Source organism: Herbiconiux sp. 11R-BC (assembly GCF_049472555.1).
GTDB lineage: Bacteria > Actinomycetota > Actinomycetes > Actinomycetales > Microbacteriaceae > Herbiconiux.
Map to the genome: position 1 here is coordinate 1 of NZ_JBCEBO010000002.1, position 224,367 is coordinate 224,367.

Consider the following 224,367-nt stretch of genomic DNA (forward strand, 5'->3'; position numbering starts at 1 on the left):
CTCGGCTACGACGTCATCGGCGGCAACATCACCGTCTTCCAGCTCTTCGACCAGCAGTCCAACCTCCCCGCCGGCGTCGTGCCCCTGTTCATGCTCGACGTCTGGGAGCACGCCTACTACCTCGACTACCTCAACGTGCGCGCCGACTACATCAAAGCCATCTGGAACATCGCCAACTGGTCCAACGTCGCCACCCGCCTCCAGGCCGCCCGCTCGAACACCACCGGCCTCCTCACCTTCTAACCCCCCTGCCTCCCCCCCTCAAAAAACAAGGAGATTCGGGAAAAACAAGGAGATTCTGGACGACTCGCCGGGAGACCAAGGTCCACTAGCGGCGAGTCGTCCAGAATCTCCTTGTTTTTGGTGGGGGTGGGGCTGGGTCCGGGCCGGCGGCAGTCACCAGGCCAGACGCTCGGTGCTCCGCGAAGCCGCCCGCCGCGCCACCTCCCGCACCCGCGAGTGCAGTTCCGCCGACGCCTGCCCCGCCAGGGGATGCGTCGACACCCCGTTCTCCGAGACGAGCCGGCCCCCCACGAACACCTTCTTCAGGTTCCGCAGCCCCATCGCGAAGGCGTAGTGCGCATACACGTCCCACACCGGCCCGGTGTCGGGCACCGTCGGGTCGACCACGAGGAAGTCCGCGGCCTTGCCCACCTCCAGCGACCCCACCCGCGCCGCCACCTGCGGGCCGAGCGCCTCGGCCGAGCCGAGGGTGTGCATCCGGAGCATCTCCCTCGGCATGATGATCGACGCATCCTGATTCACGGCCCTCTGCGTGTACATGCCGATACGCAGGTTCTGGAACGGGTCGGAGATGTCGGTGCACGACTGGTCGTCGAGTCCGATGCCGACGGGCATGCCGAGCTCGCGGTAGCGCGGGATGTCGGGCACGCCCGAACCGAGCCGCCCGTTCGACGCGGGCTGCCACACCATGCCGGCGCCCGACGAGGCCGCGACGCGCGACATGTAGGCATCCGGGTGCACGAAGTGCCCGAAGAGGAAGCCCGGCCGCAGCGCCCCGGCCTCCTCGTACCACTGGAACTTCTCGCGCTGCTGGTCGAGCGCCTCGCTGGTCTCGAGGAAGTGGGCCTGGTTGCCGATGCCGTGCGCATCCATCGCCGCCACCTCGTCGCGCGCCGCCTGCGCCGACGCCGACCACTGCACCGCTCCGAACACCGAGGCGCCGAGGTTCAAGGCGGCCGGCACGGTGTCGGTGACGTAGGCCACGGCGCGCGCGAACACCTCGAACGCCTCCTCGGCCGGCTGGAACTCGCTGTCGAGCCGGATGGCGTTCATCATGCGGATGCCGGCATCCCGCGCCGCGTCGACCTGCTTGAAGAGGTACTCCTCCGGCCGGATCGCGTAGATCTCGCGCTGGTCGGTCGCAGCGTCGTACTTGCCCACCACGCGGGAGTCGGTGAAGTTGTAGGCGCTCGTCACCCCGTTGCCGAGGAAGTCGAGGCAGCCGTGCAGGGTGAACCAGTAGACGTCGTCCTCGTCGGCGCCCGAGATGAACGTGCTCTGCTCGCCGACCCAGCCGTAGAGGCTGTCGCCGGGGGTCATGCCGCGCAGGCCGCTCGTGAAGATGTGGCTGTGCGCCGAGACGAAGCCGGGTGCCACGAAGGCGCCGCCCGCGTCGAGCACCTCGCCCGTGCCGATGGCCCACTCACCCTCGGCGGCCCGCGGCGGCTCGCCCTCGCCCATCGCGGTGATGAGCCCGTCGTGCCCCACCGTGAACCAGCCCCGGAACCAGTCGACGCCGTCGGCCATAGGAATGACGACGGCGTTCGTGACGGTGAGAGCGGGGCCGGATGCGCGGGTCGAGTCGGTCATACGCCCATCTTCCCCGAGCCACATTGCGCGCAGGTTTCGCCGCGGCCGAACTCAAACCCAGCAGGGGGCGCGGAAGGCCGCGATAGCCTGGGAGCACAACATTCCCCGCGCGCTAGGACCCCATGACCCTCTCCGACGAACCCCGCTCCGCCACGCCCATCGACGTGCCGGGGGCGATCGTGGCACCGACCCAGGCGGCGCGCGAGCGCGCTCCGCGCATCGTGCTGGTGCGGCACGGCGAGACCGAGTGGAGCATCAGCGGGCAGCACACCGGCCGCACCGACATCCCGCTCACCGCGCGCGGCGAGGAGCAGGCCCGTTCGGTGGCCCGCGTGCTCGAGGGGCAGCAATTCGGGCTGGTGCTGACGAGCCCGCGCATCCGCGCCGCCGAGACGGCCCGCATCGCCGGCTACGGCGACGTGGCCGAGGTCGACGACAACCTGCGCGAGTGGGACTACGGCGCCTACGAGGGCCTCACCAGCCCGCAGATCGCCGAAGCCTACGGCGAGGCGTGGAACCTGTGGGAAGACGGCGTGCAGACGGATGCGCTGGGCCGCGGCGAACAGGCCGCCGACCTCCACGCCCGCAACACCGCCATCATCGAGCGCGCCCGCCGCACCCTCAACCACGGCGACGACGTGCTGGTGTTCTCGCACGGCCACTTCCTGCGCACGCTCACCGCCACCTGGATGGGCCTGCCCATCCGCGCCGGCGAGCTCCTGGTGCTCGACACCGCCTCGATCAGCGTGCTCGGCTTCGAGCACGGCAACCAGGTGCTGCGGTCCTGGAACCGCACGCCCTGGGCGGAGTAGGCGGCGCCACACCGCACCACCCCGCCGCGACCACCGCGCATCCGCCCGACCACCGCATCCGCCCGACCAGAAAGCCGAAGCCGTGACCGCATCCCTGCCCCCGGTCATCACCACGCCCGCCGCCGCGACCGGCGCGCTCGCCACCCTCGCCGAGGGCTTCGCCGCCGTCGCCGTCGCGCGCGACAAGGAGGGCACCGCCCCTGTCGCCGAGGTCGAGCAGCTCCGCGCCACGGGCATCCTGCCGGCCCTCGTCCCGCGCGAGCTCGGCGGCGGCGGTCTCGACTGGCACACCGTGTTCGAGGCCTTGCGCCCCGTGATCCGGGCGGATGCCGGCCTCGGCCACGTGTTCGCCTACCACTTCGTGAACTCCTGGCGCCTGCAGCTCAACGAGAACCAGCCGCGCATCGACGAGCTGCAGCGCGGCCTCGCGGCCAACCACTGGTTCTGGGGCGGAGCAGGCAACCCGCGCGACGCGGGGCTCGAGCTGACCCCCGTCGAGGGCGGCTTCACCGTGAGCGGCCGCAAGTTCTTCGCCACCGGCGCCCAGGTCGCCGACCGCATCACGGCGAGCGGCACCCGCCTCGACACGGGCGAGAAGCTCGCCATCATCATCGACGCGCACCAGCCGGGCGTCGTGCACCACGACGACTGGGAGAACATCGGCCAGCGGCTCTCCGCCTCGGGCTCGGTGTCGTTCCAGGGGGCGTCGGTCCCGGATGCGCACGTGCTCGGCTTCGGCGAGCAGTCCGGCCCGCGCTACCGGCCGTTCGCGTCGCTCTCGATCCTGCTGTTCCAGCTCGCGCTCGACCACCTCCACGTCGGCCTCGCCGAAGGCGCGCTGGAGGCCGCCGCCGCCTACGTGCGCACCACCACGAAGCCGTGGTCGACCAGCGGACTCTCGCGGGCGGTCGACGACCCCTACATCCGCGAGCTCATCGGCGAACTCACCTCGTCGACCCGGGCGGCGGATGCGCTCACCTGGCGCGCGACCGACGCCCTCGCCGGCGCGGCCGAACGCGGCTGGGACCTCACCGACGCCGAGCGCGGCGAGGTGGCGGTGGAGATCGCCGCCGCGAAGGTCGTGACCACGAAGACCGTGCTCGACGTGACCTCCCACCTGTTCGAGCTCACCGGCGCCCGCGCCACCGGCGAGGCCTACGGCTTCGACCGCTTCTGGCGCAACGCCCGCACCATCACGCTGCACGACCCGGTCGCGTACAAGGCGCAGGAGGTGGGCGACCACGCCCTGCAGGGGAACTTCCCGGAGCCGTCGGGGTACAGCTAGCTGTGCTGCTGTGCTAGCTGCCGTGGGCGCCGTGCTTCGCGCGGCGTCCACGGGCCGCGCCGGTCCCCGCCCGGCGCGGCGCGACATGTGGCGGGGAGGTCGCTTCGCGGCCTCGCCGCCACCTTGGGTCGTCGAGTACGGCCTGTTGCGTCGGTATCATGCGCCGGAGTCAGGGAGCGTCCGCGCTCGGGCGAGGCGGGTTTCGGGGGGTCGAAATGCTGGTAATCGGGGGGGTCGGGGCATGCGGCGGGTGCCCGGCTGGCACAATGGGCCGGTGAACGACGCGACGAGAACGGCCCTGCAGAGCCGCCCATCCGGGGCAGCGCCCACCAAGGCCGAGCTCCGGCGCTGGCGCCAGTACCTCGCCGACGAGCGGGCCGAGGCGCGGGTCTACCGCGAGCTCGCTCAGCGGCGGCCGGAAGGTCCCGAACGGGAGATCCTCGAGGCGCTGGCCGAGGCCGAGGGCCGGCACGAGTCGCACTGGCTCGAGCTGCTGGGCGACGACGTGGGCAAGCCGCGCCGCGCCGACATCCGCACCCGCATGCTCGCGGTGCTCGCCCGCCGCTTCGGCTCGGTGTTCGTGCTGGCCCTGATGCAGCGCGCGGAAGCCCGCTCCCCCTACGAGCAGGACGCCGACGCGACCCCGGCGATGGCCGCCGACGAGCGCATCCACGGCGAGGTGGTGCGCGCGCTCGCCGCCCGCGGCCGCTCGCGGCTCTCGGGCACCTTCCGTGCCGCCGTGTTCGGCGCGAACGACGGACTCGTCTCGAACCTCGCCCTCGTGCTCGGCATCGGGGCGACCGGTGTCGCGCCGGGCGTCGTGCTCGCCACCGGCATCGCGGGCCTGCTCGCCGGCGCGCTCTCGATGGGCGCCGGGGAGTTCGTCTCTGTGCGGTCCCAGCGCGAGCTGCTCGCCGCCTCCACCCCCGATCCCGAGGCGCACACGGCGGTTCCGCGCCTCGACGTCGACGCCAACGAGCTGGCCCTCATCTACCGCGCCCGCGGCATGTCGGAGGAGGAGGCCGAGGTGAAGGCCGCCGACGTGTTCGGGGGGCTCACCACCGCCACCTCGGCCATCCGCATCCAGCGGGCCGGGGATGCCGGCCTCACCGCCCCCGAGATCACCACGACCGGCGACCCCGAGGAGCACGAGGAGATCGGCACGGCCTGGCAGGCCGCCCTGTCCTCGTTCTGCTTCTTCGCCTCGGGCGCCATCATCCCGGTGCTGCCGTATCTCTTCGGCCTCACCGGGCTGACCGCGGTGATCGTGGCCTCGGCCCTCGTGGGACTCGCGCTGCTCGGCACCGGCGCCGTGGTGGGGCTGCTCTCAGGCGGCCCGCCGCTGCGCCGGGCGCTGCGGCAGCTCGCCATCGGCTTCGGCGCCGCCGCCGTCACCTACGTGCTGGGCCTGATCTTCGGCGCCGCCGGAATCTAGCCCCGGGCGGGCAGCGGATGCTCCGCTAGGCCGAGACCGAGGCCAGCTCGTCGTAGGTGGCGAACTTCGTGGCCACGTCGCTGCCGGTGAAGTTGCCCACCCAGCCGTCGTCGTCGTGGAAGAAGCGCACCGAGACGTAGTCGGGCGAGGTGCCCATGTCGAACCAGTGCGTGGTGTCCTTCGGCACGGAGAGCAGGTCGCCGGCCTCGCAGAACACGGCGTGCACCTTGCCGTCGACGTGCAGGTAGAAGACGCCGGAGCCGCGGGCGAAGAAGCGGTCCTCGTCGTCGTCGTGCTGGTGCTCGCTGAGGAACTTCTGGCGCGCAGTGGCCGAGGTCTCGCGGTACTCCTCGGTGTCTTCGGGGGTGATCGACACCACGTCGACGAGCGTGTAGCCGTAGGCCTCGTTCACGCCGTCGATCTCGGCGCGGTAGGCCTCGAGCACCTCGTCCTGCGACGGGTCGGCCGACAGCTCCTTGAGCTCCCAGCGGCTGAAGCGGGCGCCGAGGCCGGCGAGCACCTCGCGGATGGTGTCGGCATCCCGGGTCTGCAGCTCGGGAGTCGAAGGGTCGTTGTCGTTCCACACGGTCAGGAGGGTCATGCTTCAATGCTATTCCTCCGGTTGTGCACAATCGGCGCCGCGGGCGCAGAAAGTAACAGAAGGCAACACGATTCGTCGCGCGACGCGCCAGGAGTGTTGAATCGACAGGCAATCACAGCGCTTGTCGGGCATTCCCGACGCACCCGAACCTTCCCGAAGGAGCCTTCAATGGCCATCACCCGTCGAGTCGCCGTCGTGGCGGCTCTCGCCACGGCGAGCATCCTCGCCCTCTCCGCCTGCGCGCAGTCCAGCGGCACCTCGACCGGCGCCGCCGAGTCGAGCACCGCGACCGCCGCGTCCGCTCCGCTCCCCGCCCCCTTCGACGGCAGCCCCGTCAAGGTCGCCCTCGTGCGCCAGAGCGGCGCCGGCGACTTCTTCACCTCCTGGGGCGCCGGTGCCGCAGCCCAGGCGAAGGCCGCGAACATCGACCTCCAGGTCACGGATGCGCGCAACGACAACGCGAAGCAGGCCAGCGACCTCGAGCAGGCCATCGCCGCCAAGCCCGCCGCGATCATCATCGACCACGGCCAGACCGACACGATCCAGCCCCTCGTCACGAAGGCCGTCGCCGCCGGCATCCCCGTCGTGATCTACGACCTCGCGCTCACCGACACCACCGGTGTCATCACCACGAGCCAGTCCGACGCCTCGATGGCCCAGGGCGTGCTCGACCAGCTGGTCAAGGACGTCGGAGACGGCGCCAAGGTCGGCTACGTCTCGGCCACCGGCTTCGCGCCGCTGGACCGCCGCGCTGCGGTCTGGAACCAGTACGTGAAGGACCACAACCTGAACGTGGTGTTCTCCACCGGCAAGGTCACCGAGTCCACCGCGACCGACAACATCCCGCTCGTCGACGCCGCCCTCAAGCAGAACCCCGACGTGCAGGCGATCTTCGCCCCGTACGATGAGATCACCAAGGGCACGGTGCAGGCCGTCATCCAGAACAATCTGCAGAGCAAGGTGAAGGTGTACGGAATCGACATCTCGAACGCCGACCTCGAGGTCATCACGGCGCCGGACAGCCCCTGGGTCGCCACCTCGGCCACCGACCCGGCCGCCGTGGGCGCCGCCGTCGTGCGCACCCTCGCGCTCAGCCTCGCCGGCCAGCTCGGCAAGACCGACGTGCAGTTCCCCGCGAAGACCATCACCCAGCAGTTCCTGGCCGACAACAACGTCACCAACGTGGCCGAGCTCCGCGTGGCGGAGCCGTCGCTGAAGCTCGACGACGTCGTGGTCGCAGATTGGCTGCCCGCGGTCTCCGAATGACATCAGCTTCACCCGCTCCGGTCGAGGGGCACGACGTCAGCGTCGTGTCCCTCGTCGGCGTCTCCGTGGCCTACGGTTCGAACGTGGTGCTCACCGACGTGGCGCTCGAGTTCCGCGCCGGTGAGATCACCGCGCTGCTCGGCGCCAACGGAGCCGGCAAGTCCACGCTCATCAAGGCGCTCTCCGGCGCCAATTCGCGCTACACCGGCGAGATCAGCATCGACGGCCAGCCCGTGCATCTCGCCTCGCCCGTGCAGGCCCGCCAGCTCGGCATCTCGGCCGTGCACCAGAAGGTGGCCGACGGCATCGTCCCCGGCCTGTCGGTGGCCGAGAACCTGACGCTCGACGACCTCGCGCAGGCGTCGCGGCATCCGTTCCGCAACCGCAAGCAGGCCACGGCCGACGCCCGGGCGGCCCTCGCCACGCTCGGCCTCGACTGGTCGGACGCGGCCCTCGAGCAGGATGCCGCGAACCTCGCCATCTCCGACGCCCAGCTGCTCGTGCTCGCGCGCGCCCTGCGCGGCCGGCCGCGCCTGCTCATCCTCGACGAGCCCACCTCGGCGCTCACCGCCGCCGAGGCCGAACGCCTGTTCTCGGTGCTGCGGGGCCTGCGGGCCTCGGGGCTCTCGATCGTCTACGTCTCCCACCGCTTCGGCGAGATCGAAGCCCTCGCCGACCGCGTGGTGGTGCTGCGCGACGGCATCGTGCAGAGCAACTCGGTGCGCCCCTTCGAGTGGACCGAGATCCTCCACGACATGCTCGGCCGGGTCACCACGCTCGACCACGACCGCGGCACCACCCACCACGGCGCGGATGCCGTTGCCCGCCTCGAGGGCGTGCAGCTCTTCCCCGAATCGGCCCCGATCGACCTCGAGATCAAGCGCGGCGAAGTGCTCGGCATCCTCGGCCTCATCGGCGCCGGCAAGTCCGAGATCGCGGAGCTGCTCGGCGGCCTCGCCGCTCCCCTCGCCGGATCGCTCTCGCTCGGCGGCGCCCCCTACGCACCCAAGCGGCCGACCGACGCCATCCGGGCCGGCGTGGTGCTCGTGCCCGAAGACCGCCAGCGGCAGGGCATCCTCCCCGGCTGGTCGGTGGCCCACAACGTGACCCTGCCGTTCCTCGCCGAGTCGAGCGTGTTCGGGCTGCTGCGCAAGCGCTTCGAGCGTTCGCGCGCCGACAGCGTGATCGACACACTCTCCGTGGTCACGAGCGGGCCGGATGCGCTCATCGACGACCTCTCCGGCGGCAACCAGCAGAAGGTCGTGGTGGGCCGCTGGCTCTCCGCCGAGCCGAAGCTCGCCCTTCTCGACGAACCCTTCCGCGGCGTCGACATCGCCGCCCGCCGCGAGATCGGGGCGCGCCTGTCGGCCCTCGCCGAAGACGCCGCGGCCGCGGTCGTGCTCTCCAGCGACGTCGACGAGATCTTCGAGGTGGCCGACCGCATCGTGGTGCTCGTGGCCGGCGAGATCGAGCTCGACCGCTACGCCGACGAGGTCGACCGCAGCACCGTCATCGGCGCGTTCCTCGGCCGGGCGAGCGGGCCCGGCGCATCCGCTTCAGAACTCCCCGAGTCCGCCCCCGAAAGGACCTCGAATGACCAGCCCTAGCGCTGCCCCCGCACGACGCTCCACCGGCGAGCGTGCAGCCGCCTTCGTGGTGAAGTGGGGATTCGTGGCGGTCACCGTCGCCCTCATCCTGTTCTTCCTCATCACCGAGCCGAGCTTCCGCACGGTCGACAACATCTTCGGCATGCTCAAGTTCATCGCGCCCACGGCCATCGCCGGGCTCGGCGTGATGCTCGCGATGACGGTGGGCGGCATCGACCTCTCGGTGGGGGCCTCCGCCGGCTTCGCCGTGTCGATCGCGGCCTGGACCATGGTGATCGCCAACCAGGTGGGCGGGGTCGCCGTGACGGTGGTGCTCGTCTGCGGGCTGCTCATCGGCGCGCTCAACGCCTTCCTCATCGTGGTGGCGCGCATCCCCGACCTGCTGGCCACCTTGACCACGATGTTCGTGATCGTGGGCCTCAAGCTCATCATCGTCGACGGCAAGTCGATCTCGTCGCAGATGACCCTGAACGACGGCAGCACCGCGCCGGGCAAGTTCACGGCCGACTTCCTCTGGCTCGACCGCGGCTCGATCGGCCCGGTGCCGGTGCCGGTCATCATCTTCCTCGTCATCACGGTGCTGCTCTGGTTCCTGCTCGAGCGCACCCGCTGGGGCCGCGCCCTGTTCGCGGTGGGCACGAACTCCGAGGCCGCGCGGCTCTCGGGCATCCGCGTGCAGTGGTACCGCACGGCCGCCTACATGGGCTGCGGGCTGCTCGCCTCCGTGGCCGGTCTGCTGCTCGCCGCCCGCATCGGCCAGGGCGACGTGAGCGCCGGCAACTCGCTGCTGCTGGATGCGGTGGCCGTGGCCCTCGTGGGCGTCTCGGTGCTCGGCATCGGCCGCCCCAACGCCTGGGGCACCGCGCTCGGCGCCGTGCTCATCGCCGTGATGGTGACGGGCTTCACCATGCTCGGCCTGCCCTACTACGCGCAGGACTTCGGCAAGGGCGTCGTGCTGCTCATCGCCCTGCTGTTCAGCTTCACCTTCTCGCGTCGCCGCACCGTCGTCACGGCGGGCTCGACCACCTCGGCGTCGTAAGGGGCGGACCATGACCGGCAGCGCATCCGATTTCTCGCAGCTCAGCCTCGAGACCGTCACCGCCTACCTGGCCTCGCGGCCGGCGCTCGGCGGCATCGTCGACGTCACGCGCATCGCCTCGGTGCGCGAGGTGGGCGACGGCAACCTCAACCTCGTGTTCATCATCGACGACGCGGCGGGAGCCTCCGTGGTGCTCAAGCAGTCGCTCCCGCACGTGCGCACCGACCCCTCGTGGCCGATGACCCGCGAGCGCTCGGCGCGCGAGGCCACCGTGCTCGGCGCGCACGTGCTCGCCGACCCCGAGCACGTTCCGGCGTTCTACGACTTCGACGCCGAGAACTACGTGCTGGCCATCGAGAACCTCTCCGACCACCGGGTGTGGCGCAACGAGCTCAACGAGGGGCGCGTGCACGAGTACGCGGCCGGGGAGCTGGGGCGGTACATCGCGCGCGCGGCCTTCGCGACCTCGCCGCTCGGGCTCGACCCGCTCGAGCACAAGCGGCTCGTGGCGCGGGCCGTGAACCCCGAGCTGCAGCAGATCACCGAGGACCTCGTGTTCACCGAGCCCTACATCGAGCACGCCCACAACGTGGTGCTGCCGGGCAACGAGGCCGACGTGGCGGCACTGCGCTCCGACGCGGCCCTCGTGCGCGAGATGGGGCTCGCGAAGTGGCGGTTCATGACCACGGCGCAGTCGCTCATCCACGGCGACCTGCACACCGGGTCGGTGTTCGTGCGCGCGGGCGCGACGTCGGGCGAGGCTGCGACAGACGCAACGGATGCGCGGGGCGCGACCACCGCATCCGTGCGGGCCTTCGACAGCGAGTTCGGGTTCGTGGGGCCGACCGGGTTCGACCTGGGCGCGCTCTGGGCGAACTTCATCATCGCCGGCGCGCGGGCCGAGGCACTCGGCGAGCCGGCGCGGGCCGAGCTCATCCTGAGCCTTCCGGGACGGTTGTGGTCGGCGTTCGAGGCGGAGTACCGCACGCTCTGGCCCGCGCGCATCGACCCGCGGGTCTGGACCGACGAGGTGCTCGAGCGGCTGCTCGACGGCATCCGCGACGACGCGGCGATCTTCGCTGCGGCCAAGGCCATCCGGCGCATCGTGGGCTTCGCGAAGGCGAGCGACATCGAGAGCCTCGAGCCGGCGCTGCGCGAGCGCGCGGCCCGGGGCGTGCTGCACGCCGGCCGCGCGCTCGCGCTCACCCGCCACGGCATCGCCGACGTCGACGCCCTGGCCGCCGAGTCGCTCGCCACCCTGCGCGCCGCCCGCTGACCCAGCCCCTCTTCGCTCCCTCCCTTCCCGCCCGCCCCTACCCCTGCAAAAAACAAGGACTTTTCCGTCGACACGCCGGGTCTCGAGGTCGTACGACCGGCGTGGCGGGCGGTGAGTCCTTGTTTTTGGCAGGGAGACGAGTCCTTGTTCTTGGCAGGGGGCGGGTGGGACGACCGGAGAGGAACGCCAGTGGGGGAGACTGGAGAGATCGAGCTGCTCCAGGAGGACACCATGACGACGATCGAGGCCGGAACCGCCCTTCGGGGTGATGTGGTGGTGTTCGCCGGGACCGGAGCCGGGGCATCCGCGCCACGCGCACTGCCGCTCGCGGCGGCGACCGTGAGCGTGGCCGACCTCTCGGTGACGCGCGGCGACGGCGTGTTCGAGTCGATCGCCGTGCTCGGCGGGCGCTTCGTGGCCCTGGACGCCCACCTGGCGCGACTCGCACACTCGGCCGCGATGCTCGACCTGCCGGCGCCCGACCTCGCCGCCTTCGAGGCCGCGGCCCGCCTCGGCGTCGAAGCGCACACCGCCGAGCCCGAACTGCTGGTGAAGCTCGTCTACACACGCGGCCTCGAGGCGAGCGGAGCGGCGGATGCGCAGCCCGCACCGAGCGGCTGGGCCCAGGTGATGTCGGGGCCCGACCACGGCGCGGCGCGCACCGCCGGCATCCGGGTTGTCACCCTCGACCGCGGCTACCGGCACGACGTGGCCCAGACCTCGCCGTGGCTGCTGCAGGGCGCGAAGACGCTCTCCTACGCGCTCAACAAGGCCGCGCTGCGCGAGGCCGCCCGGCGCGGCGCCGACGACGTGATCTTCGTGAGCAGCGACGGCGTGGTGCTCGAAGGGCCCACCTCGACCGTGCTGGTGCGGCACGGCGACGTCTTCCGCACCCCGCGCACCGACCTCGGCATCCTCGCCGGAACCACTCAGGCGCTCGTCTTCGACACTCTCGCGAAGCTCGGCTTCGACACCGCCGAGGCGGTCATCCCGCCCGAGGAGCTCGCCGCCGCCGACGCGGTCTGGCTGCTCTCGAGCGGCCGGCTCGTGGCTCCGGTGCGCGAGCTCGACGGGCGGAGCATCCCGGTCGACGCCGCCTTCACGGCCACGCTGCTCGCGGAGACCTTCGGGCTGCGCTGAGAGCTCCGCCCCGGGTCGTGGCCCGCGGGTGCACAATGAAGGCATGGCCTCCCCCGATCTCGACGAGCTGCGGCGACTGCGGCGGGCGCGCGATCTGATGGACCGCGAATACGCCCGCCCGCTCGACGTGCCCGCGCTCGCGCGCTCGGCCCTCATGTCGACCGCGCACTTCAGCCGCCGCTTCCGCGAGGCCTACGGCGAGACGCCCTACGCGCACCTGATGACCCGGCGCATCGAGCGCGCCAAGGCCCTGCTGCGGCGCGGCGACATCAGCGTCACGGACGCCTGCTTCGCGGTGGGCTGCACGAGCCTCGGCTCCTTCAGCTCGCGGTTCACCGAGATCGTCGGCGAGACGCCGAGCGCGTACCGGGCCCGCGACCACGACGAGAGCCGGTCCGTGCCGAGCTGCGCCTCCATGGTGCTGGGCCGGCCGCGACGCGGGCAGACGAGCAGGAACGAAGAAGCGGCGGTCGGCGGCGCCCACTAGCGTCGGTGGCATGACCGTTTCACTCAGCCACGTCCACGTGCTCGTCGACGACCCCGACGCCGCACTCGCCTTCTATCGCGACACCCTCGGCCTCGAGCTCCGCAACGAGGTCGCCAACGACGGGTTCCGCTGGCTCACGCTCACCACGCCGTCGCAGCCCGAGATCGAGATCGTGCTCTCCCAGCCGCAGGCCGGCCGCTCGCCCGAAGACGGCGAGGCCCTCGCCGCGATGCTCGCGAAGGGCGAGCTGCCGGGCGTGCTCTTCCGCACCGACGACCTCGACGCCACCTTCGAGCGGGTGCGTGCCGCGGGCAACGCCGAGATCCTGCAGGAGCCCACCGACCAGTTCTGGGGCGTGCGCGACGCCGCCTTCCGTGACCCCTCGGGCAACATGGTGCGCATCAGCCAGTCCTGAGAGGCCGCTGGCGAGCCCGACAGTCCCTCAGCGCTCGAGCTGCGGCAGCACGCGGGTGCCGAGCAGTTCGAGACCCTCGAGCTCGTCGATGCCGAGCGGCGTGCCGAACTCCACGCGCGCCACCCCGGCGTCGATGAGTGACTGCGCCTGCGCGGCCACGTCGTCGGGCGTGCCGCTGAAGGCGAAGAGGTCGAGCACGTCCGAGGGCACCAGCCGGCCCGCGGCCTCCTCGTCGCCGTCGCGGAGCAGTTCGCGGATGCGCGGCAGCAGATCCTCGGGCAGCGTCACCGTCGGGTCGAGCGCCGCGATCGCGTCGAGGTACATGGCCACCTGCCGCCGGGCGTGCGTGCGTGCGGCCGTTCTGTCGAGCGACACCACCGTCACAGCGCCGAGCACGACCCCCACGCTGCCGAGCGGGCGTCCCGCAGCCGCCTCGCCGACCGCGAGGCGCTCCCGCGTCACGCCCACCATCGCGGGGTTCGCACTTCCGCCGATCTTGATCTCGTCGGCGATGCGGCCCGCGAGCTCGGCACCACGCGGCCCCCAGCTGCCGATGAGCAGCGGCGGGTCGGCCCGCTCGAGCGTGTACCGCAGCCGCACGCCCGGCTCGAGCCGGAACATCCGGCCCTCGTAGCCCTCGCCGTCGCCCGACAGCAGCGCCCGGATGAACCCGGCCGCGTCCTCGAGGGCCCGCAGCGGGGTGGGCTGGCCGAGACCGATCGCATCCAGCCAGGTGCCCTTCGCGAGCCCGAGGTAGGCCCGGCCGCCGGATGCGCGGTCGAGCGCCGCGAGCTGACCCGCGATCTCGTAGGGGTGCAGCGTGTAGGGATTCCAGCAGGCGACCCCCAGGCGCACCCGCTCGGTCGCCTTAGCCACCTCGAGCAGCGGCGCGACCGGAGGCTGGTAGAGCAGGTCGCTGAACACGGTGACCACGTCGATGCCGAGAGCCTCTGCCCGGCTCGCGATCTGCGCGTAGCGGCCCGGCTCCTTGTCGCTCTGCAGGCCGATGCCGATCTCGACGCGGCGGGCGGATGCGGCGCTCACGTGAGCTCGTCCGAGACGAGGTCGACGGTGCCGATGCGGTCGATGCGCATGATGAGACGCTCCTCGGGGTCGGGGCAGGCCACGCGGGTGTCCTTCTCGAGCCAGTCGGCGGCCGGGAGCTGCCGCTGCTTGGCCGGGATCATCGGCATGGCCGCCTGCAGCGCGTAGATGCAGAAGTGCTTGCCCTCGGGGATGCGCAGCTCGTTGCTCGAGACGACCTCGCAGAAGTCGCCCACGCGCATCCCGCACACCGAGCGGCCCTCGATCGACTCCACGACCACCCTCAGGTCGAACAGCGTCATGTCGGGCTCGCCCCCGCCACCCTCACCCTCGGGCTCAGCCACGGGAGACCCCCGCCTTGTCGTCGCGCACGACGACGCCGTCGGCCATCACCCAGCGGAGCGAGCGCAGCGCCGACACGTCGGCCGTCGGGTCGCCGTCGACCGCGATGAGGTCGGCGCGCTTGCCCACGGCGATCGAGCCCACGAGCGCATCGACCCCGAGCCAGCGCGCCGGCTCGATCGTCGCCGCGGCGAGCGCCTTCACCGGCCCGAGCCCGAACTCCGCCATGTACTCGAGCTCGCGCACGGTGGCCGAGGTGCCCTCGAAGTGCCAGAACGGCGGCATGTCGCTGCCGAGCAGCACGGTCACTCCGGCCTCGAGCGCCATCTCGTACGACTCCCGGTGCCGGGGCCCCGCGTCGAGCGAGCGCTTCTGCATCCAGGCCGGCACGCCGAGCTCGTCGAAGAACGCGCCGCACCGGGTCACCACGAGGGTGGGCACGAGCGCCGTGCCCTGCGCGGCCATCGCCGCGGCGACCTCGGGGGTGAGCTGGTAGCCGTGCTCCACGCAGTCGAGTCCGAGGGCGACCGCCTCGGCGATGACGGATGCGGGCCCCGCGTGCGCGGTGACCTTGCGTCCCCAGGCATGGGCCGTGGAGATCGCCGCCTCCATCTCGTCGCGGTGCAGCTGCGGGGTGGAGATCTGCTCGTGCTCGCCCGCGATGCCGCCCGAGATCATCACCTTGATGAGGTCGGCCCCGGCCTTGATCTGGCTGCGCACCCCGCGGCGGAAGCCGACGGCCCCGTCGCACTCGAGCGTGTCGGAGCCCTCGTGGCCGTGGCCTCCGGTGCAGACCAGAGCCCGTCCGGCCGTCAGGATGCGCGGGCCGACTGCCCGCCCCGCGGCGATGGCATCGCGCAGCGCGAAGTCGGCGTGGTCCTTCTCGGCCACGCAGCGCACCGTGGTGACGCCCTCCATCAGGGTGCGGCGCGCGCCGTCGGCCATGTAGAGCGCGAGGGCGTGCGCGTCGAAGCCCGCGATCTCGGCGCCGCGGGTGCCGGGCAGCGCGAGCGAGAAGTGGGTGTGCATGTTGAGCAGACCGGGCAGCAGGTGGGCGCCGCCGAGGTCCACCTCGACGGGGGCCTCGGCCAGGGGCATCCGCTCGCGCACCTCCGCCTCGGGACCGAGGTCGACGATCTCGCCGTCGAGGATGCGCACGGCGGCCCCCGCCGTCACCGCACCGGTCTCGACGTCGACCACGGAGCATCCGACGAGCAGCTGGTGCCGCGGCGGCACGGGCGCGCTCACGAGAGCACCTCCGCAGCGGCCGCAGCGGCCGCGTCGAGCACGTCGACCTCGCTGCGGTCGCCCAGGAGCTCCCACCGCTGCAGCGAGAACGGCAGGTTGCCGTTCTTCCACACCCAGTCGTGGAACGCCCGGAAGTCGAACGGCTCCCCCGTGCCGGCCGAGGACTCGATGGCGTCGGCGAGCATCCGCATCAGCTGCAGCTTGCCCACGAGGTACGACATGCCGAGCCCCGGCGTGGCCAGGTAGAACGCGGTCTCCTCGCGGGCCGTTGCGTCGTCCATCGGCACCCGCGAGACGAAGGTCTGCACGCCCTCCTCGAGGGTGAACGCCCCGGTGGCGAGGCTCACGTCGACCACCACGCGCAGCGAGCGCAGCCGGTTGAAGTTGTGCACGACGTTCCGCGAGGCGGGGGCGTCGTCGAAGAGCCCGGCCTGCAGCATCATCTCCTCGTTGTAGAAGGCGATGCCCTCGTTGGCGGTGGAGTCGTAGTAGTGCCGGCGCAGCGCATCCTCGTGGGCCCAGGCGCGCACCAGCTGCTGGTAGTGGGCGCCCTCGTGGATGATGCCCAGCCGCGGGTCGATCGCGTTCGCCGCGTAGAAGTAGGGCAGCCCGGGCCCCGGGTCGGGGGTGTAGGCGAGGCCGTCCTCGCCCGCACGGTCGTAGCCGGTGAGGTCGTCGTTCACGCCGAACCAGTGCAGCGGCTCGACGTAGGCGGGCACCGGATGCACGTGGTAGTGCCCGAATCCGGCCTGGCTGAGCAGGTTCGCGGCCTCGGCGAAGTCGCGCATCGCCTGCTCGTCGGCGCGCTGGCGGGCGAGCTGCTCGTCGATGCCGGCGAAGGGCGCCGGGCGCTCCGGATGCGCGTTCTTCGCGAGCGCCTCCCAGACGACGGCGCGCCGGTACTCCTGCTCGGCGGCGGCCACGAGCGCCTCGGGCTCGTCGGCGATAAGGGCGACCGTGCGCAGGTAGTGCACGAAGGCGTCGCGGCCGATGGCGACGGAGGGGCCGAAGCCGGGCAGGGCATCCTGCAGCCAGTCGCGGAAGCCGGCGAGCGCCTGCCCCGCGATCGCGGCGGCCACCGAGGCGGCGGCGTGCCGTTCGGCGCCGAAGCCCGTGCCGTGCTGGGAGGCGAGGGCGGCGACGGAGGCGGTGAGCCGCCCCTCGATGCCGTCGAGCTCGCCGATGGCGATGCGGGCCAGGTCGGCCACGCCGTGGCCGTCGAGGTTCTCGCGGGCCTGGATGATCTGGGCGGGGATCGCCTGCAGGGCGTTCAGGATGCTCGCCTGCCGATCGTCGGCGAACGGCGGCCGGGCGAGCAGCAGGTCGAAGTAGGGGCCGACGACCTGGCCCACCAGGAAGTGCGCGTCGAAGCGCCAGGAGGGCAGGCCGTCGCACTCCCAGTCGGCGCGGGCGAGCACCGAGCCGAGCAGGCGGTGGTCGACCTGCACGGGAACGGGCTCGGCCGAGACGTCGATCGCTGCCCAGCGCTCACGGAACGCAGCCGCGGCGGTGCGGCGGGCGTCGATGTCGGCGGGCGCGAAGGCGGGCAGCCAGAGCGGTTCGTGCGGCACGCGCGGGATGTCGTCGGCGGTGCGGAACGCGGTGCGCACCCGCCACTCCCAGATCTCCGCGCCGAGCGCGGCGACTTCGTGGGCGCTCATCTACTTCTCCTTCTGTGGTGCAGCTGCCTGTGGTGCGGGGGAATCCTCCTCGCGAGTCGCCAAAATACGCCCTAAACCCCAGGTTTTGGGGCGTATTTTGGCGACTCGCGAGGAGGGAGGGCGCGGAGGGGCGGGAGCACCGAAGCGCCGAGGAGCTCGACGGCGGCCACGGGGTCGTCGCCGAGGGGCGGACCGAAGGAGAGGTGGCGGGCACCGAGCGCGAGCAGGCCCTCACAGCGGGCGACGACCGCGGCCGGATCGCCCGCGATGCCGAGGGCGAGCATGGGGCGAGTCACCGCATCCGCCGCCGCTTCGGGGTCGCCTCGGCGCAGGGCGGCGTCGACCTCGGCGAAGTCGGCGCGGGAGAGGCCCGCGCGCTCGAGCAGATAGGGCGAGAAGGCCGAGCCGTAGTAGGCGAGCTTGTGGGCGAGCGCGCGCTCGGCGCGCTCCTGGTCGTGGTCGACCGAGAGCCACACGCAGGCCGGCAGATCGAACCCGGATGCGAGCAGCGCGCCGAGTCCCGCACTCCCGGCCGGGCCGAGGCGGCCGGCCGCGAGCGCGCCGGCGGCGGCGTGCTCCGCGACGGTCGAGAAGTGCTCGGGCGGGAACAGCAGCGCCAGGATGCCGTCGGCCTCCGTGCCCGCGAACTCGATCATGCGCGGGCTCATCGCCCCCACGTAGATCGGCGTCGGCTGGGGCGGGACGCGCAGGTAGGCCTGCTCCGTCCAGCCGCTGCCCGAGCCCGGCACCGAGACGGGCCGGCCCCCCTCGAGCAGTGAGCGCAGGGCCCTCAGCGCTTCCCGCGTCGCCGTCAGCGGCTTCGGCTGCTCGATGCCGACCCAGCCGAGGAAGTCGGCCGCGCCCGCGGCGAGCCCGAGATGGAAGCGCCCGCCCGAGAGCTCCTGCATGGTCGAGGCGAACATCGCGATCTCGGCCGGATGCATCGTGTACGGGTTCACGATGCCGACGCCGAGCCCGATTCGGCTCGTCGAGGCGGCGAGCGCGCCGAGCAGAACGGGCGCCGAGCGCAGCATGAGGTCGTGCGACACCCAGAGCTGGTCGAAACCGGCCCGCTCGGCCGCCTGGGCCAGCTCGATCAGCTGACCGGGCTCGAGATCGTTGTTGAGCCGCAGGCTGAAGCGCAGGGGCGCGCCGGCGCCGTCGACCGCCACGATCAGGCCTCCAGCAGGGCCAGCTCGCGAGCCGGTCCGCCGGCGGGCTGCAGCCAGCAGGCCGCCGAGCGCGCACCCTCCACGGCCACGAGCGCCGGGTCGTCGGTGCGGCAGCGGTCGAAGGCGAGCGGGCAGCGCGGGTGGAACCGGCAGCCGGCCGGGGGCGACGCCGGGTCGGGCACCTCGCCGCGCGGGGCGACCGGTGCCGCGGCGTCGAGGCCGAGCTTCGGGATTGCCTTGACCAGCGCATCCGAGTAAGGGTGCAGCGGCTCCGACCAGAGCGGTTCGGTCGGCGAGGTCTCCACGATGCGGCCGAGGTACATCACGGCCACACGGTCGGCCATGTGCCGGACGCCCGAGAGGTCGTGCGAGATGAACAGCACGCCCATGCCGCGTTCGCGCGCGATCTGCACGATGAGGTTCGACACCTGCGCGCGGGTCGACGCGTCGAGGGCCGACACCGGCTCGTCGGCCACGATCACCGAGGGCCGCGCGGCGAGCGCCCGGGCGATCGCGATGCGCTGCCGCTGGCCGCCCGAGAACTCGTGCGGGTAGCGGTCGCCGGCCGCCGCGGGGAGGCCGACGGCGTCGAGCAGCTCGTTCACGGCGGCACGCCGTGCAGTGCGCCCGGCCGTCGCCACCGGCGACCCGTCGCCCTCCGACGGCAGCCCGTCGGCGATCTGCCGCCAGATCCGGCGGCGCGGGTTCAGCGAGGAGTACGGGTCCTGGAAGATCATCTGCAGACCGCGGTCGCGCACCGGGCGGGCACCGCGGCCGAGCGAGGCCACCGGATGCCCGTCGAGCGTCACGCTGCCGCTCGCGAGCTTCTCGAGGCCCACGATCGCCTTGCCGAGCGACGACTTGCCGCAGCCCGACTCCCCCACGAGGCCCACGATCTCGCCGGCGCCCACCTGCAGGCTCACGCCGGCGACGGCGTGCACGGTGGGCCGTCCGCTGACCTTGTAGTCGACGACCACGTCCTTCACGTCGAGCACGGTCACGATCCGATCCTTCCGTCGAGCAGAACACCGGTCGCCGAGCCGTCCGCCGGGGCGAACGGGTCGACGTGGCACGCCAGCACCCGCCCCGCACCGATCGGCAGGAGCTCCGGCACCTCGGTGCGGCAGCGGTCTTCGGCGAAGGCGCAGCGCGGGTGGAACGCGCATCCGGCCGGCCTCCGCTCGGGAGTGGCGGCCTCGCCCGGGATGGCCACGAGCGGATGCCCGAGATTCTGCGCATCCGGCAGCGCGTCGACGAGCGCCCGCGTGTAGGGGTGCCTCGGAGCGGCGAGCACCTGCCGCGTTCCGCCGCGTTCGGCGACCCGGCCGGAGTACATCACGTAGAGCTCGTCGGTGGTGACGTTCATCACGCCGAGGTCGTGGGTGATGAACACCACGGCCATACCGAGCTCCCGGCGGAGCTGTTCGAGCAGGCCCAGGATGCCGGCCTGCACGGTCACGTCGAGCGCCGTGGTGACCTCGTCGGCGATGAGCAGCTTGGGCTCGCAGGCCAGCGCCCCGGCGATGGCGATGCGCTGCCGCATGCCGCCCGAGAAGTGGTGCGGGTAGGCCGAGAGCGCCTTCGACGGGTTCGGGATGCGCACGAGCTCGAGCATCTCTACGGCCCGGGCCTTCGCGGCCCGCCTCGACAGCGAGCGGTGCACGCGCAACTGCTCGGTGAGCTGCGTCTCGACCGAGAGCATGGGGTGCAGCGAGGTCATCGGGTCTTGGAACACCATCGCCACCGTCGTGCCGCGCACCTCGCGCAGGCGCTTCTTGCTCATCGTCAGCACGTCTTCGCCGTCGAGCCGCACGGCGCCGGTGGCGGTCGCGCCGTCGGGCACGAAGCCGAGGGCGGTCAGGGCGGTGACGGTCTTGCCGCTGCCGCTCTCGCCCGCGAGGCCCACCATCTGGCCGCTGTCGACCGTGAGGGAGACACCGTCGACGAGAACCCGCGGGGCTCCGGTCGTGGCGAGGCTGATGGTGAGGTCGTCGATTTCGAGAAGGCTCATGGTGCTCCTAGATCTCGGCATCCGACAGCGACTTCGACGAGCGCGGGTCGAGACCGTCGCGCAGGGCGTCGCCGAGGAAGTTGAAGGCCAGCACGATCGAGAAGATCGCGAGGCCGGGGAACACGGCCACCCACCAGTTGGAGAAGGTGCGGGCGCCGTCGGAGACCATGGCGCCCCACTCGGGCGTCGGCGGCACGGCTCCGAGGCCGAGGTACGACAGGCCCGAGAGCAGCAGCACGGCGGCGCCGAGTTCGAGGGTGGCGAGCACGAGCACCGGGCCGGCGATGTTCGGCACCACCTCGCGCACGAGGGCACGCGCCGAGGAGGTGCCGAGCAGGCGCGAGGCCGCGATGTAGTTGCTCGACCGCAGGCTCAGCACGAGCGATCGCGTGACCCGGGCGTAGGAGGGCCAGGAGACCACCACGATCGCGACCACCGCGTTGGTGAGCGAGGGGCCGAGGGCGGCGGCGATCGCCATCGCGAGGATGATGCTCGGGAAGGCGAAGAACAGGTCGACCACGCGCATCAGGATGCTGTCGACCACGCCGCCGGCATAGCCCGCGATCGCGCCGATGACGCCACCGACGATCACCGAGAGCACCACGAGCACCACGGCGATCGGCAGGCTGATCTGCGCGCCGTACATCACGCGCGACAGCACGTCGCGGCCCACGCCGTCGGTGCCCATCCAGTGCTCGGGCGAGGGCGGGAGGAAGCGCGGCGAGTCCTGCGCGAGCGGGCCGTAGGGGGCGATGAGCGGCGCGAGCAGGGCGATGAGCACCCAGAACGCGATGATGGACACGCCCGCGATGCCGAGCGGCCGTCGCCAGGCGCGGGGCACCCGCACGCGGATGCTCCAGCGGTTCGGCGCCGTCGGCAGGCCGTCGGGCTCGATCTTGGGGTCGATGATCGGGGCACTGGTCATGAGGTCCTGATCCTCGGGTCGATGAGGCCGTACAGAATGTCGACGAGGAAGTTCACCAGGATGAACACGATGGCCACGAACAGCGTCACTCCCACGATGGCCGGCAGGTCGAGGTTCGAGGCGCTGCGGTAGGCGTAGGAGCCGATGCCCGGCCAGGCGAAGATCTGCTCCACGAGAACGGTTCCGGCCAGCAGCGAGGCGAAGGCCGAGCCGAGCACCGTGATCACGGGCACGAGCGCGCCGCGCAGGATGTGCCGGCGCACCACCAGCCCGGCGGGAAGGCCTTTCGCGTTGGCCGAGCGCACGTAGTCGTTGCCGATCACCTCGAGCATCGACGAGCGGGTGAAGCGCAGCAGCAGTCCGACCATCGGCGCCGCGAGCACGAGCGCGGGCAGGATGAGGTGCGCGACCGAGGAGCCGAGCGTGGCCCAGTTCGCGGTGATGATCGAGTCGAGCACGTAGAGCCCGGTGATGTGGTTCGGCGGCGTCTCGCCGGGGTTCAACCGCCCCGAGGAGGGGAACAGGCGCAGCTGCGTCGAGAACAGGAACACCGCGATGAGCGAGAGCCAGAAGATCGGGATGGAGACGCCGCCGAGGCTCACCACGCGCAGCGTGTGGTCGAGCGGTCCATTCGCGCGCAGCGCGGCGAGGATGCCGAGGCCGACGCCCACGATCACCGCGATCGCGGTGGCCGTGACGGCGAGCTCGAACGAGGCGGGGCCGAACTGGGCGAGGTCGCTCAGCACCGGGTTGCGGCTCTGCAGCGAGGTGCCGAGGTCGCCCTGCACGAGGTGCACGAGGTAGAGCACGAACTGGGTCCAGAGCGGCTGGTCGAGACCGTGCGCCTTGCGGTAGGCCTCGACGATCGCCGGGTCTCCGGATGCGCGGTCTCCGAGCTGGGCGGCTGCCGGGTCTCCGGGCAGCAGGGCGGTGAGTGCGAACGTCACCACCACGATGCCGAAGACGAGCAGCACGGCGGCGCCGACTCTCTTCAGCACGAATCGGGCGAACACGGTGCTCCTCGTCAAGACTGGGGGATGACCGGGGCGCCCCTCGGAGGGAGGGGCGCCCCGGTGGTGGGGACTTCGGGTGGTGCGGGCGGGCCGGCTTCGGGTACCGGCCCGCCGGGGGTACTACTGACCGATGGCCGCGATGTCGAGGCCGAAGGCGGGGCTGAACAGCACCTTACCGACGCTCGACGACGAGACCACGGAGGCGGCCGGCTGGAACAGCGGGTTGAACACGCCCGCCTCGTTCAGCTTGGTCTGGAACTCCTGGTACAGCGTGGCACGGGTGGCGTCGTCCACCGTCACCGCGGCCTTGGAGGCGATGCTCTCGATGTCGGGAGCGGAGCCGGCGGCCCAGCCGGCACGGAGGCCGACGGTCGCGCCCGGGCCGAACACGAGGTAGTCCGACGGGTCCGGGAAATCCGGGTTCCAGAGCCAGAGGCCCATCTGCTCGGTGCCCGCGCGGTAGTTCGCGAGCGCCGTGGCCACGGGGGACGGCGTCAGGTTGACCGTGATGCCCACCTCGGCGAGGTTCGCCTGGATGCGCTCGGCGATCGGGCCGAAGTCCAGACCGTTGCTCGAGATGTCGCTCGGGTACTCCAGGCTCACCGTGGGGGTTCCGCCAAGGGTCGCGACCGCGGCCTTCGCGCGGGTCACGTCGCGGGCGATCGCCTGGTCGGCCTTGAGCGCTCCGAGGAACGAGTCGGGCACCACGCCGGCGGCGCGCACGGCGCCGTTTCCGGCGAGCTCGAGCAGACCGGAGTAGTCGAGACCGTAGGTGACCGCTTCACGGAACTTCGGGTTCGAGGTGGTGGCCGAGACCGCCGGGTTCGCGTTCGAGAACAGGAAGAACAGCGTGGGCGAGGAGGTGGTGCTGACGATCACGCTGGAGTTGCCCGAGAGCGAGGCGATCTGGTCGCTGCCGAGGTCGAGCGCGACCTGAGCGGTTCCGGAGGTGATGTCGGAGTTCTGCGTCTCCGCCGTCGAGTTGCGCAGCACGACCTTGTCGTACTTGGGCTTGTTGCCCCAGTAGTCGGGGTTCGCCGTGATGACGGTCTCGGTGGTGGTGTCGAAGGTGCTCAGCTCGTACGGACCGGAGCCCGCCGAGGTCTTGTTGAGGTAGGTCTCGGCGGTGTCGGCCGTGTCGGCGCCCACCGCATCCGAGCCGCCGTTCGCGATGACGGTCTTGGAGTCGAGGATGCCGAGGGTCGGGCTCGTCATGATGGCCGGGATGGCCGTGTTCGGCGCCTCCGACTTGATGAGCACGGTGGTCGGGTCGACCGCGGAGGCCGTGAGACCGGCCATCAGGAACGAGCCGTTGCCCTTGATGTTCGCCACGCGCTCGAGCGAGAACACGACGTCGTCGGCGGTGAGCTTGTTGCCGCTCGGGAAGGTGATGTCGTCGCGGAGCGTGAAGGTGTACTCCGTCGCGTCCGAGTTGCCCGCCCACTTGGTGGCCACCATCGGAATGGGGGTCGAGCTGTCGCCGTTGGCGAAGGTCACCAGGGTGTCGTAGAGCGCGCGGCCCAGGATGTTGCCGGTGGTCTCGAAGTTGCGAGCCGGGTCGGCGGTCTTCAGGTCGAACGACTTGTCGATGACCAGGGTTCCGCCGGCCGATGACGTGCTCGCCGGCGTGCCGGCGCTGCTGCACGCGCTGAGCAGCAGCGCGGCTCCGAGGAGTCCGCCGAGGAGCGCGGAGCCACGTGAGAATCGTTTCACTGGTGGGTCCTTTCGTGTGGTGTTCGGAATGCGATGAGGGATTGCGGTGTGTTCGTCTTGCGTGGTGATGCTGTGCGGTGTGGTTCTGTCGGATCGTGCTGCAGCCTGCCGGCTCAGCCGGGCAGGACGTCTTCGTGGTTGTGCACGTTGAGCCAGGCTCCGTCGATGCGGCGCCAGACCCCGGTGTTGCGGATGCGCTCGGGCGCCTGCACGCCGCCCTCGAACACCACGGTGAGCAGATGCCGGCTCACGGCGGTGTCGCCCCACACGGTGATGACGGGGTCGTGGGCGTCGAGATCGGCGACCTTCACCGCATCCGGGCCGGTGGGGCGCAGGTCGCGCACCACCTGGAGCCCGTCGAGGCCGCGGATGAGCGGTTCGTACTCCGAGTCCCACATGGTGCCGTCGGGGTGGATGTGGCTGTCCGTGCGGGCCCGGTCGCCCGTGAGGAACCCCTGGTAGAGGTCGAGCTGCACGGCCCAGATGTCAGCCGCGTCTCCGGTGAGGTCTGCAGCGCTGGTGGCGGGTTTCTCCATGACACCATGTAACAGCATCCGTGTCACATGAAAGGTCAATTTGTGTTACGACAATGTAACTGACCAGAAATTTGTGACAATTTGGCATCATTTGAAAGCCGATTGTCGATTACTCGTCCTCGTCGGCGACGCTGTCGACGGCACCGCGGAGCATCCGCTCGCTGTAGTCGTCGGTGATGAGGTTGCCGAGACCGAGCATCGTCTCGATGCGCGCCACGTTGGGGATCTGCCACACGCGGTCGAGCAACAGCTCGCGCAGGTGCCGCTGATCGCTCAGCCGGAAGCGCGCCAGAAGATCGTACCGCCCGGCGACCACCGTGAGCTCCTCGAGCTCGGGGATCTCGCGGAACGCCGCGAGCGTGGGCTCGATGTCGCCGCCGGATTCGAGCGTGATGGGCATGAACACCACCACGTCGTAGCCGAGCCTGTCCCAGTCGATGTCGATGGAGTACTTGCGCAGCACCCCGTTGCGCTCGAAGCGCGCGATGCGCTCGGCCACGGCCGGCGCCGACATGTTGATCTGGCGGCCCAGGGCGCGCTGCGACTGCCGCGAGTCGCGGCTGAGCTCGCGCAGCAGGGCGAGATCGACGTCGTCGAGCTGCACGTGCTCCTGCGGGCGCTCGATCGCGCCGGCGAGGATGGCGGTGTGGCTCTTCTTGGCCATGGGAACCTCCGGCTCGCGTTCCGGGAACGGATGGGATCGTTGCTACGAGAGTAGTGGCATGGCTTCAGTCGTTCGCCACCAGCGTGGTCGGATGCTCGTTCAGGCTCACCGTCTCGCTGTCGGTCACCACGAACACGTCCTCCACCCGCACGCCCACGCGCCCCGGCCAGAACACCGAGGGCTCGATCGTGAAGGTCATGCCGGGCTCGAGCACGGTCTCGTCCTCCTCCGATATGTAGGGCAGCTCGTGCACGTCCATGCCGATGCAGTGCCCGGTGCGGTGGCGGAACCAGTCGCCGTAGCCGCCCTCCACGATCACGGCACGGGTGGCACGGTGCACGTCGCCGGCGGTCGCACCGGGGCGCGCGGCCTGCCGCCCCGCCTCCTGCGCCGCCATCACGAGGCCGTGCACGGTCACGTACTCCTCGCTCGGCTCGCCGATGTGCACCGTGCGGCCGAAGTCGGAGCAGTAGCCCTCCACGATCGAGCCGAAGTCGAAGCTCACGCCGACGCCCGGGTCGAGCACCTCGTTCGAGAGCCGCACCGAGGCATCCCGCTGCGTGCCGGTGCCCATCGACCAGACCCCGGTGTCGAACGAGGCCCCGCGCGAGCCGAGGCGGCGCATCCGCAGGTCGATCTCGGAGGCCAGGTCGAGTTCGGCGACGCCGGCCACCACGAGCGGCTCGATGCCGGCGAGGACGCCGTCGACGAGGTGCGCGGCGCGGCGCATGAGGGCGAGCTCGCTGTCGTCCTTGATGCGCCGGATGCCGTTGGTGACGGCGCCGGCGTCGGCCAGCTGCACGCCGGGCCGGGCCTCGAGGATGTGCAGGGCGGTGCGGGCCCAGGCGCGCGGACCGATGCCGATGCGCGAAGCCTTCGGAGCCGCCTCGTCGAGGGCCCGGCGGAACAGCGCGGCGCCGTCGTCGAGCTCGGAGACCTCCACGACCTCTCCGTCGACGCCGGCGGGCAGGTCGAACTCGCGGATCATGCGCGGCAGCACGAACACCGGGGCGTTGCCCGGAACGATGAGCGCGCCGGCCACCCAGTGGTGGGCGTAGCCGATCTCGCCGAAGGAGGGAAGGCGGCGTTCGAGGCCGGTGAAGTACTCCAGGTCGGCCTGCGGCGGGAGGAAGAGGGCGTCGAGGCCGGCGGCGTCGAGGGCCTGCCAGAGGCGCTCCTGGCGCGCCCGGCGGGCCGCGCCGTCGATGCGGGCGGGTGGGGCGTCGGCGTCGGGCGCGGTGGTGTGCGCGGCGGCGGGGGCGGATGTCGTGTCGGTCATGCTCTGGCTCCTTCGCTCAGCAGACGGTGGCGCTCGATGCGGTGGGTGCGGGCGGGGTGTGCGTCACGAGCCGGGTGCGTCGCTCAGCGTGCGGCCGCCGTCGGTGCGGGCGTACCAGTCGAGCAGGCGGTCGATGCCCCGTTCGAGTTCGGCGGGGCTCGCGGCGAGCGAGAGCCGGATCTGATCGGCCGCCACCACGCCGAACGCGGTGCCCGGCGCCACGGCGAGGCCGGCCGAGGTCACGAGGTCGAGGGCCGCGGCCCGGGCGTCGACTCCGGGGGCGAGGGGCACCATCACGTAGAAGGCGCCGGCCGGCGTGTCGAGTTCGATGCCGGCGGCGCGGAGTCGGCCCACCACGTAGTCGCGGGCCGCGCGGTATTCCTCGCGCATCCGGTCGACGTCGTCCTGCGGGCCGCGGAGGGCCGCGAGGGCCGCGCGCTGCGACACCGTCGAGACGCACGAGATGAGGCTCTCCTGCACGTGCCCCACGATCTCGGCGAGGCCGGCCGGGAGCACGAGGTAGCCCACCCGCCAGCCGGTCATCGCGTAGGTCTTCGAGAAACTGAACACCGACACCACGTGCTCGGGGGCGAGCCCGGCGGCGAAGGTGGGCTCGCCGTCGAAGATGAGCTCGTCGTAGACCTCGTCGGAGATGACGACCAGGTCGTGGCGGGCGGCGAGGTCGACGATCTGCTGCACGAGCGCGCGGGGCATCACGGCGCCCGTGGGGTTTCCGGGCGAGTTGATGACCAGGATCTTGGTGGCCGGCGTGATGAGCCGCTCGATCTCCGCCGGGTCGGGGAGGTAGCCGCGCTCTCGGGGCAGGCCGTAGGCGACCGGGGTCGCCCCGTGCATCCGGGTCAGGGCGAGGTAGTTGGGCCACGCGGGGTCGGGGAGGATCACCTCGTCGCCAGGCCGCACGAGCGCGTCGAACACCGCGGCGATGCCCTGTGCCCCACCCTGGCTGACGATGATGCGCGCGGGGTCGATGTGCTCGCCGTAGCGCCGTTCGAGGGCGGCGGATGCCTCGGTGCGGAGCTCGAGCAGGCCGGCGCTCTGGGTGTACCGCACCTCGCCGGTCGCCGCCTGCGCTCCCGCGGCCGCGATGTGGGCGGGCGTCGGCTGGCCGGGCTCGCCGAGCTCGAGGCGCACGATGTCGCCACCCTGCGCGAAGGCCACGTCGAGGATCTCGCGGATGCCCGACGGGGTGTGCGTGCCCGTCCACCGGGGGGTCGCGAGCACCTCGCGTTCGGTCTTCATGCGGACTTCCCCTTCTTCACGGGCGCGCGTCGGCCCGTTCTGCCATGATCGCTGTGCTTCAATTCCGGAAAGTAAATTCAGGTAAATGCCGTGTAACAACATGTGATCTGACGTATTTACTTTGCAATTGCCAACTCTAGGCTGAAGTGTTCTGTCACATGTGTGAGAATTTCGCGAGCGCCGAAGGAGAACGGGATGCCTGCTGAGACCGCCGCCGAGGGGGCGCCCGCCGGGGTCGGCGCCGAGGGGACCGCGCGGCCGGCTGCCGGACCGCCTGCCGGGCGGGCTGCCGCATCCGCTGCCGGGTCACTCTCCGGGTCGGATGCCACGCCGCTCTCCCGGCCGGATGCCGGGTCGCTCGCCGGGCCGGATGCCGGACCCGCTGCCAGGCCACTCTCCGGGTCGGATGCCGGGCCGGATGCCGCACCCGCTGCCAGGTCGCTCGCCGGGCCGGCTGCCGGACCGCCTGCCGCCCTTTCGGCCGGGCTCTGGTCGATGCTCGGCGAGACCCGCACGGTGGCCGCGCTCGCGGGCAGCGGCTTCGACTGGCTCTGCCTCGACGCGCAGCACGGCCACTACGACGACGCCGCGATGCGCAGCGGGCTGGATGCGGTCGCGGCGGCCTCCCCCGCCCTCGAGCGCTGGGTGCGGGTGCGCTCGGCCGACCCTGGGCTGATCGGGCGCGCGCTCGATGCGGGCGCGGACGGCGTGATCGTCCCCCTCGTCGACTCGGCGGAGCAGGCGGCCGCCGCCGTGCGCGCGAGCTACTACCCGCCGCTCGGCGCGCGCAGCACGGGGCCCACCCTGAGCGCGCCTCGCGCCGCGGCCGCGCCGGCGCAGCCCGCCGCACCGGTGGAGCGCGTCGGCGGACCTGGCGCGGGCGCCGCAGCCGCAGCCGCAGCCGCCAACGGAACCGCAGCCCGAGACGACGACCGAGCCGCCCCGGTGTACACGGGGCCGCGCACGCCCGGCCAGGTGAACGCATCCGTTCGCCTGGCGATCATGATCGAAACACCCCAGGCCCTCGAGGAACTCGAGGCGATCGCCTCGACGCCCGGCGTGAGCTGCCTCTTCGTGGGACCGTTCGACCTCGCGCTCTCGCTCGGCACCACCGTGCCGGCGCTGCTCGCCGACGAGTCGTCGGCCTCACCGCTGACGCGCGTCGTCGCAGCGGCCCGCACCGCCGGCGTCACCCCGGGAGCCTTCGGCGGCGACCCCGCCACCGCCCGCGCCCTCGCGGCGCGCGGCTTCACCTTCGTGGCCGCCACCACCGACACCGCGGCCCTCGCCGCCGGCGCCGCCACCCTCCGCGCCGCCCTCGACTGACCCCCCTGCCAGCCTCGCAAACGACGGACGTCGGGTGCACCACGCCGATCGGAAGTCCGTCGTATCGGGGGAACGGGCCGGGACTCCGTCGTGTCGCGGAGCGTGGGACGGATGCGCGGTGCAGCAACCGCAGCACGACCGGGCCGGTCAGGGCTGCGGCTTGAGCTCCACCTCGACGAAGACGATGCCGTCGGCGTCCGCCGTCACGGTGTGGGCGAGGCCGGCCACGCCCGTGTAGGGCGAACCCGCCACCTGGGTGAGCGTGCGGGTGCTGCCGTCGGCCGTGGACACCGCCGTCAGGGTGCCGCCCGTGACCGGAACGAGCACGTAGTCGAACTCGTGCACATGCGGTCCGGTCGTGTCACCGGCCTTCTCGAACGACCAGGTAGTGACGCGCACACGCTCGTCGTCGATGGTGGTCTCGCCGCGGGCTTCGGCCATGGGTGCTCCTTCGTCGGGGGGGGGTCAGCGGGTGGCGAGGGCGATCTGCAGGAGGGCCTCGGTGAGCTCGAGGTGCCAGCGGGCCTGCCGCAGGTCGGCGCCCCAGGCGTAGATGCCGTGCGAGGCCACGATGAGCGCCGGAACCTCGGCCACCTCCGCCGTGCGCGGCAGGTAGACGCGCTCGAAGTCGTCGCCCAGCACCCGCATGTCCTGGTGGTTCTGCACCACCGGGATCACCACACGCTCCCCGTGCGCCGAGTGCCCGATGCCCTTCAGCATCTCGAGGTCGTGCAGCACCACCCCGCCGGGCCACTCGTGCCCCGCGCGCACGGCGGCGAGGGCGTGCACGTGGATGACGGCCCCGGCGCCGGTCACGGCGGCGATGCGCGCGTGCAGCCCCGCTTCGGCGGAGGGGCGGGTGGCCAGCCCCAGCAGGGCGGTGAGGCCCGCGGCCGGGCCGTCGCCGGCATCCGGAACGACCGCATCCGCAGCACCCGCATCCGCACTCACATCCGCACCCGCAGCACCCTCATCCGGCACCCACTCGCCCCGCTCGTCGACCAGCACCACGTCGTTCGCCGCGAGCTCGCCCTTGTCGAGACCGGACGCCGTGACGGCGAGCCGCAGCGGTTCGCGCGCCAGCGTGATCGAGAGGTTGCCGGCGGTGCCGGGCATCCAGCCGAATCCGGCGAAGCGCGCCGACTCGGCGGCGAGCGCCTCGCCGGCCGCGAGCACCGACTCGGCGGAGACCACGCCGTCGCCGAGAACGTTCGCATGGTCCGCGCCGAACCCTCCAGCCCCGCTCACGGCAGCACCACCTCGACGTCGTCGAACGACGACACCACGGATGCGCCCCCGAAGTCGGCCTCGAAGAACGGCTCGCCCGCGCGCGAGAACGCCACGACCTGCCAGCCGGCCTCGAGGGCCGCGCTCACCTCGCCGGGGTTGTCGGTGAAGAACACGAGCTCGCCGGCCGCCACCCCGAGCGAGGCGGCGATGGCGTCGTACGACGCGGCCTCCTTCTTCGGGCCCGCACTGATGGTGTCGAAGTAGTCGGTGATGAGGGGCGTGAGATCGCCGTCGGGCGAGTGCCGGAACCACGGCACCTGCGAGGCCACCGAACCCGAGGAGAACACGGCGAGGCCCACCCCGGCGGCGTGCCAGGCGCGCAGCTTCGGGATGACGTCGTCGAAGAAGTGCGAGGAGATCTCGTCGCGCGCGAAGCCCTCGGCCCAGATCTGGCCCTGGATGGTCTTGAGCGGCGTGGCCTTGACGTCGCGCTCCATCCACTCGTGCAGCACGGCCACCACGGCGTCGGTCGAGGCATCCGTGGGCAGCGACGCGTCGGCGATGACCTGCTGCCGGGCCTCGGCGATGGCCGGGTCGGCGGCGTGCCCGTCGATCCACGCGGCGAGACGGGGGCGCGCGTAGTCGTAGAGGTCGCCGAGGATGAACCCCGCCGCGCTCGTGGTGCCTTCGAGGTCGACCACGAGGGTGCGCGCCGAGACGAGCAGCGGGTCGGGTGTGGGGGCGGGGGTCTCGGTCACGGGGCGCTCCTTCGGGGTGCGGCGGACGGGGTGGATGCGTCGGTGGCCTGCGGTGAGGGCCGCCCGGATGCGGCGCCGGGCGCCGTCTGGGCGACCGGGCCCGACCGCGCGGTGGCGCCGGGCACCGCGGTGCCGGTGAGGATGTGGTGGCGGGCCGCGTCGAAGAGCCGCATCGAGGCATCCGGGATCGCGGCGCCCGGCAGCGACTCGATGTCGGCGGCGTGCGAGAACCCGACGGCCCGGCGCATGCCCTCGACCCCGGCGAAGCGCCAGGCGTCGCTCTCGATGCCGGCCAGCGACGACGCGTCGCCCCAGGCCTCGGCGAACGCGGCCCAGCTCGCGGGAACGGCGGAACGGCGCGCCTCGGCGAGCGCGGCGTCGCCCACGGCGTCGGCGGCGATCGCGGCGAGCTCGAGGTTCGCCCAGAACAGCCCGAGGTCGAGCCCGATCGGCCCCACGAAGCTGAACTCGGGGTCGAAGACCTTCACCACCTGCTCGCCGTCGCGCCGGCCCACCATCACCGAGCCGCTGTGCAGGTCGCCGTGCAGGAGCGCCTCGGCCCGGTGCTCGAAGTCGTGACGGATGCGCGCCACCGCCTCGCGCACGGCCGCGTCGGCGTAGAGCGAGCGCACCCGCCCCTCGAGCGCCGGATGCCAGTGGTTGTGCTCGTGCTCGCGGTAGGGCTCGTCGAGCACCACCTCGAGGGTCATGCGGCACAGCTCCGGGTTCGCCGAGGTCTCGACGAGCTCGGCGTGGGCGGAGGCGCCCAGCGCCGCGACCGAGGTCGATGCGGCCAGTTCGCCCACGAAGCGCCCGACGGCGGCGCCCAGCGCCACGAAGTCGAGCTCGGCCCCGTCGTCCGCCGCCACCTGCCGCACGAGGGCGTCGCGCAGCACGTCGAGGTCGGAGAGGTCTTCCATCACCAGCACGTAGCGGCTCTCGTCGAACGCCACGATGGTGGGGATCGACTCGGGCACCCGCGCGGCCAGCCGCTCGTAGGTGCGCGCCTCCGACGCGATGCGCGCCGGGTCGACCGGCCACTCCGGCCCCACCACCTGCACCCATGGCGGCGCCTGCTTCACGGCGAGGCTGCCGAGCGGTCCGCGCGCGAGGAAGACGCGGTTCATGTTGCCGGCGGTGACCTCGTCGACCCGCACGTCGGCGCCGTCGGAGGCGGCCGAAAGACGGCCCAGCAGGCCGGTGCCGGCCAGATAGCCCACCACGTCGGCGGCGGTGACCAGCAGCTCGTAGTCGCTGCGGGCGGCGGTCATGCGGGCTCCCCCACGCCGGCCACCGCGACGGATGCACGGGGCGCGCCGGGCGCATCCGTCATCCCGGCCGCGGCGTAGAGCTCGCCCACCCGCGCCGGCTCGAACGAACCGCGGTCGGTCACCACCCGCGTCACGAAGCGGGCGGGCGTCACGTCGAAGGCCGGGTACCAGGCATCCGTCACCAACGGGGATGCGGTGCGCCGGCCGAGCGTCGACAGCACCTCGTCGGGGTTGCGCTGCTCCACCACGATGTCGGCGGCCGTGGGGGCCTCGACGTCGGGGGCCTGCACGAGCGCGTAGTAGGGCACGCCGAACGCGGTGGCGACCACGGCCAGGCCGAGCGTGCCGACCTTGTTCACCACGCTGCCGTCGAGCGACACCCGGTCGGCGGCCGTGACGAGGGCGTCGATGCGCCCGAGTGACGATCCCGGCGCGAGGGCGGCGGCGCCCATGCCGTCGGTGATGAGGGTGACGTGCTCGCCGAACTCGGCGAGGGTGTGCGCGGTGAGGCGGGCGCCCTGCAGGTAGGGCCGCGTCTCGGTGGCCACCCAGTCGAACCGCTTGCCGGCCTCGCGGGCGGCGCGCACGAGCTCGATGAGGTAGGTGTCCATCCAGCAGTGGGTGAGGATGCGCGCCCCGTCGGGCAGCAAGGCCACGGTCTCGGCCCCGAGCCGGTGGCTGCGGTCGCGGTAGAGCCGGGCGCCGGAGCGGGCGGCCTCGACCGCCGCGTCCACGAGCTGCGCGGTGGTGGGGGCGTCGGCGATCGCGGCGAGCACGTGCTGCACGGCCTCGCGGGGGTGGTTGTTCGTGGGGCGGGCCGTCTCGAGGGCGTGGCCGGCCACGCGCATCCGTTCGCGGGCGGCCTCCGGGGCCAGGCCCGCCACCTGCAGCGCGGTGATCTCGAGGCCGGCGTAGGCGGCGAAGAGCGGGCCGGAGCTCTGGGTGACCATGGCGGTGATGGCGGAGGCCACCTCCTCGGCGTCGCGGGCGGTCACCCACTCGACGGTCTCGGGGAAGACGCGGCGGTCGAGGATGCGCACCACGGCGCCGTCGACCCGCACGGAGTCGTCGAGAACCGGGCCCTGCCCGCTGCCTGTGCTCATGAACGTCCCGTCGATTTCCCCCATCGAGAATACCCTCCCGCGGTGCCCTAGGCTGTCCGCAGAACGGCAGCGCGCAAAGGAGACACGGTGAGCCTCTCGAACGGAAATCAGAGCACTCCCCCCGGGTGGTACGCCGACCCGGCGGGCTCGCCCCAGCTGCGCTGGTGGGACGGCACGCAGTGGACCGAGCACCTCCAGGCGCCCGCGGCGCCGGCGGCTCCCGTCGCGCAGCCCGGCTACCCGGCAGCCCCCGCCTACCCCGCGGCCCCCGCCTACGTGGGCGCGGCCACTGCCATCCCCGGCGTCCCGGCCGGAACGCCGGTGTACGGACCGCTGATCTGGGTCATCACGCTGCTGCCGCTGCTGTCCCTGCTGCTCCTGCCGCTCTCGCTCTCCGACCTCGAGCCGATGATGCGCAACGCGATGTCCGACCCCTACAGCAGCTACTCGCCCTACAGCGGCATGAGCGGCGCCGCGCTGCTCGGCCAGGGGCTCGCGACGGTTCTGGGCTGGGCCCTCTATGCCGCTGCCGTGGTGCTCGGCTACTTCGACTACAAGTGGCTGCAGCGCCAGGGATACGTGCGGCCCTTCCACTGGGCGTGGTCGTTCCTCGGCTCGGTGTACCCGATCGGGCGCGCGGTGGTCGTGCGCCGCCGCGCCGGCCGCGGCATCGCGCCGATGTGGGTGACCATCGCGATCATCGCGCTGTCGTTCGCGATCAGCATCGGACTGGTGCTGTGGATCTTCTCCGTCGCCTTCAGCACGATCGGGAGCACGAACGGCAGCTTCACCTAGGCCGCACGCAGCCCGGCGGGCGGGCTGCCGGCACCGCCTCAGCCGCAGCCCCACCGCCTCCGCGTCGGCGACAGCGTCAGCGTCAGCGCCAGCGCCAGCGTCAGCGTCAGCGTCAGCGTCAGGCGATGATCGCGAGCAGCTCGTCGAGGCCGCCGATGACGTGCGCCGCGCCGGCCGAACGCAGCGTCTCGGGCCGGCTGTAGGCATCCGTCACGCCCACCGGGATGTACCCGGCGGCCGACGCGCAGCGCATGTCGTCGGGGGTGTCGCCCACGAAGTAGGCGATCGCGCGCGTCGGGCGGTGGCGCAGGAGCGTCTCGAACTTGTCGGCGACCGAGGCGTCGACGGAGTTCCACACGGCGGGCACCGCAAGCGAGCGCTGGTCGAAGCGCACGGCGGCGGGCGAGGCGGCGGAGACGACGCCGAGCCAGGCGCCCGCCTCGGAGAGCGCGGCCAGGCACTCGGCGGCGCCGTCGCTCAGGTGGGCGCGGGTCTCGGCCATCTCGTGGTTCCACTCCTCCTCGGCGGCCGGTGCGTCGGCATCCGGAACTCCGAGGCGGCCGAAGAGCTGCGCGAGCGGCAGGCGGAACCGCACCGAGAACTCGGCCTCGCCGAGCACCGGGATGCCGCGCCGTGCGAGCACCACGTTGAGCGCGGCGCGCGCCCGGTCGGCGTCGACCACAACGGTGCCGTTCCAGTCGAAGAGCACCATCGTCTCGGCGAGCGCCGCCGCGGGGGCGCCGGCAGCCGGGCGCTGCGTCGCGGGCGGGCGTTGCATCACCGCCGGCCTTCGTCCACCGTTCGTCACCGCGCGACCGTCCTGTCCCCATCCGCCCGCCCCGGGCGCACTTCACCGGAGGGTTCCCACGATCCTCCGCTGCCGAGGCGGCCACGACCGTGAGGCGCGAGCCACTGCCGCGTGAACGGACGGTGAAGACTCGGCGACGCCGGCCGGCGCGCGCGGCCCGGTGAGGCCGGTGCGTCACCGGGATCCGTGCTGCGGGGCGCGCACCACGGCGTGAACGTCAGGAGGCGAAGCGGTCGGTGGCGGTGATGAGGGCGTCGAGGATGCCGGGCTCGTCGAAGGCGTGGCCCGCATCCGGGATGAGGTGCAGCTCGGCCTCGGGCCAGGCGCGGTGCAGGTCCCAGGCGATGGTGGCCGGGGTGCAGAGGTCGTAGCGCCCGTGCACGATGACGGCGGGGATGTCGCGCAGCCGGTGCGCATCCCGGATCAACTGCCCCGGCTCGAACCAGCCGTCGTTCACGAAGTAGTGGTTCTCGATGCGCGCGAAGGCCAGGGCGTAGCTCGGCTCGGCGAAGGTGGCGATCACCTCGGGGCGAGGGATGAGCGTGATGGCCGAGGCCTCCCAGGTCGACCACGCCACGGCCGCGGGGCCGTGGACGGCCGGGTCGGGGTGCTCGAGCAGGCGGTGGTAGGCGTGGATGTAGGTGTCGGGCAGATCGGGGGCTCCGGATGCGCTCGCGCGGGCCCGCGCATCCGTCACCGGAGCGGTGAACTTCTCCCAGTTGTCGGGCACGATGGCGCTCGCGCCGCCCTCGTAGAACCAGTCGAGCTCGCTCTGCCTCAGGGTGAAGATGCCGCGCAGCACGAGCTCGGTGACCCGCTCGGGATGCGTCTCGGCGTAGGCGAGCGCGAGGGCGCTGCCCCACGACCCGCCGAGCACCTGCCAGCGATCGATACCCCGGGCCTCGCGCAGCCGCTCGATGTCGGCCACGAGGTGCCAGGTGGTGTTCGCGGCGAGCTCGGCCCCGGGCTCGCTCGCGTGCGGCAGGCTCTTGCCGCAGCCGCGCTGGTCGAAGAGCACGATGCGGTAGCGTTCCGGGTCGAACAGCCGCCGGTGCGCGGGGCTCGTGCCGCCGCCCGGCCCGCCGTGCAGGAACACGACCGGCTTGCCGTCGGGGTTGCCCGACTCCTCCCAGTAGAGCGACTGACCGTCGCCGACGTCGAGCATGCCGCTCGTGTGCGGCTCGATCTCGGGGTAGAAGGTGCGCATGCCTCGAGCCTAGGCGGGCGTGSGKGTCCAGTTTTTGCAGGAATAGCGGCGAGCGGCGCAAATAGGCCGTCGCTCCGCGCTATTCCTGCAAAAACTGGACACGCACGGGCCGGCGACTACCGCACGAGGCCGGAGGCGTAGGCGAAGATGACGGCCTGCACGCGGTCGCGGAGCTCGAGCTTCATGAGCACGCGGCCGACGTGGGTCTTCACGGTGGACTCGGAGAGGAAGAAGCGGGCCGCGATCTCGGTGTTCGTGAGGCCCTCGGCCATCGCCACGAGCACCTCGCGCTCGCGCTCGGTGAGGGCGGCGAGCCGCGCCCCGCTGGGCGATCCGGCGGTAGCGGCAGCACCGACGGAGCCCGCGGATGCGCTGGATGCGCCGCCCGCGCCCGCGTCGGCGCCCGCGCCCGCCGGCAGCTGCGGCCCGAACAGCTCGAGCAGCTTGCGCGTCACCCGCGGCGACACGGCGGCGTCGCCCGAGGCCACCGCCCGGATCGCCCCCGCGAGCTCGGCCGGCTGCGCGTCCTTCAGTAGGAACCCGCTCGCCCCCGCGTTCAGCCCCGCGAAGGCGTACTCGTCGAGGTCGAAGGTCGTCAGGATGATGATGCGGCTCTCCGGGTTCGCCGCCACGATCGCCCGGGTGGCCTCGATGCCGTCCATCCCCGGCATCCGCACGTCCATCAGCACCACATCGGGTCTCAGCCGCGCGACCGCCGCGATCGCCTCGCGCCCGTCGCCGGCCTCGCCCACCACCTCGAAGCCGTCCTGCGCATCGAGCACCATGCGCATGCCGAGCCGGATCAGCTGCTGATCGTCGACGAGCAGCAACCGGATGCCCGTGCCGGCCTCCCCGGCATCGCTCGCCTGCGGCTGGCTCATGAGCTGGTCCTTTCGTCGCGTTCCGTTCGAGTGCCGGGCGCGGGCCACGGCGGTGTCACTGCGCCCGGCGCAGGCACCGGCCCGGTCGCGGGCCCCGGGCCCGACGCGGTCACCGGTCCGGGCGCGGGCAACGGCGCGGTCGCAGGCCCCGGGCCGGACGCGGTCTCCGGCCCGGTCGCGGGCCCCGGCCCGGTCGCAGGCCCCGGCGCCCCCAGCACCGCCCGCACCCGCCACCCCCGCGACCCAGGAGCCCCCGCCGGCCCGGCCGTCACTCCCCCGCCGTGCACCGCCGCGCGCTCCCGGATGCCGATCAGCCCGCGCCCGGAGCCCGCCGACGCGGCGCCGCGCCCCGGGTCGAGGCCGTCGTCGAGCACGTCGACCGTCGCTCCCGCCGGCCCGTGGTCGATGCGCACCTCGACCGCCGTCGGCTGCAGCGCGTAGCGCAGCGCGTTCGTGAGGGCCTCCTGCACCACCCGGTAGACGGTGAGCTGCAGCACCGGGTCGGCCGCGGGCACCCCGGTCGTCGTGTAGCGCACGGGCAGGCCCGCCGCCCGGAACGACTCGATCAGCGCCGCGAGGTCGCCGACCCCCGGTTGCGGCGCGAACGGCGTCGATCCCTCCGACGACTGCTCGGTCAGCACCCCGAGCGACCGCCGCATGTCGGTGAGCGCCCGCCGCGCGGTGGCGGCCGTCTGCCGCACGGCCTCCCGGGCGGCATCCGGAGACCGCTCGATGCTCGCCTCGGCGCCGTCGGAGAGCGCCACGATCACGGTGAGGCTGTGCGCCACGATGTCGTGCAGCTCGCGGGCGATGCGGGCCCGCTCTTCCGCAGCGGCGAGCTGCGCCCGCTGGTCGCGCTCCCGGGCCAGCTGCGCCGCCCGGTCGAGCAGCGCCTGGATGTACCGCCGCCGATTGCCGAAGGTGATGCCCACGAGCGTGGCGATCACGAGCACCAGGGCGAACAGGACGCCAGAGCCCACGATGTTCGCGAGGTCGCCGGGCGAGTGCAGCACGGTCGCGGCCACCCCGGTGGCCACGCCGATGGCGGTCCAGATCCAGGCCGAGCGGGCGCTGCGGTAGACGGCGAGCGCGTAGAGCGCGAAGATCATCGGCACCACGTCGAGCTGCCGCGAGTCGGCGGAGAGCACGATCATCGATCCGGCGCAGATCGCCGCCGTGATCACGGGCACGTGGCGCCGGAAGAGCAGCCCGACACCCACGGCGGCGGTGCCGTAGAGGTTCGCGAAGCCGAGCAGCGGAGTGCCGTCGATGAGCGAGCGCACGAGCAGCACGAGCGCGAACACGCCCATGGGCACCACGTAGGCGCCCGCGATCAGCGAGTCGAGCAACCACGGATGCCGGTTGAAGTACGAGCGGATGAACCCCGGCGGTTTGGGCAGCCGCAAGTCCTCGGCGCCGGACGGGTGGACCGCCGGCGCCGAGGACCTGCCGCTGGGGCCCCCTGCGGGGCCGCTGTGGGTCATCGTCAGGCGTCCCTCCGCTTGAGCAGCACGGCCGCCACCGCCGCGAAGAGCGCGATCCAGCCGAGCATGATGAGCAGCGCCTGCCAGGGCTCGAAGGTCGAGCTGCCGAAGAACAGCGTCTGGCCCACGCTCCCGGGCAGCCACTGGGCGAGCACGGATGCCCACTCCGCGCCGATCAGCGACAGCACCGTCGGCACCACGAGCAGCAGCCCGAGCGCGGCCGCGAGCCCCGCGGCGGTGTGCCGCAGGATCGCCCCGAGGAAGAACGCGACGAGCCCCACGAGGGCGAGGTAGCCGGCCCCGCCCACCAGGCGGCCCCACAGCTCGCCGTCCGAGAGGTCGAGGGCGGCGCCGCGCGCCGCGAGCATCGACCACGAGACGGCCGCCGCCGCCACCACCGCGACGAGACCCACCACGAAGGTGGTCACGACGAACACGAGCGCCTTGGCCCAGAGCACCGGAGTGCGCCGCGGCACGGCGGTCAGGCTCGAACGGATCTGCCCGGTGCCGTATTCGCCGGTGATCACGAGCACGCCGAGCACCGAGACCACGAGCTGGTTCAGGATGATGCCGAGCGTCGCCGGCAGAACCAGCGTCTCCGCGCCGGCCACGCCCGACGCCCCGGCCGGCGAGTCGATGGTCAGCACGAGCACCGCGCCCATGCCGATCTGCAGCAGCACCACGATCGCGTAGGCCCACACGGTGGAGCGGAGGGTGGTGAGCTTGATCCATTCGCTCTGCAGCACGCCCGCGAAGCTGAGATGCACATCCGTCGCCGCGCGGAAGGTGGAGCGGCCTGCGGTGGGAGTGACGGAAGCGGGGATCGCGGCGCTCATCGGGCCACCTCCCCGGCGGTCGCGGAGGCGGGCACGGCGGCACCGGCCGGCACCGTCGTGCGGTACTCCACCTCGTCGCGCGTGAGGTCCATGTAGGCGTCCTCGAGCGAGCCCTGCACGGTGGTGAGCTCGTGCAGTGCCACCCCGAGTGCGAGCGCGGTGTCGCCGATGACCTCGGCGGTGAGTCCGCGCACCTCGATGACATCGGCCGCGGTGCCGGTGATGGTGACGTCGGGCTGACCGAGCCGTTGGGCGACCTCGGCGATGCGCGGGCTCCGCACCCGCACGAAGGTCTGCGTGGAGCCCAGGATGTCGGACACCGAGGCGTTCGCGATCACCCGGCCCTTGCCGAGCACGATGATGTGGTCGGCGGTGAGCGCCATCTCGCTCATCAGGTGGCTCGAGAGCAGCACCGTGCGTCCCTCGGCGGCGAGCTGCCGCACGAAGCCGCGCACCCAGAGCACGCCCTCGGGGTCGAGGCCGTTCACGGGCTCGTCGAGGATGAGCGTGGCCGGGTCGCCGAGCAGCGCGGCCGCGATGCCGAGGCGCTGGCCCATGCCGAGCGAGAAGCCGCCCACGCGCTTGCGGGCCACGCTCTGCAGCCCGGTGAGGCCGATCACCTCGTCGACGCGGGCGGTCGGGATGCCGTGGGTCGCCGCAATCGCGCGCAGGTGGTTGCGAGCGCTGCGGCCGGTGTGCACGGCCTTGGCGTCGAGCAGCACGCCGACTTCGCGCAGCGGCGAGCGGTGCTCGGCGTAGCGTTTGCCGTTCACGGTGACGGTGCCGGAGGTGGGACGGTCGAGCCCCACGATCATCCGCATCGTCGTCGATTTTCCGGCGCCGTTCGGGCCGAGGAAGCCGGTGACCTGGCCGGGCCGCACGGTGAAGTCGACCGAGTCGACCGCCGTTCTGGCCCCGTAGCGCTTGGTCAGGGATGTCGCCTCGATCATCTCTTCTCCTTCGTCGTGGTTCCGCGCTCACTGCGCTTTCCTCACGCTACGGGTGTCGACGCCGGGGCCCCATCCCTCCCCGGTGCCGTCTGATCGTACCGGGGTACCACGCGCTCAGCGGCGCTTCGAGGAGGGCTTCTTCTCGACTGCGGGGAGCGTGCCGGCCTCGCGGGCGGCACGGTAGTAGTCGCGCGCCTCGGTCTGGCGCTCGCGCTCGGCGCCGGTGGCGATGGCCGCGCGCACGTGCTCCGGGCCGTAGCCGAAAGCCCGCACGAGGTCTTGAGCGTGCGGGCGGATGCGCGCGGACAGCCGCTCCGTGTAGAGCCCGACCGCCTGCGCCCGCTTGGGCGAGAGGCGGCCGTTCATGAGGTACCAGGCCAGGTGCTTCTCGACCAGGCCGAGCCCGAACAGGTCACGCAGCCAGGTGAGCACGACGCGGGTGCCGTCGTCCATGCCCGAGGCGAGCCCGGTCGGGCCGTCCACGGCCTCGGTGAAGGCCTCCCACTGCAGCAGTTCGGCGTGCGCGCGGGCGGCCTCGATGATCTGCGACTGGTGCAGGTTGAACAGATCGGCGGCGGCCTTCTTCGAGAGCTTCGACGCCGGGCGCAGTGCCGCGGCCACCTCGGCCACCATCGTCTCGACGCGGTCGGTGAGCAGCTGGCGCTGAGCGGATGCGTCGCGCAGCTGGCCCACCGAGCGCGCGGTCGAGCCGAAGTCGGCCACGCGCTGGCTGAGCGAGCGCAGCCCCGAGCCGTGCACCGCGCGGTCGGCCGCCTGCTCCACCACGTAGCGCGCGAGCACGCCGAAGTCGGCCTTCGCGAAGCGCCGGCTGTAGTCACTGAGCAGGCGCTTGGCCACGAGCTGCAGCAGCACGTGGTTGTCGCCCTCGAAGGTGGCGTAGACGTCGAGGTCGGCACGCAGGCCCACCAGGCGGTTCTCGGCCAGGAAGCCGGCGCCGCCGGTGGCCTCGCGCGCCTCCTGCAGGGTCTCGAGCGCGTGCCAGGTGCTCAGCGGCTTGAGCGCGGCGGCGAGGGTCTCGAGGTCTTGGCGGTCGTCATCCGTGTCGGCCGCACCGGAGAACACCTGGTCGAACTTCGTGAGCAACTGCTCGTGCGCGAAGCTCGCGGCGTAGGTGGTGGCGAGCTTCGGGATGAGCCGCTTCTGGTGCAGCTGGTAGTCGAGCAGCACCTCCTCGTCGGTGTCGCTGCCGGCGGTGAACTGGCGGCGCTCGTTGCCGTAGGTGATGGCGATGGTGAGCGCGATCTTCGCCGCGGCGACGGAGGCGCCGTCGAGCGACACGCGGCCCTGCACGAGGGTGCCGAGCATGGTGAAGAAGCGGCGGCCGGGGCTCTCGATGGGGCTCGAGTACGTGCCGTCCTCGGCCACGTCGCCGTAGCGGTTGAGCAGGTTGGCGCGGGGGATGCGCACCTGGTCGAAGTGCAGGCGTCCGTTGTCGATGCCGTTGAGGCCGCCCTTGAGGCCGTCGTCCTCTCCGCCGATCCCGGGCAGGAACGCCTTCGTGGCCGGGTCGCGCAGCGGCACGTAGAACGCGTGCACGCCGTGGTTGACGTTCTGGGTGATGAGCTGCGCGAAGAGCACGGCGGCGGTGCCGTGCACGGCCGCGTTGCCGAGGTAGTCCTTCCAGGCCCCGCGGAACGGGGTGTGGATGACGAACTCCTGCGTCTGCTCGTCGTACGTGGCCGTGGTGCCGATGGCGGCGACATCCGAGCCGTGACCCGTCTCGGTCATGGCGAAGGCGCCGGGCACCTCGAGGCTCATGATGCCGGGCAGGAAGGTCTCGTGGTGGTACTGGGTGCCGAGGTGCAGCACCGCGGCACCGAACAGTCCCCACTGCACGCCCGACTTGATCTGCAGCGACGGGTCCGCCGTCACGAGCTCCTCGAAGCCCGCGATGTTGCCGCCGTGGTCGTCTTCGCCACCGACCGACTTCGGGAACGCGCGGTGCACCTGGCCGTTCTGCACCAGCAGCTCGAGCTGGCCGAAGACGCGCTCGCGGTGCTCGTCGAGGCTGAGTCCCTCGATGCGCTGCATCTCGGGCTTTGCGGTCAGGTCCCGGGCGCCGAGCCGTACGTCCGCCCAGGTGCCGAGCAGGTAGCGGCCGAGCCACTCCACGTCGGTGCGGGCCACCACGACGTGGTTGTTCGACGGGCGGCGCGCATCCGTCGAACCGGCGCGACGGGCCGTGGAGTCGAGCTCGCTGTCGATCGCGTCGGCCTCGACCGCATCCGGCTCGATGACGCCGGCCTCTGCCGCCGGGCGCTCGGGCGCGTCTTCGGCGTTGTTCGTGGTGTCGACCGTGTCCGTCATCTGTGGTCCTCTTCGTCGTGGCGCACACCTCGTCCGCGAGCGCGGACAAGGCCGTCCTTCACGCTACGAGGCCCACCGCCGACACGAAAATCTCCCGTCAGCCGCCTACAAAGACCGGCGGATGCGCTCGAACCAGCACTGTGCACATCCCACAGTCAGGCGCCGGTTTCGACCGCGGAGGCAGACAACGCCGCACGGTCGCGCCGCCGCCCGGCCGCGAGGTCGAGCGAGGCGAAGAGGAGGGCGGCGACCGCGAGCACGCCCACCAGCGGAGCCATCAGGTCGACCGCCGGGCCGAGCCCGATCGCCGTGGCGAGAGCGCCGGCGCCGACGGCGGTGACGGCCTGGAGCAGGTACGAGAACAGGTAGAGCATCGAGAGCGTGGCTCCGCGGTGCTGAGCCGGAGCCGACTTGTTGACGAGACCGAGGCCACCCGTGAAGGCGAAGGAGTAGCCGACCCCGCCCACCACGCACCAGGCGAGGAAGAGGGCGATCGAGCCGAGCGCCGCGGCCGAGGCCATGAGGCCGAGGCTGGCGAGCGAGATCGCACCTCCGATGATCACCGAGAGGTGCGCGGGCACCCGCTGCAGCAGCAGAGCCGTGACGCCGATGGCGATCGAAGAGACGCCGAGCAGGGCGCCCACCACGAGCAGGTCGGTGGTGCCGGTGAGGTCGCGCGCCATCTGGGCGCCGAGCGAGAGGAAGATGGCGCCCACGCTGTAGGCGAGCGCCACCGAGAGGGTGGCGGCCACGAAGGGCAGCAGCATGCCCTTCGGCAGCCGGAGCGCGCGAGGCCGCCAGTTCGGGCGGCCGAGACCGGCCGTGTCGGCGGGGGTGAGCCAGACGGCGGCGAAGGCCAGCGCGGCGAGCACGAACAGCACGGCGAAGCTCAGCACGAGCGGCAGCGGGGCGTACTGCGCCAGCACGCCGGAGACCAGCAGTGCGAGGGTGAGCCCGACGGCCGTGGACACGGTGGTGAGCGAGCTGGCCACCCGGGGATTCGTGGAGGTGTTGTTCTCCACCAGGGCGGCGCTCGCCGCCCCGAGCGCGAAGCCCGTGCCGATCCCCTGCATCACCCGGCCGGCGTAGAGCCAGCCCACGTCGGGCGCCGCGGCGAACACGGCGGCGGCGACCGCGATCAGCGCGACCCCGAGGAGCATCGCGCGACGGCGGCCGATGCTGTCGGAGAGGCCGCCGAAGAACAGCAGCACGATCAGCAACGCCAGCGGGTAGGCGGCGAACACGCTCGTGGTGACCACGGAGGGCAGGTGCCACTCGGCGGCGTAGACCGGGTAGAGAACGCTCGGTGCCCCGCTGGACCAGAGGCAGAGAGCGAGCACGGCCGCGGCCGACCAGAAGGTGCCGCGGCGGCCGAGACGCCGGATCAGTGTCATGGGGCCACCGTAGCCGCCTCGCTTGGAATTTCCAATTCAGAACGCGAAGTCGTACTCTGGGGGCATGACATCCGGGGAAAGCGGTCAGGGCGACGCCGCTGCGCTCGACGGGCCGAACTGCCAGATCGTGCGCACGCTCGACGTGATCGGCGAGAAGTGGTCGATCCTGATCGTGCGGGATGCGATGCGCGGCATCAGCCGGTTCTCCGAGTTCCGCGCGTCGCTGGGCGCGCCGAGCGACATCCTCACCGCCCGGCTGGCGAAGCTCGTGGCGGCCGGCGTGCTCGAGAAGCGCTCCTACCGCGAGGCCGGGTCACGCGAGCGGTTCAGCTACCACCTCACCGAGAGCGGGCTCGCCCTGAAGCCGGTGCTCGGAGCACTGCTGCAGTGGGGCGACAGCTTCGTGCCCTACGCCGGAGGAGCCGCCTCGGTCGCGGTGCAGCGCGAGTCGCGCGAGCCCGTCTCGGTCGCCTTCGTCACCCCCGACGGCCACCCCCTGGCCGCCGCCGACGTCGACCTCGCCCCCGGCCCGGCCGCCCGCCGCCCCTGGTAGCCCCACTCCCCCGCGGCCCCTGGGCCCCCGTCCCCTGCGCCTCACGCCAAAAACAAGGAGATCCTCCAAAAACAAGGAGTTCTGGCCGGACTCGCCGAGCCTGAGCTGACGTCAGACCGCGTGTCGGCCCGAAAGTCCTTGTTTTTGTGTGGAGCGGTCTGGGTGCATGGGTGGAGCCGGTCGGGGCGAACGCCGGGAGTTGCCTCAGAGGGGGTCGTTGCGGTGGAGGGCGCGGCGCACGCGCTCGACCACGTTGGCCGGCGGGGGTTCGTTGTAGGCGCCGGCGAGCTCCTGCCCCGACATCCGGCCGATCTCGGCCATCACGTCGTCGGTGAGCTTGCGGCGGGCACGCGCCGACGAGGCCTCACCGTAGGCGGCGGCGTCGATGGGCTCGCCGAACTGGATGGTGACGGGCCGGATGCGCGGCACCCGCGCATCCACGGGCAGCAGTTCCTGCGTGCCGGTCAGCGCCACGGGCACGATCGGGCAGCCCACGGTGAGGCCGAGCCAGGCCACACCCGTGCGGCCCTTGTACAGCCGGCCGTCCCGGGAACGGGTGCCTTCGGGGTAGATGGCGAAGGCGCCGCCCTCCTCGAGCACCTCGCGGCCGCGTTCGAGGGAGTCCTGCGCCGCGGTGTTGCTCTCCCGGTCGACCGGGATGGCGCCGATCGCGTCGAAGAAGGTCTTCGAGACGCGGCCGCGCATCCCATCGCCCGTGAAGTACTCGGCCTTGGCGAGAAAGCGCACGTCGCGCGGGGCCATCAGGGTGATCGCGACGCTGTCGATGAAGCTCAGATGGTTGCTCGCGAAGAGCACTGGGCCGGTTCGGGGCACGTTCTCCCGGCCCGTGACCGTCGGGCGGTAGAGCACGCGCGCGACCGGGCGCACGACTCCCTTGGCGACCGACTTGAACATCCCCTGATCCTCACACGGGATGCATTCCCGCGCGGCTATGGACGCGCTGTCGTTGCACACTCATGGATCTTCCAGGCATCCTGGGAATAGTTGTAGCTTCAACTCCTTGTGCCCGCCGTCTCGTGAAATGAGAGCCGTGTCTCCGCGTTCCGACTCCTCCAGCCCGTCGCCCGTCCCGCCGAAGGCGAAGGATCAAGCGAAGAAACTCACCGTGAAGGAGGAACGGGATGCCCGGCGCGCCGCGAAGGTCGCCGCCATGGTGGCGCAGCAGAAGCGGCAGCGCCGCAACCGCCTGATCGGCTGGATCTCCGGAGGCGTCGCCGGCGCCGCCGTGATCGCGCTGCTGGCCGTCTTCATCGTGTCGAACACGACACCGAAGGTCGACCCGGCCTCGATCGCCATCAGCGACCTCAAGACCTACCCGGGCCTTACCGCGAACCACGTGTCGGGCACCGTGGACTACACGATGACCCCGCCGGCTGGCGGCGACCACAACCCCGTGTGGCTCAACTGCGGCGTGTACTCGGAGCCCGTGCCGAACGAGAACGCCGTGCACGACCTCGAGCACGGGGCCGTCTGGGTGACCTATGATCCCACCCTCGTGGATGCCGCGGGCGTCGCGAGCCTGCAGTCGCAGCTCCCGAACACCTACGTCGTGCTCTCCCCCTTCTCGAACCTCGGCGCACCCGTCGTGGCCTCGGCCTGGGGCAATCAGGTCTTCCTCACCGGTGTCGACGACCCCCGGCTCGGCGAGTTCGTGACGAAGTTCTGGAAGTCGGCCAGCTCTCCCGAGCCCGGCGCACCCTGCACCGGCGGGGTGGACGGGCCCGGCAAGGTCGCGTGACCGAGAAGCCAGACGACGTGGCGGCGCCCGGCGCGGAAGGCCGCGTCGAGCCGGCCGACGACCGCGGATGCCGTCCTGCGGGGAAGGCACGCGAAGCCGGCGTGAGTCGATCTGACGCAGCCCGCAACGGCAGCGGCAACGGTGACGGTGACGGTGACGGTGACGGCGCGAATTCGGATGGCGCGAGCGACGCTGGTTCTCCAGCGGGCGAGCGGGCTGCATCCCGGCGCCCCCGAGGGCGCATCGCCGTCGCCGCCGTGCTCGGTGCGGTGCTGATTGCGATCGTCGCCTTCGCCGGCGGCTGGCTCGCCGCGCCGCGCACCGCTACGCCATCCGACACCAGCGCCGAGGCCGGATTCGCTCGAGACATGCAGCAGCACCACGATCAAGCCGTTCAGATGGCGATGATCATCCGCACGCAGACCGACGACCCCGACATCCGGCGGCTCGCCTACGACATCGCGACCTCCCAGTCGCAGCAGTCGGGGCAGATGTACGCCTGGCTCAACCTCTGGGGCCTGCCCCAGGCCTCGACGCAGCCCGCCATGACCTGGATGCTGCAGCCCACGCTCGACGGCACGGGTTCGGGGCACGAGCACGGGGGCACCGCGGCGACCACGGCCGCGCCCACGTCCGCCACGGGAACGGATGCGCCCACTGCCACGAGCACACCGCCGGCCTCTGCTGCCGCCGACGGCTCCGCGGCGACAGATGCGGCGGTGACGGGTGCGGCGGCGACAGGTACGGCGACTACGGCGGCAGCGACCGCGGCGCCGATGGTCCCGGGCGGCCCGATGCCCGGCATGGCCTCGGCCGCCGACATCGCGCGGCTCTCGACACTCACCGGGGTCGAGGCGGAGCGCCTCTTCCTGCAGCTGATGATCGCCCATCACCTCGGCGGCGTGGAGATGGCCGAGGCCGTCATCGCCCGCAGTACCAACCCCGACGTGGTGGCGCTGGCGAAGTCGATGGCCTTCGCGCAGACCGGCGAGATCGAGTACATGCGCACGCTGCTGGCGGCTCGCGGGGCCTAGAACCGTCTGCCTGCCAACGTGTCGCCGCCTCGCCACCCGGCGACATGTCAGCGGTAGTCGTCGGGTGGTGCGTCGCCGTCGTCGAGAGGGGCGTAGGACTCGTCGAAAGGCGGGATGTCATCGACCGGGTAGTCGGGCTCGACGAAGCGGGGCTCTGCCTCGCGCCCCCCGCCGGCTCCGCTGCCCCCGGCTCCGGCTCCGGCGCCTCCGTCGGTGCGGAACCGACGTTCCACCAGCCCGCTCGACCGGCCGCCTCGCGACGAACCCCGGGCGGCCGTCGCTGAACCCGAACCCGAACTCGACCGCGATCCTGCCCCCGAGCCTGCACCAAACGCCGGCGCAGAACTCGCCGCAGCCGCGCCCGTGCCCGCGCCATCGCCCGGTTCGAACGCGCCCGCGGCCACCACGGCCACGAGCCCCTCGCCGTACGCCTCGCGTTTACGCTCACCGATGCCGGGAACACCCTCGAGGTCGCGCACCGAGGCCGGCTTGAGCGCGGCGACCGCCGCGAGCGTCGCATCGTGGAAGACCACGTAGGCCGGAACTCCCTGCTCTCTAGCGGTGGCGGCACGCCAGGCCCGCAGCACCTCGAACAGCTCGCCGTCGGCTGGAGACAACTCGAGCTTCGCCGCCGAGGAGCGGCCGCTCCGGCCTCCGGACCCTCCCGAGGAAGAGCCGCTCCCCCGCGCCCCGGCGGGACGCGCTGGCTCGCGTCGCAGGTGCACCACGCGGTCGCCCGAGAGCACCGCCGCGCTCTCCGGCGTGATGACGAGGGTTCCGTAGCCGTCGTCGTGCACCGCGAGCAGCCCCTGCGCCAGCAACTGCCTCACGACGCCGCGCCACTGCTGCTCGCTCAGATCGGGGCCGATGCCCCACACGGTGAGCTCGTCGTGCTTCCACTGCGCAACCCGCTCAGTGCGCTTGCCGCGCAGGATGTCGACGAGGTGCCCCGCGCCGAAGCGCTGATTGCGCTCCCGGTCGAGCCGCACCACGGTGGAGAGCAGCTTCTGCGCGGGAACCGTGCCGTCCCACGACTCCGGCGGCGTGAGGCAGGTGTCGCAGTTGCCGCACGGCTCGCTCTTCTGCCCGAAGTAGCCGAGGAGGTTCACCCGGCGGCAGCTGACGGTCTCGCAGAGCGCGAGCATTGCATCCAGGTGCGCCGACAACCGGCGCCGGTGCGCCAGGTCGCCCGGCGACTCGTCGATCATGCGGCGCTGCTGCACCACGTCGTTGAGCCCGTAGGCCATCCACGCCGTCGACGGCAGCCCGTCGCGGCCCGCACGCCCGGTCTCCTGGTAGTAGCCCTCGACCGACTTCGGAAGGTCGATGTGGGCGACGAACCGCACATCCGGTTTGTCGATCCCCATGCCGAACGCGATGGTGGCCACGATGACGACGCCCTCGTCGCGCAGGAAGCGGGCCTGCGTGCGGGCGCGCACCCGCGCGTCGAGCCCCGCGTGATAGGGCATGGCGTCGATGCCGTTCTCGGCCAGGAACTGCGCCGTCTTCTCGACCGTGTTGCGCGAGAGGCCGTAGACGATGCCCGCGTCGCCCTGGTGCTCGGTGCGGATGAACGAGAGCAACTGCCGCCGCACCTCGCCCTTCGGGTCGATGCGGTACTGGATGTTCGGCCGGTCGAAGCTCGCCACGAAATGCCGGGCGTCGCCGAGCGACAGGCGCTGGGTGATCTCCTTGTGGGTGGCCTCGGTCGCCGTGGCGGTGAGCGCGATGCGCGGCACGGTGGGCCAGCGCTCGGCCAGCTCGGCGAGGGCGAGGTAGTCGGGCCGGAAGTCGTGGCCCCACTGCGACACGCAGTGCGCCTCGTCGATCGCGAAGAGCGCGATCTCGCCGTTCTCGAGGAAGCGCTTGGTGCTCTCGGCCGACAGCCGCTCGGGCGCCACGTAGAGCAGATCGAGCTCGCCCGCGAGATAGGCCTGCTCCACCGAGGCGCGCTCGGCGGCGTCTTGCGTGGAATTGAGGAAGGCCGCCCGCACGCCGACGGCCTTCATGGACTCGACCTGGTCGTGCATGAGCGCGATGAGCGGCGAGATGACGACGCCGGTGCCCTTTCGCACGAGCGACGGCACCTGGTAGCAGAGCGACTTGCCGGCGCCCGTCGGCATGAGCACCACCGCGTCGCCGCCGGCGATCACGTGGTCGATGACCTCGGCCTGGTCGCCCCGGAACGAGTCGTAGCCGAACACCCGGCTGAGGGTGTCGAGGGCAGCGGATGCGGATGCTTGGGTCACGGGAACGAGCCTAGTTCGCGTGGCCGACATCCCGGCCCTCTCCACAGACTCTGCGCATCCGGTCCCGTCTGAACGACCCTGTGGAGAACTAGACGACACGTGTCTGTAACGTTCGCCGGAGTCCCGGACAATACAGTGCATGGACAGCATCGAGCCCGGCGAAGCCGAACTCTGGTCGCGGGGGTTGACGGGCGACAGTGAGGCCTTCGGCCTGCTCTTCGACCGGCACAAGAACCGCGTGTTCCGGCACGCCTACCGCCAGCTGCTCGACCGGCACGACGCCGAAGACGTGACGGGCACCGCCTTCCTCGAGCTCTGGCGGCGGCGCGAATCCGTTCGCCTGGTCGACGGCTCGGCGCTCCCCTGGCTGCTGGTCGCCACCACGAACGCGGCGCTCAACACCCGCCGCACCACCCGCCGCTACCGCAGCCTCCTCGGCCGCCTGCCGCGGTCGGTCGACCACCCTTCCGCCGAGCAGGAGGCGCTGGAGAGAACGGATGCGCTCCCTCCCGAACTGCAGACGGCCTTGCGCCAGCTCGACGACACCGACCGCGGGCTCGTCGTGCTGGTGATGCTCGAGGGGTATTCGCCGACAGAGGCGGCGGAGGTGCTGCGCCTCGCGCCCGGGACCGCCCGCACGCGGCTGTCGCGGCTGCGGGCACGGCTGCGGGTGGTACTCGATCGCCCGGGCGAGGCATCCGGGCCGCCGGAATCCACGTCGCCCGACGAACCCGCGAGCGCCCCGGCCGCTCTCCACGACGACACCCTCGCATCCGAAGGAGGACGCGTATGAACGACATCACGATCGACCCCGTCTTCGCCGAGGCCTTCCGCGCGGCCCTCGTCGACGAGGTGGCCACCCATCGTCTGGCGCGCCGCCGCCGGCGCTGGCGCCTCGGCGCCGGATTCCTCGGCGCCGTCGTGCTTCTGGGCGGTGCCGGCGCGGCCACGGCGCAGATCGCACACGGACCGCGGCCCCCGGGCACGCCGATCGTCGTCGAGCTCCCGACGAGCTTCTCGGGCACGTTCACTGGCACCGGCACCCTCGAACTCGGCGAGCCACCGGTCGGAGCGAATGCCATCGAGTACCGGTTCACCTGCGTGACTCCGGGGGATTTCCGGTTCGAGAACGGATCCAGCACCAGCTGCTCGTCGCCGTCGACGAGCGGAGAATACCCCGCCGGCTTCCATCACCCCACGATGTCCATCCCCGCCGATCGCGGCTTCACCGTCGAGACCAGTCCGGATGCGCGCTGGACGCTCACCGTCGCCTACATCACCTATCTCGAGACTCAGTGGGGCGTCAATGCCAACGGCCAGACCTTCGGCGCCGAGAAGATCGACGTCGACGGGAAATTCATCGCCGAACCCGACCTGGTCCCGGTGTATGCCTCGAACGGCAAGCGCGGTTACGCCTACAAGACCGACATGCAGTCGCCGCTCGAGTCGCCCGACATGCCGAAGTTCGACAATCCGAGCGACGCCGTCGCGTGGGTGGAGGAGCAGAACCGCCTGCACGACCGCTTCCCGGTCTACAAGTCCGACGGCGTGACCGTCATCGGCGAGTCCGTGATCGGCCAGGCCCCCGCCGTGCTCCCGGAGCCGGCGGGATAGGGGGCCTGCCCGTCCTCGCCTCCGCTCAGCTCGACCTACTGATAGGCCGCGATGGTGCGTGGAGGACCGTCTCGGGGCGGGGATGCGCGGCGCGGGCTCAGCGGTCGAGCGCGACCTCGAGGATGCTCGGGCCGGCGGGCGGCGAGGCCAGCGCCGAATCGAGGTCGCCGCGGCCCGTGACGAGGCGGTACTCCCAGCCATAGGCGGCGGCGAGCGGCGCGAGCGACACCGAGTGCGGCGTGAACATCACCCGGTCGAAGGCCTCGGGGTCGGCCGTGCCGGCCACTTCGAGCCCGTCGAAGATGGTTCCGCCGCCGTCGTTGCCCACCACCAGTTGCAGCCGGGGCCGCGTCTCGCCGAGGCCGAAGAGCAGGGCGCCGACGTCGTGCAGCAGCGTGACGTCGCCGAGCAGCACCCGGGTGGTGCCCGCGCGGGCACGGCCGGCGGCATCCGGTCGCCCGATGTCGCCCCGTCCGGTGCCCGTGGAGTCGCCGGTGCTCGCGCCGGCGCCGCCGCGCACCGCAGGCCCCGCACCCTGGCTCGCGAGCGCGATGCCGGTCGCGGTGGCCACGGTGCCGTCGATTCCCGCGACACCGCGGTTCGCGTGCACGGGGATCTTCTTGCCCGGCGCCACCGCGTCCAGCTCGCGGATGAGCCGAGACGCCCCGAGCACGAGCCGGTCGTGCGGCCAGGTCGCCCGCCACACGGCGAGCGTGAGCGCCCGGCGCGTGACCGGCGCGCGCAGGGCGGCGAGCTCGTTGCGCGCGAAGTCACGGGCGCCCGCCAGGTCGTCGGTGCCACCGCGGGTCTGCAGCGGCGGCGCCACCTCGTCCGCAGCGACGGAATCGTCGAGCAGCTCGCGGCTCGCGAACACCCACTGGCCCGTCCACGCGCGGGCGGCGCGGTCGGAACGGTCTTCGGGATCGGCGGTGACCGCGTCGACGACCACGGCATCCGGATGCGGCACCACCGGCTCGCCCGCGCCCCGCACCACCACGAGTTCGACGTCGTCGCGCCCCACGAGCGCCGGCACCTGCCGGCTGAGCGTCGGATGCCCGAACAGCACCACCCGCTCCACCCGGCCGCCGAAATCGGGGTGGTCGAGCAGGGTGCGGTAGGCGACCACGAGGTTCGGCCCGAAGTGCGCACCGCTCGACACCTCGGCGAACAACGGCCACCCGGCCGCCAGGGCGAACGCATTGGCCGCCTCACCGGCGTCGGCGCCCGCGATCACGACCGTGCGCGGCCCCTGCGCGAGGTGCAGCGTGCGAGGCCGCGCCTCCGCGCGCTCGCCGGTACCCGCGGCCAGGTCGCGCGAAGTGTCGACCGCGAGGGCGAACTCCGCACCTAGTGCGACCTCGCCGGGCTGGCGCGGGTCACCGGGCTGGCCCTGCTCGCCGAGGTGGCGGGGCTCGGCGGGGTGGCGCGGCTCGGATGCCGAGCCGGCGTCACGCGCGTCCGGCCCCTCCTCCTCCACCGCCCCGGACAAGGGCTCCACGAACTGCAGGTTCAACTGCACCGGCCCCGGACCCGGCCCGGGCCCGGGCCCCGCGCCCGCCCGAGCCGCGACCCCGCCCGCGGCAGCACCGAGGTCGCGCCAAGTATCGCCGAGAGCGCCGAAGTCAGCATCAAGCGCGACCTCGGCTGGGTGGTGCAACCGGGAGAAGTCAGGCAGAGAGTCCAGAGCCCCACCCGACGCCGCCGCGAACGCGTACGCCGCGAGCGCCCGCGCATCCGGAACCGCGCCCGGCTCCGGCGCCGCGACGTCGAGCGCGGCCCGCGCGAAGCGCCCGAACATGCCGGGCTGCCACGTGGTCTGGTTGGAACCCGTTCCCCGCAGGCGCGCCGGACGATCGGCGCTCAGCACGACCATCGGCACCCCCGAGTGCGAGGCCTCCACCACCGCAGGAAGCAGGTTCGCGACCGCCGTGCCCGAGGTGGTCACCACGAGGGCGGGCACCCCGCTCTCCCGGGCGATGCCGAGCGCGGTGAACGCCGCCACCCGCTCGTCGATGCGCACGTGCACGGCGAGCAGCCCCTCGCGCTCGAGTTCGGCCAGGGCCAGCGCGAGGGCCTGCGAACGCGATCCGGGCGACACGACGGCATGCCGCACACCGAGCGCGGCGAACGCACGCACCAGCCGGGAGGCGAACGTCGCGGCAGGGCTCGACGGCGCCGGGCGCTCAGTGCTCACCGCTCGGTTCTGCCCGGATCCGCGTCGTCGTCGGTCTCGGCCAGGCGCTTCTCGAGCTCGCGGATGCGCTCGTCCTCGTCGGGGTCGTGCACGGGCCGCACACTGCCGAGGAAGTCGGGGTCGTCGTCGGGGCCGATCACCCGCCGCCGGGGCCCGGATGCGACGGGACGGCCACGCCCGATGAAGAACCAGAGCAGACCGCCGATGACCGGGAACAGCAGCACGATGAAGAACCAGGCCGCGCGCGGAAGGGCACGCACCCGGGCCTTCTGCAGCATGAGACAGTCCACGAGCGCGTACACGGTGAACGCCACGACAACGATGACGAGGGCCAGGAGTACGCGAGCCATGGAGTAACTGTACCCCCGGCATCCGGGGAGCCGACTGCGGGTTCACCGACCGTGACCTGACCGCGATGACGGGCCACGAGACGACTCGCGAGACGGGCACCGGATGCGCGACGAGACCGCCGTCGGATGCGCCACTTCCGGCAGGCGGTCAGCCAACGAGTCATAGACTCGATACCGTGAAACCCGGACGCACCTGGCTCGTTTACACCCTCATCCGATTGGGGTTGTTCGCCGTCGTGCTCGCGGTCCTGCTCCTGCTGCAGATCACGCCCTGGCTCGCCGCCGTGATCGCAGCGCTGGTCTCGCTGAGCCTGTCGATCATCTTCTTGCGCAAGCCCCGCGAAGAAGCGTCGAAGACGCTCTACCAGGCGCGCGAGAACCGCCACGAGGCCCGGCGGCCGAAAGCCGCGACGCCCTCGGAAGACGAGGATGTCGAGGACTCGGCCGTCGACGCCGCCGCAGCCGACGTCTCCGGTGGCACGCCCGCCCCCACCGAGAAGTAATCCATCTCCACCCAACCGATTGTTAGGGAGACCACCATGTCCGCACACTTCGACGTCGTCGTGCTCGGAGCCGGCCCGGGCGGCTATGTCGCCGCCATCCGCGCCGCCCAGCTGGGCAAGAGCGTGGCGATCATCGAGAAGCAGTACTGGGGCGGGGTGTGCCTTAACGTGGGCTGCATCCCCTCGAAGGCCCTGCTTCGCAACGCCGAGCTCGCCCACATCTTCACCCATCAGGCCGGCCTGTTCGGCATGTCGGGCGAGGTCAGCTTCGACTTCGGGGTGGCCTTCGACCGCAGCCGTTCGGTGGCCGACGGCCGCGTCAAGGGCGTGCACTTCCTGATGAAGAAGAACAAGATCACCGAGTTCGACGGCCTCGGCAGCTTCACGGATGCGCACACCATCGAGGTCGCGCTCACCGCGGGCGGATCCGAGACGATCACCTTCGACGACGTCATCATCGCCACCGGCTCCACCGTGCGCCTGCTCCCCGGCGTGCAGCTCAGCGACAACGTCGTGACCTACGAGACCCAGATCATGACCCGCGAGCTGCCCTCCTCGATGGTGATCGTGGGCGCGGGCGCCATCGGCATGGAGTTCGCCTACGTGCTGAAGAACTACGGCGTCGACGTCACCATCATCGAGTTCCTCGACCGCGCGCTCCCCAACGAGGATGCCGACGTCTCGAAGGAGATCGCGAAGCAGTACAAGAAGCTCGGCATCGACATCCTCACCTCCACCAAGGTCGAGACCGTCGTCGACAACGGCTCGTCGGTGACCGTCACCTACACCGCCAAAGACGGCACCCCCGGCTCGATCGAGGCCGGCAAGGTGCTCATGTCGATCGGCTTCGCGCCGCGGGTGGAGGGCTACGGCCTCGACAAGACCGGCGTCGCCCTCACCGAGCGCGGCGCGATCGCCATCGACGACTTCATGCGCACGAACGTCCCCCACGTGTACGCCATCGGCGACGTCACCGCGAAGCTGCAGCTCGCCCACGTGGCCGAGGCCCAGGGCGTCGTGGCCGCCGAGACCATCGCAGGAGCCGAGACGCAGGCGCTCGGCGACTACCGCATGATGCCGCGCGCCACCTTCTGCCAGCCGCAGGTCGCCTCGTTCGGGCTCACCGAGCAGCAGGCGCGCGACGAAGGCCACGACATCAAGGTGGTCTCGTTCCCGTTCCAGGCCAACGGCAAGGCCCACGGGCTCGGCGACCCGACCGGCTTCGTCAAGATCATCGCCGACACGCAGTACGGCGAGCTGCTCGGCGCCCACCTGATCGGCCCCGACGTCTCGGAGCTGCTGCCCGAGCTCACGCTGGCGCAGAAGTGGGACCTCACGGCCACCGAGCTCGCACGCAACGTGCACACGCACCCCACCCTGAGCGAGGCGCTGCAGGAGGGCTTCCACGGGCTCACGGGCCACATGATCAACTTCTGATCAAACGTCCGACCCGCGCATCCGCAGCTCGGCTCGGCCGGGCACGGATGCGCGGGGCCGGGCAAGGCGGTGCTGGACCGCTCGGTGCCGGCCTGCCCAGTGCCGGCCCGCTCGGTGCTGGCCTGCCTACGCGGGGCGGGGCGGGTCAGTAGGCGAGCGCCAGGGCGAGCCCGATGCTGTAGAGCAGCGCGAACAGACTGGTGAGCTGCAGCACGATGATGTACTCGCGCGGCTTCTTGGCCGTGAGCATGATCAGGATGGCCGGCAGGGTGACCAGCAGCGTGAAGAACACCAGCAGCGCCTTGGCGTAGAGCAGGGTGAAGAACGCCAGGATGAGATAGGCCACGACGATCCAGAGCACGTACACGATGCGCGAGGCCGTGGGGCCGATCAGCACCGCGAGCGTGCGCTTCTTGGCCAGCTTGTCCTGTGGGATGTCGCGGATGTTGTTCGACATGAGCACGGCGCAGGCGATGGCGCCGGCGGCCACACCGGCCAGCCAGCCCTCGGTGGTCACCTCTCCGGCGAGCACGAACTGGGTTCCCGCCGTGCCCACGAGCCCGAAGAACACGAAGACGAACACTTCGCCGAGCGCGTAGTAGCCGTAGGGATGCTTGCCGCCGGTGTAGAACCAGCCGGCGGCGATGGCCGCCACGCCGACCGCGATGAGCCAGTACTGGCCGGTGATGATCGTGATGGCGAGACCGGCGGCCGCGGCGATGGCGAAGAACACGAGGGCGGCGACGAGCACGCGCCGCGCCGGCACGAGACCCGAGCCGGTGAGGCGCGGGGGGCCGACCCGGAAGTCGTCGGTGCCGCGGATGCCGTCGGAGTAGTCGTTGGCGTAGTTGACGCCGATCTGCAGCGCCACCGCGACGACGAGGCACAGCAGCACGAGCCACTTCGAGACATTCAGCACGTCGGCCTTCGCGGCGCCCGTGCCGAGCGCGACGGCCGCGATACCGAGAGGGAGGGTGCGCAGGCGGGCGCCGGCGATCCAGGCTCCGGCGGCCGATCGGGGGCCGGTCTTGCGCGCCGGCGTGCGAGGGCCCGCGGTGACGCGAGCGGGGTGGCCCGAGGGGCGCTTCTTCGTTTTGGACATCGGGGCTGATTCTAGCCAGCGAGTGCTTGGAGCCAGCTGGCGATGGCCAGGCGGTCGGGTTTGCCGGAGGAGAGCCGGGGCAGCCGCTCCATCCGCACGATCTCGGCGGGGGACGCGGCGCGGCCGGCCTGGTCGACGACGGCCGATCGGATGCGCTCGAGCGCCGAGCCGGGCACCTCGCCGTCGGTCACCACCACACTCACCTGCCCCCATTCCTCGCTCGGCCGGCCGACGACCACGGCCTGCTCGAAACCGAACTGCGACTGCACGATGCGCTCGACCCGGTCGAGCGACACCTTCACACCGCCGGAGATGATGACGTTGTCGAGCCGCCCGGTGATGCTCACGATGCCGTCGACGACCGTGCCGCCGTCGTCGGTGCGGTACCACCGCACGCCGTGCTCGGCGCGGAACTTGCGAGCCGTGAGCTCTTCGTCGCCGAGGTAGCCTTCCGCGAGCGTCGGGCCCGAGAGTTCGATCTCGCCTTCGTTCACCCGGGCGAGGGTGCGGCCGATCGGCCGGCCGTCGTAGACGCAGCCTCCCGCCGTCTCGCTCGAGCCGTAGGTGCGCACCACGGTGAGACCGAGCTCCTGCGCTTCGTGGTGCAACGGCGCCGGCAACGCCTGGCCGCCCACCAGGATGCCGTCGAAGCGGACCGCAGCGCGACGGATGCCCGGGTCGGCCTGCGCCGCCGCCACGACCCGAGCCAGCTGGGCCGGCACGAGCGAGGTGTAGCGGAGGGGCGCATCGAGCCCGGCTGCCGCCTCGGCGAAGACCTGGGCCGAGAAGTGCCCGGCGGGCTGCAGAACGGGCCGGGTGCCTGCCGCGATGGACCGCACGAGAACCTGCACCCCCGCGATGTAGTGCGTGGGCAAGGCGAGCAGCCACTGCCCCGGACCGCCGAGCGCCACCTCGGAGGCCGCGGCCGAGGCCAGCAGCGCGTCGGCGCTGAGGGCCACCCGCTTCGGCACTCCGGAGGAGCCCGAGGTCTCGATGACGAGCGCCACGGCCCGCGAGACCTCCCGCGGCAGTGGGGCGTCGTGCACCACCGACGGGTCGCCGAGCGTCTGCTCGCGCTGGAGCAGCGCGGCGGCCACCGCCGCGCGGTCTCGGGGCAGGATGGCGGGGCCGTCGTTCGCGAGCGCCGTGCGCAGCGCCGCCTCGACCCCTGCCGGATCGCTCCCGTCGATGATCTCCAGCCGCCGGGTCATGAGCGCACGTCCAGCGGACGAGGCTGCTCGCGCTCGAGGCCCGCAGTCGGCCAGCTCCGCCCGGCTCCCGCGGCGCCCGCCGTCGACGGCGCCTCTCGCGAAGCTCCGCCCACCGTCGACCGAACCACCCGCGAACCCCCACCCACCGTCGACCGAACCACGCGCGAACCCCCGCCCACCGTCGACCGAACCACGCGCGAAGCCCCGCCCACCGTCGACCGAACCACCCGCGTGACTCCGTCGGCCACGGTCGCCGCGTTCTCCCCCTCGGATCCAGCGATCACTGCCGGCCGCGCGGGGCCGCCGAGGCCGGCCATCAGTAGTGGTACGGGAAGGCGGACCAGTCCGGATCCCGCTTCTCGAGGAACGAGTCGCGCCCCTCCACCGCTTCGTCGCTCGCGTACGCGAGCCGGGTAGCCTCCCCCGCGAAGACCTGCTGGCCCACCATGCCGTCGTCGACCGCGTTGAAGGCGTATTTCAGCATCCGCACCGCGGTGGGCGACTTGCCCATGATGGTGCGTGCCCAGCGCAGCGCCTCGGCCTCGAGCTCGGCATGCGGCACCACGCGGTTCACGGCGCCCATTTCGTAGGCCCGCTGCGCGCTGTACTCCTCGGCCAGGAAGAACACCTCGCGCGCGAACTTCTGCCCCACCTGCCGGGCGAAGTAGGCGCTGCCGTAGCCGCCGTCGAAGGAGCCGACGTCGGCGTCGGTCTGCTTGAACCGGCCGTGCTCCGCGCTCGCGATGGTGAGGTCGCACACCACGTGCAGGGAATGCCCACCGCCCGCCGCCCAGCCCGGCACCACGGCGATCACGACCTTCGACATGAACCGGATCAGCCGCTGCACTTCGAGGATGTGCAGCCTCCCCGCCCGCGCCGGGTCGATGCCCTTCGCCGTCTCCTCGGCCGAGTACTTGTAACCGTCGCGGCCGCGGATGCGCTGGTCGCCACCGCTGCAGAACGCCCAGCCGCCGTCGCGAGGGCTCGGCCCGTTGCCCGTGAGCAGCACCACTCCCACCTTCGGGTTCTGCCGCGCGTCGTCGAGCGCCGCATAGAGCTCGTCGACCGTCTTAGGCCGGAAGGCGTTGCGCACCTCGGGCCGATCGAAGGCGATGCGCGCCACCCTCCCGGCCACATCGAGGTGGTAGGTGATGTCGGTGAAGCCCTCGGAGCCGGGCGCGACGACCCACTCTGCGGGGTCGAAGATGTCGGAGACCGTGGTGCGTTCACTCATACGGCAAGCCTATTCGCTCGCCCCTCCGCGGCAGCCGGGCGACAGCATCTGGGGAGAACTCGCGCTCTGGGAACGCCTGTGGAGAAGTGCCGGCCCCGGGGAGAGTGCCAGACTGTGGAGCCATGACCGACCTGCCCGCGCTCGACGAGCTGCTCCACCGCCTGCGCGTGGTGGCCATCCCCCTGCACACCCGCTTCCGCGGCCAGACCGTGCGCGAGCTGGCGCTGTTCGAGGGCCCGGAGGGTTGGACCGAGTTCTCGCCCTTCCCCGAATACGCGGATGCCGAAGCCGCCTCCTGGCTCGCCGCCGCGATCGAGTTCGGCTGGGCGCCGACACCCCCGCTGCTGCGGACACGGATCCCGGTGAACGCGACCCTCCCCGCGGTCGCCGCCACCGAGGTCGCCCGCGTGCTCGCCCACTACGATGGCTGCCGCACGGTCAAGGTGAAGGTCGCCGAGACCGGCCAGACCCTCGACGACGACGTGGCCCGGGTGCGCGAGACCCGCCGCATCCTGGGCCCGGAGGGGCGCATCCGGCTCGACGCCAATGGCGGCTGGAACGTCGACGAGGCCGAGCACGCCGTGCACCGCCTGGTGGAGTTCGACCTCGAGTACCTCGAGCAGCCGTGCGCCACCGTGCCGGAGCTCGCCGAGATCCGCGAGCGCACGGCCTACTTGGGCGTGCCGATCGCCGCCGACGAGAGCGTGCGCAAGGCGGAGGATCCGCTCGCGGTGGCCCGGGCGGGCGCCGCCGACCTCGTGATCGTGAAGGCCCAGCCGCTCGGCGGCATCCGGCGCGCTCTCGCCGTGGTGGCCGAGGCCGGGCTGCCCGCCGTGGTGTCGTCAGCCCTCGAGAGTTCCGTCGGCATCGCGATGGGTGCACACCTCGCGGCCGCCCTGCCCGAGCTCGACTACGACTGCGGGCTCGCCACGGTCGACCTCTTCACCGGTGACGTCGTGCCGGCCGGCGCGAGCCTCGTGCCGCGCGGCGGCAGCATCCCCGTGAGCCGGCCGGAGCCGGACCCTGCCCTGCTCGGCCGCTTCGAGGCCTCACCCGAACGCACCGCCTGGTGGCACGCCCGCATCTCCCGCTGCTGGACGCGCCTCGCCACACCCCCGAGCGCCTGACGCCGGCAAGCCGGCACCCAACTCCCTGTCGCTGGCCGCGTCGTCGCCGCCCACCCGCCGCCCCGGTCACCCGGCACACCCCCACGCCCGCCCACCCGCCCGCCCGAAACGACGGAGTATCAACCGCGAAACCAGAACCGACGGACTCTCAAGCCGTCAGACGCCCAAACCTCCGTAGATTCAGGGCGCCCGGGCCGCCACAGAGGCGAGCGCGACCCGGGCCGCCACACAGCAGTCCGCGCCCGGCCGAGCCAGAACCGCCCGGGCTCAGAGCCCGGAGTAGGCGTGCAGTCCCTTGAAGAACACGTTCACCACGCCGAAGTTGAAGAGCACCGCGGAGAAGCCCACCACGGCGAGCCACGCCGAGCGCGAGCCGCGCCAGCCCCGCGTGGCGCGGGCGTGGATGTAGCCGGCGTAGATGACCCAGATGATGAAGGTCCAGACCTCTTTGGTGTCCCAGCCCCAGTAGCGGCCCCACGCCCGCTCGGCCCAGACGGCACCGGCGATGAGCGTGAAGGTCCAGAGCACGAAGCCGACGATGTTCACGCGGTAGGCGAGACGCTCGAGGGTCTCGGAGTCGGGCAGCGTCTGCAGGAAGCGCAGGCGCAGCACTGAGGCCACCCGGGCGAGCCCGTCGCCGCGGGTCTGCAGGAGCTGCACGATCGACAGCGCACCGCCGAGCGCGAAGAACGCGGTGCCGAGGATGGCCACCATCACGTGGATGACGAGCCAGGCCGACTGCAGCGCCGGAGGCAGCGGCGCGACGCTCACGTAGTAGTTCACCGTCGAGACGCCGAGCAGGATGAGCACGAGCCCTGTCACGAAGGTGCCGAGGAAGCGGAGGTCTTCCCGCAGCAGCAGCAGGAGGAACACCGCCACGATCAGCAGCGTGCCCGTGATGGAGAACTCGTACATGTTCGCCCACGGCACCCGCGAGGCCGCGATTCCGCGGAGGATGACGCCGGCGAGCTGGATGACCCAGGCGAGGACCGTGAAGGCGACCCCGAGCCGCAGCCAGAGCGAGCGCTTGCCCGTGGAGTCGACGCCCGCGAGCGAGACGAGGCCCGAGTCGCCCGCGCCCGCCGGGGCGGCACCCGTGGCAGCCGCACCGCGCGCAGCCGGCCCACCCGCGCCGCGGGCGGAGGCTACGGCCGAGGCCCCCACCGTGGCCGGCTCAGCGGATGTCCCGATGACGACGCCGTCGACGGCGGCGTCAGCCCCCGCATCCGCCTCGATCGCCTTCTTCACCGTCGACGAGCGACGGGCGAGATCGAGCGCGAACGCGACGAACGCGAGCGCGTACACGGCCATGGCCGAGTAGATGAGGATGATCGAGATCTCGTCGAGGGTTTGCGTCACAGGTAGAGCCTAAGCCTTGGAATCGGGAGGGGAAGAGCCGGGTTCAAGCTGTGCGGAATCCTCCGCCGCCGCCTCGTCTGTGGAGAGGTCGGCCGAGCCTCCGGCGGCCGGATCGGGGAACCCGGCGGCGTGCCGGTCGGCGAGCGCCGTGACGGCCTCGACGAGTCGCGGGTCGTCGCCGCGCGCCAGCCCGGCGTACTCCACGTGGACCGATCCGTCGGCGCGCTCCGTGGCCTTCACCCACACGCGACGGCGCGGGATGAACAGCGAGGTCAGCAGACCGGCGAGCACCAGGATGGCGAACACGAGCACCCAGCCCTGGGTGGGGTCGTGGTGCACGTCCAGCGAGGCGAAGCGCTTCACGCCGTCGAGCGACACCGTGCCGAGCCCGTTCGGCAGGTCGACCGTCTCACCGGGCTTGAGCTCGAGCGACTTGACGCCCGTCGACCCGCCGGTGAGCTGCGTCATCGTGTCGGTGTTGAGCGAGTACACGGATGCCGGCACCCCGCCGTCGAGGCCGAGGTCTCCGTCGTAGACGTTGAGCGTCAGAACCGGGTACTGCAGGTCGGGGAACGAGGAGTAGTAGACCCCGGTGTCGGCCTGCGCCTGGGTGGGGTAGAAGAAGCCGATGAGGCCCACCTGCGAAGGCAGCCCATCCGGAACCTTCACCACGCCGAGCGAGGTGAGTGCGGCATCCTGCGGCAGGAAGGGCACGGAGTCGGTGAACACCACGTCGCCCGCCGGGTTCCGCACGGTGATGGTGGGCGCGTAGCCGTTGCCGAGCAGGTAGACGTCGGTGCCGCCGATCTGCAGCGGGGAGTTCACCTTGATGTCGTTCTGCGCCGTGTTGCCCGAGGCGTCGACCGTGGTGACCGCGGCCGTGTAGTCGGTGGGCTGGCCGAAGGCCTTGAGCGACTGGGTCTCGTAGCTGGCCGAGAAGGAGTCGAGCGTGATCTTGTAGGGCGAGAGCTGGCTGTCGTTGAAGAAGCGCCCGGGGTTGAACGAGTCGTAGGCGAGCAGCGTGTTCACGAAGGTCTGGCCCTCGACCACCACGCGCTGGCCCTGGTAGCCGAAGCCGCCGCCCACGCCGACGGTGATGAGGATGCCGACGAGCGCCGAGTGGAACACCAGGTTGCCGGTCTCGCGCATGTAGCCGCGCTCGGCCGAGACCGACACGATCTCGCGCCCGGTGCGCCGGTCGGCGCCAGTGAACACCACGGTGCGGTAGCGCTGGCGTTTGAGCAGGGCGCGCGCCGACTCCACCACCGATGCGGCGGTGACGGATGCCTCGGCCCCGGCCGCGGGCGCCGACACCTCCCGGGTGGTGAAGCCCGCGAGCCGCGACAACCGCGCCGGGGTGCGCGGCGGCTTGGCCCGCAAGGCGTCGAAGTGGTGCTTGGTGCGCGGCACGACGCATCCGATGAGCGAGACGAACAGCAGCAGGTAGATGGCCGAGAACCACACCGAGGTGTACACGTTGAACAGCTGCAGCTTGTCGAGGAACGGCGCGAGGTCGGGGTTGTCGACGAAGTACTGCGTGACGCCGTTCGGGTCGGCCGCGCGCTGCGGAACCAGCGAGCCCGGCACGGCCGCGAGCGCGAGCAGCAGCAGCAGGAACAGCGCCGTGCGCATGCTCGTGAGCTGCCGCCAGAACCAGCGCAGCCAGCCGACGAGGCCGAGCTTGGGCAGCGTGACCTCGGAGCCGTCGGCGTTCTCGGTGGGGCGCTCGGCGGGCTCCGCCGAGTCGAAGTGATCAGATGGGCGCGACAAAGCCGTTGATCACCGCCTGGATTTCGTAGATCCAGATGGTCCAGAGACCCGAGACCATGAGGATGCCGATGGCCACGAGCACGGCGCCTCCGGCGATGTTGATGGCACGGATGTGGCGCTTCAGGAACGACACCGAGCTCGTCACCCAGTTGAGCCCGAGCGCCACCAGCAGGAACGGCAGCCCGAGGCCGATGCAGTAGAAGAGGCCGAGCAGCACCCCGCTCCAGGCCGAGCCGCTGGTAAGGCTCAGCACCTGGATGGCCGAGAGGGTGGGGCCGATGCACGGGGTCCAGCCGAGGCCGAACACGATGCCGAGGATGGGCGCTCCGGCGAGACCTGTGGCCGGCCGCCACGAGGGCTTGAAGGTGCGCTGCATGAAGCTGAACTGCCCGATGAACACGAGACCGAGGATGATCACGACCCCGCCCATGACGCGCGTGATGCCGTCCTGCCAGACGATCAGCCAGGTGCCGAGCGCGCCGAACGCGGCCGAGTAGGCGAGGAAGACGACCGAGAAGCCGAGGATGAAGAGTCCGATGCCGAAAAGCATCCGCCGCCGGCCGGCCTTCTTCGCCGCGGCCTCGCTGTCGGGCCCGGTTCCGGATCGCGCGCGGCCTGCATCCGAGATGCCGCCGACGTAGGCGAGGTAGCCCGGAACGAGCGGAAGCACGCACGGCGAGGCGAACGACACGAGCCCGGCGAGCAGTGCGATGGGGATCGCGAGCAGCAGCTGACCGCTGAGCACGATCTCGGCGAAGGGATTGCCCACGGGGTCAGCTCGCTTCGGCGAGGTTGGACTTGATGAGGGTGTCGAGGATCGACTTGTCCTGCAGCTGGCCCAGGATGCGCGCCGCGACACGACCCTGCTTGTCGATCACCAGCGTGGTCGGCACCGCGTTCGCCGCCACCGTGCCCGAGAAGGCGAGCTGCAGGGCGCCGTCGGTGTCGATGACCGAGGGGTAGGTGATGCCGAAGGTGTCGTCGAAGGAGACGGCGGTGGAGGCCTGGTCACGCACGTTCACGCCGAGGAAAGAGACACCCTGGCCGTCGTACTGCGCGTTGAGCGCCTGCAGCGCCGGTGCCTCGGCTCGGCAGGGTGCGCACCCGGCGTACCAGAAGTTCAGCACGAGCACCTGGCCGGCGTAGTCGCCGGAGGACACGGGGTTGCCGGCCTGGTCGGTGCCGGCGAAGCTCACGGCGGCGCCCCGGTCTGCGGCGGTGATCTCGGTCACCGAACCGTCGCCGGCGATGTAGTTCTTGCTGTTGCCGGCCAGGTACTGCTGCGCCAGTGGGTCGTTCGAGCAGCCGGCGAGCAGCAGAGCGGCAGCGGCCAGGGTCGCGGCGACGGCCACGCGCATCCCGCGGGCGCCCGCGCCCGGCCTCACACCGCCCCCACGTCGATCGCGGCCGACGCGAGCGGGGCGCCGGGGTCGGTGTAGCCGACCTCCACGAAGCGGCCGTCGCGCAGCTCGAAGCTCGTGATGCTCGAGAGGGCACAGCGGCGCTTGCGGGGGTCGTGCGGGAGCTTCTTGCCCACGATGGTGAGGTGCGCCATCCAGATCGGGAGCTGGTGGCTGACCATCACGACGTCGCCGGAGTCGACCGAGGCGTGCGCATCCGTCATCGCGGCGAGCATGCGCGCGGAGACCTGCTTGAAGGGCTCGCCCCAGGCCGGCCGCCACGGGTTCCAGAGGAAGCGCCACATCCGCGGGTCGCGCAGGGCGCCACCGGGGCCGCGCATGCGCCGGCCTTCGAACGCGTTGGTGGGCTCGATGATGCGCGGCTCGATGCGCGGTGCGAGTTCGAAGCCCTGCGAGATGGGCTCGCCCGACTCGCGGGCGCGCTGCAGCGGCGAGCTGTAAAGGGCCGAGACCGGGCGTTTGCGCGCGATCAGGTCGTCGGCGGCGGCCCTGGCCATGCGATGGCCGAGCTCGGAGAGGCCGAAGTTCTCGAGGCGCCCGTAGAGCACTTCGTCGGGGTTGAAGACCTCGCCGTGACGGACGAGGTGGATCTGGCTGGCGGGCACGGCATCCAGTCTACGAGCGCTCTTGCCGCGAGAACGCCGAGAGCCAGAGATCATGTAGCTCGGCTACACGAGATATGTAGAACTATTCGCTTGTGCTTGATAGTTGTCGGAGGTGGAATAGAGGCAGAAAGGTTTCCCCATGACTCTCATCGCCCTCATCGTCTTCCTCGTCGTCTTCGCCGCCGTCGCCGCGCTCGGCATCGTCTCGGCCATCACCATGACCCGCAAGGACGGCTACGGCAGCCGCACCACCTACCGCGCCTGACGGGCCGACCGAGACCGCCCGCGGGCCGCATTCCAGGCGGCGGCCCGCGGGTAGACTGTTCTCCCGTGACCGCACGCAGCTCCCGCACCCTCGTCAAGAACCTCGCCGCCCTCGAAGACGGACCCGTCACGGTGTCCGGATGGGTCGATACGGTTCGCGACCAGAAGAAGGTGCAGTTCGTGGTGCTGCGCGACGAGTCGGGCGCCGTGCAGCTGGTGAACCCGCGCACGGAGGAGACCGAGGCCGTCGCCGAGACGATCTCGGGCCTCGCGCAGGGCTCGTTCATCACCGTCACCGGTGAGCTCAAGCACGACGAGCGCGTCAAGCTCGGAGGCATCGAGGTCAAGCTCGCGACCCTCGTGGTCGAGACGGCGGCCATCCCCGAGACGCCGATCGCCGCCGACTCGGGCATCGACAAGCGCATGGACTGGCGCTTCCTCGACCTGCGCCGCCCCGAGCAGAACCTCGTCTTCCGCGTGCAGACCACGCTCGAGCACGCCTGGCGCACCTACTGGGTCGAGCACGACTTCATCGAGATCCACACCCCGAAGCTGATGGCCTCGGCGAGCGAATCGCGCGCCGAGCTGTTCGAGGTGGAGTACTTCGAGACCAAGGCGTACCTCTCGCAGAGCCCGCAGTTCTTCAAGCAGATGGCGCAGCCGGCCGGCTTCGGCAAGGTGTTCGAGGTGGGCCCCGCGTTCCGCGCCGACCCCTCGTTCACCTCGCGGCACGCGACCGAGTTCACGAGCGTCGACGCCGAGATCTCGTGGATCGACTCGCACGAAGACGTCATGCAGCTGCACGAGGAGCTGATGGTCGCCGGCCTCCGCGCGGTGAAGGAGAAGCACGGCGAGGAGATCAAGGCGCTCTTCGACGTCGACATCGAGGTTCCCACGCAGCCGTTCCCGCGCATCCCGCTCGCCGAGGCGAAGCAGATCGTGGCCGACCACGGCTACGTCGTGCCCCGCGAGGACGACGACATGGACCCGGAGGGCGAGCGCCAGATCGCGGCCTACGTCAAGGAGACCTACGGGCACGACTTCGTGTTCCTCACCGACTACGCCTCGAGCATCCGGCCGTTCTACCACATGCGCCACGAGGGCGACGCGGGCCTCACGAACAGCTACGACCTCATCTACAACGGTGTCGAGATCTCCACCGGCGCCCAGCGCGAGCACCGCGTCGAGGTGCTGATCGAGCAGGCCAAGGAGAAGGGCCTCGACCCCGAGGAGCTCGACTTCTACCTCGACTTCTTCCGCTACGGCGTGCCGCCGCACGGCGGTTTCGGCATGGGCCTCTCGCGCGTGCTGATGCTCATGCTGCACCAGACGAACCTCCGCGAGGTCGTGTACCTCTTCCGCGGCCCGACGCGCCTCACCCCGTAGCGTTCACGGATGCAGAAATGACGAGGAGCGGCGCCGTATAAGGCGTCGCTCCTCGTCATTTCTGCATCCGTCAGAGCTCGAAGTCGACGGCCGCGCGCTGAGCGACGCGCGCCTTGATCTGGGGCACCACCTCGAGGTGCGCCGGATGCGTCTGGTAGGCGTCGAGGTCGGCGAGCGTCTCGTAGTCGGCCACCAGAACCACGTCCCAGTTGCTCTCGAAGTAGGCCATGTTCTTGCCGACGGTCAGCGCCGAGATCGAGGGCACCGTGTCACGGAGCCCCGAGAGCAGGCGCACGATCGTGCCCGCATCCTCCGCCCGCTGCTCCGGGTCGGTGGCGGCGAGCTTCCAGGCGACGACGTGACGGATCATGCGGATGCCTCCAAGAGGGCGGTTCGGAGGCGGGCCGGTTCGACCCGCCAGATGGTGTGTACACGACCGTCGATCATGACGACGGGGATCTCCTCGGCGAACTCGTCCATCAAGGCCGGGTCGTCGAGGATCGACAGTTCGGTCATCGACACCTCCAGGGCCGCGACCGGGCGCTCGCCGAGCACCCCGCGGATCACCTCGCGGGCGTCGTCGCAGAGATGACAGCCCGGCTTGCCGATGAGAGTGAGAGCCACGGATGCCACGTGCTCCAGCCTAGCGACGACGAACGCCGCGCGGCCCCGCGGTCCGCGGCGGCCGGCCCGCGGCGGCGCGGCGGCCCGCGATCACAGCACGAAGTCGGGCTTCACGGTCCACGCCGTGGCCGTCTCCAGCGCGCCCAGCACGACCAGCGCGCTCATCGCCGCATGCTCGTGGCTGAGCGGCGAGTACACGTCCAGAGCCAGCGGCGGCGGCTCGCCGAACTTGGGGATCTCGATCTCCAGCCGCGCACCGCCGTCGAGGGCGATGTACGGATGCACGCCACGCGCATCCGAGACACCCCGGTCCAGAGCCAGCGCGATGATCGCCAGCGCGTCGACCTTCGAGACGGCGTCGCGCACGACGAGAGTGGCGCAGTACTCGGTGCCCGGCGTCGTCATGACTCCATCACACGTCCGAAAAGCAAAAAGCGCCAGGCCGAAGCCTGACGCCCTGCTCGCGCAGCGTGCGAGCCCGAAGGCCCCGCGCTACTTCTTGTTGCGACGCTGGTGGCGAGTCTTGCGAAGCAGCTTGCGGTGCTTCTTCTTCGCCATGCGCTTGCGACGCTTCTTGATTACAGAACCCACACAAACCTCACACGTATTGGATTGACCGCGCCGAATCGGCGGTCAGGGGCAAAAGAGCCTCGCAGAAGTGTACCAGTCCGCGCTAGGCGGAATCGGCGATGTGCCCGTCAGGCGCATCGGCGATGTGATTCTGCGCAGCTTCGGCCACCGCCGACTCCGGAACCCGGAACGAACGGCCGAAGCGGATGGCCGGCAATTCGCCCGCGTGGACGAGCCGGTACACCGTCATCTTCGAGACGCGCATCATCTCCGCCACTTCCGCGACGGTCAGAAAGCGCACGTCACTCAGATCGGCAGCCATGGCGAAACTATAGGGCTTCGCGGATGCACGCAGCAAGAAAGCGGCGACGGCCGCTCAGTGCTCGCCGCGGCGCAGCTTCGACACGAGGTCGTCGGCCACGGACTTCACCGCGTGCGAGGTGGCCGCCGCCCGGCGGCCCACGTTCTGGCCGAAGGTCGCCGCCGCCGACTTGACGGCGTCGGAGGCGTTCTCCCACAGCTCGTCCTCGGCCGACGTGTCGAAATCGGCGGAGAGGAACGGGATGATCCAGTCCTCCACGTCTTCCAGGGGGGACACGTCGATCTTGTAGTAGCGGTGCTGCCCTTCTTCGCGCACCACCACGAGCCCCGAATCCCGCAGCACCTTGAGGTGCTTCGACACCGTGGGCTGGCTCAGCTCAAGCTGCGACACGAGCTCCGACACGCTGAACTCGCCGTCGCCCGCCCCGGAGGCGCTCGCTGCGTCCTCCGACACGTAGCGCTCCAGCAGCAACGAGAGCAACTGACGCCGGGTGGGGTCAGCGATCACGGAGAAGATGTCGGCCATGCGTTACAGGCTAGTGGTGCGCCCGCGCATCCGCGCCCCTGCCCGATAGCATTGCACCGTTCACACAGGGGCGGCCGGGCCGCTGAGCCGAGGCGAGGAACCGGATGAGCGTCCGCAGCACTCCGATCAGCCGCAACCCCCTGCACCGCAGCCGCACCGGGTTCGGGCGACTGCGCGATGCGATGCGCGAGTTCTCCGAGCGCTCGCCCTCCCGCTTCGCGATCCTCATCTTCGCTGCCCTGATCCTCATCTTCACGGTGCTGTTCTCGCTGCCGATCACGAGCGCCTCCGGCCGCGCCACCGCCCTCGCCGACGCGCTCTTCACCGCCGTCTCCGTCATCTGCGTCACCGGGCTCGCCACCGTCGACATGGCCACGCACTGGTCGGTGTTCGGGCACGTCGTCATCTACGTGGGCGTGCAGATCGGCGCCCTCGGCGTGCTGACCCTCGCGAGCATCCTGGGCCTGGTGATCTCCCGCCGGCTGGGCCTGCGAGCACGCCTGATCGCCGCGAGCGACACCAACCCGCTCCGGATGCACCACGGCCCGGTCGCCGAGGGACAGGCCGTGCGCCTCGGCGAGATCGGCTCGCTGCTTGCCACCGTCGCCATCAGCGCCCTCGTGATCGAGGTGGTGCTCGCGGCGCTGCTGTTCCCCCGCATGCTGCTCGACGGGATCCCGGTGGGCGAGGCCGTGTGGAACTCCTTCTACTACTCGGCGATGGCGTTCACGAACACGGGCTTCTCGCCCAATGCCGAGGGACTCACGCCGTTCGCGAACGACTACTTCTTCCTCGGCATCCTGATGGTGGGGGTGTTCCTCGGCAGCATCGGGTTCCCCATCATCTATACGCTCTCGCGCAGCCTCGGTGCCTGGCGCCGGCGCAAGAAGGGCAAGCGCCCCGAGAACCGGCAGCGCTGGTCGGTGCACGTGAAGCTCACGCTGCTCACGAGCGCCATCCTGATCGTGGCGGGCGCCGTGCTCTACATCGTGCTGGAGTTCGACAACCCGAAGACCTTCGGCTCGCTCGGCGCGGGCGACACCGTGTTCCAGAGCTTCTTCCTCTCGGTGATGACGCGATCCGGGGGCTTCTCGACCATCAGCATCCCCGACCTCAACGGCTCGAGCCTGCTCGTCACCGACATGCTCATGTTCATCGGCGGCGGTTCGGCGTCGACGGCGGGCGGCATCAAGGTCACCACCCTCGCGGTGCTGTTCCTCGCCGCGTTCGCCGAGGCGCGCGGCAACCAGGACATGGAGGCGTTCAGCCGCCGCATCCCGGGCGACGTGCTGCGCCTGGGTGTCTCGGTGGTGCTCTGGGGGGCGACGACGGTGGCCGTGTCGAGCATCCTGATCCTGCAGATCTCGAAGGCGCCGCTGGATTTCGTGCTCTTCGACGTGATCTCCGCCTTCGCCACCTCGGGGCTCACCACCGGTCTCACCGCGTCGCTGCCGGATGCGGGCGTCTACGTCATGGCCGCGACCATGTTCATGGGACGCGTTGGTACTGTGACTCTGGCTGCGGCACTGGCGTCGAGCCAGCGGCAGCAGCTCTACAAGCGCCCGGAAGAGAGGCCCATCGTTGGTTGACCGCATCAAACACGACGCCCCCGTGCTCGTCATCGGTCTCGGCCGCTTCGGCGCCGCCACGGCGGGCGAGCTGGACCGGCTGGGCCGCGAGGTGCTCGCGATCGACTCCGACGAGGCTCTCGTGCAGAAGTGGTCGGAGCGGGTGACCCACACCGTGCAGGCCGATGCGAAGAACATCGAGGCGTTGCGGCAGATCGGGGCGTCGGAGTTCCAGATCGCGGTGGTGGCCGTCGGCTCCTCGATCGAGGCCTCGGTGCTGATCACCGCGAACCTGGTCGACCTCAAGGTGCCGCAGATCTGGGCGAAGGCCATCTCGCGCTCGCACGGCAAGATCCTCGAGCGGATCGGCGCGAACCACGTGATCTACCCCGAGGCCGAGGCCGGCGAGCGGGTGGCGCACCTGGTGTCGGGGCGGATGCTCGACTTCATCGAGTTCGACGACGACTTCGCGCTCGTGAAGATGTATCCGCCGAAGCCCATCCGCGGGCTCAACCTCACCGAGTCGGGCGTGCGCTCGAAATACCACGTGACGGTCGTGGGCGTGAAGAGCCCGGGCAAGCCGTTCACCTATGCGACCGAGTCGACGGTCGTGTCGAACCACGACCTGATCATCGTCTCGGGCAAGTCCTCCGACATCGAGACCTTCGCGGCGCTGGGGTGATCCCTCGGTGCGCCGCCCCGGCGGCGCACGGCAGGCCGCTCGGGCGGGGCGGCATCCGTTGTCCGACGGCTGTCATAATCGGCCTGTGACGCTCTTCGAAGACGCCGCGTGGCCCAGCGCGCCCAAGCGCCCCCGTCGGCCCAGCTCCGCCGGCCGCGTGACCCTGTTCGGCATCGTGCTCGCGCTCGCGGCCGCCGTCACACTGGGCATCACCTTCCTGCCCTCGTTCACCGCGCTCGTGGGCTACTCGATGTCTCCCGCCCTCACGCAAGTGGCCGACCGCATCGGCTTCACCGAGCAGGGCCGCGCGCTGTTCGTCTCCACCCGGCCCGAGCTGCTCTCCGACCAGGCCTTCAGCAAGGCCTGCGAGACCACCTCGAGCGACAGCGGCGGCTCGACGGTCGGCTGCTTCTACGGCATGGAAGGCACGGCGGGCCGCATCGCCGTCTTCCAGCCCGCGGATGCGCGACTCGCCGACCAGGTGGCCGTCGCCGCGGCGCACGAGTTCCTGCACGCCGCCTATGCGGCCCTCCCGGCCGAGACCTTCGACCCGCTGAACGCCCTGCTCGACGCGCGGTGGGCGCAGGTCCCGGCCGACGATCCCCTGCAGGACCAGCTCACCGGCTCCACCGGCGGCTCGCCCGACGCCCGCCCCACCGAGGAGTTCGCCTACCTCGGCAGCCAGGTGGGCGACCTGGGCCCCGAGCTCGAGAGCTACTACGCGCCGTACTTCACCGACCGGCAGGCCGTCGTGGCGCTCGAAGCCGCCGACCGGGCGCTCTGGAGCGGGCTCGACTCCGAGTACCTCGCGAAGTCCGACGCCCTCTCGGCCGCGCAGCAGGCCTACGCCGACTCGGCCGCCCAGATCGACGCCGACCGCGCTCAGCTAGCCGCCGACCGCACCGCCTACGACGAGAACGCGGCGCAGTACAACGCGCTCTCGCCCGAACAGCGTGCGCGCAGCTACACGGCCGACGACGCGCAGGAGCCCTACGGCGACTACCTCGCCCGCACCCTCGCCGACTTCGGCACGCGCGACGCCGACCTCACTGCGCGCTCCGCTCAGCTCGCGGCCGACGACGTCAGCCTGACGGCGCTCGAAGCCGAGGTGCAACGCCTCTACGACGACTACGACTCACTCGTGCTGGCGTCGACGCCGCAGGCCTGAGGCCGGCCGGGTCGGTTCCGGTCGTCCGGGGCCGGGTCAGCCGGCGGCGAGCTCGCGGGCCCGCGCGAGGGCGGCATCCGTGGCCCGGGTGAAGAGGGCCGGGAGGTCGGCGTCCTGCAGCACGGCGAGCGCGCGCTCGGTGGTGCCTTTGGGGCTGGTGACCTGGATGCGCAGCTCGGTCGGGGTGCGGTCGGAGGCCACGAGCAGTTCGGTGGCGCCCGAGAAGGTGCCGTTCACGAGAGCGGCGGCCTGCTCGGCGGTGAACCCCTTCTCCACAGCCGCGGCGGTCATCGCTTCTATCAACAGATACACGTACGCCGGGCCGGAACCCGAGATGGTGCTGAGAGCATCGAGCTGTGATTCCGGAACCTCGACCACCGTCCCCACCGTCTCGAACAGCGAGCGCACGAGCGCGAGATCGGCCTCGCTCGAGCGCGTTCCGGCCGAGAGGCCCGTGACGGCGCGGCCCACGAGCGCGGGAGTGTTGGGCATCGAGCGCAGCACCGAGACGGTCTCGGGCAGGTGGGCCTCGAAGGTCGCCACCGTGACACCGGCGGCCACGCTCACCACGACGGCGCCGGGCTCGAGCGCGCCGGCGATCTCGTCGAGCAGCGCGGGCACCATCGCCGGCTTCACCGCGACGAGCACGATGGCGGCGCCGCTCACTGCGCGGCGGTTGGCCTCGGGGTCGTCTTCGGTGGCGAACGCGGTCACGCCGGAGGTTCCCTCGAACTCCTCCGCCTTGGCCGCCGAGCGGTTCGTCACCCGGATGCCGCCCTGCACCTGAACCGCCGGCGCGAGCAGCCCGGCCAGGATGGCGCGCCCCATCGACCCGGCGCCGAGCAGCGCGATCGAAGGGAGGCTTGTCGGCGGGTGCGGCTGGGCGGTGGTGGCTGTGTCGTTCACCCGTCCATCCTAGGATTGGCGGTGCAGACAACCGGGAAGAGGACCGAAACGTGAGCACATCAGGCGGCAGCAAGGCGATTCTCGCGGCACTGGGCGCCAACCTCGGCATCGCGGTCACGAAGTTCATCGCCTTCTTCTTCTCGGGCTCCTCGTCGATGCTCGCGGAAGGTGTGCACTCGCTCGCCGACTCGGGCAACCAGTTGCTGCTGCTCCTCGGCGGTCGCCAGTCACGTCGCAAGGCCGACAAGGAACACCCCTTCGGCTACGGCCGCGAGCGCTATGTCTACGCCTTCGTCGTGTCGATCATCCTGTTCTCGGTGGGTGGCGTGTTCTCCATCTACGAGGGCATCGAGAAGGTCACGAACCCGCATCCGCTCGAGAACGCCTGGCTGCCGATCCTCGTGCTCGTCATCGCCATGGCGCTCGAGGGCTTCTCGCTGCGCACGGCCATCGCCGAATCGAACCACACCCGCGGCAAGCAGAGCTGGGTGCAGTTCGTGCGCCGCGCGAAGGCCCCGGAGCTGCCCGTGGTGCTGCTCGAAGACACCGCGGCCCTGCTCGGCCTCGCCTTCGCCTTCCTCGGCGTGGTGCTCTCGGTGATCACCGGTGACGCCATCTGGGACGGCATCGGAACCCTGTTCATCGGCGCCCTTCTCGTGCTCGTGGCCATCGTGCTCGGCGTCGAGACCAAGAGCCTCCTGGTGGGCGAGGGGGCGACGGATGCCGACGCCACCGCCATCCAGAACGCCATCGAGGGCACGCCCAAGGTCGACCGCCTCATCCACATGAAGTCGCTCTACCTCGGCCCCGACGAACTCCTGGTGGCCGCCAAGATCGCGCTCGCCCCCGACTCCGAGCTGCGCGACGTCGCCCGCACCATCAACGAGGTCGAGGTCGCCATCCGCACGGCCGTTCCGATCGCGCGCGTCATCTACATCGAACCCGACGTCTACCTGCCGCCCCTCGACGTCGAGACCGACACCTCGGCCATCGTCATCAAAAGCACCGACTAGGCCCGGAAGCCGCCCAGGCGGCCGGCGCGCTCGTCGCGGAAGAAGCGGGTGAGCAGCTCGCTGCAGGCCTCGGACTCGATGCCCGCCACCACCTCAACACGGTGGTTGAGGCGCCGGTCGCGCAGCACGTCGTAGACCGATCCGGCAGCGCCCGCCTTCTCGTCCCAGGCCCCGAACACCACGCGGGGAACGCGCGACGAGAGGATGGCCCCCGCGCACATCAGGCAGGGTTCCAGGGTCACCACGAGCGTCGCATCCGTCAGATGCCAGTCGTCGCGCTTCCAGGCAGCCTGCCGGAGTGCCACGACCTCCGCGTGGGCGGTGGGATCCTGCCGCAGCTCGCGCTCGTTGCGGCCGACGCCGATGACCTCGCCGTCACGGTCGACCACGATGGCGCCCACGGGCACGTCGTCGGTCTCGAGCGCGGCTCTCGCCTCGTCGATCGCTTGTCGCATCCAACCCGACAGGATGCCGGGGGCGGGCAAGGCGAACGGCTGCTGTTCGAGCACGAGTGCGGTCCTCTCTCGGTGCGAGCGGGCAGGAGTGGGCGCAGGGGGCCCGGCGCTTGCAACGACAGCCTCTATCGTCCTGCTCGCAGGGGCCCGAGTCCAGTAGATTGACCGTATGCGAGTTCACGTTGCCGACCACCCGCTCATCACGCACAAGCTGACCGTTCTGCGCGACGTGAACACCCCGTCGCCCACGTTCCGCTCCCTCGCGGAGGAGCTCGTGACGCTGCTCGCCTACGAGGCCACCCGCAACGTGCGGGTCGAGCCCATCACGATCCAGACCCCGGTCGCCGAGACCACGGGCGTGACGATCAGCGCACCGCGACCGCTCGTCGTGCCCATCCTCCGGGCCGGGCTCGGCATGCTCGAGGGCATGGTGAAGCTCGTGCCCAGTGCCGAGGTCGGCTTCCTCGGCATGGTGCGCAACGAGGAGACCCTCGAGCCCACCACCTACGCCGAGCGCCTGCCCGACGACCTCTCCGACCGCCAGTGCTTCGTGCTCGACCCGATGCTGGCCACCGGCGGCTCGCTGAGCGCCGCCATCGAGTTCCTCTTCAAGCGCGGGGCTCAGGATGTCACGGCCATCTGTCTGCTCGGAGCCCCCGAAGGCGTCGCCGCCCTCGAGAAGGCCACCGAAGGCCGTGACGTCACTCTCGTGCTCGGCGCCCTCGACCAGCGCCTCAACGAGAAGGGCTACATCGTCCCCGGCCTCGGCGACGCCGGCGACCGCCTCTACGGCACCGTCTAGCCCCCTCCCCTTTCCCCAAAAACAAGGAGTTTCCCGAAAAACAAGGAGTTCTCCGGCGACACGCGGAGAGCAGGCCTCCTGCCGGCGGCGTGTGGCCGGAGAACTCCTTGTTTTTCGAAGAACTCCTTGTTTTTGCGGACAGCAGGCGGATCAGGCGGGAGCGGCGGGGGTGGCCGTGCGGCGGCGGCGCAGGTCGAGGAGGCCGATGACGAGGGCGACGGCGAGGAGGCCCAGCGCCACAAAGAAGCCGCTACGGAAGCCGTCGTGGTACACCATCACGGTGTCGCCCGAGCCCGGTCCCTCCCGGTAGAGCGTCGCGAAGAAGAGCGACGAGGCCGCGGCGACCCCCATCGCCGTGCCGACCCGCTGCCCCACCTGCGCCATCGACCCGGCTGTCCCGCCCTGGGTCGGCGGGATCTCGGCGAGCGTCAACGTCTGGTTCGGCGAGATCACGAGTCCGCCTCCGGCGCCCGCCACCGCCATCGCCCCGCCCATCAGCCAGATCGAGTCCTCCGCCGGCGGCAGCACTGCGGCGAGCAGCACGAGCACGAGGCCCACGATCACGATCACGAGCCCCAGCACCACGAGGGACCGCCCGTACCGCCCCACCAGGCGCCCGCCGATGAGCGCGGTCACCGCCGAGGTCAGCGCGAACGGGATGCTCACCATGCCCGCGAACACCGGCTCGAAGCCGAGCCCCTGCTGCAGGAACAGCGTCGTGAGCAGGAACACCGCCGGCAGCGCCGCGAAGTACGCCGTGGCGAGCAGCAGCCCGTTGCGATACGACCCCAAGCGGAACAGCTCGAACCGGATGGCCGGCGACTTGCCGATGGCCACGTAGTGCCTCTCCCACGCGATGAACAGCACGACCGCCACCGCGCATCCGGCCAGCGACAGCCAGCGCCAGGGACTGTCGTCCGGCCCGCCGGTGGTGAGCACGAACGGCAGCATGAAGGTGAAGACACTCGCCCCCAGCAACAGGATCCCCACGAGGTCCAGGTCGCGAGGCCCGGCGGAGTGCGGCTGGCTCTTGGGCAGCAGCCGGAGGGCGAAGATCAAGGCCAGGATGCCGAGGGGCACGTTCATCCAGAACAGCAGCCGCCAGCCGTCGGTGGGCCCGCCGATCGCGATGAGCAGTCCGCCGAGCGTCGGCCCGATCGCGGTGGCCACCCCGATGGTGGCACCGAAGAGCCCGAAGGCACGCCCGCGCTCCTCACCCTGGAACAGCTGCTGCACGAGCCCGAGCACCTGCGGCATCTGCACGCCGGCGGCCACGCCCTGCAGGATGCGCGCCACGAGCAGCAGCTGGATGCTCGGCGCGATCGCGCAGAGGGCGCTCGCCACGGTGAAGGCGCTGAGGCCGATGATGAACATCGCCTTGCGCGAGTAGAGGTCGCCGAGCCGCCCCGACGGCACGAGCGCGAGCCCGAACGCGAGGGCGTAGCCCGCCACGATCACCTGCAGCTCGGTAGGGCCCGCGCCGAGCGACTTCTCGATCGATGGCAGACCCACGTTGACCTTCGAGAGGTCGAGGATGGTGAGCGCCGCCACGGCCACGCAGACCGCGAAGGCCTGCCACCGTGCCCGCCCGCGGATCGTCGTGCCGGGAGCGGATACGGGAGCGGGACTGTCGGGCATGCTTCGAACCTATACCGGAGCCTCGACGACGCCCGGACGCGCCCCGGACGCGCTCAGCCGGCCGGATGCACTCACCCGTCACCGCGAATCGGGCGAGCAGCCTTGACAACGACGGCCCGCATCGGGTTAGCTTCTGCGTATGACTGACAACGTGCACTCCGTGACCTCCTTTGGGGCCCCTGGGGATGCCGGCATGATGATGGCCGGCAGCGTCGTCATGTGTTGTCGAATGTGTCGCTAACGACGATCTTCGTCGAGCGCCCCTTCCCGCGTCAGCCTCATCCCGCTGATCGAACGGTGACGGCGCTCAGCATCGGAATCTTCCGATACTGCCCCGGACTCCCATTCCAGTCCGCAGCCTGACACTTCTCGTCCCGCCTGTGCGCGGGTAGCTGCCTCAAGGACTTCTCATGTCGATCGCCCACCTCGATTCCCGCCCCACCAACGTCACCCCCCTCCCCCGCGCCGACGACGTCGCCGCGACCCCTCACATCCGCGCTGTCCCCGAGGGCGTCGAAGCCCGCGGCTTCGTTCTTTACGTCGGCATCGACGAGGAGAAGGCTGCCGCAGACGGCACCGACCTCGGCCGCATCGTCGAGGCACTGAAGGCCCTCGCCGCCGAGATCGCGCCCTCCTCCGGCACCTACGCCGCCGTGGCCCTCGCACCCCGCGGGGCCGGCGGCCGCGACGTCGACGTGGTGCGCCTCGCACTGCAGGACCCGGCGGCGCTCGCCAAGCACCGCCAGGTTCCGGATGCGCAGGACCGCGCCCGCGACGGCGTCGTCGTCGACCTCTCCCGCAAGCGGGTGCTGCTCGACAACACGGCCGCGAACCTCACCTACAAGGAGTTCGAGCTGCTGCAGTACCTCGTTCTGCGTGAGGGCCGCACCATCGAGCGTGCCGAGCTCATCACCGCGCTGTGGAGCGCCGGCGACGAGGAGGCTCCGAACGAGCGCACCATCGACGTGCACGTGCGCCGCCTGCGCTCGAAGCTCGGCGACTACGAGGACATCGTGCGCACCGTGCGCGGCGCCGGATACCGCTTCGACCGCCACGCCGACGTCTCGGTGCGCCACACCTCGACGCCCTCACCCGACCTCTTCTAGGCCGCAGCCGGAGACGGCGCTCCGGGGCGACCCGGCGCCGCCCTGACGACGCCAGAACGCCGCCCCTCCTCACGGAGCGGGCGGCGTTCTGCTTTCAGGGGGGAGTTACTCGGCGTCGAGGTCGGTCTCGAGCAGGGCCACGAGCTCGGCGAGCGCGGCATCCGCGCCTTCCCCCTCGGCCGCCAGAGTGACGACGTCGCCGTTGGCGGCGCCGAGGCTCATGATCGACAGGATGCTCGCGGCGTCGAGCGGCGCGCTGCCCGCCTTCGAGATGGTGACGCGCATCGGCTGCTTCTTGACGGCCTCGATGAAGAGCGAGGCAGGCCGCGCGTGCAGGCCGACACGGCTGGCGATGGTGGCGGTTCGTTCGGTCATGGGATGGTTCCTTTCGGGGCGGGGCAGTGTGCGGGTGGTTCCGCCGCGCCGGCGGCGTGGTCGGCGACGTGGAGACCGAGACCGAGACCGAGGTCGGGGCTCGGGAGGGATGCGGCGGATCGGCCCGCGGACGGCGCGCCGACCCGCCGTGCGCCGGCCCCGCGGCAGGGAAGTCGCGGGGCCGGCGTGACGATGGCTAGTGCTTGGCGCCCACCGGGACGCGTTGCGGTGCAGCGGATGCGCCCGCCGGCACTGCGGCCGGGGCGGCGACGGAACCGGCGACGGGCGCGACGGCCGTCACCGAGGCGGGCACGGCATCCGCTGCTCCGGTCTCGGCGCCGAGGACCGGGCGACGGCGCACGTAGCGCTTCAGCAGCACGACGAGGCCGGCGCTCACCACCATGCCCGCGGCGATGGCCACGAGGAACATGCCGATGTTGCCGATGGCGAAGAACACGAAGATGCCGCCGTGCGGGGCCTGCGAGGTGACGCCGGTGCCCATCACGATCGCCCCGGTGAGCGCGCTGCCCACGATGCCGGCGGGGATGACGCGCAGCGGGTCGGCCGCCGCGAACGGGATGGCACCCTCCGAGATGAAGGCCGCCCCGAGGAACCACGCCGCCTTGCCGTTCTCGCGCTCGGCCGCACTGAACAGCCGGCGGTCGATCACCGTGGCGAGGGCGAGAGCGAGCGGGGGCACCATTCCGGCGGCCATCACGGCGGCCATGATCTGCCACGGCACCTGGTTGTCGACGGTTCCCGCGGCGAGGCCCGCCACGGCGAAGGCGTAGGCGACCTTGTTGATGGGGCCGCCGAGGTCGACGGCCATCATGGCGCCGAGGATGATGCCCAGCAGCACCGCCGATGCGCCCGTGAGCGACGAGAGCCAGTCGTTGAGGCCGGTCATGAGCAGCGCGATCGGTCCGCCGAGCACGAGCAGCATGAGTCCCGAGGCGAAGATCGAGCCGAACAGCGGGATGATGACGACGGGCATCAGGCCGCGGATGACGCGGGGCACGCGCAGTCGCCCGATCGCCCAGGCGATGAAGCCGGCGAGCAGACCGCCCACGAGGCCGCCGAGGAAGCCGGCGTTCATGACGAGAGCCACGGCGCCGGCGGTGAAGCCCACCGCGATGCCCGGCCGGTCGGCGATGGCGTAGGCGATGTAACCGGCGAGCGCCGGCACGAGGAAGCCCATCGAGGCGGCCCCGATGACGAAGGACACCGCCCCGAGATAGGTGCCGAGTCCGCCGTCGGGCAGGTTCCAGAGCGAGTTGTGCAGCACGATGTCGGTCGCGTTCGCGTTGATCTGGTAGCCCGCGAGCAGGAAGCCGAGGGCGATGAGCAGACCGCCGCCCGCGACGAAGGGGATCATGTAGCTGACGCCCGTGAGCAGGTAGCGCTTGAGCTTGACTCCGATGTGCTCACCCGAACCCGGGGCGGCGGATGCGCCGGCTGCGGCGGCACCGGATCCTCCGTCGCCCGCGACGCGACGCGCGGAGGGGTCGGTGGCGGCGGCCAGGGCCTCGGCGATCATCGCATCCGGTTCGTCGATGCCGCGCTTGACGGGCGCCTGGATGACCGGTTTGCCGGCGAAGCGCGCCTTGTCGCGCACGTCCACGTCGACCGCGAAGACCACAGCGACGGCGCGGGCGATGAGGGCGGGATCCAGCGGCTGGGCGCCCGAGGAGCCCTGGGTCTCGACGTGCAGCTCGGCGCCGGCGCGCTCGGCGGCGGCCACGAGCGAGTCGGCGGCCATGTAGGTGTGGGCGATGCCGGTGGGGCAGGCCGTGACGGCCACGAGAAGCGGCTTCGGAGCGGCGGCTGCGGCGGGCGCAGAAGCCCCCGCGGCGGCGGATGCGCCGGGCACGCCCGCGAGGGCGCCCTCCACGAGCGCCACGATCGCCTCGGCGTCGGGCGCCGCGCGCAGGGCCGCCACGAACTCGGGCTTGATGAGCGAGCGCGCGAGCGTCGACAGCAGCACGAGGTGCTCCTGGTCGGCGCCGTCGGGCGCGGCGATGAAGAAGACGAGGTCGGCCGGGCCGTCGGCGGCGCCGAAGTCGACCGCGGGCCGCGGCCGGGCCATCGCGAGGGTCGGCTCGAGCACGGCGGCCGAGCGGCAGTGCGGGATGGCGAGGCCGCCGGGGATGCCGGTGTCGGTCTTGCTCTCGCGGTCCCAGGCGTCGGAATAGAGCGCCTCGGTGTCGGTGGCGCGCCCGGAGGCGACCACGAGTGCGGCGAGCGCACGGATGACGCCCGACTTCTCGGCGCCGAGATCCTGGTCGAGCACGACCAGTTCGGTGGTGATGAGAGAGGACATGGTGCGGTAACTCCTTCGTTATCTCCGGCCGGCGGCGATGCGCGGACGGTGGCTGACGACGATGTCGTCGGGGTGGGTGAGGTCGAGGGTGGGCACGGTGGATCCGGGCAGGGAGGCGGCGGCGGCGCCGTGGGCGACGGCCTGCGCGAGCCGCGCCGATCCGTCGTCGCCGCGGTCGGCCGCGAGCAGGTAGCCGGCGAGCGAGCAGTCGCCCGCGCCGACCGTGCTGCGCGCGACGATGACCGGGGCGTCGGCCGAGAGGATGTCGTCGGCCGAGACGAGCAGGGCGCCCCGGGCCCCGAGCGTGACCAGGGCGGCGCCGAGGCTCGGCGAGACGAGTCGCTCGGCCACCTCGGCCACGAGTTCCCGATCGGCCTCGAAGGCTTCCGCGTCGGTCTCGGGCACGGGCAGGCCGAGACCGGCCGCGAGTTCGAGCAGCTCCTCGCCGTTCGGCTTCACGAGGTCGACGGGCTCCCCCGACGCCACGAGGGCGACGAGGGGCGCGCCGGAGGTGTCGACGGCGATACCCGGTGCGGGCCGGCCCGCGCGGGCGGCCGAGTCGCGGATGCCGGCCACGAGCCGCGCGTAGAAGTCGTCGGGCACCCCCGGGGGCAGCGAGCCCGCGAGCACCACCCAGCTCGCGGCGGCCGCGTGCGTGACGACCAGCGCGACCAGGGCATCCTGATCGGCCATGTCGAGCGGCTCACCCGGCTCGTTGAACTTGGTGGTCGTGCCGTCGGGCTCGGTGACGGTGGTGTTGGAGCGGATGCGCGCCCGCACCGGGACTGTCTGCACCGGGATGCCCTCGGCGGCGAGCGCCGCGACCATGGGGTCGCCGGGGGCGGCGGGCAGGATGGCGAGTGTGGCGCATCCGGCCGCATGCAGAGCGCGCGAGACGTTCACGCCCTTGCCTCCCGGCTGCTGGGTGGAGCTCGTGGCGCGCTGCACCTGCCCGCGTGCGAGCGGGGCGGCGAGGTCGATGGTGCGGTCGAACGAGGGGTTGACCGTGACGGTGACGATCACGCGACCACCACCTCCACGTCGAGGGCGTCGAGAGCCGCGGAGAGCGTGCCGGCCGGGTCGCGGTTGGTGATGAGGGTGTCGAGCTCGCGCAGTTCGGCGAAGCGGTGGAGCGTCTCGTCGCCGAGCTTGCTGGAGTCGATCAGGGCCACCGAGCGACGCGCGGCGCGCACGATGGCCGCCTTGACCGAGGCCTCGCGCTCGTCGGGCGTGCTGAGACCGAACTCGGCGCTGATGCCGTTGGCTCCGACGAAGGCGATGTCGGGGCGCAGGTGGGCGAGCTGGTCGAGGGTGAAGGCTCCGACGGCGGCACTGGTGACGCCGCGCACCGAGCCGCCGAGCAGCTGAAGGTCGATGGAGGGGTTCAGGTGCAGGAGCGCCGCGATCGGCACCGAGTTCGTGATGACGGTGAGCTGCGAACCGTCGGCCGAGCGCCAGTCGGCGAGCCGCTCCGCCAGGGCGCCGGTTGTGGTTCCGGCGTCGAGCAGGATCGAGCCGCGGAAGCCCTCGCCCAGAAGCCCCATGGCCGCGTCGGCGATGGCCAGCTTGGCCTCGCGGGCCCGGTCGCTGCGGTCGGCGACGCTCGACTCGACGAGGCTCGTCTTGGTGTGCGCCACCGCTCCGCCGTGCACGCGGCGAAGCACTCCCTGGCGTTCGAGCACGTCCAGGTCGCGACGCACGGTCTCGGGGGTGACGCCCAGCGACTCGGCGAGATCGGCGACGGTCACCCGGCCGTGGGAGACGACGGCCTCACCGATGCGTTCGTGGCGTTCGACGGCGTACATGTCGACAGTGACCCTTCTGGAGGACTCGGCTTTGAATCTGCGCGTTTCTGCGTTTACGTGACATTAGACGCGAAACAAACAGAAAGCAAGATCACCAATACAGATTCGCGCAGATCCGCGCGAACACGGGGCACTTATGCCCCCCTTACAGGGCGCACAGTGAATTCCCAGGAAAATAACGATTCGGTAACTAGCGCACCGTTACCTGACCGTTATATATTCGAAGAGCCGAAGTTGTTTGCTGTGGCAGCTTCGGCGGAATGTGATTGCAGGACACTCTTGGTGCAAGGGAGAGGGCCCGTCGTTAGCCTCTACGACGGGCCCTCAATCATTTAACGAGACCGCGCGGGAATCCGCAGCGAGGGTGCGGTGCGCATCCGGCGCCGCACGGCACCCCGCGAACGGGTGCGTGCCAGAATGAATTCCACCATTCCTCGAGTGTCTGGAGTTGAGATGGCACCGGATGTTTCGCCCGTCGCCGCCTGGGAATCACTGTTCCGCGCCCAGGTCACGGTGATGCGCCAGCTCGCCTCCGAGTTCCCCACCGACATCGTCTCGCTCAACGAGTACGACGTGTTGTTCAACCTCTTCATCCAGCCGCGCAAGACCCTGCGCATCCGCGACCTCGGCGAGAAGGTGCTCCTCACCCAGCCCTCGATCAGCCGGCTGGTCGATCGCCTGGTGGGGCGCGGCATCCTCGAGAAGCACGACGACCCGAGCGACGGCCGCGGCACGCTCGTGGCGCTCACCTCGCACGGTGTGACGGTGTACCGGCAGGCCGCGGTCATCCACGCCGAGTCCATCACCGCGCACATGAGCGGATGCCTGTCCCCCGACGAGCTCGACGAGCTCGCCCGCCTCTGCGACAAGCTCCGTGTGGGCGTCGCCGCCAAGTGAGGGGCGCCGAGACGCCGGCGGCGGGGTTGAGTGAGAGGGTGAGTGATTTCGGTACGACCCTGGTGTGGTTGCGCGACGATCTCCGGGTGCGCGACAACCCGGCGCTGCACGCGGCCGCGCTGCGGGGCGGACCGATCGTGTGCCTGTACGTGCTCGACGAGGAGAGCGAAGGCGTGCGGCCGCTCGGCGGCGCGTCGCGGTGGTGGCTGCACGGAAGCCTGACGGCGCTGGCCGCCGAGCTGCGCGAGCTCGGGCTCGCACTGACACTGCGTCGCGGGCCCGCCGAGCGCGTGGTGCGCGAGCTGGCCGGTGAGACGGATGCCGCCGCGGTGCTCTGGAACCGCCGCTACGGCGAGGCCGAGCGGGCCATCGACACGGCGCTCAAGTCGTCGCTGCGGGCGGACGGCGTGGAGGTCGCGAGCTTCCAGGGCTCGGTGCTCGCCGAGCCCTGGACCGTGCAGACCGGCCAGGGCGGGTGGTACAAGGTGTTCACGCCGTTCTACCGGGCGGTTCTCGGGCGGCCGGAGCCGCGGCATCCGCTGCCCGTGCCCGGTTCGGGCTCGGGAACCGCTCCCGGCGCCGGCTCGGGGGCGGCTGCCGGCGCGGCCGGCTCGGGCTCGGGCTCCGGCTCGGGCGCTCCGCTCCACCACCGGCGCGTGCCGAGCGACGAGCTCGACAGCTGGGGGCTGCTGCCCACGCGCCCCGACTGGGCCGCGGGGCTCCGCGAGCGCTGGGAGCCCGGCTCGGCGGGCGCGCACCGCCGGCTGGAGTCCTTCTTGCACGACGGTGTCGGAGCCTATCCCGACGAGCACGACTTCCCCGCCGAAGACGGCACGAGTGGTCTCTCGCCGCATCTGCGCTTCGGCGAGATCAGCCCCTTCGAGGTGTGGCACGCCGTCGACCGGCACCGGGCGGGGCAGCGGGGCGACGCGGCGGGCGCATCCGCTTTCCTTCGCCAGCTGGTGTGGCGCGAGTTCGCGTACCACCTGCTGTTCCATCTCCCGTCGATCACCACGGAGAACATGCGCTCGGAGTTCGACGGGTTCCCGTGGGCGACGCCGGGCGAGGCCGAGCTCGAGGCCTGGCAGCAGGGGCGCACCGGCATCCCGCTCGTCGACGCCGGCATGCGCGAGCTGTGGCACACCGGGGTGATGCACAACCGGGTGCGGATGGTCGTGGCATCGTTCCTCGTGAAGAACCTGCGGGTGCACTGGCGGGTGGGCGAGGCCTGGTTCTGGGACACCCTGGTCGACGCCGACCCCGCCTCGAACGCGCTCAACTGGCAGTGGGTCGCGGGGTCGGGCCCGGATGCGGCGCCGTACTTCCGCGTGTTCAACCCCGAACTGCAGGCGTCGAAGTTCGACCCGCACTCGGCGTACATCCGCCGCTGGGTGCCCGAGTTCGGCACGGAGGCCTACCCCGCGCCCATGGTCGACCTCGCCGAGTCCCGCCGCGCGGCCCTCGACGCCTACGCCACCATCCGCTGACCCGCTCCCTCCCGTCGCCAGCCCAGCTTTCAGGCCGGGCCTCACCTAAAAACAAGGAGTCTTCGGGAGACACGCCGTCGATGGTCTCGACCGGCCGGCGTGTCGCCCGAAGACTCCTTGCTTTTGGGAAGAACTGCGGGGTGTGGGGGCGGGTGGGGGCGGGGGCCGGCTAGTAGCCCGAGAAGTGGTCGGTGCGGATGCGGTGGGCGCCGGCGCGGCGGAGCTGGGTGGCGACGTGGTCGACGAAGCCGGGAGGGCCCGAGACGTAGGCGCGGCGGGACGAGAGGTCGCCGACGGCCGCGCTGAGCGCGTCCGCGGTGAGGCGGCCGGGGCCGAGGTACTCCCAGCCCTCGGGGAGCGACGGCGGCAGTGACGGCGCTGCGACGAGCACCCGGATGCCCGCTGCCGCGAGTTCGGGGGCGTACGCGAGTTCGTCGGGGGCGGAGACCGAGTAGACCAGCACGACATCCGACGGACGGCTGCCTCCGCGGGAGCGCTCGGCGAGCTGGCTGACGAAGGGCGTGATGCCGATGCCGCCGGCCGCCAGCAGGAGAGGAACGGTGGGATCGGCCGGCAGCAGGAAGTCACCGCCCACCCAGGTGGACCGCACGACCACACCCGGCTCGAGCGACAAGAGCGCCTTCTTGAACGAGCTCGAGGGCTGGGAGAGCTTGATGCCCACGCTGACGAGTTGCGCATCCGTCGGCACCGCTCCCGCGGCAGCGGCGGCCGGGGCGGGCACAGCAGGCGCCGACGCGATGCTGAACATGCGCCGCGACCCGCGCGAGTCCACCCCGCGGTGCGGCACCGTCAGCTCGAGGTACTGGCCGGCCCGGAACCGCAGCGGCGCCGCGGGCTCGAAGTCGAAGGCGGCGCTCGACGGCGTGAGCGAGCGGGTGCCGAGATAGCGCAGCCGGATGCTCCGCCGCTGCCCGAAGGCGAAGGCCACGACGTTGCCCACCACGAGGGCGATCTCGGGCGTGGAGTACACGGGCCCGAACGAGAACGGCACCGAGAACAGCACTGCCACGATCGCCGCCACCGCGAGCTGCTGCCAGCGCCGCGGCGGCAGGGTGAGCGGCTCGCTCAGCATGAAGCCGGCCAGGAACACGATCGGGAACGACCCGAGCGCGAGCCAGAGCGAGTCGAGCACGGGCTGCCCGAGGGCCACCAGGCGCACGGTGACGATGGCCGCCGAGATCACCACGAAGGTGAGTCCGAGCGCGAGGCGCCGGGTGCGGTAGAGCACGAGCAGGGCTCCCACCGCCACGAACGGCAACATGGCCGGGTTCGCGATCCACCAGCCCGAGAGGTTGAGCGTGGTGACGGTCATGATCACAGCGGCCGCCGCCACCGGGTTCAGCACGTGCCGCCCCCGGATCGCCAGCACGAACTTCGACGCCGACGCCACCACTCCCGAGAGCGCGAGCAGCAGGAGGCCCCCGGGCGACGCGGTGGGCAGGAACACGAAGAACACCAGCAGCCCCGTGATGAGCGACGACTCGAGATGCGCCCGCGTGCGGAACGCCAGCGCGAACACCCAGCTCGACACCATGGTGGCCGCGATCGCGACCACCAGGCTCAGCCCGAGTTGCAACGGCGTGTAGAACAGCTGCCCGATGGCGCCGGCGATCAGGGCGATCACGGCGAGCGCCCCGAGCACCAGCACCATCAGCCGGTACATCGTGACGCGACCGAGCAGGGTGTCGATTCGAGCGATCATGTGAACAGTTCTCCTGGGAAGTCGCGCGAGATCTCGGCTCGCCCGTCGGCGTACATGCGTACATAGCTGAAATGGAATGTCTCGGCGAGGCGGTGCGCGCCGGTGAAGAAGAGCGCGGTCGCGAGCCCGTCGGCGAGGGCCGTGTCTGCGGCGACCACCCAGGTCGCGATCACCTCGCGCGCCGGGTTGCCGGTGCGCGCGTCGAGGATGTGGTGGAGCCCGTCGCCCCAGGCGCGCCGGTTGCTCGCCGAGGCGCAGAGTGAGGCTCCGCGCAGCTCGGCCACGCCGATCGCCTGGCCGGGGGCCAGCGGATGCTCGAGGCCGACCCGGATCGCCTCCGGCACTTCGTGCCGCAGATCGCCGCTCGCATCGACCACGAACTCGGAGATCCCGTGCTCGCGCAGCACCCCGGAGACGAGATCGACGAGGTAGCCCTTGCCGGCGGCCCCGACGTCGATGACGACGGGACGGGCGGTGGAGAGGGTGAGGCCCTCGCGGCGGATGTCGGCGGTCCAGGATGCGCGGCCCCCGGCATCCGGCCCCGCTCCCCCGCGGTCGGCAGCCGCAACCGGGCGCAGGCTGTAGTCGCGGTCGTAGCCGAGCAGCTCGAGCTCGCGGCCCACCAAGGGGTCGACCGCCCCGCCGGTGGCCGTCACCAGGCGGTCGTAGAGGTCGAAGAGCGCCGCGGAGTCGCCCGGGAAGGCGAAGGAGCCGCCCGAGGGCGCCGAGGCGATCGCCGTGACGAGGGAGTCGGCGCGGAACCGCGAATAGACGGCGTCGAAGTCCTCGATGCGCCGGGCGACCGCCCCGCGCACCGCTTCGCCGAGCTCGGCCGGGGTCTCGATCTGCCAGCTCGTGCCGATGGCCTCGAAGTCGAGGCGGGCGGGCGCGGGCGCCGGTCCGGGCCCCAGCCCGGGCCCGGGCGCCGACGTCACGGTCACGGGAGCGATGCCGGTGGCGGGCGCGGAAGCCCTAGGAGGCATCCGCTTTGATGGCGTCGACGGCCTGGTTGAAGCCGCCGCTGGTGAGGCTCGAACCGGCCACGCGCGACACCGAGATCTCGTCGATGTCCTTGCCCACAACGACCGCGGCGATGCCGTCGGCGAACTGCGTCTGGTAGGAGACGGCGGTGGGGTTGGTGGCGTCGGGCGTCACGGTGACGGCGGTGATGATGTCGCCGGCGAGGGTGAGGGAGACGTCGATGGTCTCCTGGCCGTTGGGCGAGATGTACTGGCCCTGGGCCGAATACTGGCCGTCCTTGTAGGTGCTCGACGAGCTGCCGGCCGAGGCCGAGGCGCTCGACGAGGCCGACGGGCTCGCCGTGGCCGTCGAGGAGGTGGCCGGTGTCGTCTCCGCGTCGGCGGCGGTGCTCCCGCTGGTGGTGGCGCAGCCGGCGAGGGCGACGGAAAGGGAGACACCGGTCATCGTGGCGAGGGCGAGCTTCTTCTGGCGAGTTGTCATGGCAGTTCCCTGTCGTGTCGTGGTGATGGTCTCGGTCGCGCGCTGGGCGCCGACGGCTTCGACGTTAGCGAGCGCGGCCATCCGGCCTCTTCGAGCCGCCTATGAACCGGCTGTGACTGCCGAAGGCGACTCCGAGAGCGTCGGCGGCCTCTACTTGGGGTCAACGGGGCGCGGGCCGCAAACGTTCATTCGGCCGTGCCCGAACGCTGCCGTCGCAGGCGGCGCAGAGTGCTGATGGTGCGCTGCTCGGGCAGGCTCCAGCCGAAGCGCACGGCCAGCAGACGGATGACGGCGGTCGCGATCACGCAGATCACCCCGGCCACCGTGATGTTCGCCCCCGACGCGACGGCGCCCACCAGGAACACCGCGCCCACCCCGGCCGCCACCGCGTAGAGCGAGCCGACGTGCATGACGCCGATCGGCATCCCGAGCAGGATGTCGCGCAGCATGCCGCCGCCGACGGCCGCGACGATGCCCACGAAGATCGACGGGACCACCGGCAACCCCATCGACAGCGCCTTGCTCGCCCCGATGGCGCAGAACAGCCCGAGGCTCACCGCGTCGAGCACGGTGATCACGACGTTCAGGCGCGAGAACAGGCGCTCGAGCAGCATGCCGACGAGCGCGGCGGCGATGGCCACGGGGATGTACCAGTTCGACTGCAGCGCGGCCGGCACCTGGTTGAGCAGCAGGTCGCGGATGACACCACCGCCGAATCCGTTGACCACGCCGATGAGGCCGACGCCGAGCAGGTCGAGCCGCTTGTCCTTGAACTGGGCCGCGAACATCGCGCCCTGCACACTGCCGAGCGCGGTCGCCGCAAGGTCGAGCCACATCGGGATCTCGAACTGCTCGGCCACCATGCACCGATCTTCGCATGGCGCTGCTCCCCGGCGGGAACCAGGGCGTGGCTGACGACGCCGCGAGCGTGCCATCCGGGGTGCGCAGCAGCGCCCGCCGGATCGTCAGATCCGCGCTATCGGAAGGCGAGGATCTCGGGGCCCCAGGCCACGCGGATCTCGGCGTCGGGGTCGAGCACCACGGCGTCGTCGCGGTCGATGATGAGGGTGCTGCGGGCCGTCTCGTCGTAGACCGGCCATTCGACGGCGGCTTCGTCAGCCTCGCTCGAGTCTGGAGCCGCGGGGACGTCGGGCGCCCGCCCGTGCGCGAACGCCAGCCAGCGCGCCTGCATGCGCCGGGACACCCGCTCGGCCTCGGCCCGGCCGCCGAGGCGGAACACGAGATCGCGCCCCCACGGCGCGAAGGAGCCGAAGACGTACGCGAGCTCGGCCGCGTGGGTGGCGCCGATCCCGGTGACGCGCAGCAGCGGGGTGGCGTGGTCGAAGCGGTACATCCAGGTGGGTGCGAAACGGCTGTGGGCCTCGGCAAGCCAGATCGACGGCATCCGGAACCCCGCGTCGCGCGAGATCTCGGCGGGCGCGCGGCGCCGCGGGTAGCCCGGGTAGGCGCCGGTGATGCGCTCGCCCGCTCCCTCGAATTCGGGGCGGTCGTTGGCGATCTCCACGAACATCCGCTCCACCGACTCGGTGGTGATGGGCAGCAGCGGCGAGCGCATCAGCTTGAAGAACGACGACTCGTCGTGGTTGGTGCCGATGATGAGCGGGATGGCGGGCGCCCGGCCCTCACGGAAGACGGTGAGCGGGTAGTCTGGCAGCACGTCGTCGCCCTGCACCGGCGCCATGGCGAGCGTGCCCGGCACCTGCGACGACACCTCGTGGATGAGCTCGGCGCCCGCGTCGACGAGGTCGAAGGGGTCGAGGTCGCGCAGCTTCTGGGCCTGCCCGGGGGCGATGCCCACGATGTCGAGGAAGCGGGCGGCGACCGTGGCGGCGCGCTCCTGCCCGTAGATCGAGGTGACGGGGGCGCTCTGGGCGATGGCCCGGTGGAACAGCCCCGAGGTGAGCGGCGAGGCCATCAGCGCGATCACGCAGGCGCCGCCCGCCGACTCGCCGAACAGCGTGACGTCGCCGGGGTCGCCGCCGAAGGCACGGATGTTGTCACGCACCCACTCGAGGGCGAAGATCTGGTCGCGCAGGCCCACATTGGAGTCGAAGCCGTGCCCGAAGCTCGAGTCGCCGGTGCTCGGCGAGAAGCTCGAGAAGTCGACGAAGCCGAGCGCTCCGAGGCGGTAGTTCACCGTGACCACCACGACGTCGCCGTTCGCGGCGAGGTGCCGGGCGTCGTAGAAGCGCTGGCCGGTGGAGCCCTGGAAGTAGCCGCCGCCGTGGATCCACACCATCACGGGCTTGGGCCGGCCGGCGGCCACGGCCGCGGAGGCTCCGAGCGGGGCCCACACGTTGACGGTGAGGCAGTCCTCGCTGAGGCCGATGGCCGGATCGACCTCCATCGACTTCAGGATGCGCTGCGGCGCCATCGGCCCGTATCCGCTCGCGTCGCGGAGCTCCGGCCACGGCACCGGCGCGATCGGGCGGCGGAAGCGACGGTCACGGACCGGCGCCGCGGCGAACGGGATGCCCTTCCAGCTGAGCACGTCTCCCTCGCGCGCCCCGCGCACGGCTCCCGCCGCGGTGCGCCGCACCAGTGACTCCGCCCGTCCCCCACTCATACCCGAATGCTACCCAGGCATCCTGAGCCTCCGTCTCCCCCTCTCACCCGGTCGCCCCCGCCTACGGCCCGGGCCACGGCCCTTCCAAAAACAAGGAGTCAGGTGGCAACACGCCGGGTAGTGACGGCCAGAACTCGGCGTGTCGAGGTGGATCTCCTTGTTTTTGGCGGTGCCGGGGAAGTGGCGGGGCGGGGGGCAGGTCAGGGGGAGGGGGTTCGGGGGAGCACGGGGAGGTCGGTGAGGGCGGGGCCCTCGATGCGGGCTCCGGATGCGGTGAAGCGGGAGGCGTGCAGCGGGCAGTCCCAGGAGAGCTCGGCGTCGTTCCACGCGAGAACGCCCCCGAGGTGCGGGCACACGGCGCTCACCGCGCAGGTGCGGCCGCCGACCGTCGAGATGCCCACCGGCCGGCCGGCCCGCCGCGCTCGCGACGACGCCCTGCCCCTCGGCCGGTCGCGCCACGGGCACCCGCGACCGTTCGGCTCCGAGCCAGCCCGCGGCCGCGGCCGCACCGATGCGGGCACCCTCGGCCGCCCCGCGCCCGAGGTCGGCCGGCTTCGTCAGGCGGCTGCCGAGCACCCGGTGCCAGTGCCGCCGCTCGCGCCACGGCACCCCGAGGATCTCGGCCGAGAGCCGCAGTGCCGCCGCCACGCCGTTCGTCATGCCCCACTTCGCGAACCCCGTGGCGAGGTACACCCGGCCGCGGCCGCGCGGCAGGGCGCCCACGAACGGGATGAGGTTGTGCGACTCGTAGTCCTGCGCCGACCAGCTGTGGGTGAGCTCGGCGCCGGGGAAGTACTCGTCCGTCCACGCGGCGAGCATCGCGACCCGCTGGCGCTCCGACACGGCGCCGGGCCTGCCGACCGGATGCCCGGCGCCGCCCACCACGAGCACCTCGCGGCCGTCGCCGCGGGTCGCGGTGCGCAGGGAGCGCGACCCGCCGCCGGGGCGCACGGCGGTCACAGCGGGGTCTCCGACGGAGAGGAACATGCCGTCGGGAAGGCGGCCGCCCGGCGCATCCGGGACCTCGAACGACAGCCCGTAGGAGCGCTGGCCATGGGTCTTGGCGAAGTAGAGCCCGCGGTCGAGGATGGGCGTGGCCGTGGCGAGCACGACGTCGTGGCCGAACACCACACCGGCGCTCGTGCTGAGCCGCACCGGGTCGGATGCGCGCACGCCGGTCACCCGCACGCCCGTGTTGATGACTCCCCCGGCCGCCATCACCGCGCGCGCCAGGGCGTCGAGGGCGTCCATGGCGTCGAACTGCGCCTGCTCGGCGAGCGCGACGCCGACCGCGAAGGGGAACGGCACGTCGACGTCGTCGTGGCCGCGGCCGGCGCGCGTGGACTCACCGCTGCCGCCGACGAGGGTGACCGGGAGGCCGGCCTCGCGCGCGGCCCGGTGCTCGGCCTCGACTGCGGAGGCGGCATCCGGATGCTGCGCGTAGCTGTAGGCGGTGCGGCGCTCCACCGGCACACCGGCGCCGTCGCAGAACGCGAGCAGCCACTCCTGACCGTCGCGATTGCTGTCGACGTAGGCGCGCAGCACCCGGCGGGAGTGGTGGGCGCGGAGGGTGGAGAGCCGATCGCCCTGCAACAGCGAGATCTTGCCGGTGGTGTTGCCGGTGGCGAGGGCGCCGATGCCGAGGGCCTCGAGCACCAGCACGCGGCGGCCGGACTCGGCCAGCATCAGTGCCGTGGTGAGGCCCGTGATGCCCGCGCCCACGACCACGTCGTCATAGGCGGAGCCCGGCACGAAGGGCTGCGTCGTCACGGGGCGACGCCCGGCGAGCCACAAGGAGGTCATGGGCTCAGTGAACACCCGGTGCCCCGCGCGCGGGAGGTCGACAGCCGAGGCGGATCATGCCTACGGTTGAGGCAGCGACCGGCACGCCCGTGCCGGAGCCGCGCACGCGGGCGGACCGGTCCGCACGCGAAGACACCCGAATCCGACGAATCACCACAAGGAGCCCCGATGTCCGACCTGAACGAGAGCATCGACGAACCCGACGAGTACCTGACGACCCCGCTCGTCGGCGACGACCGGGAAGACGTCGATCTCGACGAGACCGAGGACATCGACGTGGTCGACGACGTCGACGACGAAGAAGTGGTCGACCCGATCTTCGACGACGACACCGACGTGCTGAACGACAACCTCGGCTACGAGGAGTAGCCGCCCCCGCGCCTGCGATCACCACGGACGGCGGCGTGCGCTTGAGCCACCTCGAGCACGGGCCGGCCGACGGCGAGGCCGTGTTGCTCATGGCGGGGTTCCCGTCGCCCGCAGCACGTCGTTGACGACCCCGGCCTGCGCCGCGGCGAGGCACTCGGCCACGCCGATCTCGATGACGGCCGGCATGCGCTCGAGCGACACCACGATGCTGTCGGCCACGGCGTCGGCCCCTCCCGAGAACCCGGCGCCCGAGCCGCGCGCGACCATCCGCACGCCGGCCTCGGCGGCCGCACGCACGGCACCCGCCACCTCCTCGGCCGACTCCCCGAGCACCGAATGTGGTCTCCCGACCGCAACATCGTGGAAACCCAGCGCCCGTCTCGCGTCTCCATAATGAAGAGCACGCAGACCCGACCACAGCGAAAGGACCCCTCCGTGACCGCCACGAGCACCTTCACCGTCCCGACCGTCGACATCGCCCCTTACGTCTCGGGCGGCTCCGCGGAAGAGAAGGCCGCGGTCGCGCGGGCGCTCGATGAGGCGGCACGCACGGTGGGGTTCATCCAGATCCAGGGCCACGGCATCCCTGCCGCCCTCTCCGACGGCCTGGCCGGCGCGATCGACGAGTTCTTCGGCCTGCCACTGGAGACGAAGAAGCAGTACCGCCAGCCCAAAGGCGTCAATCGCGGCTACACCCCGCCGAAGACCGAGCGGCTCAGCCTCAGCCTCGGCGTCGAGAAGCCCGAGCGCATGAACGACTTCTTCGAGGCCTTCAACGTGGGCGTCGCCACCTCCGACTTCCCCGGCCTCTCGCTGCCCGAGTCGGTGTACCCCGAGAACGTCTGGCCCGCCGAGGCGCCGGGGTTCGAGCCGCGCGTCGAGGCCTGGTTCGCTGCCGCGTCGGCGGTCGGCCGGGTGCTCCTGCGCATCTTCGAAGACGCGCTCGGCCTCGCCCCGGGCTACTTCGCGCCCTTCACCGACCACTCCATCGACGTGCTGCGCATCAACAACTACGCCCTGCCCGACGGGCTCGACGTGACTCTCGAGGGCGACCTCGTGGGTATGGGCGAACACACCGACTTCGGCATCGTGACGCTCCTCTGGGCCGACCGGGTGGCCGGGCTGCAGGTGCTCGGCTCCGACGGCAGCTGGAACGACGTGATGCCCGAGCCGGGCGCGCTGCTGATCAACCTCGGCGACCTCACCGGCCGCTGGACCAACGAGAACTGGAAGTCGACGCTGCACCGCGTGAAGCCGCCCGTCATCGACGGCACCATCCGCCGGCGCCGCTCGGCCGCCTTCTTCCTCGATGGCAACGTCGACGCCACCGTCTCGACGCTGCCCACCTGCCTCACCCCCGGCGAGCCGGAGCTCTACGCCCCGATCACCGTCGGCGATCACATCACCGCGAAGCTCAACGGTTCGCGCGGCCTCGTGCGCAACACCGACGGCACCGAACGCGAGGCCGCTCGCGTCGAAGCCTCGGCCTACCGCGGGTGACGGCCGAGCCCGCGCACTCGGCCGGGCTCGCTCAGATGTAGATGGCGGGGTCGAGGTAGAACGCGGGGTCGGTGAGCGACTCCCGCGCCGACGCCGCGTGCCCGGGTGCGATGTCGCGCGCGGGGATGCCGACGAGGATGGAGCCGGCCGGCGCATCCTTCACGACCACCGCGCCCGCACCCACGCTGCTGCCGGCGCCGATGGTGACGGGCCCCAGGATCGTGGCGTTCGCCCCCACCGTGACGCGCGCACCGAGCGTCGGATGCCGCTTCTCACGCCGGGAGCTCCGCCCACCGAGGGTCACCCCGTGATAGAGCATGCAGTCGTCGCCCACGACGGCGGTCTCGCCGATCACCACGCCCATGCCGTGATCGATGAAGAGCCGGCGGCCGATGCGCGCACCGGGGTGGATCTCGATGCCGGTGAGGAACCGCGCGAACTGCGAGAGCAGGCGCGCCGGCAGCCGCAGACCCGGTGCCCGCCACCAGCGGTGCGCCACCCGGTACGCCCACACGGCGTGCACGCCGGGGTAGGCGAGCACGACCTCGAGCGCCGACCGGGCGGCCGGGTCGTGCTCGCGGGCGGCCCGCACGTCTTCGCGCAGGCGCGAGAGCACGCTCACGGATGCGCTCGGCCGGCGCCGCGCATCCGGCCCACTCTGCGGTGACAGCTCACAGACGCGGCCGCTCAGTCGCCGTAGCCGGCCCAGAGCGGCGTCGAGATGTAGCGCTCGCCCAGGTCGCACACCACGGCCACGACGGTCTTGCCCGCGTTCTCGGGGCGCTTGGCCACCTCGAGCGCGGCCCACATGATGGCGCCCGAGGAGATGCCCGCCATGATGCCCTCGTCGGAGGCGAGCGAACGCGCCACCGCGAGGGAGTCGTCGAGGGTCACGTCGATGATCTCGTCGTAGACCTCGCGGTCGAGGATCTCGGGGATGATGTTGGCGCCGATGCCCTGGATCTTGTGCGGGCCGGCCTTGCCCTGCGTGAGCAGCGGCGAGTCGAGCGGCTCGACCCCGATCACCTGCACGCCCGGCTTCTTCTCCTTCAGCACCTGGCCGACGCCCGTGATGGTGCCGCCGGTGCCGATGCCGGCCACGAAGATGTCGACGGCGCCGTCGGTGTCGGCCCAGATCTCCTCGGCCGTGGTCTTGCGGTGGATCTCGGGGTTCGCGGGGTTCTCGAACTGGCGGGCGAGGATCGAGTTCGGGGTGGACTCCACGATCTCGTTCGCCTTGGCGAGTGCTCCGCGGATGCCGTCGGGCCCGGGGGTGAGCACGATCTCGGCGCCGTAGGCGCGCATGACGACCCGGCGCTCGATGGAGGCGGTCTCGGGCATGGTGAGGACGACGGTGTAGCCGCGGGCCGCACCCACCATCGCGAGCGCGATGCCGGTGTTGCCGCTCGTGCCCTCGACGATGGTGCCGCCGGGCTGCAGCGCGCCGGCCTTCTCGGCGGCGTCGACGATGGCGACGCCGATGCGGTCCTTCACGCTGTTCGCGGGATTGTAGAACTCGAGCTTGCCGAGCACGGTGGCGTCGATGCCCTCGGTGAGGCGGTTGATGCGCACGAGCGGGGTGCGCCCGACGAGTTCGGTGACGTCGTTGTAGATGCGAGCAGACATGCGGATTCGGCTTTCTTCGAAGCGGACGGAGCGGGTGGAACGTCAGCCATAACTCTAGTTCTGCCGGCCGGCGCGAGGACGAATGTGACCGCGATGGCTCAGGCGCGCTCGATCGCGAGGCCCTCGACGATCTCGGCGCCGGGCAGACGCCCGAGAAGGCTGCCGGGAAGGATGACCTTCGAGCTCCGGATGCCCGAGCCCACGATCACCGCCGGCCGCGCCGCGACACGGCTGTCGACGAGCACCGGCCAGTCCGCGGGCAGCCCGATCGGCGTGATGCCGCCGTATTCCATGCCCGTCTCCGTGACCGCTCGTTCCATCGAGTGGAACGAGGACTTGCGCACGTCGAGCCTCTTGCGCACCGCGTTGTTGACGTCGGCGCGGGTGCTCGCGAGCACGACGCAGGCGGCGATGCGCTCCACGCCCTCCCGCTTGCCGGAGACGATCACGCAGTTCGCGAGCGACTCGGCCTCGAGGCCGTAGACCTCCTGCGTGGCCGCCGTGTCGGAGACCGCGGGGTCGATCTCCACGACACCCACCGCATCCGTCAGTCCGGCCGTGACGAGGGTCTGCCAGACGGAGGGTGCGAGCAGATCGGGGCGCGCCGACGCGGGCACCGTGGTGAGTCCACCCAGGGTGAACATCCCCGCGGCGCCCGCGCCGGTGGTGCTGTCGGTCATCGAGGCGTCAGTCGCGCATTCAGCCGCAGGTGTAGGTGACGCCGTTGAGGATGTGCGTTCCCGAGCCGAGGTCGGCGCAGTTCTGCACGACCGCGGAGGTGACGGCGACGAGAACGACGACGGTGATGATGATGCCGATGACACCGAGCACGATGCCGACGATGCCGACGATGACACCCGCCTTGGCCGGACCGTTCGGAACCCCGGCCGCCTTCGACTGCCGGCCGGCGATCACGCTCATGATGAGACCGGCGATCGACGCGATCAGCGGGATGAGCACGATGCCGACGATCGACACGATGAGGCCGGCGATGCCGAGGTTCTTACCGGGCACGGCGGCCGGCACCTGGCCGTAGCCGGGCTGGTAGCCCGGCGCGGGAGGAGCGGGCGGTGCCGCCTGGTAGGCCGGCGGGGCGGTGGGCGGCGCCGGGGGCGCGGGCGGAGCGGGAGGCGCCGCCTCGTACTGCGGGGCGGCCGGCGGCGCCGGAGGCGCGGGCGGCACGGGCTGCTGAGGCGGAACCGGAGGCTGATTCTCGTCGGTCATGGTGGACTTCCCTTCGTCGTTGACGTTCCCCACGTCGAGCAAGGTGCTTCGAAGGTTACCCCGAAGCGCACCGATGCGACCAGCTTCTTCGCACCCGCTAGCGTGGGAGTCGTCCGTCCGACCCTCGAAGGAGTCATTCCCGTGGAACCCGCCCGTCCCCTGTCCGGTGCCCGAGTCGACCTCGAGGCCGGCGACTACCGCGCCTCGATCGCGAGCATCGGTGCGAGCCTGCGGGTGCTGCAGTACCGGGGCCGCGACCTCGTGGTGCCCTTCGACGTCGACGAGGTGCGCCCGGGCTACCGCGGCGCCACGCTCGCCCCGTGGCCGAACCGTGTGGCCGACGGCCGCTACGCCTTCGCCGGTGTCGCGCAGCAGCTGCCGCTCACCGAGCCCGGACGTGGCAACGCCCTGCACGGCCTGGTCTCGTGGCTCGACTTCGCCGTCACCGCCCGGGATGCCGACCGCGTCACCCTCGAGGCCGTCATCGAGGCGCAGGACGGCTACCCGCACCGCCTTGTGATCGAGGTGGCCTACCTGCTCGACGGGAAGGGGCTGCACGAGACCGTGACGGCCCGGAACCCCGGCAACGCACCGGCACCGTACGGCACGGGTCCGCATCCGTATCTCGTGGCCGGCGCCGGAAGCGTCGACGACTGGACCTTCACGCTCCCGGCCGCCGAGGTGCTCGCGGTCACGCCCGACCGGCTCCTTCCGGTCGGCCTCGCGGATGTCGCCGTCGAAGACGCGGGCGTGTTCGACTTCCGTGAGCCGCGCGTCATCGCCGACACCTTCATCGACCACGCCTTCACCGGTCTCGCGCGGGATGCCGCGGGCACGGCCACCGTCACGGTCACGGCCCCGGAGGGCGCCGGCGTGGCCATGAGCTTCGGCGCCGACTGCCCGTGGGTGCAGGTCCACACCGCCGACACCCCCGACCCGGCCACGAGCCGGCGCGGACTCGCGGTGGAGCCGATGACCTGCCCGCCCGACGCCTTCAACTCCGGCACCGACCTCGTGGTGATCGAGCCCGGCGGCGCGAGCAGCGCATCCTGGACCATCACCGCCCTCTGAGTGCGGTGACGGGCCGGCTGTGACGGGCCGTGCGGCGGCTCAGGCCGCCTGCGGCAGCCCGTCGTCGGCGTCGGGGATGCTCGCCTTGCGGTAGGCGGCGTGGTGGCGCGGGATGAAGACCGTGAACACCACGCCGACCAGCGCGGCGATGCCCGAGATCACGAACGCGGTCTGGAACCCGGAGGAGCTCGGCGTGGTGACCCCGCCGACGGTCACGAGGTTGCCGGTGAGCACCACGCCCAGCACGGCACTCGCCACCGTGGAGCCGAGCGTGCGCATCACGGAGTTGAGCCCGTTCGAGGCCGCCGTCTCGGTGGCCGGAACAGCGCCCATGATGAGGTTCGGCATCGAGGCGTAGGCGAAGCCGACCCCGAAGCCCACGGCCGTGGCGATGAGGATGGTGTGCCACACCTCGCTCATCAGGAACAGGGCCAGCACGTAGCCGGTGGTGATGATGACGAGGCCGAGCAGCAGGCTCGTGCGGGCGCCCCGGGCGCGGGTGAGACGCGCCGCGACGGGCGACATGGCCCACATCACCAGACCGCTCGGCATGAGGCAGAGGCTGGCCACGAGCATCGTCTGGCCGAGGCCGACCCCCGTCTCGGTGGGCGCCTCGAGCAGCTGCGGCAGCACCACGGTGCTCGCGAAGAACGCGAACCCCACGGTGACGGAGGCGAGGTTCGTGAGCAGCACCGTTCGCCGGGCCGCGACCCGCAGGTCGATCAGCGGGCTCGCCGTGCGCAGCTCGAACACGCCCCAGACGATCAGCACGATCACGCCCCCGGCGAGCAGGCCCAGGGTCACCGGGCTGGCCCAGCCCCAGCTGCCGCCCTTCGAGACGGCGAGGAGGATGCCCACCAGCCCGACGGCGAGGCCGGCCGCGCCCACGAAGTCGAAGCTGCCCTCGCTGCGCAGCGTGCTCACGGGGATGAGCTTCCACACCAGGAGCAGGCCGATGGCGGCGAGCAGGCCCGACATGACGAAGAGGAAGTGCCAGTCGAGGTACTGCGAGATGACCGCCGAGACGGGCAACCCCACAGCACCGCCCACGCCCAGCGTGGCGCTCACGAGGGCCACGGCGCCGCCGAGGCGGTCGCGGTGCAGGATGTCGCGCAGCACGCTCACGCCGAGCGGGATGACACCGATGCCGACCCCCTGCAGGGCGCGGCCCACGATGAGCGGGATGAGCGCGGTCGCGAACAGCGACACCACGGAGCCGACGACGACGAGCGCGAGCAGCACCAGGATGAGGCGGCGCTTTCCGTAGAGGTCGCCGAGACGACCGGAGATGGGAGTGGCGACGGCGGCCGACAGCAGCGTCACCGTGACCGCCCACTGCGCGTCGTCGGGCGAGACGTTCAGCAGACTCGGCAACTCGGGCACGAGCGGCGTGAGCAGGGTCATCATGAAGGCGGCGACGAGGCCGGTGAAGGCGAGGGTGAAGACGGCGCCCCGCTGGCTGACCGGCTTGCGCAGCTCCGCGCGCTCGGCGTCGCTCAGCCATTCGGCGTTCTGATCGGGCGTAGACACAGGCGTTCCTTTCGCATGAAGCGGGAGGCGACGCTGCTGCCCGGTGGGCGAAGATAATTGCACCCGGTGAACTAGTTTACCCGTCTCACAACCGCAGGCGGGGGCCGGGTATTCCGGCACGGCGCATCCGATAATGGATCATGCACACGGAGCGGGGATTCGATCGGCTGGTCAATTTCAGCGACGCCGTCGTCGCGATCGCGATCACGCTGCTGATCCTGCCCCTCGTCGAGACGGTCACCTCGCTCGGCGACGGAACGGTCGAGGAGCTGATCTCGGAGGACTGGTCGAAGTTCCTCGTGTTCGTCATCAGCTTCGCGGTGATCGGGCGGTTCTGGATGGCGCACCACGCCATGTACGAACGGGTCGTCGGCTACAACGTGCCACTGCTCTGGGTGAATCTGCTCTGGCTGCTCAGCATCGTCTTCCTGCCGTTCCCCACCGAGCTCATCGCCGCCACCTCCTACGAGAGCCCCACCACCTGCGCGCTGTACATCGGCACCATGCTCGTCACGAGCATCGCCGCGCTCGGGCAGCAGCAGATCATCATCCGCTCCCCGGAGCTGCAGGCCGAGCAGGTGCGCGGAACCGTCGACAACCTGGGCGCGGTGGTGATGGTGCTTCTCATGGTGGTGGCCTTCGTGCTGGGCGTGTTCGTTCCGCACGTGGGGCTGTGGGCGCTGCTCGTGCTCGCGCTCACCGGGCCGGTCACGGCGGTGGGCCGGCGGATGCGCGTCAGAGTCGGTCGTGCTCGGCGGCCGGACGCGGGATGAGCGGCACCGCGAGAGCGGGGAACAGCGCCACCACCGCGAACGCCCAGGGAAACCCGACGAGGCCCACGAGCGCCCCGATGCCCGGGCCCACGGCCGAGGCGGCGAGGAACTGGGCCGTGTTCTGGGCTCCGAGCGCCCGGCCGGCCCAGGCGGAACCGGCCACCTCGGCCACCGAGGTGAAGGCCAGGCCGTTGTCGGCCACCGTGATGGTGGTCGCCAGCACGAACAGGATGCCGGCCGCCACCGCGACCGAGCCCCCGCCGGCACCCGGGGCCGCCGCCGCCACCACCGCGAGCAGCAGCATCACGGCGGCGGCCGCCACGGCCACCCGGGCGAGCGGGCGCACGCGGCTGCCCATCCGGTCGCTCAGAACCCCCACCGCGATGCGGCCGAGCGCCCCCACGAACTGGGAGACGCCGACCAGCACGCCGGCCGTGAGCGCATCCAGGCCCATCCCGGTGATGAGCCAGACCAGGCCGAAGGTCGACAGGGTGAACTGGGGAACCACGAGCAGCACCGAGACGGCGTGGATGCGCCAGAGGAAGCCGTTGGCCCGGTAGGGGTTCGCGGCCGTGCGGATGCGCGCTGCCGTAGCCGAGGCGCCGGCCGCTCCGGTGGCCGGGCCCGCCGGCACCGGGGCCGGCGCCGGGCCGGCGGCCGGGGCCGGGCGGGGCGGATTCACCACCCCGATCGCGCAGGCCACGGCGAACAACGCCGTGAGCACGAACGGCACCAGGAGCGCAGCGCCGACGCCGGCCGCGGCGGCGAGGCCGGGCACCACGAGCGCCGCGATCGTCACGCCGAGCGGCTGGGCCATCTGGCGGATGCCCATGGCGAGTCCTCGGCGGTCCTTCGGGAACCAGCCCACCACCACCCGGCCGCTCGCCGCGTTGGTGCTGGCCGACGCCGCGCCGCCCAGGAGCAGGAAGAACCCGAGCGCCAGGTATCCCTGCGCCTGCACGGCGCCGAGGGCGGCGAGCGCGGTGAGCGCGAGGCCGCCGGAGATGACCCACTTCTCGCCGATGCGGTCGGCGAGAGCGCCCCAGGCGATGAGCGTGAGCACCATCCCCACCGTGGGGGCGCTGGCGAGCAGTCCCGCCTGGGCGAGCGTGAGGCCGCGCTCGGTGTGGAGCAGCGGGATGAGGAAGGCGGGGGCGCTCACGAAGACGGTGCCCGAGATCTGGGCGCCGAGACCGAGGGCGAGCACCGTCCAGGCGCGGCCGGCGCGCCAGGCCGGCGGCTTCTGCCCTGGGGGCTGCTGCTCGCTCATCGTCGTTCCTCTCGTGGTCCGGATGCGGTAACGTTACGGTACACCAAACTGGTATACCAAGAATCCGAGGCAGTCATGGCTCCGCCGAATCAGACCGCGCAGTTGTTCGAGAGCGTGCGCACCGCCGTGCTCACGCTCGAGCTCGCACCCGGCGAGCGCCTCACCGAGCGCGGACTCGAGGCGCGCTTCGAGGCATCCCGCACGCCCGTGCGCGCGGCGCTGATGCGACTGGAGAGCGAGGGCCTGGTGCAGCGCGACGGTCGCGGCTGGATCGTCGCCCCTCTCGACATCGACGAGATCCGCGCGCTCGCGGAGCTGCGCGAAGCCGTCGAGTCGGCGGCGGTTCGGCTCGCCGCGGTGCGCGCATCCGGAGCCGACATCGAGGCCCTGGCCGAGCTGCTCGAGAGCGCCCGGCCGGTCGCCGACGAGGAGCACGGGGTGCGCGCCGGTGGCGACTTCCACGTCGAGCTCGCGCAGCTCTCGGGCAACGCCCTGATGGCGGAGGCGGTGCGCGGAGCGATGACGAGACTCGCCCGCACGCGCTGGCTCGAGGTGCGCACGCCCGAGGCACGCGAGCACGCGTGGGCCGAGCACCGGGCGGTGGTGGAGGCGCTGCGGGAGCGCGACGGGGCGCGGGCGGCGGCGCTCGTCTCCGCGCACATCCGGGACACGAACGAGCGGCTGGTGACGTTCCTCACCGACGAGCGGCGACGCCTGCGCGGGCACGGGGTGGCGATCGTGGCGTCGGGCGACGCCACGCGACTCGGTGATCCGGTGAGCCGACCGGCCTGATCACGCCTCAGCCTGCCGTTCCGGCCCGCGAAGGACGGGTCGGCGGGGCGGATCCGACGAGCCGGCCGCCGAGGAGGCGCCGGTGCCCGAGACGTCAGCGGCGCAGCACGTCAGCGACGCGGCACATCAGCGGCGCGACACGTCACCGGCGGGACACATCAGCAGCGCGAGCCGCCGCTGGCGTCCTGCTCGGCGAGGAAGCGGACGACCGCCTCCTTGAAGACGCGCGAGGTGACGGCGTTCACGTGGTTGCGCCCGGGAAGCCCGACGAACTCGGCGTGCGGGATCTCGGCGGCCAGTTCCGCCGACGCCGCCGCGATGTCGTCGTCGCCGCCCGCCACGATGAGCATCGGCTGGCGAGGAATGGCCGCCCGGGCCCGGAAACCGCGCCGGCGCACCGCCTCCGCCAGGCGGATGAGCGCCCGCGGGTCGTTGCCGGAACCGGCCGCCATGGCGAGGTAGCGGCTGGTCTGCTCGGTTTGCGCCGTCGGTGGCGTCTGGTCCGCCGATTCCACCGCGGCGCGCGCCTCCGCGAAGTCGAAACCGGCGAAGCTGCCGTCGAAGGGGGCGCCGCCGAGCACGAGCGAGCGCACGCGCTCCGGATGCGCGAGCGCGAGATCCCAGCACAGCCGGGCCCCGAGCGAATAGCCCACGAGATGGGCACTCGGTACCCCGGCGTCGTCGAGCACAGCCAGGAGGTCGGCCCGGAGGTGACGGAGCTCGTACGCCGAGAGCGCATGCGGGCGGCCGCTCCCGCCGTGCCCGCGCAGGTCGAGGGCCACCACGGAGAAGCCGGCCTCGGTGAGCGTGCGACCCCAGCCCGCGCGCATCCAGTTGCCGTCGCGGCTCGACGCGAAGCCGTGCACGAGCAGCACCGGCGTGCCGTGCGGGTCGCCGATTGCCTCGTAGGCGATGCCAACGCCACCCGACTCCACCACTGCCACCCCAGCAGCCTACGTGCCCCGCATCCTCCCCTCTCGCACGGCCCCCCTCCCAAAAACAAGGACTTGCCGGATGCTCCTCGGCGTGTCGCCCCGACCGGCTCGGCGCGCCGCCCCGGAACTCCTTGTTTTTGGGAACCGGAAGTCCCGGGATAATGGGCGGATGACAGCCGCTGATGCCCCTGACACCGAAGAGTCCGGGTGGCCCGGGGGCGTCGCCGAGGGCGAGCGGTGTCCGTGCCTGAGTGGCGAGGTGTACGGCGACTGCTGCAGTCTGTTCCACCGCGGTGCCGCCATCGCCCCCACCGCCGAGCGCCTGATGCGCTCTCGCTACTCGGCGTTCGTCGTGGGCGACACCGGCTACCTGCTGGCGACGTGGCATCCGGCGACCCGCCCGAGCGGGCTCGAACTCGACCCGGGCATCCGCTGGTTCCGCCTCGACATCCTGGGGCGAACGGGCGGCGGTCTGCTCGACACCGAGGGCACGGTCGAGTTCCGCGCCCGCTACCGGATGCGCACGCCGGCCGCCACGGGCGCCGGCGCCGCCACGGGCGCCGGCGAGCAGCATGAGAACAGCCGCTTCCTGCGGGTGGACGGACGCTGGCTGTATGTCGACGCCGTCTGACCCGGGCACCCCGAAGCCGCCGCGCCAGCCGCGGCGCACGGGGCCGCGCATCGTGCTCGCCGTCGGGCTCCTCGTCGCCGTGCTCGTGGGAGCCAACCTGGCCGTGAAGTTCTGGGGCACCGCGGGCCGGCTCGCCGAGGGGGTGGTCGAGGGGTCGACCGACGCCGCCTTCTACGTGCCGCCCTCACCGGTTCCGGCGGCCGCGCCCGGCACCCTCGTGCGCTCGGAGCCGATCGCGAGCGCCCCGGCCGGCTCGGCGGCCTGGCGCATCCTCTATCACTCCACCGATCTGAACGGCGCCGACATCCTCGTCTCGGGCGTGGTGGTGGCACCCGACGCGGCGGCGCCCGTGGGCGGTCGCCCGATCCTGTCATGGGGGCATCCGACCACCGGGTCGGCCGCGCGCTGCGCGCCGTCGATCGGTGACGACCCCTTCGACCTGATCGAGGGCCTGAGCAGGTTCATCTCCGCCGGCTACGTGGTGGCCGCCACCGACTACTCGGGCATGGGCGCGCCCGGGCCGAACTCCTACCTGGTCGGAGCCACCGAGGGCGCGAACGTGCTCGACGCCGCTCGCGCCGCGCAGCAGATCGAAGGAACCCACGCGAACGACGTGCTGGCGCTCTGGGGGCACTCGCAGGGCGGCCAGTCGGTGCTGTTCGCCGCGCAGGAGGCGGCGAGCTACGCTCCGGAGTTCGAGCTGCGCGGAGTCGCGGTCGCCGCCCCCGCCACGAATCTGGCCGAACTGCTCAAGGCCGACATCGGTGACGTCTCGGGAGTGTCGATCGGGGCCTACGCCTTCACCGCCTACGCCTCGGTCTACGGGCCCACGACCCCCGGAGCGACCCTCGACTCCATCCTCACCCCACCGGCCGCGGCCGTCGCCGACCAGATGGCGGCGCTCTGTCTGCTGGGGCAGAACGCGGAGCTGCACACCATCGCCGACCCGCTGATCGGCCACTTCCTCGCCGTCGACCCGAGTACGGCCCAGCCGTGGGCGGCACTGCTCACCGAGAACACGCCCGGCCGCAGTCGCCTCGACGTGCCGCTCTTCGTGGCCCAGGGCGACGCCGACGAGCTCGTGCGCCCGGAGATCACGGCGCAGTTCGTGCAGTCGCAGCGCGCGCTCGGCACCGTCGTCACGAGCGAGACCATCCCCGGCACCGGTCACGGCCTCGTCGCCGTGCGCGCGCTGCCCGCCCTGTTCACCTGGCTCGGGAGTCTCGGCCTGCCGCACTGAGTGGCGGCCCGGCACTGCGGTACTGCCGCTATCCAGCGCCCGCGGAGGAGAAATCCCCTGCTCAGGAAGCCGGCACCGGAAGACGGCGCCTTCTCCCGAAGCACGCCGTCCCCGCGGCACCTCAGTGCATGATCATGCCGCCCGTGACGTTGATCGCCTGACCCGTGAGGTAGGAGGCGGCCGGCGAGGCGAGGAACAGGGCCACGCCCGCCACGTCGTCGGGCTGCCCGAGGCGGCCGAGCGGCGAGTACGACGACCACTCGGCCACGTCCTCCTCGGTGCGGGTCGCGGCGCCCATCTCGGTGAGGACGTAGCCGGGGCAGAGGCAGTTGGCCGTGATCCCGGATGCGCCGAGCTCGAGCGCCGTCACCCGCGTCAGCGCGATCACGGCCGCCTTCGACGCCGCGTAGTGCCCCTGGCCGGCACCGCCCGTCTTGCCGGCCATGCTCGCCATGTTGATGATGGTCCCGCCACCACCGGCCTCGATCATGGCGGCCGCCGCCGCCTGCGTGGTCACGAGCATGGCGCGGGTGTTGACGGTGAACGAGAGGTCCCAGTCATCGACCGACATCTCCAGCAGCGGCGAGAACTTGAGCACACCGGCGTTGTTCACGAGCACGTCGACGCCGCCGAGCGCGGCGATGGCGGCCTCGATGCCGGCGCGGGTCGCCTCGGCGTCGCGCAGATCGATCGAGAGGTATTGGCCGCCGATGCGCTCGGCCGTGGCGCGCCCCGCCTCGTCGAGGATGTCGAGCACCGCCACCGAGGCTCCCTCGGCCGCGAACTTCTCGGCGATGGCCGCGCCGATGCCCCGGGCCGCGCCGGTGATCACGACGCGCTTGCCGGCGAGCACGCCGGTGGGTGAAGCTGTAGTCATAGCGGAAGCCTGCCCGATCCGCCGGGGCCGGATCCGCCGTTCGCGCAACCTTTTACACACTCGCAATACGCGGGGTCACAGGCTGAAAAGAGTTCGGGAGAGGCGCGGAATGACGGATGCGCACGCGGGCTACCCGCCGGAGCCCTGGTTCCTGGGCGGCTCGCTCCTGGTGTCGGTGTTCCTCGTGCCGCGGAGTGCGCTCCCGGCGTCGTGGGGAGCCTCGCTGGGCGGCGCACTGCCGCCGCGGCGCCGCGCGCTCGGCTTCGGCGGACGCGTGATCGTGGGGGTCGCGGCAGCGCAATACCTGCCTGGCGGAGTGCTCGACTACGAGGAGCTGCTCGTGGCGGTTCCGAGCCTCGGCCGCGGCGGTCTCCGGGTGACGATCCCGCAGATCTGGGTCGACAGCCCGACGTCGATGCGCGGCGGGCGCGAGCTGTGGGGCATCCCGAAGCGCCTGGCGGCGTTCCGGCGAGCCGAGCGGATGCGCGGTGCCGGCCGGGCGCATCCGCTCACCGAGTTCTCGATGGCGGTCGACTCCCGTGCCGACGACTCCACCTCGACTGCCGCCCACGCCCACGGCCCCGGCCCCGGAGCACCCGCCGTCGAGCTGCGGGCCCGGCGCACGGCCGGGCTGCCGGGGGTGTGGCCGATCCCGCTTCCCACCCTCCAGGTGCTCGACGGGCGCACCACGCTGGCCCGCAACCGCGTGATCGCGCGGGTCTCGGCGCTGCGCGCATCCTGGCGCTTCGCCGCCGACGGGCCCCTCGGCTACCTGCACGGCCGCCGGCCGGTGCTGAACCTCGCGCTGCACGACGCGGCGATCGTCTTCGGAACGGATGTGACCAGATCATGAGCGAACGCCCTGTCGCCGTCATCACGGGGGGAGCCCGCGGAATCGGCTACCAGATCGCCGCCGACCTCCTGGGCCGCGGCTACCGGGTGGTGATCGGCGACCTCGACGAGGAGGCGACCCGAGCATCCGCGGCCCGGCTCGGCGGGGCGGCCACCGGTGTGCGCCTCGACATCACCGATCGACCGCTCGTGGCCGAGGTGATCGAGACGGTGGAGCGCGAGATCGGGCCGATCGACGTGTGGGTGAACAACGCCGGCATCATGCCCACGGGGGCGTTCGCCACCCAGAGCATCGAGCTGGTGCGCACGGTGGCGGATGTCGACTACGCGGCGCTCGTGGAGGTGACGGCGGCCATCCTGCCGCGCCTGCTCGCCCGCCGCCGCGGCACCCTGGTGAACATCGCGAGTGCGACTGGACTCAAGCCGCTCGCGGGCCTCGCGGTGTACTCGGGCACGAAGGCGGCCGTGATCGGCTTCAGCGACGCCCTGCGCCGCGAGCTGCGTGGCACGGGGGTGCACGTGAAGGTCATCATGCCGAACCTCGCGACCACGGCGATGGGTGCGGGCATCACCCCGCCGAAGCTCACGCCGGCGGTGACGGCGGCGCAGGTGAGCCGCGCCGTGCTGCGCGCCATCGACGGCGGCACCTTCGCCACCACGGTGCCGCGCTCGCTGGGCGGTGTGCTGCGGTTCTCGCGGCTGCTGCCCACCGCGGTGCAGGACTGGATCGACGACCGCGTCGGAACCGACCGCATCGGCCTCGGCGGCGATCCCGCAGCGCGCGCGGCCTACGCGGCCGCACTGCACCTCGAGCCGGAGTCCCAGCCCGAGGGTTGAGCACGTGCGCCCGCGACGATCACGGCCGGCACCATCGCCTCTCCCGGACCGCGCCGCTCGGGGGCCGTGTGCGCCGCGCTCCCCATGCGGGGACGGCCGGACCAGCGCACGCGCTACCGCGAACGGCCGTTCAGTCGCCGCCGGTTCCCGACCACGCGGTGAATGCCCACGCATACCCGCCGACGAGCACCGCCAGCGCCGAGACAACCGTGATGACCGCCCACTTGGCGCGGTACCGACGTTCCTCGAGATCCATACGGCGAAGATAGCATCGGCTCATGTCGATGAAACCAGAACTCCCCCGCCACCGGCTTGCGGTGACAGGGGAGTCGATTGTGCGCCCTAAGGGATTCGAACCCCTGGCCTTCTGATCCGTAGAAAGGTTCGGGCCATGTATTCACGTCCACTCCGTACGCCTGGCGGGGGCCGCTCCGCTCCCCCGCTCTCCATGGATGTCAGCGGACAGCCATACGTTGCTGTCACGATTGCTGTCAATCGATCGTGGGCAGCATCGTGACCGAACCAGCTCTCGCAGACCTGCTGCTCCCTACGCTGCTACCGAACTCCCCTGTCGGCCATATCCGCATGCGTGCCGACGCCCTTCCCACAAACGTTTTTGGCTCGAATGTGCGCGGCATCGCACGCGAATCGGAGTGGGATCGAATTCGTCTCGCCGTATCGGCTCGAGCGGGCAAGCGGTGCCAGATCTGCGGGGGTGAATCCTTCGGACCGAAGCGACGAGTGCAGCATCCCGACTGCCACGAGATTTGGCGCTTCGAACTTCGAGAGGGTGGCGTGGTGCAGGTACTCGCGGGCCTCATCGCTCTCTGCAAGAAGTGTCACAACACCCAGCACGTAGGGCGCGCTTTGGACCTCGAAGAGGTGAAGGAGGCGCTGGTGGAGGTGAACGGATGGAGCTACGCCGATGCACATGACGATGTCCGACGAGCATTCGCAAAGTCAGCGCAGCTCAAGGACCACCCCATCGACCTCGACCTGTCGTTGCTCCGCGGCCAGCTCCAGATTCTCGGAAGTCCGGACTTGAAATTCACCGCCGCTGAGCGGACGACCCTCGGAAACAGTTGGACCCGCGCCAGGCCTTCGCCGCAGGCAACAGAGCTTGATATCGAGCTGACTTAAGACCGGATCTGGGTATCGGCCAGGTAGCGGATATGCTCGAACTGCGGACTCGCCCCACACTCGTGGATCGGCGGGTCTTGCTGTTTAACCAGGCAACTCGAACAGGGTCGAGCGAGGAGCGCCCGGACCGGAGCGAAGCGAGGACCGGACGCACCGCAGCTCGGCCCCGCCGGGCTTGCCCGGCGCTTGAACGAGTAAAGAAAGTTCTCACGACTCCGTTGATGCCCGAGGCCCGAACATATCGTGGGACGCTCAGGTGGGCTAGATGGACTAAAGCGACGACAAAGTCGTCCAGTCGATGCTAGGATCAGACGCATCCGACAAGGGGAGAAAAGCCATCATGGACGACTCGGTCCGCCTAGCATCTGATTTAGCCCAGGTTGCACGCCTGGCAACCACTGGCGCGGACGCCGATCTGAGGCTCCTTCTGGCGAGGCTGATTCGACGGTATCGCTCCAAGTTTCCTGACCTTAGCGGCGAGTTGATCGCGATTTTGGAAGCGCCACGCTCGGCACCCACGCGGAGCGCCGCTAGACCAGCCGAAGTCCGCTCTCCGGAGTCTGGTAGCGAATCGCCAGGTCTAGCAATACTGCGCGCATGGGATCCGATCGAGATGGTGGAAGATCCTGTCCTCAGTCAACCACTGAGAACTCAGCTCTTGAATCTAATCGCGGAGCGTTCACGGGCCGAGGAGCTCCGCGCTAGGGGGCTTGAGCCAGCTAGCTCGGCGATATTTGTGGGACCACCAGGCGTCGGCAAGACAAGGGCTGCGCGGTGGATAGCAAACCAGCTCGGAATGCCCCTCTACTCGCTTGACCTCACCGCAGTGATGAGCAGTCGGCTTGGACAATCTGGCGCGAATTTGCGATACGCACTCGATTTCGCGAAAAGCACCCCGTCGGTGCTCTTCCTTGACGAGATCGATTCAATAGCGAAGAAGCGGGCCGATCCGGCGGATGTGGGAGAACTTAAGCGTTTAGTCACGATCATGCTGCAAGAGCTGGACGAGTGGCCCTCGTCGAGTTTGCTACTAGCAGCGACAAATCACCCCGAGCTGGTAGACCCTGCCCTGTGGCGTCGATTTGGGGCGGAGGTCACGTTCGATATGCCAACGGTGGATCTGGTGAGGACTTCGATTCGACGCTTTTTACGCGACGATTTGACGCAATTTGAGGACTACGTCGAAACGCTATCTAAGGTCTTTGAAGGCCGTTCCTTCAGCGATATTGAGCGGAGCGTTGAGACCATGCGCAAGGCTCTTACGCTGGGCGCAGGTACGCCGGGCGAGATTGTTGCTGAGTTCGTGGCGGGCGGTGCGAGTGCGATGACGCGAGCGGAGAGAATCAGCTTCGCTGTCGAACTTGCAGAGCGCACGTCCCTTTCCCAGCACCAGATCGCTCGCATGACGGCTGTAAGTCGAGACACGATCCGTAAGCACACAAAAATCGCATCGCTCGGGGAGAACTGACAATGGCGACGAATTACCTGATCGGTCGAGGAGAACTGCTCGTCGACTCGAAAGAACCGCCGGCAATGAAGCCCTCAAAGGCTCACCCATACACCGTGGATGAAGCTCGTAACCGCCTCAGTCCCCAGCTCGAATCCGCGATCCTTGAAATTAGCGAATCGGAGGTGGCCCCGGACGATGTGTACGTGGCGAAGTTCGCGCTGCACCCGTCTTACGTCGCCAAGTCATACTTTCCAAGCGTCCTATTTCAAGCTGCTGGTCTCGAACCGGTAGGGAGTCGTGGGCGCAAAATTCAGCCAGAAAAGCATACCGGCAAGGATGCCGATGGCAAAGAGTTTGGAACGAGTGAGATCTTTGTAGCGGGCAGGCTTGAAGCCTTCCAGGCGCTTCACGATCTGATGGTAGATCCCAGCGAATTGCCTGAGCGGTACGCCCAAATTCGCGAGATCGAAGAGATCACGTCGTTTCAGCCTGAGGAGAAAGTCAAAGCCGGTACCGGATCTGGCCCGGATGCGACGTTCGAGTTAGTCGTCCACTTGCCGTCCGCCAACCTGGCCCCGAGTAATCGACTCGCTTTCCTGGAGTACGCCCGTAACCTCGGATTCAACGTGAGGGAGGATCTGTCATTTGAGGTCCAGGGGCTCTGGTTTTTGCCAGCAATTGGACCGTCGGAGCAGCTTGACGCTATTGCGGCGTTCTCCACGGTACGGGTAGTTCGTCCGATGCCGCTCCTCTCGGTGCAACCTGCACCGCGTACGATGACAGGCGACCTACCGATCACTCTCCCAACCGGCCAGGTCCAGTCGACTGCACCACGCGTTGCCATTCTCGACGGTGGTCTTCCCGCTGAGCACGCAATTGGACCGTGGGTCGATCTGTACCGGGAAATGGACCCTTCGGCCACGAGCAGTCCTGGATATGAGCAGCACGGGCTTGCCGTTGCATCCGCGTTCCTTTTCGGAGGTATTCGTCCAGGCACTACACCGGCAATCCCTCCCTCTAATGTTTCTGTGTTCCGCGTCTTGGACGGGTCAACCGCATCAGACGACTCGTTCGAGCTGTACCGAACACTCGGACACGTCGAAGAGGTGTTGCTCACAAAGTCGTTCGAGTTCATCAATCTCAGCCTCGGTCCGGCACTTCCCATAGAAGACGACGAAGTGCATGCCTGGACCGCACTGATCGACGATCTTCTCAGCGACGGCGCCACTCTGATGACCGTTGCGGTCGGGAACAATGGCCGACTCGATCACGCGTCCGGGAATGCTCGCGTCCAAGTCCCGGGCGATTGCGTGAACGCGTTGGCCGTGGGTGCCGCTGATCGAGCTGACGTTGACTGGGAACGCGCCGAATATTCCGCGATTGGACCCGGCCGCGCACCGGGGGTAGTGAAGCCCGACCTGCTCGCTCACGGCGGAAGCAGCGCAGACCCCTTCTACGTGATTGGCGAGGGAGAAGTCCCGTACATATCGGGAGTGACTGGCACGAGCCTTGCGGCCCCACTCGCGCTTCGTCACGCAGTGTCGATCCGTTCACTCCTTGGTACCGAACTATCACCTCTGGCTATTCGCGCCCTTCTCATTCACGGAGCCGACCAGAAGGACCTAGATCGTCGCGAAGTCGGGTGGGGCCGCATCCCGATGCTTTACGACGAAATCGTTACCACCGGCGATGGAGTTGCCCGCGTGGTCTACCAAGGCGTCGTGAACCCAGGTAAATACATTCGAGCCCACATACCGACGCCAAAGGGCGGGTTGGACGGAAGAGTCCAATTTCACGCTACTTTTTGCTTCGCCAGCGCTGTCGATACTCACTCGCCCGATGTCTACACGCGGGCGGGACTGGAGATCGTCTACCGTCCAGACACCGAGAAGTTCAAGAAGGATGCCAAGACCGCCAAGTCAGCATCGTTCTTTTCGCCCACTGCCTTTGCCACGGAGGACGAGCTAAGGAGCGACAACGGAAAGTGGGAAACCGTACTCAAAGGCTCAAAAAGCACTCTCGGTTCATCCGCCGCTAATCCTGTTTTCGACATCCATTACGTGGCACGAGAGGAAGGCGGAGCGAGCAAGGCTAAAGAGCCCATGCGGTATGCACTCGTCATTACGGTGGAAGCGAAAAACCACGTAGATCTCCACAACGAAATTCTTGACGCATACCCGGATCTGCTTGTCGCGATCGAGCCAGAAATTAACATCGAGGTCGACGGGGCGTAATTAACTGCTTGGCCCCGGCGCACCCGTCCCGCCCAGCGATCAGCAGCACCCCCGGCTTCTGATCGCCGCGCCAATCCTGCTTTCGCCGGTCTGACTCTGTCGGTCGGAGCGATCCTCGCTATTGCCGGCGCCGGACCCGCGTCGCTACTGATCGGCGCGGTCGTCTGCATCGCTCTTGTGGGTGTCTGGCTGGCGATCGTGGCAAGAATTTCGGCGACGTCAAGCTCGACATCCGTACCTCATCGCCGGCCCCCTCATCGCGCTGGCGCAGAAAATTCTTGCGACGTAGCCGACGAACCGACTATCAGCCTTAGCTGTCGGATAACTGGACTTCCGAGGTTCCGCGAACGCCTGCGCTAAGTCCGGTGCTGGTTGCGGCGTAGTAGATGACTATGAGAACGAAAATGACGACCGCAGCAATTGGAGCAACAAACCATCCCAACACGGCGGCCAGGATGTAGCCAGCGGCTCCGGCAGCTGGCCGGATGATCTCGATAGTGAAGTGGTTCGACGCTTGCGCGTGTTTGAGGGTGGCTGGGTTCCGACGCAGGTAGAGAAAGAGCGGTATCCACGAAATCGACATGAGGAAGGCGATCCCCGCGTAGAGCAGTACTGCACTCTTTTGGTCATCGAGGTTGTCAGATGCGAATGCACCGGCGAGCACGCCCGTGGGGAACGGGATGAGGGCGCTAGTTCCTACGATGCCGAAATTGATCCATTGAAGCGACAGATCAGTGTGCGAAAGCAGGCTGAAAACGTAGTGATGGTTCAGCCAGATCACGCCGATATAGACGAAGGCGACGGCATAGGCCAAGTAAGACGGCCACTCTCGAATCAACTCCCCACCCAACTGCCCGGGCTCACCGCTCGGGCGATGAATCTCCAGGACCAGGAGCGTGATGATGATGGCGAATGCGCCGTCGCTGAACATCTCGAGGCGGCCGATTCTGACCATTTTGGTTGCGGGCTGGAGGCGCATTTATTGTCCTTCGAGTTCGTGGCGTATCGCCAAATCGGGAGAGTTCCTACTCGGTAGACGGCAGACGTATCGGAAACGTGAGATATGTCGAAACGACTATCTCAACCCAGCGTTCGAGCACCGTTCATGGATGCGCAGAGGGGGTAACAGTCAGGAGACGTTCGGCTCTGATGTGCGCCCGATTCCTCTCTCTAATCTCGTCACGGGAGAGTTCTTCAAGCGGCAGCGCATCGGATCTCACGTTCTGCCCGTGCGCGACGTTTTCTGAATGAGATTGTCGGCACGAGAGAGGAACAGATCAATGAATTCACGTCACACGGTGGTCGAGAGTCCGCTGGGTCAGATCACGCTTGTCGCCATCGATGATGCGTTGATGGGGCTCTACTTCCCTCACCACTGGTACATGCCGTCTATGGACACTTTCGGGAACCGCGTCGAGGCTCTCGACGATGCCGTGTTCAGCGCGGCAGCGATCCAACTGGATGAGTATTTTCGCGGAGACCGCACGTCGTTCGATCTGAAGACGGCGACCCGCGGCGACCTCTTCCAGGAGCAAGTGTGGGCACTGCTGAAAGACATTCCCTCGGGGGAGACGACCACGTACGGTGAGCTGGCGGAGGAGCTGGGGAACAAGTCTCTGGCGCAGCAGGTCGGCAAGGCGGTCGGGCAGAACCCGTTGTGCATCATCGTTCCGTGTCATCGGGTGGTCGGCAAGGGTGGCAAGCTGACCGGGTACGCCGGCGGAATTCCGCGAAAGCAGTTCCTGCTCGAGCTGGAGGAGAGCGAAGACGCGCGGGCCGCCAGACTGCTTGTCGATGCCGGGAAACTGTTTTGAAACCGCACCTCACGTTGCTGTCTTTGATCGCGTCTACTGAGTGATGAACATGAAAAAGCCCTTCGAAACCATCGTGGCCGAGCACGGCGCCACCGTTCTGCGCGTGTGCAGGGCCGTCGTTGGATTCGACGACGCTGACGACGCCTGGTCTGAGACGTTCATTTCCGCGATGAAGGCCTACCCGGCGCTACCGGACGACGCGAACGTCCAGGCCTGGTTGGTGACGATCGCACACCGGAAAGCGATCGACATCATTCGTGTTCACAAACGCATCGCCATTCCTGTCGACGTCGTTCCCGACCATCCTTCTTCACTCGGGGTTCCGGGCAGCGTGGACACCGAGATCTGGGACCACGTGAAGTCTCTCCCCACCAAACAGCGGCAGGTGATCGCGTACCACTATCTCGCTGGTCTTCCCTATCAAGAAATCGCCGAAATCCTCGGCGGAACAACGGATGCAGCCCGGCGGGCCGCCGCCGACGGCATCAAGAGCCTGCGAAAAATGTTCGTCGGCACAGATTCGAAAGGAGCATCAGAATGAACACCGACACCACCGGCGATCAGGAGATCTCCGACCTCCTCGCTCACAGCGCCCTGCCTTCGGCAGAGACGATGGAGCGGCTACATCGCAGGCTTGAGGAATCAGCCCAGCAGGCCGGAATTCTGGACATCGCCTACACGACCATCGACAGCCCGGTCGGCACACTGCTCCTGGCAGCGACCGACAAGGGACTGCTGCGGGTGGCCTACGAGAGCGAAGATTTCGACAAGGTTCTCGACACCCTCGGCACGAAGGTCAGCCGCCGCATCCTCAAAGCGCCCCGCCGGCTGGATGCGGCCGCGTTCGAGGTGGAGGAGTACTTCGACCGCAAGCGCAAAACCTTCGACCTGAACCTGGACCTGTCGCTGTCGTCCGGATTTCGCCGGCTGGTGCAGGAACACCTCCCCGAGATCGGCTACGGGATGACCGAGAGCTACAAGCAGGTCGCCACGATCGTCGGCAACCCGAACGCGGTTCGCGCCGTTGGCACGGCCTGCGCCACCAACCCCCTGCCGATCGTCGTTCCCTGCCACAGGGTTCTCCGCACCGATGGAACCCTCGGCGGCTATATCGGCGGCCTCGCAGCTAAGACCGCACTACTGGAAATGGAAGCAGCCGCATGAGCGCCACGAAGACGAAAAACGACGCGTGGGAGACCCGCGTCGCATCGGGTGACTGGGAGAGCATCACCGAGGAGATCAACGAGTACGGTGGCGCCCGGCTGCACCAGTTGCTGACGCCCGAGGAAACGGTCGAGATCAGGGAAATGTACTCGAACGACGCCGCGTTCCGCAGCACCGTCAACATGGGCCGGCATCGGTTCGGTGAAGGCGAGTACCGGTACTTCAACACCCCGTACCCGGAGCCGATCGAACGACTCAAGCAGGCCCTCTACCCGCGCCTGCTACCGATCGCCCGAGACTGGTACGACAAGCTCGGCCGTGTCGCACCGTGGCCGGAAACGCTCGACGAGTGGCTGGAGATGTGCCACGAGGCCGGCCAGACAAAGTCTTCCGCGATCCTGCTGAAATACGGCGAGAAGGACTGGAACGCACTGCACCGTGACCTCTACGGCGACCTCGTTTTCCCGATGCAGGTCGTCATCAACCTCAACGAGCCCGGCGTCGACCACACCGGCGGTGAATTCCTCCTCCTCGAGCAGCGGCCACGTGCCCAGTCTCGCGGCACGGCAACCCTGCTGCCGCACGGCCACGGGTACCTGTTCACGACCCGGGATCGCCCCGTCGAGTCCAAACGCGGCTGGTCGGCGGCTCCGGTGCGGCACGGGGTGTCAGCGATCCGTTCCGGGGAGCGTCACACCCTCGCCCTCGTCTTCCACGACGCCGGCTGAGCATGCCGAGCACTGACCAGAATGCCGGGGCCGAGAAGATCTACACGCTTCTCGGCTCCGACCGGCGCCCCTACTCATCGACGACCCCAGGACAGCTCGGCGGCCATCGAGGATCGAAGATCTACGGGCGACTCGACTGCCCTGCCGCGCTGCGCGCAATCGCTCGCGGCGGCTATGTGAAGAGCCGGGTCTTTTTCGCTGACGAGGAGGCCGCGATCGCTGCCGGATTCCGCCCCTGCGGGACGTGTCTGCCCGAGAAATATCGCGCCTGGAAGCTCGCCAAGGAGGCTCAGCAATGACGCTCTCTCCCCGCCTCGATGACGCCCGTGTCGCCGCCGTCGCAGGCGCCCACATTCAGCCCGAGCCACACACGGCAGAGGAGATCGACCAGATGGTCCGCCTCGCCCTGGCCCGCGGTGCCGAAACGGTCACGATCGGTCATGGCGATGACCCGAACTCCGCCGCCGCCGCTAAAGCTTTCGCGACCGCTTGGAGAAATCAGGGAGGCCTTGTTTTCGACACCATCGAGTGGTCGGACGCCGCTGCCTCCTGGATGCGTGAGGCGCGAAACCTGATTCGGTTCTACCCGGACATGTACGTGCTCGGCGGGGCACCGGCAGGGCTGGCTCAAATGATCCGGCGGCTGGTGTGGTCCACGAACTGGGCCGCTGCCTCCACCATCGGCTTCGGCTCGGCCGCCACCCCCACCATGCATCAGCTCGCGGGCATCCAGTACCTCGACGGCCTGACCGGAGCGACGGCCGCAGGGGGCACGTGGCGCATTCAGGGCGCCGAACTCACCCAGATCGACCCGGGCCGTGACGCATGAGCACCCTCTTCAGTGACGACTTCCTCGACCGCCCAAGTCGTGAGCTCACGCCCGGCGCGCACCTGGTGCCCGGATGGCTCACCATCGAACAACAGAGCTGGATCGTTGACCAATTCCGGCAATGGGTTCAAGGCCCCGTGCCGCTGCGCGCGGCGAAGGTCCGCGGCCACGAAATGTCGGTGCGCACCGTGTGCCTGGGGTGGCATTGGCAGCCCTACAAGTACACCCGCCGCGCCACCGACGTGAACGGCAACCAGGTTCTCGACTTCCCCGACTGGATGGTCCGCCTCGGCCGCAAAGCGCTCGTTGCCGCGACCGGCGATCCGCACGCCGGCGATGACTACACCCCCGACACGGCACTGGTGAACTACTACGACGACACCGCACGGATGGGCATGCACCAGGACAAAGACGAAATATCGCTCGCTCCCGTCGTGTCGCTCTCGATCGGGGACACGTGCCAGTTCCGGTTCGGGAACACCGAAAACCGCAACCAGCCGTACGAGAACATCGATCTCGCATCCGGCGACCTATTCGTCTTCGGCGGGCCTTCCCGGCTCGCCTACCACGGGATCACCAAGGTCTATCCCGGCACAGCGCCCGCCGGAAGCGGCCTGGAGCGAGGCCGGATCAACATCACCATGCGCGTCACAGGAATGAGCTGAATGCCTAACCCCGACCCCTCCACGGAAGCTGCTCTCGGAACCGTCATCGGCCCAGACGGGCTCGCTCGCCCCGCCTGGGCGGCCACTGACGAGCTACTGCGGGACTACTACGACCGGGAATGGGGCATGCCCGTCCGTGACGAGCACGGTCTCTACGAGCGGATCAGCCTGGAAGCATTCCAGGCCGGCCTATCTTGGGCGACGATCCTTCGCAAACGCCATGCATTCCGCAGCGCCTTCCACCACTTCGACCCGGACGTCGTCGCCGACTACACCGACACGGATGTCGAACGCCTCCTCGCCGACACGGGCATCGTGCGGAACCGGGCGAAGATCCTCGCTGCAATCAAGAACGCGAGAGCCACCATCGCCCTCCGCGAGCAGGGCGGACTGGTCGAATTCGTCTGGTCACACCAGCCCGAGGTGACGCCCGAGCCTCGACACTTTGGCGAGATCCCCACCAGCTCGCCCGAATCGGTGGCCCTGTCCAAGGCGCTACGGGCCCAGGGATTCTCCTTTGTTGGACCCACGACGATGTTCGCGCTGATGGAAGCGATCGGCATCATCGACACCCACCTCCTCGACAGCCACCGCCGCGGCAGCTCCGGAGTGTGGCCCCGCCCGTGACCAGGCTCCACCTCGCCCCGCCGGATGAGACGATCGCGGCCGGGCCGCTGCTCCACACCCTCGCCGCTCACGCCGTACCAGGCGCCGAGATTCACGCCGGGCATCGCCATCAGCGACTCATCCGAACCGCGGGCGATGTGCACGCCGTCACCGTCGAGATCCGCCCACACGACATCCTGCTCGAGAGCAGCACCGACGACTCGGCCATCCTGCACGAGATCGCGGGCACCGTCCGAAGCTGGCTCGACCTCGACACAGACACCAGGCCCATCGCGGAGCATTTGCGGCACGACCCGATCATCGGACCGCTCGTCGACGCGAATCCGGGTCTTCGCATTCCCAGCTATCCGGACGGGTTCGAGGCCATCGTGATGACCGTCCTCGGGCAACAGGTGTCACTTGCCGCGGGCCGCACCTTTGGTGGCCGCCTGGTCGCCGCCTACGGAGCACCCGGCCCGGCAGGTCTGATTCACTTCCCGACGCCGGAAGCGCTAGCCGACGTCACCGCAATCGAACTCGCTGCGAGAGTCGGCCTCACCGGCGCCCGCGCACGAACGGTCGTCGCCGTCGCGAAAGCATTCGCCGGGGGGCTCTCACTCGTCCGTGGCGGCCACACTTCCGAATTCCGAGCCCAACTCCTTGACCTCCCCGGCATCGGCCCCTGGACTGTCGACTTTCTGGCCGTCCGTGCCTTGGCCGATCCAGATGCATTCACCCCGGGAGACCTCATCCTCCGGCGCGCCCTTGCCGGCGTCACCGCACGAGAAGCAACAGAGGTCGCCGAATCCTGGCGGCCCTGGCGCGCCTACGCGCTCAGCTACCTGTGGGCATCGGCCGCCCCTCCCGCTCGGCCGTAACGAGGCTCCCTGCGACCCACACGCCGGACCCTTCGAGACCGCACTACCCGTGCGGCCCGCGCCGCGCCGTTACGGAGTATCGCTGGAGGGGGACTCGGTGAATCCGAGAGCGTGATAGACCGCGAGCAGGGCGTCGTCGGTCCGTCCGACCTCGGCACGCATGAGCGGAACGTGGAGGTCGTGCGCTGCTGCGGCGGCCTGGGCGACCATCGAGATTGCGAGCCCTCGGCGACGATAAGCCGGCGCCACCCACACGGAATCGCTCAACACGTAGCTCTCCCCGTGGGAGTCAGTGATCGAGAACCCAACCCACTGATCGTCGTGGACGGCGACCACCACCTCTGCGGGCTCGTAGGCCGGTTCGATGCTCTGCGCGTTGATGAATTCCCAGAAGCCGTTCTCCACGGGGTCAGTTCGGGGCGAATCGTTGACGATCAGCTGCGCGAGTTGATGCAGACGCGCGCGAGACGCATCGGCATCCCCGATGCGCTCCGGGCGGATGAGCGAGAAACCCCTGTGGGTCAGGTCGCGATCGACCGCCCTGCGGTCCAGGTCGAATTTCGCCAGTTCGAGTTCGAGGCGGATGACGGGTGATTCCATGTTGGGTTCCCTGCTGAGTGATGTCACGCTGACCGGCTGTGGAGCGTCTGGCGCAGAATGCTGCTGGAGATGTGGGGCGTGTACGGCAGGTAGACGACGTCGACGCCGACCTGAGCGAATGTGCGTTCGTAGCCGGCCCACAGCTCGCTGCCCTGCCAGTCATCTCCAACGAATGTGACGTCGAACCGTCGCGCTTTCCAGGCTGCGTAGCGGTCCATCGCGACCTGTGGAACAACCTCATCGACGACGCGCAACGATCGCAAGATGGCGGCCCGCTCCTCGAAGGGCACCACTGGCGTCTTGCCCTTGAAGTGCTCACACAGCTCGTCCGTCGTCAATCCGACGATGAGGGAATCGCAGCGCTCTCGAGCCTTCGTGAGCAGATTCAGGTGTCCGATATGGAACATGTCGAACACGCCGGCGGTGTAGCCCGTCACGGTCACCATTCGCCCCTCTCGCTCGCGCATTCACCGAACGGTTCGTGCCACTCGTTGAGAAGACGGTGCGGGATGTCGTTGCGTGAGATCAGATAGTCGAAATCACCCCGGATGATGGAACCTCCCGCGCCTCCAAGAAGTGCGAGGCGCGGGAGGTTCCGGTTGTGCTGTTACGCGGTGGGGATGATTCCGAGATCCTGGAGCACCTTCACGCCGTCATCGAGGCCGAGCTCGCTGATGATCAGGCCGTCCTTGACCTGCAGAACCGTCATCCCGGAGAAGAACATCGTCTTGCCCGAGTTCGCCGGCAGCGATCCGATGGGGAGTTCTGCGAATGCGTCGCCGGTGTGCGTTCCTCCACCCTCCCACTGGCCCACGACCCAGTCGCCCTCGGCGATCAGGTCGGCGGTCGCCCCGAAGTTCAGGTCGGGGAATGCTTCGCGGAACTTGATCCCGAAGTCCTTGACCGCCTCTCGGCCGACGAGCGGGTTGTGCAGCGAGTAGTGGAATCGGATGTCGGGAGCGGCGAGCTCGTCGACGACGTCCGGGTTGAAGTTGTCGCTCCAGAACTCGGAGAACCATCGGACAACGACGGCCTTGTTGTCTTCTACAGACATAGTGTGTTCCTCTCAGCATTTCGATGCGCGATCCGGTGGTCCGGCGCACAATGCGAAGACGCACCAGCGAGGCACTACGTGAGATGGAAGGAAGATGATGGTGCTGGTTCTAAGTCGAGGTTGTAATTTCTCGGCGGTTGGACGGCTGGTTACGAACCCTGCTGACTTCACGCTCCATGGCTGGGCTGCACGCTGCTAGCTCAGCTAGCTTTACGGACCGAAACGCCCGGACGACGACTCCTGGATCAGGTGTCTCGGATAGCAGCTCCGCAATTGCGTCCACAGTGTTGGGGGTGTAGCGCTTCACCAGTCCGGCCGATGAGGACTTCTGAGCCTCCGCCAAGCGGGCCAGCGTAGGTCTCGGCTGATGAGTGTTCTGCGCGTACGCAGTCGTTAGGGCGCGGAGGTCTGTAGCGGCATCGATTGCTGCCTGCGAAGCGGCGAGCATTTCGATGAAAAAGGGCGACGCGTCAGACGGAACCACGTCCTTTGCCCAATCCAGGCCAGTTAAGCGATTCTCCGATGCTGCGATCTTGGCCACGAAGATTTGCATCAGATTCAAAATGGGCGCGGGAACAATTCCCCAGTTGACGGGTGCGAATATCAGTTCGTCATCGTCTGCCTCAGCCACAAAATCCTCCTTGTCCGAGTTTAGCCGCTTCCCCACTCGCATCTGACTTATATGTTTGTAAATGTCAGATTCACTAAGTTGGCTTATTTAACTTTTGTTGCACATCTTCTCTTTTGTGCGTAAGGTCGAAGGTGCGTCCACGTGGACGTGCTCACACAAAGAGGAAACCCAAAATGACTGACCAAAACGCCACATCAGTTCGCAGCCCGCGTAAGGGAATCGCGGTCCCCACGCCGCCCTTCCTCACGACTACCGCCGGCGGTGTTACCCCGGCCATCGATTGGATCGACGGAAAGCCCGGGCCGCAGCGTCTAGATGAAGAGTCCGGTCTACCGATCTGGAACCTTCGCGCCTGGGACCCTGAGGCCACCGCTGGTCGCGGTCAGGACATCCTCGAAGTAAAGGTGGTCTCGCGATTCCAACCTGAGCTTCCACCTCCACTGCCCAATCTTCCGCACATCCTCATCACACTTGAGAACCTGACGATGAGCCCCTACGTCAACCGGCAGACGAACCGGCTTGGCGTGTCGTGGTGGTCGACCGGCATCCGTCCGGTCACCAAGGCCAAGGCTGGCGAGTAGCGGCCATGGATCTGCGAGGAGAGCTGCGCTGGCTAAGTCTTGAAGTTCGTGACGCTTGGAGGAGCTTCAAAGTCGTCATCGTTGTGTTCGTTGTGTTCGAGCTGCTTTTCAACCAGTTCGCCTTCGCCCGCGTGGCTCTCCTCGGGGTGGCTGCAGCCACAATTGCCGTCATACTCTGGCGTCGATTCGGTCGTGGTTTGACGCTGGTTGAGCACGCTCGTCTGCGCTGGCAACGCGAGACCGCACGGGCTGCACTGGCCGTGTGGCCGGAGTTGATGCTTCGACTTGGTCTCTCCGTCCGCGGCGCCTCGGGCCTTGTTGAGGTTCCGTCTGTCTCAAGTTACGGATGGAACGGCGCATCCCTCGTGATGACCGCCGCCCTGCCGCTGGGCATGGAGCGCCGCTCGCTGGCACTCGCTGCTCCCGCCCTCGCGGAATCCTTGTCCGCGCTGGCAGTCTCGGTATCCGCTGCACCTGGCGGCGCTGACCTGTCCATTGAGTACCTCGATCCGCTCGCCACCCCATTCTCGACGGCGTGGCCCGATTCCGCGGATCTTCGCGCAATCCCCATGGGGGTCGAGTCGTCGGGGCGGCCTTGGACAGTTCGTCTCGGGCCACACACTCTCGTTGCTGGGTCGTCCGGTTCAGGCAAAGCGTCCATGATCTGGGGCCTGCTCATCGGGCTCGCTCCCGCTATCCGGTCGAACCTGGTTCAGGCGTATGGCATCGACCTTAAGGGTGGCATGGAGCTGACGATGGGCCGCAAGCTGCTCACGAGTTATGCCACAGATCCCGCTCAAGCGGTGCAGCTACTTGAAGACTTGGTCTCACAAATGAAAAAGCGGGCTGGAGAGCTTGCGGGCAAGAGTCGTCAACACATCGCCACGCCCGGGAGCCCACACATTCTGGTGGTCATCGACGAACTCGCGGCACTTACGGCCTACCTCTCTGACCGACAGTTGCAGCAGCGTGCGAACGTCGCGATCGCTCTGCTCTGTTCGCAAGGTCGAGCGCCCGGATTCACTGTGTTCGCCTGCCTGCAGGATCCACGCAGGGAGACATTGCCGTCGAGGGGCCTCTTCACTCAGACAATTGGCCTCCGTCTTCGAGACGCCATGGAGACCTCGATGGTGCTCGGTGAAGGAATGCGGGAGAAGGGCGCCCTCTGCCACCAGATCCCCTCGACGCTTCCCGGCGTCGCCTATGTCGTGCCGGAGGACGGCGGCGACCCGATTCGCGTTCGGGCTGGTCACGCCACGGACGAACTGATCACCCAGGTGGCCGACGCCTTCGAGGCCCCTCAGCACATCGAAATCACTGTTCCTCAATCGGATGCACCGGATGAGGCCGCGACATCGGCCCGTCCACGGCGCAGTCGTCGTACTCAAAAAACAGGAGAAGAGAAATGAACATCAGCATGACCAGAAAGAGTGTGGCGCGAACGGGACTGACCCTGGGCTTGCTCGCTATCGCCGCAGCCCTTGGAGTCGGAGGCTACGCGCTCGGAAGCCAGTACTCGTGGGTTGCGAACTCGGCGTATCAGGACGGCTACAGCCAGGCGAGCTACAACTTTTGCAACTTGAAATTCTCGAGTGGAGTCGATGCCGGAAAGCCCTACACGGATGACATTCGCGTCTACGAGTACGTTCCCGACGATGTTTTCGTGGCCGATGCGGTCTGCACCGACGACCAGGTGAGGGAATGGAAATCAGCTCAGGAGTCCGCGGGTTCTCCGGAACGAGCCTGCAAATTGGATCTCGACATTGCCTACATCGTCGGTGCACTCGACGCTGCTGAGTGCGTCGTCATTGACTTGCTGAACTGATCATGCAGACCTCGGCCGAGTCGGCCACAAACCGGATGCAACGGCCCGACTTCGGGGAATGGCTCAAGCAGGCGGCGGGCACGAACTACTGCGCGAATCCGGTTCGCTTGGTCGGCTCATCGGTGGTCGTTGATGCCAGCTCCGGCGAAGTCATCTCGTTTTATGAGTCCTCCCGCGAACCCGACGGTGTCACCTACGTTCGCTGCGGCAATCGTCGCGCAGTTCGGTGCCCGTCATGCAGTCACGAGTACAAGGGCGATATGTGGCACCTCGTCGTTGCGGGCGCTGCAGGAGGCTCGAAGGATGTTCCCGCTGCTGTGGGCACGCATCCGCTGATCTTCGTCACGCTGACCGCTCCTTCGTTCGGCGCTGTCCACGCGGTCAAGAAGGCGGGCCGATCTGGCTCCGTTCGGTGCCGCCCACGCTCGAAGAAAGAGCTATGCCCCCATGGCAAACCGACGTGGTGCATGAGGGTGCATCCCGAGGGGTCTCCTACTGGTGGCGAACCATTGTGCCGAGAGTGCTACGACTACCTCGGGCACATCGTCTGGCAATGGCATGCCCCTGAACTCTGGCGCCGATTCACCATCGCCTTTCGTCGTCAGCTCGCACAGTCGCTCGGTCTTTCCGAATCAGCCTCGAAGAAGTTCGTTCGGGTGCAGTTCGCCAAGGTTGCCGAGTTTCAGAAGCGGGGCCTGGTGCACTTTCACGCGCTCATTCGGCTCGACGGAGACCCTAGCGACGATAGGCCGTTCCCGCCGCCTGCGCTCAATGTGACCGCCGAACAACTAGCAGCAATCGCCCGGAGCAGTGCCGCTCAAGTCTGGACGACTGCTGCCCCTGTCTTCGCGAACGACGAGACTCGCTCTCTGCGGTTCGGTCGGCAATGTGATGCCCGCGTCGTCGTGCGTGGCGGCATCGATGAGGAAGGCGAGCTGTCGGATCGCGCGGTTGCGGCTTATATCGCCAAGTACGCCACGAAGGCGACAGAAGACGTAGATCCGGACGCTTCGGCTAATGGTCCACGCCCGCACATCGCGCAGCTCAGGCAGACCGTTGAGGATCTCGCGGCCGTCATTCGGATGTCTCCTGGCGAAAGCCCGTATGAGCTGCTGGGTAAGTGGGTCGGGATGCTGGGCTTTCGCGGCCACTTCGCGACGAAATCACGTCGGTATTCGACGACCCTCGGTCGCATCCGTTCGGCCCGACGTACCTGGCAGAGACGAGCTGCAGTCGCCCGCACTCGCGGCCCCGGTGATTTCGACGAGGCCTTCGATGATCTCGATGAATCGACGCTCATCATCAGCCAGTGGAGTTTTACGGGCATGGGCTGGCTCACGTCGGGCGATGCGTATCTCGCCGCTCAGGCAGCAGCCGCCGCCCGGGAGTGGGCAGACGAGAAGAGACACGAATCCAGAACTGCCCACAAGAAGAAGAGGTGAAAGAAATGGAAAAGCTCATGCTCACTCCCGAAGAAGTCGCGGAGTCGCTGGGAATCGGTCGATCGACGGTCTATGGTCTCCTGCGGCTTCGGCTAATTTCGAGCGTCAAGATCGGGCGTTCAACTCGCGTGCCCGTCTCATCGCTGCGCGAGTATGCCGACAGTCTCGCTGAGACCGCGTCAGCACGATGAGTAAACGCGCAAATGGCGAAGGATCGATCTATCAACGCAAGGATGGTAGGTGGACGGGAGCGACTTACGTCATCCGGCCCGATGGTGGTCGCGAACGGCGACAGGTCTACGGGACAACTAGAGGAGCTGTCGCGGCCAAGATCGCTGATCTTATTTCGAAGACGGCGAACGGTGTTCCTGCCTCGACCAGCGATTGGACGGTCGAGGGTTACGCAGCCCACTGGCTGGCGAACATCGCGCCGGGAGCCCTGAGGCCGGCTACGCGATCGAACTATGCCTGGATCATGAGAAAGTACATCGTTCCGGCGGTCGGCAAAAGGAAGCTCGACAAGCTCACCCCGGCTCACGTGCGCGAGATGCACACCAAAGTCTCGGCCACTGGCGTCTCGGATCGCACCGTGCAGTTGAGTCACGCGGTCCTGCGCACAATGCTGTCTGAGGCGGTGCGTGAGCAGTACGTGTCACGTAACGTCGCCAGCCTGGTGCGTGCACCGCGCGGTGAGCGTGCTGAGATAGTGCCGTGGTCGTTGGCTGACGTCGAGGCGTTCGTCAGGGCTGCCAAGGATCACCGGTTGAGTGCGCTCTTCACGCTGGCCTACTCAACCGGCCTCCGTCGTGGCGAGCTGCTCGGCCTTCGCTGGCAAGATCTCGACTTCGACCGGCGTCTCCTGCACGTCAGGCAGACGCTGCAACGGCTCGGAAGGGATGAGGGTCTCGTTCTCGGGCCTCCGAAGTCGATGCGCTCCCGTCGCTCGATTCCTCTTCCGGCGGTTGCCGTCGACGCTCTGACCATCCATCGGGAGGAGCAACTTGTTGAGCGCTCTGCGGCACGGGAGGGCTGGGTCGAGAACGACTTCGTCTTCACGACCACCATCGGTACGAGCATCGAGCCGAGCAACCTGCTGCGCACGTTCAACGCGCTCACGGTCAAGGCCGGAGTTCGTCGCATTCGTTTCCACGATCTGCGGCACACCTTCGCCTCGCTGATGTTCTCGCAGAATGTCCCCCCTCGCGTCGTCATGGATGTTCTGGGTCACTCGACATTGGCCATCACGACCGATCTCTACGCGCACATCATGCCGAGCGCACTCGTCGACGCGGCCACCGCGATGGACTCGCTGCACGTCAGCTCACTGCGCGAGGAGGCCAGCTCATGATCGAAGTGGAGATCCGCGTTCCCTCCCGTGAAACGGGAGGATACTTCGCCACTGCCCGCCTCTGCCTGCGTGATGACGGCGGCTTCGAAGCTGTTGGGGTCTGGAAATGGATCCTTCCCCTGCGCATTCCGATCGACGACGGCACTGGGCTCGTTGAGCACGCGAGCGTGTGGGACGACCCGGATACCTGGCTGTTGAATCTCGGCATCATCATGGATACCGACTCGCACGTTCCGGTGGTTACTGAGCTCGTCGAGCAAGGTCGGCCTGCCCAGGTGGAGAAGCTCGACGAGGCATCCATCGCTGCCGCGATCGGCGAGGTCTTCGATCGGTTCCTGCCTCATGGTCTCGAACCAAGTCGCCGCGACCTCGTCGAGCTACTCAAGTCTGCGGGCTACGAGCACCCGCCGACCAACGCAGTGAACTCCGTTCTCGCGCAGACCATCGGTTGGCCGGTTCGTTATTCCGTGTCGGAGGTCGCAGACAAACTGGCGATATGGAGTGAAGAGAAGGAGACCCACGATGACGAACGGTGAACCGCTGAACTGGCCCTATGTCGTGTGTGAGCAGTATTCGCGAGGTGAGATCTCTCGTGAGCAGCTCATCGAGGCACTGACTGCGTGGCGCTATCTACCCGGCCAAACAAAGACAGCGGGCCTCCATGACGACCTCTTGAACGATATTCCGGGGTCGTTCGACGACATCGAAGCTGCCTCACTCGACGACCTGATCGACGACGAGATCTACTCGATAGCCCTTGAGGCCCTCAAAGCACAGCACCGTGCAGATCGGGGCGACAATGTTTGATTTCGAGACCGTATCCACCCACGTTGCTGTCACGGTTGCTGTCAAAGTCAGTTCCACCGCATCGGGCACCCGGCACTCCGCCGGGAGCCTTCTTATTGAAACTCGCCAGGATCCGCGTCTTCTCGGGGCAAACAAAAAAGCGACCCGCTTTCGCGAGTCGCTTTCTGTTGTGCGCCCTAAGGGATTCGAACCCCTGGCCTTCTGATCCGTAGTCAGACGCTCTATCCAGCTGAGCTAAGGGCGCATCGTGTGCGGAAGTCATTCTCCGCACGAACATCAGAGCCTAGCATGCCGCCGAGAGCTGTTCCAACTCGGCCGCGGATCACCCGCGCCACCCCTCCACTACACGGGATCGTCGCTCAGGATGCGCGGAAGCAGGCCTGCCTGATCGAGCCGGGTGACGATGTGCACAGTCAGCGCGTTCGGCGCGAGTACGAGCTGATAGAAGCGACCGCCGGGCGAAGTCGATTTCAGCAGCCCCCGGTCCACGAGCCGCCTGATCGCCTGGCTCCGCGTCGACGGCGAACCGGGGAACGCCGGTTCGAGATCTCCCGCCTTCACGACCGCCCGGCGGGCCGTGATGACCAGCGCTGCCGCCTCCGACGCGGTCACGAGACCACTGGCGCGCAGCCGCCCGACGGCGGGGACGATCAGCTCCTCCGTCACGACGATCCCGTTTTTGAGGCGCCCCAGCTTGCGGAGGTCGGTATTCAGACCCGAGAGCACGTAGGTGCACCAGGCGACCAATCCGTCATTCGACAGCGAATCCGCCGCTTCGAGATTGTCGTAGTACCCCTGGCGATCCGATCCGAAGACCGCCGTGGGATTCACCGCCCGATAATCGGCGCCGGACACATACCCCTGGCGCACGAGCATCGCATACGTCAGGAGGCGAGCGGTCCTGCCATTGCCATTGCCGAAGGGATGGATCCACAGAAAACGATGGTGCGCGATCGCGGCTTGCAGCAACTGCATCTGGGGTTCCACGTCATCCCCGATGAACGCGATGAGAGCAGACATGCAGTCCGGAACATCGGCCGGCCACGGGGGCTGATGCGCCGAGCCGACGATCGACACCTCTCCCGAGCGATAGGCACCCGGAGTCGGGTCGCCTTCGCGGCGGAGGCCCGAGACGGCGATGCGGTGGAGCTCTCGGATGAACAGGTGGTCGATCGGCGTGGATCCGGCGTACTCCTCGATGAACTCGACTGCTCGCTGGATGTTCAGGATCTCTTCCACTCCGTCGTCGAGTTCGACCCGAGCCGAGCTCCGCAGGGCGGCTGCGCCGCTCACCGCATCGAGGATGGATGTCCGGTTGCCTTCGATGCGCGCCGACATGATGCTCGTGAGGAGCTGGAACAGCTCGGTGAGTTGAACGAAGAGTTCCGGCGGCGTGGTTCCCGAATGGAGATCGGCACGAGATCGCTCCAGTTCGATGACCGCACGAGTGAGGTCGCTATCGAACTCGAATCGCGGGAAATCAATCTTCTTCATCAGGTTATTTTACTCATCCTCCTGCCTGACTGTGGGATCCGCGCCGCACTTCGCCCTATTTACAGGCAACTCCCTCTGACGCGAGAAGCAAACAGTTGATCTACCTCAGACGAGTAATTAATTTGGCTGCACTGGATATTTGATCGGGCGGCGATGACGGAGGCGGGTGAGACGATGGAGGCATGCCCGCCTCCCCCGCGCCCGCCGAGCGGGGAAGCCGCTGGCAGACGGTGATAGGAGCCGCGGGAGCCGCGGCGAGCACGGGAGCGACCGGGCGCACGACGGGCGACCGCCCCACCGCGATGGGCCTGCAGTTCGAGGTGCGGGAGCTCGCGCCGCGCACCCACGACCGGTGGCGCGGGCCCACCTCGAAGACCGCGAGCGACGCGGCCCCGGATGCGGCCGGCGCGGCCGAGCCCGCCGTCCGCGCCCCGCGCCGCCTCGGCGTGCGGCCCGTCATCCGTACCGCGGCGGGCAGCTACGTGAAGGCCAACGTGACCTGGGGCTCGTTCACCCACCAGGTCAACCGCCTCAACCTCGACCCCGAGCACCACCGCTGGTTCGCCCAGTTCGCCGCCCTGCATCGCGCTCTGCGCGACTCCCTCGCCCCGCCCGAGACCGACTGGCTCGCCCTCGACGACTTCGCCAGCCCCCTGCTCTGGGAGCTCCTCGCCGAGGGCGACCGTCTCGGCATCGAGCTCGTGACCTCCGCCCGCGGCGGCAGCGTGCGCGTCGACCCCGGCGTCGCCGCCCTGCACCTGGATGCGCACGAGAACCGCGACGGCTCCCTGCGCCTCGACCCCGTGGTGACGTTCGGCCGCTCGGCCGACGCCGGCCGCGCCAGCACGACCGCTGGGTCCCCGCCGCCCGGCGCCGGCGCAAGCACCCCGGACGCCGACACCCACCCCGCCCGGGGCGCCACCACCCATCCCGCCCTCGACGCCGGCCCGCTCGGCCGCCACGGCCTCTACGCCTACCGCCTCGGCAAGCGCCCCGCCATCGTTCTCGCACCCACGGCGCATCCGCTCACCGACGGCGAGCTGCAGCTGCTCGGCCAGCTGCCCCTGCGCATCCCGCGCTCCGAGCGCGCGCAGTTCTTCGACGAGTTCTACCCCGCCCTCCGCCAGAGCGTCACCGTCACCAGTGACGACGCGAGCGTCGCCTTCCCCACCGTGCCGCCGCCCGTTCTCGTGCTCACGGCCCGCTTCCGCCCCGGAGACGCGCTGCAGCTCGACTGGGACTGGGTGGGCATCCGCGACGAGGCCGCCGAACGCCTCATCGAGGCCCGCACCGCCGTCGAGCTCGACGCCGTGCTCACGCGCTTCCCGCCCTCGATCGACCCGCTCGAGCCCTCGCTGACGCTCCGCGGCATCGAGGCGGCGGCGTTCGCCGAGCGCGCCCTGCCCGCCCTGGAGTCCCTCGAGGGCGTTCGCGTCGACGTCATCGGCGCGCGCCCGGCCTACCGCGAGCTCACCGGGCATCCCGAGGTCACGCTCACCACCGTCGAGACGCTCAAGCGCGACTGGTTCGACCTCGGCATCGTGGTGAACCTCAACGGCTACCGCATCCCGTTCGGCCCGCTCTTCAAGGCCCTGGCGAAGGGCCAGAAGAAGCTGCTCATGGTCGACAAGACCTACCTCTCGCTCGACCACCCCGCCTTCGACCGCCTGCGCGAACTCCTCGAGGAGTCGGGCACGCTCGACGAGTGGGAGACGGGCGTGCGCCTGAGCCGCCACCAGGTGAGCCTCTACGCCGACTTCGAGGACCTCGCCGAGAACTCCTCCGAGGCCGAGAGCTGGCGCGCCGCGGTGGCCGGCCTCACCGGCATCCGGAGCATCGAGCCCACCCCGCTGCCGGCCGGCCTCACCGCCACCCTGCGCGACTACCAGAAGAGCGGGTTCGACTGGCTCGCCCTGCTCTGGAAGCACCGCCTGGGAGGCGTGCTGGCCGACGACATGGGCCTCGGCAAGACCGTTCAGACCCTGGCGTTGCTGGCGCACGCGCGCGAGACGGCGACGGATGCGGCGGCCGGCCCCGCGCATCCCTTCCTCGTCGTCGCCCCCACGAGCGTCGTGGGCACCTGGGCCGACGAGGCCGCCCGCTTCACCCCCGGCCTGGTCGTGCGGGCCGTCACCACCACCCAGGCCAAGAGCGCCACCACCCTCGCCGCCCTGGCGCAGGGCGCCGACGTGGTGGTCACCAGCTACACGCTCTTCCGCCTCGACTTCGCGCGCTACCAGGCCATCGGATGGTCGGGGCTGGTTCTCGACGAAGCCCAGTTCGTGAAGAACCACGCCTCGAAACTGCACGAGTGCGCCCGCGAGCTCGACGTCGACTTCACCCTCGCCATCACCGGCACCCCGCTCGAGAACAACCTGCTCGAACTCTGGTCGCTCTTCGACATCGTGGCGCCGGGCCTCTTTCCGAGCGCGGTGCGCTTCGCCGAGAAGTACCAGCGGCCGATCGAGCGCGGACTCGACCGCGGGCTGCTCGAGACGCTGCGGCGGCGCATCCGGCCGTTCCTGCTGCGGCGCACCAAGGAGGCCGTGGCGCCCGAGCTGCCCGAGAAGCAGGAGCAGGTGCTGCACGTCGAGCTCGCGCCCGCGCACCGCCACCTCTACGACACGGTGCTGCAGCGCGAGCGGCAGAAGCTCTTCGGGCTCATCGACGACCTCGACCGCAACCGCTTCATCGTGTTCCGCTCCCTCACCCTGCTGAGGCTGCTGAGCCTCGACGCCACCCTCATCGACGAGGCCCACTCCGGCGTTCCGTCGTCGAAGCTCGACGTGCTCGTCGAGCAGCTCGGCGAGGTCGTGTCCGAGGGGCACCGCTCCTTGGTGTTCAGCCAGTTCACGAGCTACCTCGAGAAGGCCGCGGCGCGCCTGGAGGCGGCGGGCATCGCCTACGAATACCTCGACGGATCCACGCGGCGGCGCCCCGAGGTCATCGCCCGGTTCCGCGAGGGCACCGCGCCGGTGTTCCTGATCAGCCTCAAGGCGGGCGGCTTCGGCCTCACCCTCACCGAGGCCGATTACGTCTACCTGCTCGACCCGTGGTGGAACCCGGCCTCGGAAGACCAGGCCGTCGATCGCACGCACCGCATCGGCCAGACGCATCCGGTGAACGTCTACCGTCTCGTGGCCACGGGCACCATCGAGGAGAAGGTGATGGCGCTCAAGGCCGAGAAGGCGAAGCTCTTCGACGCCGTGCTCGACGGCGACGGCGACGGCCTCTTCGCCCAGTCCCTCACGCCCGACGACCTCCGGGCCCTCCTGGCGTAGCCCGCGCGCGACTCGCACGCGCCCCGCTAGCGGGCGAGCGCCGCGAGCTCCGCGCGACTGCGCACCCCTGCCTTGCGCAGCAGGTTCGACACGTGGAACTTCGCCGTGTTCGCGCTGATGCCCAGCTGGCCGGCGATGTCGCGATTGCTCGCGCCCGCCACGAGGAGCCGCAGCACCTCGCGCTCGCGGGCGGACATCGGCACCACGTCCTCGAGCGGTTCGGGCTCGGCAGGAGGGTCGAGCGGCAGGCGGATGTCGAGCTCCGACCCCCACCCGGGAGTCGATGAGACCGTGAGCGAGCCGTGCAGAGCGGTCACCCGCTCGGCGATCGGGCGCAGCGAGTCGTCGTGGGCGGCCAGATCGCCCCGCCCGTCGTCGCGGATGCCCATGAGCAGGTTGAGCCCGTCGCAGTCCCACTGGATCCGCACCCGCCGCGTCTGCCCCTGGTCGACGAAGGCGAGCACCGCGCTGCGTACGATCGCTCGCGCGGCGTGCGCGACCTCGCCCGGGAGCGCCCGGCCGGTGACCGGCGGCTCGACGAACTGCACGTCGAGGTCGCCGAACCGCACCAGCGGATGCAGGTCGCTGCGCAGGCGCGCGAAGGCACCGACCACCGGTTCGAGCATGCTGCCGCGCTGCTGGTCGGTGACCATCCGCAGCCCCACGAGGGAGGTCGTGGCCGTGTCGATGGCCAGAGCGCGCGCCGCACGGTCGTCGAGCCGCGTCGATCGGAGGATGGCGAGCAGCGACTCGAGGGTGACCGCGTGGCGGTCGGCCTGCTCGGCCACCTCGCGGGCGTGCTCGGCGAGGAGCCGGCGTGACGAGGAGGTGGGCAGCTCGGCCGAGGAGGTCATGCCGACAACCTACCCCTTCGGCTTGACCCATCCTTTCGGGTAGCCCGCCTCTGCCGTCGGAGGGGCGCGCGCCGAGGGCGCCGCGCCGAGACTGGAGCCATGGATGTTCCCCCCACCGACGTCGGCGACGCGCTCGAGCTGATCGGCGGCGAGCTCGACGCCACCGTCGACCACCTGAGGCGCCGCGCCGGCTCGGGCCTCGAGGCCGTCGCCGAGGCGATCGCCGCATCCCCCCGCGTGTTCGTGCTCGGAGCAGGCCGATCGGGGCTCGCCCTGCGGATGACGGCCATGCGGCTGATGCATCTCGGTCTCGACGTGCAGGTGGTCGGCGAGGTCACCACACCCGCCATCCGGGCCGGCGAACTGCTGCTGACGGCCAGCGGCTCGGGCACCACGACCAGCATCGTGCGCGCCGCCGAGACCGCGGTCGCGGTCGGCGCCCGCGTCGCCGCGATCACCACCGACCCGGCATCCCCCCTCGCCGCTCTCGCCGGCGCCACCATCGTGGTTCCCGCGGCGGGCAAGCTCGACCGGTCCGGCACGGCCTCGGCGCAGTACGCCGGCAGCCTCTTCGAACAGACCGTCGTGCTGCTCGGCGACGCCCTCTTCCACGCGCTCTGGCAGCGCTCGGGCGCCAGCGCCGACGACCTCTGGCCCCGCCACGCGAATCTCGAATGACCGTCCGACCCCCAACAGAAGGAACACGATGAAACTGCAGTTCGCCATGGACACCCTCACCACCGAAGCCGCCCTCGAGCTCGCCGCCGCCGCGGCACCGCACGTCGACATCCTCGAGCTCGGCACCCCGCTCATCAAGAGCGCCGGGCTCTCCGCCGTCACCGCCATCAAGGCCGCGCATCCCGACAAGATCGTCTTCGCCGACCTCAAGACCATGGATGCCGGCGAGCTCGAGGCCGACATCGCCTTCACCGCCGGCGCCGACCTGGTGACCGTGCTCGGCTCCGCCGGTGACAGCACGATCAGCGGTGCCGTCAAGGCCGCCAAGAAGCACGGCAAGGGCATCGTCGTCGACCTGATCGGGGTCGCCGACAAGCCCAAGCGCGCCAAGGAGGTCGTGGCCCTCGGCGTCGAGTTCGTCGAGATGCACGCCGGTCTCGACGAGCAGGCCGAGCCCGGATTCACCTTCTCGACCCTGCTCGACGACGGCAAGTCCTCGGGCGTGCCCTTCTCGGTCGCCGGCGGCATCAACGCCTCCACCATCGCCTCGGTGCAGCAGTCGGGCGCCCAGGTCGCCGTCGCCGGCGGCGCCATCTACGGGGCCCCCGACGTCGGCGCCGCTGCCGCCGAGCTCCGCGCCGCCATCGTCTGAGCCGGCCACCCGGAAGAACGACGAGAGGGGCCCCCGCTTCGGCAGGGGCCCCTCTCGTCGTCGGTCGTCGGCCCCTACGCGGTCAGCTCGGCGAGGGGCGTGTAGCCGAAGGCCGGGAAGGCCTCCGCGGTGCCCGCGTGGGTGAGCACGCCGTCGACGGTGGAGACCGCCGGCACGAGCGCCGCATTCCGCGCCACGGCAGCGCGCCAGCCGAGGTCGGCCAGCTGCACCACGTAGGGCAGGGTCGCGTTCGTGAGCGCGGCGGTCGAGGTCGACGACACGGCTCCCGGCATGTTCGCCACGCAGTAGAAGATCGAGTTCGCCACCGTGTAGGTAGGCTCGTCGTGGGTCGTGGGTCGCGAGTCCTCGAAGCAGCCGCCCTGGTCGATCGCGATGTCGACGAGCACCGAGCCCGGCTTCATCCGGCTCACCAGCTCGTGCGACACGAGCTTCGGCGCCTTCGCCCCCGGCACCAGCACGGCGCCGATCACGAGGTCGGCCTCGAGAACCGACTTCTCCACCTCGAAGGCGTTCGACACCACGGTCTTCACTCGGCCGCCGAACAGCTCGTCGAGGTGACGCAGGCGCGGGATGCTCAGGTCGAGCACCGTGACGTCGGCCCCGACCGCGACGGCCTGCTGCACGGCGTTCTCGCCGGCCATGCCGCCGCCGATCACGGTGACCTTCGCCGGGCGCACTCCGGGCACCCCGCCGAGCAGCACCCCGCGGCCACCCTTCGAGCCCATCAGGTGGTAGCCGCCCACCATCACCGAGAGGCGGCCAGCCACCTCGCTCATCGGAGCGAGCAGCGGCAGCGTGCCGTCGGCCAGCTGCACGGTCTCGTAGGCGATGGAGGTGGCCTTCGAGGCGAGCAGCGCCTCGACCAGGGGCTCCGCGGCGGCCAGGTGCAGGTAGGTGAAGAGCAGCTGGCCCTCGCGGATGCGCCCGTACTCGGCGGCGATGGGCTCTTTGACCTTGACGATCATCTCGGCCTCCCACACGGCGTCGAGCCCGACGACGGATGCGCCCGCCGCCGCGTACTCCTCGTCGCCGATCGCGGCGCCCACCCCCGCACCCTCCTGCACGAGCACGGTGTGCCCGTGGCGCACCAGCTCGAAGACGCCCGAGGGCGTCATCGCCACACGGAACTCGTTGTTCTTGATCTCCTTCGGCACGCCGATGATCACGGGGACTCCTTCTCGAGGCAGGCTGGTCGCGCCGAAGGTTCGGCGTCGTCGTTTGAATTATCAAAGCGATTTGTTACCGTGTCATTAACTCCGAAGAAGATTCGGTGCATCCACTAAATCCAGCCATCTGATTCGAAAGAAGGTCACCGTGCCGGTCGTCGACGAAATCGATGAGCGCATCGTCTGGGAGCTCACCCGCGAAGGGCGCCTGCCCAACAAGGAGCTGGCGGAGCGGGTGGGCATCGCCGCATCGACTTGCCTCGTGCGGGTGCGCGCGCTGCAGCAGAGCGGCGTGCTGCGCTCGTTCCACGCGCAGCCCGACTGGGCCTCGCTCGGCCTGCCGATCGAGGCGATCGTCGCGGTGCGCCTCAAGGCGCAGGCGCGGGCGCAGATCAAGAGCTACGCCCAGCGGGTCATCACCCTGCCGAACGTGCTCAACGTGTTCTTCCTCGGCGGGGCCGACGACTTCCTGATCCACGTGGCCTGCACCTCCACCGGTCAGCTGCGCGACTTCGTGGCGAGCGAGCTGAGCATGGACAACTCGGTGGCCTCGACACAGACCAACATCGTCTTCGACCACCTCATCGGCGTGGAGCACATGGATGCCGGCTCCAGCTGGAGCCAGGTGCGCTCCGCGGTGACCCCGGTCGCCACGGCTCCCCCGCTCCCGCTCCCGGCGCCGGGCGCGCGCCCGTGACCGCAGAGCTCGGCTGACTCAGGCCCAGAATCCCTCGTGCACCACGGTGGCGGCGGGGAGGGCGACGGGGCCGACGACCTCGATCGGGCGCCCTCCGCGCGCGAAGACCTCACGGCTCGGCAGCACGAGCGTCGGCTCGCTCGACGCCTCCGGCACGAAGTCGCGCAACGCCTTCTCCGAGAGCGCGAAGACCACCCGGGGGATGCCGGCCCAGTAGATGGCCCCCGAACACATCGCGCACGGCTCGGTGCTCGTGTAGAGCGTGCTGCCCGCGAAGGCGGCGGCATCGACGTGCTGAGCGGCCGCGGCCCGCACGAGGTTGCTCTCGGCGTGCGCCGTGGGGTCGTGCGTGCTGAACACCGAGTTCAGCGCCTCGACCACGGCTCCCTCCGCCGTCACGAGCACCGCGCCGAAGGGGTGGTCGCCGCGGTCGCGCGCCTGCTGCGCGAGCGCGACCGCCCGCTCGAGGTGGGCGAGGTCGCCGGAGGCGAGGGCGGCCGGGGCGAGCAGCTCGTGTTCCATGCGTTCAGCCTTCCACAGGTACGTGGGCGTCGAGGTCGGGCGGGCGCCGCTCGCCGCCGAGCGAGGCGCGGCGCCGGCCGAGCGCGAGCAGCGGGAACAGCAGCACCGACAACATCCCCGCTCCCACGAGTGCCGCCGCGGTGCCGGCCTGCAGCACCCCCTCGTCGAGACCGATCTCGGTCACCGCCACGATGATCGGCAGCCCGGTCGCGCTGAACAACACGATCGCCGTTCGATCGTTGCGGGATGCGCCGGGCGGCGCCGCGAGCAGCCCCGGCAGCCCGCGCACCAGCAGGAACAGCACGAGGAACACCGGCAGCAGCAGGAGCGCGTTCGGCTCCGTGAGCAGCGAGTGCAGATCGAAGGTGACGCCGGTGTAGATGAAGAACACCGGCACGAGGAACCCGAAGGCCACCGCCTCGAGCTTCGACTCGATGAACGCCAGGTCGGACTTCTTCGCCCCCGACAGCAGCACGCGGTACAGGATGCCGGCGGCGAAGGCCCCGAGCAGCATGTCGAGCCCCAGCGCGAGGCTGAGCACCACGAGCGCGGCGACGATGAGCAGCACGAGCCGCACGGCGAACTGCCCGCTGGTGTGCAGCGTCGCCGTGACGATCGCGTGCATGCGGGTGTGAGGCCCGCGCGAGGCCAGCCAGATGCCGAGAGCCGTCACGACGGCGAAACCCAGGAGCACCAGGGCGGCGACACCGGGGCTGCGGCCGCTGAGGAACAAGGAGATCGCCACCAGCGGACCGAACTCGCCCGCGGCCCCGATGGCCGTGACGGCGAGGCCGAACGGCGTCGACAGCTCCCCCGCGTCACGGAGCACCGGCATCAGCGTGCCGAGCGCGGTGGAGGTCAGCGCGACGGCGATGAACACCCCCGCCTCCACGGTCGGCGCGAGCACGATGCCGATCACGAGCCCCAGAGCCAGCGACACCAGCCAGCCGAGGGCCGCGCGGGTGAGCGGCCGACCCTTGATGGCCGCGAAGTCGATCTCGTTGCCGGCCATGAAGAAGAGCATCGCGAGCCCGAAGTTCGCGAGCGTGCCGATGAAGTCGCTCTCCGGCACCCAGCCCAGAACGCTCGGGCCCACCAGCAGCCCGAGCACGATCTCGAACACCACGAGCGGCACCTTAGCCACCCGGCCGATCGCGGCGGCCAGCATCGGCGCGACGACGGCCAGCAGTGGCACGATCACCAGAGCGGTGTCGAAGGAACCCATGCGATCTCCCGGACTCTCTGACCGACGGCCCCCGGCGGGCTGCTCAGACCGACGCCCACAGCTCCGGATGCGCGAGGCCGAGCTCCACGGCCGCCTCGCGACTGGAGACCTCGATCTTGCGGAAGAGCGATTGCGTCTGCGACTTGATCGTATTGCGCGACACGTGCTCGTGCTGCGCGATCTGGTCGGTGCTGAGTCCGTCGATCAGCAGCCGGAGCACCACCTGTTCCCGATGGCTGAGGGCCGCGACGAAGGGCCGCCCGGCAGCGGGCCGGTTCGCCCGCTCGAGCGCGCTCCCGATGGCCGGGGGAATGCCGACACCGGCAGCGGCCGAGAGCGCCTCGAGCTCCGGGCCCTCGAAGTGCGTGAGCACCGAGTGCAGACCCTCGTGCAGTGCGAGCTGAAGACAGGTGGTGAAGCTCGCCGCGGCATCCTGCTCCCGGCCGAGCTGCAGCTGGGCGGCCGCGGTCACGGCGAGCATCTCGACGCTCGTGCGCGGGGTGTCGGCCTGCACGAGGAAGGGCCCCGCCACGGCCAGGGCGCGCCGGGCCTCGCCTTGACGCGCGAGCACCCAGGCCGAGACGATGGCCCCGCTCTCGACGGCCGACTCCACCCTCGAGCCTCGCAGCTCACCAGCCACCTCGGCGCTCGCGCGGAGGTCGCCGGCGGCCTGGAGCAGGGTGGCCTCGCTGAGACGCAGCAACCAGTGGTTGAGCCCCGACTGCGACAGGGCCGGCAGGTGCGAGCGCGCGGCGGCGCGCAGCTGCACCAGCTGTGCCCGAGGGTCGCCGAACTTCGCAGCCAGACGCGACTCCACGTAGGCCCGCAGCACCCACTGCTCCGGCGCCATCTCGTCGCCCGGCGTGCGGTCGAGGGCGGCGGAGGCGGCGAGGGGGTCGAGGCCGTCGATGGCCGCGACGGCTTCGGCCAGGCCGCCCATCACCCCCACCGTGTCGGGTGGGGCGGCGGCGTCGAGGCCGGGCATCCGCGCGATCCACCGCTCGCGCTCGCGGCGGTCGCCGCCGAGGCTCGCGATGAAGGCGATCGAGCCCGCCGATTCCGCCGCCATGCGGGCGTTGCCGAAGGCGAGTGCTTCGTCGTAGCTGCGCTCGAAGCCGTGCAGCGCATCCGTGAGGTGGCCGCCGAAGAGCAAGGAGATCGCCCACTGCACGCGCATCTCGGCGAGCACGGGCCTGACCGCCACGAGCGCCTCGTCGGACACGTCGGCGAGCGTGCTGTGGATCTCGCGCACCGTGTCGACGGCGTGGCCGAAGGCGCCGATGAAGCGGTCGGAGGCGGTGCGTGCGGTGAGCACCGCGAGCGTGTCGAGCAGCCCGGCGGGCGGCGTGGGCGTGTGCTGGAAGCGCACGGGCCGCACCTCGCCCGAGTCGGGGATGAAGTTCAGGTAGTCCCGCGCCACGCCCAGGCGGGCATTCGCTTCGAGCACCTCGGCGGGCAGCGCGTTGAGCGCGACCCGCAGAGTCTCCCGCGGCCCCTGCATCAGCAGCGTCCAGTCGTCGCCGATGATCGCGACCACGGCATCCCAGTCCTGGGCACCCAGCGCGTCGCGAAGCCGTTCCTCAGGGGTGCTCACGCGCCGAGTTTAGCTCGGCAGATGGCGCTCCGCGGGTCCGTTGTAGAGGCTCAGCGGCCGGATGAGGGCGTTCGAGGCGAGCTGCTCCCGGATGTGCGCGGTCCACCCCGTGATGCGCGCCGCCACGAACAGCGGAGTGAACATCTCGGTGTCGAAGCCCATCAGGCGGTAGGCCGGGCCGGACGGGTAGTCGAGATTGGGCTTGATGTTCTTGCGCGCCTGCATCGCGTCATCGAGCGCGGTGTAGAGGGCACCGAGCTCGGGGGCGTCGTACTCCACGATCAGGGTGTCGAGAGCCGCCTTCATGGTGGGCACCCGCGAGTCGCCGTTCTTGTAGACCCGGTGGCCGAAGCCCATGATCTTGCGTTTCTCGGCGAGCGCCGCATCCAGCCAGGCCTCGGCGGCGTCCGCCGTGCCGATCTCGTCGAAGATGTGCATCACGGCCTCGTTGGCCCCGCCGTGCAACGGGCCCTTGAGCGCGCCGATCGCCGCGACGACGGCCGAGTAGAGGTCGCTGAGCGTCGAGGTCACCACGCGGGCCGTGAAGGTCGAGGCGTTGAACGAGTGCTCGGCGTAGAGGATCATCGAGACGTCGAAGGCGTCGACCACCACGGCCGAGGGCACCTCGCCGAAGGTCATGTTCAGGAAGTTCGCGGAGTAGCCGAGCGAGGCATCCGGCTCCACCAGGGCGAGCCCGCGACGGCGGCGCTGGTCGTAGGCCACGATGGCGGGCAGCTTCGCGAACAGCGACACGGCCTTCGCCAGATTGCCCTCCGGGCTCGCGTCGGCCCAATCGGGGTCGAGGGCGCCGATGACGCTCACCGCGGTGCGCACCACGTCCATCGGATGCGCGGTGAGCGGCAGTTCGTCGATCACACGCTTCACCGCCGGGTCGAGCGCGCGCTGACCCCGCTCATCGGCCTCGAAGGCCTCGAGCTCGGCCGAGGTGGGCAGGTCGCCGTTCCAGAGCAGATAGGCCACCTGTTCGAACGAGCACGAGGCCGCGAGCTCCTGCACGGGGTAGCCGCGGTAGAGCAGCGAGTTCGTCTCGGGGTTCACCTTCGAGACGGCGGTGTAGTCCACCACCACGCCGGCCAGGCCTTTGCGGATCTCGGGTTCTTCGGTCATGTCAGTCACTCCTTCGTGAGGTCGCCGGCTCAGCGCGCGGTCGGGACGTCGAAATTGAAAACGGAGGTGTCGAAGGCGTTGTACGACTCGTAGTCGAGCAGTTCGTAGAGCCTTGCACGGGTCTGCATGGTGGGCACCTGTCCGCGGAGTGAACCTTCGGCGACGAGTTCGTCGAGGCCGCGCTCGGCGGCGCCCATCGCGATGCGCAGCAGGGACACGGGGTAGATGACGAGGTTCACACCGACGTCGGCGAGCTGCTGGTTGGTGAACAGCTCGCTCTTGCCGAACTCGGTCATGTTGGCGAGCAGCGGCACGTCGACGGCGGCGCGCATCGCCTCGAACTCCTCGAGCGAGGCCATGGCCTCGGGGAAGATCGCGTCGGCCCCCGCGTCGACGAGCTGCTTCGCGCGGTCGATCGCGGCGCCGAGCCCGTCGACGCCCCGGATGTCGGTGCGGGCCATGATGAGCAGGTTCGGGTCGCGCCGCGCATCCGCCGCCGCCCGGATGCGCTTCACGGCCGTGTCGGCGTCGACGACGGCCTTGCCGTCGAGGTGACCGCAGCGCTTCGGGTTCACCTGGTCCTCGATGTGGAGCCCGGCGATTCCGGCGTCTTCGAGCGACTGCACGGTGCGGGCCACGTTCATCGGTTCGCCGAAGCCGGTGTCGGCGTCGATCAGCGCCGGCAGGTCGGTCATCCGCGCGATCTGGCCGCCTCGGGCCGCGACCTCGCTGAGGGTGGTGAGCCCGATGTCGGGCAGGCCCAGGTCGGCCGCGATCACCGCGCCGGAGATGTAGACGCCCTCGAAGCCCTTGTCCTGGATGAGACGGGCGCTCAGGGGGTTGAAGGCCCCGGGCATCCGCTGCAGCACGCCCGAGTTCAGGGCAGCCCGGAACGCGGCGCGCTTCTCGGCGGCGGGAACGGTCGAGTACAGCATCAGAAGAGTCCCTTCGGCAGCGGGATCGATTCGAGCAGCCCGGGGCGGGCCTGCACGGTGAGTCCGCCGAGCTCCTCCGCGGAGAGTTCGGGCAGCCGCTGCACAAGGGCGAGGAAGCGCGCGATCTCCGCCTCCTCGACCACGCCCGCGGCGAGGGTCTCGAACTTGCGGATGTAGTCGGCCCGGGCGAAGGGGCGGGCGCCGAGCGGATGCGCGTCGGCCACCGCGATCTCGTCGGTGACGGTCGTCCCGTCGTGCAGGATGATCTCCACCCGTCCGCCGAAGGCCTTCTCAGCCGGGTCTTCGGAGTGGTAACGGCGGGTCCACTCGGTGTCCTCGAGCGTGCGCACCTTCTGCCAGAGCTCCACGGTGTCGGGGCGGCCGGCGCGCTCCGGCGCGTAGGAGTCGACGTGGTGCCACGCGCCGTCCTGCAGCGCCACGGTGAAGATGTAGGGGATGGAGTGGTCGAGCGTCTCGCGGCTGGCGGTGGGGTCGTACTTCTGCGGGTCGTTCGCGCCCGAGCCGATCACGAAGTGGGTGTGGTGGCTGGTGTGGATGGTGACGCTGCCCACGTTCGCCGGGTCGGCGAGCTCCGGATGCTCGTGGTGCAGCTTGCGGGCCAGGTCGATCCAGGCCTGCGCCTGGTACTCGGCCGAGTGCTCCTTGGTATAGCTGTCGAGGATGGCGCGCTTGGCCTCGCCGGCGGCCGGCAGCGAGACGCGGTAGTGCGCATCCGGCCCGTCGAGGAGCCAGGCGATCACGCCGTCCTCGCCCTCGTAGATCGGGGTGGGGCTGGTCTGCCCGCGCATCGCGCGATCGACGGCCTCGACCGCCATCTTGCCCGCGAACGCGGGGGCGTGCGCCTTCCAGGTGGAGATCTCGCCCTTGCGGGACTGCCGGGTGGCGGTGGTGGTGTGCAGCGCCTGGCCGATGGCCTGGAAGATCGTCTCGACGTCGAGACCGAGCAGGGTGCCGATGCCGGCGGCGGCCGACGGACCGAGGTGGGCCACGTGGTCGATCTTGTGCTTGTGCAGGCTGATGCCCTTCACGAGGTCGATCTGGATCTCGTAGCCCGTCGCGATGCCGCGCACGAGCTCCGCGCCGGTGCGGCCGGCGTGCTGGGCCACGGCGAGGATGGGCGGGATGTTGTCGCCCGGGTGGGAGTACTCCGCCGCGAGGAAGGTGTCGTGGTAGTCGAGCTCGCGCACGGCCACGCCGTTCGCCCAGGCCGCCCACTCGGGGCCGTAGCGCCCGGCGACACCGAACACCGTGGCACCGGGCGAGTAGGGGTGATCGAGGGCCTGGGCCCGGGCCGCGATGCCCGGGCCGCGCGTGATCGACGCGGTGGCGACGGCCGCGTTGTCGATCATCCGGTTGATCACCATCTCGGTGACCTCCTCGGTGACCGCCACGGGGTCGGTGGCGACCGTGGCGATCTTGTGGGCGAGCTGGTCTTCGCGGGCGAGGTTCTCGTCGCTCTTGTACACACGCACGTCGTGCTGCTTCATCGGAGGGGGGCTTCCTTTGCTGAGGTCGTCGCGGAGGAGAGGGAAAGAGGGAGTGGGGTCGCCGCGGGCAAGGAGCCCAGGGTCGACCGCAGGCTCCGCGCGAGGTGCACGCGGGTGGCATCGGCGGCGAGCCGCACGTCGCCGTCGACGATCGCGTCGACGATGAGCAGGTGCTCGCGTGCCGCTTCGAGCAGGCGGGCGGGGTTGTCGCGGGAGAGGCGGCGGATGCGCGCGAGGTGCGTGCGCACCCCGCCGAGCGCCGACACCAGGAACGGGTTGCGCACCGCCTCGTCGACCGCCTCGTCGAAGCGCGTCACGAGGTCGTAGTAGGCGCGATGGCCCGGATCGGCCGAGTCGTCGGCCAGCAGCGCCGGCACCTCGCGGAACTCGTTCTGGAGGGCGAGGAACGGGGCGGCCTCGCGCCGCTCGGCGGCGAGCGCGGCGGCCTGCGCCTCGAGCGCCTGACGGAGCTCGTAGAGTTCCGTCACGTTCTCGGCGGAGACCGGCGTCACCACGAGGCCGCGACCGCCGAGCGGCTCGACGAGGCCGTCGGCGACGAGGCGGGCGAGAGCCTCGCGCACCGGCGTGCGGGAGAGGCCGAGGCGGGCGGAGAGCTCGACCTCGGCGAGCACGCTGCCCGGGCCGAGCTGCCACGACAGGATGTCGGCGCGCAGGGCCTCGTAGGCCGTGTCGCTCGCGCGGGCCACTAGGCCCACTCTCCCGATGTATACATTGCTGCCAAGATACTCCGGTCGGGCGGCGAAAGCAACGGGATTCTTGGCGGTTCTGTATACACAGAACGGTGAGCCCGGCTCGGATTCGAACTTCTCGGGAGGCGTGCCTAGGCTCGGATCATGAGCGCGCACGAGCATCTCCCGCGGGGACGGGCGAGTCTCGAGGTGCTGCGCGCCGAGGCGAAGGACGAGCTCGACACCATCGTGCACGAGCGCCTGCTCGCCGGAGAAGACCCGTGGGCCTTCATGGAGGAGCTGCCCACGGTCGACGAACTCGTGGTCTATCTCCTGCGCGCCGACAACATCAACGAGAACGGCGGGCAGCGGCCCGGCTCGGCCCGCAACTACCGCGTGCTGCGCCAGATCGCGCTCGATCACCCCGCCCTCACGCGCACCGTGTGGCGCCTCATCGGCCAAGCGGATGCCCAGGGCGCACTCAGACAGCAGACAGGCTGAAACTCCGAGTCCGGGATAGCATATGGCGGTGTCCAGCTCTTCCCCCCTCGTCTATGTCGTCGTCCCGACGTACAACGAACGGGACAACATCGTCGAATTGATCCTGCGTCTGTCCGCGCTCGGAGTGCCCCGCCTCAACGTGCTCGTCGTCGACGACGGCTCCCCCGACGGCACCGGTCAGGTGGTCGAGGAGATCGGCGCGAGCGACACCTCGGTGCACGTGCTGCACCGCGCGGTGAAAGACGGCCTCGGCCGCGCCTACGTCGCCGGCATGATGGCCGCCCTCGAGGCCGGCGCCGACGTCGTCATCCAGATGGACGCCGATCTCTCGCACCCCACCGAGGTCATCCCCACCATGCTCGAGCGGCTCCGCACCGCCGACGTCGTCGTGGGCTCGCGCTACGTCGAGGGCGGCTCCGTCGCCGCCGACTGGCCGTGGCACCGGCGCCTGCTCTCCTGGGGGGCCAACGTCTACGTCGAGGCCATCCTGCGCCTGGGCATCAAGGACAGCACGGCCGGCTTCAAGGCCTGGCGGGCGGATGCGCTGCGCACCATCCACCTGCCCTCCATCCACTCGAACGGCTACGCCTTCCAGGTGGAGATGGGGTACCGCGCCTCGCTCTCGGGCCTGCGCACGGTCGAGACGCCCATCCGCTTCGTCGAACGCGCCGACGGCACCTCGAAGATGAGCCTGAAGGTGCAGCTCGAGTCCGCGGTGATGCCGTGGCGTCTGCGGGCACGCCGCCGCGAGCTCGTGGCCGTGGCGCCGGCGGGCGCCACCGGGACGGCTCCGACGGCCTAGGGCCGGTCGGCCGCAGGCAGGCCGGCTAGGCAGTGTCCGGCGTCAGTCCGGGACGGCGTCAGTCCGGGACCGCGGCCATCGCGCGCTCGACCGCCGCGATCGAGGCGGCGATGTCGCCGGCATCCGTCGACCAGTTGCTCACCGAGATGCGCAGCACCGCGCGGTCGCGCCAGCGCGAGCCCGACATCCACACCTCGCCGTCGTCGATGAGCGCCTGCGTCACCGCCCGGGTGCGCTTGTCGCTGCCGAAGCTCAGGCAGAGCTGCGTGAACACGACCTCGTTCAGGATCTCGACGCCGGGTAGCCGTCCGAGCCGCTCGGCGAGAGCCCGGGCGGTGTCCGTCAGCCGTTCCACGAGCTCGACCACTCCGCTGCGCCCGAGCGAGCGCAGGGCCGCCCAGACCGGAACGCCGCGGGCGCGGCGCGAGAACTCGGGAACGCGTTCGAAGGGGTCGCTCACGCCGTGCCCCTCGAGCACGAGGTAGCTCGTCTCGGCCGTGAAGCTCGCCCGCAGGGTCTCGGCGTTCGCCACGACGGCCACCCCGCAGTCGTAGGGCACGTTGAGGGTCTTGTGCGCATCCGTCGCCCAGGAATCGGCCAGCTCGATGCCGGCGAGCGCCTCCCGGTAGCGGGGGCTGGCCGCGGCCCACAGCCCGAAGGCACCGTCGACGTGCACCCAGGCACCGTGCGCGTGGGCGACGCGGATGCACTCCTCCATCGGGTCGAAGGCACCCGAGTGCAGGTTGCCGGCCTGGAGCACCACGATGGCGGGGCCGGGCGAGCCGCCGGCCGCGCCGGCCTCCAACTCGGCGGCGAGCGCCTCCGGACGGATGCGGCCCTGCTCGTCGGCGGCCACCGCCGTCGGCAGGCCCAGGCCGAGGTAGCGCAGGGCGATGTCGACCGACGCGTGCCGTTCGGCGCCCGCGATGACGCGCACGCGGGGACCTCCCGTGAGCCCGGCCGAGTCGACGTGCCAGCCCACGCGCTCGAGAACGTGCCGGCGCCCGGCCGCGAGGCCCGTGAAGTTTGCCATCGTGCCGCCCGTGGTGAAGCCGACTCCGGAGGCGGCGGGCAGGCCGAGCAGCTCGAGCAGCCACTGACCGGCCTGCTCCTCGAGGGCGGCGACCGCCGGGGTGGCGTAGCGCATGGCGGCGTTCTGATCCCACGCGCTGACCAGCCAGTCGGCGGCGAGCGCGGCCGGCAGGGTGCCCCCGATGACCCAGCCGAAGAAGCGGCCCGAGGGCATGGCCATGAGGCCCGGTTCGGCGTAGCGCGCCAGCTCGTCGACGACCTCGGCCGCCTCGGCGGGCCCGTCGCGCAGCTCCGCCGGGAGCGTCGCCGCGATCCCGTCCGCCGTCGCCCGCGGACGCACAGCGCGCGACGGCATCGACGCCAGCCACTCCAGCGAGTGGGCCCGCGCCCGGTCCAGCGCCTCTCGGTATGCCTCTTCGTCGGCCGACACACTTCGAGGGTAGCCACCGCGGGCGCTCAGGAACAGGGTCGCGCGATCAGTGCGGCGAGGTGCTGCCGGCCGCGAGGGTCAGTGCGCGCTCCAGCCGCCGTCGAGGAGGTAGCTCGAGCCCGTGGCCATCGCCGCTTCGTCCGAGGCGAGCCAGGCCACGAGCGACGCGACCTCACCCGGCTCCACCAGCCGCTTCACGGCGCTCTCCGCGAGCAGCACCCGCTCCAGCACCTCGTCCTCGCTGATGCCGTGCGCCTGGGCCTGCTGGGCGATCTGGCGCTCCACGAGCGGAGTGCGAACGTAACCCGGATTCACGCAGACACTCGTGACGCCGTGCGGGGCGCCCTCGAGGGCCGTGACCTTCGAGAAGCCCTCGAGGCCGTGCTTGGCGGCGACATAGGCGCTCTTGAACGCGGAGGCACGAAGTCCGTGCACCGAGGACACGTTCACGATGCGGCCGAAGCCGCGCTCGTACATGCCGGGCAGAGCGGCCCGCACGAGAAGGAAGGGCGCTTCGAGCATGAGGGCCAGGATGCGCCGGAATGCCGCGGGGTCGAAGCTCTCGATCGGGCTGATGTGCTGGATGCCGGCGTTGTTCACCAGGATGTCGATGTCGCCGAGGCGCTCCGCCAGCCGGGCGTCGCTCAGGGCGGCCACGTCGCTCAGGTCGACGGCCCAGGCGACAGCGGCGGGATGCTCCTGGCCCCGCCCGGCATCCGACCCCCCGTCCACCGGGTGGCCCGCGGCCCGCGCTTCGCACAGCTCGTCGGCGACGTGCTGGGCCCGGCGGGCGTCGACGTCGGCCACGACGACCGAGGCTCCCCGCTCGCTCAGAGCGCGGGCGACCGCTGCCCCGATGCCGCCGGCCGCTCCCGTGACGAGGGCGCGGCGACCGGCGAGCGGATGGGCGACGCCGGCGGGCACGAGCCGCGCGGCCGTGACCGGGGGCGAGCCGAGCATCGCGGTCACGATCGCACCCTCGCCGTCGCCGTCGCCGTTTCTCGCGCGGCATCGGCGGCGTCGACCGAGCGCAAGGAGATGCCGCGGGTCTCGCGGATCGTGAGCACGGTGATCGCGGTGATCACGCAGGCGATCACGATGTAGAACGCCACCGGCAGCCACGACCCGAAGCGCTGCAGCAGGGCCGACGCGATGATCGGCGCCAGGGACCCCGCAACGATCGAGGTCACCTGGTAGCCGAGCGAGACCCCCGAGTAGCGCATGCGGGTCGGGAACATCTCGGCCATGATCGCCGGCTGTCCGGCGTACATCAGGGCATGGAAGCAGAGCCCGATCGTCACCGCCGCCACGATCAGCACCGGGTTCAGAGTGTCGAACATCGGGAAGGCGAAGAAGGCCCAGGTGGCGCCCAGAACCGCTCCGGCGAAGTACACGGGCTTGCGGCCGATGCGGTCGGCGAGGCGCCCTACCTGCGGGATCACGGCGAAGTGAACCGCGTGCGCGATGAGCAGCGCGAGCAGGAGCTGGCTCGTGTTGTACTTGTGCACCGTCACGAGGTAGACGATCGAGAAGCTCACGATGATGTAGTAGAGGATGTTCTCGGCGAACCGGAGCCCCATGGCGGCGAGAACTCCGCGCGGGTAGCGGCGCACGACCTCGAAGACGCCGAGGCGAGCGGTGCGGGTGGCCTCCATCTCGGCGCGGGTCTCGACGAAGATCGGCGACTCGGTCACGTGGGTGCGGATGTAGTAGCCCACGAGAACGATGAGCGCCGAGATCCAGAACGCGACCCGCCAGCCCCAGCCGAGGAACTGCTCGGCGGGCAGCAGGGCCGACATCGCCAGGAGCACCAGGGTGGCGAGGAGGTTGCCCACCGGCACCGCCGCCTGCGGCCAGCTGGCCCAGAAGGCGCGCGATCGGTCGGGGCTCTGCTCGGCCACGAGCAGCACGGCGCCGCCCCACTCGCCGCCGAGCGCGAAGCCCTGGATGAAGCGCAGCGCCACCAGGAGCGCCGGCGCCCAGTAGCCGGCCGTGTCGAACCCCGGCAGACAGCCGATGAGGAAGGTCGCGGCGCCGATCATGATGATCGTGACCTGCAGCGTCTGCTTGCGGCCGAAGCGGTCGCCGATCTGGCCGAAGACGATGCCGCCGAGCGGGCGCGCCACGAATCCGACGGCGTAGGTGAGGAAGGCCGCGATGATGCCGTCGAGCTGGCTTCCGGCATTCGGGAAGAACACGGTGCCGAACACGAGGCTGGCGGCGGTGGCGTAGAGGAAGAACTCGTACCACTCGACCACGGTGCCCACCATCGATGCGGCGACCACCCGCTTGAGACCCCGCGGGGCCCGGTCGGCGTCGGCGGCGTCGCCGGGCCTTGGCGATCCCACCGTCGTCGTTCCGGTGCGCACTCGATCGTTCACACTCATCGTGCCTCCTGTTCGTCGTCGTTGACTGCACCGAGTATTCGTGCACATTCGGGTGGCTGCAATGGCTAATCCGGCGTACCCGATGTGCATAATTGCAGATGTGACCTCGTCGAGCTCGCCCGATCCGCACGATCTGCTCGTGCTGCTCTCCGTCGCGCGCACGGGCCGCTTCACCACGGCGGGCAGCACGCTCGGCCTCAACCACACCACCGTCGCCCGCCGTATCGCGGCCCTCGAACGCGATCTCGGCGGCCGCGTGCTCTCCCGCACGATCGGTGGCTGGGAGCTCACCGAGCTCGGCGGACGGGCCCTGCTCGCCGCTGAGGGCGTCGAGGCCGCGTTGGGCCTGCTCGACGCGGGCGGCCCCGGGTCACGGCTCTCCGGAGTGGTGCGGATGTCGGCCACCGACGGGTTCAGCGCCTTCATCGCGGCGCCCGCCATCGCGCGCCTCCAGCGCACGCATCCGCTTCTGCGGGTGGAGCTGATCACCGCAACCCGGCGCGCGCTCCAGCACCGCTCCGGGCTCGACATCGAGGTGGTGGTCGGAACGCCGTCCGCCCACCGGGCGGAGACCATCCCGCTCGGGCACTACACGCTCGGCATGTTCGCGACCCGGGCCTACCTCGACCTCCACGGGGAACCGCGCAGCCTCGAGGAGCTGATGACGCATCCGCTCGTCTACTTCATCGACTCGATGCTGCAGGTCGACGACCTCGACGCGCCCCGGCGGCTGGTGCCCGGGATGCGGGACTCGCTGAGTTCCACGAACGTGTTCGTGCACGTGGAGGCGACGCGGGCCGGGGCCGGCATCGGCTTTCTGCCCTGCTTCATGGCGGAACGGCACGACGATCTGCTGCGGCTGCTGCCGGAGCTGATCGAAGAACGCCTGCCCTATTGGATGGTCGTGCGGCCCGACTCGCTCGCACAGCCCGCCGTGGCCGCGGTGGTCGAGGCGCTGCGCGAACAGACCACGTCGATGTCGGCCGCGCTTCTCGGGGGCGCCTCGGCCACGGCTTAGCCGAGGGCGCGGCTCAGCCGGCGATCCGGCTCAGCTTGCGATCCGGCTCAGCTTGCAATCCGGCGTAGAGCGGAGGTCAGGCGCTTCCAGGTCGACGGCGGAGCTTCGATCACGGGCGTTCCCGCGAGCTCCTGCACCTGGATGTGATCCATCACGAACACCGTGCCGGGCTCGGGACGGGCGGCGGGGCCCGTCATCGAGGGGCGACCCTGGGCGACCCAGCTCAGGTAGGCCGCGTAGGGATCCGACGAGTCGCCCGCGGCGACGGGCGCGGGCTCGCGAGGGGCCGTGCGGCGGTAGTGATTGAAGGCCATCGTTCCCCTCCTGCCAAAATCGTCCCCTGATTGTGACGAAAGCGCACCCCGCCGGGCGATTCGTTACCTGTTCGTTTCATGTGGACACCGCTCAGGAACGATGCAAAAGGATCGACCGCCGCGCCGCGCAGGCCGCGACGGGCAGGCGGCCACCGCGTTCAGGCGGAGAGCAGCATCCGCTCTTCGACCACGTCGACGGCCACCAGCACGCCATCGCCACGGCACTCCACGCAGAGCACCACGTCGTCGTCGAACAGGGCCTGCATCGGGTCGGCACCCGAGCCTTCGCATCGTTCACACGTTTCGAGGTTCATCATGAGGCCATTGTGCGCCGCACCTCCGACATTCCAAGCGCCCACGCCGAACCACTAGGTTAAAGACTGCCGTAGCGCTCACTGCGAACTCGCAGCGCTCACGCAGCACCGCACCCCTCTTTCGCCGTCGAAGAATCGGACTGAATCATGTCGTATCCTGCTGCCCCGGAACCCTCCGAGCCCTCCCTCCTCGCCAAACTGATCTCCGAGACCGCGGGCACCTTCCTGCTGGTGTTCGCCGTGGTCGGCACCGGTACCTTCTCGGCCTTCTTCGGGGCGCAGGATGCCGGCAACCCGCTCGGCGTCGGATTCCTCGGCGTCGCGCTCGCGCTCGGGCTCGCCGTGATGATCGGCGCCTATGCTTTCGGCCCGACCTCGGGCGGTCACTTCAACCCGGCCGTCACCCTCGGGCTCGCCGCCGCCCGGCGCTTCGCCTGGAGCGGCGTGCTGCCCTACATCGTGGCGCAGATCGTAGGCGCCGCGCTGGCCTCCACGGCGGTGTTCGCCCTCGCGTCCGGCGGCCCCGCCGGCTTCCTCGACAGCGCGACCGGGGGCGGCTTCGTCTCCAACGGCTTCGGCGAGCACTCGCCCGGCGGCTTCGGCATCGGTTCGGCCATCGCGGCCGAGATCATCATCACCTTCCTGTTCCTCCTGGTGATCCTCGGCGTCACGAACGCTCGGGCCGTGGCCGGCTTCGCCCCCATCGCGATCGGCTTCACGCTCACGCTGATGCTGCTCGTCACCATCCCGATCGACAACGCCTCGCTCAACCCGGCGCGCTCGATCGCGACCGCCGTCTACGGCGGCGGCGACTGGCTGGCGCAGCTGTGGGTGTTCATCGTGTTCCCGATCGTGGGCGCGCTGATCGCCGGATTCAGCTACCGCTTCCTGTTCGACACCGTCAAGAAGCTGCCCGCGCAGAACTGACCGTTCCGCAGGTCACGGGCGCGTGCTCACCTCTGTGGGTGCGCGCCCGTTCCGTTCCCCCCGGGGGCCGCGGCGCCGCGGTCGGCGAGCACGCCGTGCAGCTCCGCCATGAGCGCCCGCGAGAAATGCGGGCACCGCAGCTCCACGCTCTCGCCGAAGCTGTCCACCGTGAGCGTGCGCTTGTCGGGCACCACCTCGAAGCGCACCTGACCCCGGTGCCAGAGGAAGGTCTGGTGCCAGCCCATGGTGGCGTAGACCCAGACGTCGCTCACCTCGATGCGGGTCACCACCTCGCGACGGTCGAAGAACGCGCCGAACACCGAGGGGAGGAGCCGGAGCGCGCTCGCGCGGAAGATGCGGGTGTGCGCCGGCGGCGCCTCCGCGCTGCGTCGCCCGTCGGGGGCGCGCGGCGGGACTGCCATCCCGCGCTCGCCCAGCACCTCCGAGAGGCCCACCTCGTCATCGAAGGGCACGGAGAAGTCCGCCTCGCCGTAGCCGTTGTGCTGCGCGTCGCGCCAGGTGTCGTTCACGTGTCCGCCCATCCGTGTGCCGTGTGCCGTCTCAGGGAGAAGCACGGCGGCCGCTGGGGGATGCCGCCGCCGCGCCTCTCACCGAAGAAGACGCGGCCGCTCCCGAATCATGACGCGACAGTTCCACCCGATTCGACGCCTCAGAACAGCGTCGGCTCCGCCTCTCCTCCTTCGCTCTCCGCCCGCGTCAGCAGCGTGACGAGTGCGACGTTGATGAACAAGCGCTCCCGACCCACCTTCACGTCTGAGAGAACCCCGTTCGCGACGAGCGAGTTGAGCCATCCGGTCGCTGTAGGCCGCGAGACCCCGCAGGCCCCCATGACATTCGCGATGCGGCAGTAGGGCTGCTCGAACAGCACGGCCAGGAGGTCGGCATTCGGACCGCCCGGGGTCACGGAACGGATCGCCTCTCGCGCGCGTTCCTGAAGGTGATGGATCGCGTCGATCTTCCTGACCGTCCAGACAGCTGTCGCACGGAGGCCCTCCAGGAGGAAGAGGATCCACTCCTCCCATTCGCCGTCCTTCGTGACGGCGAGGAGCCGGTCATAGTATTCGTCCTTGTGCTCGATGATGAATCGGGATAGATAGAGCACGGGCTGCTGGATGATTCCCGCTTCGACGAGGAGCAGGATGTTGAGGATGCGGCCCGTGCGGCCGTTACCGTCGTCGAAGGGATGAATCGCCTCGAACTGATAGTGCGCGATCGCCATCACCACGAGCGGGTCAAGGCCCCGCGCGTCGTGAATGAACTCCTGCCAATTGGTGAGCTTGTCGCGGATGACGGCCTCGCCGACCGGCGGCGTGTAGACAGCCTTCTGGGTGACCGGATTCCCGATGAAGGTGCCGGAGCGCGACCTGATCGGCATCTCCCGGTGCTTGACGATCGAGCAGACGTCAATCGCCGAACTCACCGAGAGCGGTCTCGTGGCGAGTCCGGCGAAGCCCGCGAAGAGCGCCGCGCGGTATTGGAGCGTCTCCTTCGTGGCCGGGTCGCTCGCAGCGCTCTCGTCGCCGGCGAAACGGAACAGATCGTCGGTCGTCGTGACGATGTTCTCAATCTCGGAACTCGCCTGAGCCTCGAGAAGAGGAATCGCATTGATGAGGACGTGCGGATTCGGGATGCGCCTCATCGCCTGGTCGAGAGCCGCCAGTGCAGCGCGCGCTTCGATCGCCGACTTGAGCACGCGAATCGACTCCACGCCGGGAGCGGGAGGCATCGGAGGGAGGTCGTTGTACGGAACATCAGCGCGCCATGTCACGTGAGAACTTTATTGCCACATCGAGGAAACATGTAAAGTTTTCGGTGCTTTTCTTACATGTTCCAGCGAGATGGCAAGGCGCTTTGCACATCGATACGAGACTTCGGGGCTCGTGCACAGGATGCGCTACCTCCCGATGCGCAGGACTGGAGCCCGCCTCAGATCCAGCCGCTGTCGTGCGCCTTGGCGGCGGCCGCGATCCGGGAGTCGGCGTGGAGCTTGGCCATCGCCGAGGAGAGGTGATTGCGAACGGTTCCGTGCGCGAGTCCGAGGGCCTTCGCGATGTGCTTCGTGGGGAGCCCGTCCTGAGTGAGGCGGAGCACGTCGGCCTCCCGAAGGGTCAGGGGGCTCTCGGCCTCCGTCAACGCTGCGGCGGCGAGCTTCGCATCGATGTAGCGTTCGCCGGAGGCGACCGAGCGGATGATGGTGGCGAGCTCGGCCGCGGGAGTCGACTTGGGAACGAAGCCGCGCACCTGCGCGGCGAGCGCGCGCTTCAGCGTTCCCGGCCGGGCGTGCCGGGTGACGATGACGACCTGCGTCGTCGCGCAGGAACGCAGCTCCTCGGCGGCCTCGATCCCGTCCAGCTCCGGCATCTCGAGGTCCAGCAGGGCGACATCGGGGCGGAGTGCGCGAACCGCGTCGACGGCAGCCCGGCCGTCGCTGGTGTCGGCCACCACCTCGATGTCGGGCTCGAGGGAGAGCAGGGCCACGAGTGCCCCGCGGATCAGCTCTTCGTCGTCGGCGATCAGGATGCGGATCATCGCTCGGCCCCCGCCTCGGCCTCGACCCGGTGCGGCTCGGCGCCGGCCGGGATCCGCACCACCAGGGTGAAGGTGTCGTCACGGCGGCCGGCCTCGACCGTTCCCTGCCATGCCGCGAGGCGCTCCGTGAGCCCGGACAGCCCCGTCCCGCCGGCCCGGGTGGCCCCCGCGCCGTCGTTCGCGACCGTGAGACGGTATTCGTCCGCCCCGGTGCGGACGAGTTCGAGCGACGCGACGGTCGCTCTGCTGTGGCGGAGGATGTTGGTGGCGGCTTCACGGATCGCGAGGGCGAACACCGCCCCGACCGGCGTCGGAAGATCCGGCACGGCGATCCGCGCCTCGCAGCTGATGCCCGCCGACCGCAGCACCGCGGCGGCGTTCCGCGCCTCGACGGCGACGGTCACGGTGCGGTAGTCGTTGACCACCGCACGCGTGTCTTCGAGTGCCGCCTGAGCGATGGTGCGGATGTCGGCGAGTTCCGCAGCGGCGAGAGCCGGCTGCCCGGCGTGGAGCCGCCGTTCCGCCAGCTCGCCCTTCAGCGCGATCACCTGAAGATGATGACCCTGGATGTCGTGCAGATCGGTGGCGAACCGCAGGCGCTCCGTGGCCACGGCGAGCTCGGACGCCATCCGGCGGGCGTCGTCGAGACGAAGCACGACGCGAAGCGCCCAGACCGCACTCAGCGGCATGAAGGTCATCACCACGAGCGTGCTGACGACCACGAGGTCCGAGCCCGCAGCGGCCTGCGAACCGACCGAGAAGGCATCCGGCCCGACCGAGGCCAGGGATCCACCCAGCCCGATCGCCCCGAGTGTCGTGGCGAGCACGACCGCACTCCAGAAGCGGTACACGATGCAGCTGAGCAGGCCCCCCGCGATGGCGAGCAGGAAGCCCCACGCCCATCCGGCGAACGGAGGGATCAGGGCGAGCGCCCAGGTGACGCAGGCCACGGTGAGCAGCGAGACGACACGCCCGTGACGCGCCGAGGCGCCGACTGCCGGTTGCAGCAGCAGCGGGATGACGGAGAGAGCCAGCACGACCGCGGCGATCGTCGCGACGACGAGCGCGGCCAGGCGCAGGCCGTCGGCGCCGTCCGTTCCCAGAAGGAGCTGCAGGAACCCGCCGATGAGGGCGAGGGCTCCGAGCGTCGCCGCGGTCGACCAGCGCATCCACCGGAGATCCGCGGCGCTTCGGGAGGTACGCGGTCGACCGTCCGTCATGGTGTCAGCGTACCGAGACGGCATCCAGGAAGGCCGTGGTGTCGCGCGCGATCTCGGCGGATCGCGTGTGGTGCAGATAGTGCGCACCCTCGAGGGGAATCACCGTCCCCTGCGCGACGCTCGCGGCCTGGCGTTCATGCAGTCCGACCCAGCCCGCGACCTCGGCGTCGTCTTTCACCACGAACAGCAGCACCGGGAGCGTGACGGGGAATGTCGCGCCGCTGACCGAGGCGAAATTGGCGACGGAGTGCCCGATCTCGTCCAGGAGTGTCGGCGCCGTGGAGTTCTTCGTGGCCAGCAGGCGCATCTGCTCCTTGGTGTGCTCGTCGTAGGGCATCCCGGCGTAGGAGTCGCCCGAGAACGCCGACAGCAGGCGGAGGATTCCGAGGTCACGGAGTTCGGCGAGTCCGTCGGTCGGAACGGGTTCGTCCCAACCGGGCTGGTCGGGCACGCTGCTGTCGATCCCGACGAAGGCGATGAGCTCGTCCGCGTACATCCTGCTGTACTCCAGGGCGTAGATGCCCGCGATCGAGTGCCCCATGAGCACGTACCGCTCGACTCCGAGTTCCTGCAGCGCCTCGTGCACCTCCCGAGAGATGTTCTCCGCGGTTCGAGGCGCGTCGGTCTGATCGCTGAGTCCGGTGCCGAAGGGTTCGATCGCGATGACCCGATACCTGTCGTCGAGCTCCGCGACGAGGGGCTGGAAGTCGAGGCCGGGCGCGGCGGTGCCGAGGCCGGGCAGCAGCACGATCGTCTCGGCGCCGGAGCCGCTGTCGACCACGTTCATCTGCCGGCCGTCGACCGGGAGGAGTTTTCCGTAGGGGACGATGGACGCCAGATCGGACTTGGTGGCCACGACGTTCACGATCGAGGTGGTCGTCAGCAGCAGCACGGGGATCGCCACGACGGCGCCGATCGTGAGCAGGGTGATCTTCAGAGGTCTCCGCATGGGGTTCTCATTTCCAGGAGGGCGGCTCGGAGCTCGCGCGGTGGTTCCTCCAGCACAGCGGATGCCGGGGACGCGCAGAAGGGCCGTCTTGTCATGCTTCATCGTGACCGATGTCATGGGTGCGGATGTCATGGTGCACCGGCGCCGAGCACGGAAGACGGCACATGCGAGACTGGGCGCGGAGGAGGAACGATGGCTGCACCCACGATGAACGACGTCGCTCGTGAGGCCGGAGTCGCCCTCAAGACGGTCTCGCGGTTCGTCAACGGCGAGACCAACATCAACCCGGCCATGGCCGCCCGCATCGCCGCCGCGATCACCGCCCTCGGCTACCGGCGCAACCTCGCGGCCGCGAGCATCCGCCCCGGCTGGACGAGCCGCACGCTCGGGCTCGTCATCAGCGACCTCGCCAACCCCTACTACTCGGTGCTCACCCGCGCGATCGAGAGCCGTGCGCGGGAGCACGGCTACCTCGTGATCAGCGCGAGCTCCGACGAGAACGGCCAGCAGCACGACCGGATCGTCGACCGGCTGATGGAACAGCGCATCGACGCGCTCATCGTGGTGCCTCCCCGGGAGGCCGGGCGGGACTGGAGCAGCGTGACTCCGCCCATCCCCCCGCTGGTCTTCCTCGACCGGCCGGTCGATTTCCCGGCGGCCGACGTCATCCTGGCCGACAACGCCGGCGGCGCCCGCAGCGCGGTGGCCGAACTCGTGCGGAACGGCGCGCGCCGGATCGCGTTCGTCTCCGACGACCTCTCGATCTACACGATGAGCGAGCGCCACGCCGGCTATCGGCAGGCCCTCGCGGAGGTGGGGCTCCCGGTCGACGAGGAGATCGTCACGAGCTCGGCCCACTCGAGCGAGGACGCCGCTGCCGTCGTCGGCCGCCTTCTGCGCGACGAGCGGGTCGACGCCGTCTTCGCGGCGAACAACCGCGCCTCCGTCGGCGCCCTCCTCGCGTTCCGTGAGCACCGTCGGGTTCCGCTGATCGGCTTCGACGACTTCGAGGCGGCTCTGCTCGGCGACCCCGCGGTGTCGGTCGTGAGCCAGGACATCCAGGAGATGGGTCGTCTCGCCGCCGAGATCGTGTTCCGCCGCCTCGCCGGCGATCCGGTCGCAGCGACGACGCACGTTCTGCCCACGCGCCTCGTGCTGCGCGGCTCCGAGCGCCCCTGACCCGCGGCCCGGCGTCGGCGGAGGTCAGGGGGCGACGGCGGCACCCTCCTCGTCGGAGCGGATGGCGGCGCGGTAGATCGCGTGCGTGGCCGCCGCCTCCTGGGGCGTGACGCAGCCGAACCGGTCGCCGAGCAGTCCTTCGCGCTCCGCCAGGAAGGCCGCCCACATCTGCAGGATGGAGTCGGAGAAGCCGAACTCGAAGTTCGGGCCGGTCACCGTGGGCCACACCGACTGGCTGCCCACGTCGATCTGCTGCCACACCTGCTCACGCCCGCCCCCGGGGATGTCGGCGATCGCGAAGACCTCGACCGACCGCGGGTTCTTCGTGCTGAAACGCACTCCGCCGTCCAGGCCGATCGCCTCGAACTCCCAGGTGTTCTTCTGCCCGGGGTCGATGCGCTTGGTCTCGGTCGTGAGCGGAAAGCGCACCCCGTCGTGGCGCGCCCAGCTGTGCAGCACGGCGTTGTCCCAGGTGTCGCACGGCACGGGCACGCCGTCCGGCCCGGGGCGTTCGGTGACGATGTTCTGCAGCACGCCGTAGACGGTCTCGGGCGCCCAGCCGAGCCGCAACGGCACGTGCCAGGTGTGCATGCCGAGATCGTTCAGCACCCCGGCCTCGCCGCAGAAGCGGTTCTGGCGCTTCCATCCGATGGGCTTGGTGACGTCGACGTCGCTCGCGTGCAGAAAGCTGTTGCGCGCCTCCACGATGGTGCCGAGCGCTCCGCTCCGCACGTAGTCGATCGCGAGCTGCGCGCCGGGGAAGAACGGCATCTCGCTCGAGCAGCGTACGAAGCTCTCCGGATGCGCCTCCACGGCCGACAGGATCGCCTGCGCGGCCGCCTCGTCGATTCCGAACGGCTTCTCGGCGAGCAGGCTCTTGCCCGCCGCGATGACGTCGGAGTAGATGCGCTCGTGCAGGTCGTGGCGCACGGCGACGTAGATCACGTCGATCGCGGGGTCGGCGAGGAGCTCGTGGTAGTCGGTGACCTTCGTCGTGACCGTGTCGATCTCGTCGAACCACGCGAGCGCCGACTCATTGATGTCGCAGACCGCGGTCAATCGCGGGCGCACGGGATGGTCGATCAGGGCCGGCCAGCGCTGGATCGCCGCCGCGATCTCGCGACCCATGAGCCCGGCGCCGATGATGGCGACGGTGACGGTCTTGGCGCTCATGCTGCACTCCGCTCGACGATCGCGAGGGCGGCATCCGCGTCGGCGCCCTCGTGCAGGATGGCCAGGAGCGCCGCCGTGATGCCGGCGGGCTTGGGGTGCTGCACCACGTTCCGGCCGTACACGATGCCGCTCGCGCCGTGCTCCAGCACGGCGACGGTCCGCTCCAGCAGGGTGCGGTCGTCGACCCGCCCGCCGCCCCGCACCAGCACGGGCACGTCTCCCGCGACCTCGATCACGCGCCCGTAGTCGGCGACGTCGTCGGTCGGGTCGGCCTTGATCAGGTCGGCGCCGAGCTCCTTGGCCTGACGCACGAGCGCGACGATCTTGTCGGTGTCACCGTCGACCATGTAGCCGCCACCGGCCTTCGCGTTGTCCTGCATCACGAGCGGCTCGACCATGAGCGGCATCCCGAACCGGGTGGCCTGTTCGCGCAGGGCCATGATCGACCGGATGTTCGCCTCACGGATCTCCGGGCGCCCCGGGAGCTGCATCAGGTTGGCGCACACGGCCACGGCATCCAGCCGCACGGCCTCCTCGATCGCGTTCGGTACGTGGTGGCTGAAGATGTGGCTGTCGAGCGGGTTGCCGTAGACGTTCGCGACGTCGGCGCGCAGCACCAGGGCCGGCTTCTGCTTGCCGGGGATGCTCTGCAGCAGTCGCGCCTGGCCGAGAGTGAGCTGCACCGCGTCGGGATTCGCGCGCACGAGCGTGCCGACGACCGAGTCCATGTCCTCGATCCCGGTGATGAACGACGGCTCCCCGAAGAAGCCGTGGTCGACCGCCACATCGAGCGCCCTGCCGGAGTGCGGATTGAACAGCCTGTTGAGCCGGAATAGGGACATGTCTCGTCGTTCTCCTTGTGATCGCTCGCCGCCGCAGTGTCTTCCGGGCCGGTTCTGTGCCAGAGTAGCCTCGTCGAGATAACGTTGTCTAGCAGTGGAGACAGGCCACGTCGCCGTCCTCCGACGAAGGGAGCTCCGTGCACACGATCGCCGTCGCGGGTCATGTCTGCCTCGACGTCACCCCGAGACTCAGCGAGCAGACGCGATGGGAACCCGGCCAGCTGGTGGAGGTCGGCCCGCTCGCGGTGTCGCTCGGGGGCTGCGTCGCGAACACCGGCGTGACCCTCGCAGACCTGGGGGCCGAGGTCACGCCCTTCGCGACGGTGGGCGACGACGAGCTGGGGGAACTGCTCCTGGCCCGGCTGTCCGCCGAAGGATTCGCGGCGCCCCGGCTCACGGTCTCGGCGAGCCGGTCGACCTCCTACAGCCTGGTGCTCGAGCAGCCCGGCATCGACCGCACCTTCTGGCACCACACCGGCGCCAACGAGGAGTTCGACGGCGCCGACGTCGAGATCACCGGCCAGGGCCTCCTCCACCTGGGATACCCGACCCTGCTGCCCGGGCTCCTGGCCCAGGACGGACGGCCCCTGGTCGACCTGCTCTCGCGAGCGCGAGCGGAGGGCGTGACCACGTCGCTCGATCTCGCCGTCGTCGACCCGTCGTCGGCGAGCGGCACCGTCGACTGGGATGCCCTGCTCACCGCGGCCTTCGCACAGTGCGACATCGCGAGTCCGAGCGTCGACGATCTGGTGTCGGCGCTCCGGATCGACGAACCGTACTCGCCCGGTCTGGTCGACCGCCTGGCCGACCGGATGCTCGCCGACGGCGTCGCGGTGGTCGCGATCTCCGCCGGCCGGCACGGGCTCCGCCTGCGCGCCGGGTCGGTGGAGCGACTCCGCGCGGCCGGAGGCGTGCTCGCGCCCGTCGCCGAGGTGTGGGCCGATCAGGCTCTCACCGTTCCCCCGCTGTGGGTCGAGCATCCGGTCACCACGAACGGCGCCGGCGACGCGAGCACCGCCGGTCTGCTCTTCGCGCTCTCCCGCGGCGCAGATCCCGGGCAGGCCGCAGCGCTCGCGGCCGCCTGCGCCGCCGCGATCATCAGCGGCAACCGAGCCACCCCCGCCGCCGTGCTCGCCCTCGAACCGTCCACCGCCGGCCTGTTCGGGGACTGAACCCGCCCAGGCCCCACGCCCGCCCACGAGAGGATCCCCGATGGACCCCATACTGCTCCCGGCCAACCAGCCCCTCGCCCGCTTCTACCAGGGCGGCGAGCGCATCTCGCGGTTCCGGGGCGAGCATCCGTCGCCGCCGAACACCCCCGAGGACTGGGTGGGATCGACCACGAGCGTGCGGGGAGACGCCCCCGCGGGCCTGACCCGGCTCGACGACGGCCGGCTCCTCGCCGACGCGATCGCCGACGACCCGGCCGCCTGGCTCGGCCCCGCCCACGTGGAGCGGTACGGCGCCGACACGATGCTGCTCGTCAAGCTGCTCGACGCGGGCCAGCGGCTTCCCGTGCACGCGCATCCCGACGGCCGCTTCGCGGGCGAGCACATCTCGGCCGCGCACGGCAAGGCGGAGGCCTGGTACATCCTGAGCCCGGGCGTGGTGCACCTGGCCCTCACCCGCGCGGTGGTCCCGGAGGAGCTCGCCGAGCTGGTCGCCTCGCAGGACTCGGCCGGGATGCTCGCGCTGATGCACGCGATCGCGGTGGAGCCGGGCGACTGCGTCTTCGTGCCGCACGGCGTGCTGCACGCGATCGGCGCCGGCATCCTGCTGGCCGAGGTGCAGGAGCCCGAAGACCTCTCCATCCTGCTGGAGTGGGAGGGCTTCGACCTCGACGGCGAGAAGCACGGCCACCTCGGCCTGGGCTTCGAGCTCGCGCTCACGGCCGTGGAGACCCGGGGCCGTTCGGGCGCAGAGGTCGAGGGGCTCGTGCGGCGCGCCGTGCGGCACGGCGCCGCTCTTCCCACCGGCGGCGAGGAGTTCTTCCGCCTCGACCGCATCGAGGGGGCGCGCGAGTTCCCGGCGGGGTTCGCCATCGTGGTCGTGCTCGACGATTCCGCACGGCTGACGGTCGATTCTGGCGACTCCCGGATGCTCCGCGCGGGTTCCACCACGCTCGTCCCCTTTGCCGCGGGAGCGTTCACCCTCTCGGGCTCGGCGCTCGTCGCCCGTCCGCCGCGCGCATGACAGGCTCGCCGAGCACGCCTGAGACCCGCGTCGCCACAGCGGAGACGCTGAACCGCGACGGGCTGTTCGCCACTCCGCGGCCGTGGGCCGGGGTCAAGGAGTCCTACGGCGCTCCGGGAACCGCCGCGGCCGAACGGATGCTGACCGCCCGCCTGTTCGACTCCCTCGAGTTCGAGGTGCTGCCCGGCCGCGGCTTCGACATCGGCGACACCTGGCATCGCGGCATCCCGCTCTCGTGGTTCTCGCCGGTGCGCGACGCCCGGGCGCTGCCCTCGCCCTCGGGCACGGAATGGCTCTCGCGCTTCACCGGCGGGCTGTTGACCACGTGCGGCTTCGGCACCGTCGGAGCAGCCGGCAACGGCGAAGGGATGCACGGGGTCGTGAGCCACCTGCCCGCCGACGAGGTCTCCTGGCAGCTCGACGAGCACGGGGGTGTGCAGTTCGGCGCGGTCGTCGAGAGCGTCGCGCTCTTCGGCCCGTCGTTCCGGATGCGGCGCAGCATCCGTGCGGTCGCCGAGGGCGCGGTGTCACGCCTCACCGTGACCGACGTGCTCACGAACATCGGGCCGCAGGCCGCGCCGCTGAGCCTGCTGTACCACGTGAACTTCGGCGCGCCCCTGGTGGCCCCGGGGACTTCGGTCGCCATCGATGGTCTCGGGGTCACCGCCTCCGCACCGCACCCCGAGGTGCCCGACTGGGCCGTGCTGCCGGAGCCCGTCTCCGCCCTGACCGAGGCCGTGTTCGAGCACCAGGGCGTCGCCGTCGACGAGGACGGCTTCGCGCGGGCGACGATCCTGAGCTCGGCCCACGACCTCGGGGTCGTGGTGGAGTGGACGGCTGCGACGCTTCCGCATCTGCACCAGTGGGTCTTCCCCACGCGTGGCCGGTGGGCACTGGGCATCGAGCCCTCCACGGCGCCGCTCTTCGGCCCGCTCCGCGAGGGACCGAACGCCGGCGCCCCGGTCCTGCAACCCGGCCACTCACGCACGCACACTGTACGCATCTCGGTCGGCCCAACCGAGGCGATCTCGCGGGCCTGAGCCACCTGACCCCACTCGACGCCCCCCATCCACCACCCACACCTCACCTCACCTCACCCCCCACCGCCTCATCCAAAAACAAGGAGTTTCGGGGGGRCACGCCGGCTGATTCTTCCGCAGGTCGGCGTGTCSSCCCGAAACTCCTTGTTTTTCAACTGACGGAGGGAGTAGCAGGAGCGACAGGCGGGCGGAGGGACGGAGGACGGATGAGGGGACGGCCCCGTCACTGGTTCGAGAACGCCGCGTCGAAGGAGGCTGTGGGGAGAGGCCACAGCTTCGAGCGCACGAACCCGAGGGCCTCGGGCGCGCCGTGCATCCGGTCCATCCCGGCGTCCTCCCACTCGATCGAGATGGGGCCGGCGTAGCCGATCGCCTGCAGCGCCCGGAACGCGTCCTCCCACGGCACGTCTCCGTGCCCGGTCGAGACGAAGTCCCAGCGGCGGTGCGGGTCGCCCCACGGCAGGTGGGAACCGAGCACCCCGGCGCGCCCGTCGTGCGGACGGAGCCGGGTGTCCTTGCAGTCCACGTGGTAGATGCGGTCACGGAAGTCCCCGATGAAGCCGACGGGATCGATGTTCTGCCACATCATGTGCGAGGGGTCCCAGTTGAACCCGAACGCCTCCCGGTGGCCGATCGCCTCAAGGGTGCGCACGGCCGTCCAGTAGTCGTAGGCGATCTCTCCCGGATGCACCTCCAGGGCGAACCGCACCCCTTCGTCGTCGAAGACGTCGAGGATGGGGTTCCAGCGCGTGGCGAAGTCCTCGTAACCCGCGTCGATCACCGAGGCCGGAACGGGCGGGAACATCGCCAGGTACGGCCACACCGAGGAGCCGGTGAAGCCCACGACGGTGTCGACGCCGAGCTTGCGGGCCACCCGCGCCGAGCGCTTCATGTCCTCCGCCGCACGCTGCCGCACTCCCTCCTGGTCGCCGTCGCCCCAGACGTACGGGCGCAGGATCGCCTGGTGCCGGAAGTCGATCGGCGCATCGCAGACCGCCTGCCCAGCCAGGTGGTTCGAGAGGGCGAACACGCTCAGCCCGTGCCGGTCGAGCACCTCGAGCCGCGACGCGAGATATGCGTCGTCCTCATCCGCTCGCTGCAGGTCGAGGTGGTCGCCGGATGCCGCGATCTCGAGCCCGTCGTAGCCCCACGACGCGGCCAGGCGCGCGACCTCCTCGAACGGCAGGTCTGCCCACTGGCCCGTGAACAGGGTGACCGGATGCCTGTCACTCACGCCGCGTCAGCCCTCCGTCTTCACCGGCTGCTCGCCGGCGGCCTCGTCTTCGTGGAGCTTGCGGGTCTCGCTCTTGAAGATCCGCAAGGATTGGCCGACGCTCTTCGACAGAGCGGGCAGCCGCGTCGCTCCGAAGAGCAGCAGGATGACGGCCAGGATGAGCAGGAGGTGCCATCCGGTGAGATTTCCGAGCATGAGGGGTTCCGATCGTCGAGGGAGTCCGCGCGGTCACGCGATGGTCAGCAGCTGGGCCGTGGCATCCCAGGTGACGGTGAAGCCGAGCGACTGGAAGTAGGTGGCCGCGATGTAGAAGCGGCCGCCCACCCACTGGCAGGGCGCATCCAGGTGCACGACGGTCGCGCCCGTGTGGGCGGTGCTGCTGCCCACCTGGGCGATCAGAGTGGTGCCGGAGCGCACGCCGACGAACCACTGAACGTCGGGCCGCCACTCCGGGCGACCCCCGATCGCCTCCACCACGTAGGCCGCCGGCACCATCGGCGTGCCGTTGGGGGCGATCAGCGGAACCGCGGTGCGCGAGTACTTGCCGCTGACGAGCAGCGACAGAGGGGGGAACGGCACCTTGACCACGCCGATCTCGTCGATCGTGAAGTTGCCGGGGGTCGACATCATGTCGAGCCGGATCTGCCGGATCGTGCCGACCCATTTGGGGTTGCCCCACGCCGCGATGTACCCCACGCCGTACGCGTTGTTGTACGAGTCGATGATCACCTGCGCGCCCTTGTCCTGACTCCAGGTGGAGTCGGCTTCGGTGCGGAAGTAGAAGTACTCCGGGGGCGTGTCGCTCTTCATCCGCACCCTGACCCAGGGTGCCTGATTGGCGTCGATGCCGAGGTGGTCGGGTGACACGAGACCCGGGTCGGTGCCGATCGAGGTGGCCGTCAGCAGTCCGCCCAGCACCTGGATGTTCGTCACCTGGTTGTTCTCGCTGTTGGTCCAGCCCTCGACGTCGCCGTCGGTGTTGAACATCCACCGCGTCCAGTAGTCGTCGGGCTTCGCCGGGGCCGGCAGCTCCTTGAGCGGCTGGGTGCGGGCGGCCGGGTAGAGCAAGCCCAAGCGCGCCGCCTGCGTGGTCGTGGGCGTGACGTTGGCTCCATGAGCGCTCGCCCCGAAGACGTCGGCGACGGCGTTCACATAGCCGAACCCGGCGAGCGCGCTCGGCATCACGAAGTGGCCCTCGCCGAACTCGTTCCAGTTGTCGACGAGCACCATCGACCGGCCGAGGCTCGTACTCGGCAGCGCCGGCATGAAGGTGTCGCGCACCCAGGTCGCGTTCGCCTCGAAGTCGGTCACGCTCGCCCAGGCTCCCGGCGTCAGGTTCCACGGCAGCTGGTCCTGCCCCATCGAGATGGTGGGCACGACGTCGACCACGGCGTTGCCGCGCCAGGTGAGCAGGTTCTGCCGGTAGCCCTCGGTGAGCGCGGCGACGGAGCCGACGCTGTACTTGTACTGGGCGTCGACGCCGACGGTCGGCGCGTTGGCGTCGACCTGCGGGGCGATGATGATCAGGTCGTCGAACCCGGCCGCCTGCACCGCCGTGCGGAGGTACGCGACCTCCGCGGCCGCCGCCGCAGCGCTGCCGAAGGTCGTGATCAGCTTCGGGATGGAGTAGATCGAGAAGACCGGCTTGTTGTCGATGACGAGGTAGTCGGGGTCGCGGAAGTAGTACTCGATCCAGTAGGGCACCATCACCGTGCGGAAATCGCTGCTGTTGGTGGCGCCGCTGCTGATGTTCTCGTACATGATGGCGAACTTCACCAGCGACTTGTACTGCGAGGTGAAGAGCCCCTGGTGGATGTGGTGCCCGAGGTCGGGCACCTTGATCGGCTGCCCCACTCCGTCGAGCGGGCGGAACCAGCACGCCAGCTCGAACGAGATGCCGTTCTCCACCATCCACTTGATGCCCCAGTCGGTGACCTCCGGGTCGCCTTCGTCGTACCAGCCGAGCAGCGGTTTGCGGCTCGGGTAGGGGCTCAGAGCATCCCAGCCCTGGTGGTGGCCCTCGCGCCAGCCGGCGAAGGTCTGCACGCCGACGAGGTAGTCGCCGGTGTTCAGCGGCACGGGGGTCGGCACGTAGTCGCTCGGCAGCGGCGGGGTCAGCGAGAGCCGGATGTCGTCGAGGTAGACCTTCCCCGACGTGCCCGCCCCCACGCCGAAGGTCAGCGTGTCGATGGCCGTGACGGCCGGGATCGCGACTCCGGATGCCGCCGTCTTGCCGTTCACCCAGACGGTGGCCAGGTTGTTCGTCGTGTCGGTCGTCACGCGCACGTGGTACCAGAGGTTGGGCTTGCAGTCGTAGCAGACGACCGGCGTTCCACTCGCATCCGCGTAGGTGATGCTGCCCGCGGAGGCGCCGATCTGGAGCCCGGCCGTCGTGCCGGCCGAGAGCACGGCGGAGACGTTCTGGGCGCCCAAAGGGGCGAGAAAGCGGAACTCGAGGGTGAGGTCGTCGTTCTGCGCGGCGAAGGTGCGCCGGAAGGTTGCGGTCTCGGTGGCCGCGAGCGTGTTCACCAGGAGGCTGTAGCGGTCGGCGTAGCTCGATCCGTGCAGTTCGGCGATCGAGAAGACCGCACCGGCGCCGGCCGTCGTCCAGTCGGCGGGGAGGCCCGACGGCACGGTCACGAATGACTCGTTGACGAGGAAGCCGCGGTGGATGCGCACCGTGTCGATGTAGAAGTTGCCGACGAAGGCCTCGCTCGTCTGCATCGTGAAGAGGTCGAGCACGGTCGCGGACTGGGCGAAGGCGACCGCGCTGGCCGCCAGAGCGCCGTTCACGTAGACCGTGAACTGCGCGGCGGCGAGGTCGAGCACCACCCGCACCCCCATCGGGGTTCCGACGGCGGTGCTCGCCAGGTTCTGGCTGCCCGAGGGCGTCTGCAGGCTCAGCTGCCCCGAGTTCGCGGTGAGCACCACGGCGTTCGCCCCGGTGGTGCCGATCGTCCAGGTCACGCCGTTCAGCGCGGTGATGGGCTCGAACCGGAAGTCGACGGTGAGAACGCCCGCCGTGTGCGCCGTGAAGCGGCGCTGCATCACGATGGGCAGGCCGCCGCTGTCGGTCACCTTGGCCCAGCGCCCGTAGGCGAAGGTGAAGCTGCCGCCGGCCTGGCGCACGTCCCACCCCGACGGCACCACGAGAATCGGGTCGGTGACGGCGTTCGGCATGTGGAAGTCCTCTTCCACCAGGTACCGCGCGGTGCCGGTCGACGCCGACACGCCCCTTCCGGCGATCGCGGGGAGCGGGCGGGCCGCAACCGGCGCCGGAGCGTCCCCTAGCGCGAGGCCACTGGCGGCCGCAGCGGCTGCGGCGATGGCCAGGAACGAGCGGCGGCTGATGCCCTTGCCGGGCTCGGGCTGCAACAACCACTCGCTCTGGAGGACGGATTCGGTATCTGGATCGACTGCATCGCGCACAAGGACTCCCTTATCCTCTAGTTCGGTATTCTGAACTTAAATACGTCAGAATGAACTTCGTGCCTGACGCTACTGGAGCCGGGCCGTTGGAGGCAAGGGTCGATCGCAAAATCGCCGAACGGCGCCCGCGGGCAGACGAGAGCGCCCCTCCCTCGAGGGGGTCACTCCGGAGCCGTCGCTAAGGACGGATGGTCGCCTCGAGCTCGGAGACGGTGGCGCGCAGCTGCGCGAGGATGTCTGCCGGCCACTGCTCGGTCGTGAGCGAGGTCGGCATGGTGACGGAGAGCGCCATCTGGCGGTGCGCGTCGGACAGGAACGGCAGCGGCACGGCGACGCAGCGGCATCCGCTGATGTACTCCTCGTCGTCGACCGCGAAACCCTCACGGCGGACGCGGTCGAGAAGAACGAGGAGCTCGTCGACGTCGGAGACCGTGCGCTCCGTCAGGTGGGCGAGCGGGGCGGCGGCGCGGAGGCGTCGCTCCGCCTCCGCAGGCGGGAGCAGGCCGAGGAGCGTCTTGCCGATGCCCGTCGCATGAGCCGGCAGCTGCGTTCCCACCGACGACGCGAGACGCATCGTGCGAGCGGCCTGGCTGATCGCGATGTAGACGTTGTTCACGCCGTCGAGCTGTGCGAGCTGAACCGTCTCGCCCACGGCGGCGGCCAGCTTGTCCATCAGCGGGCGCACGATGCCGAGCAGGTCGGTGTGGCCGCGGAAGTTCTGGCCGATCTGCCAGGCGCGGAGCCCCAGCGAGTACTGACGGGTGCGCGGGTCGTGCGCGACCCATCCGGTGGCCGTGAGCGTCTGAAGGAGCCCGTGCGCGCTGGAGCGGGGAATGGAGAGTTCGGTCAGGATCTCGCCGAAGCTCACGCTCTCGTGCTCGCTCACGTACTCGATCAAGCCGAGGGCGCGCTCCGCGGACTTGACGCTCGTGCCCTTGTCGTCACTGGCCATGATCTGCCTCTCCATCGCGGCAAGCGGCGAAATGCCGCGTTTTCCAGCCGGATGCCATCCCGTCTATAGGATCAGAATACAGCTAGATGAACTTTTAGCAGCTTGACGAAGCCATAGTTCATGGGTGTGAACGCGGATTCCTTGACATGAACCTTCCGGCATGCGAGACTTTCGATCATTCGGCCCGATGCGGCCCCCTGACGGGCCCACGGTCGAGCACTTGCGCGCTGACGCCGGCGATCGACACTCCTGATCGCCGCGGCCAGCACCCGACTCATTGTGGAGTGGACATGGCAATACAGACACCTGACCGGGTGGTGCCGGACACGGTGGCGATCCTGGCGGACACGAATCCGCCGAGGCGCCCTCGCCGCCGGCGATCGATCAGCTGGGGGGCCTACCTCGGGCTCGCCCCGTTGGCGATCATGCTGGGAGTGTTCTGCTACTACCCGGCGGCGAGCGGCATCTTCCACTCGTTCTGGAACTGGAACCCCGGCGGGGAGTCGACCTTCACCGGTTTCGACAACTACGCCACGATGATGAGCGACCAGCTCTGGTGGGAGTCGTTCAAGAACCTCGGCATCATCTTCATCTTCGGCGTGGTCTCCTGGGTGATCCCGCTGGCGGCGGCCGAGCTGCTCATCTCGCTGCGGAGCGAGCGCGCGCAGTTCGTCTACCGCACCCTCCTGATCGTGCCCATGGCCTTCCCCGGCGTGGTCACCGCGCTCATCTGGTCGTTCCTCTACCAGCCCAACGACGGGGTCATCAACACCTTCCTGAAGTCGGTCGGCCTCGACGCGCTCGCCCAGAACTGGCTCGGCGATCCGCACCTCGCGCTGATCTCGCTGCTGTTCATCGGCTTCCCGTTCATCGCGGGCCTGCCGTTCCTGATGTTCTACTCGACGCTGCAGAACATCCCGAAGGAGATCTTCGAGGCCTGCTCGCTCGACGGGGTGAACCGGATCCAGCGGCTCTTCCTCATCGACCTGCCGCTGATGGGCCGTCAGCTGCAGCTGCTGCTCGTGCTGGTGATCATCGAGACCCTGCAGTACGGGTTCGTCGCCTACATCCTCACCAGCGGAGGGCCCGACAACGCGACGACGGTGCCCGTGCTCCACATGCTGAGCGAGGCCTTCAACGGGGGCAACTGGGGCTATGCGGCAGCGCTGTCGACCACCCTCTTCGTGCTCACCGTCGTCTTCAGCACGATCGTGGCCGTCGCCAAGCGCCGCGATTCCACGACCAATGTGAAAGGGATGTGACCCTCATGTCTGCAGCGACCATCGAGGCACCGAGCCGGCAGCCCCGCACGAGGGTGAAACGCCGCCGCAGCGGCGCACCCATCCACATCGCCCTGATCGCGATCGTGGCCGTGGGGCTGCTGCCCTACCTCTTCGTGCTCACCACCTCGGTGAAGACCAACGAGCAGTTCGCCACGAGCTACTGGGCGCCGTCGTTCCCCCTGCACTTCGAGAACTACGCCACGGCCTGGAACCAGATCGCCCCGTTCATGCTGGTCTCCGTCGTGGTGGCCGCCATCTCGATCGTCGGGATCGTCGCCCTCAGCCTGCTCTCGGGATACGTCTTCGCCCGATTCCAGTTCCCCGGCCGGCGGTTCTTCTTCACCATGGTGATCGCGCTGCTGATGGTGCCGAGCATCGCGAGCCTCATCCCGCTGTTCGTGATGATGCGCGACCTCGGCCTGCTGAACACGCTCTGGGTGCTCATCGTCCCGAGGATCGCCGGAGGCGCGGTGCTCGGCACCATCCTGATGAAGACCTTCATCGAGGGCATCCCCCAGGAGCTGTTCGACGCCGCCCGGGTCGACGGCGCCGGCGCTGGGCGCCTGTTCCGCTCGATCATGCTGCCGCTGTCGCTGCCGGTCGTCGGCACCGTGTCGCTGCTCACCGTGATCGGCGTCTGGAACGACTTCTTCTGGCCCCTGCTCACGGTGACCGACAACGCCCTGAAGCCGGTGAGCGTCGGCCTGCTCTTCTTCCGCGGGCAGGCGGGCACCGACTACGGCGCGATGTTCGCGGGCTACATGATCGCGAGCCTGCCGCTGCTGCTGCTGTTCCTCTTTCTTTCCAAGTACTTCCTGGCCGGAATCCAGGGCGGGCTCCCGGGCTCGCACTGACCGCACCTCCGGCCGTTTCGTCACCAATCACACAGAAGGGCAATACAAGGATGTATAACAAGCTCAAACCGATCATCGCGCTCGGGGTGGTCGCAGCCACCGCACTCGCACTCGCCGGATGCGCTCCCAGCGCGAGTCCAGGCAAGACCACCATCACGATCGCCGGCCCCAACCAGTGGAACACCGACGCGCAGAGCTTCGGACCGGCCTGGGAAGACCTCGTCGCGCGTTTCGAGGCGGCCGAGCCGAACATCGAGGTGAAGACGGTGGTGCTGCCGCTCACGGAGTTCTACCAGACGCTCTCGACGCAGCTCGCCGCCGGCACGGCCCCGGAGCTGATCTTCAACCAGGTCTCGCACAAGCCCGACCAGGTCGTCGCTCTCGACGACTACTTCGACAAGCCGAACCCGTACATCGAGGGCAACGAGAAGTGGATCACCGCTTTCAACCCCGACTACATCGGCGGCCCGTCGAACCTGGGCCGCAATGCGGCGCAGCACTACGAGTTCGTGCCGTTCAACCTCTACCTCAGCGGCATCTACTACAACAAGGACGTGTTCAAGGCCGCCGGGATCTCTGAGGCGCCGGCCACCTACGGCGACCTGATCAAGGACTGCAAGGCGATCAGCGCAGCGGGCTACACCCCGCTGGCCTTCGACAACAGCTACCTCGCCCAGGCGAGCGTGGTGAAGCCGATCACCTCGATGCTGCTCACCAAGTACTTCGACGAGCTGAACTACTACGGCCCCGACGGCAAGCCCGGCACCTCGAAGGCGATCTCGGTGAAGGACTTCTCCAAGGGCGTGCTCACCGGGGAGTTCACCCCGCAGAACACCCCCGAGATCGGCGAGGCCTTCACGCTCGCGAAGCAGGTCGTCGACGCGTGCGCCACGCCCAACTGGTCGGGTGTGGCCAGCACCGGGGCCGCCTTCACCGGCGCCCAGGAGTTCCTGGCCGGCAAGGCCGGCATGTCCTTCGGCGCCAACTTCTCGGCGAACAGCCTCGAGAACGTCGGCTGGGACTACGGAACCCTTCCGTTCCCCACGGTCACCAAGCAGGACACCCCCCTCTCCACCGGCGAAGCGGCCCGCTCGGGCGCCAACACCGGTGGAACGAGCTACATGATCCCGGCCACCACCAAGGGCGACAAGCTCGACGCGGCCGTGAAGTTCCTGCAGTTCGCCTCCAGCCCCGTGGGCATCCAGCCCTGGCTCGACAAGACCGGCGGCATCCCGGCCCTGGCCGACGCGAAGCCCGCACCGGGTCTCGAGGGACTCACCACGGGCGACTGGGCCCTCAGCCCGACCGTTCCGCAGCCGGCGCTGCTGCCCAAGGCGCTTCTCGGCCAGGCGATCTACACGGGCTACCTGACGGGCAACAAGTCGCTCGACGACGAGCTCACCGAGACGCTGGACCAGTGGACCACGAGCGCGAAGGAAGTCGCCGCCGACGGCAAGTGGACCGACGACTGGGTGCAGAAGTAGCACCCGAACCCACACACAGGATCTGGCCCGCGGTCTCGCATCGCGGGCCAGATCCGCATGAGGAGGCATGATGATCCGAGTAGGTCTGGTCGGCTGCGGCTGGTGGGCCGCGCACGCGCATGTGCCCGCCATCGAGGCGCATCCGGATGCGGCGCTCGTCGCGGCGAGCGACCCCGACCCGGCGCGCCTCGCGGCGGTGACGGCGGGGTCTCCGAACGTGCGGGGCTTCTCGACGGTCGAGGAGATGCTGTCGGTGAGCGACCTCGACGTGCTCGTGGTCGCGTCCCCGGCCGCGTTCCACGTGGGCGTCGCGCGCGCCGGCCTGCTGAGCGAGGTCAACGTGCTCGTGGAGAAGCCGTTCACCCTGCACGCCGCCGAGGCCCACGAGCTCGTGCGCCTGGCGCAGGCGCGCCGGCTCGGCCTCACGGTGAGCCTGCCCTACCAGTACACCGCGGCGGCACGGGCGATTCGCGCGCTGCTGACGGACGGCACGCTGGGCGACCTCGTCGGCGTGCACGCCGTGTTCGAGTCCTACACGGGGCCCCTCTACTCCGGCGACGTCGACGAATACCTCCGGCGCGTGAACCGTCCGCATGCCGTCGCTCCGCTGCCCGGCACCTACGCGGATGTCGCGGTCGCCGGCGGCGGTCACGGCCAGTCCCAGACCTCCCACGTGGTCTCGGCCATCATGGATGCCACGGGCGCGAGACCGGAGCGGATCTCCGGCGAGAGCGTCTTCGTCTCCCCCGGCATGGACACGGCCAATGCGATCGCGCTGCGGCTCTCCGGCACGGCGGTCGCGACCGTCTTCTCCTCGGGAGGAGCGCTGCCCGGCCTCGCCGCGCAGCAGTCCGTCACCTACCTCGGCACCGCCGGCTCGGCGCGGCACGACCTCGCCCGGGCGACGCTCGACTGGGCGGCGGCGGATGGCGCGAGCGGCCACGTCGAACCGGGAGACGGCGAGTCGGCCTATCCGAACGGCGCCCCCGTCAGCACGCTGATCGACGCGGTGACCCAGGTGCGAGCAGGCCACTCCGACGAGGCGCTGCTGGAACTCACCGCGGGCGCAGAGCGCGCCGCTCGCGCGGTCGCGGTGATCGAGAGCCTCTACCGTGAAGATGCGGTCCGTGACTGAGCAGCCGGCACCGGTGCATGCCGCCGGTGCCGGCCCGCGCCGACCGTCCATTCGCGTTCACCGACGCGCACGGTCGCCACGGCTCCGACCGGGATCTCGACGTCGATGACGACGCCGGACGCCTCGATGCGCCAGCTGACTCCGGCCCGACCGAGCGGAGTGAGCACCTCGGCCTCGGCGGAGGCCAGGCCGAGCACGGCCGGCTCGATGCGGATCTCGCGCCAGCCGGCGGCCGCCGGGGAGATGCCGGCTACCGAGCCGAACAGCCAGTCGTCGACGGTGCCGAGGAAGTAGTGGCCGTGCGATCGGGCGGCCGGGCTCCAGTGCTCCCAGAGCGAGGTCGCGCCGGCTTCGAGCCAGAGACCCCAGCTCGGGTAGTCGGTCTGCAGGGCCACGGCGAGCGCCGCGTCGGCGTGCCCGCAGCGGGTGAGCTGCGGCAGCAGGTACTTGGTGCCGAGGGCGCCGGTGTTCAGGTGGTCGCCGTTCTCCCGGATGATCCGGGCCAGCGTGTCGGCCACCGGCCGGCGATGCCGCTCCGGCAGCAGGTCGAAGGCGAGCGCGAGCACCTGGTGCGTCTGGCGGTCTCCGTGGTCCCCTGCGCCCACGACCTGTTCGCGGTCGACGTCGAGGAACTCCTCGACGAATCGTCGCCGCAGCCGGGTGGCGTGCGCGGTCCAGGCATCCGGGTCGTGGCCCAGCACCCGGGCCGTCTTCGCGGCGATGTCGAGACCCGCGATCAGGAATGCGGTGGCCGCGATGCGCGTGTCTTCGGGCGCGTTTCCTCCGCCGGGGTCGGCATCCGGGCTCACCCAGTCGCCGAGGGTCGTGTCGGCGATGCCGTCGGGCCACCGCGAGAGCTCGAACTCGAGGTAGGCGCTCGCATCGGGCCAGGTGTCGGCGAGAACGCGCTCGTCGCCGCGCTGCCAGTAGAGCTCCCACGGCACGAACAGCAGCGACGCGTGCCAGGTCGGTGCCGGCGTCCAGTCCATCGACCAGCCGCCGTGCGGCGCGATCACCTCGGGGGCACCCGTGCCGTGCCGCGAGGCCGCGATGTCGTCCGCCCATTTCGCGAGGAGCTCGTGGCTGTCGAGGTTCAGCAGCATGAGTTCGGCGCCCAGCATCCCGTCGCCCGTCCAGCCGTTCTTCTCGTACTTCGGGGTGTCGGTGGGAAGGCCATGGAGATTGTTGAGCACCGTGTCGACGGTGAGCTCGTGCAGGCGGTTCAGCAGGGCGTTCGAGCTGTGGAAGCGGCCGGTTCGGGCGACTGCGGTGTGGAGCAGCTCGGCCTCGACGACGGGCTCGCGCGCCGCCTCGACCTCGACGTAGCGGAAGCCCTGGTAGCCGAAGCGCTGAGTCCAGTGGAGCGGCTCGCCCGAGAGGGTGATCCGGCTCTCCTGGAACCGCCCCGCGTAGTAGCCGTGCGGATCGTCGTTGTCGGGCCGGCCATCCGCCCGGAGCCTCTCGGCCGTGCGGACGGTCACCACGTCGCCCGGTGCGCCATCGAGCTGGAGACGGATGCGTCCCGCGATCACGCGGGGGAAGGTGAAGAGCCACCGGCCGGGCGCGCTCTGTTCGACGCTCTCAGGGTCGAAGCGCTCCATCACCGAGATCGGCGGCTGGCGCTGGTTGACGCTCCGGCCACGAGGGCCGGTCGCGCGCGCGACCGGCGCCCATCCCGCGTCGTCGTAGCCCGCCGCGGAGAACCCGGGTCGGTCGGCTCGCGCGTCGAAGTCCTCGCCGCCGTAGAGATCGTCGTAGCGGGTGGGGCCGTCGACGGCCCGCCAGCCCTCGTCGGAGAGCACCAGCACGTCGTCGCCCGTCACGATCAGGATGCGCACGCAGGGCTCGTCGTGCCACGGCGCGGTCTCCCAGTTCCAGGTCGAGCGCGAGGCCATGCCGTAGAAGCCCCGACCGAGCTCGACGCCGATGGCGTTGCGGCCGGGCACCAGGAGCTCGGTGATCTCCACCACGACGTACTGGGCGGTGACGTCGTAGTCGGTGAAGCCGGGCGCGAGGTCGAACCCGGGCACGAGCACGCCGTTGATCTCGGGGCGCGCGTAGCCTCCGGCGCCGACCACGAGGTAGCTCGGAGCGGCCGGCGGCGGCCCGGCGAGCCGTGCGCCAGTCAGCGGTGGGCCCGCGAGGTGCGCACCAGCGCGCCGCGGCACGGCCAGCTCCCACCCGTCGAGCTGCGGACCGGCCGGCTCCCGCCCGTCGAGCTGCGGGCCGGCCACCTCCGGTCCAGCGCGCCGCGGCACGGCCAGCTCCCGCCCGTCGAGCTGCGGGCCGGCCACCTCCGGTCCAGCGCGCCGCGGCACGGCCAGCTCCCACCCGTCGAGCTGCGGGCCGGCCGGCGTCGGCACCGTGAACTCCTGGCGCAGCAGCGGCGCGGCGCCGCCCGGGGTCGGGTGGGAGATCCACTGCGCTCCGCGCCAGTCGTCGTCGAGGATGCCCGTGACGAAGCAGGAGGATGCTCGCGCGGTGCCGTCATCCGTCGTCACGGCGACCTGCCAGCGGTAACGGGTCAGCGAGCGGAGGGTGGGGCCGTCGTACTCGACGTCGATGCCCGGGCCGCCGCTCGGGTCTTCGCTACTCCAGAGGCACGGGCCATCCGGTGCGAACAGCTCGATCCGCCAGCTCTGCACCCGGGCACCCCCCGGGCCGCTCTCGACCACCCAGCCGAAGCGCGGCCGCACGTCGACGCCGAGCGGCTCCTCGGCGTGCTCGACGGTGAGGCGCGTGAGGCGCACGGCCATCGGCGGCTAGCCGATCCGGTAACGGTCGAGCGCGTCGTCGTCGACGTCGATGCCGAGCCCCGGCCCCGTCGGCACGCTGATGCGCCCGCGGTCGATGCTCCACGGCGCACTGCGGAGCACGCTCTCGTTCAGGCTCCACGCCTCATCCGGATGCAGCGTCGGCGGGATGATCGCGAGCTCCTGCCACTCCGGCCCGATGAGCGCGGCGGCCTGGAGCCAGCCCGGCAGCCGCAGTCCGCCCGTGCCGTGCAGGCACACCGGCACGCCGAGCGCCTCGGCCATGGCCGCCACCCGCACGGTGGGCAGGATGCCGTTGGCGATCGACGCATCCGGCTGGATCACGTCGAAACTGCGCGCCACGAGCGCCGCGGCGAACTCCGCGGGGGTCGTGTAGCCCTCTCCACCGACGATCTGCATGTCGATCTCGTCGGCGAGGCGGGTCTGGCCGCTCAGGTCGTAGCGGTCGAGCGGTTCTTCGAGCCAGCGCACGCCGACATCCTGCAGTTCGCGCGCCTCCGCGACCGCCTGCTCGTAGCTCCAGGTCGACCCGGAGACATGGGCGGTGCGATCGACCATCAGGGTGAACTCCGGGCCGGTCGCGGCCAGGATCGCCTCGCACAGTCGCGCGTTCTCGCCCGGTTCCCGCCAGCAGCGGATCTTCACCCCTTCGAATCCCGCCGCCTGGTAGGCCAGCACGGCGTCGACGGTCTCGGCGTGGCTGACGTGGGACTGCGAGGGGTCGCCGGGCCACACGAGGGTGACGTAGCCCTTCAGCTCCGGCATCCGCGCGCCGCCCAGCAGGGCGTGCACGGGTTCGCCGAGCGTCTTGCCCAGGGCGTCCCAGGCCGCGTGCTCGGCGCCGGCTCCGCGATTCAGGCCGCGGCGCAGCATCCCGTCGATGTCGGTGAGCGACGACCCTTCGGTGGCGGCGACGACCGCCGGCCAGACCGTGCGGTCGATGGGCCCCGCGAAGCTGTGGCCGCGCACGCCCTCGGTCGTGGTCATGCGCACCACGCAGTAGCGGTGGTAGTAGCCGGCCGCGACCTGCTCGGGCGTGGCCGGCAGGTTGATGGGAAAGATCTCGGTGCGGGCGATCTGCACGCCTGCGGTTCTCGACTGTGAGCCGTCAATCATGATTTCGAACTATAGCCGGGGAAGTGAGAGAGAATCTAGGCAAAAGTTCTCTATTTCGAACTGACTATCACTCTGGTGAACTTATTGATAAGGTGGCAAAGCCTCGACCGACGTCGGGCGACTCCGATGCGACGATGCGAGACGAGAGGAAATCGACCGTGCGAACACTGGTCCTGGAGGAATTCGGGCGCATGGCCCTGGCCGATCGCCCCATCCCGGAGGTCGCCCTCGGCGAGGTGCTGATCCGGGTGGCGTTCACGGGCATCTGCGGCTCCGACATCCACGGCTACACCGGGCACAACGGGCGCCGCGCGATCGGCCAGGTGATGGGCCACGAGAGCTCCGGAACGATCGAGGCCTTCGGAGAAGGGGATGCTCCGCTCGGGCTCGCGATCGGAGACGCGGTGACCTTCAACCCCGTCGTGCTGCCCCTCGCAGACCGGGTGGAGTTCATCGACCGCGAGCAGCACTCGCCCCGCAAGTCGGTGATCGGCGTCGACCCGGCGCGCTACGCCTCCTTCGCCGACTACGTCGTGGTGCCCGCGGTCAACGTGCTGCGCCTTGCCGACGGCATGCCCGTGGAGCACGGCGCACTCGTCGAGCCGACCGCGGTCGCGCTGCACGCCATCCGCCGCGCCGGAGTGACCGGCCGGGAGCGCGTGCTGGTCATCGGCGGCGGCCCGATCGGGCAGTCGGTGGTGCTGGTGCTGCAGGCGCTCGGCGTCGCGGAGATCTCCGTCAGCGAGATCAGCGCCGGCCGCCGCAGCCTGCTCGAGGGCATGGGCGTTCCCGTGATCGATCCGTCGGCCGGCGACCTCGCCGGCGCTCTCGGCCGTCACGGCGGCCCCGTCGACGTCGTCATCGACGCCGTGGGCAGCACGCACTCGCTCGCCGACGCCCTCGCCTGCACGGTGCTCGGCGGCACGGTCTGCCTGGTCGGCATGGGTGAGCCGCAGGTGCGCCTCGACGCCTTCCAGATCAGCACGGCCGAGCGCACGCTGGTGGGCAGCTTCACCTACTCCGCGCGAGACTTCGCTGACGCCGCAGCGCTGGTGGCCGACAACCCGCTCTCAGCCGCAGCACTGATCAGCAGAGTGATCGAACCCGAGAGCGCCGACGAGGCGTTCACCGACCTGGCCAACGGCGACGACATCCCGGGCAAGGTGCTCGTGGCCTTCACCAAGACCGCCGAATACGCGAAGTGAGGATGCGAGTGGCACAGAATCTGGTCTTCATCGGAGACAGCATCACGGAGGACGGACGACGGATCGATGACCCGTACGACCTCGGGGTCGGCTATGTGGCCCGCGTCGCACGCCGTCGCGCCGAGGCCGGCTTCGACGACCGCGTGGTCAACACCGGCATCGGCGGCAACCGCGCGGTCGATCTGGTGGCCCGCTTCGACCGCGACGGCCTCGCGCACGACCCCGACGTGGTGTCGATCCACGTGGGCATCAACGACACCTGGCGCCGCTACGACGGCGGCGAGGCGACCTCGACCGAGGCGTTCGAGGCCTCCTACCGCGACCTGGTGACGCGGGCGACGGATGCCGGGGCGCGCCTCGTTCTGATCGAGCCGTTCCTGCTCGCCATCCGCCCCGAGCAGACGACCTGGCGCGAAGACCTCGACCCCAAGATCGAGGTCGTGCGCGCTCTCGCGCGCGAGTTCGACGCTCAGCTCGTCGAGGCCGACGTAGCGTTCACCCGGGCGGGTTACGAGCGTGATCCGGCCGGGCTCCTCTGGGACGGCGTGCATCCGACCGACGCCGGTCGCGAGCTGCTGGCGCGCACGTGGTTCGAGTCGGTGACGATCTGATGCGCGTCGCGAACCTGAACGGCCGCGCGGTGCTGCTGGGCGACATCCGCGCGCTCGACATCGCCACGGCGAGCGCCGGCCGCTTCCCGGCCGACCCGCAGTCGGTGTACGCCTCGTGGGGAGAGCTGTGCGAGTGGGGCGAGGGGATCGACGTCGACCGGCACCCGCGTGCGACCGAGATCGACCGAACCACGCTCGGGCCGCCGGTGCCGCGGCCCGGTCAGATCCTGGCCGTCGGGCTCAATTACGCCGAGCACGCGGAAGAGTCTGGGCTGGCTCTGCCGGAGCATCCGCTCGTCTTCACGAAGTTCGCCTCGAGCCTCACCGGCCCCGACGCCGTGGTGCGGCTGTCGGGCGAACGGGTCGACTGGGAGGCCGAGCTCGTGGTCGTGATCGGGGCGGGCGGGCGCGACATCCCGGCCGCGGAGGCGTGGGACCGCATCGCCGGCCTCACGATCGGGCAGGACATCAGCGACCGCGACGTGCAGTGGTGGGGCGCGTCGGCGCAGTTCAGCCTTGGCAAGTCGTTCGAGGGGTATGCGCCGATGGGGCCCGCGGTGGTGAGCGTGGCCGAGATCTCGGCTGGGCACGACCGCGACGACCTGCGGGTGAGCTGCCGCAGCATCGATGCTTCCGGACGGGAGCGCGTGCTGCAGGACGGCCGCACCCGGGACCTGATCTTCACGATCCCGTCGATCATCGAGCAGCTCTCGGCCATCGTCGAGCTCCAGCCGGGCGATCTCATCTTCACCGGAACGCCCGCCGGGGTCGGCCAGGGCCGCACGCCGGAAGAGTTCCTCACGCCGGGGCTCATCCTCGTCACCGAGATCGACGGCCTCGGCTCGATCCGGCAGGAGTTCGTCTGACATGCTGCTCGGGGTTCAGTACTACCGCCCGCCGTCGCCCGACCCCGCGTTGTGGGAGCAGGACATCGCCGACATCGCCCGGGCCGGGTTCGGCACTGTGCAGCTCTGGCTGATCTGGGGCTGGGTGGAGGCGACGCCGGGCGAGTTCGAGTGGGGCGACTACGACCGCATCCTGGATCTCGCGCACGCTCGTGGTCTGCGTGTGGTGATCAGCACGATCGCCGAGATGCAGCCCGTCTGGCTGCTGCGCCGGTATCCGGATGCCGCGATGGTCGACCATCTGGGCCGGGTCACGCCCTCGACCACCCGAGTCGAGGCGCAGGCCGGGGTCACGCCCGGCGGCTCGATCGACGACCCGCGGGTGCTGGGGCACATGCGCGACTTCCTCGACGCGGCCGCGCGGCACTTCGCCTCGCACCCCGCGCTGGTGGCGTGGGACTGCTGGAACGAGAACCGCTGGGCGATGGAGGGCGACGGATACCTCGACTACAGCCCGGCGAGCATCCGGGCGTTCCACTCGTGGCTTGCGTCGCGGTACGGCGACCTCGACGGGGTGGCGCGCGCGTGGCGGCGGCGGTTCGCGACGTGGGACGACGTGCAGCCCGGCCGCAAGCCGGGACTGCCTTATACCGATCTCGTGGCGTTCCAGCGCTTCCTCACGGAGCGTGCCGCCGAGCATCTGCGCTTCCGGCGCGACACGATCCGCGCCGCCGACCCTGCGCATCCGATCTCCGCCCACTGCGGTGAGCCGTCTGTGAACTCGGCCGGCAGCCTGTTCGAGCAGCCGCTGTCGCGGGGCAACGACTTCGCGCTCGCCGCCGAGCTCGACGGATACGGATGCTCGAGCTTCCCGCACCTGCAGGGCATGTCGATGCTCGACCTCGGTCTGCGCATCGAGGCCACCCGCAGTGCCGCCGGCGAGCGTCCGTTCTGGCTGGCCGAGCTGCAGGGCGGAGGTGGCCGGCTCGGCCACCACGTGCTGCCCGCCGTGCGGGCCGACGAGCAGCAGCGCTGGCTGTGGAACGGGATGGGTCGCGGCGCCAAGGGCACGATCGTGTGGCAGTGGCGCGACGAGGTGCTCGGGCGCGAGTCGGGCGGCTTCGGGTTCGCCGGCGACGACGGACACGCTTCTGCGCGGGCGGAGGCGATGGCGCGCACGGCCGGCATCCTCGCCGAGCACGGCGACTTCCTCGACGCGTACCGCCCGGAGGCCGCCCAGGTGGGGGTGATGTTCCTCCCCGACACCTACTACCTCGAGTGGGCGCAGGACGCCAACGAGGGGCGTCAGGCGCGCGAGAGCGTGCTCGGCTGGATGCGGGCTTTCGAGGAACTGCAGCTGCCTTACGAGGTGCTCGACCCCGACCACCTCGACCGCCTTTCGGACCTCAAGCTCCTCGTGCTCCCCTGGCCGCTGAGCGTTCCCCCGGCTGCGCTGGCGGCCGTCGCCGCCTGGGTGGAGCAGGGCGGGCTGCTACTCACCGAGGCCGACCTCACCGCGTTCGACTCGGAGGCCTTCTACGACCCACCCGGGTCGCGCGGCGCGAGCACCCTCGGCCTGCGCTCGCTCGGTCGGCGCGAGCTGCCCGCATCCGGAACCCTCTCGCTGGAGCTCGACGGCGCTAGGTTCCAGCTCCCCGCCGCGAGCTGGCTCGAGCACTACGACCCGGCGGATGCGCGTGTGCTCGGCACCGACGACGGCCACCCGGTCGCCGTGGAGCGCTCGCTGGGCGCCGGCTCGGTGATCTCGATCGGCAGCTTCCCCGGCCTCGCGCACAGCCTCACGCCCTCGTCGGAGGTGCTCGACTTCGCCAGCCACCTGGCAAGCCGCGCGGGAGTCACGACCTCGGCACGCGTCCGCGGCACCGACGGCACCACCGTGCAGTGGCGCCGCGGCACGAGCGGCGACTGGTCGGTCCTCTTCCTCATCGGCGCCCCACACAGCGAGCTCTTCGTCGACATCCCCGACCTCGGCGAGGTCACCGAGATCGAAGAACTCACGGATGGCCGAGCCATCGTCGCGCGGCAACGCCTCGTCGTCGGCCTCTCGACCTGGGGCGTCGCGGTCGTGCGCTGGCGCTAGGGCCGCGAACTGCGCCCATGCCTGCACCAGCCCCGCATCACCGCGGGCCCATCACCCATGTTCAGGCTTCACAGATCTACTGGTCCCGCCACGACCACGACGAAAGCCACGGTTTCCTCCTGCCAATCGCGCTCCAGCCGCACTACAACCTCGTCACCCGGAAGTCCTACGAGACCGCGTTCGCGGCCCGTGTGGGTGGCTGCAGGCCCAACCGAATGTGGCTCGCGCAACTGGATGCCGCCTCGTCAAGGGTTCCCGCATCGGCATGACACCGAATTCGCGGTGGCTCACCACCGCGTCACGACCGCGCAGCGCTGTCCGAAAAGCGCCGGTGGGCTCCCCCTACCGGCGCTTTGTCGGTGGGACCGACGCGAATCCTGGACGCCGACATCGGCCAGATCAGACCGGAACTCCTGCCGATCTCCAACCCGCTGACGGCGCCACCCGCGCACCTCCCGACTGAAGCAGCAGGTCCCGCCCTATTGCGTCGTGTACCCGCCGTCGATCACGAGTTCCGCGCCCGTGACGAAGCTCGATTCGTCACTCGCCAAGAACAGGGCCCCGAACGCCACCTCACGTGGCTTACCCAGCCTGCCCATGGGCGTCGACGCCACGATGCCCGCCGTCACATCCGCATCCTGCGCCGCGATCATCGGGGTCTCGATGATGCCTGGATGTAACGAGTTCACCCGAATGCCGTCACCCACGTACGACAAAGCCGCGTTCTTGCTCATCAACCGAACCGCGCCCTTGCTCGCAGTGTACGCAGCCACACCGGCCGCGCCCGCGATGCCCCAGATCGACGACACATTGACGATCGAACCACGGCCCGCCGCACGCATCGCTGGAATCACCGTGCGGATGCCGTAGAACGAGCCATTCAGGTTGAGGTCGATTATGCGATGCCAGGCTTCGAGCGGGATCGTGTCGATCGGCTCGTACGAACCCACCCCGCCCGCGTTGTTCACAAGGATGTCGACCCGCCCACGCTCGGCGAGCACGCCGTCGACGACAGAGCGCCACGACGCCTCCTCGGTCACATCGAGGTGAACGGGAGTGATCAGTGGCGAGTCATAGCTCGCCTGCTCGATGTCAGCCGCCACGACTATGGCCCCTGCCTCGGCGAAGAGTTCCGCAGTTGCGCGTCCGATTCCTTTGCCGGCACCCGTGACGATCGCGACCTTGCCCTCGAGCCGGCCGCCCACCCCGCCTCCGCTCACCATGCCGTGAAGCCCGCATCCGCGTGGATGACCTGCCCGGTGATGGCGCTCGACGCGTCCGACACCAGAAACAGGATGACCTTCGCGATCTCGTCCGGTTCGAGCAGCCGCCGCTGCGGAACCTGCGCGAGCCAGGCGCTCATGATCTCGGGATTCGAGCTGCCGACCTCCTTCAGGATGTCGGTGTTCGTGTAGCCGGGAGCGACCGCGTTGATGCGCACCCCCGAGCTCGCCCACTCCGACGCGAGCACCTTGGCCATGTGCGCGACGCCGATCTTGGCGACGTCGTAGGCCACGTGATGTTCAGGACGCGTCGCGCGGTAGGCGGCGATCGACGAGATGTTCACCACGGCGCCTCCGCCGTTCGCACACATGTACCGGCCTGCCTCGCGCGCTCCGTAGAACGTGCCGGTGAGGTCTACCTCGATGGTCTCGTTCCAGACCTCGTCGGCCATGTCGAGCGCGAGGGCGTTTTCGACGATGCCGGCGTTGTTCACCCAGATATCGAGCGAACCGAGGTCGACGGCGACCGATTCCACGAGCGCACGGACCGAGGCGCTGTCTTCCACGACGACGTGTCGCGCGAGCGCATTGTCGCCGAGGCCGTCCGCGGTCTCCTCGGCCGCCTCGAGGCGCTTATCGGCGATCACCACGGTGGCCCCCGCATCCAGCAGCCGCTTCGCTGTCGCGGCGCCGATTCCGCGCGCACCGCCCGTGACCACGGCGACTTTTCCGGTCAGTTCACACATCAGACGGCTCCTTTGCCAGTGACAATCGGCCTGGCGTACGTCAGGCCGGCGAGCGGCGGGGCGACTGTTCGTCGGCCCGCCACTCCGGGTGTTCAGGTGTTGAGGGTAGGTGAGCGCGTCAGCGCGTCATCAGCTTCCAGTGATCGGCCCATTCCTTGTTCGTCGCGTCGACATCGGGAAGAGCGGCCTCGTAGGGCGCGGGATACGTGAAACCGGCGGGCTGCGGTGCGAAGCTCCACATCGTCTGCATATCGAGAACGCGCACGCCGTTCTGCGGGTCCCAGTCATCCGGGTGGGCCACGCGGCTCATCTTCACCCAATCGTAGGGATCGCTGTCACCGACGTAGGTCTTGACGTAGTCGTCGGCGTTGTCGGGGGTGACGAGCAATCCGTCGGTCCAGAGTTGACGATTGAGCGGGGCGACCTTGCCGCCCCTGCAGTAGTCGAGCGCCTGCACGAAGCTGAAGCCCGCCTGCCACTGCGGAAGGCCCGCGAAGGTGGCGAACAACTGGCCGTTCTGGATCAGCTCCACCGCACCGCCGGTTCCGTTCATGCCGGCGATCGGCACGTCGGTGACGCCTTGTTCGTTCAGCGCGTTCAGCGCACCGATCGCGACGTCATCGTTCTGCCCGAAGACACCATCGATGCCGTCGGCGCCCTCTCGCGAGATGATGCCGGCCATGGCGGTGCGCGCGTCGTCGCGGTTCCACTCACCCGGCTCCTCGGCCACGAGGGTGACGTTGGGGTACTCTGCGAGAGCCCGCTCGAAGCCCTGGGTGCGGAGGGTGTCCGGGGTCGCGCCCGGGTGACCGGTGAGGTGCACCACGTTACCCTTTCCGCCCATCTTCTCGAACAGCGCCTTCGACACCGTGTAGGCGCCGAGCTCGGAGTCGGGGGTGAGATAGCTCACATAAGCATCGCCCGAATCGAACGGGGAGGTCCATTCCGGCTGCTCCCAGGTGTTCACGAAGCACACGTCGTTGTCTTCGGCGATCTGCGCCATCGCGGGCACGTTCGCCGGGTCGGGAGCGGTGACGAAGATGATCTTCACGCCCGCGTCGACCTGCTGCTGGAACTGCGAGATCTCCGTCGCGGGGTCACCCTCGTTGGTCAGAGCGACGTAAGTGCCGTTGAATGCCTCGACCGCCCGCTTCGCACCGATGTCCCAGTTGCTGTAGTAGTCGTCCTTCAGGCTGGTGAACAACGAGGCGACGGTCTCTCCTTTCAGGTCGACCGAATCGGGCAGCGCGCTGACGGCAGTGGTGGCGGATCCGCCGGCATCGGTTCCGCCGCCGGCCGAACAGCCGGCGAGAGCGAAAAGGCTGAGAGTCGCTGTGCCAGCGAGCACGACTTTGAGGGTTGGTTTCATGTCACATCCTTGTGATTGCAGACCCGCCCCGACCGAGTGATCGAGGGCCGAGGGGAATTGCTGCCCCTGGATGCCTCACAGCATTACGCATTAAGCCAGACTTTACAATCGTCGATATATATCGGTTTCGTAAAGCATTAACGAACAGTTATGGCAGTGCGGACCGCACCCCCACTGAATCTCTCAGCTCGGACCAGGTCACGATGATCGAGCCCGTGACGTGCTCCTGTTTGCAGGGCATCGAACTACAAACGTTCGGCGTGGCCGTCGATGGCGGTGCTGAAAGACTCCATGTCGCAGCTGTTCGTGAACAGGTCGACGTCGTGCGTGAGTCGGTCGACCAGCCCGTGTTCACGGATCGCACCGGAGCCGGCGAGGGCGAACACACCAATGTACGGGTTCGGGATCATCTCGAGCGTCGCCGATGGATGTCGATGTGGAACCTCGTCCTCGACCCATAAGGTGTGGCGATATGAATCTTCGTTGTTTTCACTTGTTTGTCGGGGCTTGCCTGCTCCTGGCATTGGCCGGATGCGCGGTCACGGAGCCGCCAGCAGGTAGCGCAACGCCGACACAGGTGCCAAGTTCCGCGGTAGCCACGCTGCCGGAACCGCTACCCACGCCGTGGGTCGGCGACGCTCCCGGCGAACTGTCGGGCGAGGTTACTGCGGCTCTCCTTCGCATTCGCGACGTCGCACCCGCGCAATACCCTGCCGACTTCGCAGGTATCGCTACCGGCACTCAGGAGTCGAAAGACATTCTGGTGATCTACCTCGCGGACGCAACGAACGACACCGAGACCGCCCTGCTGGAGATGTCGGGGCTCCCTGCGGAAAAGGTGAAGTTCGAGCCCGCCTATCAATCTCTTGAAGCGGCGAGCATCGTCGATCGCACCATCATGGCCGGGATCCAATCGCTTCGTTTGCAGGGCATCGAACTGCAAACGTTCGGCGTAGGCGTCGACGGCGTGGAGGACATCGGCATGGATCACCCGACAGACGATCAAGTCGCCTACCTCTTCGACAAGTACGGTCCGTATCTTCGGATCGATCGCAACGTGGGACCCGCCCGCTTGCTCTGAAATCACGTCTGCTCGCGGATTCCGCACAAGGCCATTCGTGGGCAGAGGGAACGACACCCGAGAACCGTCGCAGCTGTTCGGATCGCACCGGAGCCCGCGAGGGCGAATGAATGGCACTCAACGCGATCCGGGTGAGGTCGGGTTGGAGCTGTTCGTCGTCGCGCACGCTACGCGGCCGCGAGCTCAGGGAACCGGGTGTCCCACAGTTCACGGACCCGATCGGGGAGCATCAGCCCCGCCCAGGATCGCAGAAGAACCTCGCGGTTCAACAGCATAACCAGGTCGATCTCACGGCCCTCGCGGAGCACCGCCTGATAAGCCTTGGATATCCCGCCTTGCGCGCTCAGATCCACGGTCGACGTTGGCCCCCAGTAAACGTTCCGGGGAAGATGCAGCACACCCTCGGCGGGGCCGTGGAGGTCGTCGAGGCTCGACGGAACGGCATACGGCTTAATGTCCTGCAACAGAACCCGCTTCGTATCGACCATCGCCACTCACTCGCTCGCTGAACAGCGATCGTACCGAGCGCACGTGATACCCGGGAACGAGATCGGTCATCGGCCGATTTGCGAGCAGCGTGGGGTGAGTCGCGCTGTGGTGGAGCGCCCGGATCCGCACCGCCGGGTTCTCCTGGGCCTGGCCCGGTATTGGGCTTCGCGGCGCGCACGCAGCTCCGCTCCGAGCTGTTGGGAGTGCTGAGGTCTTTGGTGAGACTCAGAGATCGAGTTGCTCGTCCTCGCTTGGCGACGCGGCCCCGGGGTCTGACAGGTTGTTCACATGCAGCGGGTCGTCCAGATTCCGCGGCTCGCGGCGCACGCACTCCCAAAGGCCATCGATGTGCTCATGCACCGACTCAGAGATCTGTGCCCACATGGGGTCCAGCACGAAGTCAATGCCAGCACGACGCGCATGCTTCGCCGCCGGCACAAAGTCGCTGTCGCCGGCAATCATGATGATCTGGTTCACCTGCCCATTTGCAGCCAAGGTCGCGATGTCGAGGCCCAAGCGCATGTCGACGCCCTTCTGCGTGATGTCGAGTGTGAAGTCCGACTCAGCCAGGTCGCTAATCACAATCGAACCTGCAAGGAGCTTCTTGAGCTTGTCATGCTTGAGTTGGTACCCAGATTGCGTCTCGAGCAGCTCGCCGCGACGGAGTGCAACTTTCCTCCTTTTGACCAGGCCTTATGGAATTCCACCATCCAGTCGTGGTCCGCGGTCTTCGCGAGGTTGATACTCGTTCGCGAAAGCGGATGAAAAACCACCTTTTCAGAAGGTGGGCAGTCGTAGTAAAAGATGCGATACAGACGTGACTTCGCTTTTCGGGTGTGCCGTCGGCAATATTCGAGCAGTTCGTCTGCCCTCTGCTCCGGCTCCATATGGCCGAATAGGCGCGCCGCCCGTCGCCGGTAGAAGCCACCGTCGACGAGGATGGCCGTCACCTGTTCCGCCCGGACCGGAACAGGTGTGGAATCCGCGTGGCCCGTGACTGGCGTCAAACTACCGTTGCGCTGGCGTCCAGCTGCCATTCGCGACTGCCTGGTACGAAAAAGGCCCCTGTCATCGGCCTGCCCACAATCGGTTGGGCGGTCAACGGCAAGGGCTCGTTAGCCTCAATCATATACCAATCGGAGTCGAGGGCATGATGAGAATGCCTCCAGAAAGTGACGCGCTTCACGCCGCGAAACTGGTCGTCTTGTGCCGCGCCCTGGTCTGAGGCCGTGGACCGGATGGCGAGCGGCCGCTCGCACAAAAAGTACAGCTACCCCTTGGGTAAAGCCCCTGAGTCCGCGTCGCCCGAGGTAGGCGACACCGCCGGGAGGCCAGGTGCCTTAGGACCAGCTCACGATGATCGAGCCGGTGACGTGCTCGAGGGCGAGGCGGCCGTCGACGACCTCGGCGGTGACGTCACGGGAGGCGACGACGTCACCGATCAGGTTGAGGGCCGCCTGGTCGTCGCGGACGAGGATGATGCGCGCCGCGTCTCGGGGGACGGTGACCGTGACGCGCGCATCCGTGAAGCCGGTCGCCTTCAGGGTGCGGGTCATCGAGTAGGGGTAGGGCGAGAGCTCGCGGCAGGTGAGCGTGGCGGCATCGTGCTGCTGCACGAAGACGCGAGCCTCGGCGTGCAAAGTCTTGCCGAAGGAGTACTCGGTGTGGCCGTCGGCGTACCAGCCTTCGAGGCCGGTGAACACGGGGGCGCCGAGCGGGAGACGGTAACGCGCGCGGGTGGTCGTGTCGGCCAGGTAGCCGTTCAGCCAGATGGCGTTGCCGTTGCGGTGCAGCGACTGCACGGCCACACGCGAGGACGGATCGCGGCGGGTGAAGCGGCACGACACGCCTAGCTCGCCGAGCACGCGGCCGAGCACGGCCCCCGCCTCCTCGAACTCGCGCGGGTCGAGGGGGCGCGAGTGGCGGAAGCCGTGGTCGTCCATCGGCGCGCGATCGAAGGTCGAGGAGCCTCGCACCCACGCCCACGGGCCCTGCCGGGTGGCGTAGGCCCGCACCTCTGAACCCGAGCGCACTGAGGCCAGCACCGTCGCATCCGGTGCCGCGATCTCGCGGATGGCTCCCCCAGACAGGGTCGACGAGTGCCGCACAACACGGCGTACCCGCGCAGAGGCAATCGTGTCGGCGTCGAGAGCCGTCTCGAGCTCGAGGTCGCCCTCGATCCCGGCGGCGAGGGTCAGGCCGAGCAGGCGGCGGCCGCGGTCGTCGGCGCGATCGGCCGGTCCGTACGCGAGCACACTCGCGCCGCGCGCCGTCAGGGTCTCCAGCAGCTCGAGCACCGTGCCGCGCAGCGCCCTCGTCGGCACGACGAGAACCCGGCCGTCGAGCGAACCGACCGCCACTGCAGCCGAGAGCGACCGCGTCGACGCCACCGTGTTCACCGGCGTGCCGGCGTTGATCGCGGCCGTGAGGTACCAGTCCTCGAAATACGGATGCCGCACCGACTCCGGGTCGGCGACGGCGTCGTCGGCGTACTCGTCGAAGGGGTAGACCCACACCACCGGCCCCGCCTCATCCGGCGCCGACTCCAGGGCACGCAGAACGTGCCCGCTCACCTCTCGGCCCGCACGCGGGTCGAGTCCGCCGCGCTCGGTGTCGATCGAGAGGAACTGCACATCGGATGCCGTGCGCACGGCACCGCGGTCGTCGAGCCGCGAGACACTCATCGGCAGGTAGATGTCGAACGGTTCGCGGTTGTAGAAGTCCCACCACGGGTTCTGCCAGAACCACGGGTCGTTCACGTAGAAACGGAAGAGGAACCCGTCGGAGGGCACCTCGGCGATGCGAGAGAGATAGCCCGACATCTCGATGCCGAAGTCCTCGTTCAACGGCCCCCAGGGCGAGTTCGGCGGCGGGTTGCGGAACGCCCCGGCCGCGTAGATCTCGCGCGTGGGCACGGCGTCGCCACCCAGGTCGATGCCGGTCGAGAAGTTCGTGCCCCGCACCTCGATCGGGAACGGGCACTCGCGCAGGAAGCCGCGCCAGAACTCCAACAGGGTCGCCGAGACGCCCGCCACCCGGTCGGCGAGGAACTCGTCGCCGTTGTAGGTCTCGCCCAGCGGCGTCCACGAGTAGGCGCTGAAGCCGAAGCCGTTCGAGAGCCAGAGGTAGTCGAAGCCCATCTCCGCGAGGTACGACGCCGCCTGCCGGCCGAGGAACTCGCCGAACGGCGTGCCGTCGGGAATGCCGTCGGGGTAGCCGGCGAACGCGCGCTCGTCGGCGTGCAGCACGGAGTTTGCGCGGATCATCCTGATCAGCTTGCCGAGGCGCTGCTCGTCGTCGCCGGCCACGATCTCCGGATGCTCCTCGTACTTGAAACGCGAGGTCGCGAACTCGGGCCCCGGGTCGAAGGTCGCGCCCACCGTCACGGGCACCCCGAGCGACCGCTCGCCCACCCGGCGGATCGCCGCCACCAGACGCCGGATGTCGCGATAGGTCAGTGTCGGCACATCCGCCCGGAAGGGCTGGGCGGTGTTGTCGGGCGTGACCGCGTGCGGGTAGGGGTCGTACTCGGTGTTCGAGAAGCCGACCGAGCTCGCCCAGGTGACCTCGCGGTCGAGGTCGAGATCCCACTGCAGGATCTCGCTGCCGTCGGCGATCCAGAGCAACACGGCTGCGGACTCGGCCGCTCCGACGAGGTCGCGCCACTGGTCGAACATCGTGGCGGCGGTGGCCTCGAGGTCGTCGTCGGTCCAGGATGGGAACGGCTTCAACGACGTTTCCAACCCGACTCGCTTGAGGCTGCGGTGACTCATTCGAACTCCCGATCTGCAGAACAAAGATCCAGCATGCTGCACCCACGTCTGACATATTGAACTTTACGGCGGCTTTAGGCTAGCATCGCCGTGCAGCCCCACGAAGAAGTCGGAACCGAGGAACCTGTGCAGATCCGCAACGTCACCGTCGTCGTGGCGCCTTTCTCGGCCGGCACCTGGCTCGACGAGAGCCGCGTGTCGACACCGCTCTCGCGCTACCCGGAGTTCGCCGAACGCCGCAGCAGCTGGCGTGGGCCGGGCAGCGACCTGGTCTGGCTGCTGATCGAGACCGACGACCCCGCCGTCTTCGGCGTGGGGCAGAGCCGGGGCGGCGTGGTCACGGCCGCGCTGATCGAGGGGCACTTCCGCGGGATGCTGCTCGGCCGGGATGCCCTCGACCTCGAGACCCGGGTCGACCAGCTGCACCGGGCCGCCCTCCCCTACGCCGCCGGCGGCATCTCCTCGATGGCGCTCTCGGCGGTCGAGCTCGCGCTGTGGGATCTCGCCGCGCGCGCGGCCGGCGTCTCCCTGGCCCACCTGCTCGGCGGAAGCGATCGGCCGCTGCGTCACTATCTCACCTGTCCCGAGCCGCAGCTGCTCGACGAGGTCGACGCGGATCTCCTCGCGGCGAGTGCGACCGTCAAGGTGCCCATGGCCTACGGCCCTGCCGACGGCCGGGAAGGTCTCCTCGCGAACCTCGCGCGACTCGACGAGACGCGGGCGCGGGTGCCCGAGGGCATCCCACTCTCCGTCGACTGCTTCATGTCGTGGGATCTCGACTACGCCACCGCCTTCTTGCGCGACGCGAGCGATCACCGGCTCGGCTGGATCGAGGAGCCCCTGCTGCCCGACGATCTCGCGGGCTACGCGGAACTCCGGCGCCGGCAGCCCGTCGCCGTCGCGGGCGGCGAGCATCTGTTCGGCCTGGTGGAGGCGGAGCGGTTCCTGCAGGCGGACTGCGCCGACGTCATCCAGGTCGACGTCACGTGGTGCGGCGGCCTGGGGACGGCCCGCGCGGTGGCGGAGCTCGCGGCGGAGCGTGGGGTGACGTTCGCGCCGCACGGTGCCGCGATGCACCCGTGGGCGGTGGCCCTGCTCTCGTCGCTCGACGGCAGCGGTGACAGCGCCGGCGACAGCGGCCGCGGTGCCAGCCGCAGCGGCGACGTCGACCGCGACCGCGGCGGCAACAGCGGTGACGGCGACAGCGTCGGAAACGGCGCCGCCGGCAGCGACACCAGCACCGGGAGCCGCGACGACAGCACCGGCAGCAGCGGCACCGACATCGGTAGCGGTAGCGGTAGCGGCACCGGTAGCGGCACCTTGACCGAGGTGCTGATCGGCCTCGGCGGCCCGGCGCAGAAGCCGCGGGCGTCGACGGGCCCCGGCGTGGGCATCGACTCGGCATCGGTGGGCCTGCGGTGATCGTCGACGCGCACTGCCACCTCTGGCGCCGCTGGCCCTACTCGTCGGAACCGCCGGCCGCCGGGGCTACGCCCGACGCGCTCCTCGACGAGATGGCGGCGAACGGGGTGAGCCGGGCGCTCGTCGTCGCGGCCGCCATCGGCGGCGAGGATGCGCGCACCGAGAACCCGCGCAACAACGACGACGTCGCTGAAGCGGTGCGCGAGCATCCCGCGGCCCTCGGGATGTTCGCCGACGTCGATTCGCGCTGGTCGGCGAGCTATCACCGGCCGGGGGCCGCCCCGCGTCTCGCCGACGAGATCGCGCGCACCGGCGCCCGGGGCTTCACGCACTACCTCGGTGACGCCGACGACGGCTGGTTCGACACCGCCGACGGTGCTGAGTTCTTCAGCACGGCGGAGAGCCTCGGGCTGCTCGCGAGCGTGCATGCGCCGCCCGCCTGGCACGCGGCGATCGGCGGACTCGCGCAGCAGCATCCCGACCTCCCCCTCCTGCTGCACCACCAGGGCCTGGCGACCACCGACGACGAGGTGGACGCTCTGATCGCGCTGGCCGCGCATCCGAATGTCGCCGTCAAGGTGTCGGGATTCCGGTACGTCTCGACGACGACTCCGCCGTACCCGGATGTGCGCGCCCGCCTCGAACGCGTGGCGCGGGCCTTCGGCGCCGAGCGGCTGGCCTGGGGCTCGGACTGGCCGGTCTCGACGCAGCACCACAGCTATGCCGACACGATCGCCTTCGCCGCCGACGCCCTCGCGTTCCTCGACGAGTCGGAGCTCGAGCGGGTCTTCGGCGGCACGATCCTCTCCCTTTATTCCTGGAGTAGCTGATGCATCCCTTCGAGATGTCGCGCGACGACATCCGCGCCGCCGTTCGGGGCACGGAGTTCGTCGACGAGACCGATGCCGGGCTGTCGCCCATCCGCCTTCCGCACAGCATCCGGCAGCGCGGAGGGGATGCGTCGATCGAGCGCATGGCGGCCCAGACGGCCGGCGTGCGTCTCGAGCTGACGACCATGGCGAGCGTGATCGAGATCGAGGCACTGCTGACGCGGAGCTATCCCGCCGACGTGCCCGACGACGCACGCCCCGCCGTTCTGGTGGCGGTGGTCGACGGGCGGGAGACCGATCGCAAGACGTTCCTCAACGGCCCGATCCTGCATCAGCTCCCCACCGGCCGCCTCGAGCGCGTCGAAGGAACGGTCTCCGTCGCCGAGCTCTCCCTCGGCGGAGCCACCGCTCAGCCCCGCGTGGTCGAGATCTGGCTGCCGCAGGTGAGTGCCACGGAGATCCGCTCCGTGCGCGCCGACGCCCCGCTGCGCGCCGCCCCGGAGAGGGGACGCCCGCGCTGGACCCACTACGGCAGCTCGATCAGCCACTCCGCCGAGGCCGACGGCCCCACCCGCACCTGGACCGGTCTCGCCGCTCTCGCCCTCGACTGGGACCTCACGAACCTCGGCTTCGGGGGGCAGGCGATGATCGATCCCTTCGTCGCCCGGGTGATCCGCGACCGCCCGAGCGAGCTGATCACCCTCAAGATCGGCACCAACCCCGTCAACGCCGACGCCCTGCGCACGCGCACCTTCTCCCCGGCGGTGCACGGGTTCCTCGACACCATCCGCGAGGGGCAGCCCGACACGCCGCTCGTCGTCATCTCGCCGGTGACGCTGCCGATGCACGAGACCACGCCGGGGCCCACCGTGATCGGGCCCGACGGCCACCTCACCGGAACACCCGACGCCGGCGACCGCCCGGGCGTGCTCACCCTCTCGTACGTGCGGCCGGCGCTCGAGCGCATCGTCGCCGAGCGCGCCGACCCCGCCCTGTACTACCTCGACGGGCGGCGGCTGCTCGGCCCCGAGGATGCGCATCACCTGCACGACCGGCTCCACCCCGACGCCGAGGGGTACGCCCTGATGGGCCGGCGCTTCGTCGAGATCGCGCGCGACGCCGCCTGGGCGCCGCGGAACACGAACACCGGAGAGTGAGCAGCCCCGTGACACGACGACGAGAACGCCTGGCCATCAACCCGCTGTCCTTCCTCCTCGAAGGCAGCGGACTCGACCTCTCGCCCGAGCGCCTGCACGCGAGCTTCGCCGACATCGCCCGGGCCGGCTACACCGCGGTGCACGCCGACGTGCCGCCGGGGATGACGGCCCGCGAGTACGGAGAGCTCCTCGCGTCGCACGACCTCCGGCCGGCACCCGGCTACTACGGCGGGTTCTTCGACCAGCGGGATGCCCGCGACGACACCGTCGAGGGCGCGCGGAGGCACGCCGCGGCGACGGCCGAGCTGGGCGTCGACACCATGTTCATCGCCCAGCACATGTGCGAGGCGCGCCGGGCACGCCCCGCGATCGGGGTGGAGCTGTCGGGCGAGAGGATCGCGATCATGGCCGACGGGCTGGAGCTCGCCGCCCAGGCAGCGCGAGCCGAGGGCGTGACAGCGGCGCTGCATCCGCATGTCGGCTCGTGGATCGAGATCGAGGCCGAGGTGCGGGCAGTGCTCGCGCGCACGCAGGGCGGCGCGCTGATGTTCGGGCCCGACACCGGCCACCTCGCCTTCGCGGGGATGGACCCCGTGCAACTCGTCGCCGACTACCGCGACCGCGTCGCCGCCATCCACCTCAAAGACCTCGACACCGCGGCAGCCGCCCGCGTGCTCACCGAGGGCACGAACTACTTCGACGCCACGCGCACCGACCGCATCTGGGCGGAGCCCGGCGCCGGCGCACTCGACCTCGCCGGGGTGCTCGACGCGTTGCCCGAGGACTTCGACGGCTGGTACGTCGTGGAGGTCGATCTGCCGAAGCACGGCACCCCCTTCGACAGTGCCCTGCTCTCGCGCCAGAACCTGCTCGCCCTGCCCTACTTCGCGGAGGACGCCCGATGACACGAGAACCCTACGGAGTCGGCATCGTCGGCGCCGGGCCGGTGGTGCAGGCCATCCACCTCCCGACCCTCGCCCGGCTGAGCGAGCTGTTCGTGGTGCGCAACATCATGGACGTGAACCCGGATGTCGCGGCCGCGGTGGCCGGCCGGGCCGGCGCAAGCCCCTCCAGCTCGATCGACGAGCTGCTGGCCGACGAGCGCGTGGAGGTCGTCGCGATCTGCAGCCCCAGCGCCTTCCACGGCCCGCAGGTCATCGCCGCGATGCGGGCCGGAAAGCGGGCCGTGCTGTGCGAGAAGCCGTTCGCCACCGACCGCGAGCAGGCCGAACTGATCGCCGCGGCCAGCCGCGAGACCGGGGTGCCCGTCATCGTGGGCGCGATGCACACGGTCGACCCGGCCTGGCTCGCCGCGATCGCGGAGTGGGAGGCGCTCGGGCACGAGGCCCACACCATCCGTTCGCGGGTGGTGCTTCCGCCGAACGCGCGCTTCGAGACCTCGGCCACGGAGGTTCTGACTCCACGACCGGCCTCCGGGCTCCCCGATCTCGACGACCCGGCGGTGCGGGCGCAGATGGTGTTCGGCGGCGTGCTGGGCCTCGCCGTTCACGACCTCCCCCTCATCCGGCGCCTGCTTCCGGCGGTCGACGACATCGAGGTGGTGTCGGCGAGTGCCCTGTCGCCGTGGGGCTACGAGATCGGATTCACCGCGCACGGCCGGCTGGTGCACGCCATCGGGGTGCTCACCGAGCAGTGGCGCCCCACCTGGGAGCTCGAGGTGGTGAGCGACGAGGCCCGTCTGCTCCTCGAGTTCCCGCCGTCGTACGTGCACGCGGGCTCGGCCACCGCGACCATCACCACGGATGCGCGCACGGTGCGCTTCGGGCCCTTCCCGCACAACGGCTACGAGGGGGAGTGGCTTGCCCTGCACGCGATCGCGTCGGGCGGATCGGCCGTGGCGACTCCCGTCGACGCCCTGATCGACGATCTGGACTTCGTCTTGGAGGTCGCGTCGGCCGCCTCCGAGACCGCCCGGCAGGAGGAAACCCGATGACCGCGTGGACCGTGCTCGTCGAATCGGCAGACCGGCAGCGTGCCGCCGTGGCCGCCGCGACGCTCGCCAGCCTTCCCCTTTCTTATACGGATGCCGGCCGCAATGCCGAGGTGGTGGTGGTCGCGGGATCCGAGGGCTGGGTCGACCGCGTTCGGGCTGCCGGCGCCGCCGGGGCGCGCGGGGTGGTCGTGACCGATCCGCTGCCCGCGACGGATGCTGCCGCACTGGTGGCCGATCCCCCGGCCTGCACCGTCGTGCTGGCTGAGACCTGGGCATCCTCTCCGGCCCTGCATTCGGCGGTGGAGCAGTTCGCCGCCCCGCTCGCCCGCACCCGCCTGGTCGACGCCCGCACGCTCGAGCCCCGCACGGGCCGCGATCTCCGCGCGGTGCTCTTCGCCGAACTCCGGGCCGTGCAGAGCCTAGGCATCGAGGTCGCTTCGCTCGCGATCGTCGCGGAGACGGCGTCATCGATCCTCGGCGTGGGCCGATCGACGACGGGCGCGAGGGTCGTGCTGAGCGCCGCGCGCAGCGACACCGCCGACGGCTCTCTCGACCTCCTGCTCGTGGCGCCCGACGAGACGATCCGCATCGAGCTGCCCGACAGCACGACGGCCCGCCCGGGACGGGCCGTGCTCACCTCGGCGAGCGCCGCCCTCGAGGTGCCCACCACCTGGCAGACGGCGCACCGCGCCGCGTGGCTGACGCTGAGCGACGCCCTCGTCTCGGGCGCCGACCCCGGCCACCTCGAGCAGTTCGCCGCGGCGACCGCCGCGCTGGCCCGCGCCGACCCCTCCTGACACGAGCGCCGAGACTGCCACTCACCGCTCGCTGCTCACCCCTGGCTGGGCGGGGCCGCGCCACCGCCTCCCGACACCGGCGCGGATCGCACGACCCACCGCCCGAAGCGGTGCCGTCGCCGACCGCGCCACCGCCTCCTGACAGCAGCAGCTGCACCATCACCCACCACCCACGACTCGGAACGTCGCCGTGTAAGTCTGCGCCGCCGGCACCGGCGCCGCTCGGCGCCTCGCCGCCTCAGCCCGCGCCGGGCGCCGTGCCGTGCGGGCGGGTCGCCGCCGCGAGCAGCTCGAGCACGTGCTGGTACTCGCGGCCGGTGGCGCGGGTCATGCCGAGCTCGCAGGTGCGGTTGCAGCTGGCGTGGGCGGCCGCCCCGAAGGCCTTCACCTCGGCGGCCTGTGCGGCCGTGGCCGAAGCGGTCAGCTCGGGGTGCAGCATCCCGCGGTCGCCGGCGAAGGCGCAGCAGCCCCAGTCGTCGGGGATCAGCACGGTCTCGGCCACGGTTCCCGCCACAGCGGTGAGCTGCGGGTTGATGCCGAGGCGGGTCGACGAACAGGTCGGATGCACGGCGAGCGACTCGATCTTCTCGTGCGGCGGCACGGTGGGCAGGATGCGTTCGGCGACGAAGTCGACCACGTCGACCACGCGCATCCGGGGTTCCGCCGCATCGGCCTCGATGGTGTGCAGAAGCCCCTCGGTGCAGGATGACGCGTCGCAGACGATCGGGAGCTCGCCGTTCCGGGTGGCCGCGCGGAGACTGGCGAGCACCCGCTTCCGCATGACGGCCGCCCCGTCGGGCAGACCCTTCGACGACCACGGCGTGCCGCAGCACAGGGAGTCGATGTCGGCGGGCACGAGCACGCTCACGCCGGCGCGCTCGCACAGCTCCTCGAAGCTGCGTTGCACGCCCTCCCCGCCGCCGGCGGGCCCGAACATCGAGTTCACGCAGGCGGGCACGTAGACCGCCTCGGGCTCCGCACTCGGCGCGGGCCGGGCGCGGCGGGCGCCGCCCGCGGGCAGCTCGGGCGACCACAGAGGCAGCACGTCCGCGCCCACGACGGCCCGGGCGAGCGCGTTGGGCCCCGTCACGACGGGTGTCAACGACGCCGGGAGCACGTCGGCGACATCCATCGCCGTGCCGGCGATCTTCGTCGTGGCCGCCCAGTGCTTGGCCGCGGTGGTCCAGACGGCCTTCTCCGGCTTGGAGTGCTCGCTCTTGCGCAGCCGCCTCACCAGGTCGCCCGTGTTGATCAGCACCGGGCACGCGGTCTGGCACATGCCGTCGACCGCGCAGGTCTGCACGCCCTCGTAGTCGTAGTCGCGCTCGAGCTCCGCGGCGAGCGCCGTGTCGCCGGCGGCGGTGGCCGACGCGATGGCCCGCTTCACGACGATCCGCTGCCGGGGAGTGAGGGTAAGGTCGCGGCTCGGGCACACCGGCTCGCAGTAGCCGCACTCCACGCAGCGGTCGGCCTCCACCTCGATGGTGGGCGTGGCCTTGATGTCCTTGAGGTGCACCTGGGGGTCGTCGGTGATGATCACGCCCGGGTTGAGCATCCCGGCCGGGTCGCACAGCCGCTTCACCTCGCGCATCACGGCGTAGAGCTCGTCGCCGTACTGCCGCCGCACGAACGGCGCCATCACCCGGCCCGTGCCGTGCTCGGCCTTCAGCGAGCCGCCCTCGCCGAGGACGAGGTCGACCATGTCCTCGGTGAACGCGGCGTAGCGCTCGAGCCCCGCCCCCTCGAACAGGTCGGTCAGCATGAAGTGGATGTTGCCGTCTTTCGCGTGGCCGAAGATCACGCTGTCGTCGTAGCCGTACGAGTCGAACAGCGAGATCAACGACGTGCAGGTGCGCGCGAGCGACGGCACCGGCACCACCACGTCTTCGAGCAGCGCCGTCGTTCCCGAGGGGCGGGCGCCGGCGACGGTGGCGTAGAGGCCTTTGCGCAGGTGCCAGAGCGAGGCGCGGGTCGCCGCGTCGCTCGAGAGCACGGCCGGCGCCTGCAGCCGGAGCCCGCCCAGCTCCACGTCGCCACCGGCCTGCAGCACCGCCAGCTCCTCGGCCGTCGCGGCCTGGTACTCCACCAGCAGAGCGGCCTGCCGGTCGACGTGGAGGTCGCGGATGATCGGATGCGCGTCGGCCTCGAGCTTGCCCACCCGCAGCGAGGTGGCATCCATCAGCTCGACGGCGGAGGCCCCGGTCGCCACGATGCCGGGAAGGGCCTCGTTCGCGGCGAGCAGGTCGTCGAAGATCACCAGACTGGTCGAGGCGTGCGGCAGGAGCGGAAGGGTGCGGAAGACGGCTTCGGCCACGAACCCCAGAGTGCCCTCGCTGCCGATCACGAGGTGCGCGAGGATCTGCGCCGGATCGTCATGGTCGAGCAGGGCGTTGAGCCCGTAGCCCATGGTGTTCTTCATCGAGAACTGATGCCGCAGGACGCGCACCGACTCCGGGTTGCCGCGCACGCGGTCGCGGAGTCGGAGCAGCCCGTCGAACAGAGCCGGCTCGTCGTGCCGGAGCCGCGCATCCGCATCCGGGGCGCCGGTGTCGACCACGGTGCCGCTCGGCAGCACCAGGGTCATCGACTCGAGCGTCTGGTAGGTGTTGCCCGTGGTGCCGCAGGCCATGCCGCTGGAGTTGTTGGCCACCACTCCCCCGATGGTGCAGGCCGACTCGCTCGCCGGGTCTGGGCCGAGCTTGCGGCCCGTCTTCGCCAGACGGGCGTTGACCTGGCGCACCGTGGCACCGGGCTGCACGCGCACCCGCGCCCCGCCGTCGAGCACCTCGATGGCGCGGAAGTTGCGGCGCACGTCGACGAGCACGCCCTCCGTCACGCCCTGCCCGCTCAGGCTCGTTCCTCCGGAGCGCAGGGTGAGGGGCACGCCGTTGCGGGCACTCGCGCCCAGCAGCCGGCCCACCTCGGCCGCGTTCTTCGCGATGACGAGGGCGTCGGGGATGAGGAGGAAATGGGATGCGTCGTGCGCGTTCGCGTGCAGGTCGATCGCCCGCTCGCTCACCCGGCCCTCCGGGGCATCCAGTTCGCTCGCGAGCAGCCGGCCGACGGATGCGCCTCGGTGCGTCATGCGGATCTCCCTCGACCTCGTCTGATTGTCCGACAAGTCTACATGCCAGCCATGAAGACTCCGCTGGCTAAGCTGGTCGGCAGCGGGCGTCGGCGAGCAAGGAGTGGGTCGAATGGTGCGACAGGTCTCAGTCACCTCGGTCGTGGATGCCGTGGGCGACGACATCCGGCGTCGTCTCTTCGCGGGCGAGCTTCCTCCGGGCTCGGCCCTCACGGAGGCCGTGGTCTCCGAGGACTACGCGGTCTCGCGCTCGACCGCGAAGGCGGCGATCGAGAAGCTCTCCGGCGAAGGGCTGCTGGAGCGCGGGGCCCACAAGACCGCCCGGGTGCCGGTGCTGGCCGCCGCGGACGTGCGCGACATCTACCGCACCCGCTTGCGCCTGGAGAGCGAGGCCCTGCGCGAGCTCGCCGCCGACAATCGCGTGCCAGCCGGCGCGGTGGAGGCGAACGCGCGGGTGCGTGCCACCGGCGCCGCTCCGTCGATCGAATCGGTCGAGCCCGACATGCGCTTCCACGCCGCTCTGATCGAGGCATTGAACAGCCCCCGGCTGCAGCGCATGTACGGCTCGCTGGTCGACGAGGTGCGGCTGTGCATGGCGCAGGTTCAGGGCCGCAGCCTTCTCGCGGTCGATCAGATCGCCGATGAGCACCAGCAGATCCTCGACCACCTCGCCGCGGGCGATGCCGAGGCGGCGGTCTCGAGCCTGCACGACCACCTCATGGGTGCCAGCAACCGCCTCGTGGCGGCGATCCAGAGCACCTGACGGTCGCTCGGCGGGGCCTGCGACTACGCGCCGTCGATCGCCTGATCCCCACTTAGAGCGACAGGTGGAAGCGCAGGGCGTGGTCGACCTGCTGCATCACCCAACCAGGCGCGGAACCGCGGGTGCCGGCGAGCCGCTCGACCGAGACCGTGCGCACCTGCTCCGCCTGCACCTTTGACGTCCTCGCCAGGCCCATCGACTCGAGCGCCTCGGCGTCCGACACGAGCACCTGGAACTCTCCGCGTGAATTGGTCACATTCGTGGTGACGGGCACGATGGTGATCGTTCCCCGACCCATCATGGTTGCCGCCTCATTGGCACCATCGTTGCTGACCACAAGGCACGGTCGGGTCTTCGACGCCTCGCCGGCTTCGGCCGGATCTAGACGCACGGCCACCACGTCTCCTCGCCTCACGCCCCGAGGCCGTCGGCGTCGGCCGCCTCCCAGGCACGAGACTCGCCGGAACCGAGCCACTCGTCATTCGCGACGGCGTAATCACTGACAGCGGCTCGCTCGCGAGCGATGCGAACGAGGTCATGAATGGCGGCCGAACGGTTGCCCGCTCTGGCGCGGGCGAGCTCGTCGATGTACTCGACATCACTCTCGGAGAGGCTGACACTGAGCTTCGTGGTCATACCAGAATACTACCGCAGTCCGACCGCAGCCGGTGCATTCTCCCCATCGACACCACCAGCGACTCCGCAGCGACGGCGACGGCGGCCGGGAAGCCCTCAGGCGAACAGAGCATGCACGCCCGTGGCGATCGCGTAGATCCCGACCCCGGCGATCGCGCCGACCACCGTGCCGTTGATGCGGATGAACTGCAGGTCGCGGCCGACTTGCAGCTCGATCTTCTGCGTGGTCTCGCGGGCGTCCCAGCGCTGCACGGTGTCGCCGACCACGGAGGCGAGGTCGTGCCGGTACTTCTGCACCGCGTAGCCCGCCGCGTCGGCGATCCACGCGTCGATCTTGGCCGACAGCGTGCGATCGGCCGAGAGCCGCACCCCGACATCCACCAGAGCGGATGCCGCGGCCGACCGCAGCTCGCTCGCGGGGTCGGCCAGCGACTCGCCGAGCCTCGTCTTCACCGCGCCCCAGAGCTGCCCGGCGAAGGAGCGCAAGCGAGGGCTCGCCAGGAACTCGGCCTTGATCTCCTCGACCCGTCCGGCCATCGCGGGGTCGTGCTGCAGCCGATCGGTGACATCGACGAGGTAGCCGTCGATCGCCACCCGCAGCGGATGCTCGGGGTCGTCGCGCACCGCATGCAGCAGGGTGATCACCTCCCGATGCGCTCTCTCGTCGGCGAGGCCGCCGACGAACCCGGGAACCCAGCGCGGCAGACGGGTGGAGACGACCTCGCCGAGCGCATCCGGATGCTCGCTGAGCCAGGCCTCCGCCGCATCGACGAGGGCGTCGACGACCGCGCGCTGCTGGCCGGCGGCGACGAGCTCCGCCCCCACCCGGCCGAGCGTTGGCGCCCACTCGCGGTCGAACAGGTACTCCCGGGCGAGCCTCTCGATGAGGTTCTCGACATCGCTGTCGCTGAGGAAGCGCAGCAGTCCCTGCGCCATCACGGCCCCCTCAGCACTCGCCCGCTCGGCATTCGCCGGGTCGGCGAGCCACTCCCCCAGCCGGTCGGCCACGCTGAAGGTGGCGAGCTTGCTGCGCACCACCTCGTCGGAGAGGAAGTTCTGCTCCACGAACTCGCCGAGGCTCACCCCGATCTCGTCCTTGCGGTTCGGGATGATCGCCGTGTGCGGGATGCGGAGGCCGAGCGGATGCCGGAACAGCGCCGTCACCGCGAACCAGTCCGCGAGGGCGCCCACCATCGCCCCTTCGGCCGCCGCGCGCACGTAGCCCAGCCACGGGTACCGATCCTGGAACGCGAAGGCGACCGCGAACACGACCGCCGAGAGCACCAGCAGGGCCGTCGCGATCGTCTTCATTCGGCGGAGTGCAGCCCGACGCTCGAGGTCGGCCTCACCGAGGGTGTCGCGCGTGGTGGTGGTCATCGTGTTCCTCCCGGGACGCCGCTCTGACCAGTAGATCACGGGGCGTCGGCAGGAGGACTGTCCAAGGCTCTTCAGCACCCCGGTTGCACCTGAGCCGGTCACTCAGCGGGAAGAGGGCCTGCCGGCGCCTCACCGCCGACAGGCCCGCTCGATCAGGCGCGCTCGACGGGGAGCCACAGCTCGCTGGTGGCCGTGCTGAAGTCGTCGGCGCGGTCGAGTACCGCGACGATGGACGGCCCGGGTCGGAGCCGCCACGGGTTCGATGGGAACCAGTCGGTCGCGGTCGCGGCCCAGGTCTCCTGCAGCGCAGCCGGGTACGCGCCCTCGGTGTGGAACACCGCCCACGTCCCGGCCGGAACCTCGATCGTGTCGAGATCGTCGGCCCCCGGGGCCGTGCCCGTGACGGCCACTCCGTGCAGGTAGGTCAGCTCACTTCCCTCGGTGTAGTCCGGGTCGACGTCGGCGCTGATCTGGAGCAGGCCGGCCGGTTCGGTGTCGCTCAGGGCTTTGAGGCGTGCGTGCTCTGCCGCCGGCAGGGAGGCGATGTGGGACTGGATGTGCGGGTTGACGCCCTCGTGGATGAGGGGTACACGGGTGGCATGGCCGACGAGGAGAAACGCCGGTCGATCGATGATTCGGGTGTCCATGGTGATGTGCCCTTCTACGGTCAGGCGGAACCTGAGCTGCGGTTGAGTTCGAAGGGGGCCGCCGTCTCGCTTGACGTCACCGACGCTGACGCCGTGCACCGATCGGAATGCTCGACCGAACGCCTCGGTGGAACCGTAGCCGTACCGCACGGCGATGCTCAGCAGGTCTTCGCCTCCGAGAACCTCCGCGGCCGCGACTGACATGCGGCGACGCCGGACGTACTCCGACAACGGCATACCGGCCAGCGACGAGAACATCCGCCGGAGGTGATACTCCGTCGTGCCCAGTTCCGTCGCCAGCGACGCCACGTCGAGGTCGTCGACCAGACGACCTTCGACCAGCTCGACCAGTCTGTTCAGCTCTGCGATCATGCGGCCTCCTTCGACACCCACACTTCCGGGTCGTCACGATCGGCACCCTACTATCGCGGTCCGATCGGATCGCCTTCGCCGTCGTGACGTCGACCTCAGACGTCGATGGCCAACAAAGGACCAGACGATCTGCGCGGTGCCGTGCTCGAGCCGGTGACCCTCCACGACCTTCGGCACACCGCAGCATCCCTCGCGATAAGTGCAGGCACGAACGTCAATGCTGTCCAGAGAATGCTTGGGGAGTCATGAGAGCATGAAAGTACCGCTAGATGCGGAAGGTTTGGTTGCCTCGTTTAGGCCGCGGGAGCGGCTTCGTTCATCATGGCTGATCAGGCGGACACTTTCGCGCCCACCCTCACGAGTAACCCGAGACGCGGCGGCTCGCCCAATCCCCGACGCGGCGCCAACGGCTGCTGCCCCAAGAATCGGCTCACGCTGATCGCCTCCCGCCCGGCTGCAAGTAGCAAGCGCTGTACTTCCGCGCAAGTCACATTCCAGGGAGGTGGGAGGCGATCACCGGCAAGAAGAGGAAGAATGAGATCACGGCGGGCACCGCGAAAAGCAGGCCGAGGTATCCGATGACGGTGCCGGCAAGGGCCTGTCCACGACCTTCTTCACGCGAAGCCGTGAGCTCGTCTAGGCTCATGTGGCCCGTGATGACGGCGACGATCGAGCCGACTACCGGCACCAGGACCAGTCCAAGGATGGCTGCCACCAACGAGACGATTGCCAGCGCGTTCGTCGGGGCCTTCCGCTGATAGGTGTAGTGCGTCGTGAATCCGACGGGATAGGCGACGAAGGGTAGTGACTGAGCGCCATGAGCCTCCTGCCCGTTCTGAGTGGGAGCTCCAGCTTCAGTATCCGTGATGTTTTCAGTGTTCGTAGTGCCAGTCATGGTGATGTTCTCCGAGTTCTCAGTTCCGACTTGTGCCGATAGAACAAGCCTCTCGGCGAACCCCGCTCCTGTCTTCTGGCGTCTGGCGTACACCGCGATACTTCGATCGAAGTAGTCAAGTGGTGAGATCGGTCCAGCTGACGATTCCTTGATGGTCGATCTGGACGGACATCCGTTGCTCGACAGTCGCCACGGAGATGACAGCCCACACCACGCCCCACAACCCCACGCTGAGGATCGTGAGAACCAGATGCAGGGCGTGGTTCGGCCGCCTACCCCGGAGCAGCACCGCCGAGGTCGCGCTGACCGACTCGAGGCGCCACCCCGTCGATATCGCGTTCGCAATCACTAGCTGCACGAGGCGCTGACGCTCATCGAGGGACAGCGAGGCCGTCCTCTCCGTCTGGAACATCTCCGTGCGGCCGAGGGCCTCTCGCCTGAGCTCGGTCCACCGGGTACCGTCCCACCAGCGTTCCGACCGCTGCTGGTCGGGATACCAGCCAGGCGGCGCGGAGGAGACGGTTTCGCCTCGTGACCCGCTGTCACTCATGGCAGGATCCCGGCTCGGACAGCGTAGGTGACGAGTTGTGCGCGGTCGCGCGCCCCGACCTTGTTCATCGCGCGGGTGATATGGGTCTTGACCGTCAGGGGGGATAGGTGATGGTCGCGCGCTATCGAATCACCGTCTCGCCCTCGGACGAGGTGCTCCACGATCTCGCGTTCTCGGACGGTGAGGCTCGAGAAGCGCGCGATCATCTCGGGGTCGCTCGGCGCGCTTCTCTGATTCGCTACGTGACCGATCACCAGGTTGAGAGCGATCGGCGAGAGGACGCTGACGCCCTCCGCAACGGAACGGATCGACTCGATGATCTCACGGGGCGACGCACCCTTTCCGAGAAATCCGTCGGCACCGGCCTGGAGGGCGTTCACGACGTTGTCATCGAGTTCGAATGTGGTGAGCACCAGGATCCTCGGGGCCCGATCCATCGGCAGAGCGCGGATTCTCCGCGTCACTTCGACTCCGTTGATGCCTGGCATCTGAAGGTCCAAGAGGATCAGATCGGGCGTGGAATGCTGCAGCCCGGCCAGCGCTGCGAAGCCGTCGGGGTAGTCAGCGACGACGTCGAGATCGTCCTGCGACTGGATGATCGATCTGAGGCCGGCGCGGAGGAGCTCCTGATCGTCGACGATCGCAACGCGTATCATCGGGGCATCTTGGCGTACGGCAACGGAAGACGCGCGGTCACGGAGAAGTCGTGATCATCTGCGTAAGAGTCGAGCGAGCCGCCAAGCGACTCGCAGCGCTCCCGCATCCCGATCAGCCCGTTACCGCCGATGGTGCCGGCGTTTTGGGCGATGCTGTTCCGGCAGGTGACGTGCACCTCGGACGCAGTCCGAACGATGTGCAGGTCGATGATGCCGTCAGCGTGGCGCTGAGCGTTCGTGAGCATCTCCTGCACGATCCGATAGGTGGCCGCAGTGATGCGCGCGGGGAGCTGATCGATGGGCTCGGGCATGTAGCACTTGATAGGGAGGCCCGCGGTGAGGTAGCTGTTGATGAGGCCGGCAAGAGCCTGCGGATTGGTAATCGGCTCATCCCCGGAGTCGGTGGGTACCCGAAGCATGTGCAGTGTGTGCTGAGTCTCTTCGAGCACCGTCTTGATCGCCTCGCGCGCAGCTTGTAGCGAGCTCTGGGCCGGGGAGTCGGCCGAAGGGATCATGACCTCCGCGGTGCCCACGTGCATGCTGATCACAGCGATGCCGTGGCCGATGCCGTCATGAAGATCTCGGGCGATCCGGACCCGCTCTTCCGCTACTGCGTTCCTGATCTCCAGTTCCCGGTTGGATGCGACATCGCGCTCATGTTGTTCCCGACCGTCCTTGACTTCGGAACGAGACCGCACCGCCGCACCGACCGCTGCCGTCAGCACCGCACCCACGATGACGACGGATGGCCACCGGCCAGCAGCATCGCTCAAGCCGAAATAGAAAGAGCTTGCGAGAAGATTGGACATAGTGACGACCGCTCCGACAAGAACGGGTGACGCCCCTCGAAGCGCGAGCAGGAGTGCAACGAGAATCGCCAGGATGCCGGCGCCGGTCGGGTTGACTGCGAGGGCGGCAGCGACCACGGGTGCGACCCCAGCCAATCCGAGACCGATCCGCCACGATCGGAACGTGATGACGGCGCCGGCCAGACTAAGCGCTGCGGGCGCTGCGCTGATCAGGTCGCGAGAACCGAGCAGCGGGACAGCCACGCAGATCCATCCCGTCAGCGCGATGACCGCCACGGCCGTCAGTGCCAGCTGGCGGGGCCCTCTCGAGCGGGGCAGACCCTGTGCAGGTCCTCGAAGAATTTCAGCGAGTGGCATAGGCCAAATCTTCCCCGCGGTGCGCACTCATGACGTACTGCGATTGTCGTAGTCGTTGACGGTTCGTACGGATGACGATCGGCACACGTGACGGCGGAATCCTTGGTGCAGGGGTTGAGCTGCGACTCGACGTCCGAGCGTCACTTGACGCGCGTCAATCTACCTAATGTAGAGGAATCTCATGAACTACGCTGAATACCGAGGAAGACGAGTCGTCGTCACGGGATGCTCGTCCGGGCTCGGAGCCGCCACCGCTGGCAAGCTCGCCGAGGTCGGTGCAACGGTCGTCGGATTGAGCAGGCGTCGTCCGCCGATCGATATCGACGAGTTCCATGAGGTGGACCTAGCCTCGGTGGACTCGATAGAACAGGCGGGGTCCGCCATCACCGGGGACATAGATGCGCTCTTCAACTGTGCCGGCGCGGCACCAGTGCTGCCATCCGAAGAGATCATCAAGGTGAATTTTCTCGGGACACGGCTGTTCACCGAGTTGCTGCTGGATCGCATGCCCCGGGGTTCCGCGATCGCCAGCGTTTCCTCGAGCAACGGAAGCGCGTGGCGCAAGAACTTCGATCACGTCAGCGCGTTTGTCGCCACGACCAGTTTCGACGAAGGCGTCGCCTGGTACTCGGCTCACCAGGCGGACGCCGGGCACGGCTATCCGTTCAGCAAGGAGGCGCTGACGCTGTGGACGCTCCAGCAGGCGTCGATCCTGACGCCCCGCGGCATCCGGATCAACTCGATCAGTCCCGGCGCGGTGCAGACTCCGCTCCTCGAGATCGCTCAGCAGACATTTCCGGCGGAGATGCTCGCCGCCACCCTCGAGCCATTCGGCCGCGCCTCGACGGTGCGCGAGCAGGTGTCGCCGCTGCTGTTCCTGAACAGCAGCGAAGGCTCTTACATCAACGGCGCCGATCTCGCCGTCGACGGTGGTTACGCGGCCGCGTTCGCCAGCGCCGGTGGGACCTGGTGACGGCTGGTCAGGCCGTTTCGCGCTCGACCAGGATGATGGACAGCCCTGAATCGGCCCGTTCGAGCGCACTCGATCCATCGAGGCGGGCGAGGAGCGACCGCAGCGAGGCTGCTGTCACCTGCACGGGATCGTAGCCGAGCGTCGTCAGTGGAGGGATCGTGACGCCGGCGAGAGGCGTGTTGTCCATCCCGATGAGGGCAAGATCCTCAGGCACGCGCCACCCTCGATCATGTGCCGCGAACAGGAGGGCGGTGGCGATCTCGTCGTTGTAGCAGGCCACCGCATAACCGGGCCCCCCGAGCGCGTCGAGGGCCGCGCGGGCGTCGTGCGCGGTGACGCCGAGGTGCAGGATGCGCCGATCCCGCACCTCCGCCGCATCGCAGACCTCTATGAACGCGCGTTCGCGGGGCCCACCGAAGGGATCGCTGCGCTCGTCGCTGAGGTGCGCATACGCGAGGTGGCGGTACCCATGGTCGATGAGGTACCTCGCCTGGATGGCCCCGATCTGCGAGTTGGCGTCGGACGAGCCTGCAGCTTCAGGCTCGATCAGTTCGACGCCCCGGTCAGTGATGATCTGGCGCTGCTCATCCGGAAGCTTGGTCAGGGTGAGCACGGCCCGGGGGCTCATGCCTTTGACGAGCCTGTCCAGTGCGTCGGGGCTGTGGTTGGCCAGACGGAGCACCAGCGTCAGTCCACGTCGAGCGAGCTCATCCGTCAGCGCTCCGTAGATGTCCTGCAGATTATGTCCGAAGGTCGTGTCGGGGATGAGCGCGATCACGATGTCACTCGAACCGCGAGCCAAGGCACGCCCGGCCGCGGAGGGTTCGTACCCGAGCTCGGTGACTGCCGAAGCGACGCGCGCTTTCGTCTCATCCGAGAAATACGAAGCGCGGCCGTTGAGGATCTGGCTCACAGTCGATCGGGACACCCCCGCGCGATCGGCAACATCCTGGCTCGTCGGGTTCACGACGCTCTCCCATCACTTCGCTGCCAACAGCTTAGCGGGCGTTGACGCGCGTCAACACATGTGATTGGGTATTGACGCGCGTCAACCGCGACAAGGACGTTGAAGGAGAATCAGTGAGCACCTCAGCACTCAATGACGACTGGAGCTGGCGGACGAAGGCGAGCGCGTTCGCTGAGCTGGGTGGTGCCGGCGGCGAATGGTCGCCTGTAACCCTTCCGCACGACGCGCTCCTCTCCACGGAACGCCTTCCTGACGCACCAGGTGGTGCCGCCACCGGCTACTTTCCCAGCGGAGCGTTCGAGTACCGTCGGACCCTCGCCATCGCCGATACCCTCGAAGGCAGGCTGGTCTTCCTCGAGTTCGATGGTGTTCACCGCAACGCCATGGTGTACGTGAATGGCGCGCTGGCAGGGCAGCATGCGTTCGGATACTCACGCTTCGTCGTTCGGATCGATCCCTACCTACTGTTTGGCCAGGACAACGAGATCCGGGTGACCTGTGTCGCGCATCGCGACAGCCGCTGGTACACCGGGGCCGGCATCTACCGCGGCGTCAATCTCATCGTCAAGGACGTCACGCACATCGCGGTCGACGGCGTCAGCGTCGTCGTTCACGAACTCTCTCGCGAGGAGGCGACGCTCGAGATAACGACGCGCGTGAGCAATTCGGGCAGCACCACGCGCTCGCTCCGGCTCAGCTCGTCCCTCAATGAGGAGGGCATCGCCGAAGTCGCAACAGCGTCCTCACCCGTCACCGTCGAGCCTGGTGCCGTGGCTCTGGTGCGCCAGCGCCTTTACATCGAGCGCCCCGCCGTGTGGAGTCCGGACTCCCCGACCCTCTATCGAGCCGTCGTCCAGCTCAGGAGCGACGGCGAACTGCTGGACGACGAAATCGTGTCCGTGGGAATCCGCACGGTGCAGACCGACCCGAAGAACGGGCTGCGCCTCAACGGAGAGACCATCAAGTTGCGAGGCGCGTGCATTCACCACGACAACGGCCCGCTCGGAGCGGCCAGCTTCGTCGCCGCGGAGGAGCGACGGGTTCGCATCCTCAAGGAGGCCGGATTCAATGCGATCCGGAGCTCCCACAATCCGGCAAGCACGGCGCTGCTGGAGGCCTGCGACAAGCTCGGAATGCTGGTGATCGACGAAGCCTTCGACATGTGGACGGAGAGCAAGACCGATTTCGACTACGCCTCGGACTTCACGCAATGGTGGGAACGCGACCTGGAAGCTCTCGTTGCGAAGGATCGCAATCACCCTTCGGTGATCATGTACTCGATCGGTAACGAGATCCCGGAGACCGGCACTGCTCACGGAGCTGTCTGGGGCCGAAGGCTCGCCGAGAAGATCCGTTCCCTCGACAACACCCGCCCGCTCACGAACGGCATCAACGGCTTCGTCTCGAGTCTCGACGTGGTCCTCGCCGGGATGAAAGCCCAGGGCGCGAACCCCGCCGCCGGAGGCGTCAACGGCATGATGACCAACGTCGGCGACCTGATGAATCAGATCACCGCATCCGACATGGTCACCGCGAGAACCGAAGAGTCCTTCTCCGTCCTCGACGTTGCCGGTTTGAACTACGGCGACAGCCGCTACGAAGTCGATCGCACCCTGTTCCCCACCCGCGTGATCCTCGGAACCGAGACCTTCCCGGCTCGGATCGCGCACAACTGGCCCTTGGTCGAGTCGCTCGAGCACGTGATCGGTGACTTCACCTGGACAGGCTGGGATTACCTCGGTGAAGCCGGTCTCGGAGCGGTCACTTTCACCCAGGATGCAGCTCCCGGCTCATCCGAGGTCGCGAAGCACTTCCCGTGGATGGCGGCGATGACCGGCGACATCGACGTCACGGGCTGGCGCCGCCCCATCTCCTACTACCGCGAAATCGTCTGGGGACTAAGAACACAGCCGTACATCGCGGTGCATCGTCCCGAGAACTTCACCCTCACTGCCTCTCCCACAGCCTGGTCGTGGAGTGACGCACTGCCGAGCTGGACGTGGTCCGGCGACGAAGGCGACCGGGTGAGGGTAGAGGTGTACTCACCCGCCGACGAGGTCCATCTGACCCTGAACGGGGAGACGATCGGCGTGTCCCCCGTCGGCACCACCCGCCCGTTCCAGGCGGACTTCGACGTCGTCTATCGCCCCGGAGAACTGACGGCGATCTCGTACGTCGACCGCGTGGAGACCGGGCGCACGGTGCTGTCGACCGCCGACGACACCGTCACGCTGGAGGCTCACGTCGACCGCACCTCGATAACAGCCGGCACACAGGACCTCGCATTCGTCCCCATCGTCCTCACGGACGGTAAGGGCGTCGTGCAGCACCGAGACCATCGAGCTATCACGGTCACCGTCACCGGCGCCGGGGTGCTACAGGCGCTCGGCACAGCGGACCCCGCCCCGACAGAACCACTCAATGCGACCACCCGAGCGACGTATGGTGGCCGGGCTCTCGCGATCGTGCGAGCGACCGGATCGGGAGAGATCTCCGTCACCGTCGATGCGGATGGATGCGCCTCCGTCACGCTTCAGATTCGGGCGACGGCGACCGCCTCCCAGATCGAGCAACTCCTCACCACCTAGAAAGCGATCATGATCACCCACCCTTCTGAGCCCGCTGTGGCGTGCAACCCCCTGGACATCACGTACCGGTTCCAGGACCTCCGCCCACTCGGCGCGGAACGGACCGTGCATCGGGAAGCCGCCGACCCCTCGGTCGTGCGGTACCGGGACCGGTACTTCCTCTTCGCGTCGATGTCGGGCGGCTTCTGGCACTCCGATGACCTCCGCGCCTGGACCTACCAGCGGAGCACCCGCCTGCCACCGATGGACTACGCCCCCGACGTCCGCGAGATCGACGGCGCCCTCTACGTCTCCGCCTCGCGCACAACCGATAGTCCGTACTTCCGCAGCGAGAACCCCCTCGAGGATGATTTCACCGAGGTGAACCCGGGGTTTCCCTTCTGGGACCCGCATCTCTTCCAGGATGACGACGGCGCGACATATTTCTACTGGGGGTGCTCCAACAAAGAGCCGCTGCAGGGTGTGCAGGTGAACTCACATGCCCTGGAACTCATCGGCACTCCCGTCGCCCTGATCTCGGGGGCGCCGGACGACCACGGGTGGGAGAAAATCGGCGAGAATTACGTCAAGGCCGAGCCGAAGACCGAACGAGAGAAGTTCCTCGCCGACTACCTGGGAGACGCCCCCTTCATCGAAGGGGCCTGGATGACGAAACACGAAGGGTCCTACTACTTCCAGTACGCAGCCCCCGGCACCGAGTGGAACACCTATGCCGATGGCTACTACACCGGCCCGTCGCCGCTCGGACCCTTCGACTACTCCCCCCACAGCCCCTTCTCCTCCAAACCGGGCGGATTCATCACAGCCGCTGGGCACGGCAGCACCTTCAGCGACGCCTACGGCAACTGGTGGCATGCCTCCACGATGCGCATCTCGGTGAATCACTCCTTCGAGCGACGGATCGGAATCTTCCCGGCAGGATTCGACGACGACGGAGTGCTGTTCTGCAATCAGAACTTCGCGGACTATCCGCACATCATCCCCGAAGGCCCGGTCGATCCGTGGACCGAAACGTTCCGGGGCTGGATGCTGCAGTCGTACCGGGCGACCGCGACCGCCTCGTCGTCCGTTCCCGGCCACGAACCCCACCTGACGGTCGATGAGGACATCCGCACGTGGTGGGTGGCGGGCAGCTCAGACCCGGGCGAATGGGTCGTCCTGGATCTGCACGGCGAACGCACCGTCCATGCCATCCAGATCAACCTCGCCGACCACGACCTCGCGAGATGGGCACCCGAGCTGACCGACGGCCAGCAATTCCCGGGCGAGTACCGCGGCCTGTACCACGGAACGCGTCCGACGGAGTTCCGGATCGAAACATCCCTCGACGGAGAACGCTGGGACACGGCCCTCAGTACGATGGACACCGCTCAAGAGACGCCGCACGCGTTCGCTGCCCTCTCGGTTCCGAAGCAAGCCCAATTCGTCCGGTTCACAGCCGGAACCATGCCGTTCGGTGCCCCCGCGGCCGTCAGCGGCATCCGCGTCTTCGGCCACGGAGGCGGCGACGCGCCCGAGCAGGTCCGAGTCCAGGCGGAACGGATCTCGCCACTTACGGCGGAGCTCTCGTGGGATGCCGCGGCTACGGCTCAGGGATACAACGTGCGGTACGGAATCGCGCCCGACAAGCTCTACCACTCCTGGCTCGTCTACGATCAGACCCGCCTCTCCCTACCCAATCTCAACGCCGGGGTCGACTATTGGGTTGCCGTCGACCCTTTCAATGAGAGCGGCATCACGGAGGGATCGACCGTCCCGATCGTCGTGGCCGAGACGCAGGAGAGGAGCGCGTCATGACCGGTTTCCCCGGAGGCTTCCTGTGGGGTGCATCGACCTCACCGCATCAAGTGGAAGGCAACAACGTCAACAGCGACTGGTGGGGTCGCGAAGGGCTCATCCCCGGTATGCAACTCAGTGGAGATGCCAACGACAGTTACCACCGCTTCCGCGAGGACATGACCCTCCTCGCGGACGCCGGCCTGAACTCGTACCGCTTCGGCATCGAATGGGCTCGGGTCCAACCGCGACCGGACGCCTTCTCCAATGCTCTCCTCGCCCACTACCGCCGCATGATCGACACCGCCTTGGAGCTGGGGATCACCCCCGTCATCACCCTGCACCACTTCAGCTCGCCTCGGTGGTTCGCGGAGTTGGGTGGTTGGAACACCCCTGATTCTGTGAATCACTTCACTCGGTACGTCGAGGCCGTCTCACCGATCCTGTCGGACGTCGGGTACGTCGTCACGATAAACGAACCGAACATGCTCGCGATGATGCTGAACCTGGAGAAGGCAGCACAGCGCGGGGACCTCGAAGGGTGGCAGAGTCCCACGATCGAGCATCAAGGGGAGAGTGATTGGACCCAGCCCCCCCTTCCGGTTCCCGTCCCCGAAGACGGCGCCAACCTCATCGAGGCCCACCATGCGGCGCGCACCGTACTCCACTCGCGCACCGATGCCCGAGTGGGATGGAGCATCGCCAACCAGGTCTTCACCGTTGTCCCCGGTGGCGAGCAGCGGCACAAGGAGATCGAGTGGGCCTTCGAGAACCTCTACCTCGAGCAGTCGCGTGAAGACGACTTCGTGGGTGTCCAGGCGTACACATCGCAGGAGATCGACGAGAACGGCCTCGTGCCGCATCCTCCGCACCCGGAGAACACCATGATCGGTACCGCCTACCGGCCCGACGCCCTGGCACTCGCTGTTCGTCACGCCGCGCGGCTGACCGGACGGCCCATCCTCGTCACCGAGAACGGTATCGCTACACCGGACGACGCACGCCGGATCGCCTATACGACTGAGGCCCTCCGGCATCTCGTCGGTGCCATCGCTGACGGCATCGATGTGCTCGGCTACTTGCACTGGAGCTTGCTCGACAACTACGAGTGGGGTCATTGGGAACCGACCTTCGGCCTCATCGCGGTCGATCGCGACACGTTCGAGCGGCGACCGAAGCCTAGCCTGGCCTGGCTGGGTGGCGTGTCCCGCAGCAATGGCGCCGTGCTGAGCTGACGCGCACTCCTCCGCCGGCGAGGTGGTCTTCCGCCGGCGGAGGTCTTCCGCCGGCGGAAGACTGGTCAGGCGCGCATGACGACGCCACCGTCGACGTTGATGACCTGACCGGTGATCCATCCGCCCAGATCCGAGAGCAGGAAGGCCACCATTGCTCCGAGGTTTGCCGGCTCCCCGTGCCGATGTGATGGCGTGATGGCGAGTGTCTGGTCCTGCAGTTCCTGAGACAGGTTCTGTCGTGTCATCTCAGTGAGCACGAGACCAGGAGAGACGCTGTTCGAGCGCACTCCTTGCTTGCCGTAGGTTCGAGCGATGTGACGGGTCAGTGCGGTGACTCCGGCCTTCGTGGCCTGGTACGCGACGCTCGTCTGCATCCCGCCGTAGACGGCGTCGGAGATCGTGTTGACGATGGAGCCTCCACCGCCCTCGATGAGATGCGGAATCGCGTACCGGGCGGTGAGGAGGTATCCCGTGAGGTTGATGTCGAGGTTGCGCTGCCACGCGGCGAGGTCGATGTCGACGACGGTCGTGTCACGAGCGACTTCCTCTGCGCCGATGTTCGCCGCGACGTTGAAGAGTCCGTCGATGCGTCCGTAGGTGTTCAGGGCGAGTTGGATGAGTGCTTCGACATCCGCCTCGTCCGAGATGTCGGTCATCGTGGGCTCCGCCGATCCGCCCGACGCGATGCACGCCGATGCAGCTCTTTCCGCGGATGCCAGCGAGATGTCTCCGACGACCACTTTGGCGCCACCGGCGCCCAGATACTGGGCCGCCGCAGTGGCGATTCCGCCGGCTCCGGCAAAGACGACGACCTTGTCTGTCAGACCTTCCACAATGGCTTCCTATTCAGTTCGATGGTGTGAATGCGTGCAGTGCTTGATACCCGCCGTCGACGGCGAGATCGGCCCCGTTGATATACGACGCGCCGGGGCTGTTGAGGAACAGGAGGGGCAGGACCTGTTCCGCGACGTGACTGGAGCGACCGATGGGCTGCTCGTTCTGGGCGACCAGTTCAGCGGGGAATGCTGCAGCCGCGGTCTCGAGCAGCGGAGTGAGGACCGAGCCGGGGCTGGTGCAGTTGATTCGGATACCACGCTCGATGAGTGTGCTGGAGAACTTGGCGGTCCATGCGGACACGGCCTCTTTGCTGAAAAGGTAGCCATGACCCGCGTTGTCGGCGTGAGCCTGATACCACGCGAGACCATCGGCGTAGGAGGCCTCCAGCAGGAACTCCTCGTGGAGCGGCACTCTGCTGCGCCACCCTGCTCCGATCGTCGAGGAGATCGACGCGATGGCCCCTCCGGTCGGTATCCGATCGAGCAGCTGCTCGGTGAGCAGACGCGGCCCCAGGAAGTTGACTTTGAGTAGTTCGTCGGATGACACCACAGGCGGTGCGCCGGCGCAGTTGAAGATCGCGTCCACCGTCTGCCCGATCCGCTCGACGGCAGTGAGCACGCTCTGAGGCTCGGTCATGTCGACCTTGTGGAAGGCGGCGAGATCGGTGTCCGGCCGGCGCCGGCTCAGGCCGATGACGTCAGCGCCGAGAGCGATGAGACTCTCCGAGGCGGCCAGACCGATGCCCGACGAGCATCCCGTGACGACCACAGTCTTACCGGCGTATTCCTCGAATGCCACAGTTCTCCTCAAATAGTCGGTGCCCGGTGTTGTCATCGGGCGAAGGTGTGTCCGGCTTCGCGTGCCTGTTTCCTCAGGAGACGCCGTTCCCGCTGACCGTCCGGATCGGCGATCGGCGCCGCGAGGAGCAGGCTCTGCGTGTAGGCGTGCTGCGGATCTGTCGTCACGCTCGCTGCTGTGCCGGTCTCGACGAGTTCGCCGTGGAACATAACCGCGATGCGATGGCTGATGTGCCGGACGACGTGCAGATCATGGGTGATGAACAGGTAGGCCACCCCGGTCTCGCGTTGGATCTCGATGAGCAGGTTCACGACGCGTGCCTGGGTCGTCAGGTCCAGCGCTGAGACGGGTTCATCGCAGACGATCAGCTTCGGCTTCAAAGCCAGCGCGCGGGCGATCGCGACACGCTGTCGCTGTCCTCCGCTGAATTCGCGCGGATAGCGTTGTGCGGCGTCGGAGGGAAGACCGACCTGGTCCAGAAGCCTTCCAACAGTGCGGCGAGCGTCAGCTGAGGTGGTGTCCTGCGCGAGCAGAGGCTCGGCCAGGATGTCTGCGATCTGCATCGCGGGATTCAATGACGAGTAGGGATCCTGGAAGATGACCTGGATGTCCTTGGCAAGCGGGCGGCGGCGGCGCCCGGTGACGTGGGTGATGTCCTGACCCTCGAAGTGGATTCTGCCCCCGGTGGGCGTGGCAAGCCCCAGGACGGCACGCCCCAGGGTCGTCTTGCCCGACCCCGATTCGCCGACGAGTCCGAGAGTCTCACCCCGGCCGATGGTGAGCGAGACCCCTCGGAGGACTTCCGGTCGTGCAGCACGGAGTCCGCGACCCGGGTATCGCAGTCGCAGGTCATCCACGGTGAGCAGATCGGTCATGCGGATGCTCCCGATGTCGAGATGTATGTGCTGGGCAGGTCGGCTCGGATCGATTCCTCGTCGAGGATCGCACCGATCAACTGCTGCGTGTATTCGTGGGCCGGATTGTGGAAGATGTCACGGACCGTGCCGGTCTCGACGACGGTTCCCGACTTCATGACGACGACCCGATCGCAGAGATCCGCGACGACTCCGAAGTTGTGGGTGACCATCAGCACCCCCATGCCGAGCTCCGCTTGGAGGTCGCGCAGCAAATCCAAGATCTCCGCCTGTACCGTGACGTCCAGTGCCGTGGTGGGTTCGTCGGCGATCAGGAGCTTGGGGCGGCTGGCGACGGCTCCGGCGATGAGCACGCGCTGAGCCATTCCGCCGGAGATTTGGTGCGGGTAGGACCGGAAGACGCGGGGTGGATCCTGAATCCCGACCCGCTCCAGCAGACCGAGGATCGTCTCCTTGGCTTCACGTCGAGACATCCCGGAGGTCAGCCCTTCCATCAGCTGGTTTCCGATCGTGTATGAGGGGTCGAGGTTCGACATCGGCTCCTGGGGAATGTAGGCCACGACACCGCGGCGGAGCTTCCGCATCTGCGTCCCGGACAGACCCAGCAGTGAATCGCCGGCGAGGGTGAGCGAATCGGCGTCGACGGATGCCTCTGCCGGGAGCAGGCCGAGGATGGAGAACGCGGTCTGGGTCTTCCCCGACCCCGACTCCCCTACCAGACCGACAACCTCGCCCGAGTCGACATCGAGGCTCACGCCGTCGACGACCTGCTTGATTGTTCCGTCGGTCTGCGGATACGCGACCGTGAGACTCCGGATGGAGAGAAGGTGTGCGGCGCCCGATTCGCCGGACACGACCGGCGTGTCCGGCGTCTCCTTGAGGACTTTCACCGAGGTAGCCTGCCGACCGCGGGACTTGGCAGCTCGGGGCTGCGGCCCGGCCAGGGCATCGCGGTAGGCGTTGCCGAGCAGGATCACCGAACCCACGAGCAGCGCCAGGACGAGCGAGGGCCACACGAGCTGCTCGGGGTGAAGGTAGATATTCGCGAAGGCATCGCTCGTCATGCTGCCAAAGCTCGGCACCAGAGGAGAGCCGAGACCGAGGAATGCCAGGCCCGCCTGGATGCCGATGGCGGAGCTGGTGAGGAAGGCGACGGAGATGATGATCGGGCCGCGTACGACATACAGGATGTGGCGGGACAGGATTCGCCGATTCGACAGTCCCGAGACGCGGGCAGCGTCGACGTAGAGTTCCGATCGCACACCGACGACCATGTTCCGGACGAGGCGGTACGTACCAGGCGCGAGAAAGATGCCGAAGATCACCATCATGACCTGGTAGGAGCCACCGGTGATCGGGTACAGCACGATGACCAGCACGAGGGCGGGGAACGTCATCAACAGGTTGAACGACCAGGACGTGACGGCGTCGGTGGTCTTGCCTACGTATCCGGCGATGAGACCGAATACGGTGCCGATCACGATCGCCACCCCGGCACCGATGGCGCCCGAGATTAGGGAGACATTGATCGAGGCGAGCAGTCGCGCGAGGATGTCGCGGCCGTACTGGTCTCCGCCGAGAGGGTATCCGGGTGTGCCCACGGGAGCGTTGATCGCGTCCAGTGACGCGAAATTCGGATCGTGAACGGCCAGGATCGAGGTGAGCTGACCGAGGATCACGACGGCGAGCAGCACGATCAGCGCTCCCAGACCCAACGGGTTCTTCAGGACAGCCCTGAATGCACCTGCTCGCTTCTTCGGGGCCGCCGTGGGCACGGCCGCGTTCTCGAGATCGGTGGCGGTCATGCGTTTCGCGCTTTCGGGTTGAGCCAACCGCTGACGAGGTCGACCAGGAGGTTGACGATGACGACCAGCACGACGCTGAAGAGGGTGAGTCCCAGCATGACCGGCAGGTCGCCTTGAATGGTGGCGTTGAAGCCGTAGGTGCCGAAACCTGGCAGGGCGAAGATCTTCTCCACGAAGAGTGCCGCACCGAACAAGCTGATGAACAACAGCGAGTACGTGGTGAATGCGGGGCCGGATGCGTTTCTCAGCGCGTGCCGCAGGAGGATCGCCGACTCGGAGACGCCGCGACTGCGCAGCGTTCGGATGTAGTCCTTGTTGAGCTCATCGATCATCGAACCTCGGATCTGCGCAGAGAGCGAGGCGACACCTCCGATGGAGAGCACCACCGCCGGGAGAATGATCGACGCGAACCACTGGGACGGCGAGTCGGCGAACGGGGTGTACCCCACGGCCGGTACCCAACGGAGGGTGATCGCGAACACGAACACCATCACGATGCCCAGGATGATGGCGGGGAACACGTACGAGATGGTCGAGATGCCCTGGATGATGACGTCGAGCACCCCTCGGCGAGCCGCAGCGGCGACACCGAGGATGACGCTGATCACGAGTGTGATGAGCATCGCGACGACCACGACGGACAGGGTCGGTGGAAGCCGGCTCGCCATCGCGTCTGCGACGGGTTGGCTGGAGAAATAAGACCGGCCCAGGTCTCCGTTGAACAATCCCCCCAGCCAGGTCACGTACTGCTCGAGTACGGGTCGATCCAGACCCAGCTGGGCATTGATCGTCGCGACCTGGTCGGCTGTCGCCTGCGGGCCGGCCAAGTTGATGGCGACAGGAACGCTGGCGGCATGCGTGAGAAAGAACGTGATGGCGGTCACCACGAAGATGAGGATCAGGCCGGACCCTACCCGTTTCAGGATGAAAGAAATCATGTGATGCCTCCGTGAGCGGGTGCGGGGCACGACTGGCCCCGCACCCGCTGTGACTCGGTGCTAGTTGGCCGGCTGCCAGGCCAGGATGGATTCGCCGTAGACGACGGGCGAGGTGTAGTCGATCGCGTTCGATGCAACCCAGATACCCGTGGCTGCCGTCACCGGCGCGAACCAGGCATTGTCCACGTAGTACTTGTTGACCGCCCCGTAGGCCGCCCCCTGGTCGTCGAGCGACGCTGAATTCGCCGTGGCGAGAAGCGCCTCGAGCTCCGGGGTGGTGGTGCCCTGCGGGTTGAAAGAGCCCGCGAGAATCTGCGTCATGTCCTTCGCGTCGCTTCCGCCGTATCCGTTGTACAGCCAGAACATCCCGTAGGCGCCGGCGTAGAGCTTCGCGTAGAGATCCTGGAACGGGACGGTCTCGTAGTTGACGGTGATTCCGATATCGGACAGCTGCTGTGCGATCGTCGCGTCGAATGTCTGCGACAGCACCGTGCTGGGCATGGTGAGGCTGAACCCGTCCGCATAGCCGGCGTCGGCCATCAGCTGCTTGGCCTTGTCGACGTTGTAGGCGTACTCCTCGGTCAGGGATTCGTCGTATGCCTCCCCGATCGGGCTGGCCATCTGCGAGGTGGGTGTACCCACACCGGGGGTTAGCTTCGAGACGATCGTGTCGCGGTCGATGGCGAGGTTGATCGCCTGGCGTACTCGGATGTCAGCGAGGGCGGGAACTACAAGGCCTTTTCGGTCGACGATGAACAGACCGCCCACGGCCGAAGGGTTGCTCGTTCCCGAGTGGAAGTCGCTCTCCGGGAACTGGCTGAGGAGGTCAGGAGAGGACAGCGTGCCGAAATCCAGCTGGCCCGTCTTGAGGGCGTTCTGGACGGCCGTCGGGTCGGCGATCACCGCCACCTTGACGGACTCGAACTTGTAGGCGGCCGCGTTCCAGTGGTCCGGGTTCTTCTTCAGGAGGTAGACCGACCCGACGGTGCTACCGGCCTGATCGAGCACGTACGGTCCGGATCCGATCGGATCGAGCTTCGAGGCTTCCGTCCCCAGAGTCTTCGGTGCTGCGATGACACCGTTGGTGCCGGCGAGCTGGTAGATCAGCGCCCCATCCGGACGGGAAAGAGTGATTACCACGGTGGATTCGTCAGAAGCCGCGACCGATTCGATGGCGGAGAGTTGGGCCGCGCTGGCTGCACCGGTGCGGGCCACCTCTATCGACTGCACCACTGCGTCCGCGTTGAGCGCCTCACCGTCGCTGAAGGTCTGGCCGTCCCGGATGTGGAAGGTGAGAACCGTGTTCCCTGCCGTGTACTCCCACGATTCGGCGATCCCGGGTTCGAGGGCACCGTCGACACCTTGCGTCACGAGCCTGTCGAACACGGCCAGGAAGATGGAGGGATCACCTCCGGTGAAATTGCCCACCGATAGATCGGCGGTCGGTGCCTGGACTGACAGATTCAACGTGGTCTTGGCGGCACCAGCTGGAACTGCGCCGGATGCACCGCATCCACTGAGCACCAGTAGTGCTGCCGCTGCGATCGCGATGGTCGCGGCGCCGTGTCGGAACTTCATGTGAGGACTCCTTTGTCTTGTGATGGCGGTCTCCGCCGTCACGCTCTGATACGCGAGTGAAGAATTCTTGGTGACTTTGACGCGCGTCAACGAGCATTGTCGCGCGTCAACAGAGCGTTTTGCAAGTGGCGATTCCTGAATCGCGGCAACTGGCAGCGAATGTGCACCCAAAATTGACGCGCGTCAACACATGTGATTGGCTGACCGCGCATCACATCTATCAGGGTCGAGGAGGATTCGAAATGTCCGAGAGCGAACAGCGATCCACTGCCGGAATGGAGGAAGCTCGCTCTTCCGGTTCCGAAGCGGTGATCGCAAGCGCATCCTTTGCCCCGTCGGCGGCGGCGATCGACGACAAGACCGATCGACCCAATGTCGGCCCCCGATACGTGACGTTCCTCCTTCTCGCGGTCGCTGGTGTCAACATCGCCCTCGTTGCGCCGATCGGCCTGTCTCTCGCGCTGCGGGTGCAAGCCCTCGCCCCCGACAACGTCGAGTTCCTCGGGTTCATCATCGCGATCGCGTCCACCGTCGGTCTCTTCGCGAATGCGCTCGTGGGGATGTGGAGCGACCGCACGCGTACCCGGTGGGGAAGTAGACGGCCGTTCGCGTTCGCCGGCGCAGTTGCCGGACTCGTGGGGGTCCTGGTGATGGCGACGGCCGGCGATCTGATCGTTCTCACCGTGGGATGGATCGTGACATCCATCGGCTTCGGAGTGACGATGAACGCTCTTCTCATGTCTCAGGCGGATCGTCTCGCTCCGGATCAGCGCGGGCGTATCGCGGGGCTGAGCGGAGTTCTCGCGATGGTCTCCGCCGTCATCGGCGTGTCCATCGCCAGCACGCTCGTTGCGAGCAGTTTCTTGGTCTTCCTCATCCCCGGAGCCCTGGGATTCCTGGCCGCGCTCCTCTGGGTCGTCTTTGTGAAGGAAGCTAGTTCGGTTGACGCGCCGGAGCGTCCCCGGCTCGGGATCCGGGGTGTGCTGCGGGGCCTCGTCTTCGACCCGCGGATGTATCCCAATTTCGCGTGGAACTGGCTGGGGCGCCTGTGCTTCTACATCGCCATCCAGTTCGCCACCACGTTCACGACCCTGTTCTTCGCGTCTCGACTCACGACCTCGGGCCAGATCGCCGACCTCGGCCCTTTCATCGCCATCCTGTCGCTGATAGGCGCCGTGGCGACATCCTTCGGGGCGTTCGGATCGGGCTATTTCTCCGACAAGCTGAAGCGCCGCCGGGTATTCGTCCTGGGCGCAGCCATCATCTTCACCACTGGTGCGCTCACGATGGCGCTCGGTGGATCGAACACCGCGCTTCTGATCGCCGGAACGGTGGTAATGAACATGGGCCTCGGCATCTTCGTCGCCGTCGACCAGGCCATCGTCCTCGATATCATTCCGGACGGGGACGCCGGACGATTCCTGGGAATCAACGGATACTCCTCTTCTCTCGCACAGGGAGTGGCGCCGGCCCTGGCTGTTCCGCTCCTACTGATCGGGGTCAGCGGGCCCGAGAAGAACTACGCACTACTCCTGGTCATCGCAGCAGTGTGCTCGCTCGCTGCTGGAATCATCGTCACGACGAAGGTGCGTGGCACGTCATAACACGCGTCTCTCGACGCTCAATCCGCCGCCCTCGCGCATGCGACACGGCAGCTCGTTCGGAAGGACATCATGTACAGCCCGCGTTACCTCGATGCATCGGCGCCCATCCCGGATCGGGTCCAGGATCTGCTGGGGCGACTCACCCTGGAAGAGAAGGCCGGACAGCTCTCGCAGTTCTTCTACTTCGGTGGCCTCGGAGCGCTGCCCGATGACTTCGACATCGAGTCCCTCCCTGCGGAGCATCAGTTCTATGCGAGACAACCCAAGCAGGTCGAGGCTGCGATCGCGAACGGCCTCGCG

General features: G+C 69.6%; 219 protein-coding genes, 1 tRNA gene and 2 pseudogenes (1 of these 222 only partly in view). 95 read left to right on the plus strand and 127 right to left on the minus strand.

Annotation, left to right across the window (positions count from 1 at the left end):
* A partial coding sequence (locus tag VD659_RS05075; protein ID WP_423260051.1) for a Fe-Mn family superoxide dismutase occupies window positions 1-243 on the plus strand: 243 nt, incomplete at its 5' end.
* A 153-nt stretch (window positions 244-396) separates the two neighbouring features.
* On the opposite strand, the gene VD659_RS05080 is transcribed toward VD659_RS05075, so the two are convergent.
* Window positions 397-1,833, minus strand: a complete 1,437-nt coding sequence (locus VD659_RS05080) for an amidohydrolase family protein (protein WP_423260052.1) — start codon at window positions 1,831-1,833, stop codon at window positions 397-399.
* Between the two features lie 122 nt (window positions 1,834-1,955).
* Between VD659_RS05080 and VD659_RS05085 the strand changes: the two genes are divergently transcribed.
* The 3 genes from VD659_RS05085 (at window position 1,956) to VD659_RS05095 (ending at window position 5,365) form a co-directional block, all read left to right on the plus strand.
* Window positions 1,956-2,645: a histidine phosphatase family protein gene (locus tag VD659_RS05085; RefSeq protein WP_423260053.1), complete on the plus strand. Its 690-nt coding sequence runs from the start codon at window positions 1,956-1,958 to the stop codon at window positions 2,643-2,645.
* A gap of 82 nt (window positions 2,646-2,727) precedes the next feature.
* Window positions 2,728-3,930 (plus strand): acyl-CoA dehydrogenase family protein, encoded by a 1,203-nt coding sequence (locus VD659_RS05090; RefSeq protein ID WP_423260054.1) that lies wholly within the window; start codon window positions 2,728-2,730, stop codon window positions 3,928-3,930.
* Between the two features lie 274 nt (window positions 3,931-4,204).
* A complete protein-coding gene (locus VD659_RS05095) occupies window positions 4,205-5,365 on the plus strand; it encodes a VIT1/CCC1 transporter family protein (protein WP_423260055.1) in 1,161 nt (386 codons plus the stop codon).
* Between the two features lie 25 nt (window positions 5,366-5,390).
* Here the strand turns inward: VD659_RS05095 and VD659_RS05100 are convergent, their stop codons facing one another.
* Window positions 5,391-5,966: a 1,2-dihydroxy-3-keto-5-methylthiopentene dioxygenase gene (locus VD659_RS05100; RefSeq protein WP_423260056.1), complete on the minus strand. Its 576-nt coding sequence runs from the start codon at window positions 5,964-5,966 to the stop codon at window positions 5,391-5,393.
* A 168-nt stretch (window positions 5,967-6,134) separates the two neighbouring features.
* On the opposite strand from VD659_RS05100, the gene VD659_RS05105 reads away from it, so the two are divergent.
* From VD659_RS05105 to VD659_RS05135, 7 genes are all read left to right on the plus strand, one after another.
* Entirely contained in the window at window positions 6,135-7,232 is a 1,098-nt protein-coding gene (locus tag VD659_RS05105) for a substrate-binding domain-containing protein (RefSeq protein ID WP_423260057.1), read from the plus strand.
* A complete protein-coding gene (locus tag VD659_RS05110) occupies window positions 7,229-8,839 on the plus strand; it encodes a sugar ABC transporter ATP-binding protein (RefSeq protein WP_423260058.1) in 1,611 nt (536 codons plus the stop codon). Before VD659_RS05105 ends, VD659_RS05110 begins: the two co-directional genes overlap by 4 nt.
* Window positions 8,826-9,878, plus strand: a complete 1,053-nt coding sequence (locus tag VD659_RS05115) for an ABC transporter permease (protein WP_423260059.1) — start codon at window positions 8,826-8,828, stop codon at window positions 9,876-9,878. The genes VD659_RS05110 and VD659_RS05115 overlap by 14 nt, the downstream gene beginning before the upstream one ends.
* 10 nt (window positions 9,879-9,888) lie before the next feature.
* Entirely contained in the window at window positions 9,889-11,154 is a 1,266-nt protein-coding gene (locus tag VD659_RS05120) for an S-methyl-5-thioribose kinase (protein ID WP_423260060.1), read from the plus strand.
* A 189-nt stretch (window positions 11,155-11,343) separates the two neighbouring features.
* The gene (locus VD659_RS05125) at window positions 11,344-12,294 is read left to right on the plus strand and encodes an aminotransferase class IV (RefSeq protein ID WP_423260061.1); all 951 of its coding nucleotides are present in this window, start codon (window positions 11,344-11,346) and stop codon (window positions 12,292-12,294) included.
* A gap of 43 nt (window positions 12,295-12,337) precedes the next feature.
* A complete protein-coding gene (locus tag VD659_RS05130; RefSeq protein WP_423260062.1) occupies window positions 12,338-12,781 on the plus strand; it encodes a helix-turn-helix transcriptional regulator in 444 nt (147 codons plus the stop codon).
* Between the two features lie 10 nt (window positions 12,782-12,791).
* Window positions 12,792-13,196: a VOC family protein gene (locus tag VD659_RS05135; RefSeq protein ID WP_423260063.1), complete on the plus strand. Its 405-nt coding sequence runs from the start codon at window positions 12,792-12,794 to the stop codon at window positions 13,194-13,196.
* Between the two features lie 27 nt (window positions 13,197-13,223).
* Here the strand turns inward: VD659_RS05135 and VD659_RS05140 are convergent, their stop codons facing one another.
* From VD659_RS05140 to VD659_RS05205, 14 genes are all read right to left on the minus strand, one after another.
* Entirely contained in the window at window positions 13,224-14,240 is a 1,017-nt protein-coding gene (locus tag VD659_RS05140) for an LLM class flavin-dependent oxidoreductase (protein ID WP_423260064.1), read from the minus strand.
* A complete protein-coding gene (locus VD659_RS05145; protein WP_423260065.1) occupies window positions 14,237-14,584 on the minus strand; it encodes a TIGR04076 family protein in 348 nt (115 codons plus the stop codon). Before VD659_RS05145 ends, VD659_RS05140 begins: the two co-directional genes overlap by 4 nt.
* Complete coding sequence (locus VD659_RS05150) at window positions 14,577-15,830, minus strand: amidohydrolase family protein (protein WP_423260066.1); 1,254 nt, start codon at window positions 15,828-15,830, stop codon at window positions 14,577-14,579. Before VD659_RS05150 ends, VD659_RS05145 begins: the two co-directional genes overlap by 8 nt.
* The gene (locus VD659_RS05155) at window positions 15,827-17,491 is read right to left on the minus strand and encodes a DUF885 family protein (protein ID WP_423260067.1); all 1,665 of its coding nucleotides are present in this window, start codon (window positions 17,489-17,491) and stop codon (window positions 15,827-15,829) included. The genes VD659_RS05150 and VD659_RS05155 overlap by 4 nt, the downstream gene beginning before the upstream one ends.
* A 71-nt stretch (window positions 17,492-17,562) precedes the next feature.
* The gene (locus tag VD659_RS05160; RefSeq protein WP_423260068.1) at window positions 17,563-18,663 is read right to left on the minus strand and encodes an LLM class flavin-dependent oxidoreductase; all 1,101 of its coding nucleotides are present in this window, start codon (window positions 18,661-18,663) and stop codon (window positions 17,563-17,565) included.
* Between the two features lie 2 nt (window positions 18,664-18,665).
* Window positions 18,666-19,664 (minus strand): ABC transporter ATP-binding protein, encoded by a 999-nt coding sequence (locus VD659_RS05165; RefSeq protein ID WP_423260069.1) that lies wholly within the window; start codon window positions 19,662-19,664, stop codon window positions 18,666-18,668.
* A complete protein-coding gene (locus tag VD659_RS05170; protein ID WP_423260070.1) occupies window positions 19,661-20,674 on the minus strand; it encodes an ABC transporter ATP-binding protein in 1,014 nt (337 codons plus the stop codon). The genes VD659_RS05165 and VD659_RS05170 overlap by 4 nt, the downstream gene beginning before the upstream one ends.
* 7 nt (window positions 20,675-20,681) lie before the next feature.
* On the minus strand, window positions 20,682-21,599 hold the full coding sequence (locus VD659_RS05175; protein WP_137838875.1) for an ABC transporter permease: 918 nt from the start codon (window positions 21,597-21,599) through the stop codon (window positions 20,682-20,684).
* Window positions 21,596-22,612 (minus strand): ABC transporter permease, encoded by a 1,017-nt coding sequence (locus tag VD659_RS05180; RefSeq protein WP_423260071.1) that lies wholly within the window; start codon window positions 22,610-22,612, stop codon window positions 21,596-21,598. The genes VD659_RS05175 and VD659_RS05180 overlap by 4 nt, the downstream gene beginning before the upstream one ends.
* Before the next feature lie 120 nt (window positions 22,613-22,732).
* Entirely contained in the window at window positions 22,733-24,325 is a 1,593-nt protein-coding gene (locus VD659_RS05185; protein ID WP_423260072.1) for an ABC transporter substrate-binding protein, read from the minus strand.
* 113 nt (window positions 24,326-24,438) lie between these two features.
* Window positions 24,439-24,861: a nuclear transport factor 2 family protein gene (locus VD659_RS05190; RefSeq protein ID WP_423260073.1), complete on the minus strand. Its 423-nt coding sequence runs from the start codon at window positions 24,859-24,861 to the stop codon at window positions 24,439-24,441.
* A 109-nt stretch (window positions 24,862-24,970) separates the two neighbouring features.
* Entirely contained in the window at window positions 24,971-25,525 is a 555-nt protein-coding gene (locus VD659_RS05195) for an Lrp/AsnC family transcriptional regulator (protein ID WP_423260074.1), read from the minus strand.
* A gap of 64 nt (window positions 25,526-25,589) precedes the next feature.
* Window positions 25,590-26,804 carry a M24 family metallopeptidase gene (locus VD659_RS05200; protein WP_423260075.1) on the minus strand — a complete coding sequence of 405 codons (1,215 nt, stop codon included), beginning with the start codon at window positions 26,802-26,804 and terminating at the stop codon, window positions 25,590-25,592.
* A 63-nt stretch (window positions 26,805-26,867) separates the two neighbouring features.
* Entirely contained in the window at window positions 26,868-28,064 is a 1,197-nt protein-coding gene (locus VD659_RS05205) for a pyridoxal phosphate-dependent aminotransferase (RefSeq protein ID WP_423260076.1), read from the minus strand.
* A 195-nt stretch (window positions 28,065-28,259) separates the two neighbouring features.
* On the opposite strand from VD659_RS05205, the gene VD659_RS05210 reads away from it, so the two are divergent.
* Entirely contained in the window at window positions 28,260-29,390 is a 1,131-nt protein-coding gene (locus tag VD659_RS05210; protein WP_423260077.1) for an HpcH/HpaI aldolase family protein, read from the plus strand.
* 147 nt (window positions 29,391-29,537) lie between these two features.
* Here VD659_RS05210 and VD659_RS05215 read toward each other — a convergent pair whose 3' ends face one another.
* From VD659_RS05215 to VD659_RS05235, 5 genes are read right to left on the minus strand one after another with little or no spacing between them, the layout of a single operon-like run.
* On the minus strand, window positions 29,538-29,831 hold the full coding sequence (locus VD659_RS05215; protein WP_423260078.1) for a cupin: 294 nt from the start codon (window positions 29,829-29,831) through the stop codon (window positions 29,538-29,540).
* Between the two features lie 24 nt (window positions 29,832-29,855).
* Window positions 29,856-30,638: a class II aldolase/adducin family protein gene (locus tag VD659_RS05220; protein WP_423260079.1), complete on the minus strand. Its 783-nt coding sequence runs from the start codon at window positions 30,636-30,638 to the stop codon at window positions 29,856-29,858.
* Window positions 30,635-31,378 carry an acireductone synthase gene (mtnC, locus tag VD659_RS05225; protein WP_423260080.1) on the minus strand — a complete coding sequence of 248 codons (744 nt, stop codon included), beginning with the start codon at window positions 31,376-31,378 and terminating at the stop codon, window positions 30,635-30,637. The genes VD659_RS05220 and mtnC overlap by 4 nt, the downstream gene beginning before the upstream one ends.
* Entirely contained in the window at window positions 31,375-32,649 is a 1,275-nt protein-coding gene (locus VD659_RS05230) for a phosphotransferase (RefSeq protein ID WP_423260081.1), read from the minus strand. The genes mtnC and VD659_RS05230 overlap by 4 nt, the downstream gene beginning before the upstream one ends.
* Window positions 32,646-33,752, minus strand: coding sequence for a hypothetical protein (locus VD659_RS05235; RefSeq protein ID WP_423260082.1), 1,107 nt, complete (start codon window positions 33,750-33,752; stop codon window positions 32,646-32,648). The genes VD659_RS05230 and VD659_RS05235 overlap by 4 nt, the downstream gene beginning before the upstream one ends.
* 87 nt (window positions 33,753-33,839) lie before the next feature.
* Here VD659_RS05235 and VD659_RS05240 point away from each other — a divergent pair, with 87 nt between their 5' ends.
* Window positions 33,840-34,547 (plus strand): DUF2510 domain-containing protein, encoded by a 708-nt coding sequence (locus VD659_RS05240; RefSeq protein ID WP_423260083.1) that lies wholly within the window; start codon window positions 33,840-33,842, stop codon window positions 34,545-34,547.
* A gap of 118 nt (window positions 34,548-34,665) precedes the next feature.
* On the opposite strand, the gene VD659_RS05245 is transcribed toward VD659_RS05240, so the two are convergent.
* From VD659_RS05245 to VD659_RS05280, 8 genes are all read right to left on the minus strand, one after another.
* Window positions 34,666-35,325, minus strand: a complete 660-nt coding sequence (locus VD659_RS05245; RefSeq protein WP_423260084.1) for an HAD family hydrolase — start codon at window positions 35,323-35,325, stop codon at window positions 34,666-34,668.
* Between the two features lie 247 nt (window positions 35,326-35,572).
* Window positions 35,573-36,562: a prolyl aminopeptidase gene (gene pip / locus VD659_RS05250; RefSeq protein ID WP_423260085.1), complete on the minus strand. Its 990-nt coding sequence runs from the start codon at window positions 36,560-36,562 to the stop codon at window positions 35,573-35,575.
* Between the two features lie 116 nt (window positions 36,563-36,678).
* The gene (locus VD659_RS05255) at window positions 36,679-37,443 is read right to left on the minus strand and encodes a response regulator (RefSeq protein ID WP_423260086.1); all 765 of its coding nucleotides are present in this window, start codon (window positions 37,441-37,443) and stop codon (window positions 36,679-36,681) included.
* Window positions 37,440-38,849, minus strand: coding sequence for a histidine kinase (locus VD659_RS05260; protein WP_423260087.1), 1,410 nt, complete (start codon window positions 38,847-38,849; stop codon window positions 37,440-37,442). The genes VD659_RS05255 and VD659_RS05260 overlap by 4 nt, the downstream gene beginning before the upstream one ends.
* Before the next feature lie 80 nt (window positions 38,850-38,929).
* Window positions 38,930-39,763, minus strand: coding sequence for an ABC transporter permease (locus VD659_RS05265; protein WP_423260088.1), 834 nt, complete (start codon window positions 39,761-39,763; stop codon window positions 38,930-38,932).
* Window positions 39,760-40,713 (minus strand): ABC transporter ATP-binding protein, encoded by a 954-nt coding sequence (locus VD659_RS05270; protein ID WP_423260089.1) that lies wholly within the window; start codon window positions 40,711-40,713, stop codon window positions 39,760-39,762. Before VD659_RS05270 ends, VD659_RS05265 begins: the two co-directional genes overlap by 4 nt.
* Before the next feature lie 114 nt (window positions 40,714-40,827).
* Entirely contained in the window at window positions 40,828-43,041 is a 2,214-nt protein-coding gene (locus VD659_RS05275) for an acyl-CoA dehydrogenase (protein ID WP_423260090.1), read from the minus strand.
* Between the two features lie 155 nt (window positions 43,042-43,196).
* A complete protein-coding gene (locus VD659_RS05280; RefSeq protein WP_423260091.1) occupies window positions 43,197-44,435 on the minus strand; it encodes an MFS transporter in 1,239 nt (412 codons plus the stop codon).
* A 64-nt stretch (window positions 44,436-44,499) separates the two neighbouring features.
* Between VD659_RS05280 and VD659_RS05285 the strand changes: the two genes are divergently transcribed.
* Entirely contained in the window at window positions 44,500-44,988 is a 489-nt protein-coding gene (locus VD659_RS05285; RefSeq protein WP_423260092.1) for a winged helix-turn-helix transcriptional regulator, read from the plus strand.
* Window positions 44,989-45,192: 204 nt separating this feature from the next.
* Here VD659_RS05285 and VD659_RS05290 read toward each other — a convergent pair whose 3' ends face one another.
* Complete coding sequence (locus VD659_RS05290; RefSeq protein ID WP_137838044.1) at window positions 45,193-45,903, minus strand: lysophospholipid acyltransferase family protein; 711 nt, start codon at window positions 45,901-45,903, stop codon at window positions 45,193-45,195.
* A gap of 211 nt (window positions 45,904-46,114) precedes the next feature.
* On the opposite strand from VD659_RS05290, the gene VD659_RS05295 reads away from it, so the two are divergent.
* Window positions 46,115-46,747 (plus strand): DUF3105 domain-containing protein, encoded by a 633-nt coding sequence (locus tag VD659_RS05295; RefSeq protein WP_423260093.1) that lies wholly within the window; start codon window positions 46,115-46,117, stop codon window positions 46,745-46,747.
* Entirely contained in the window at window positions 46,744-47,781 is a 1,038-nt protein-coding gene (locus VD659_RS05300) for a DUF305 domain-containing protein (RefSeq protein WP_423260094.1), read from the plus strand. Before VD659_RS05295 ends, VD659_RS05300 begins: the two co-directional genes overlap by 4 nt.
* Window positions 47,782-48,176: 395 nt before the next feature.
* On the opposite strand, the pseudogene recQ reads toward VD659_RS05300, so the two are convergent.
* A pseudogene (recQ, locus tag VD659_RS05305) lies at window positions 48,177-50,060 on the minus strand (DNA helicase RecQ); the annotation flags it as partial.
* 109 nt (window positions 50,061-50,169) lie between these two features.
* On the opposite strand from recQ, the gene VD659_RS05310 reads away from it, so the two are divergent.
* Entirely contained in the window at window positions 50,170-50,823 is a 654-nt protein-coding gene (locus VD659_RS05310) for an RNA polymerase sigma factor (protein WP_423260095.1), read from the plus strand.
* The gene (locus VD659_RS05315) at window positions 50,820-51,644 is read left to right on the plus strand and encodes a hypothetical protein (RefSeq protein ID WP_423260096.1); all 825 of its coding nucleotides are present in this window, start codon (window positions 50,820-50,822) and stop codon (window positions 51,642-51,644) included. Before VD659_RS05310 ends, VD659_RS05315 begins: the two co-directional genes overlap by 4 nt.
* A 97-nt stretch (window positions 51,645-51,741) precedes the next feature.
* Here VD659_RS05315 and VD659_RS05320 read toward each other — a convergent pair whose 3' ends face one another.
* Together VD659_RS05320 and VD659_RS05325 are read right to left on the minus strand one after the other, a co-directional pair.
* Window positions 51,742-53,838: a thiamine pyrophosphate-binding protein gene (locus tag VD659_RS05320; RefSeq protein ID WP_423260097.1), complete on the minus strand. Its 2,097-nt coding sequence runs from the start codon at window positions 53,836-53,838 to the stop codon at window positions 51,742-51,744.
* Entirely contained in the window at window positions 53,835-54,188 is a 354-nt protein-coding gene (locus tag VD659_RS05325) for a PLDc N-terminal domain-containing protein (RefSeq protein WP_423260098.1), read from the minus strand. The genes VD659_RS05320 and VD659_RS05325 overlap by 4 nt, the downstream gene beginning before the upstream one ends.
* 176 nt (window positions 54,189-54,364) lie before the next feature.
* On the opposite strand from VD659_RS05325, the gene VD659_RS05330 reads away from it, so the two are divergent.
* Window positions 54,365-54,691: a DUF4229 domain-containing protein gene (locus VD659_RS05330; RefSeq protein WP_423260099.1), complete on the plus strand. Its 327-nt coding sequence runs from the start codon at window positions 54,365-54,367 to the stop codon at window positions 54,689-54,691.
* 36 nt (window positions 54,692-54,727) lie between these two features.
* Window positions 54,728-56,128 carry a dihydrolipoyl dehydrogenase gene (lpdA, locus tag VD659_RS05335; protein WP_423260100.1) on the plus strand — a complete coding sequence of 467 codons (1,401 nt, stop codon included), beginning with the start codon at window positions 54,728-54,730 and terminating at the stop codon, window positions 56,126-56,128.
* A 145-nt stretch (window positions 56,129-56,273) separates the two neighbouring features.
* On the opposite strand, the gene VD659_RS05340 is transcribed toward lpdA, so the two are convergent.
* From VD659_RS05340 to VD659_RS05350, 3 genes are all read right to left on the minus strand, one after another.
* On the minus strand, window positions 56,274-57,230 hold the full coding sequence (locus VD659_RS05340; protein ID WP_423260101.1) for a 1,4-dihydroxy-2-naphthoate polyprenyltransferase: 957 nt from the start codon (window positions 57,228-57,230) through the stop codon (window positions 56,274-56,276).
* Window positions 57,231-57,241: 11 nt separating this feature from the next.
* Window positions 57,242-58,441: an AMP-binding protein gene (locus tag VD659_RS05345; RefSeq protein ID WP_423260102.1), complete on the minus strand. Its 1,200-nt coding sequence runs from the start codon at window positions 58,439-58,441 to the stop codon at window positions 57,242-57,244.
* Window positions 58,442-58,757: 316 nt separating this feature from the next.
* Complete coding sequence (locus VD659_RS05350) at window positions 58,758-59,675, minus strand: 1,4-dihydroxy-2-naphthoyl-CoA synthase (RefSeq protein ID WP_137838033.1); 918 nt, start codon at window positions 59,673-59,675, stop codon at window positions 58,758-58,760.
* A gap of 122 nt (window positions 59,676-59,797) precedes the next feature.
* On the opposite strand from VD659_RS05350, the gene VD659_RS05355 reads away from it, so the two are divergent.
* Window positions 59,798-60,802 (plus strand): o-succinylbenzoate synthase, encoded by a 1,005-nt coding sequence (locus tag VD659_RS05355; protein WP_423260103.1) that lies wholly within the window; start codon window positions 59,798-59,800, stop codon window positions 60,800-60,802.
* Between the two features lie 267 nt (window positions 60,803-61,069).
* On the opposite strand, the gene ccsB is transcribed toward VD659_RS05355, so the two are convergent.
* From ccsB to VD659_RS05380, 5 genes are read right to left on the minus strand one after another with little or no spacing between them, the layout of a single operon-like run.
* On the minus strand, window positions 61,070-62,161 hold the full coding sequence (ccsB, locus tag VD659_RS05360) for a c-type cytochrome biogenesis protein CcsB (RefSeq protein ID WP_423260104.1): 1,092 nt from the start codon (window positions 62,159-62,161) through the stop codon (window positions 61,070-61,072).
* Window positions 62,162-62,170: 9 nt separating this feature from the next.
* The gene (resB, locus tag VD659_RS05365; protein WP_423260105.1) at window positions 62,171-63,931 is read right to left on the minus strand and encodes a cytochrome c biogenesis protein ResB; all 1,761 of its coding nucleotides are present in this window, start codon (window positions 63,929-63,931) and stop codon (window positions 62,171-62,173) included.
* The gene (locus VD659_RS05370) at window positions 63,915-64,700 is read right to left on the minus strand and encodes a cytochrome c biogenesis CcdA family protein (protein WP_423260106.1); all 786 of its coding nucleotides are present in this window, start codon (window positions 64,698-64,700) and stop codon (window positions 63,915-63,917) included. The genes resB and VD659_RS05370 overlap by 17 nt, the downstream gene beginning before the upstream one ends.
* Window positions 64,701-64,704: 4 nt before the next feature.
* Window positions 64,705-65,289, minus strand: coding sequence for a TlpA family protein disulfide reductase (locus VD659_RS05375; protein ID WP_423260107.1), 585 nt, complete (start codon window positions 65,287-65,289; stop codon window positions 64,705-64,707).
* 23 nt (window positions 65,290-65,312) lie between these two features.
* Window positions 65,313-65,957 carry a histidine phosphatase family protein gene (locus tag VD659_RS05380; RefSeq protein WP_423260108.1) on the minus strand — a complete coding sequence of 215 codons (645 nt, stop codon included), beginning with the start codon at window positions 65,955-65,957 and terminating at the stop codon, window positions 65,313-65,315.
* A 139-nt stretch (window positions 65,958-66,096) separates the two neighbouring features.
* Here VD659_RS05380 and VD659_RS05385 point away from each other — a divergent pair, with 139 nt between their 5' ends.
* Both VD659_RS05385 and aspS read left to right on the plus strand, forming a co-directional pair.
* Window positions 66,097-66,222: a hypothetical protein gene (locus tag VD659_RS05385; RefSeq protein WP_423260109.1), complete on the plus strand. Its 126-nt coding sequence runs from the start codon at window positions 66,097-66,099 to the stop codon at window positions 66,220-66,222.
* Between the two features lie 65 nt (window positions 66,223-66,287).
* Complete coding sequence (gene aspS / locus VD659_RS05390; protein ID WP_423260110.1) at window positions 66,288-67,607, plus strand: aspartate--tRNA(Asn) ligase; 1,320 nt, start codon at window positions 66,288-66,290, stop codon at window positions 67,605-67,607.
* 70 nt (window positions 67,608-67,677) lie between these two features.
* Here the strand turns inward: aspS and VD659_RS05395 are convergent, their stop codons facing one another.
* From VD659_RS05395 to VD659_RS05420, 6 genes are all read right to left on the minus strand, one after another.
* A complete protein-coding gene (locus tag VD659_RS05395) occupies window positions 67,678-67,977 on the minus strand; it encodes a Dabb family protein (RefSeq protein WP_423260111.1) in 300 nt (99 codons plus the stop codon).
* Complete coding sequence (locus VD659_RS05400) at window positions 67,974-68,240, minus strand: glutaredoxin family protein (protein ID WP_423260112.1); 267 nt, start codon at window positions 68,238-68,240, stop codon at window positions 67,974-67,976. The genes VD659_RS05395 and VD659_RS05400 overlap by 4 nt, the downstream gene beginning before the upstream one ends.
* Before the next feature lie 81 nt (window positions 68,241-68,321).
* Window positions 68,322-68,636 carry a hypothetical protein gene (locus VD659_RS05405; RefSeq protein WP_423260113.1) on the minus strand — a complete coding sequence of 105 codons (315 nt, stop codon included), beginning with the start codon at window positions 68,634-68,636 and terminating at the stop codon, window positions 68,322-68,324.
* Between the two features lie 87 nt (window positions 68,637-68,723).
* The gene (locus VD659_RS05410; RefSeq protein ID WP_003792170.1) at window positions 68,724-68,822 is read right to left on the minus strand and encodes a 30S ribosomal protein bS22; all 99 of its coding nucleotides are present in this window, start codon (window positions 68,820-68,822) and stop codon (window positions 68,724-68,726) included.
* Window positions 68,823-68,904: 82 nt separating this feature from the next.
* Entirely contained in the window at window positions 68,905-69,123 is a 219-nt protein-coding gene (locus VD659_RS05415) for a helix-turn-helix domain-containing protein (protein ID WP_423260114.1), read from the minus strand.
* Window positions 69,124-69,177: 54 nt separating this feature from the next.
* Window positions 69,178-69,648, minus strand: a complete 471-nt coding sequence (locus VD659_RS05420) for an ArsR/SmtB family transcription factor (RefSeq protein WP_423260115.1) — start codon at window positions 69,646-69,648, stop codon at window positions 69,178-69,180.
* 104 nt (window positions 69,649-69,752) lie between these two features.
* Between VD659_RS05420 and VD659_RS05425 the strand changes: the two genes are divergently transcribed.
* From VD659_RS05425 to VD659_RS05435, 3 genes are all read left to right on the plus strand, one after another.
* A complete protein-coding gene (locus tag VD659_RS05425; protein WP_423260116.1) occupies window positions 69,753-71,237 on the plus strand; it encodes a TrkH family potassium uptake protein in 1,485 nt (494 codons plus the stop codon).
* The gene (locus tag VD659_RS05430; RefSeq protein ID WP_137838020.1) at window positions 71,230-71,898 is read left to right on the plus strand and encodes a potassium channel family protein; all 669 of its coding nucleotides are present in this window, start codon (window positions 71,230-71,232) and stop codon (window positions 71,896-71,898) included. The genes VD659_RS05425 and VD659_RS05430 overlap by 8 nt, the downstream gene beginning before the upstream one ends.
* Window positions 71,899-71,983: 85 nt before the next feature.
* On the plus strand, window positions 71,984-73,066 hold the full coding sequence (locus tag VD659_RS05435) for a hypothetical protein (protein ID WP_423260117.1): 1,083 nt from the start codon (window positions 71,984-71,986) through the stop codon (window positions 73,064-73,066).
* A gap of 36 nt (window positions 73,067-73,102) precedes the next feature.
* On the opposite strand, the gene proC is transcribed toward VD659_RS05435, so the two are convergent.
* A complete protein-coding gene (gene proC, locus VD659_RS05440) occupies window positions 73,103-73,972 on the minus strand; it encodes a pyrroline-5-carboxylate reductase (RefSeq protein WP_423260118.1) in 870 nt (289 codons plus the stop codon).
* Between the two features lie 50 nt (window positions 73,973-74,022).
* Here proC and VD659_RS05445 point away from each other — a divergent pair, with 50 nt between their 5' ends.
* The gene (locus VD659_RS05445) at window positions 74,023-74,985 is read left to right on the plus strand and encodes a cation diffusion facilitator family transporter (protein ID WP_423260119.1); all 963 of its coding nucleotides are present in this window, start codon (window positions 74,023-74,025) and stop codon (window positions 74,983-74,985) included.
* On the opposite strand, the gene tadA is transcribed toward VD659_RS05445, so the two are convergent.
* The gene (tadA, locus tag VD659_RS05450; protein WP_423260682.1) at window positions 74,982-75,440 is read right to left on the minus strand and encodes a tRNA adenosine(34) deaminase TadA; all 459 of its coding nucleotides are present in this window, start codon (window positions 75,438-75,440) and stop codon (window positions 74,982-74,984) included. The two genes, VD659_RS05445 and tadA, sit on opposite strands and share 4 nt — an antisense overlap.
* Window positions 75,441-75,609: 169 nt before the next feature.
* On the opposite strand from tadA, the gene upp reads away from it, so the two are divergent.
* Window positions 75,610-76,242: a uracil phosphoribosyltransferase gene (gene upp, locus VD659_RS05455; RefSeq protein WP_423260120.1), complete on the plus strand. Its 633-nt coding sequence runs from the start codon at window positions 75,610-75,612 to the stop codon at window positions 76,240-76,242.
* Window positions 76,243-76,392: 150 nt separating this feature from the next.
* Here the strand turns inward: upp and VD659_RS05460 are convergent, their stop codons facing one another.
* Window positions 76,393-77,880, minus strand: coding sequence for an MFS transporter (locus tag VD659_RS05460; RefSeq protein ID WP_423260121.1), 1,488 nt, complete (start codon window positions 77,878-77,880; stop codon window positions 76,393-76,395).
* Between the two features lie 410 nt (window positions 77,881-78,290).
* Here VD659_RS05460 and VD659_RS05465 point away from each other — a divergent pair, with 410 nt between their 5' ends.
* Window positions 78,291-78,986 (plus strand): winged helix-turn-helix domain-containing protein, encoded by a 696-nt coding sequence (locus VD659_RS05465; RefSeq protein ID WP_423260122.1) that lies wholly within the window; start codon window positions 78,291-78,293, stop codon window positions 78,984-78,986.
* Window positions 78,987-79,091: 105 nt separating this feature from the next.
* Here the strand turns inward: VD659_RS05465 and VD659_RS05470 are convergent, their stop codons facing one another.
* The 4 genes from VD659_RS05470 to VD659_RS05485 all read right to left on the minus strand — a co-directional run bounded on the left by VD659_RS05470 (window position 79,092) and on the right by VD659_RS05485 (window position 83,486).
* Window positions 79,092-79,361 carry an HPr family phosphocarrier protein gene (locus VD659_RS05470; RefSeq protein ID WP_137838014.1) on the minus strand — a complete coding sequence of 90 codons (270 nt, stop codon included), beginning with the start codon at window positions 79,359-79,361 and terminating at the stop codon, window positions 79,092-79,094.
* Between the two features lie 196 nt (window positions 79,362-79,557).
* The gene (locus VD659_RS05475) at window positions 79,558-81,681 is read right to left on the minus strand and encodes a PTS fructose transporter subunit IIABC (protein WP_423260123.1); all 2,124 of its coding nucleotides are present in this window, start codon (window positions 81,679-81,681) and stop codon (window positions 79,558-79,560) included.
* Between the two features lie 18 nt (window positions 81,682-81,699).
* Window positions 81,700-82,704 carry a 1-phosphofructokinase family hexose kinase gene (locus VD659_RS05480; protein ID WP_423260124.1) on the minus strand — a complete coding sequence of 335 codons (1,005 nt, stop codon included), beginning with the start codon at window positions 82,702-82,704 and terminating at the stop codon, window positions 81,700-81,702.
* Window positions 82,701-83,486, minus strand: a complete 786-nt coding sequence (locus VD659_RS05485; RefSeq protein ID WP_423260125.1) for a DeoR/GlpR family DNA-binding transcription regulator — start codon at window positions 83,484-83,486, stop codon at window positions 82,701-82,703. The genes VD659_RS05480 and VD659_RS05485 overlap by 4 nt, the downstream gene beginning before the upstream one ends.
* Window positions 83,487-83,939: 453 nt before the next feature.
* Here VD659_RS05485 and VD659_RS05490 point away from each other — a divergent pair, with 453 nt between their 5' ends.
* Together VD659_RS05490 and VD659_RS05495 are read left to right on the plus strand one after the other, a co-directional pair.
* Window positions 83,940-84,383 (plus strand): MarR family transcriptional regulator, encoded by a 444-nt coding sequence (locus tag VD659_RS05490; RefSeq protein ID WP_137838009.1) that lies wholly within the window; start codon window positions 83,940-83,942, stop codon window positions 84,381-84,383.
* Window positions 84,384-84,421: 38 nt separating this feature from the next.
* Window positions 84,422-85,870 (plus strand): cryptochrome/photolyase family protein, encoded by a 1,449-nt coding sequence (locus VD659_RS05495; protein WP_423260126.1) that lies wholly within the window; start codon window positions 84,422-84,424, stop codon window positions 85,868-85,870.
* A 169-nt stretch (window positions 85,871-86,039) separates the two neighbouring features.
* On the opposite strand, the gene VD659_RS05500 is transcribed toward VD659_RS05495, so the two are convergent.
* The 6 genes from VD659_RS05500 to VD659_RS05525 all read right to left on the minus strand — a co-directional run bounded on the left by VD659_RS05500 (window position 86,040) and on the right by VD659_RS05525 (window position 93,444).
* Complete coding sequence (locus VD659_RS05500) at window positions 86,040-87,593, minus strand: FAD-dependent oxidoreductase (protein WP_423260127.1); 1,554 nt, start codon at window positions 87,591-87,593, stop codon at window positions 86,040-86,042.
* Complete coding sequence (locus VD659_RS05505; RefSeq protein ID WP_423260128.1) at window positions 87,590-88,534, minus strand: FAD:protein FMN transferase; 945 nt, start codon at window positions 88,532-88,534, stop codon at window positions 87,590-87,592. Before VD659_RS05505 ends, VD659_RS05500 begins: the two co-directional genes overlap by 4 nt.
* Before the next feature lie 31 nt (window positions 88,535-88,565).
* Window positions 88,566-89,135, minus strand: coding sequence for a hypothetical protein (locus VD659_RS05510; RefSeq protein WP_423260129.1), 570 nt, complete (start codon window positions 89,133-89,135; stop codon window positions 88,566-88,568).
* A 104-nt stretch (window positions 89,136-89,239) separates the two neighbouring features.
* Entirely contained in the window at window positions 89,240-89,917 is a 678-nt protein-coding gene (locus tag VD659_RS05515; RefSeq protein ID WP_137838004.1) for a TRIC cation channel family protein, read from the minus strand.
* Between the two features lie 113 nt (window positions 89,918-90,030).
* Window positions 90,031-91,641: a carboxylesterase/lipase family protein gene (locus VD659_RS05520; RefSeq protein ID WP_423260130.1), complete on the minus strand. Its 1,611-nt coding sequence runs from the start codon at window positions 91,639-91,641 to the stop codon at window positions 90,031-90,033.
* 9 nt (window positions 91,642-91,650) lie between these two features.
* On the minus strand, window positions 91,651-93,444 hold the full coding sequence (locus VD659_RS05525; protein ID WP_423260131.1) for an NAD(P)/FAD-dependent oxidoreductase: 1,794 nt from the start codon (window positions 93,442-93,444) through the stop codon (window positions 91,651-91,653).
* Between the two features lie 168 nt (window positions 93,445-93,612).
* Here VD659_RS05525 and VD659_RS05530 point away from each other — a divergent pair, with 168 nt between their 5' ends.
* Window positions 93,613-93,813 carry a hypothetical protein gene (locus VD659_RS05530; protein WP_137838962.1) on the plus strand — a complete coding sequence of 67 codons (201 nt, stop codon included), beginning with the start codon at window positions 93,613-93,615 and terminating at the stop codon, window positions 93,811-93,813.
* 87 nt (window positions 93,814-93,900) lie between these two features.
* Here the strand turns inward: VD659_RS05530 and VD659_RS05535 are convergent, their stop codons facing one another.
* Window positions 93,901-94,146 carry an FAD-binding protein gene (locus VD659_RS05535; RefSeq protein WP_423260132.1) on the minus strand — a complete coding sequence of 82 codons (246 nt, stop codon included), beginning with the start codon at window positions 94,144-94,146 and terminating at the stop codon, window positions 93,901-93,903.
* Between the two features lie 102 nt (window positions 94,147-94,248).
* On the opposite strand from VD659_RS05535, the gene VD659_RS05540 reads away from it, so the two are divergent.
* Entirely contained in the window at window positions 94,249-95,313 is a 1,065-nt protein-coding gene (locus VD659_RS05540; protein WP_423260133.1) for an isopenicillin N synthase family dioxygenase, read from the plus strand.
* A gap of 31 nt (window positions 95,314-95,344) precedes the next feature.
* Here the strand turns inward: VD659_RS05540 and epsC are convergent, their stop codons facing one another.
* From epsC to VD659_RS05560, 4 genes are all read right to left on the minus strand, one after another.
* On the minus strand, window positions 95,345-95,935 hold the full coding sequence (gene epsC / locus VD659_RS05545) for a serine O-acetyltransferase EpsC (protein WP_423260134.1): 591 nt from the start codon (window positions 95,933-95,935) through the stop codon (window positions 95,345-95,347).
* A gap of 65 nt (window positions 95,936-96,000) precedes the next feature.
* Window positions 96,001-96,939 carry a cysteine synthase A gene (cysK, locus tag VD659_RS05550; RefSeq protein WP_423260135.1) on the minus strand — a complete coding sequence of 313 codons (939 nt, stop codon included), beginning with the start codon at window positions 96,937-96,939 and terminating at the stop codon, window positions 96,001-96,003.
* 98 nt (window positions 96,940-97,037) lie between these two features.
* A complete protein-coding gene (locus VD659_RS05555) occupies window positions 97,038-97,619 on the minus strand; it encodes a YbaK/EbsC family protein (RefSeq protein ID WP_423260136.1) in 582 nt (193 codons plus the stop codon).
* A 19-nt stretch (window positions 97,620-97,638) separates the two neighbouring features.
* Window positions 97,639-98,163 (minus strand): hypothetical protein, encoded by a 525-nt coding sequence (locus VD659_RS05560; protein ID WP_423260137.1) that lies wholly within the window; start codon window positions 98,161-98,163, stop codon window positions 97,639-97,641.
* 141 nt (window positions 98,164-98,304) lie between these two features.
* Between VD659_RS05560 and VD659_RS05565 the strand changes: the two genes are divergently transcribed.
* Entirely contained in the window at window positions 98,305-99,234 is a 930-nt protein-coding gene (locus VD659_RS05565; protein ID WP_423260138.1) for an aldose 1-epimerase family protein, read from the plus strand.
* 39 nt (window positions 99,235-99,273) lie between these two features.
* Here VD659_RS05565 and VD659_RS05570 read toward each other — a convergent pair whose 3' ends face one another.
* Complete coding sequence (locus tag VD659_RS05570) at window positions 99,274-100,764, minus strand: MFS transporter (protein ID WP_423260139.1); 1,491 nt, start codon at window positions 100,762-100,764, stop codon at window positions 99,274-99,276.
* Window positions 100,765-100,904: 140 nt separating this feature from the next.
* Here VD659_RS05570 and VD659_RS05575 point away from each other — a divergent pair, with 140 nt between their 5' ends.
* Window positions 100,905-101,537, plus strand: coding sequence for a TMEM175 family protein (locus tag VD659_RS05575; RefSeq protein ID WP_423260140.1), 633 nt, complete (start codon window positions 100,905-100,907; stop codon window positions 101,535-101,537).
* On the opposite strand, the gene VD659_RS05580 is transcribed toward VD659_RS05575, so the two are convergent.
* Complete coding sequence (locus VD659_RS05580; RefSeq protein ID WP_423260141.1) at window positions 101,500-102,807, minus strand: MFS transporter; 1,308 nt, start codon at window positions 102,805-102,807, stop codon at window positions 101,500-101,502. The genes VD659_RS05575 and VD659_RS05580 overlap by 38 nt on opposite strands.
* Window positions 102,808-102,882: 75 nt before the next feature.
* On the opposite strand from VD659_RS05580, the gene VD659_RS05585 reads away from it, so the two are divergent.
* Window positions 102,883-103,599 carry a GntR family transcriptional regulator gene (locus VD659_RS05585; protein ID WP_423260142.1) on the plus strand — a complete coding sequence of 239 codons (717 nt, stop codon included), beginning with the start codon at window positions 102,883-102,885 and terminating at the stop codon, window positions 103,597-103,599.
* A gap of 158 nt (window positions 103,600-103,757) precedes the next feature.
* On the opposite strand, the gene VD659_RS05590 is transcribed toward VD659_RS05585, so the two are convergent.
* Complete coding sequence (locus tag VD659_RS05590; RefSeq protein ID WP_423260143.1) at window positions 103,758-104,543, minus strand: alpha/beta fold hydrolase; 786 nt, start codon at window positions 104,541-104,543, stop codon at window positions 103,758-103,760.
* A gap of 160 nt (window positions 104,544-104,703) precedes the next feature.
* Between VD659_RS05590 and VD659_RS05595 the strand changes: the two genes are divergently transcribed.
* Complete coding sequence (locus tag VD659_RS05595) at window positions 104,704-105,165, plus strand: YchJ family protein (protein ID WP_423260144.1); 462 nt, start codon at window positions 104,704-104,706, stop codon at window positions 105,163-105,165.
* Window positions 105,149-106,405, plus strand: coding sequence for a lipase family protein (locus VD659_RS05600; protein WP_423260145.1), 1,257 nt, complete (start codon window positions 105,149-105,151; stop codon window positions 106,403-106,405). The genes VD659_RS05595 and VD659_RS05600 overlap by 17 nt, the downstream gene beginning before the upstream one ends.
* Before the next feature lie 121 nt (window positions 106,406-106,526).
* On the opposite strand, the gene VD659_RS05605 is transcribed toward VD659_RS05600, so the two are convergent.
* A complete protein-coding gene (locus VD659_RS05605; RefSeq protein WP_423260146.1) occupies window positions 106,527-107,282 on the minus strand; it encodes an SDR family NAD(P)-dependent oxidoreductase in 756 nt (251 codons plus the stop codon).
* 109 nt (window positions 107,283-107,391) lie between these two features.
* Here VD659_RS05605 and VD659_RS05610 point away from each other — a divergent pair, with 109 nt between their 5' ends.
* Window positions 107,392-108,135 carry an acetoacetate decarboxylase family protein gene (locus VD659_RS05610; RefSeq protein ID WP_423260147.1) on the plus strand — a complete coding sequence of 248 codons (744 nt, stop codon included), beginning with the start codon at window positions 107,392-107,394 and terminating at the stop codon, window positions 108,133-108,135.
* The gene (locus VD659_RS05615; RefSeq protein WP_423260148.1) at window positions 108,132-108,971 is read left to right on the plus strand and encodes an SDR family NAD(P)-dependent oxidoreductase; all 840 of its coding nucleotides are present in this window, start codon (window positions 108,132-108,134) and stop codon (window positions 108,969-108,971) included. The genes VD659_RS05610 and VD659_RS05615 overlap by 4 nt, the downstream gene beginning before the upstream one ends.
* A 130-nt stretch (window positions 108,972-109,101) precedes the next feature.
* On the opposite strand, the gene VD659_RS05620 is transcribed toward VD659_RS05615, so the two are convergent.
* On the minus strand, window positions 109,102-109,227 hold the full coding sequence (locus VD659_RS05620) for a hypothetical protein (RefSeq protein WP_423260149.1): 126 nt from the start codon (window positions 109,225-109,227) through the stop codon (window positions 109,102-109,104).
* Between the two features lie 245 nt (window positions 109,228-109,472).
* Here VD659_RS05620 and VD659_RS05625 point away from each other — a divergent pair, with 245 nt between their 5' ends.
* The 3 genes from VD659_RS05625 (at window position 109,473) to VD659_RS05635 (ending at window position 113,795) form a co-directional block, all read left to right on the plus strand.
* On the plus strand, window positions 109,473-110,111 hold the full coding sequence (locus VD659_RS05625) for a hypothetical protein (RefSeq protein ID WP_423260150.1): 639 nt from the start codon (window positions 109,473-109,475) through the stop codon (window positions 110,109-110,111).
* A gap of 613 nt (window positions 110,112-110,724) precedes the next feature.
* The gene (locus VD659_RS05630) at window positions 110,725-111,579 is read left to right on the plus strand and encodes an AAA family ATPase (protein WP_423260684.1); all 855 of its coding nucleotides are present in this window, start codon (window positions 110,725-110,727) and stop codon (window positions 111,577-111,579) included.
* 2 nt (window positions 111,580-111,581) lie between these two features.
* Window positions 111,582-113,795 (plus strand): S8 family peptidase, encoded by a 2,214-nt coding sequence (locus VD659_RS05635; RefSeq protein WP_423260151.1) that lies wholly within the window; start codon window positions 111,582-111,584, stop codon window positions 113,793-113,795.
* A 310-nt stretch (window positions 113,796-114,105) separates the two neighbouring features.
* Here the strand turns inward: VD659_RS05635 and VD659_RS05640 are convergent, their stop codons facing one another.
* A complete protein-coding gene (locus VD659_RS05640) occupies window positions 114,106-114,774 on the minus strand; it encodes a TMEM175 family protein (RefSeq protein ID WP_423260152.1) in 669 nt (222 codons plus the stop codon).
* 301 nt (window positions 114,775-115,075) lie between these two features.
* On the opposite strand from VD659_RS05640, the gene VD659_RS05645 reads away from it, so the two are divergent.
* The 9 genes from VD659_RS05645 to VD659_RS05685 are packed head-to-tail and all read left to right on the plus strand — an operon-like array spanning window position 115,076 to window position 120,479.
* Window positions 115,076-115,609 (plus strand): methylated-DNA--[protein]-cysteine S-methyltransferase, encoded by a 534-nt coding sequence (locus VD659_RS05645; protein ID WP_423260153.1) that lies wholly within the window; start codon window positions 115,076-115,078, stop codon window positions 115,607-115,609.
* A gap of 49 nt (window positions 115,610-115,658) precedes the next feature.
* Window positions 115,659-116,150, plus strand: a complete 492-nt coding sequence (locus VD659_RS05650) for an RNA polymerase sigma factor (RefSeq protein ID WP_423260685.1) — start codon at window positions 115,659-115,661, stop codon at window positions 116,148-116,150.
* Complete coding sequence (locus VD659_RS05655) at window positions 116,147-116,773, plus strand: methylated-DNA--[protein]-cysteine S-methyltransferase (protein WP_423260154.1); 627 nt, start codon at window positions 116,147-116,149, stop codon at window positions 116,771-116,773. Before VD659_RS05650 ends, VD659_RS05655 begins: the two co-directional genes overlap by 4 nt.
* Window positions 116,770-117,501 (plus strand): 2OG-Fe(II) oxygenase, encoded by a 732-nt coding sequence (locus tag VD659_RS05660; RefSeq protein WP_423260155.1) that lies wholly within the window; start codon window positions 116,770-116,772, stop codon window positions 117,499-117,501. Before VD659_RS05655 ends, VD659_RS05660 begins: the two co-directional genes overlap by 4 nt.
* Before the next feature lie 2 nt (window positions 117,502-117,503).
* Window positions 117,504-117,800, plus strand: coding sequence for an Ada metal-binding domain-containing protein (locus VD659_RS05665; protein WP_423260156.1), 297 nt, complete (start codon window positions 117,504-117,506; stop codon window positions 117,798-117,800).
* Window positions 117,797-118,330: a hypothetical protein gene (locus VD659_RS05670; protein ID WP_423260157.1), complete on the plus strand. Its 534-nt coding sequence runs from the start codon at window positions 117,797-117,799 to the stop codon at window positions 118,328-118,330. The genes VD659_RS05665 and VD659_RS05670 overlap by 4 nt, the downstream gene beginning before the upstream one ends.
* Window positions 118,327-118,995 (plus strand): alpha-ketoglutarate-dependent dioxygenase AlkB family protein, encoded by a 669-nt coding sequence (locus VD659_RS05675; RefSeq protein ID WP_423260158.1) that lies wholly within the window; start codon window positions 118,327-118,329, stop codon window positions 118,993-118,995. The genes VD659_RS05670 and VD659_RS05675 overlap by 4 nt, the downstream gene beginning before the upstream one ends.
* A complete protein-coding gene (locus tag VD659_RS05680; protein ID WP_423260159.1) occupies window positions 118,996-119,622 on the plus strand; it encodes a DNA-3-methyladenine glycosylase I in 627 nt (208 codons plus the stop codon). It begins immediately after the preceding gene.
* Window positions 119,619-120,479, plus strand: coding sequence for a DNA-3-methyladenine glycosylase family protein (locus VD659_RS05685; RefSeq protein ID WP_423260160.1), 861 nt, complete (start codon window positions 119,619-119,621; stop codon window positions 120,477-120,479). Before VD659_RS05680 ends, VD659_RS05685 begins: the two co-directional genes overlap by 4 nt.
* A 69-nt stretch (window positions 120,480-120,548) precedes the next feature.
* Here VD659_RS05685 and VD659_RS05690 read toward each other — a convergent pair whose 3' ends face one another.
* The 4 genes from VD659_RS05690 to VD659_RS05705 form a co-directional block, all read right to left on the minus strand.
* Window positions 120,549-121,079 carry a GNAT family N-acetyltransferase gene (locus VD659_RS05690; RefSeq protein WP_423260161.1) on the minus strand — a complete coding sequence of 177 codons (531 nt, stop codon included), beginning with the start codon at window positions 121,077-121,079 and terminating at the stop codon, window positions 120,549-120,551.
* Between the two features lie 23 nt (window positions 121,080-121,102).
* Window positions 121,103-121,525, minus strand: coding sequence for an adenylyltransferase/cytidyltransferase family protein (locus tag VD659_RS05695; protein ID WP_423260162.1), 423 nt, complete (start codon window positions 121,523-121,525; stop codon window positions 121,103-121,105).
* Window positions 121,526-121,686: 161 nt separating this feature from the next.
* Window positions 121,687-122,133: an ester cyclase gene (locus VD659_RS05700; protein ID WP_423260163.1), complete on the minus strand. Its 447-nt coding sequence runs from the start codon at window positions 122,131-122,133 to the stop codon at window positions 121,687-121,689.
* Between the two features lie 109 nt (window positions 122,134-122,242).
* Window positions 122,243-122,764, minus strand: a complete 522-nt coding sequence (locus VD659_RS05705) for a hypothetical protein (RefSeq protein WP_423260164.1) — start codon at window positions 122,762-122,764, stop codon at window positions 122,243-122,245.
* Window positions 122,765-122,937: 173 nt separating this feature from the next.
* Here VD659_RS05705 and VD659_RS05710 point away from each other — a divergent pair, with 173 nt between their 5' ends.
* Genes VD659_RS05710 through VD659_RS05745 form a run of 8 tightly spaced genes read left to right on the plus strand, consistent with a single transcriptional unit; the run spans window position 122,938 to window position 128,767 of the window.
* Window positions 122,938-123,345, plus strand: coding sequence for a hypothetical protein (locus VD659_RS05710; protein WP_423260165.1), 408 nt, complete (start codon window positions 122,938-122,940; stop codon window positions 123,343-123,345).
* A gap of 5 nt (window positions 123,346-123,350) precedes the next feature.
* Window positions 123,351-124,754, plus strand: a complete 1,404-nt coding sequence (locus tag VD659_RS05715; protein WP_423260166.1) for an FtsK/SpoIIIE domain-containing protein — start codon at window positions 123,351-123,353, stop codon at window positions 124,752-124,754.
* Entirely contained in the window at window positions 124,751-125,170 is a 420-nt protein-coding gene (locus VD659_RS05720; RefSeq protein WP_423260167.1) for a hypothetical protein, read from the plus strand. The genes VD659_RS05715 and VD659_RS05720 overlap by 4 nt, the downstream gene beginning before the upstream one ends.
* 2 nt (window positions 125,171-125,172) lie before the next feature.
* Window positions 125,173-126,612, plus strand: a complete 1,440-nt coding sequence (locus VD659_RS05725) for a replication initiator (protein ID WP_423260168.1) — start codon at window positions 125,173-125,175, stop codon at window positions 126,610-126,612.
* 17 nt (window positions 126,613-126,629) lie between these two features.
* On the plus strand, window positions 126,630-126,803 hold the full coding sequence (locus tag VD659_RS05730; RefSeq protein ID WP_423260686.1) for a helix-turn-helix domain-containing protein: 174 nt from the start codon (window positions 126,630-126,632) through the stop codon (window positions 126,801-126,803).
* Window positions 126,800-127,960: a site-specific integrase gene (locus VD659_RS05735; RefSeq protein WP_423260169.1), complete on the plus strand. Its 1,161-nt coding sequence runs from the start codon at window positions 126,800-126,802 to the stop codon at window positions 127,958-127,960. Before VD659_RS05730 ends, VD659_RS05735 begins: the two co-directional genes overlap by 4 nt.
* Complete coding sequence (locus VD659_RS05740; RefSeq protein WP_423260171.1) at window positions 127,957-128,496, plus strand: hypothetical protein; 540 nt, start codon at window positions 127,957-127,959, stop codon at window positions 128,494-128,496. Before VD659_RS05735 ends, VD659_RS05740 begins: the two co-directional genes overlap by 4 nt.
* A complete protein-coding gene (locus VD659_RS05745) occupies window positions 128,483-128,767 on the plus strand; it encodes a hypothetical protein (RefSeq protein WP_423260172.1) in 285 nt (94 codons plus the stop codon). Before VD659_RS05740 ends, VD659_RS05745 begins: the two co-directional genes overlap by 14 nt.
* Window positions 128,768-128,937: 170 nt before the next feature.
* On the opposite strand, the gene VD659_RS05750 is transcribed toward VD659_RS05745, so the two are convergent.
* Window positions 128,938-129,011, minus strand: a tRNA-Arg gene (locus tag VD659_RS05750).
* A gap of 98 nt (window positions 129,012-129,109) precedes the next feature.
* Window positions 129,110-130,261 (minus strand): Fic family protein, encoded by a 1,152-nt coding sequence (locus tag VD659_RS05755; RefSeq protein WP_423260173.1) that lies wholly within the window; start codon window positions 130,259-130,261, stop codon window positions 129,110-129,112.
* A gap of 182 nt (window positions 130,262-130,443) precedes the next feature.
* Between VD659_RS05755 and VD659_RS05760 the strand changes: the two genes are divergently transcribed.
* Window positions 130,444-133,542, plus strand: coding sequence for a DEAD/DEAH box helicase (locus VD659_RS05760; RefSeq protein WP_423260174.1), 3,099 nt, complete (start codon window positions 130,444-130,446; stop codon window positions 133,540-133,542).
* Between the two features lie 26 nt (window positions 133,543-133,568).
* Here the strand turns inward: VD659_RS05760 and VD659_RS05765 are convergent, their stop codons facing one another.
* Complete coding sequence (locus VD659_RS05765; RefSeq protein WP_423260175.1) at window positions 133,569-134,396, minus strand: LuxR C-terminal-related transcriptional regulator; 828 nt, start codon at window positions 134,394-134,396, stop codon at window positions 133,569-133,571.
* Between the two features lie 99 nt (window positions 134,397-134,495).
* On the opposite strand from VD659_RS05765, the gene hxlB reads away from it, so the two are divergent.
* Together hxlB and hxlA are read left to right on the plus strand one after the other, a co-directional pair.
* Entirely contained in the window at window positions 134,496-135,074 is a 579-nt protein-coding gene (hxlB, locus tag VD659_RS05770) for a 6-phospho-3-hexuloisomerase (RefSeq protein ID WP_423260176.1), read from the plus strand.
* 28 nt (window positions 135,075-135,102) lie between these two features.
* Entirely contained in the window at window positions 135,103-135,726 is a 624-nt protein-coding gene (gene hxlA, locus VD659_RS05775) for a 3-hexulose-6-phosphate synthase (protein ID WP_423260177.1), read from the plus strand.
* Between the two features lie 74 nt (window positions 135,727-135,800).
* On the opposite strand, the gene ald is transcribed toward hxlA, so the two are convergent.
* The gene (gene ald, locus VD659_RS05780) at window positions 135,801-136,913 is read right to left on the minus strand and encodes an alanine dehydrogenase (RefSeq protein ID WP_423260178.1); all 1,113 of its coding nucleotides are present in this window, start codon (window positions 136,911-136,913) and stop codon (window positions 135,801-135,803) included.
* Between the two features lie 148 nt (window positions 136,914-137,061).
* Here ald and VD659_RS05785 point away from each other — a divergent pair, with 148 nt between their 5' ends.
* A complete protein-coding gene (locus VD659_RS05785; protein ID WP_423260179.1) occupies window positions 137,062-137,610 on the plus strand; it encodes an Lrp/AsnC family transcriptional regulator in 549 nt (182 codons plus the stop codon).
* 18 nt (window positions 137,611-137,628) lie between these two features.
* On the opposite strand, the gene VD659_RS05790 is transcribed toward VD659_RS05785, so the two are convergent.
* Genes VD659_RS05790 through VD659_RS05820 form a run of 7 tightly spaced genes read right to left on the minus strand, consistent with a single transcriptional unit; the run spans window position 137,629 to window position 145,229 of the window.
* On the minus strand, window positions 137,629-138,132 hold the full coding sequence (locus tag VD659_RS05790) for a nucleoside deaminase (RefSeq protein ID WP_423260180.1): 504 nt from the start codon (window positions 138,130-138,132) through the stop codon (window positions 137,629-137,631).
* A 4-nt stretch (window positions 138,133-138,136) separates the two neighbouring features.
* Window positions 138,137-139,357: a cation:proton antiporter gene (locus tag VD659_RS05795; RefSeq protein WP_423260181.1), complete on the minus strand. Its 1,221-nt coding sequence runs from the start codon at window positions 139,355-139,357 to the stop codon at window positions 138,137-138,139.
* Window positions 139,358-139,400: 43 nt separating this feature from the next.
* Window positions 139,401-140,951 carry a helix-turn-helix transcriptional regulator gene (locus tag VD659_RS05800; protein WP_423260182.1) on the minus strand — a complete coding sequence of 517 codons (1,551 nt, stop codon included), beginning with the start codon at window positions 140,949-140,951 and terminating at the stop codon, window positions 139,401-139,403.
* A gap of 9 nt (window positions 140,952-140,960) precedes the next feature.
* Window positions 140,961-142,079, minus strand: a complete 1,119-nt coding sequence (locus VD659_RS05805) for a bifunctional 2-methylcitrate synthase/citrate synthase (RefSeq protein WP_423260183.1) — start codon at window positions 142,077-142,079, stop codon at window positions 140,961-140,963.
* Window positions 142,080-142,108: 29 nt separating this feature from the next.
* Window positions 142,109-143,014, minus strand: a complete 906-nt coding sequence (prpB, locus tag VD659_RS05810) for a methylisocitrate lyase (RefSeq protein ID WP_423260184.1) — start codon at window positions 143,012-143,014, stop codon at window positions 142,109-142,111.
* Window positions 143,014-144,522, minus strand: coding sequence for an MmgE/PrpD family protein (locus VD659_RS05815; RefSeq protein WP_423260185.1), 1,509 nt, complete (start codon window positions 144,520-144,522; stop codon window positions 143,014-143,016). The genes prpB and VD659_RS05815 overlap by 1 nt, the downstream gene beginning before the upstream one ends.
* The gene (locus VD659_RS05820; RefSeq protein ID WP_423260186.1) at window positions 144,519-145,229 is read right to left on the minus strand and encodes a GntR family transcriptional regulator; all 711 of its coding nucleotides are present in this window, start codon (window positions 145,227-145,229) and stop codon (window positions 144,519-144,521) included. Before VD659_RS05820 ends, VD659_RS05815 begins: the two co-directional genes overlap by 4 nt.
* A 147-nt stretch (window positions 145,230-145,376) precedes the next feature.
* On the opposite strand from VD659_RS05820, the gene VD659_RS05825 reads away from it, so the two are divergent.
* The gene (locus VD659_RS05825; protein ID WP_137838358.1) at window positions 145,377-145,712 is read left to right on the plus strand and encodes a tryptophan synthase subunit alpha; all 336 of its coding nucleotides are present in this window, start codon (window positions 145,377-145,379) and stop codon (window positions 145,710-145,712) included.
* A 22-nt stretch (window positions 145,713-145,734) separates the two neighbouring features.
* Window positions 145,735-146,514: a polyprenol monophosphomannose synthase gene (locus VD659_RS05830; RefSeq protein WP_423260187.1), complete on the plus strand. Its 780-nt coding sequence runs from the start codon at window positions 145,735-145,737 to the stop codon at window positions 146,512-146,514.
* Window positions 146,515-146,572: 58 nt separating this feature from the next.
* Here VD659_RS05830 and VD659_RS05835 read toward each other — a convergent pair whose 3' ends face one another.
* The 3 genes from VD659_RS05835 to VD659_RS05845 form a co-directional block, all read right to left on the minus strand.
* Complete coding sequence (locus VD659_RS05835; RefSeq protein ID WP_423260188.1) at window positions 146,573-147,976, minus strand: pyridoxal phosphate-dependent decarboxylase family protein; 1,404 nt, start codon at window positions 147,974-147,976, stop codon at window positions 146,573-146,575.
* A gap of 78 nt (window positions 147,977-148,054) precedes the next feature.
* Complete coding sequence (locus tag VD659_RS05840; RefSeq protein WP_423260687.1) at window positions 148,055-148,936, minus strand: 3-hydroxybutyrate dehydrogenase; 882 nt, start codon at window positions 148,934-148,936, stop codon at window positions 148,055-148,057.
* Window positions 148,937-148,941: 5 nt separating this feature from the next.
* Window positions 148,942-150,363 carry an MFS transporter gene (locus tag VD659_RS05845; RefSeq protein ID WP_423260189.1) on the minus strand — a complete coding sequence of 474 codons (1,422 nt, stop codon included), beginning with the start codon at window positions 150,361-150,363 and terminating at the stop codon, window positions 148,942-148,944.
* A gap of 61 nt (window positions 150,364-150,424) precedes the next feature.
* Between VD659_RS05845 and VD659_RS05850 the strand changes: the two genes are divergently transcribed.
* Complete coding sequence (locus tag VD659_RS05850; protein ID WP_423260190.1) at window positions 150,425-151,381, plus strand: LysR family transcriptional regulator; 957 nt, start codon at window positions 150,425-150,427, stop codon at window positions 151,379-151,381.
* Window positions 151,382-151,428: 47 nt separating this feature from the next.
* Here VD659_RS05850 and VD659_RS05855 read toward each other — a convergent pair whose 3' ends face one another.
* Both VD659_RS05855 and VD659_RS05860 read right to left on the minus strand, forming a co-directional pair.
* Entirely contained in the window at window positions 151,429-151,695 is a 267-nt protein-coding gene (locus VD659_RS05855; protein ID WP_423260191.1) for a hypothetical protein, read from the minus strand.
* 158 nt (window positions 151,696-151,853) lie between these two features.
* On the minus strand, window positions 151,854-152,012 hold the full coding sequence (locus tag VD659_RS05860) for a hypothetical protein (RefSeq protein ID WP_423260192.1): 159 nt from the start codon (window positions 152,010-152,012) through the stop codon (window positions 151,854-151,856).
* 144 nt (window positions 152,013-152,156) lie between these two features.
* Between VD659_RS05860 and VD659_RS05865 the strand changes: the two genes are divergently transcribed.
* Window positions 152,157-152,936 (plus strand): aquaporin, encoded by a 780-nt coding sequence (locus VD659_RS05865; protein WP_423260193.1) that lies wholly within the window; start codon window positions 152,157-152,159, stop codon window positions 152,934-152,936.
* A 26-nt stretch (window positions 152,937-152,962) separates the two neighbouring features.
* Here the strand turns inward: VD659_RS05865 and VD659_RS05870 are convergent, their stop codons facing one another.
* The 5 genes from VD659_RS05870 to VD659_RS05890 all read right to left on the minus strand — a co-directional run bounded on the left by VD659_RS05870 (window position 152,963) and on the right by VD659_RS05890 (window position 157,655).
* Window positions 152,963-153,466: a hypothetical protein gene (locus VD659_RS05870; protein WP_423260194.1), complete on the minus strand. Its 504-nt coding sequence runs from the start codon at window positions 153,464-153,466 to the stop codon at window positions 152,963-152,965.
* A 140-nt stretch (window positions 153,467-153,606) separates the two neighbouring features.
* Entirely contained in the window at window positions 153,607-154,650 is a 1,044-nt protein-coding gene (locus VD659_RS05875) for a Fic family protein (protein WP_423260195.1), read from the minus strand.
* A gap of 233 nt (window positions 154,651-154,883) precedes the next feature.
* Window positions 154,884-155,486, minus strand: coding sequence for a response regulator transcription factor (locus VD659_RS05880; RefSeq protein WP_423260196.1), 603 nt, complete (start codon window positions 155,484-155,486; stop codon window positions 154,884-154,886).
* Window positions 155,483-156,655: a sensor histidine kinase gene (locus tag VD659_RS05885; RefSeq protein ID WP_423260197.1), complete on the minus strand. Its 1,173-nt coding sequence runs from the start codon at window positions 156,653-156,655 to the stop codon at window positions 155,483-155,485. Before VD659_RS05885 ends, VD659_RS05880 begins: the two co-directional genes overlap by 4 nt.
* A gap of 55 nt (window positions 156,656-156,710) precedes the next feature.
* Entirely contained in the window at window positions 156,711-157,655 is a 945-nt protein-coding gene (locus VD659_RS05890; RefSeq protein WP_423260198.1) for an alpha/beta fold hydrolase, read from the minus strand.
* A 192-nt stretch (window positions 157,656-157,847) separates the two neighbouring features.
* Here VD659_RS05890 and VD659_RS05895 point away from each other — a divergent pair, with 192 nt between their 5' ends.
* Window positions 157,848-158,834: a LacI family DNA-binding transcriptional regulator gene (locus VD659_RS05895; RefSeq protein ID WP_423260199.1), complete on the plus strand. Its 987-nt coding sequence runs from the start codon at window positions 157,848-157,850 to the stop codon at window positions 158,832-158,834.
* Between the two features lie 24 nt (window positions 158,835-158,858).
* Here the strand turns inward: VD659_RS05895 and VD659_RS05900 are convergent, their stop codons facing one another.
* Together VD659_RS05900 and VD659_RS05905 are read right to left on the minus strand one after the other, a co-directional pair.
* Window positions 158,859-160,007 carry a Gfo/Idh/MocA family protein gene (locus VD659_RS05900; RefSeq protein WP_423260200.1) on the minus strand — a complete coding sequence of 383 codons (1,149 nt, stop codon included), beginning with the start codon at window positions 160,005-160,007 and terminating at the stop codon, window positions 158,859-158,861.
* Window positions 160,004-160,849 (minus strand): class I fructose-bisphosphate aldolase, encoded by an 846-nt coding sequence (locus VD659_RS05905; protein WP_423260201.1) that lies wholly within the window; start codon window positions 160,847-160,849, stop codon window positions 160,004-160,006. The genes VD659_RS05900 and VD659_RS05905 overlap by 4 nt, the downstream gene beginning before the upstream one ends.
* A gap of 137 nt (window positions 160,850-160,986) precedes the next feature.
* On the opposite strand from VD659_RS05905, the gene VD659_RS05910 reads away from it, so the two are divergent.
* Genes VD659_RS05910 through VD659_RS05920 form a run of 3 tightly spaced genes read left to right on the plus strand, consistent with a single transcriptional unit; the run spans window position 160,987 to window position 164,082 of the window.
* Window positions 160,987-162,021 carry a carbohydrate kinase family protein gene (locus tag VD659_RS05910; RefSeq protein WP_423260202.1) on the plus strand — a complete coding sequence of 345 codons (1,035 nt, stop codon included), beginning with the start codon at window positions 160,987-160,989 and terminating at the stop codon, window positions 162,019-162,021.
* A 40-nt stretch (window positions 162,022-162,061) separates the two neighbouring features.
* Window positions 162,062-163,042, plus strand: coding sequence for a class I mannose-6-phosphate isomerase (locus VD659_RS05915; RefSeq protein WP_423260203.1), 981 nt, complete (start codon window positions 162,062-162,064; stop codon window positions 163,040-163,042).
* Window positions 163,039-164,082 (plus strand): DUF4432 family protein, encoded by a 1,044-nt coding sequence (locus VD659_RS05920; RefSeq protein ID WP_423260204.1) that lies wholly within the window; start codon window positions 163,039-163,041, stop codon window positions 164,080-164,082. Before VD659_RS05915 ends, VD659_RS05920 begins: the two co-directional genes overlap by 4 nt.
* A gap of 223 nt (window positions 164,083-164,305) precedes the next feature.
* Here VD659_RS05920 and VD659_RS05925 read toward each other — a convergent pair whose 3' ends face one another.
* The 4 genes from VD659_RS05925 to VD659_RS05940 all read right to left on the minus strand — a co-directional run bounded on the left by VD659_RS05925 (window position 164,306) and on the right by VD659_RS05940 (window position 169,697).
* On the minus strand, window positions 164,306-165,316 hold the full coding sequence (locus tag VD659_RS05925; RefSeq protein WP_423260206.1) for a sugar phosphate isomerase/epimerase family protein: 1,011 nt from the start codon (window positions 165,314-165,316) through the stop codon (window positions 164,306-164,308).
* A 6-nt stretch (window positions 165,317-165,322) separates the two neighbouring features.
* Window positions 165,323-165,511: a twin-arginine translocase TatA/TatE family subunit gene (gene tatA / locus VD659_RS05930; RefSeq protein ID WP_423260207.1), complete on the minus strand. Its 189-nt coding sequence runs from the start codon at window positions 165,509-165,511 to the stop codon at window positions 165,323-165,325.
* A 33-nt stretch (window positions 165,512-165,544) separates the two neighbouring features.
* Window positions 165,545-168,694, minus strand: a complete 3,150-nt coding sequence (locus VD659_RS05935; RefSeq protein WP_423260208.1) for a stalk domain-containing protein — start codon at window positions 168,692-168,694, stop codon at window positions 165,545-165,547.
* Between the two features lie 229 nt (window positions 168,695-168,923).
* Window positions 168,924-169,697: an IclR family transcriptional regulator gene (locus VD659_RS05940; RefSeq protein WP_423260209.1), complete on the minus strand. Its 774-nt coding sequence runs from the start codon at window positions 169,695-169,697 to the stop codon at window positions 168,924-168,926.
* Window positions 169,698-169,987: 290 nt separating this feature from the next.
* Between VD659_RS05940 and VD659_RS05945 the strand changes: the two genes are divergently transcribed.
* The 4 genes from VD659_RS05945 (at window position 169,988) to VD659_RS05960 (ending at window position 174,453) form a co-directional block, all read left to right on the plus strand.
* Entirely contained in the window at window positions 169,988-170,959 is a 972-nt protein-coding gene (locus VD659_RS05945; protein WP_423260210.1) for a carbohydrate ABC transporter permease, read from the plus strand.
* 5 nt (window positions 170,960-170,964) lie between these two features.
* Window positions 170,965-171,834: a carbohydrate ABC transporter permease gene (locus VD659_RS05950; RefSeq protein WP_423260211.1), complete on the plus strand. Its 870-nt coding sequence runs from the start codon at window positions 170,965-170,967 to the stop codon at window positions 171,832-171,834.
* A 50-nt stretch (window positions 171,835-171,884) separates the two neighbouring features.
* Window positions 171,885-173,318: an ABC transporter substrate-binding protein gene (locus VD659_RS05955; RefSeq protein ID WP_423260212.1), complete on the plus strand. Its 1,434-nt coding sequence runs from the start codon at window positions 171,885-171,887 to the stop codon at window positions 173,316-173,318.
* A gap of 70 nt (window positions 173,319-173,388) precedes the next feature.
* Window positions 173,389-174,453 carry a Gfo/Idh/MocA family protein gene (locus VD659_RS05960; RefSeq protein WP_423260213.1) on the plus strand — a complete coding sequence of 355 codons (1,065 nt, stop codon included), beginning with the start codon at window positions 173,389-173,391 and terminating at the stop codon, window positions 174,451-174,453.
* Here VD659_RS05960 and VD659_RS05965 read toward each other — a convergent pair.
* Both VD659_RS05965 and VD659_RS05970 read right to left on the minus strand, forming a co-directional pair.
* Entirely contained in the window at window positions 174,426-177,209 is a 2,784-nt protein-coding gene (locus tag VD659_RS05965; protein WP_423260214.1) for a family 78 glycoside hydrolase catalytic domain, read from the minus strand. The two genes, VD659_RS05960 and VD659_RS05965, sit on opposite strands and share 28 nt — an antisense overlap.
* A gap of 6 nt (window positions 177,210-177,215) precedes the next feature.
* Window positions 177,216-178,343 (minus strand): mandelate racemase/muconate lactonizing enzyme family protein, encoded by a 1,128-nt coding sequence (locus tag VD659_RS05970; RefSeq protein ID WP_423260215.1) that lies wholly within the window; start codon window positions 178,341-178,343, stop codon window positions 177,216-177,218.
* Window positions 178,344-178,501: 158 nt separating this feature from the next.
* On the opposite strand from VD659_RS05970, the gene VD659_RS05975 reads away from it, so the two are divergent.
* From VD659_RS05975 to VD659_RS05990, 4 genes are read left to right on the plus strand one after another with little or no spacing between them, the layout of a single operon-like run.
* Window positions 178,502-179,548 carry a zinc-dependent alcohol dehydrogenase gene (locus VD659_RS05975; RefSeq protein WP_423260216.1) on the plus strand — a complete coding sequence of 349 codons (1,047 nt, stop codon included), beginning with the start codon at window positions 178,502-178,504 and terminating at the stop codon, window positions 179,546-179,548.
* A gap of 8 nt (window positions 179,549-179,556) precedes the next feature.
* Window positions 179,557-180,159 (plus strand): GDSL-type esterase/lipase family protein, encoded by a 603-nt coding sequence (locus VD659_RS05980; protein WP_423260217.1) that lies wholly within the window; start codon window positions 179,557-179,559, stop codon window positions 180,157-180,159.
* Window positions 180,159-181,025 carry a fumarylacetoacetate hydrolase family protein gene (locus tag VD659_RS05985; protein WP_423260218.1) on the plus strand — a complete coding sequence of 289 codons (867 nt, stop codon included), beginning with the start codon at window positions 180,159-180,161 and terminating at the stop codon, window positions 181,023-181,025. Before VD659_RS05980 ends, VD659_RS05985 begins: the two co-directional genes overlap by 1 nt.
* A 1-nt stretch (window position 181,026) precedes the next feature.
* Window positions 181,027-183,105: a beta-galactosidase gene (locus tag VD659_RS05990; RefSeq protein ID WP_423260219.1), complete on the plus strand. Its 2,079-nt coding sequence runs from the start codon at window positions 181,027-181,029 to the stop codon at window positions 183,103-183,105.
* Between the two features lie 479 nt (window positions 183,106-183,584).
* On the opposite strand, the gene VD659_RS05995 is transcribed toward VD659_RS05990, so the two are convergent.
* The 4 genes from VD659_RS05995 to VD659_RS06010 all read right to left on the minus strand — a co-directional run bounded on the left by VD659_RS05995 (window position 183,585) and on the right by VD659_RS06010 (window position 186,967).
* Complete coding sequence (locus VD659_RS05995) at window positions 183,585-184,310, minus strand: SDR family NAD(P)-dependent oxidoreductase (RefSeq protein WP_423260220.1); 726 nt, start codon at window positions 184,308-184,310, stop codon at window positions 183,585-183,587.
* An 11-nt stretch (window positions 184,311-184,321) separates the two neighbouring features.
* Complete coding sequence (locus VD659_RS06000) at window positions 184,322-185,074, minus strand: SDR family NAD(P)-dependent oxidoreductase (protein WP_423260221.1); 753 nt, start codon at window positions 185,072-185,074, stop codon at window positions 184,322-184,324.
* 118 nt (window positions 185,075-185,192) lie between these two features.
* On the minus strand, window positions 185,193-186,443 hold the full coding sequence (locus VD659_RS06005; protein WP_423260222.1) for a sugar ABC transporter substrate-binding protein: 1,251 nt from the start codon (window positions 186,441-186,443) through the stop codon (window positions 185,193-185,195).
* Between the two features lie 245 nt (window positions 186,444-186,688).
* Entirely contained in the window at window positions 186,689-186,967 is a 279-nt protein-coding gene (locus VD659_RS06010) for a hypothetical protein (protein ID WP_423260223.1), read from the minus strand.
* A gap of 53 nt (window positions 186,968-187,020) precedes the next feature.
* Here VD659_RS06010 and VD659_RS06015 point away from each other — a divergent pair, with 53 nt between their 5' ends.
* Window positions 187,021-187,524 (plus strand): hypothetical protein, encoded by a 504-nt coding sequence (locus tag VD659_RS06015; protein ID WP_423260224.1) that lies wholly within the window; start codon window positions 187,021-187,023, stop codon window positions 187,522-187,524.
* A 167-nt stretch (window positions 187,525-187,691) separates the two neighbouring features.
* Here VD659_RS06015 and VD659_RS06020 read toward each other — a convergent pair whose 3' ends face one another.
* The 3 genes from VD659_RS06020 to VD659_RS06030 form a co-directional block, all read right to left on the minus strand.
* Entirely contained in the window at window positions 187,692-188,012 is a 321-nt protein-coding gene (locus tag VD659_RS06020; protein WP_423260225.1) for a transcriptional regulator, read from the minus strand.
* A gap of 226 nt (window positions 188,013-188,238) precedes the next feature.
* Window positions 188,239-188,595, minus strand: coding sequence for an NYN domain-containing protein (locus VD659_RS06025; protein WP_423260226.1), 357 nt, complete (start codon window positions 188,593-188,595; stop codon window positions 188,239-188,241).
* A gap of 758 nt (window positions 188,596-189,353) precedes the next feature.
* Window positions 189,354-191,744, minus strand: coding sequence for a hypothetical protein (locus VD659_RS06030; protein ID WP_423260227.1), 2,391 nt, complete (start codon window positions 191,742-191,744; stop codon window positions 189,354-189,356).
* Window positions 191,745-191,912: 168 nt separating this feature from the next.
* Between VD659_RS06030 and VD659_RS06035 the strand changes: the two genes are divergently transcribed.
* Genes VD659_RS06035 through VD659_RS06060 form a run of 6 tightly spaced genes read left to right on the plus strand, consistent with a single transcriptional unit; the run spans window position 191,913 to window position 197,946 of the window.
* On the plus strand, window positions 191,913-193,208 hold the full coding sequence (locus tag VD659_RS06035) for an enolase C-terminal domain-like protein (protein ID WP_423260228.1): 1,296 nt from the start codon (window positions 191,913-191,915) through the stop codon (window positions 193,206-193,208).
* Window positions 193,205-194,038: an amidohydrolase family protein gene (locus VD659_RS06040; protein WP_423260229.1), complete on the plus strand. Its 834-nt coding sequence runs from the start codon at window positions 193,205-193,207 to the stop codon at window positions 194,036-194,038. Before VD659_RS06035 ends, VD659_RS06040 begins: the two co-directional genes overlap by 4 nt.
* A complete protein-coding gene (locus VD659_RS06045; RefSeq protein ID WP_423260230.1) occupies window positions 194,038-195,195 on the plus strand; it encodes a GDSL-type esterase/lipase family protein in 1,158 nt (385 codons plus the stop codon). Before VD659_RS06040 ends, VD659_RS06045 begins: the two co-directional genes overlap by 1 nt.
* A gap of 8 nt (window positions 195,196-195,203) precedes the next feature.
* Window positions 195,204-196,100, plus strand: coding sequence for a sugar phosphate isomerase/epimerase family protein (locus VD659_RS06050; RefSeq protein ID WP_423260231.1), 897 nt, complete (start codon window positions 195,204-195,206; stop codon window positions 196,098-196,100).
* Window positions 196,097-197,149: a Gfo/Idh/MocA family protein gene (locus VD659_RS06055; protein WP_423260232.1), complete on the plus strand. Its 1,053-nt coding sequence runs from the start codon at window positions 196,097-196,099 to the stop codon at window positions 197,147-197,149. The genes VD659_RS06050 and VD659_RS06055 overlap by 4 nt, the downstream gene beginning before the upstream one ends.
* A complete protein-coding gene (locus tag VD659_RS06060; protein ID WP_423260233.1) occupies window positions 197,146-197,946 on the plus strand; it encodes a hypothetical protein in 801 nt (266 codons plus the stop codon). The genes VD659_RS06055 and VD659_RS06060 overlap by 4 nt, the downstream gene beginning before the upstream one ends.
* Before the next feature lie 238 nt (window positions 197,947-198,184).
* On the opposite strand, the gene VD659_RS06065 is transcribed toward VD659_RS06060, so the two are convergent.
* Window positions 198,185-201,031, minus strand: a complete 2,847-nt coding sequence (locus VD659_RS06065) for an FAD-binding and (Fe-S)-binding domain-containing protein (RefSeq protein ID WP_423260234.1) — start codon at window positions 201,029-201,031, stop codon at window positions 198,185-198,187.
* A 112-nt stretch (window positions 201,032-201,143) separates the two neighbouring features.
* Here VD659_RS06065 and VD659_RS06070 point away from each other — a divergent pair, with 112 nt between their 5' ends.
* Window positions 201,144-201,794 (plus strand): GntR family transcriptional regulator, encoded by a 651-nt coding sequence (locus VD659_RS06070; protein ID WP_423260235.1) that lies wholly within the window; start codon window positions 201,144-201,146, stop codon window positions 201,792-201,794.
* A 52-nt stretch (window positions 201,795-201,846) separates the two neighbouring features.
* Here the strand turns inward: VD659_RS06070 and VD659_RS06075 are convergent, their stop codons facing one another.
* From VD659_RS06075 to VD659_RS06090, 4 genes are all read right to left on the minus strand, one after another.
* Window positions 201,847-202,269 (minus strand): type II toxin-antitoxin system PemK/MazF family toxin, encoded by a 423-nt coding sequence (locus tag VD659_RS06075; RefSeq protein WP_423260236.1) that lies wholly within the window; start codon window positions 202,267-202,269, stop codon window positions 201,847-201,849.
* The gene (locus tag VD659_RS06080) at window positions 202,206-202,430 is read right to left on the minus strand and encodes a ribbon-helix-helix domain-containing protein (RefSeq protein ID WP_423260237.1); all 225 of its coding nucleotides are present in this window, start codon (window positions 202,428-202,430) and stop codon (window positions 202,206-202,208) included. Before VD659_RS06080 ends, VD659_RS06075 begins: the two co-directional genes overlap by 64 nt.
* A 96-nt stretch (window positions 202,431-202,526) precedes the next feature.
* Window positions 202,527-203,807 carry a DUF445 domain-containing protein gene (locus VD659_RS06085; protein ID WP_423260238.1) on the minus strand — a complete coding sequence of 427 codons (1,281 nt, stop codon included), beginning with the start codon at window positions 203,805-203,807 and terminating at the stop codon, window positions 202,527-202,529.
* Between the two features lie 152 nt (window positions 203,808-203,959).
* Window positions 203,960-204,826 carry an AraC family transcriptional regulator gene (locus VD659_RS06090; RefSeq protein ID WP_423260239.1) on the minus strand — a complete coding sequence of 289 codons (867 nt, stop codon included), beginning with the start codon at window positions 204,824-204,826 and terminating at the stop codon, window positions 203,960-203,962.
* A 153-nt stretch (window positions 204,827-204,979) separates the two neighbouring features.
* Here VD659_RS06090 and VD659_RS06095 point away from each other — a divergent pair.
* Window positions 204,980-205,072: pseudogene (locus tag VD659_RS06095) on the plus strand (integrase); the annotation flags it as partial.
* A 241-nt stretch (window positions 205,073-205,313) separates the two neighbouring features.
* On the opposite strand, the gene VD659_RS06100 reads toward VD659_RS06095, so the two are convergent.
* The 4 genes from VD659_RS06100 to VD659_RS06115 form a co-directional block, all read right to left on the minus strand.
* On the minus strand, window positions 205,314-205,721 hold the full coding sequence (locus tag VD659_RS06100; RefSeq protein WP_423260240.1) for a DUF4190 domain-containing protein: 408 nt from the start codon (window positions 205,719-205,721) through the stop codon (window positions 205,314-205,316).
* Window positions 205,722-205,836: 115 nt separating this feature from the next.
* Window positions 205,837-206,271 (minus strand): DUF2510 domain-containing protein, encoded by a 435-nt coding sequence (locus tag VD659_RS06105; RefSeq protein WP_423260241.1) that lies wholly within the window; start codon window positions 206,269-206,271, stop codon window positions 205,837-205,839.
* The gene (locus VD659_RS06110; protein WP_423260242.1) at window positions 206,268-206,927 is read right to left on the minus strand and encodes a response regulator; all 660 of its coding nucleotides are present in this window, start codon (window positions 206,925-206,927) and stop codon (window positions 206,268-206,270) included. Before VD659_RS06110 ends, VD659_RS06105 begins: the two co-directional genes overlap by 4 nt.
* Complete coding sequence (locus tag VD659_RS06115) at window positions 206,924-208,012, minus strand: sensor histidine kinase (protein ID WP_423260243.1); 1,089 nt, start codon at window positions 208,010-208,012, stop codon at window positions 206,924-206,926. The genes VD659_RS06110 and VD659_RS06115 overlap by 4 nt, the downstream gene beginning before the upstream one ends.
* Before the next feature lie 262 nt (window positions 208,013-208,274).
* Here VD659_RS06115 and VD659_RS06120 point away from each other — a divergent pair, with 262 nt between their 5' ends.
* On the plus strand, window positions 208,275-209,066 hold the full coding sequence (locus VD659_RS06120) for a coniferyl-alcohol dehydrogenase (protein WP_423260244.1): 792 nt from the start codon (window positions 208,275-208,277) through the stop codon (window positions 209,064-209,066).
* Window positions 209,067-209,073: 7 nt separating this feature from the next.
* Here the strand turns inward: VD659_RS06120 and VD659_RS06125 are convergent, their stop codons facing one another.
* The gene (locus tag VD659_RS06125) at window positions 209,074-210,033 is read right to left on the minus strand and encodes a LacI family DNA-binding transcriptional regulator (RefSeq protein WP_423260246.1); all 960 of its coding nucleotides are present in this window, start codon (window positions 210,031-210,033) and stop codon (window positions 209,074-209,076) included.
* A 113-nt stretch (window positions 210,034-210,146) separates the two neighbouring features.
* On the opposite strand from VD659_RS06125, the gene VD659_RS06130 reads away from it, so the two are divergent.
* From VD659_RS06130 to VD659_RS06140, 3 genes are read left to right on the plus strand one after another with little or no spacing between them, the layout of a single operon-like run.
* The gene (locus VD659_RS06130) at window positions 210,147-212,621 is read left to right on the plus strand and encodes a glycoside hydrolase family 2 TIM barrel-domain containing protein (RefSeq protein WP_423260247.1); all 2,475 of its coding nucleotides are present in this window, start codon (window positions 210,147-210,149) and stop codon (window positions 212,619-212,621) included.
* Window positions 212,622-212,630: 9 nt separating this feature from the next.
* On the plus strand, window positions 212,631-214,418 hold the full coding sequence (locus tag VD659_RS06135) for a family 43 glycosylhydrolase (RefSeq protein ID WP_423260248.1): 1,788 nt from the start codon (window positions 212,631-212,633) through the stop codon (window positions 214,416-214,418).
* Window positions 214,415-215,632 (plus strand): family 1 glycosylhydrolase, encoded by a 1,218-nt coding sequence (locus VD659_RS06140; RefSeq protein ID WP_423260249.1) that lies wholly within the window; start codon window positions 214,415-214,417, stop codon window positions 215,630-215,632. The genes VD659_RS06135 and VD659_RS06140 overlap by 4 nt, the downstream gene beginning before the upstream one ends.
* Before the next feature lie 65 nt (window positions 215,633-215,697).
* On the opposite strand, the gene VD659_RS06145 is transcribed toward VD659_RS06140, so the two are convergent.
* Genes VD659_RS06145 through VD659_RS06170 form a run of 6 tightly spaced genes read right to left on the minus strand, consistent with a single transcriptional unit; the run spans window position 215,698 to window position 222,463 of the window.
* The gene (locus tag VD659_RS06145; RefSeq protein ID WP_423260250.1) at window positions 215,698-216,465 is read right to left on the minus strand and encodes an SDR family NAD(P)-dependent oxidoreductase; all 768 of its coding nucleotides are present in this window, start codon (window positions 216,463-216,465) and stop codon (window positions 215,698-215,700) included.
* Window positions 216,466-216,478: 13 nt separating this feature from the next.
* Window positions 216,479-217,267 carry a coniferyl-alcohol dehydrogenase gene (locus tag VD659_RS06150; protein WP_423260251.1) on the minus strand — a complete coding sequence of 263 codons (789 nt, stop codon included), beginning with the start codon at window positions 217,265-217,267 and terminating at the stop codon, window positions 216,479-216,481.
* A 32-nt stretch (window positions 217,268-217,299) separates the two neighbouring features.
* Entirely contained in the window at window positions 217,300-218,142 is an 843-nt protein-coding gene (locus VD659_RS06155) for an ATP-binding cassette domain-containing protein (protein ID WP_423260252.1), read from the minus strand.
* Window positions 218,139-219,947: a dipeptide/oligopeptide/nickel ABC transporter permease/ATP-binding protein gene (locus VD659_RS06160; RefSeq protein ID WP_423260253.1), complete on the minus strand. Its 1,809-nt coding sequence runs from the start codon at window positions 219,945-219,947 to the stop codon at window positions 218,139-218,141. Before VD659_RS06160 ends, VD659_RS06155 begins: the two co-directional genes overlap by 4 nt.
* Complete coding sequence (locus VD659_RS06165; protein ID WP_423260254.1) at window positions 219,944-220,915, minus strand: ABC transporter permease; 972 nt, start codon at window positions 220,913-220,915, stop codon at window positions 219,944-219,946. The genes VD659_RS06160 and VD659_RS06165 overlap by 4 nt, the downstream gene beginning before the upstream one ends.
* Before the next feature lie 30 nt (window positions 220,916-220,945).
* On the minus strand, window positions 220,946-222,463 hold the full coding sequence (locus tag VD659_RS06170) for an ABC transporter substrate-binding protein (RefSeq protein ID WP_423260256.1): 1,518 nt from the start codon (window positions 222,461-222,463) through the stop codon (window positions 220,946-220,948).
* 242 nt (window positions 222,464-222,705) lie between these two features.
* Here VD659_RS06170 and VD659_RS06175 point away from each other — a divergent pair, with 242 nt between their 5' ends.
* The gene (locus tag VD659_RS06175; RefSeq protein WP_423260257.1) at window positions 222,706-224,067 is read left to right on the plus strand and encodes an MFS transporter; all 1,362 of its coding nucleotides are present in this window, start codon (window positions 222,706-222,708) and stop codon (window positions 224,065-224,067) included.
* A gap of 69 nt (window positions 224,068-224,136) precedes the next feature.
* Window positions 224,137-224,367 carry the 5' end (the start) of a glycoside hydrolase family 3 N-terminal domain-containing protein gene (locus tag VD659_RS06180; RefSeq protein ID WP_423260258.1) on the plus strand. 2,055 nt of this gene lie beyond the right edge of the window, so only the first 231 of its 2,286 coding nucleotides appear in the window; the start codon lies at window positions 224,137-224,139; its stop codon lies off the right edge, out of view.

Excerpts from the sequence above, each read along its gene's own strand:
- VD659_RS05080 (WP_423260052.1), bottom strand. The coding sequence starts at position 1,833 with ATGACCGACTCGACCCGCGCATCCGGCCCCGCTCTCACCGTCACGAAC.
- VD659_RS05085 (WP_423260053.1), top strand. The coding sequence starts at position 1,956 with ATGACCCTCTCCGACGAACCCCGCTCCGCCACGCCCATCGACGTGCCG.
- VD659_RS05100 (WP_423260056.1), bottom strand. The coding sequence starts at position 5,966 with ATGACCCTCCTGACCGTGTGGAACGACAACGACCCTTCGACTCCCGAG.
- VD659_RS05105 (WP_423260057.1), top strand. The coding sequence starts at position 6,135 with ATGGCCATCACCCGTCGAGTCGCCGTCGTGGCGGCTCTCGCCACGGCG.
- VD659_RS05110 (WP_423260058.1), top strand. The coding sequence starts at position 7,229 with ATGACATCAGCTTCACCCGCTCCGGTCGAGGGGCACGACGTCAGCGTC.
- VD659_RS05115 (WP_423260059.1), top strand. The coding sequence starts at position 8,826 with ATGACCAGCCCTAGCGCTGCCCCCGCACGACGCTCCACCGGCGAGCGT.
- VD659_RS05120 (WP_423260060.1), top strand. The coding sequence starts at position 9,889 with ATGACCGGCAGCGCATCCGATTTCTCGCAGCTCAGCCTCGAGACCGTC.
- VD659_RS05130 (WP_423260062.1), top strand. The coding sequence starts at position 12,338 with ATGGCCTCCCCCGATCTCGACGAGCTGCGGCGACTGCGGCGGGCGCGC.
- VD659_RS05135 (WP_423260063.1), top strand. The coding sequence starts at position 12,792 with ATGACCGTTTCACTCAGCCACGTCCACGTGCTCGTCGACGACCCCGAC.
- VD659_RS05155 (WP_423260067.1), bottom strand. The coding sequence starts at position 17,491 with ATGAGCGCCCACGAAGTCGCCGCGCTCGGCGCGGAGATCTGGGAGTGG.
- VD659_RS05170 (WP_423260070.1), bottom strand. The coding sequence starts at position 20,674 with ATGAGCCTTCTCGAAATCGACGACCTCACCATCAGCCTCGCCACGACC.
- VD659_RS05175 (WP_137838875.1), bottom strand. The coding sequence starts at position 21,599 with ATGACCAGTGCCCCGATCATCGACCCCAAGATCGAGCCCGACGGCCTG.
- VD659_RS05190 (WP_423260073.1), bottom strand. The coding sequence starts at position 24,861 with ATGGAGAAACCCGCCACCAGCGCTGCAGACCTCACCGGAGACGCGGCT.
- VD659_RS05195 (WP_423260074.1), bottom strand. The coding sequence starts at position 25,525 with ATGGCCAAGAAGAGCCACACCGCCATCCTCGCCGGCGCGATCGAGCGC.
- VD659_RS05200 (WP_423260075.1), bottom strand. The coding sequence starts at position 26,804 with ATGACCGACACGACATCCGCCCCCGCCGCCGCGCACACCACCGCGCCC.
- VD659_RS05205 (WP_423260076.1), bottom strand. The coding sequence starts at position 28,064 with ATGAAGACCGAACGCGAGGTGCTCGCGACCCCCCGGTGGACGGGCACG.
- VD659_RS05210 (WP_423260077.1), top strand. The coding sequence starts at position 28,260 with ATGCCTGCTGAGACCGCCGCCGAGGGGGCGCCCGCCGGGGTCGGCGCC.
- VD659_RS05215 (WP_423260078.1), bottom strand. The coding sequence starts at position 29,831 with ATGGCCGAAGCCCGCGGCGAGACCACCATCGACGACGAGCGTGTGCGC.
- VD659_RS05230 (WP_423260081.1), bottom strand. The coding sequence starts at position 32,649 with ATGACCGCCGCCCGCAGCGACTACGAGCTGCTGGTCACCGCCGCCGAC.
- VD659_RS05235 (WP_423260082.1), bottom strand. The coding sequence starts at position 33,752 with ATGAGCACAGGCAGCGGGCAGGGCCCGGTTCTCGACGACTCCGTGCGG.
- VD659_RS05245 (WP_423260084.1), bottom strand. The coding sequence starts at position 35,325 with ATGCAACGCCCGCCCGCGACGCAGCGCCCGGCTGCCGGCGCCCCCGCG.
- pip (WP_423260085.1), bottom strand. The coding sequence starts at position 36,562 with ATGCGCACCTTCTACCCCGAGATCGAGCCGCACACGAGCGGCATGCTC.
- VD659_RS05255 (WP_423260086.1), bottom strand. The coding sequence starts at position 37,443 with ATGAGCCAGCCGCAGGCGAGCGATGCCGGGGAGGCCGGCACGGGCATC.
- VD659_RS05265 (WP_423260088.1), bottom strand. The coding sequence starts at position 39,763 with ATGAGCGCCGCGATCCCCGCTTCCGTCACTCCCACCGCAGGCCGCTCC.
- VD659_RS05270 (WP_423260089.1), bottom strand. The coding sequence starts at position 40,713 with ATGATCGAGGCGACATCCCTGACCAAGCGCTACGGGGCCAGAACGGCG.
- VD659_RS05275 (WP_423260090.1), bottom strand. The coding sequence starts at position 43,041 with ATGACGGACACGGTCGACACCACGAACAACGCCGAAGACGCGCCCGAG.
- VD659_RS05280 (WP_423260091.1), bottom strand. The coding sequence starts at position 44,435 with ATGACACTGATCCGGCGTCTCGGCCGCCGCGGCACCTTCTGGTCGGCC.
- VD659_RS05285 (WP_423260092.1), top strand. The coding sequence starts at position 44,500 with ATGACATCCGGGGAAAGCGGTCAGGGCGACGCCGCTGCGCTCGACGGG.
- VD659_RS05290 (WP_137838044.1), bottom strand. The coding sequence starts at position 45,903 with ATGTTCAAGTCGGTCGCCAAGGGAGTCGTGCGCCCGGTCGCGCGCGTG.
- VD659_RS05310 (WP_423260095.1), top strand. The coding sequence starts at position 50,170 with ATGGACAGCATCGAGCCCGGCGAAGCCGAACTCTGGTCGCGGGGGTTG.
- VD659_RS05315 (WP_423260096.1), top strand. The coding sequence starts at position 50,820 with ATGAACGACATCACGATCGACCCCGTCTTCGCCGAGGCCTTCCGCGCG.
- VD659_RS05325 (WP_423260098.1), bottom strand. The coding sequence starts at position 54,188 with ATGGCTCGCGTACTCCTGGCCCTCGTCATCGTTGTCGTGGCGTTCACC.
- lpdA (WP_423260100.1), top strand. The coding sequence starts at position 54,728 with ATGTCCGCACACTTCGACGTCGTCGTGCTCGGAGCCGGCCCGGGCGGC.
- VD659_RS05340 (WP_423260101.1), bottom strand. The coding sequence starts at position 57,230 with ATGTCCAAAACGAAGAAGCGCCCCTCGGGCCACCCCGCTCGCGTCACC.
- VD659_RS05345 (WP_423260102.1), bottom strand. The coding sequence starts at position 58,441 with ATGACCCGGCGGCTGGAGATCATCGACGGGAGCGATCCGGCAGGGGTC.
- VD659_RS05350 (WP_137838033.1), bottom strand. The coding sequence starts at position 59,675 with ATGAGTGAACGCACCACGGTCTCCGACATCTTCGACCCCGCAGAGTGG.
- VD659_RS05355 (WP_423260103.1), top strand. The coding sequence starts at position 59,798 with ATGACCGACCTGCCCGCGCTCGACGAGCTGCTCCACCGCCTGCGCGTG.
- VD659_RS05375 (WP_423260107.1), bottom strand. The coding sequence starts at position 65,289 with ATGCGCGTGGCCGTCGCCGCGACCCTGGCCGCTGCCGCTCTGCTGCTC.
- VD659_RS05385 (WP_423260109.1), top strand. The coding sequence starts at position 66,097 with ATGACTCTCATCGCCCTCATCGTCTTCCTCGTCGTCTTCGCCGCCGTC.
- VD659_RS05395 (WP_423260111.1), bottom strand. The coding sequence starts at position 67,977 with ATGATCCGTCACGTCGTCGCCTGGAAGCTCGCCGCCACCGACCCGGAG.
- VD659_RS05405 (WP_423260113.1), bottom strand. The coding sequence starts at position 68,636 with ATGACGACGCCGGGCACCGAGTACTGCGCCACTCTCGTCGTGCGCGAC.
- VD659_RS05415 (WP_423260114.1), bottom strand. The coding sequence starts at position 69,123 with ATGGCTGCCGATCTGAGTGACGTGCGCTTTCTGACCGTCGCGGAAGTG.
- VD659_RS05420 (WP_423260115.1), bottom strand. The coding sequence starts at position 69,648 with ATGGCCGACATCTTCTCCGTGATCGCTGACCCCACCCGGCGTCAGTTG.
- VD659_RS05425 (WP_423260116.1), top strand. The coding sequence starts at position 69,753 with ATGAGCGTCCGCAGCACTCCGATCAGCCGCAACCCCCTGCACCGCAGC.
- tadA (WP_423260682.1), bottom strand. The coding sequence starts at position 75,440 with ATGCGACAAGCGATCGACGAGGCGAGAGCCGCGCTCGAGACCGACGAC.
- upp (WP_423260120.1), top strand. The coding sequence starts at position 75,610 with ATGCGAGTTCACGTTGCCGACCACCCGCTCATCACGCACAAGCTGACC.
- VD659_RS05460 (WP_423260121.1), bottom strand. The coding sequence starts at position 77,880 with ATGCCCGACAGTCCCGCTCCCGTATCCGCTCCCGGCACGACGATCCGC.
- VD659_RS05465 (WP_423260122.1), top strand. The coding sequence starts at position 78,291 with ATGTCGATCGCCCACCTCGATTCCCGCCCCACCAACGTCACCCCCCTC.
- VD659_RS05470 (WP_137838014.1), bottom strand. The coding sequence starts at position 79,361 with ATGACCGAACGAACCGCCACCATCGCCAGCCGTGTCGGCCTGCACGCG.
- VD659_RS05475 (WP_423260123.1), bottom strand. The coding sequence starts at position 81,681 with ATGTCCTCTCTCATCACCACCGAACTGGTCGTGCTCGACCAGGATCTC.
- VD659_RS05485 (WP_423260125.1), bottom strand. The coding sequence starts at position 83,486 with ATGTACGCCGTCGAACGCCACGAACGCATCGGTGAGGCCGTCGTCTCC.
- VD659_RS05490 (WP_137838009.1), top strand. The coding sequence starts at position 83,940 with ATGGCACCGGATGTTTCGCCCGTCGCCGCCTGGGAATCACTGTTCCGC.
- VD659_RS05500 (WP_423260127.1), bottom strand. The coding sequence starts at position 87,593 with ATGATCGCTCGAATCGACACCCTGCTCGGTCGCGTCACGATGTACCGG.
- VD659_RS05510 (WP_423260129.1), bottom strand. The coding sequence starts at position 89,135 with ATGGCCGCGCTCGCTAACGTCGAAGCCGTCGGCGCCCAGCGCGCGACC.
- VD659_RS05515 (WP_137838004.1), bottom strand. The coding sequence starts at position 89,917 with ATGGTGGCCGAGCAGTTCGAGATCCCGATGTGGCTCGACCTTGCGGCG.
- VD659_RS05520 (WP_423260130.1), bottom strand. The coding sequence starts at position 91,641 with ATGAGTGGGGGACGGGCGGAGTCACTGGTGCGGCGCACCGCGGCGGGA.
- VD659_RS05525 (WP_423260131.1), bottom strand. The coding sequence starts at position 93,444 with ATGACCTCCTTGTGGCTCGCCGGGCGTCGCCCCGTGACGACGCAGCCC.
- VD659_RS05530 (WP_137838962.1), top strand. The coding sequence starts at position 93,613 with ATGTCCGACCTGAACGAGAGCATCGACGAACCCGACGAGTACCTGACG.
- cysK (WP_423260135.1), bottom strand. The coding sequence starts at position 96,939 with ATGTCTGCTCGCATCTACAACGACGTCACCGAACTCGTCGGGCGCACC.
- VD659_RS05555 (WP_423260136.1), bottom strand. The coding sequence starts at position 97,619 with ATGACCGACAGCACCACCGGCGCGGGCGCCGCGGGGATGTTCACCCTG.
- VD659_RS05560 (WP_423260137.1), bottom strand. The coding sequence starts at position 98,163 with ATGACCGACGAGAATCAGCCTCCGGTTCCGCCTCAGCAGCCCGTGCCG.
- VD659_RS05575 (WP_423260140.1), top strand. The coding sequence starts at position 100,905 with ATGCACACGGAGCGGGGATTCGATCGGCTGGTCAATTTCAGCGACGCC.
- VD659_RS05580 (WP_423260141.1), bottom strand. The coding sequence starts at position 102,807 with ATGAGCGAGCAGCAGCCCCCAGGGCAGAAGCCGCCGGCCTGGCGCGCC.
- VD659_RS05585 (WP_423260142.1), top strand. The coding sequence starts at position 102,883 with ATGGCTCCGCCGAATCAGACCGCGCAGTTGTTCGAGAGCGTGCGCACC.
- VD659_RS05595 (WP_423260144.1), top strand. The coding sequence starts at position 104,704 with ATGACAGCCGCTGATGCCCCTGACACCGAAGAGTCCGGGTGGCCCGGG.
- VD659_RS05600 (WP_423260145.1), top strand. The coding sequence starts at position 105,149 with ATGTCGACGCCGTCTGACCCGGGCACCCCGAAGCCGCCGCGCCAGCCG.
- VD659_RS05605 (WP_423260146.1), bottom strand. The coding sequence starts at position 107,282 with ATGACTACAGCTTCACCCACCGGCGTGCTCGCCGGCAAGCGCGTCGTG.
- VD659_RS05610 (WP_423260147.1), top strand. The coding sequence starts at position 107,392 with ATGACGGATGCGCACGCGGGCTACCCGCCGGAGCCCTGGTTCCTGGGC.
- VD659_RS05615 (WP_423260148.1), top strand. The coding sequence starts at position 108,132 with ATGAGCGAACGCCCTGTCGCCGTCATCACGGGGGGAGCCCGCGGAATC.
- VD659_RS05620 (WP_423260149.1), bottom strand. The coding sequence starts at position 109,227 with ATGGATCTCGAGGAACGTCGGTACCGCGCCAAGTGGGCGGTCATCACG.
- VD659_RS05630 (WP_423260684.1), top strand. The coding sequence starts at position 110,725 with ATGGTGGAAGATCCTGTCCTCAGTCAACCACTGAGAACTCAGCTCTTG.
- VD659_RS05635 (WP_423260151.1), top strand. The coding sequence starts at position 111,582 with ATGGCGACGAATTACCTGATCGGTCGAGGAGAACTGCTCGTCGACTCG.
- VD659_RS05640 (WP_423260152.1), bottom strand. The coding sequence starts at position 114,774 with ATGCGCCTCCAGCCCGCAACCAAAATGGTCAGAATCGGCCGCCTCGAG.
- VD659_RS05645 (WP_423260153.1), top strand. The coding sequence starts at position 115,076 with ATGAATTCACGTCACACGGTGGTCGAGAGTCCGCTGGGTCAGATCACG.
- VD659_RS05650 (WP_423260685.1), top strand. The coding sequence starts at position 115,659 with ATGAAAAAGCCCTTCGAAACCATCGTGGCCGAGCACGGCGCCACCGTT.
- VD659_RS05655 (WP_423260154.1), top strand. The coding sequence starts at position 116,147 with ATGAACACCGACACCACCGGCGATCAGGAGATCTCCGACCTCCTCGCT.
- VD659_RS05660 (WP_423260155.1), top strand. The coding sequence starts at position 116,770 with ATGAGCGCCACGAAGACGAAAAACGACGCGTGGGAGACCCGCGTCGCA.
- VD659_RS05665 (WP_423260156.1), top strand. The coding sequence starts at position 117,504 with ATGCCGAGCACTGACCAGAATGCCGGGGCCGAGAAGATCTACACGCTT.
- VD659_RS05670 (WP_423260157.1), top strand. The coding sequence starts at position 117,797 with ATGACGCTCTCTCCCCGCCTCGATGACGCCCGTGTCGCCGCCGTCGCA.
- VD659_RS05675 (WP_423260158.1), top strand. The coding sequence starts at position 118,327 with ATGAGCACCCTCTTCAGTGACGACTTCCTCGACCGCCCAAGTCGTGAG.
- VD659_RS05680 (WP_423260159.1), top strand. The coding sequence starts at position 118,996 with ATGCCTAACCCCGACCCCTCCACGGAAGCTGCTCTCGGAACCGTCATC.
- VD659_RS05690 (WP_423260161.1), bottom strand. The coding sequence starts at position 121,079 with ATGGAATCACCCGTCATCCGCCTCGAACTCGAACTGGCGAAATTCGAC.
- VD659_RS05695 (WP_423260162.1), bottom strand. The coding sequence starts at position 121,525 with ATGGTGACCGTGACGGGCTACACCGCCGGCGTGTTCGACATGTTCCAT.
- VD659_RS05700 (WP_423260163.1), bottom strand. The coding sequence starts at position 122,133 with ATGTCTGTAGAAGACAACAAGGCCGTCGTTGTCCGATGGTTCTCCGAG.
- VD659_RS05710 (WP_423260165.1), top strand. The coding sequence starts at position 122,938 with ATGACTGACCAAAACGCCACATCAGTTCGCAGCCCGCGTAAGGGAATC.
- VD659_RS05715 (WP_423260166.1), top strand. The coding sequence starts at position 123,351 with ATGGATCTGCGAGGAGAGCTGCGCTGGCTAAGTCTTGAAGTTCGTGAC.
- VD659_RS05720 (WP_423260167.1), top strand. The coding sequence starts at position 124,751 with ATGAACATCAGCATGACCAGAAAGAGTGTGGCGCGAACGGGACTGACC.
- VD659_RS05725 (WP_423260168.1), top strand. The coding sequence starts at position 125,173 with ATGCAGACCTCGGCCGAGTCGGCCACAAACCGGATGCAACGGCCCGAC.
- VD659_RS05730 (WP_423260686.1), top strand. The coding sequence starts at position 126,630 with ATGCTCACTCCCGAAGAAGTCGCGGAGTCGCTGGGAATCGGTCGATCG.
- VD659_RS05735 (WP_423260169.1), top strand. The coding sequence starts at position 126,800 with ATGAGTAAACGCGCAAATGGCGAAGGATCGATCTATCAACGCAAGGAT.
- VD659_RS05740 (WP_423260171.1), top strand. The coding sequence starts at position 127,957 with ATGATCGAAGTGGAGATCCGCGTTCCCTCCCGTGAAACGGGAGGATAC.
- VD659_RS05745 (WP_423260172.1), top strand. The coding sequence starts at position 128,483 with ATGACGAACGGTGAACCGCTGAACTGGCCCTATGTCGTGTGTGAGCAG.
- VD659_RS05755 (WP_423260173.1), bottom strand. The coding sequence starts at position 130,261 with ATGAAGAAGATTGATTTCCCGCGATTCGAGTTCGATAGCGACCTCACT.
- VD659_RS05760 (WP_423260174.1), top strand. The coding sequence starts at position 130,444 with ATGCCCGCCTCCCCCGCGCCCGCCGAGCGGGGAAGCCGCTGGCAGACG.
- VD659_RS05765 (WP_423260175.1), bottom strand. The coding sequence starts at position 134,396 with ATGACCTCCTCGGCCGAGCTGCCCACCTCCTCGTCACGCCGGCTCCTC.
- hxlB (WP_423260176.1), top strand. The coding sequence starts at position 134,496 with ATGGATGTTCCCCCCACCGACGTCGGCGACGCGCTCGAGCTGATCGGC.
- hxlA (WP_423260177.1), top strand. The coding sequence starts at position 135,103 with ATGAAACTGCAGTTCGCCATGGACACCCTCACCACCGAAGCCGCCCTC.
- VD659_RS05790 (WP_423260180.1), bottom strand. The coding sequence starts at position 138,132 with ATGGAACACGAGCTGCTCGCCCCGGCCGCCCTCGCCTCCGGCGACCTC.
- VD659_RS05795 (WP_423260181.1), bottom strand. The coding sequence starts at position 139,357 with ATGGGTTCCTTCGACACCGCTCTGGTGATCGTGCCACTGCTGGCCGTC.
- VD659_RS05805 (WP_423260183.1), bottom strand. The coding sequence starts at position 142,079 with ATGACCGAAGAACCCGAGATCCGCAAAGGCCTGGCCGGCGTGGTGGTG.
- prpB (WP_423260184.1), bottom strand. The coding sequence starts at position 143,014 with ATGCTGTACTCGACCGTTCCCGCCGCCGAGAAGCGCGCCGCGTTCCGG.
- VD659_RS05815 (WP_423260185.1), bottom strand. The coding sequence starts at position 144,522 with ATGAAGCAGCACGACGTGCGTGTGTACAAGAGCGACGAGAACCTCGCC.
- VD659_RS05825 (WP_137838358.1), top strand. The coding sequence starts at position 145,377 with ATGAGCGCGCACGAGCATCTCCCGCGGGGACGGGCGAGTCTCGAGGTG.
- VD659_RS05830 (WP_423260187.1), top strand. The coding sequence starts at position 145,735 with ATGGCGGTGTCCAGCTCTTCCCCCCTCGTCTATGTCGTCGTCCCGACG.
- VD659_RS05840 (WP_423260687.1), bottom strand. The coding sequence starts at position 148,936 with ATGCTCGGCTCGCCCCCGGTCACGGCCGCGCGGCTCGTGCCCGCCGGC.
- VD659_RS05845 (WP_423260189.1), bottom strand. The coding sequence starts at position 150,363 with ATGAGTGTGAACGATCGAGTGCGCACCGGAACGACGACGGTGGGATCG.
- VD659_RS05850 (WP_423260190.1), top strand. The coding sequence starts at position 150,425 with ATGGCTAATCCGGCGTACCCGATGTGCATAATTGCAGATGTGACCTCG.
- VD659_RS05855 (WP_423260191.1), bottom strand. The coding sequence starts at position 151,695 with ATGGCCTTCAATCACTACCGCCGCACGGCCCCTCGCGAGCCCGCGCCC.
- VD659_RS05860 (WP_423260192.1), bottom strand. The coding sequence starts at position 152,012 with ATGATGAACCTCGAAACGTGTGAACGATGCGAAGGCTCGGGTGCCGAC.
- VD659_RS05865 (WP_423260193.1), top strand. The coding sequence starts at position 152,157 with ATGTCGTATCCTGCTGCCCCGGAACCCTCCGAGCCCTCCCTCCTCGCC.
- VD659_RS05880 (WP_423260196.1), bottom strand. The coding sequence starts at position 155,486 with ATGATCCGCATCCTGATCGCCGACGACGAAGAGCTGATCCGCGGGGCA.
- VD659_RS05885 (WP_423260197.1), bottom strand. The coding sequence starts at position 156,655 with ATGCGCTGGTCGACCGCGGCGACGCTCGGAGCCCTCGCCCTCATCGGC.
- VD659_RS05890 (WP_423260198.1), bottom strand. The coding sequence starts at position 157,655 with ATGCGGAGACCTCTGAAGATCACCCTGCTCACGATCGGCGCCGTCGTG.
- VD659_RS05895 (WP_423260199.1), top strand. The coding sequence starts at position 157,848 with ATGGCTGCACCCACGATGAACGACGTCGCTCGTGAGGCCGGAGTCGCC.
- VD659_RS05900 (WP_423260200.1), bottom strand. The coding sequence starts at position 160,007 with ATGAGCGCCAAGACCGTCACCGTCGCCATCATCGGCGCCGGGCTCATG.
- VD659_RS05905 (WP_423260201.1), bottom strand. The coding sequence starts at position 160,849 with ATGTCCCTATTCCGGCTCAACAGGCTGTTCAATCCGCACTCCGGCAGG.
- VD659_RS05915 (WP_423260203.1), top strand. The coding sequence starts at position 162,062 with ATGGACCCCATACTGCTCCCGGCCAACCAGCCCCTCGCCCGCTTCTAC.
- VD659_RS05920 (WP_423260204.1), top strand. The coding sequence starts at position 163,039 with ATGACAGGCTCGCCGAGCACGCCTGAGACCCGCGTCGCCACAGCGGAG.
- tatA (WP_423260207.1), bottom strand. The coding sequence starts at position 165,511 with ATGCTCGGAAATCTCACCGGATGGCACCTCCTGCTCATCCTGGCCGTC.
- VD659_RS05940 (WP_423260209.1), bottom strand. The coding sequence starts at position 169,697 with ATGGCCAGTGACGACAAGGGCACGAGCGTCAAGTCCGCGGAGCGCGCC.
- VD659_RS05945 (WP_423260210.1), top strand. The coding sequence starts at position 169,988 with ATGGCAATACAGACACCTGACCGGGTGGTGCCGGACACGGTGGCGATC.
- VD659_RS05950 (WP_423260211.1), top strand. The coding sequence starts at position 170,965 with ATGTCTGCAGCGACCATCGAGGCACCGAGCCGGCAGCCCCGCACGAGG.
- VD659_RS05955 (WP_423260212.1), top strand. The coding sequence starts at position 171,885 with ATGTATAACAAGCTCAAACCGATCATCGCGCTCGGGGTGGTCGCAGCC.
- VD659_RS05960 (WP_423260213.1), top strand. The coding sequence starts at position 173,389 with ATGATCCGAGTAGGTCTGGTCGGCTGCGGCTGGTGGGCCGCGCACGCG.
- VD659_RS05965 (WP_423260214.1), bottom strand. The coding sequence starts at position 177,209 with ATGGCCGTGCGCCTCACGCGCCTCACCGTCGAGCACGCCGAGGAGCCG.
- VD659_RS05970 (WP_423260215.1), bottom strand. The coding sequence starts at position 178,343 with ATGATTGACGGCTCACAGTCGAGAACCGCAGGCGTGCAGATCGCCCGC.
- VD659_RS05985 (WP_423260218.1), top strand. The coding sequence starts at position 180,159 with ATGCGCGTCGCGAACCTGAACGGCCGCGCGGTGCTGCTGGGCGACATC.
- VD659_RS05990 (WP_423260219.1), top strand. The coding sequence starts at position 181,027 with ATGCTGCTCGGGGTTCAGTACTACCGCCCGCCGTCGCCCGACCCCGCG.
- VD659_RS06000 (WP_423260221.1), bottom strand. The coding sequence starts at position 185,074 with ATGTGTGAACTGACCGGAAAAGTCGCCGTGGTCACGGGCGGTGCGCGC.
- VD659_RS06005 (WP_423260222.1), bottom strand. The coding sequence starts at position 186,443 with ATGAAACCAACCCTCAAAGTCGTGCTCGCTGGCACAGCGACTCTCAGC.
- VD659_RS06010 (WP_423260223.1), bottom strand. The coding sequence starts at position 186,967 with ATGCCAGGAGCAGGCAAGCCCCGACAAACAAGTGAAAACAACGAAGAT.
- VD659_RS06020 (WP_423260225.1), bottom strand. The coding sequence starts at position 188,012 with ATGGTCGATACGAAGCGGGTTCTGTTGCAGGACATTAAGCCGTATGCC.
- VD659_RS06045 (WP_423260230.1), top strand. The coding sequence starts at position 194,038 with ATGCATCCCTTCGAGATGTCGCGCGACGACATCCGCGCCGCCGTTCGG.
- VD659_RS06055 (WP_423260232.1), top strand. The coding sequence starts at position 196,097 with ATGACACGAGAACCCTACGGAGTCGGCATCGTCGGCGCCGGGCCGGTG.
- VD659_RS06060 (WP_423260233.1), top strand. The coding sequence starts at position 197,146 with ATGACCGCGTGGACCGTGCTCGTCGAATCGGCAGACCGGCAGCGTGCC.
- VD659_RS06065 (WP_423260234.1), bottom strand. The coding sequence starts at position 201,031 with ATGACGCACCGAGGCGCATCCGTCGGCCGGCTGCTCGCGAGCGAACTG.
- VD659_RS06070 (WP_423260235.1), top strand. The coding sequence starts at position 201,144 with ATGGTGCGACAGGTCTCAGTCACCTCGGTCGTGGATGCCGTGGGCGAC.
- VD659_RS06080 (WP_423260237.1), bottom strand. The coding sequence starts at position 202,430 with ATGACCACGAAGCTCAGTGTCAGCCTCTCCGAGAGTGATGTCGAGTAC.
- VD659_RS06085 (WP_423260238.1), bottom strand. The coding sequence starts at position 203,807 with ATGACCACCACCACGCGCGACACCCTCGGTGAGGCCGACCTCGAGCGT.
- VD659_RS06090 (WP_423260239.1), bottom strand. The coding sequence starts at position 204,826 with ATGATCGCAGAGCTGAACAGACTGGTCGAGCTGGTCGAAGGTCGTCTG.
- VD659_RS06100 (WP_423260240.1), bottom strand. The coding sequence starts at position 205,721 with ATGACTGGCACTACGAACACTGAAAACATCACGGATACTGAAGCTGGA.
- VD659_RS06105 (WP_423260241.1), bottom strand. The coding sequence starts at position 206,271 with ATGAGTGACAGCGGGTCACGAGGCGAAACCGTCTCCTCCGCGCCGCCT.
- VD659_RS06110 (WP_423260242.1), bottom strand. The coding sequence starts at position 206,927 with ATGATACGCGTTGCGATCGTCGACGATCAGGAGCTCCTCCGCGCCGGC.
- VD659_RS06120 (WP_423260244.1), top strand. The coding sequence starts at position 208,275 with ATGAACTACGCTGAATACCGAGGAAGACGAGTCGTCGTCACGGGATGC.
- VD659_RS06135 (WP_423260248.1), top strand. The coding sequence starts at position 212,631 with ATGATCACCCACCCTTCTGAGCCCGCTGTGGCGTGCAACCCCCTGGAC.
- VD659_RS06140 (WP_423260249.1), top strand. The coding sequence starts at position 214,415 with ATGACCGGTTTCCCCGGAGGCTTCCTGTGGGGTGCATCGACCTCACCG.
- VD659_RS06155 (WP_423260252.1), bottom strand. The coding sequence starts at position 218,142 with ATGACCGATCTGCTCACCGTGGATGACCTGCGACTGCGATACCCGGGT.
- VD659_RS06160 (WP_423260253.1), bottom strand. The coding sequence starts at position 219,947 with ATGACCGCCACCGATCTCGAGAACGCGGCCGTGCCCACGGCGGCCCCG.
- VD659_RS06170 (WP_423260256.1), bottom strand. The coding sequence starts at position 222,463 with ATGAAGTTCCGACACGGCGCCGCGACCATCGCGATCGCAGCGGCAGCA.
- VD659_RS06175 (WP_423260257.1), top strand. The coding sequence starts at position 222,706 with ATGTCCGAGAGCGAACAGCGATCCACTGCCGGAATGGAGGAAGCTCGC.